This is a genomic window from Micromonospora sp. NPDC000663 (genome assembly GCF_042898105.1).
Classification (GTDB): Bacteria; Actinomycetota; Actinomycetes; order Mycobacteriales; family Micromonosporaceae; genus Micromonospora.
In genome coordinates, this window is the sequence record NZ_JBIAYR010000001.1 from 1,019,073 (window position 1) to 1,245,897 (window position 226,825).

A 226,825-nucleotide genomic window follows, 5' to 3' on the forward strand; every position below is an offset into this window, starting at 1 on the left:
GCTGGACGCCGCCGAGCTGCTGGTCACCGACTCGCCCGCCCAGGCGGCGGACTACCGGCCGCCGATGCTCGCGGCCACACCCCCGTACGCCGGGCGGTTGCGGGATCTGGGCGGCATCCTGGCCGGCGCGGTCCCCGGCCGGACCACCGCGGACCAGATCTCCGTCTTCTGCTCGACAGGCCTGTCCGGCACCGAGGTCTTCCTGCTCGACCGTCTGACGCGGGTGGCCGCCCCGACGCGGTGACCGTCAGCCGGGAGGTGCTGGTACGCGTGCGTGGGTGTCCCAGGCCGGCCCGGTACCCTCGGATGGTGTCTGCCACCTCCCCTGATGCCAACGCCGAGGGCCGTCGTGTCGCCCTGCTGACCCTGGGCTGTGCCCGCAACGAGGTCGACTCGGAGGAGCTGGCCGCCCGGCTGCACGCCGACGGCTGGCAGGTGACCACCGACGGCGAGGGCGCCGACGTGGTGGTCGTCAACACCTGCGGCTTCGTGGAGAAGGCCAAGCAGGACTCCATCCAGACCCTGCTCGCCGCCGCCGGGACCGGCGCCAAGGTGGTCGCCGCGGGCTGCATGGCCGAGCGGTACGGCCGGGAGCTGGCCGACAGCCTGCCCGAGGCACAGGCCGTGCTGAGCTTCGACGACTACCCGGACATCGCCGCCCGCCTGAACGCGGTGGTCGCCGGCGAGCAGGTCACCGCGCACACCCCCCGGGACCGTCGTGAGCTGCTGCCGCTGACCCCGGTGCAGCGGCGGGACACCGCCGTCTCGCTGCCCGGGCACGGCACCGTGACGCGTACCACCGTCGACACCGACGAGCACACCCCTGCGCACCTGCGGCAGGTGCTGCGCCACCGACTGGACACCGGCCCGGTCGCCTCGCTGAAGCTGGCCAGCGGGTGCGACCGCCGCTGCGCGTTCTGCGCGATCCCCGCCTTCCGTGGGGCGTTCGTGTCGCGTACGCCCGACGAGCTGCTCGCCGAGGCGGAGTGGCTGGCCAAGACCGGCGTACGGGAGCTGGTGCTGGTCAGCGAGAACTCCACCTCGTACGGCAAGGACCTGGGTGACCCCCGGGCGTTGGAGAAGCTGCTGCCGCAGCTCGCCGCGGTGTCCGGCATCGTCCGGGTGCGGGTGAGTTACCTCCAGCCGGCCGAGACCCGACCGGGCCTGGTCGCGGCGATCGCCGGTACGCCGGGCGTGGCACCGTACTTCGACCTGTCGTTCCAGCACTCCAGTGAGCCGGTGCTGCGCCGGATGCGCCGTTTCGGCTCCACCGACCGGTTCCTGGAGCTGCTGGCCAGCGCCCGCGAGTTGGCACCGGAGGCGGGCGCGCGGAGCAACTTCATCGTCGGCTTCCCAGGCGAGACCCGTGGCGACGTCGACGAGCTGGTCCGGTTCCTCACCGAGGCCCGGCTCGACGCGATAGGCATGTTCGACTACAGCGACGAGGACGGCACCGAGGCCGCCGGGCTGCCCGGCAAGGTCTCCGCCGCGACGATCAAGCGACGGTACGACAGGCTCAGCGCGCTCGCCGACGAGCTGTGCTCGCAGCGGGCCGAGGACCGTCTCGGTTCGACAGTCGAGGTGCTCGTCGACTCGATCGACGACGGTGTGGTGGAGGGCCGGGCGGCGCACCAGGCGCCGGAGGTGGACGGGTCGACGACCCTTGTCGCCCCGACCGAGGGTGGGGTCGACCTGGCCGCCCTGCGCCCGGGTGACCTGGTCCGCGCGACGGTGACCGGCACCGAAGGGGTGGACCTGCTCGCCGTGCCGGATGAGATGATCTCGGCGGCGCCCGGCGCGGCACGGTGACGGCGGGTCCGAGCGGAGCGGGGGAGCCAGGTGGTGCGGTGCCGGGAACGCCACGGCGGCTCGAGCGGAGTGCGGCGGTGACGGGGGCGACCGGGTCGACGCCGGGCCGGGTGGTGGCAGTGGCGCCCGTCCTCAACGCGGCGAACGCGCTCACCGCCCTGCGGCTGGTCCTGGTTCCGGTCTTCGCCGCCTCGGTGATCGCGTCCGGGATGACCCATTCCGGCTGGCGGATGGCGGCCTGCCTGATCTTCGCGGTGGCCTCGGCGACGGACCTGGTGGACGGCTGGATCGCCCGCCGGTTCGCCCTGGTCACCTCGGTCGGCAAGGTGGCCGACCCGATCGCCGACAAGGCGCTCACCGGCGCGGCCCTGGTGCTGCTCTCCTGGTACGACCGGCTGCCCTGGTGGGTGACGGCGCTGATCCTCGTCCGCGAGCTGGGCATCACCGGGCTGCGGTTCTGGGTGATCAGGCACGGCGTGATCGCCGCCAGCCGCGGCGGCAAGGTCAAGACGGCGCTCCAGATCCTCGCCATCGCCTGGTACCTCTGGCCGATGCCGGCGGCCCTCGCCGTCGTCGGCCCGTGGATCATGGCCGCCGCCGTGCTGGTGACGGTCGTGACGGGCTTCGACTACATCGTCCAGGCCGTCCGCCTGCGCCGTCCCCGCTGACCCGTCCACTGCGGGTCGGCTGCCGGGCTCATGATCGGCGCCGTCGGAGCGGGAGGGTTGGGGGGCGACGAGTGGGGAAGGAGGGTTCGATGCAGAAGGATCAGGGCTCTGAGCCGCGGGTGGGCAGTCCGGCGGCCGGAGCCGTGCACAGCCTCTCGCAGCGGCACGAGACGCTGGCCACCGTCGAGTCGCTCACCGGCGGGCTGCTGGCCGCGTCGATCGTGGAGATCGCCGGGGTCAGCGGGATCTACCGGGGCGGGCTCGTCGTCTACGCCACCGAGCTGAAGGCCACGCTGGCCGGCGTACCGACCGGACTGCTCGACGAGCGCGGGCCGGTGGACCCGGAGGTAGCGGCGGCGCTCGCCGAGGGCGGCCGGCAGCGCTGCGGCGCCGACTGGGGAATCGCCACCACAGGTGTGGCCGGTCCGGAGCCGCAGGACGGCAAGCCCGTCGGCCTGGTCTACGTCGCGGTGGCCGGCCCGAACGGGAGCGAGGTCCGCGAACTCGATCTGGACGGCGGGCGGGACCACATCAGGTCGGCGGCGGTGGCCGAGGCGTTGCGGCTGCTCACCGAACGGATCCACGCCGACGACGCGACCCGTGACTCGGCCGGCGCCGGCCACCGGTGAGCCGTCGCGGGTCATCCGACGGGCGGGGCGGGATGTCGCGCGGGCCCGCAGCGGGTACGGTTGCGGGAAGGCTCCGGCGCTCGGAGCCGGCGCGGTCCGCCGCGGCCGGCTGCCCGACGCCGAGCGAGAAGTATCCCTCAGGGGGAGGTGCGATGGTCCTGCTACGCCGGGTAATCGGTGACGCACTGCGGGCGCGCCGGCAGGGGCAGCACCGCACCCTGCGCGAGGTGTCCACCGCGGCGAACGTCAGCCTCGGCTACCTCTCCGAGATCGAGCGCGGGCACAAGGAGCCGTCCAGCGAGTTGCTGGCCGCGATCTGTGACGCCCTCGGAGCCCGCCTGTCCGAATTGCTGCGCGAGGTGAGCGACACGGTGGCGCTCGCCGAGCAGATGCCCGGGGTGCTCGTCGACATGGCCGACGAGCCGGCCGAGGCCGCGCCCGTCGGCGCGGCGACAGCCGTCCGCAGGAGCACCAACCGCGGCGTGCGCCAGGTCACCTCCGACGGCAAGGTCGCCGTCTCGGTTCGCCACGAGTCGCCGCTCAAGGCGACCCTGCGCAGCACTCGGGTCCGCCCCACCGAGCGCGACCGGGACGTGGTCTGCGCCGCCTGAGCCGTCCTCCCTGTTGACAATGGGCGAGGCGGCCCCAGCCGCGTAGGGTTGCCCACAGGAGCTGCCGGTGCCGTCGACCGCCCGGTACGGATGCCGTACTGGCGTTCGGCTGGGACGATGGAGACCGGCCGGGGTCGTGGTCGGCCCGGCTCGTCCGGTCCGACCGCGGGTGGAGTGACGCGACTGAGGGGATACCGCGGAGATGGCGAACCCGTTCGTCAAGGGTTGGAACTATCTGATGGCGCTCTTCGGTGCCAAGATCGACGAGCACGCCGATCCGAAGGTGCAGATCCAGCAGGCCATCGAGGACGCCCAGCGGCAGCACCAGGCGCTGGTCCAGCAGGCCGCCGCGGTCATCGGCAACCAGCGCCAGCTGGAGATGAAGCTGTCCCGCCAGATGTCCGAGGTCGAGCGGTTGCAGGGCAACGCCCGCCAGGCGCTCGTGCTCGCCGACCAGGCCCGGGCCAAGGGTGACGAGGCCGAGGCCGGGCGGTTCGAGCAGTCCGCGCAGACCCTCGCCACCCAGCTGGTCTCGGCCGAGCAGGCCACCGAGGACCTCAAGACCCTGCACGACCAGGCGTTGGGCGCCGCCGCGCAGGCCCGCCGGGCCGTCGAGAACAACTCCATGATCCTCCAGCAGAAGCTCGCCGAGCGCACCAAGCTGCTCAGCCAGCTGGAGCAGGCCAAGATGCAGGAGACGGTGGCCCGCTCGCTGGAGTCGATGTCGTCGCTCACCGCCCCCGCCAACACCCCGTCGCTGGACGAGGTGCGGGACCGCATCGAACGGCGGTACGCCAACGCGATGGGCCGCGCGGAACTGGCAGGTAACTCGGTCGAGGGCCGCATGCTGGAGATCCAGAAGGCGACCATCGACTCGGCCGGCTCGGCCCGGCTGGAGCAGATCCGCTCCAGCATGGCCGGGGAGCAGCTCGGCGGTGCCGGGCAGCGACAGGCAGTGCCGCAGGCCGAGAAGGCGGCCGACCCCGCCGCCGCTGCCCGGTTGGACGAGCTGCGCGCCAGCATGGCCCGCGAGCGCGGCACCGGTGACCCCACAGCCGCCAGCTGAACGTCTCATCCGAGGAGGTCAGGTGGCAGACGAGCGAATCCGGTACTTCCGCCGGCTGGATCGGCTGCGCCGGTCCGCCCGACGGTGGAGCGTGCTGGCCGGTGGGCTCGGCGGCGCCGCCGCGGTGCTGACCCCGTACGCCGGCCTCGGTCTGCCCGACGCGGCCTGGGCCGGCGCGGCGGGCAGCGCGGTGGCGCTCGCCGCCTGGCGGTGGATCGACCTGCGGGCGCTGGCCGCCCGACCGGCGCCCCCGGCTCTGGACCCGGCCGAGGCCGCGGCCCGGTCCCGGGCCCGGCTGGTGGCGGCCGTCGAGCGGCTGCCGGTCGGCAACGGGGTTCTCGCCGAGGTCCGCCGGGTCCGTTCCCGGGTGGCGTTGCGGGGCACCAGCGCCGGTGCGCCGTGGGCCCGGCTGGATCGGGCGGCCCTCACCCTGGCCGGGATGGCGCCGCGCCTCACCGGGCTCGCCGAGCCGGCGGTGCTGGAGGCCGCCGCCGCCGACAGTTCGCTGCGCGAGCTGGCCGCCCGAGTGGCGAGCGTCGAACGTGCGCTGCGACTGGCCCCGGCCGACGCGCGCCCGCCGCTGGCCGAGGCGCACGGCGCGTTGGCCGCCCAGTTGGAGAGCGGCGTCGCGGCGTACGAACGGCTCGTGGTGGCTGCCGCCGGCTACCTGGCCGAGGACGCCCGGCCGCAGGCCGCCCACCCGGCCGCCGACCGGCTCACCGAGGCCACCGACCTGCTGCACGGCGTCGCCTCGGCGCTCGCCGAGCTGCGCACCGCCGGCACCCCGCTGCGCGCGCCCACCCGCTGACCGCACGGCGGTCACGGTGGCGTCGTGACGGAGACCGGGTCGGTGTACGCCGAACTGCCCACGACATTGAACGACCGGATCCGGTAGTGGTACGTCACGCCCCGGGCCAACCCCGTGTTGGTGAAGCCGCGACCGGTCACCGTGAAGGTCGCGACCTCCCGGTCGAACACCGGGTCCAGTGCCCGTTGCACGATGAACCCGGCCCCTGAGCCGACGCTCGTGTCCGCCGTCCAGCCCAGGACCACAGTCGCCGTGTCCGGTCCCGGCGCGCTGGCGGTGGCGCTGACCCCGCTCGGGGTGCTCGGCGCGGCCGGGGTGCTCACCGCGGCGACAGTCGACCAGGCCGACGCGGCGCCCAGGTAGGTGGTCCGGACCCGGTAGTAGTACGTGGTGTCCGGCGCCACCGCGACGTCCAGGTGGTGGGTGCCGACCCCGATCGCCGTGGTGCCGGGGCCGCTGCTGAACGTCGGGTTGGTGGCGCGTTGCACGTCGATGCCCGTGGCGAAGGACCTGTTCGTCCAGCGCAGGGCCACCCGCAGCGGTGCGGCCGGCAGGATCGTGCCGACGATGCCGACCGGGGCGGGCAGGTGCACCGAGGCGGGCACGCTGTTCGACCAGGACGAGTAGCTGACCGCGTTCTCCGCCCGGATCCGGTAGTGGTACGTCACCCCCGGGGTGACTGTCGCGTCGGTGTAGCGGGTGGCGGTCGCCGCGACGGTGATGGTGGTGACCTCGCCGTCGAACGTCGCGTCGGTCGCCCGTTGCAGGACGTGGCTGGTGGCGGGCGGACGGCCCCCGTTACCGGTCCAGGCGAGCGCGATCGCCGGCAGCGCGGTCGCCGAGCCCGGCACCGGAGTGGCGGTCAGCCCGGTGGGCGCCCTCGGCGCGACCCGCAGCACCAACGGCCGGGTCATCCCCAGGTCGCGGTGGGCGGCGCGCTGACTGTGCCAGCGGTACTCCCAGCCCACGTTCACCAGCTGGTTCACCACCACGGCGGGTCGCCCGTCGGCGGGGCTGACAGGCGTCGAGCCGGTCCGGGTGCCGGCCGGGCGGCCCGGGTCGAGCAGCCGGACGCTGTCGCCCAGCTTGAACGGCAGGGTCGGCGCGACGGGGCGCAGGGCCACCACCACGTCCTCGCGGGGGTTGACCCGCACGATGCCCTTCCAGCCCAGCTCGGCGCCGTGCGGAGCGCGCAGCGTGCCGTCCCAGCCGACCCGGTTGACGACCTGCACGTCACAGCCGCCGAAGCACAGCGGCTCGGTCTGCCTGACGTTGCCGCTGATCCGCCAGATCTGCGTGCCGTCGGTCGGCGCTCCGATCGGCACGGCCGGGTCGGCGGCGAACAGCACCTCGGTGACCGGGTCGGTCGGGCCGAGGGGGAGGGTCGCCGGGGTCAGCGGCCCGGCGTGCGGATGCCCGACACCGAGCCGGCCGGCCAGCCGCCCATTGTCGGGTTCGAAGACCTGCTGAACGGCCTTGACCTCAACCGGCAGGGTCACCGGGCCGGCGCCGCCCGCCGGACTGAAGGTCACCGTGGCGGCGTGCACCGGCACCGTCGTCTCCCGTGCCGTCCGGGTGCCGAACGCCGTGTCGTACGCCGGCTGCGGCACGATCGGCGGGCGCTGGCTGGCCGCGTACGCCAGGGGGAGGCGGTCGCGCAGCCGGGCCAGGTCGTACGGCGGCTCCGCGTCCCCGGTGACCCGGAACTGGAGCAGGGTGCGGGTGTTCGGGCCGTACCCCGGCTCGGTGGGGGGCGGGCCACCCTCGGCGGTCCGGTCGGGGGCGTCGCTGTGCTGGTCGTAGCGCCCGTCGAAGCCGGGCAGCGGTGCGGGCGCGTCGTTGTACAGGATCAGCGTGCTGCCGGGCGGCACGGCGGAGAAGTCGACGAGCACGTCGGCCCGTTCGCCGGGCGCGAGCAGCAGGGTGTGACAGTCGATGTTCAGCACTGTCGGGTCGAGCCTGTCGTAGCGGTAGCCGACCGGCCGGTTCGGCAGCACCACGGGGGCGGGCAGCAGGCCTGCCTCGTTGCCGATCTGGATGAATGCCGGTCCGGCGGCGCGGGGGTCCGGCACCCCGCCGTCCCGTCCGTCGGTCGGCCAGCCCGCCGGCCGGTCCGCCGCCCGCAGGGCGGGCACCATCGGCACCTCGCCCGCCTCGGGGTCGGCCAGGGCGCCGTCCGGGGTCCACATCGGCCCGTCCGAGCAGGCCCGGTAGAGCTGGAGGTTGAGGCTGCGGTCCAGGCATGCGTTGAGGATCCGGAACCGGTACGCGCGGGGCCGCACCTCCAGGTACGGGTAGGCGACGCCGTTGACCAGCGGGGTGTCGCCGTACGCCTCGGGCACCGCGGACGGGTGCGGCACACCGGGGGCGAGGGGTGGCTCGTCAGGCGCTCCCACCGGATCGTGGTGGGGGTTGGGCACCGGTCCGGCCGAGGTCGGCGCGTTCCCGACGCCGCCCGGGGCCGGGTCGCCCGACCAGGGGCCGTAGTCCCACCGCCCGGTCGGGTTGCGCCCGCCGGGCCGGTACGGGTCCTGGCGCGGCTGGTAGACGTGCGGGTGCCAGAGGCTGCCCCGGGCGCCCCACCGTTCCCGGTCCCAGGTCGGGTCCTCGGCGGCGAGCTGGGTGTCGTCCGGCACGAACGTCTTGTCCTCGATGACAAGCGGCAGTTGGTCGGCCGGCAGCACCTGGTCGGCCACCAGCTCGTCCTCGGCCGGGTCGGTGAGCAGGTAGAGCGCGAGCTGCCCACCGTAGACGGTGAGTCGGGCCAGCCCGTGGGTGTTGTCGTGGAACCACATGAGCCGGCCGCTCTGCTCGTTCGGGTAGTAGAGCGTGGTGGCTCCGCCTCCCGGCGGCGGCATGTCCGGCACGTGTGCCAGGCCGGTGCCGGTCGGGTACGGGGTGATCTCCCCGGCCGGGGTGATCCACTGCCCGGGGTTGCCGGCGCTGGTCCAGCCGGTCAGGGCCCCGGCCAGGTGCAGCACCGCCCGGTTCTGCGGGTACGGCGCCGGGCCGTCCAGCGGGCCGAGGCCGGCACCGGCGACCGTGTCGTCGACCGGGAGGAACAACTCGCCGGCCCGGCCGGTGGGGAGCTGGTTGACGAACTTCACCCGGACCGGCCGGCCCCGCCGGGCGAAGATCATCGGGCCGAGGTGCCAGGGCCGCTCCGGGGGCGCCACCGTGTTGTGCCCCGACGCGTCGGTGCCGATGTTGAGCTGCCGGTAGCCGCGCAGCCGGGTGGCCGGCAGGTCCCGGTGCAGGCGTTGCGCGTACTCCTGGAGGCCGATCTCGTAGTAGTCGCAGCCCGGATAGCTGATCGTGTCCGGGACGGCCACCGGCAGGTACGCGCCGAGCCCGTTGCCGCCCACCTGGCCCGGGGCCGGGAGGGCGTCGACGAACTTGCGCAGCCCGGTGCCGGGCACCAGCCGCCCGTCGGCGTCCCGCGCCGGGCGGGGGCTGTACGCGAAGTTCGGCACCGGGCCGAAGCTGCGCGGCGCGACGGCCGGATCCAGGCTGGTGGTCGGAGCGACCTGGTCGGTCGTCCCCGCAACCTGTTCGGCGGTCCGCGCGGCCGGCACCACGGACGCCGTCCGGCCGTTGACGTGGCCGTCGCGGCTGGTGCGCTCGAAGAAGGTGGAGCGGAGTCTGCGGAAGATCGCCATGACTCTCCCCGGGTCGGGGCACGAGGTCCGCCACCCCGGCGTGGCGACCCCGATGCTCTGCTGACGGTCGGTGAGCACTCAACCGCAGCATGCGACGCGATCGGCCAGATAGGAATTACCCAATCGTCCGTATCTGGGCCGGCCTCGATCGACGCGGGGTGGTCAACCGGCCGGTGGGGCGTCCGGCCGCTCCGGCTGGCAGACCGGACACCAGTAGGTGACGCGTTCGCCCAGCTCCTGCTTGCGGATCGCGGTGCCGCAGCGGCGGCAGGGTTGCGCGCGGCGGCCGTACACGTAGCTGGTCTGGCCCCGGTGCAGCGAACCGGTGCTGCTCTGCGTCCACCGACCCCGGTTGGCGGCGAGCAGTCGCTGCGCGAGGGTCACCAGGCCGGTGAGGTCGGACACCGCGCCGACCGGCGTCCACGGGGACACGCCGCGCAGGAACAGCACCTCGCACTTGTAGAGGTTGCCCACGCCGGCCAGCGCGCGCTGGTCGAGCAGGGCCTCGCCGATGGTCCGCTCCGGGTCTGCGCCGAGCCTGCGGACCGCCTCGGCCGCGTCCCAGTCCGGGCCGAGCAGGTCCGGGCCGAGGTGACCCACCAGGCCGTCCTCCTCGGCGGTCGGCACCAGCGCCAGCTCGTGCAGGTGGTAGCCGACCGCCACCGCGCCGGGGCTGCGCAACACCACCCGGATCAGGTGCGCCGGCCGGCCGTTCCACCGTTCCCCAGGCGCGTACGCCCGCCACGCGCCGTCCATCCGCAGGTGCGAGTGCAGGGTCCAGTGCGCCGCGTCCGGGGCGGCGAGCCGCAGCAGCAGGTGCTTGCCCCGGCTCGCCGACTCGCGGACCGTCCAGCCCGTGAGGTCGGTGGTCGCCAGCTGCGGCACCCGGAAGTCGCTGCCGGTGAGCCGTGCGTCGGCAAGCGCGCGGTGCAGCACGCGCGCGGTGTTCCAGACGGTGTCACCTTCGGGCACCCCACCATCCTCCCTCGTTCGAGCAGGATTCGCATGTGTCGCTATTTGTACGCAGCTTCCTCCTGATCTCCGGACATGCGAAGGTCAGGGAGTTCTGAGGAGAATGCCTATGTCAAGGCCTCAATGTCGTATCCGTCCCCTCGCCGTCGTCGCCACCCTCACCCTCGCCCTCACCGGCACCCTCGTACCCACCACCAGCGGAATCCCGCACACCGCCGCCGGTAACCCGCTCACCCTCACCGCCGCCGCACCCGGCGGTGAACTGTGGAACGCCGACCTGTCAGTCGTCGACCGCGACGACGTGAACGTCAGTCGTACCCCCGCCGGCCTGCGGCTGCGCGACACCCGGAACGCCGGACGCAGCCGGCACAGCGCCGTCGCCGAGGGGATGCTGCTCATCGTTCCCCGCACCCTGGCCCGGCCGGCCACCCGGGTCCGCGCCCAGGTCACCGCCGACGTGCCGGCCGGCGCCACCGTCGAGGCCCAGGTCCGGGCATGGCGCGCCAGCGGCTGGACCGAGTGGCGGGCCGCCACCACAGGCGCGGTCTTCGACCGCCCGGTGAGCCGGGTGCAGACCCGTGTGGTGCTGACCGCGCCCGCCGGCGGCGCCACCGCGACGGTACGGGCCGTCCAGCTCACCGCCGACGCGACAGCGGCCGTCTCCGCGGCCACGCCCGGCCTCACCTACCGGGTGTACGCCACACGCATCGGCCTGGTCGGCGAGCTGACCGCCAACGGCCGCACCGTGCAGCCCCGGGACCACTTCGCGGCACTACCGTCGCGGCGCGGCCTGTCCCCCCTGAACACCGGGGACTACACCGTGCGGGTCTGCACCACCACTGGCTCCCGCTGCGAGTACGCCCCCGTCTGGGACGTCGGGCCGTGGAACACCCGCGACGACTACTGGAACCCCTCCGCGGTACGGGAGAACTGGAAGAACCTGCCGCAGGGCCGACCCGAGGCGCAGGCCGCCTACCAGTCGGGCTACAACGGCGGGCGGGACCAGTTCGGGCGTACGGTGCTCAACCCGGCCGGCATCGACCTGGCCGACGGCACCTTCTGGGACGGCCTGAAGCTGACCACCAACGCCTGGGTGGACGTCGCCTACCTGTGGACGGGTGGCGGACCGCGCGGCGTGGTCGGTGACGGGCCACTGAACATCCGCACCGGTGCCAGCACGTCGTACCCGATCCGTGGCCTCGCAGCCCGGCTCGCCAACGTGCCGCTCCAGTGCTACGTCACAGGCCAGTCGGTGGCCGGCCCCTACCGCACCACCACCCGCTGGAACCGGCTCGCCACCGGCCAGTACGTCAGCCACGCGTACATCTCCGGCGTGTACGGCGGCAGCGTGCCGGTCTGCTGACCCGGTCCCTCGCCCCGTCGGGCGCCGTCAGGGGCGCTCGTCGGGGCGGGCCGGGCGCACCATGTCCTGGTAGCGCGGGTGGCTGGCGCCGTAGACGGCGTAGTTGAGCCGGGCGTGCGACAGGCTCAGGTCGCCGTTGGGGCCGCCCCGGACGGCGTCCGCGTCGGCGTCGGTCTGACCGTCGTCGGTCCAGAAGCAGACCGGGCAGGTCCCCCCGCCCGTTCGGGACGCACAGCACGGACAACCCACGGGAACTACGTGTTCACCCACCGGGGCAGCATTCCACAGTCGAATATCAGCGGGAAACCCGTAGGACGTCACCCGGGGACACCCGCAGCAGGTCCACCGCCCGCCCGCCGTTGACGGCCACGGCGACCAGACCTGCCGAGTCGACGTACACCACCAGGCCGCCCGGCGGGGCGTCGCCGAAGGTGCGGCCCCGCACGGCCCGGTGCGCAGGTGCCGGGCCCGGCGGCCCGACCCGCAGTGCCGCGGGCAGCGGGTCGATCAGGTGCGCCGGAGCGGCCAGCTGGACGTTGCCGAAATGGTCCACAGTCGACACCCCGGCGGTGAAGCCGTCGTCGTCCGAGGTCAGCGTCGGCGGGGGTAGCCGGACCAGACCGGCCGGGTCGATGGGCGTGCCCGCCTCCGAGAGCGCCGCGCCGAGCGCCAGCCGGGCCGCCACCGGCGCGAAGACGTCCCGCCCGTGGAACGTCCCGGACACCCGGGTGGCCTGCCAACGTGGTTCGGTCAGCTCCACCGCCGCCGTGATCCCGCCGAGGGCGTCGGCGGCGTCCGGCAGCAGTCCGTTGTCCGGACCCACCAACAGCCCCCCGGAGGTGGCCAGTGCGACGCCCCGCCGGGCGGTGCCCACCCCCGGATCGACCACCGCCACGTGCACGGCCACCGGCAGGTACGCCACGGTCTGCGCCAGCACCGCCGCGCCGCGCCGCACGTCCGCCGGCGGCACCAGGTGGGTCACGTCGATGACCCGGGCTGCCGGCGCGATCCGGGCGATCACCCCGTGGCAGGCGGCCACGAAACCGTCGGAGAGGCCGTAGTCGGTGGTCAGTGAAATCCAGGGCGTGACGGACATGTCCGCAGGCTAACCCTCCGCGCCGGTGAGCAGTTCCAGGACGAGTTCGTCGTGCAGCGGGATGCCGTGCTCACCCACAAGTGGAATCTGCGGGTTGAGCCGGCGGGCGCGGTCCACCGCCCCGCGGTCCACGGCTACCAGCCGCATGCCGCGCCGCTGGTAGAACCGCAGCGCCCGCAGGTTGTGCAGGGGGTCGACAGCCGTCCGCTTGGCGGGTCCCGCCGCCCGCACCTCGACTCCGTCCACGGTCCACCTCCGCCTCGCGTCCCCTCGCAGGCTCCGGAGCGTACCCGCCGGCGGGTGGTCGACGCGGCTGGCGGATATGGGACAGCGCGGTGGCCGATTCGCCCCTCCCGCCGCAGGGCGCGGTTGGGCAGACTTGCGCCTGTGACACTTCGGAGCCTGCCCGCCGTCGGGGTCCTGCTGGTCGCCGTCGCCCTCACCGCCGGCTGCGGCGGTGACGACGCCGACCCGTCGAGCGCCGCGCCAAGCGTCTCGTCCCTCTCGGCCCCGGCGGCCACCGGCCTGCCGGTGGCGCCGACTCCCTCGGCGGTCCCGTCCAGTCCCGCCGGTGTCGCACCCCCGCCGGCCCCACGGTCGGTCGCGCCGTCAGCCGCGCCGCAGGGCCCCGCGCCGCGCCGGCCGGCCAGTCCGCCGCCCGTGGTGCTGCCGCAGCGGCCGGCCGGGGCACCCGGCGCCATGCAGGTGATCACCGCGTTCAGGGCCGCCGGCCTGAAGGTGCCGCACCCGAAGGACCGCTCGGTCGACTGCGGACCGGACGGGCTCGGCCTGGGATGTTCCGAGATCGTCTCCACCGACGCCGTCACGGTGTACGTGTTCCCCGACGAGACGAGCGCCAGCGACATCGCCGCGACGTGGGGCGGCCAGTCGTACCGACGCGGTGCGGTGGTGCTCAACTACCTGGAGGCGAGGACCCCGGCCGCCGACCGGCCCCGCTACGAGAAGGTCCTCAACAACCTCGACTGAGCTCCGGCCGGAGCATGCGTGCTGATGAGCCGTATACCTGTGCGGAATATTTATGACTCTGAGGTATACGAGCGGGTGCGGCCATGCGCGCCGGCGCGGGTCGGAAGCGGTGACCGCGCGGCGGTCATTGGTGGGCGCGGCGCTCGGGAAGCGTGACCGCGCGGCGGTCAGCCCCGCAGGCGCAGGCCGCGCGGGGTGGCCCGGAAGCCGGCGGCGGTGAGCGCGTCACGCAGCGGCGAGGAGTGCACGGCCTCGCCGTCGGCCCGCTCCACCGACATCGCGCCCAACGCCCCCGAGTGCACGGCGTCGGCGAGCGCCTTGCCGGCCGCCGCGAGCGTGTCGGCGTCGTCGGTGAAGGACAGCAGCGTCCGGCCGCCGCGTTCGACGTAGAGGACCAGGTCGCCGACGACCTGCACCACGAGCGCGCCCGCCTTACGGCCGGCCCGGTGCCCGGTCGCCGGCGCGGCACCGTCGCCGGAGTCGACCACCCGCTCCGGCCAGGGCAGCGCCGCGCCGTACGGGTTGGCCGGGTCGGTGGCGGCGAGCACAGTCGCCGGGGCGCCCCGGCCCCGGGCGCCGTCAGCCGGCTCGGCGAGGGCACGCAGCCGGTCCACCGCGCCGGGCACCGCGAACTGCGCCGCCCCGAGCCCTTCGACGAAGTAGCCCCGGCGGGCCGCGCCGCGTTCCTCGAGCGCCGACAGCACCGGGTAGACAGCCGAGAACCCGCCGACCACCTGCTCGGCCATGACCGCCCCGCGGGTGACTACCCCGTGCCGCTCCAGCAGCACGTCGGCGAGGGCGGCGGCGCGGCGGGTCGGATCCAGGTCCCGGTCGGGCAGTCGCGACCAGCGCCCGGCGACAGTCGGCGGGCCGCCCCGGGTGGGCAGCGCCACCCGACCGGGCCGCCGGTAGCGGGTGCGCGGCGCGGACGGCCGCGAGCGGTGCGCACCACCCGCGCCGAGCACCGCACGCAGCGGGGCGAGGGTGTCGTTGGTGAGGTGACCGGCCCAGACCAGGTCCCAGATCACGCCGGTCAGGGCCGCGTCGTCGGTCGAGCCGACCCGGTCGGCCAACGGCCGGAAGAACAGCGCCTGCCCGTCATCGAGCGCGTCGAGCACCGCGTCGTGCAGCGGCGTACGCGTCAGCGCGTCATCGGGTGGCGCAAGAAGCAGCGGCGCCGCGTCCGCGTACGCCAGGGTGACCCAGCCGTCCCCGCCGGAGATCGCGCCCGACCCGGCCCACAACACCTCCCCGCTGGCGCACAGCTCGTCGAGCTGGGCGGGGGAGTAGTCGGCGACCCGACCGGGCAGCACCAGCCGTTCCAGCGCGGACGCCGGCACCGCCGCGCCCTGCAACTGCTCCACGGTGGCGGCCAGCGCCTCCACGCCCCGGGCGGACGAGCCGACCTGCTGCCAGCGGGGCAGGAACGTGGCAAGCGCCCGGGGTGGCACCGGCTCGATCTCCCGCCGCAGTGCGGCGAGCGAGCGGCGACGTAGCATCCGCAGCACCTCGGCGTCACACCACTGGGCGCCGGCGGAATCCGGTGTGAACTCACCGGAGACCACCCGGCCGGTGGCGGCGAGGCGGCGCAGCGCCTGCTCGACGACGAACACGCCGAGCCCGAAGCGTGCCGAGCAGCTCGCCGCGGCGAACGGACCGTGGGTGCGGGCGTAGCGGGCCACCAGGTCGCCCAGCGGGTCGGCCACCGGTGCGAGGTACGCCTCGGCCACCCCGACCGGCAGAGCCACCCCTAGTGCGTCGCGCAGCCGGGCGGCGTCCTCGACGCCCACCCAGCGCTGCTCACCGGCGATCCGGACCCGTAGCACCCGGCGGGTGGCCTCCAACTCGGTCAGCCAGCTCTCGGGCACACCCCGCTCGGTCAGCTCGTCGTCGCTGAGGTCGCCGAGCACCCGCAGCAGCTCGACCACGTCCTCCGCGTCGCGGGGACGGCGCTGCTCGGTCAGCCAGCGCAGCTGCCTGTCGGTCTCGGTGAGCACCGCCGGGTCGAGCAGCTCGCGCAGGTCGACCCGGCCGAGCAGTTCACCCAGGAGCGTGGAGTCCAGGGCGAGCGCGGCGGCCCTGCGCTCGGCGAGCGGGGCGTCGCCCTCGTAGAGGAACGCGCCCACGTAGCCGAAGAGCAGCGATCGCGCGAACGGGGACGGCGCGCTGGTCTCCACCTCGACCAGCCGCACCTTGCGGGTGGCCAGGTCACGCATGAGCCCGGCCAGCGCCGGCTGGTCGAAGACGTCCTGGAGGCACTCACGGGCGGCCTCCAGGGTGACCGGGAAGTCCGCGTACTCCCGGGCCACGTCGAGCAGCTGCGCGGCGCGTTGGCGCTGCTGCCACAGCGGCTGGCGGCGGCGCGGGTCGCGGCGGGGCAGCAGCAGCGACCGGGCGGCGCACTCGCGGAAACGGGCGGCGAAGAGGGCGGAGGTGCCCACCGTCTCCTCCACCAGTTGGGTGATCTCGTCGGGATCGAAGACCACCACGTCCGCGCCGGGCGGCTCGTCCGCGGTGTCCGGCAGGCGCACCACGATGCCGTCGTCGGAGGGCATCACCTGGGCGTCCATGCCGTACCGCTCGGCGAGCCGACGGCCCACCGCGAGAGCCCACGGGCCGTTGACCCGCGCGCCGAGGACGCTGTGCACGGCGAGCCGCCAGTCGCCCAGCTCGTCACGGAACCGCTCGACCACGATCGTCCGGTCGTCGGGCAGCGAACGGGTGGCCTCCCGCTGGTCGCGCAGGTACGCCATGAGGTTGCCGGCGGCCCAGTCGTCCAGCCCGCCGGTGCGCAGCGCGGCAAGCGCCGCCTCGTCGCTCTGCCGCAGCAGGCCGCGCACCCGGGCGCCGATGGCCCGCCCCAGCTCCACCGGGCGGCCCAGCTGGTCGCCCTTCCAGAACGGCATCCGCGCGGCCTGCCCCGGGGCCGGCGAGACCAGCACCCGGTCGGGGGTGATCTCCTCGATGCGCCACGACGACGAGCCGAGCAGGAAGACGTCGCCGACCCGCGATTCGTAGACCATCTCCTCGTCCAGCTCGCCGACCCGGGCGGCCCGTTCGGCGCCGGCGAGGAACACCCCGAACAGGCCCCGGTCGGGGATCGTGCCGCCGCTGGTCACGGCGAGCCGCTGCGCGCCGGGACGGCCGGTGAGCAGGTCGGTGGCCCGGTCCCAGACCAGTCGGGGACGCAGCTCGGCGAACGCGGTCGACGGGTAGCGGCCGGAGAGCATGTCCAGCACGGCGTGCAGCGCCGAGTCGGGCAGCTCGGCGAAGGGCGCGGCCCGGCGGACCAGCACCGCCACGTCGCCGACCCGCCACGGCTCCAACGCCACCATGGCCACGATCTGCTGGGCGAGCACGTCGAGTGGGTTGCGCGGGTAGTGCAGCTCCTCGATCGCGCCGTCGGTCATCCGTTCGGCGACCACCGCGCAGGAGAGCAGGTCGCCGCGGTGCTTGGGGAAGACCACCCCTCGGGAGACCGCGCCCACCTGGTGCCCGGCCCGGCCGACGCGTTGCAGCCCGGCGGCGACGCTCGGCGGCGCCTCGATCTGCACCACCAGGTCGACCGCGCCCATGTCGATGCCCAGCTCCAGGCTGGACGTGGCCACCACCGCCGGAAGCTGGCCGGACTTGAGCGCCTCCTCGATGTGCTTGCGCTCCTCGCGGGACACGCTGCCATGGTGGGCGCGCGCGATCACCGGCGCCGCGCCGGCCGCCGCGCCGGACTGGGCCATCACCTCGGCGGGCGGCCGGTTGCGCAGCGGACCGGCCGGACCGCCCCACTGCCGCGCGCCCCCGGCCGGGCCGTCCGTCGACAACACCCCGTCCGGTACGCCGGCAGCGTCACCTGCCGACGCGGCGGCCACCTCCTCGGCGGCCAGCTCGTTGAGCCGGGCGCAGAGGCGTTCGGCGCTGCGGCGGGAGTTGGTGAAGACGATCGTGGAGCGGTGCTGCCCGATGAGCGTGAAGACCCGCTCCTCCACGGCCGGCCAGATCGAGGCACGGCGTGGCCCCGGGCCGCCGAGGTCGTCCTCCGGTGGCTGCTCCTGCTCGTCGAGGCGGGTCATGTCCTCCACCGGCACCTGCACGCTGACCTCGATGGTCTTCGGTGTGGCCGGCTGGACGACGTCGACCGGGCGGGCGCCGCCGAGGAACCGGGCGCAGGCGTCGATCGGTCGGACGGTGGCGGAGAGCCCGATCCGCTGGGCCGGGGCGGGCAGCAGCTCGTCGAGGCGTTCCAGTGAGAGGGCGAGGTGGGCGCCGCGTTTGCTGCCGGCGACCGCGTGCACCTCGTCGACGATCACGGTCTGGACGCCGCGCAGCGAATCCCTCGCCGCGGAGGTGAGCAGCAGGAACAGCGACTCGGGCGTGGTGATGAGGATGTCGGGTGGGGTGCGGGCGAAGGCCCGCCGCTCGTCGGCCGGGGTGTCGCCGGTACGCATGCCGACGGTGATGTCGGGCGGGGTGACGCCGAGCCGGGTCGCCGCCTGCCGGATGCCGGCCAGGGGGGCGCGCAGGTTGCGTTCCACGTCCACGGCGAGGGCCTTGAGCGGACTGACGTAGAGCACGCGGCAGCGCTGTCGGGCCTCGGCCGGGGCCGGCTCGCGGGCCAGCTTGTCCAGTGACCAGAGGAACGCGGCGAGCGTCTTGCCGGAGCCGGTGGGGGCCACGACGAGGGCGTTGCGGCCGGCGGCGACGGACCGCCACGCGCCGGCCTGGGCGGGGGTGGGAGCGGCGAAGGCGGCGTCGAACCAGGCGCGGGTGGCGGGGCCGAACCCGTCGAGCACCTCGCCCGTATCTCCCTCTGCCCCGGTCACCGGTCCATCGTGCCCCGCCGGTACGACATCCACGAACAGGCCAGGGTGGGATGTGTCCGGCTGCGTGGAATACGCACGAGATGCGTGCTTAATACGTTAAGTCTCACTTAACTGCTTGCTTGTGACGAGCAACATAAAGTAACTTCACTCGCAACGCGAGCAGGTGGGAGGAATCGGATGGCCGGCGAGCAGCGAAATGTCGCACCCGGCACCGATGTGCTGATCCGCAAGGTCGACAGCCACCTCGCCACGCTCCGCGGCGGTCTGCACGGGCCGGAGCTGGAGCTCGCCGAACGCCTCGCCCGCTGCCTGCGGGAGCTGGTCATCGCCACCGCCCAGGCCAGCGCGGCCGACCGGGGGCAGGTCCGTGTCGCCGTCCACTACTTCGTGCTGCGTCGGGAGAGCCGCGGTCGGCTGCTGTCGGTGCGGTCGCTGACCGCCGCCGAGCGGGTGGTCGACAAGGTCCTGCGCCAGCTCGGTCGGCGCGACCTGCTCACCGAGCTGCACCGTGACCGTCCCGTCCTGGACGACGCGCTGCCCGTCGGCGACGCCCTGCTGCGCTGAGCCGGGGCCGGCCACAGGACAGCTCACCCCATAGGCACCTCACGGGGGTCATTGGGCCAATTCCGGCAAAACGCTCCGCCGAGCGTGCAACTGGCGTCTGATCGCTGCTAGGCGCCACCGCTGTACGGGCGCCGGCCACCTCGACCGGGAGCACGGGTGCTGGTACTGCTCATCCTCCACCTCGTGGCGGCCCTCGCGGCGCCGCTGCTCGTCAGGCAGTGGGGTGCCCGCGCGTGCTACCCGTTGGCGCTGGCTCCCGCCGCCGCGTTCTGCTGGGCGGTGGCCCGTACGCCGGCGGTCGACCACGGCGGGGCGGTGGTCGAGACGTACCCGTGGATCGGGCAGTTGGGCTTCGACATCGCACTGCGGCTCACCACGCTGTCCTGGTTGATGACCCTGCTGATCGGCGGCGTCGGCGCGCTGGTGCTGGTCTACAGTGCCCGCTACTTCAAGTCCGGGTCGGCCGGGCTGACGCAGTTCGCCGCCGTCCTGGTCGCGTTCGCCGGTGCCATGCTCCTGCTGGTCCTCGCCGACGACCTGCTGCTGCTCTACGTCGGCTGGGAGCTGACCACGATCTTCTCGTACCTGCTGATCGGGCACAGCACCGAGCGGCGGTCCAGCCGGTGGGCGGCGGCGCAGGCGCTCACCGTCACCACCCTGGGTGGGCTGGCCATGCTTGTCGGGTTCATCCTCCTGGGCGAACACGCAGGCACCTACCGCTGGTCGGAGATCGCCACCCGGCCGCTGCCCGGGGGCGGTTACCTGGTCACGGCGGTACTGCTGATCCTGGCCGGCGCGCTGTCCAAGTCGGCGGTGCTGCCGTTCAACTCCTGGCTGCCGGTGGCGATGGCGGCGCCCACCCCGGTGAGCGCGTACCTGCACGCCGCCGCCATGGTCAAGGCCGGCGTCTACCTGCTCGGGCTGCTCGCGCCGGCGCTCGCCACTGCCGGCCCGTGGCGGCCCGTCGTGCAGGTCGCCGGCCTGGCCACCATGCTGCTCGGCGGCTGGGCGGCGCTGCGGCAGACCGACCTGAAGCTGCTGCTGGCGTACGGCACGGTCAGTCAGCTCGGTCTGCTGGTCGCCGTGACCGGCTCCGGCACCCCGGACGCCGCCCTGGCCGGTGTCGCGATGCTGCTGGCGCACGCGCTGTTCAAGGCGTCCCTGTTCCTGGTCGTCGGGATCATCGACCACGGCGCCGGCACCCGTGACCTGCGCGAGCTGTCCGGGCTGCGGCACTGGTCCCGGCCGCTGTTCGTGGTCGCCGTCCTGGCCGCCGCGTCGATGGCGGGTGTGCCGCCGCTTGTCGGCTTCGTGGCCAAGGAGGCGGTGTTCGCCGCGTTCCTGCACCAGCCACTGCTCCTGGCCGGCTTCGTGGCCGGGACGGTGCTCACCGTGGCGTACAGCGTCCGCTTCCTGTGGGGCGCGTTCAGCGACCGCTCGGGCGTGGAACCGGTCCCGCCGGACCGGAGGATCGCCGGCCCGATGCTGGCCCCGCCGGCAGTTCTGGCCGGCGTCGGGCTGCTCGCCGGCCCGGCCGCCGGCTGGCTCGACGGTCTGCTGCGCCCGTACGCCGACCTGCTCGGCGGGGTCGACGCGCACCTGGCGCTCTGGCCCGGGCTGACCCCGGCGCTCGGCCTGTCCGTGCTGGCCCTTCTCGGCGGCGGTCTGCTCTTCGCGGCGCGCGGGCCGCTCGCCCCGGTGCTGGCCCGGCTCCGCTCGCCGGCGAGCGGCAATCAGGGGTACGAGTGGGTGGTGGGCCGGTTCGACCGGCTGGCCATCGAGGTGACCGGGGCGACGCAACGCGGCTCCCTGCCGCAGTACCTGGGCATCATCCTGGTCACCCTCGTGCTGCTGCCCGGCGGGGCGATGATCGCCGCCAGCCCGTGGCGGGCGCGGATTCCGCTCTGGGACAGTCCGCTGCAACCGGTGGTCGTCGTGGTGATCGCGGTGGCGGCGGTGCTCGCGGTAGGTGCCCGCCGCCGGCTCACCGCGATGCTCCTGGTGGGCATGACCGGCTACGGCACCGCGATGTTGTTCGTCCTGCACGGCGCGCCCGACCTGGCGCTCACCCAGTTCCTGGTGGAGACCGCGACGATCGCCGTCTTCGTGCTCGTGCTGCGCCGCCTGCCGGAGCGGTTCTCGGCCCGGCCGCTGCGCCGTAGCCGGTGGACCCGCCGGGCGATCGGGGTGGCGGCGGGCGTGGTCGCGGCCGGGCTGGCCCTCGTGGCGGGCAGCTCCCGCCGTGCGCCGGACATCTCCGCGGCCTTCCCCGACCTGGCGGTCGCGCACGGGTACGGCCGCAACGTGGTCAACGTGACCCTCGTCGACATCCGGGCCTGGGACACCATGGGCGAGATCGCGGTGCTTGTGGTGGCCGCGACCGGGGTCGCCAGCCTGATCTTCGAGCGCTCCCGCACCGGCCCGCGACCCCGTCGGCCGGAGTCGGACCGGCGGGTCAACAGGCCGGGCCGGCCGGTGTGGCTGCGCGGCGGGCCGACCCTCTACGAGGAACGCCGTTCGATAGTGCTGGAGGTGGTCATCCGGCTGATCTTCCACACCGTGGTGCTGTTCTCGCTGTTCCTGCTCTTCTCCGGCCACAACGCGCCGGGCGGTGGGTTCTCCGGTGGCCTGGTGGCCGGTCTCGCGCTCGTGGTCCGCTACCTCGCCGGCGGCCGGTACGAGCTGACCGAGGCGGCCCCGGTCGGCGCCGGCCTGGTCCTCGGCGCGGGGCTTGCCGTGTCGGTGGGCTCCGGGGTGGTGGCCCTGCTCATCGGCGGGCAGGTGCTGGAGAGCGCCGAGATCAACCAGTCGTTGCCGCTGATCGGCGAGGCGCACCTGGTCACGTCGCTGTTCTTCGACATCGGCGTGTACCTGGTCGTGGTCGGGCTGGTGCTGGACATCCTGCGCAGTCTCGGCGCCGAGGTGGACAGGCACATCGAGGCGACCGGGACCGCCGAGGGCGGGCTGGCCGTCGACAAGGGGGAGCGGGCATGACCGCGGCGCGTGCCGGACCCACGCTGATGCTGGTGCTCGTGGTAGCCGTGCTGGTCGGCTGCGGGGTGATCCTGCTGTTGGAACGCAGCCTGACCCGGATCCTGCTCGGGGTGATCCTGCTCGGTAACGGGGTGAACCTGCTGATCCTGCTGGGTGGACGGGCCGGTGGGGCGCCGATCGTCGGCACCGGCCCGGTGGGCGAGATGAGCGACCCGTTGCCGCAGGCAATGGTGCTGACCGCCATCGTGATCACGTTCGGGTTGACCGCGTTCCTGCTCGCCGTCGCGTACCGGAGCTGGTTTCTCACAGGTGACGACGAGGTGCCCGACGACCTGGAGGATCGGCAGATCATCCGCCGGGCCGAGCGCAACGAGGTGGGCGCCGCCGACCTCGGCGGGGAGGGCCCGGACGACGACCCGGAGCAGGTGGATCCCGAACCCGCCCGCCGCCGGCTGCGACGCGGGGAAGAGGCCTGATGGGCACGCTCCTGCCGCTACCGGTGGTGGTGCCGTTGCTCGGCGCGGCGCTGACCCTGCTGCTGTCCACCCAACCCCGGATCCAGCGCGCGGTCAGCGTGCTCTGCCTGGCCGGCACGTTCGTCGTCGCGGTGGTGCTGCTCGTGCAGGCGTACCGGTACGGGCCGGTGGTGATGGTGATCGGCGGCTGGCCCGCGCCGGTGGGCATCGTGCTGGTCGCCGATCAGCTCGCGGCGTTGATGCTCGTGGTCTCCTCGGCGGTCACCCTCTGCGTGCTGCTGTACTCCGTCGGCCAGGGCCGCAGCGAGACCAGCGAGACCACGCCGGTGGTCATCTTCCACCCGACGTACCTGGTGCTCACCGCCGGCGTCACCACCGCGTTCCTCGCCGGGGACCTGTTCAACCTGTTCGTCGGGTTCGAGATCCTGCTGGTCGCCAGCTTCGTGCTGATCACGCTTGGTGGTACGGAGACGCGGATCCGGACCGGGTCGACGTACGTGGTGGTGAGCATCCTCTCCTCGATGATCTTCCTGACCGCCGTGGGGCTGGTGTACGCGGCCACCGGCACGCTCAACCTGGCGCAGCTCTCCCAACGCCTGGACGCGCTGCCCGATCGCGTGCGGTTGGCCCTGCAACTGATGCTGCTGCTCGGCTTCGCGATCAAGGCGGCGGTCTTCCCGTTGTCGGCCTGGCTGCCGGACAGTTACCCGACCGCGCCGGCCCCGGTCACCGCCGTGTTCGCCGGGCTGCTCACCAAGGTCGGTGTCTACGCGATCATCCGTACCGAGACATTGCTCTTCCCGGACGGGCAGGTCGACGATCTGCTGATGGTCGTCGCCGGGTTGACCATGCTGGTCGGCATCCTCGGCGCGGTGGCCCAGTCGGATCTGAAGCGGCTCTTCTCGTTCACCCTGGTCAGCCACATCGGCTACATGATCTTCGGGGTGGCGTTGAGCACCACCGCCGGGCTCTCCGGCGCGATCTTCTACGTGGTGCACCACATCACCATCCAGACCACGTTGTTCCTGGTCGCCGGGCTGGTCGAGGAACGGGCCGGCAGCACCGACCTGCGCCGCATCGGTGGGCTGGCCCGGGTCGCGCCGCTGCTCGGCGTCCTGTTCTTCGTCCCGGCGATGAACCTCGCGGGAGTGCCCCCGTTCTCCGGTTTCCTCGGCAAGCTCGGGCTGCTCGAGGCCGGGGTGGCGGCCGGCGGGGCGCTGCCCTACGCGCTTGTCGGGGCCGGCACGCTCACCAGCCTGCTCACCCTCTACGTCGCGTCCCGGGTGTGGAACATCGCCTTCTGGCGGGCACCCCGGATCGCCACCGGTGAACCGGTCATCCAGCTGCCCAGGCTGATGATCGGGGCCACCGTCGGCCTTGTCGCGTTCGGTCTGGCGCTGACCGTGCTGGCCGGCCCGCTGTTCGACGTCACCACCGACGCGGCCACCGACCTGCTGTCGCGCACACCGTACGTGCGGGCGGTCCTGCCGGACGGTGCGCCGTGACCGACCCACGCGACAGTGATCCCGAGGCCGCCGGCGAGCAGTCCGCGTCCCGGCGTGGCCGGTTCGGGCGGTGGCGGGACCAGGCGGTGGCGCTGGGCTGGCTGGTGCTGGTCTGGAACCTGCTCTGGGGCCGGATCAGCTGGGCGAACCTGGCGAGCGGCCTGCTGGTGGGCAGCGCCGTGCTGGTGTTCTTCCCGTTGCCGGCGGTCACCTTCGGCGGCCGGCTGCGGCCCCGGGCGCTGCTGGTGTTCGGCGGCCGGTTCGTCGTCGAGCTGGTCAGCGCCAGCCTGCACGTCGCCCGGATCGCCGTGCAGCCCGGCTACCGGCCGCGCGGCGCGATCATCGCCGTCACGTTGCGCGTCGGGACGGACCTGAACCTGGCGCTCACCGCGGAGGCGGTCACGCTGGTTCCCGGCACGCTGATCCTCGAGGTGGACCGCGCTTCCGCGACGCTCTACCTGCACGTGCTGGACACCCACCGGCCGGCGGATCTGGACGCGGCCCGGGAGCGCACGCTCGCCCTGGAGCGGCGGATCGTCCGGGCGGTCGGCTCCGCCGCCGAACTGCGCCGTATCGACAACCCGCCCGTCGAGAAGGGAACCTCCCCGTGATCACAGTCTTGGCCGTCGTCCTCACCGCGCTGCTGTCGGTGACCGCGCTGCTGGCGCTGGCCCGGCTCTACCGGGGCCCGTCGCTGCTGGACCGGGTGATCGCCGCGGACATGCTGCTCGCCACCATGATCGCCGCGGTGGGCGCGGAGGCGGCGGTCAACCGGCACGCCACCACGCTGCCCGTGCTGGTGGTGCTCTCCCTGCTGGGGTTCGTCGGCTCGGTGTCACTGGTCCGCTTCGCCGTACGGGAGCCGGCGTGATCGCGACTGTCGCGGACTGGCTCGGCGGGGCCTGCCTGGTCGCCGGCGCGGTGCTCGGACTGGCCGCCGCGATCGGTGTGCTGCGCTTCCCGGACGCCCTGTCCCGGATGCACGCCGCCACGAAGCCACAGGTGCTCGGCGTGCTCCTGCTGCTGCTCGGCATCGCGCTGCGGCTGCGGTCGATGACGGACCTCGGCATGATCGTGCTGGTGGCCGTCTTCCAGCTGGCCACCGCCCCGGTCGCGGCACAGATGATCGGCCGGGCCGCGTACCGGTCCGGCCGGCTGGACCGGAACCTGCTCGACGCCGACGAACTGGCCGATCGCGGCTCGGGCGGCGGTTCGACGGGGCCGGGCTGACGGCTCGCGCGGCGGGTGAAACGGACGATCGGATGCCTTCGGCACACCCTCAGCGGAGTCCCAGCCAGGGCCGATAAAATGACGGCATGATCGACTCTTCTGCCCAGGAGGGCAGCAGTAGCCAGCCGGGTCGTGCCCGGCATATTCCCGTTCCGACGACCCCGGGAGCCCTGAGCGACCCGTGTTGATCGTCGTCGGTCTCCTTCTGATCATTGTTCTCACGGCCGCCACCGGTTACTTCGTGGCGCAGGAGTTCGGCTACGTCGCCGTCGACCGGGGCAAGCTGCGCCAGCTCGCCGACGACGGTGACCAGGCAGCCGCCCGCGCGCTGACCGTCACCGGCCGGCTCTCCTTCATGCTGTCCGGCGCTCAGCTCGGCATCACCGTCACCGCACTGCTCGTCGGTTACGTCGCCGAGCCGTACCTGGGCGGTGGCCTCGCCGAGGTGCTCGGCGTGGCCGGCGTCAGCGAGGCGGTCAGTTTGCCGCTGTCGGTGGCGCTGGCCCTGGTCATCGCCACCGTCGTGCAGATGGTCCTCGGTGAGCTGGCCCCGAAGAACCTGGCCATCGCGCGGGCCGAGCAACTCGCCCGGGCGTTGAGCCGGTCCACCCTGATCTACCTGGCCGTCGCCGGGCCGCTGATCCGGCTCTTCGACCGGGCGTCGATCCGCCTGCTGCGCCGGATCGGCATCGAGCCGATCGAGGAGCTGCCCAGCGGCGCCACCCCCGCCGACCTGGAGCAGATCATCGCCGAGTCCCGCGAGGAGGGCAGTCTGGACGCCGAGATGTCCACGCTGCTCGACCGGGGTCTGGACTTCCGCGAACTCACCGCCGGTGAGGCAATGGTGCCCCGGGTCGACGTGCACACCGTACGGGGACACGAACCGGTGAGCCGGGTGGTCGAGCTGCTGGACACCGGCCACTCCCGCTTCCCGGTACGCGGGGCGGAGGGCGTCGACGACCTCATCGGCATCGTTGGCATCGCCGACGTGCTCGGCGTACCCCCGGGGGACCGGGCGACCACCCCGGTGAGCGCGGTGGCCGGGCCGCCGTTGCTGGTGCCGGAGACGTTGCCGCTGCCCACGGTGCTGGACCGGCTGCGGTCCGGGCACCGGCAGATGGCGTGCGTGGTCGACGAGTACGGCGGTTTCGCCGGCGTGATCACGCTTGAGGACATCGCCGAGGAGCTGGTCGGCCCGATCCGGGACGAGGACGACCCGCCGGAGCGGGCACCGGCCCGGCAGGACGACGGGTCCTGGGTGGTGCCGGCCCGCTGGCGGATCGACGAGGTCGCCGACAGCACAGGCATCGCCCTGCCCGAGGCCCCCGAGTACGACACGCTCTCCGGGCTGGTGATGCGGGAGCTGGGCCGGGTGCCGGAGGTCGGTGACAAGCTGGAGATCAGCCTGTTGCCCGAGGGCGCCGACGGCGAGGACGGCGAGGCGGAGCCCCGCGCGCTTGTCGAGGTGCTTGCCGTGGACCGGCACGTGGCCGACTCGGTACGTCTTCAGCTGACCACACCGGGGGTGTCCGCGTGAGCCCCGGAATCGCGCTGTTCAGCTCGGTGATCCTGCTGGCGCTGAACGGGTTCTTCGTGGCCGCCGAGTTCGCCCTGGTGGCCAGCAAGCGGTACCGCCTGGAACAGGCGGCGGCCAACGGTGGTCGGGCGGCGCGTGCGGCGCTGGACGGCGTCCGCGAGCTGTCGCTGATGTTGGCCGGCGCGCAACTCGGCATCACCCTGTGCACCCTGGGTCTCGGCGCGCTCGCCGAACCGGCGATCGAGCACCTGCTCAGCCCGCTGCTGCACGCGGTGGGTCTGCCGGACGCGGCAAGCCACCTGATCGCCCTGATCTTCGCCCTCGGCGTGGTGACGTTCCTGCACCTGGTGGTGGGGGAGATGGCACCGAAGTCGTGGGCGATCACCGACGCGGAGCGCTCGGCGACGCTGCTCGCCCTGCCGTTCCGCGCCTTCGCCCGGGTGTCCCGGCCGGTGCTCTCCGCGCTCAACGCCCTGGCCAACGCGATCCTGCGGCTGTTCGGGGTCAACCAGCAGGATCAGCTCGCTCAGGTGCACGGCCCGGACGAGCTGCGGATCCTGCTGGAGCAGTCCCGTGAGCACGGGCTGCTCGGTGCCGAGCAGCACCAGTTGCTGACCAGCATGCTGGAGTTGCAGGGCACGTCCGTGGCCCAGGTGATGGAACCGTTCGCCACCATGGTCACCGTCCGCCGCGACGACCCGGCTCAGCGCATCGAGGAGGTCAGCCGCGACAGCGGCCGGTCCCGCCTGGCGGTGCTGGACGAGGGCGGCGACGTGTGCGGCCTGGTGCACGTGCGGGAGGCGGTACGGGTGGTCACGACCGGTCGCGCCGCCACCGCCGGGGAGTTGATGACGCAGGCGTTCACCCTGCCGGCGACGTCGTCGGTCACTGAGGCGGTGGCCGCCATGCGGGCCCGGCAGTCGCAGCTCGCGTTGGTGCGCAACGGCGGCGGCCCGGCCCGGCCGATCGGGTTCGTCGCGCTGGAGGACCTCCTGGAGGAGGTCATCGGCGAATTCGACGACGAGACCGACACGGTCCCGCGCGGGCGCAGACTGCGCTGACGGCGGCGGCCCGGGCGTGCCGTACGGCACGCCCGGGCCGGTCCGGCTTGAGGTGACCTCCACCGGGTAGGCGCGGCTGGTGCGGGGGCCGCCGGGGCCCCGCCCCGGAGGGAGGCGTGCGGTGCGGCTGACCGGTGTGTCGCGGGAGTCCGGTTGGACCGGGCTGTCCGTGCAGACCACGCTCCCCAACCCGAGCACCCGTCCGGGCCTGCGCCTGCCGGGACGGGTGACGGTGGCCGCCGGCCCCGATGACGTGCTCGTCCGCCACATCCGGCTCGGCCTGGTCACCACCGTCGAACCGGACGATCCGGCGGCGCCGCGGCGGCTGATGCAGTTCCACCAGGTGCCCATCGCCGGCCGGTTCGTCGTACCTGCGGGCCGCCGGCGGGCTGTCGACTTCGCCATGCCGCTGCCGTGGGAGATCCCGGTGACCACGTTCGGCGGGGTGCCGCTGCTGAGCCTGCGGATGGGCCTGCGGACCGAGGTGTCGGTCGACCCGGATCTGGACCAGGGGGCCATGGTGCCGGTCTTCGTGCATCCGGTGCCCACGCAGCAGCACATCCTGGCGGCGTTGGACACGCTGGGCTTCATGATCCGTCAGGCGGGGTTGCAGGAGGGCGGGCTGCCGGGGGTGGAGCACACCCTGCCGCTGCACCAGCGGTGGGGCTACTGGGTGGGGCCGCTCTACGCGGGGCCGATCACCGAACTGGAGCTGATCTTCGTGACGAACTCGGCCGGCCTGGAGGTGATCATCTGGCTGGACCGGCGGTTGGCGCTGGCCGGGATCACCCACCAGAGCATCAGCCGGTTCCGGATCTGGCACGCGGACGCCGGGCAGCGGGACTGGGCCGCCACAGTGGACGGCTGGCTGCGCCAGGCGATCAACAGGCACGCCGCGGCCGCCGCCCACGCCGACTGGTCCGCGCAGATCACCGAGTCCGCGCACGTGAGTCGTCACCCCGACCAGCCGATCAAGCCGGGCTACGGACTGGGCGGCACCGCGGGAGGCGCAGGCGTGGGAGGCGGCGGCTCCGGCGGCGGCGACGGCACCTGAGGGGTCAGCCCGCGCTTGCGGTGGCCAGTTTGAGGCTGAAGGCCAGGAAGAGGGCCGCCACGGCGGTGGTGCCGCTGACCGCCAGGCGGCGGCGTTGGCGGAACTGGGCGGCCAGGAACGTGCCCGCGAAGATCAATGCGGTCAGGTAGATCGCGCTCGTCACCTGCGCGATCAGACCGAGCAGCAGGAACGACAGCGCCGGCCAGGCGTAGCCGGGGTCGACGAACTGGATGAAGAACGAGATGAAGAACAGGATCGCCTTCGGGTTCAGCAGGCTGATCACCAACGCCTTGCGGAACGGGCTGCGCATCTCCGCCGGCTCCGCGGCGTCGATGAGCCGCGGCGCGGTCGGGTCGTTGCGGTCGCGCCAGCGCCGCCAGGCGCCGCGCAGCATCGTCACCCCGACATAACCGAGGTACGCGGCACCGGCGTACTTGATCACCAGGAACACCGGAGGGTACGCCTTGAGCAGCGACGCCACCCCGGCGGCGGAGAGGAACATCAGCACCCAGTCGCCGACGAACACCCCGCCCGCGGCCCGGTAGCCGGCCCCCACACCCCGTTTGGCGGCGGTGGAGAGCACGAAGAGCGAGTTCGGCCCGGGCAGCAGGATGATGGCCACTGTGCCCAGCACGTACGTCCAGATGTCGGTGATCCCCAGCACGCCCGCCATCATCACGCCGCCGGTGCCGTCCGTCGAAGTCTTTCCCGCAGCCTGAGCTGTGCGTTCGGCCACTCGTCGACGGTCATCGCGTACTGCACGGTGTCCCGCCAGGAGCCGTCCGCGCGCTGCCGGTGCATCCGCAGCACGCCTTCCCGGGTCGCGCCGAGCCGTTCGATCGCCGCCTGCGAGCGGTCGTTGCGGATGTCGGTGTGCCAGGCGACCCGTACCGCTCCCAGCTCGTCGAAGGCCCGGCCGAGCAGCAGCAGCTTCGCCTCGGTGTTGATGCCGGTACGCCACCAGGGCCGGCCGAGGAAGGTGTGCCCGATCGCCACCGACCGCCGTTCCGGGTCGATCTCGTAGTAGGACGTGGTGCCGACCACCGCCCCGGTGTTCGCGCAACGCTGCACCCAGGGCACTCGTTCGCCGCGGTGCTGGGCGTCCAGGGCGGCGGCGATCACCTCGGCGGTGCCGGCCGGCGTGGTGGGCCGCCGGACGCCCAGGTGCCGCCACACCTCGTCGTCGGCGGTGGCGGCGTGCAGGTCGTCGGTGTGCGCCAGGTCCAGCGGCTCCAGCAGGACGTGCTCGCCGCGCAGCGGCGCCGGCTCGTGCCACGGTGTGCGGACGGTCCGCAGGTACGCCGGCAGCGGCGCGGTGACCCCGGCGTCCGGCTCCGGCCGCCCGGCGGTCAACCGCAGCGGCAGCACGCCGGCCCAGTGCGGCAGGCGCAGGTCGGCGTCGTCCTCGCGGACACCGCCGGTGCGGGACCTGACGGACACCTCGCGCAGCGGCAACGCGAGCACCGCTGTCTCGGCCAGCTCGCGCCGGCTCGGTGGGCGGGTGTCGGTGCTGCGTCCCGCGCCCACCTTCTCGACGAGCGCGGTGAGCATGGCGCTCTTCTCCCGCTCGTCGGTGACGAGGCGGGCGGTGCCGTGCGCGACGACGGAGCGGTAGTTGGCGCTGTGGTGGAACTGGGAGCGGGCGTAGACCAGCGCGTCGAGCACCGTCACCGCGACGCAGACCGGGAGCCCGTCGTCGCCCCGCGCGGCGAGCAGTGGACGGCTGCCGGTGGAGCCGTGCAGGTAGAGCGTGTCGCCGACGCGGACGTGCAGGGTGGGCAGCACCCGTGGCTGGCCGTCGACGGTGAACCCGAGCGCGCAGTGGTACGCCTCGTCGAGCACGGCGTGCGCCGCTTCGCGGTCGTAGCTCATCCGGTCCCGGGAGCGGTGGGGGATGGTGCGGGCGGTGGGTGGGTACATCGCGCGCCCTTTCGTACTAGTACAATCTGTCATTTGTGTCAGCACGATATCAGTTCACCGGATCCACGGCCGTCGCGATTTCGGCAAGCATCGAGTCGGGCATCCGTACCGACGCCCTGCCGCCCGGCACCACGCTGCCGCCGGTGCGGGCCCTCGCCACCGAGCTGGGCGTCAGCCCCGCCACCGTCGCCCGCGCCTACCAGGAGCTGCGCCAGCGCGGCCTGCTCGCCACCGCCGGCCGGCACGGCACCCGGGTGCGTCCCCGCCCTCCGGTGGCTGCCCGCCGGTCCGCGCTGCGCCCGCCCCCGCTGCCCGGGGCCCGCGACCTGTCTCTGGGTGAACCGGACCCGCGGCTGCTGCCCCCGCTCGGCCCGCACCTGGCGGCACTCGCCGCCGACGCGGGCGCGCCGGTCGGCTACTCCCACGCCGGGGTGCTGCCCGAGCTGGCCGAGGCGGCCCGCGCCCGACTGGCCGCCGACGGCGTACCCACCGGTGAACTGACGGTCACCGGTGGTGCGCTCGACGGCATCGAGCGGCTGCTCGGCGCCCACCTGCGCCCCGGCGACGCGGTAGCGGTGGAGGACCCGGGCTGGGCCAACCTGCTCGACCTGGTGGCCGCGCTGGGGCTGCGCCCGATTGGCGTACCGCTCGACGACGAGGGGCCGCTGGTGGCCGGGGTGGCGTCCGCGCTCGCCGCCGGCGCGCGGGCGCTTGTGGTCACCAGTCGGGCGCAGAACCCGACCGGCGCTACCGTGTCCGCCGCCCGTGCCGAGGAACTGCGGGCACTGCTCGCCGACCGGCCCGACCTGCTGCTGATCGAGGACGACCACGCCGCCGAACTGGCCGGCGTACCGCTGCATCCCCTGGCCGGCGCGACGCGGAGCTGGGCCTTCCTGCGCTCGGTGAGCAAGCCGTACGGTCCGGACCTGCGGCTGGCCGTCCTGGTCGGTGACGAGACCACTGTGGCCCGGGTGGCCGGCCGGACGCGGGTCGGCGCCGGCTGGGTCTCCACCGTGCTGCAACGGCTGGTCCTCGCCCTGTGGCGGGACCCGGCGGTCGCCGACCTGGTGCGACGGGCGGGGGAGAGCTACGACCGGCGGCGTGAGAGGCTGCTGGCGGCGTTGGCGGAGCACGGCCTGACCGCCCACGGCCGCAGTGGCATAAACGTCTGGCTGCCGGTGGCGGACGAGACCAGCGCGGTGACCGCGCTGCGCGACGCCGGCTGGTCGGTGGCCCCCGGCGCGCTCTACCGGATCGCCGCGCCGCCCGCCGTCCGCATCACCATCAGCGCTCTGACCAGCACCGACCTGCCCGTCCTGGCCGCCGCGCTGGCCGACGCGACCCACCCGGCCCCACCACCCGGCTTCGCCGCCTGACCCCCGTCACCGGCGCGATTCGAACCGATCGGGACGGGTATGCCGCCGCCCGGAGGTGTGGGGACATGGCAAATGGTGGGGCTCGTAAGGGGATCTGGATCGCGGTGGCTGCGGTGATCATCATCATCGTCATCGTGGTGATCGCGGTGGCGTCCGGTGGAGACGGAGGCGGCAACGGGTACTGACCCGGATCCGGCAGTGGACCCGAAACGGGTATATAACAGTCGGCATGGCCGAGCAGACCGCCCCGGGCGCCCAACGGTTCATCCCGCCGGACGCGGAGACCATCGACGAGCTGCGCGCCGCGGCCGGTGGCTGTCGGGGGTGTGAGCTGTACCGGGACGCCTCGCAGACGGTCTTCGGCAGGGGTGACGAGAGCGCCCGGGTCGTGCTGGTCGGTGAGCAGCCCGGCGACATGGAGGATCAGAAGGGTCTGCCGTTCGTCGGCCCCGCCGGACGGCTGCTGCGCCGCGCGGTCGACGACGCCAAGCTGGACCCGACGCAGCTCTACCTGACCAACGCCGTGAAGCACTTCCGCTTCGAGCTGCGCGGCAAGCGGCGGATCCACCAGACCCCGGACCAGGTGCACATCACGGCGTGCCGGCCCTGGCTGGTGGCCGAGTTCGCCCGACTGCGCCCGGACGTCGTGGTGGTACTCGGCGCCACCGCCGCCAAGGCGCTGCTCGGCCCGTCCTTCCGGGTCACCCGGCAGCGGGGCGAACTGCTGCCCTGGCCCGAGTCGGCCCAGCATCCCGAGGACTTCCGGCGGGTGCCGGTGGACAACGCCGGCGAGGTGGCCGACGCGCCCCCGACCCGGCTGCTGGCCACCATCCACCCGTCGGCCGTGCTACGCGCCGACGACCAGGACAAGGCGTACGAGGGGCTGGTCGCCGACCTCACCGTCGCCGCCCGCGCGCTCGCCGGGCAGCGGCGGCGTTCGCCGTGAGCCGCTGAACGTCGCCGGGACCTGCTGGTCACGAGGTGCCGCCCACGCACCGACCAGTCGCGCACGCGGGCAGCGGGCGGCGGAACGGGTGCGCGAGGATGGGTCATCCCCCATCCTGAGGAGCGCACGATGGCCACCAACCTGACCGCGCCGCAGATCACCGTCCGGGCCGACGTCGCGCCGATCCAGCGGCGCACCATGCGACTGCTCTTCGGCACCCAGATCATCGGTGGCATCGGCGTCACCATCGGCATCTCTGTCGGCGCGCTGCTCGCCGCCCGGGTCGCCGGCACCGCGATGGCAGGCGTCGCGCAGAGCGCCGGGGTGGTCGGCGCGGCGCTGCTGGCCGTCCCGGTCACCCGGATCATGGCCCGGCACGGCCGCCGGCCCGGCCTGGTGCTGGCGTACGCACTGGGCGCCGTCGGTGGCCTCCTGGTGGTGCTGGCGGCGGCAGGCCGCTCGGTGCCGCTGCTCTTCCTCGGCATGCTGCTCTTCGGCGGGGGCACGGCCGCCAACCTCCAGGCCCGCTACACGGCTGTGGATCTCGCCGAGCCCGCCCGTCGTGGCCGGCAGCTCTCCCTGATCGTCTGGGCCACCACCATCGGCGCGGTGGCCGCGCCGAACTTCGCCGCGCTGGCCGACCGGGCCACCACCGGCTGGGGGCTGCCGCCGCTGGCCGGCCCGTTCGCGTTCAGCGCGGCCGCGTTCGTGCTGGCCGCCGCCGTACTCCTCGGGTTGCTCCGGCCCGACCCGCTGCTCACCGCGCGCCGGCTCGCGGCGGCCGACGCGCCCGTGCCGCCGGCCGCCGCGCATGTCGGCGTGCGCGCGCCGCGCGGCGCCGGGATGCGGCTGGCCTGGTCGGTGGTACGCGGGCGGCCCGCCGCCCGCCTCGGCATCGCCGCGGTGGCGGTGGGGCACCTGGTGATGGTGGCGGTGATGTCGATGACCCCGGTCCGGCTCGGTGAGTCGCACGCCGACGCCGACGTGCTGCGGCTGGTCGGCATCGTGTTGAGTCTGCACATCGCCGGCATGTACGCGTTCTCCCCGGTGGTGGGCTGGCTCACCGACCGGCTCGGCCGGCGGGCGGTGATCCTCGGCGGCGTCGGGACGCTGCTGGCCGCCTGCGCGGTGGCCGGCACCGCCGGGCACCACACGCCCCGGCTCTCGGTCGGCCTGGTCCTGCTCGGGCTGGGCTGGTCGGGGACCATGGTGGCCGGCTCGACGCTGCTCTCCGAGTCGGTGCCGGCCGGTGTGCGGCCGAGCGTGCAGGGTTTCTCGGACCTGGTCATGGGGCTGGCGGGGGCCGGCGCCGCGGTGCTCAGCGGGTTTGTCATGCAGATCGCCGGTTATCCGGTGCTCGCCCTGCTCGCGGCGGTCGCGACAGTGCCCCTGGTGGCGCTAGCGTTGCGCCCGGTGCCGACCGGGGCACCGGACGAGGAGGGCTGATCACGTGCGCTTGACCGACTTCTGGGCGCGGTTGGAGGAGGCGTTCGGGCCGGGGTACGCGGCCAGTATCGCCCGCGACCAGGTCCTGTCCCAGCTCGGTGGGCAGACCGTCGAGCAGGCGCTGGCGTCGGGTGAGCAGACCCACGTGGTCTGGCGGGCGGTGTGCGCCGCGTACCCCGACCGGGTGCCCGCGCGACTACGCTGAGCAGCCTTTTCGTCGCTTCCGCGTGTCGCTTGCCGAGTCGTACACCTGTTCGGCTATTGTCCACAGCTGGGTGCTCGTCCACAGCTCGCGGCCCGTCGGCTGGTTTTCTGTCGGACCCAGCGCCTAGCGTGTCCGCGTGACGCGAAGCTCAGCAAAGACGCCGGCGAAGGCAGGGGTGGCAACCATGGCAGCAGGGCCTGACCGGGAGAAGGCACTCGACCTTGCTCTCGCTCAGATCGACAAGCAATTCGGCAAGGGCTCGGTGATGCGGCTGGGGGAGCGGCCGGTCATCCAGACCGCCGTGATCCCGACCGGCTCCATCGCGCTCGACGTGGCGCTCGGCGTGGGTGGCCTGCCACGGGGCCGGGTGGTCGAGGTCTACGGTCCCGAGTCCAGCGGTAAGACCACTGTGGCTCTGCACGCGGTGGCCAACGCCCAGCGGGCCGGTGGCATCGCGGCCTTCATCGACGCCGAGCACGCGCTCGACCCGGAGTACGCCAAGGCCCTCGGTGTCGACACCGACGCGATGCTGGTCTCCCAGCCGGACACCGGCGAGCAGGCGCTGGAGATCGCGGACATGCTGATCCGCTCCGGCGCCCTGGACATCATCGTGATCGACTCGGTGGCGGCCCTGGTGCCGCGCGCCGAGATCGAGGGTGAGATGGGCGACAGCCACGTGGGTCTCCAGGCCCGGCTGATGAGCCAGGCGCTGCGGAAGATCACCGGTGTGCTCAGCAACACCGGCACCACGGCGATCTTCATCAACCAGCTGCGGGAAAAGATCGGCGTGATGTTCGGCAGCCCGGAGACCACGACCGGTGGTCGGGCTCTGAAGTTCTACGCCTCGGTCCGGCTCGACGTGCGACGCATCGAGAGCCTCAAGGACGGCACCGACGTGGTCGGTAACCGCACCCGGGTCAAGGTCGTGAAGAACAAGGTGGCCGCGCCGTTCAAGCAGGCCGAGTTCGACATCATGTACGGCAAGGGCATCTCGCGTGAGGGCTCGCTGATCGACGTCGGCGTGGAGCAGGCGATCATCCGCAAGTCCGGAGCGTGGTACACGTACGACGGCGACCAGCTGGGCCAGGGCAAGGAGAAGGCCCGGGAGTTCCTGAAGGAAAACCCGGACGTGGCCGCCGAGATCGAGAAGAAGATCCTGGAGAAGCTCGGCGTCGGGGTCGGCGCGAGCGACGCCGCCGGTGGCCCCGAGCTGCCGCCTGTCGACTTCTGACCGGCCGCTCACCGATGGCAGGACGACGTGCCCGTACGGGGCGGGGCTGGGATGCCAGCCCACCCCGTACGGGCGACGCCGCCGATCCGCCGCGCCCCCGCCGGGGTCGCCGTGACCGCTCCGACGAGGGTGAGGCCGCCGCGCCTGCGGCACCGCCGCGCGACGAGTCGGAGGTGGCCCGCGAGATCTGTCTGCGCCAGCTCGCCGTCCGACCACGTACCCGCGCCGAGCTGGCCGGTGCGCTGGCCAAGAAGGGCATCTCCGAGCAGGTCTCGGCCGAGGTGCTCGACAGGTACGACGAGGTCGGCATCATCGACGACGCGGCGTTCGCCCGCGCCTGGGTGTCCAGCCGGCACTCCGGGCGTGGTCTGGCCCGCCGCGCCCTCGCCAACGAGTTGCGCCGCAAGGGCGTCGACGGCGAGGTGGCCACCGAGGCGCTCGGCGAGTTGGACGAGGAGACCGAGGCGGAGACCGCCCGTGCGCTGGTGGACCGCAAGCTGCGTACCGCCCGGGGTGAGCCCGACGCGGTCTTCCGTCGGCTGGTGGGCATGCTGGCCCGCAAGGGTTATCCGCCCGGCGTGGCGATCCGGGCGGTGAAGGACGCGCTGGCGGCGCAGAGCGCCGAGGCGGCCGAGTTCGCCGAGCAGATCGACGCGGACGCGCTCGCCGACGCCGAAGGCGACCTGGACCGCGACAACCGCCCGACCGAGTGAGTGATCCGGGGCGTCCGCCGGAGGTGTGCACCGGATGTTGAAGGCCTGCCTGAACGGCCAGCGCAGCCGAGCTGCCCATCAGGCCGTGCCGGTCACCCCGGCGGAGCTGGCCGCCGACGCCGCCCGGTGCGCGGCGCTCGGCGTCACGGCGGTGCACGTCCATCCCCGCGACGCGTCGGGCGTCGAGTCGCTGCGTCCGGGGGTGATCGCCGACGCGCTCACCGCGATCCGTACCGCCCGGCCGGGCCTGCCGGTCGGGGTGAGCACCGGCGCCTGGATGGAACCGGATGCGGCCGCCCGGGTGGCCGCCGTCCGGGCCTGGTCGGTGCTTCCCGACTTCGCCTCCGTCAACGCGCACGAGCCCGGCGCCGAGGCGGTCGCCGTGGCCCTGCACGACCGCGGCGTGCTCGTCGAGGTGGGGCTCTGGACGCTCGACGCGGTCGAGGCGTACCAGGGCTGGCGGGTCCCGGTCGGTCGGATTCTCGTGGAGTGCATGGCGGAGGAGGTGTCCGTCGCGTTGGCGGACGCGGCGCGGATCCTCGCCGCCCTGCCGCAGGAGGGTCCACCGGTGCTGCTGCACGCCGAAGGTCCGGCCACCTGGGCGGTGCTCGCCGAGGCAGTCGATCGCGGCCTGCACACCCGGATCGGCCTGGAGGACACTCTCCTGCTGCCCGACGGGGCACCGGCTCCGGACAACGCCGCGCTGGTGACCGCTGCGCTGGCGGCCGGGGCCCGCTGACCGCCGGCGTCCCTGACGGCCGCGCTCCAAGATCGGCGACCGGGGTCCGACGAGGAGCCTGGCGCGTGTGAAGGGGTCGTTGGCGTCACACGTCGGCTCCCTGCGAGACTCCACTGCGGCGCTGAACAGGCACGACATCCCTACCGAAGCCGCCGCCTCGCCGTGTTTGTCCCCCCGTGTCCGACCCGGTATCAGCGTGGAGTGACGCCACAACTTCGCTCCGTTCGGGGGGTTTGATCATGAGTCCTTGACCTGAGCACCCCCGGCGACCTAGCCTCGCCATACAGGCTCACATTGCCCGACCAGCGCAGGCTAAGCGCACAACATAGATCGCGTAACAGAACAGCATCACTTTGGCCGACTCCACGGCCTTTGGCGGCAGTCCGGACAGGCCGGTCCGGTACTCCGCGACAACTGCACCCGGTCGCCGACGATGCCCGAGGGCACCGCCGGCGGAGAGAGCTACCCACGGCCAGCCGCTCCGGTCGGGCGTCCACAGCCGCAGGAGTGTGCCCGCCGGGCACGGTCGCTGCGGTCGGCGAACGTTTCAGGGGAGGCGGCCATGGCGGGGCGGCGGCACAGGTTCACCGGTAGACCCCACGGGGTTCCGGCATGAACGCCTTCGACGTCGTGCTCCTCGCGGCAGTCCTCATCCTCGCGGCGGTGGTGATCGGGGCCGTTCTCGTCGGCGTCCGGACGCTGCGCCGGATGGGTTCGGCACCGGCTCCCGAGGATCCGGCGTTCATCGCCGAGAAGGACCGGCAGGAGCAGTCCCTGGCCGCCCTGCGCAACGCGGCCGACCAGGCGAACAGCACCATCGACGTGGCGAAGTCCGCGGCGGCCGCGGCGCGTGCCGAGGCGGCGGCGGCGAAGGCCGAGGCGAAGGCCGCCCGGGCCGAGGCCCGGCGGGTGCTCGACGACGCCCGCGCCGAGGCGGACACGGTGCTGGAACGCGCGCACAAGCAGGCCGAGGCGGACGCCGAGCAGCTCCGCGCCACGGCCCGGCGCAGCGGCGAGCGGGAGGTCGCGGTGCTCGCCGCCACCACCCGGGAGCAGGCGGCCGAGGTGGAGCGGCGTGCCGCCCGGATGGACGAGCGGGAACGGCTGCACACCGAGGAGGTGGAGCGTTTCGCCGAACGGGAGCGGCAGCTCACCGAGGCGCGGGCCGCACTCGCCGCCCGGGAGTCCGCGCTCGCCCAGCGCGAGGCCGAGCTGGCCGAGGTGGAGGAGTTGCGCCGCCGGGAGCTGGAACGGGTCGCCGGCCTCACCGCCGACGCGGCCCGGCTGGAGCTGGTCGAGGCGATCGAGACGCAGGCCAAGCGGGAGGCCGCGCTCCTGGTGCGCGACATCGAGGCCGACGCGCGGGGCACCGCCGAGCAGAGGGCCCGGCACATCGTGGTGGACGCGATCCAGCGGGTCGCCAGCGAGCAGACCGCCGAGAGTGTGGTCAGCGTCCTGCACCTGCCCGGTGACGAGATGAAGGGCCGGATCATCGGCCGGGAGGGGCGCAACATCCGCGCCTTCGAGTCGGTGACCGGGGTCAACCTGATCATCGACGACACCCCCGAGGCGGTGCTGCTCTCCTGCTTCGACCCGGTCCGCCGGGAGGTCGGCCGGCTCACCCTGGAGAAGCTGGTGCTGGACGGGCGGATCCACCCGCACCGCATCGAGGAGGTCTACGACCTGGCCCGCCAGGAGGTCGAGCAGCTCTGCCTGCGCGCCGCCGAGGACGCCCTGGTCGAGGTCGGCATCACCGAGATCCACCCGGAGCTGATCACCCTGCTGGGCCGGCTGCGCTACCGCACGTCGTACGGGCAGAACGTGCTCAAACACCTGGTCGAGACCGCGCACATCGCCGGCATCATGGCCGCCGAGCTGCGGTTGGACGTGCCGATCATCAAGCGGTCGGCGTTCCTGCACGACATCGGCAAGGCACTCACCCACGAGGTGGAGGGCAGCCACGCCATCATCGGCGCCGACCTGGCCCGCAAGTACGGCGAGCACGAGGACGTGGTGCACGCCATCGAGGCGCACCACAACGAGGTGCCGCCGCAGACCATCGAGGCCGTGCTCACCCAGGCGTCCGACGCCTGCTCCGGCGGCCGACCGGGCGCGCGGCGCGAGAGCCTGGAGGCGTACGTCAAGCGGCTGGAGCGGATCGAGGAGATCGCGGCCGGCAAGCTCGGCGTGGACAAGGTCTTCGCCATGCAGGCCGGCCGGGAGATCCGGGTGATGGTCAAGCCCGACGACGTGGACGACATCGGGGCGGCCGTGCTGGCCCGCGACGTGGCCAAGCAGATCGAGGAGGAGCTGACCTACCCGGGTCAGATCCGGGTGACGGTGGTTCGCGAGTCCCGGGTAACCGAGATCGCCCGCTGACCCACGAACAGACGACGGGCGGGTGGCCTGGCCACCCGCCCGTCGCTCATTCCGGTCAGATCATCCGCGCGGCGTCCTCGCCGGCGTCCTGGGCGGGCAGCACCTTCGCGGCGGTGCGCGGGGTGCGCCCCATCCGCTTCTGCAACCACCAGGCCAGCACCGACAGCGCGCCGCAGATGGCGATGTAGATCGCCGCCACGATCAAATACGTCGGCACGTACGGCAGCCCGAACGGCAACCGTCCGCCGATCTGCTTACCCACGAAGAGCAGCTCGGGGTACGTGATGATGAAGCCCAGCGCGGTGTCCTTGAGCAGCACGACGAGCTGGCTGACGATCGCCGGGAGCATCGACCGCACGGCCTGCGGCAGCAGGATCAGCCGCAGCACCTGGTTCTTGCGCATGCCTATCGCGTACGCGCCCTCGGTCTGCCCGTACGGCACCGCGTTGATGCCGGCCCGGAAGATCTCCGCGAGCACCGAGCCGTTGTAGAGCATCAGCCCGATGACAAGCGCCCAGAGCTTGTCGATCGACCAGCCGTACTGCAACGGCACGTAGTAGCCGAAGAAGATCAGGATCAGCAGGGGGATGGCCCGGAACAGCTCGACCACGAATGTCGCAGGGGTCCGCAGGATCCACTTGTCGCTCAGTCGGGCGCTGGCGAACACCGCGCCGAACAGCAGCGCGAGAACCGCGGCGATGCCGGCGGCCTTCAGTGTCGCCCACAGGCCGCCGAGCAGTTCGCGTTGCACCGAGGCGTACTGGAACTGCTCCCACTTGCGGGCCTCGAACTGCCCGGTGTCGGCGAACTTGTAGCCGATGTAGGCGAGCAGGGCGATGATGCCGGCAGTGGAGACGACGCCCAGGATCGCGTTGCGCCGCTTGGCGCGGGGACCGGGCAGGTCGTAGAGGATCGACGCCTGGCTCAACTCAGCCACCCTTCGTTCGCGGCCGTGCGGCTCGCCAGCTCGCTCATCGGGCCACTCTCCACTTGCGCTCCAGGAACCGCTGCAACGCCACCAGCGGCAGGATGAGGATCAGGAAGCCGATGGTGATCCAGAGCAGGACGGCGAACTGCGGCTCGCCCCGCTCTGCCATGTACGCGGGGATCGCGCCGGCCTCCAGCACCGAGAAGCCGGCGGCGATAGTGGTGTTCTTCAGCATCGCGATGAACACACTCATCATCGGCGGGACCATCGCCCGCAGCGCCTGCGGCAGCACGATGAGCGTGAGCACCTGGCCGAAGGTCATGCCCAGCGCGCGGGCCGCCTCCGCCTGCCCGGCGGCGACGGTGTTGACGCCGGAGCGGATCACCTCGCACACGAACGCCGAGGTGTAGACGGTGAGCGCGATGGCGGCGCTGGCGAAGTAGTCGATGTTGACGTCGAGCTTCGGCACCGCGAACACGAGGAACGCGAAGACCAACGTCAGGGGGGTGTTGCGCACCAGGTTGACGTACGTGGCGCCGAACGCCCGCAGCGCCGGCACGGGGGAAACCCGCATCGCGCCGAGCAGCGTGCCGAGGACGAGGCTGCCGACCGCGGCGATCAGGAAAAGTTTGACGGTGTTGGTGAACCCGTCAACGAACAGCTGCCCGTTGTCCGTCAGTACGCGGAAGAACTCGCCCATGCCTCGCTCTCAGTCCTCTGCACGGGCGCCGGACGGGGACGAACCCCGCCCGGCGCCGCAACTCGTGTCGAGCCGGTCGGTCAGTACCGCTCGAGGGTGGGCGGGGTGCCCGCCGAGCCGGACAGGCCGAGCGTGCCGTCGTAGATCTTCTGCCAGGTGCCGTTGGTGAACGACGCCTCGATCTGGTTGTTGACGTAGTCGCGCAGCGCCTTGTCGTCCTTGGGCAGGCCGATGCCGTACTTCTCGGTGCTGAACGGCTGGCCGACCACCTTGAGCTCAGTCGGGCTCTGCGCCGCGTAGCCCTTGAGGATCGCGTCGTCGGTGGTGACGGCGTCGACCTTCTTGTCGAGCAGCTGCGAGACGCACTCCGAGTAGGTCTTGAACTCGACGATGTTGTCCGGCTCGGTCAGGCCCTCGTCGCGGACCTTCTGGATCGGCGTCGAGCCGGTGGCCGAGCACACCTTCTTGCCCTTGAGGGTGTCCTTGCCGGTGATCGACGACTCGTCCTTGCGGACCAGCAGGTCCTGGCCGGCGACGAAGTACGGGCCGGCGAAGGAGATGTCGTTCTTGCGCTTGTCGGTGATCGAGTAGGTGCCGACGTAGTAGTCGACCTCACCACCCTTGATCGCGGTCTCCCGGTTGGCCGACGCGATCTCCTTGTACTCGATCTTCGCCGGGTCGATGCCGAGCGTGCTGGCAACGTACTGGGCGATCTCGATGTCGAAGCCGCACCGCTTGCCCTGGGCGTCCTTGTAGCCGAGGTTCGGCTGGTCGAACTTGACCCCGACGGAGACCTTGCCGGCCGTCTTGATCTTCTCGAAGGTCGGGCTGCCGGCGATGGCCGCGTCCGTCTTCGGGGTGAAGGTCGCGCCGGAGCTCTTGCAGGTGTCGGACTGGGCGGCACCGGAGGCGCTGCCGCCCGCGCTCGGGGTCGGCTCACCCTCCTTGCCACAGGCCGCGGCCGACAGGGCGAGGGACGCCATCATGGCGACCGCCGCCACGCGCTTCATACGCATACTCTTCTCCTTCTTCGACGAGCCCGCCGGTGGTCGGCGCGCTCCACTACGGACGCCTAGTGCGTGAGGATTTTGGAGAGGAAGTCCTTCGCCCGGTCGCTGCGCGGGTTCTCGAAGAACTCCGCCGGGGAGGCGTCCTCGACGAGCTTGCCGTCGGCCATGAAGATGACCCGGTTGGCGGCGTGCCGGGCGAAGCCCATCTCGTGGGTGACCACGACCATCGTCATGCCGTCGCGGGCCAGCGCGGTCATCACGTCCAGCACCTCGCCGACCATCTCCGGGTCCAGGGCGCTCGTGGGCTCGTCGAAGAGCATGGCCTTGGGCTGCATGGCAAGCGCGCGGGCGATGGCCGCCCGCTGCTGCTGGCCGCCGGAGAGCTGGGCGGGGAACTTGTCCGCCTGGTTGGCGATGCCGACCCGGTCGAGCAGGGCCAGGCCGCGCTCGCGGGCGGCGGCCGGCTTCTCCCTGCGGACCTTCACTGGCCCGAGGGTGACGTTCTCCAGGATCGTCTTGTGCGCGAAGAGGTTGAAGGACTGGAACACCATGCCCACCTCGCTGCGCAGCTTCGCGAGCGGCTTGCCCTCGGCCGGCAGTGGCTGCCCGTCGAAGGTGATGGTGCCGGAGTTGATCGGTTCCAGTCGGTTGATGGCGCGGCACAGCGTCGACTTGCCGGAGCCGGACGGGCCGATCACCACGACCACCTCGCCCCGACCCACCGACAGTGAGACGTCGTCCAGCACGTGCAGCGGCCCGAACCACTTGTTGACCGCGTCCAGCACGATGAGCGGTTCGCCCGTCGTCACGTCGTTCACCGTCCCTGTCGTCTCCCGGAGCGGGGTCGGTTGACCCCCGGTGCGGCCACTGTAGGCGGCGTGATGTGGCAGAACGCAACCCAGCGGGTCACGGAGCGGTAACACCGGTCACGATCGTTGTCGGTCGTCCGATTCCGCACACCGTGCGACGCGCAACGGTGGCGGGACGCCACTGTTGCCGAGATCATGGGGGGATGACCGAACCGGTACGGCTGACCGCGTACGCCCGTGGTGGCGGGTGCGCCTGCAAGATCCCACCGGGTGAGTTGGAGATCATGGTGGCGGGTCTCGGCCCGGCGACCGGGACGGCCGAGCTGCTGGTCGGGTTGGATCACGGCGACGACGCGGCGGTGGTGCGCCTGGACGAGCGGACCGGCATCGTCAGCACCGCCGACTTCTTCACCCCGGTGGTCGATGACGCGTACGACTGGGGCCGGATCGCCGCGGCCAACGCGCTCTCCGACGTGTACGCGATGGGCGGTACCCCGCTGGTGGCGCTCAACCTGCTCTGCTGGCCGCGTGACGTCCTGCCGCTGGAGCTGGCCCGCGAGGTGCTGCGCGGCGGTCAGGACGTGGCCCGGGAGGCCGGTTGCCACCTGGCCGGCGGGCACAGCGTGGACGACGAGGGTCCCAAGTACGGGCTGGCGGTGACCGGCACCGTCCGCCCGGAGGAACTGATCACTCTCGACGCCGGCCGGGCCGGGCTGCCGCTGTCGTTGACGAAGCCGCTCGGCGTGGGCGTGCTGAACACCAGGCACAAGAACACCGGGGAGAGCTTCCCGGAGGCGGTCGCCACGATGAGCGCGCTCAACCGGGACGCCGCCCGCGCGGCGGTCGCCGCCGGCATCAGGTGCGGCACCGACGTGACCGGGTTCGGTCTGCTCGGGCACGCGTCGAAGCTGGCCCGGGCCAGCCAGCTCACGGTGGCCATCGACACCGCACGGGTGCCCTATCTGGCGGGCGCGCGGGAGGCGCTGCGCGACGGGTACGTCAGCGGCGGCAGCCGGCGCAACCTGGACTGGGTGACCCCGTGGACCGACTTCGGTGCGGCGGACGAGGCCGAGCGGTTGCTGCTGGCCGACGCCCAGACCTCGGGTGGCCTGCTGGTCGCGGGTGAGGTGCCTGGCGCTCCCGTGGTGGGCGAGCTGCTGCCCCGCGGCGAGCACCTCGTCGTCCTGCGCTGACCCACCGGCGCACGGGCGTCGGACACGCGGTGGCGGTGGTGGGGATCGCACACCGTACCCGATAAACTGTCACCTTCTAGCTACTCCGAGCAATGCGGCTCAGGGAAATTTTGCCCGGAATGGTCACAGACCGGTAACTTGCCCCCGGCTGGGGTCAAATGCCCCCCACCATCGTCAGTAAGGCCCGATCCGGAGGCCGGTGGGACGAACGCAGCGAGGAGGCGGAATGACCGAGCTGTGGAACTGGAGAATCGACCGGGTACGACCCGTTGAGGTCTACCCGGCGCTGGCCGAGGCGCTCGGTCGGGTGGTGATGCCGCTGGCGGCGGCAGATCCGGCCCGGCTGCCGGCGTACGCGGTCGTCTGTGACGTCTGGCAGGCGCCTGGCGAGTTCTCGACGGTGGTGGACTGCTACGGGGTGCCCGAGCGGCTCCCCGAGCACGCCAGCATCGCCGCGCTGGCCCGGCTGCTGGGCCGCAACTGTCTACTGCGCGACGACACGCTGGACGCCACGCGGCACCTGCTCGTCGTCCCGGACGGGACGGTCCGCCCGGTGCACTTCGACGTACGGGACACCGACGACGGCGAGGTGCTCAGCCGGCAACGGCTCTGCACGCTCGGCGACCCCGGCTGTCGGGGCTGGTCGCAGTGTCACCGTTCGCGATGGGCACCGGACACCGTCGCGCCGGCGCTCGCCGCGGCCTGACCCACACCGGTCAGGCCCCGGCCGACGCCTCGCCGACGGTCAGCCGCGGCCCTGGGCGGCGGCCGGCCGGTCCGCGGCGCCTGCCCCGGCACCCCGGACCACGAGTTGGTCGAGCAGGGTGCGGGTGGCCTCCGCCACGGCGGCCACTGCGGCGTCGAAGGCGGCGGCGTTGTGCGCGGCGGGCGCCCGGAAGCCAGAGATCTTCCGGACGTACTGCAACGCCGCCGCCTCGATGTCGGTGTCCGTCACCTGCGGGGTGAACGGCTCACGCAGCGTCTTGATGCTCCGGCACATGGGCGTTTCTCCTCGTCTCGTGCGCTACTTGACCAACGATGACATCGTTGGGGCTGTTGCCTATTCTGGTGGCGCGTCAGGGCCCTCGGGCCGTCCATCACACCTCCCGTGGGGTTCCCACGGGACCCGGAGACTCACTGTGGACCAGAAGCCCGCACCGCCCGCCGGTCGGAGTCCCGACCCGATCGCGTCGATCCTGAGGACTCGGCTCGACCAGGTCGCGACCGAGCACCCCGAGACGGTCGACGTGCTCCTGCGCCGCGTCCTCCCCCCGATCACCGGTCCGGCGGAGACGGTCGTACCCGTCACCGCCTTCAATTCGGCCATCTGACCCTATGACGGCTCGGCGATCCGTGCCGGCCCCGCCGGGCGCCCCGATCAGCCAGTACGTCCTGAAGGTGCACAGCCGTTGCGACCTGAGTTGCGACCACTGCTACGTCTACGAGCACGCCGACCAGACCTGGCGGGGTCGCCCGCGCGAGATGGCGGCGCGGACGCTCGACGCCGCCGCGGCCCGGGTCGCCGAGCACGCAAGCGCACACGACCTGCCTGTCGTGCACGTCGTGTTGCACGGCGGCGAGCCGTTGCTGCTCGGTCCGGCACGGATGCGGCGGATCCTCAGCGGGCTGCGGACGGCGATCGAGCCGACAGCAGTGCTCGACCTGCGGATGCAGACCAACGGGGTCCTGCTCGACCCCACCTTCTGCGACATCTTCGTCGAGTACGACGTCAAGGTGGGGATCTCCCTGGACGGTGACCGTGTCGCCAACGACAGGCACCGCCGCTTCGCCAACGGCGCCAGCAGTCATGATCCGGTCCGGCGGGCGCTGGCCCTGCTCCGGAGCCCCGGGTACCGCGACAGCTACGCCGGGATCCTCTGCACCGTGGACGTGGCAAACGACCCTGATGCGGTCTACGACGCCCTGCTCGCCGAGGAGCCACCCCGGATCGACCTGCTGCTGCCGCACCACACCTGGGATCACCCGCCGGTCCGACCGGGCGGTGCCCCGACCCCGTACGCCGACTGGTTGGGCCGGATCCACAGGCGGTGGGTGGACGACGGACGGCAGGTGTCGATCCGTTTGTTCGACGCGTTGGATCCGCGCGGGACGTCCGCGGGCACGGAGGCCGTCGGCCTCGGGCCGGCGGACCTGGTGGTGGTCGAGACCGACGGCACCTGGGAACAGGCGGACTCGCTGAAGGTGGCGTACGACGGCGCTGCCGGGACCGGCCTGAACGTCTTCGACCACACGGTGGACGAGGCTGCGCGGCATCCCGGTGTGGCGATCCGGCAGAGCGGGCTGGCGGGGCTGTCGGCGATCTGCCGGTCCTGCCCGGTGGTCGCCCGCTGTGGTGGCGGCCTGTACGCGCACCGCTACCGGTCCGGCGCCGGCTTCGACAATCCGTCCGTCTACTGCACCGACCTCCGGGCGCTGATCTCGATCATCGACCGGCACGCCACCGGGACCGCCCCCGTCGCGGTGCCCCGACAGCCGGGGGCTATCCCCGCCGAGCGGCAGCCGATGCCGTCCCATGCTGTCGTCTCGACCGACGCGGAGCGGACGCTTGACGACATCGCGGGCGGTCACGGGTCCCCGGAGTCGATCACGTTCCTGGTGGACTCCCAACTGGCCATCGTCCGCGCGCTGCTGGCAGCCAGCCGGGAGACGGCGGCACCCGACTCCGGATGGGACCTCCTCGTCAACCTGGACGCGACAGTGCCGGACACGGTCCGGGCCGTGCTCCGGCATCCGTTCGTCCGCCCCCGGCTGATCCGGCGGCTCCAGGCGGCCGCCCGAGCGGCGCCGCGTACACCCGAACCGGATCCGGCGGCCGCGCTGGCGGCGGCGGTCGCCGTCCGGGCGGGAGTCGCCGCCGAGCTGCGTGTTCCCGTCGTGGGCGGCCAGGTGTTCCTGCCCACGCTCGGCGTCTTCCAGCTGCCGGTCGCAGGCGTCGACGCCGCTCTGCTCACCGTTCGCCCCGGCGGCTTCCGGCTGGTCGCCGCGGGCGATCCGCACGACGTCAGGCTCGACGAGCCGAGCACCTGGCCGGCGGGCTGGTGGCCCACCCGACCCGGCCCTCTCGCGGACCACGACCTGAGGATCGAGGACCTCGATCCGGCGCGGGACTGCTACGGGGATCGGGTACGGGAACGCCTGGCCGAGGGGCCTGCGGCCGAGCTGGGCCGTACGGTGGCCACGGCCTGGCAGCTCGCCGAGCGGGACGTTCCCCGGCACGCCGAGGCGATGCGCGTGGGCATGCGAGCGGTCGTCCCACTGGACACCCCGCCCACGGGCGCGCTGCGCAGTGCCACCGCCCGCGCCGCGTTCGGCGCCGTGGCGGTGGGGCCGATCGCCGACCCGGAGACCCTCGCCGTGCTGCTCGTGCACGAGTGGCAGCACTCCAAGCTCGGTGCGGCGCTGGACCTGTACGACCTTGTCGAACCGGGGTCGCCGGCCCGGCTGCGGGTGGCCTGGCGTCCCGATCCGCGCCCCCTGGAGGGGGTGCTCCAGGGGGCGTACGCCCACCTGGCGGTTGCCGAGGTCTGGCATGCCCGCGCGGTCGCCGACCGACCTGCCGATCCGCTGGCCGCCACCCACGCCCGCCGCTACCGCACCTGGACGGGCCAGGCGCTCGACGCGCTGGCGGCCAGCGGGTCGTTGACCGGTACCGGGGACCGCTTCGTCGAGGGAATGCGACGCGCGCTGGGGGAGCTGGTGTGACCGATCCGGCGGCGCTCCCGTTCGACGTCGGCACTCTCGCCGCCCACCTGCGGGCCTCGGGCGTCGCCGCCGGGCAGGACGTGCTGGTGCACTCCTCACTACGCCGGGTCGGTCCCCTTGCGAAGGGGGCGGAGACGCTTGTCGAGGCGCTCAGCGCGGTGCTCGGTCCGGACGGCACGGTTGTCGTACCGACGCACAATGCGGGCAACTCGACGACCTCGCGTACCTGGCACGAGGCGACCCGGGGGATGAGCGCCCACGAGCGGCTCCGGTACGAGGCGTGCATGCCGGGCTGGGACCGCGAGCGCACCGCCGCGCAGGGTGTCGGCGCGTTCGCCGAGTACGTACGGCTCCTGCCCGGCGCCGTCCGAAGTGACCATCCGCAGACCTCGTTCGCGGCCGTCGGACGCCGCGCGGCGTTCCTGACCGCCGACCATGCCCTGGACTCCCACCTGGGGCCGCGGTCCCCGATTGGTCGGATGTACGACACCGGCGGGTACGTTCTGCTCCTCGGCGTCGGCTACGACGCGTGCAGTGCCCTGCACCTGGCCGAGTACCACCTGTCGAACGTCCCGGTCCAGGCCTACCGCTGTTACCGTCAGGCCGGCGAGCGGCGGCTCCGCTGCGACTTCGTCGCACCGGAGTTGGATGACGGCGACTTCGGCGCCCTCGGCGCGAGCCTGGACGACGAGCCGTTCGTGCGTCGCGGCGTGGTGGGGCAGGCGGCAACCCGGCTGTTGCCGATACCTCCCACAGTGGACTTCGCCGTAAAGTGGTTCGCGGGCAACCGGATCAGTCCGCGACATTGACGTACGCCTTACGCTGAGATCTCGGTCGCTTTCCGGACGGCGGAGGAACGACGGTGAGCGAAGCGGTAACGATCGCGGATACGCGAACCCCGCTGTTCTTCGTGAGCTATTCGCGGCCGACGGTCCGCCGGGCCGGTAACAATCCCCAGGAGTACGTCTCCCGGTTCTTCGACGACCTCTCCACGCACGTCAGTGAGCTGGTCGGACTGCCGACCGGTGTCGACCCCGGCTTCATGGACAGCACGCTCTCCGGTGGTGAGCGATGGACCCCGGAACTGCTGCACGCCGCCGGCACCTGCCAGGTTTTCATCCCTCTGGTGTCCAGTTCCTTCATCAGCAGCCCGTGGTGCGCGATGGAGTGGCACGCCTTCGCGCGTCGCCGGATCGAACCACGCGGTCCGGGGGCCTCCGTGCACGAGACGGCAATCGTTCCCGTCAACTGGTCGCCGACCGCCGAGGCGTCACTGCCGCCGAGCATCCGTGCCATCCAACGGTTTTCGCCGACCGCGATACCTGACGACAACACCGTCGCGCGCCAGTATGAGCAGGAGGGGGTCTACGGATTGCTGACCATGCAATTGGAGCAGGCGTACCGCGCGGTCGTGTGGCGTCTCGCCCAGCGGGTGGTGGCGATCCATCGGGCCTACCGCGTCCACCCGTTGGTGCCCAAGGGAGTCGACGAGTTGCACACGCTCTTCGGCGAGGAGGCAGCCGTATGATGCCGCGCACCGCCGCCGGGGCGGCGCCGACGCGTGAGACCTACTTCTTCCTGAGCTACGCGCATTCCGCGCCTGTGCAGAGCGCCCGCACCGACACCGACGTCTGGGTCGGACGCTTCTTCGCGGATCTGTCGGGTGAGGTGGCTCGGCTCGCGTCACCACGGCCGGGCGTGGAGATCGGCTTCATCGACCAGTACATTCCGCCCGGCGCCGACATGAAGGCGGCCTTGGCGGGTGCCCTCGGCGCGGCCCAGGTGTTCGTGCCTCTCTACTCGCCCGGCTACTTCAACAGGCCGTGGGCACTCGGCGAACAGGAGTCCTTTCTCGCCCGGCTGGACGCAGCTGCGGACGCCGGGTCGGTGCCAGCCGTCGTGCCGTCGCAACACGTGGTGCCGGTCCTCTGGATCCCGGTCCCCAGTTGGGAGGACCATCCCGAACTGGACGCGGCACTGGACCTGGGACGGGACGTCCCCGCGTACGCCGAGAACGGCATGCGTGCGCTCTGCATGCTCGGGGCATATCGGAGGCAGTACCAGCTCCTGCTCGGGCGGTTGGCGTGGCGGATCGTGGAGCCCACCCGTCGGTTCTGGCTGCGGCCGTCCCGGGCACCCGCCCTGGACGAGGTCTCGTGGCAGGCCTCGGCCGACCCGGCGTTCGTGGTGGCGGTGCTGGCGCCCACCAGGGACCAGCTGCCGGAGGGACGGCAGGCGTCGTCGTACGCCGACCGCAGCCTGCTGTGGCGACCATTCGGGGCACGGCAGGAACTCCCGTTGGCCGAGTACGTGGCGAGCACCGCCGAGCGACTCGGGCTGCCGGTGCGCACCACCGACTTCGCCGACGCCGAGGATCTGCTGGAGATCCGTCCGGGTGTGGTCCTGATCGACCCGTGGATCACCGAGCGGCCCGAGGGCCTGGCGGCCCTGCGGGCGGCGGCACGGGCGCTTCCGCCATGGGCGGTTCCGCTCCTGGTGACCGACGCCGACGATCCGCGCGACGCGCACCGCGGCGCCGACCTGGCACGGCTGGCGCTGGGCGTCCTCCAGGATTCCGGTGCGACCCGGGCCCGGTGGGTCGGCCGGATGGACGAGCTCGCCGGACTGATGCCGACCCTGGTGACCGAGGCCCGACGGCTGTACCTGAAGCACGGCGCGGTGTTCCCGGCATCGGTGCCCAACACCCGGCCACCAAGCCTGCGCACACCGGTCTCGCCACCGATCGAAGCCCCGGAGATGCCCGATGAGCACTGAACGCGACGGTCAGATAGTCACCTTCTACTCGTTCAAGGGCGGAACGGGCCGGACGATGGCGCTGGCCAACGTCGCGTGGATCCTGGCTGCCAACGGCAAGCGGGTGCTGGTCACCGACTGGGACCTGGAGTCGCCCGGCCTGCACCGCTTCTTCCACCCGTTCCTGGATGTGGCGGCGATCGGCGGCACCGGCGGGGTCATCGACCTCATCCACGACTACGAGTCCGAGACGATGCGCGACGCGGAACGGCCGCAGGGCTGGGTCGAGCAGTACGCCCGGGTCAACAGGTACGCGTTCTCGCTGGGGTGGCAGTTCCCGGGCGGCGGCGGGTTGGACTTCCTCTCCGCCGGTCGGCAGAACAGCGACTACGCCGTCTCGGTCAGCGGTCTGGACTGGGACACCTTCTACCACCGCCTGGGCGGCGAACGGTTCCTCGAGGCACTGCGCGCGGACATGAAGCGCGAGTACGACTACACCTTGATCGACAGCCGGACCGGCCTCAGCGACGTCGCCGACATCTGCACCCTGCATCTGCCGGACGTCCTGGTCGACTGTTTCACTCTCAGCGACCAGGGCATCGAGGGTGCCGCGCAGGTCGCCCGAGCCGTCGCCGACCACTATCCGCGCCGCGACATCCGGATCCTGCCGGTCCCGATGCGTGTCGACCAGGCGGAGAAGGAGAAGGCCGACGCCGGACGGGCGCTCGCGATGCGCCGCTTCGCCGGTCTCCCCACAGGCATGACGGAGGTGGACCGTCGGCGCTACTGGGCGGCGGTCGAGGTGCCGTACCGGCCGTTCTACGCGTACGAGGAGACGCTTGCGACCTTCGGCGACGCCCCCGGTTCGCCCACCTCGCTGCTGGCGGCGTTCGAGACCCTGACAGCCGAGCTGACCGAGGGCGCCGTACGCGGGATGCCGCCGATGGACGAGTCGGTGCGCGAGCGGGAGAAGGCGCGCTTCCGGCGCCGCTACGAACTCCCCGACGACGACCTCATGCTCCGCTACGCCCCGGAGGACGCCGTCTGGGCGGAGTGGATCGAGCGGGTGCTCAGCTCCGCAGGTGTGCGGGTGGTCGACGGGACGCAGCCGGTCGAGCCCGGTACGCAACCACCTGCCCGTACGCTGACCATCCTCTCCTCCGCGTACGTGGCGCTGCCTCCCACCGCGCTTCCTCCGCGTGATCCGGCCGCCGGCACCACACCCCTCGCGGTCTACGTGAGCGACCTGCGGCCGCTCGCCGAGTTCGCGGTGGCCTCCTCCACCCACCTGGTCAACGTCAGCGCGGCGACTGCGGCGGAGCGCCTGCTCCGGCTGGTGGATCGCCCGCCCCCGTTGCGCACCGACGGCCCCGGTGACGCCGGTCTGCGCTTCCCGGCCGTCGAGCCGGCCGTGTTCGAAGCCCCGAACCGCAACGCGCGGTTCACCGGCCGGGAAGGTGAGCTGGCCATCCTGCGCCGGCACCTGACCGGCGGCGGGGCCGCCGCCGTGCCTGTCGCTCTCCAGGGCATGGGTGGCGTCGGCAAGACCGAACTCGCCCTGGAGTACGTGCACCGCTTCAAGTCCGCGTACGACGCGGTCTGGTGGATCACCGTCGCGGCGACGGACTCGGCCGACGTCGACGTTCAGAGGTCGCTGGCGGCCTTCGCCACCCGGCTCGGCCTCGGCGGTCACCCGGACCGGGCGGACGACGTGCACGCGGTCCTGGAGGCGCTCGGGCGGGGTGAACCCCGACGGTGGCTGCTGGTGTTCGACAACGCCGAGGAGGTCGACCCGGTCGAACGCTTCCTGCCGCGCGGAGGCGGACACGTCCTGCTCACCTCCCGCAACCCGGCCTGGGGGGACCGGGCCACCCCGATCCAGGTCGACGTCTTCGCCCGGGCGGAGAGCGTCGCCCACCTGCTGCGCCGGGTGCCCTCCCTGACCGACGAGGAGGCCGACCGGATCGCCGACGCCCTCGGGGACCTGGCGGTCGCGGTGGCCGCCGCCGGCGCGTACCTGGCGGACGCCGGCACCTCCGTCGACGCGTACCTGGAGCAGATCGAACGGCACGGCCCCAGCGCCCTGTCCGTGGAGGCCACCTGGGATCTCTCCCTGGCGCGGCTGCGTACCCATTCCCCGGCGGCGTACCGACTGTTGCAGCTCTGCTCCGTGCTGGCCTCGGAGATCGACCTGGATCTGCTGCACAGCGACGAGATGGCGCAGGCGTTGGCGCCGTTCGACCCGTCGGTGTCGGAGCGCCTCGTGCGGGGGGCCCTGGTCCAACGGATCAACAGGTCTGCCCTGCTCACCATGAACATGCCGAAGCGCCGGGTGCTGGTGCACCGGCTGCTCCAGGCGGTGGTCCGGGAGGGGATGACCCCGGACGAGGTCGCCGACACCCGGCACGAGGTGCACCTGGTGCTTGCCGCGTCCCGGCCGCGCGGCGACGCCGACGATCCGCAGACCTGGGACCGGTTCCGGACGCTCTGGCCCCACATCGAGGCGTCCGGGGCAGTGCGCTGCCACGACGAGTCGGCCCGGGAGCTGATGATCGACCGGGTGCGGTATCTCTGGCGCCAGGGTGAACTCGACCTGGCGAACACGTTCGCCGAGGAGGTCGACGCGGTGTGGTCGGCGCGCCTGAACCGCCTCTACGGCACCGACGAGCTGGCCAAGCTGCGCCGGCAGGTGCTGCACCTGCGCTTCAACCGGGCGAACGTGCTGCGGGCGCTCGCCCGCTACGACGACGCCCTCGCCCTGGACGAGCAGGTCCTCGACGAGCAGCGGGCGCTGCTGGGCGACCGGCACCCGCACACCCTGATGACCGCCGGCAGCCTGGGCGCCGACCTGCGAGCTCTCGGCCGGTACGCCAAGGCGATCGAACGGGACCGGGAAACCTACGACGCGTGGCGCGAGGAGTTCAGCGAGGAACATCCGCGCACACTCACCGCGGCCAACAACCTCGCGCACTCCTACCGCCTGGTTGGTGACTTCCGATCGGCCCGGGTGCGGGACGAGGCGGTGCTCCAGCTCCGCCGGGCGGTCCAGGGGGCGGAAAATCCGTACACCCTGCACTCGGCCGCGCAGTTGGCGCGGGACCTGCGTGAGGCCGGCGAGTACGACAAGTCGGTCGTACTGCTGCGCACCGTGCATCACCAGCTGGCCAGCCTCAAGGAGATCGGCAGCGAGGCGGGGGACACCCTGAACGCCCAGGTCAGCCTCGCTGTGTCGCTGCGCAGCGCGGGTCACCCGGCGGAGGCCGCCGGGCTGCTCGACGCGGCGTACCCGGTCCTCGAGGAGAAGTTCGGGCGAGCCAATCCGGAAACCCTGATCTGCCGTGCCGCCCTGGTGGCGAATCTGCTGGCGCTCGGCGAGACCGATCGCGCGGTGACCGAGGCCGAGCAGGTGGCGAGGATCTACGAGCAGTGGCTGGGCGTCCTGCACCCGCACACCGTGGGCGCCCTCAGCAACCTCGCCGCGGCGCAGCGGGCAGTGGGCCGGGTCACCCAGGCCCGCGAGACCGCCGATCGGGCCGCCGCCGCGCTGCGTGAGGTGCTCGGCCCGGACCACCCGCACACCCTCGCCGCGGAGGAGAACCTCGGCATCTGCCTCGCCGAGGAGGGCGACCGGGACGCCGCACTCGAACGCCTCCGCGCGACAGCCGACCGCTGGGTGGCCACCTCCGGTCCGCGCCACCCGGACGCCCTGCGCTGCCTGGCGAACCTGGCGCTCGTCCTGCGCGAGAGCGACGGCGATCGGCCCTCCGCGACAATCACCACGCCGGTGGTGGAGCTGGGCGAGGTGGTCGCGGCAGACCATCCGAGCGTACGGACGCTGCGGGAGGGGAGGTTCGTCGCCCGGATCATCGACCCCCACCCGTTCTGACACCCGGGCCCGCCCGCGCCCTGTCCCGGGTCAATGCCACTCTCCGTGCCCTGTCGGGCGGGCCGCTACCCTGGTAGCCCGAGGGGAAGGGGCGCCAAAAGGGTGGCTAGGACCTACAACGTCGTCACGTACGGCTGCCAGATGAACGTGCACGACTCCGAACGCATCTCCGGCCTGCTGGAGCAGGCGGGGTACGTGCGCGCACCCGCCGGCGACGACACCCCGGACGTGGTCATCTTCAACACCTGCGCCGTGCGGGAGAACGCCGACAACCGGCTCTACGGCAACCTCGGTCGACTGCGCCCGGTGAAGGACAAGCACCGGGACATGCAGATCGCGGTCGGCGGCTGCCTCGCCCAGAAGGACCGTGGCGAGATCGTCCGCAAGGCGCCGTGGGTGGATGTCGTCTTCGGCACGCACAACATCGGTTCGTTGCCGGTGCTGCTGGAGCGGGCCCGGCACAACTCCGCCGCCGAGGTGGAGATCCTCGAGTCGCTTGACGTGTTCCCCTCCACGCTGCCGACCCGCCGCGAGTCGACGTACGCCGGCTGGGTGTCGATCTCGGTGGGCTGCAACAACACCTGCACGTTCTGCATCGTGCCGTCGCTGCGCGGCAAGGAGCGGGACCGCCGCCCTGGCGACATCCTCTCCGAGGTGCGCGCCCTGGTCGACGAGGGTGTGCTGGAGGTGACGCTGCTCGGGCAGAACGTCAACTCGTACGGCGTGGAGTTCGGCGACCGCTACGCGTTCGGCAAGCTGCTGCGCGCCTGCGGCGACATCGACGGCCTGGAGCGGGTCCGGTTCACCAGCCCGCACCCGAAGGACTTCACCGACGACGTGATCGCCGCGATGGCCGAGACGCCCAACGTCTGCCACTCGCTGCACATGCCGTTGCAGTCCGGCTCCGACGACGTGCTGAAGGCGATGCGCCGATCCTACCGCTCGGAGCGGTACCTGGGCATCATCGAGAAGGTCCGCGCGGCCATGCCGGACGCGGCGATCACCACCGACATCATCGTCGGGTTCCCCGGCGAGACGGAGGCGGACTTCCAGCGCACCCTTGACGTGGTGCGCGAGGCACGCTTCTCCTCGGCCTTCACGTTCCAGTATTCGAAGCGCCCCGGCACTCCCGCCGCGACGATGAACGGCCAGCTGCCCAAGCCTGTCGTGCAGGAGCGCTACGAGCGGCTGATCGCCACCGTCGAGGAGATCACCTGGGCGGAGAACAAGCGCCTGGTGGGGGAGACCGTCGAGGTGCTGGTCGCGGTCGGCGAGGGCCGCAAGGACGAGCGGACCGGGCGGATGTCCGGCCGGGCGCGCGACGGTCGGCTTGTGCACTTCGACGCCGGCAGCTTCGCGGGGTCGATCCGGCCCGGTGACATCGTGCACACCGCCATCACGTACGCAGCGCCGCACCACCTCAACGCCGACGGGGCGCCCCTGTCGCACCGCCGCACCCGGGCCGGCGACGCCGCCGAGGCCGGCCGCTCCCCGCGTACCCCTGGGGTGTTGCTCGGCCTGCCGACGATCGGCGCGCCGCCGGTCGCGCCCGCGCCCGCAGCGGGCTGCGCCGCGCACTGACCGGACGGAAGGGCCCCTCGTTGAGGGGCCCTTCCGCGCTCAGACGGTGATCTTGCCGGCGCCCGCGCCCGCCGTCACGATGGACTTGACGTTGCTCGCGGTGTCCAGCTGGTAGGAGTACGGGATGCCTGCCACGCTGCCGCCGGCCTGGCCGGTGGGCGAGTTGACGAAGTGGTTGTTCCGGGCCACCAGGCTGCCCGGCCCGGAGTCGCCCTCGCCGAGGTGGTACGTGTCGGCGACGTTCTCGAAGTAGTTGCCCTCGACGAGGACGCCGGCGTTCTCGGTGGACGCGACGCCGTAGCCGCCGTTGGCCCGGTAGTAGTTGTTGAACACGTGCACCGGATTGCCGAAGCGCACCCGGGGGTTGCGCTGGTTGCTGCCGTCGAACCAGTTGTGGTGGTAGCTCACCCGCAGGTGACCGATGTCCTGGCTGCCGTTGTCGTCGCTGTGGCCGAGCAGCATCGTCTTGTCGTGGTTGAACACCCGGTTCCAGGACACGGTGACGAAGTCCGATCCGCGTTTGATGTCGACGGCGCCGTCGTACCCGTTGCTGAAGCTGTTGTGGTCGATCCAGATGTTGGTGGCCGACTCCTGCACGTTTATCGCGTCGTCGTTCCAGTCCCGGAAGGTCAGGTTCCGGATGATGACGTTGCGGTCACCGCTGATGTTGAGTCCGCAGCCGGCGATTGTCGCGCCGGAGTTGCCGAGGATGGTCTTGTTGGACCGGACCCGCAGCATTCCCGAGCAGGAGATGGTCCCGGACACCCGGATCACCGCGGCGCCTGTGGCGTTCAGCGCGCTGGTCAGCGCCGAGGCGTTGGTGACGGTGGTCGTGGCCGCGGCGCCGCCGCCGGTGGTGCCGCCGTTCTGGGTGGCCCAGCCGACAAGGCCGGTCTGCGGCGGGCTCGTGGGCGGGGGCGTCGTGGGTGGAGGGGTGGTCGGCGGGGGCGTGGTGGGCGGGGGTGTGGTGGGCGGCGGGGTGGTCGGCGTGGTGCCGCCGGTGCAGGCGACGTTGTTGAGGGTGAAGCCGGTCGGAGCCGGGTTGCCTGAGTTGTTCCAGCTCGCGTTGAAGCCGAACGAGGTGCTGCCGTTGGTCGCCAGGTTGGCGTTGTAGTCGACGTTTGTCGCGGAGACCTGGCCGCCGCTCTGCGTGACTGTCGCGCCCCACGCCTGGCTGACCTGCTGGCCGGCCCCGTACGACCAGCGCAGCGTCCACCCGGCGAGGGGGTCCCCGAGGTTGGTGACAGAGACGTTGCCGGTGAATCCGCCAGGCCACTGGCTGGCGACCGAGTACGCGACCTGGCAGCCGGCCGCCGCCTGGGCGGTGACGGCGGTCAGCAGGCTGGCGGTGACGAGGGTGGCGGTGGCTGCGGCGGTGCTGGCGATCAGCGTCATCCGACGCCGTCCTGTGCGCATGCTGCTTCCTTTCGGTGAGACGGTGACCGTCGCGACGCCCATGCCCGTGGGCGGCGAGGTCGACCGGAACCTGTGGTCCCGGGCCCGCCGGTGCAGGTTCGTGAAGGAAAGCGGCTCCCGCGCTGGCGCTGGCCACCCGAGGGCAAGCGCTTTCCCGATGAGAGCATAGAAGCATCTGAATGTAAATGGCCGGGGGCGGCCGGCACCCGTACCTCGGTGCCGGCCGCCCCCGGGTAGCTCAGCAGCCGGTGCCGTTGAGTTTCACAGTCGCCGGGGCACTGGCGGTGCCGTTGGCGGTGAAGCCCACGGTGACCGACCCGCCCGCCGCCAGGGAGGGGGCGTGGCTCGGCGCGGCCGCGGTGACAGTCGTACCGGACTGCGTGACTGTGGCGTTCCAACCACTGCCCAACGTCACCCCGGACGGCCAGCTCCAGGTGACCGACCACGGGTTCACCGCCGCCGAGCCCGTGTTCTTCACTGTCAACTCACCCTGGAAGCCGCCCTGCCAGGCATTGACCTGCCGGTAGGTGGCGGTGCAGGCGCCCGTCGGAGGGTCCGTCGGGCCGCCCGTCGGTCCACCTGTCGGCCCACCCGTTCCGCCGGACGGCGCGATCAGGTACGGCTGGAGGATCGCCTGCTTGGTCGTGTTGATGTTCGTCCAGTCGTCGAGCGCGATGCCGCCGGTGTCACCCGAGTTCGGGTTCCACGACCAGTAGGTGAAGGACATCCCGGTGACCCCGGTGCCGGTGTACGCCATCAGCTTCTCCAGCCACACCCGGTCCTTCGGGTCGGCCAGGGTGCTGCCGAACTCACCCATCATGATCGGCGCGATGTTCTGCTTGTAGAGGTAACCCCAGTACTTGTCCCAGATCGCCGGCATGTTCGCCGGGTAGTCCGGGGCGTCGAACCAGGTCTGCCGGTACACCGACGTCGCGTACTCGTGCGGCGAGTAGACCAGCCGGTCCGCCACGTTCAGCCGTACCGGGAACTGGCCCGCCTTGGACAGGTTGCCACCCCACCAGCCGCAGTCCTCGTCGTTGCTCGGGTCGTTGTCCCACACGTTGGAGAGGCCACCACTCGGGCAGCTCACCCCCTCAACGAAGATCAACCAGTTGGGCTGGACACCGAGGATGGCGTTGCCGGCCCGCTCGGCGGCCAGCCGCCAGTCCCGGGCGGTGTCACCACAACCCCAACACGCGCCGGTGGCCGCCGGGTTGGTGCCCTCGGCGTGCGGCTCGTTGTGCAGGTCCGCGCCGATCACCGTGGGGTTGCCCGCGTACCGCTGCGCGAGCATCTTCCAGTCGTTGATCCAGGTCGCCTCGGAGACCGTCGGCGTGTACCACAGCGGCGACTGCCCGGCCGACGTCGGCCGGTGCCGGTCGAGGATGATCCGCATCCCCTTGCTGCCGGCGTAGTCGATCACCTTGTCCAGGATCTGCAACGGCGACAGTCCGACCAGGTCCGGGTTGACGAAGTCGTTGACCCCACTGGCGGTCGCGCCCGGCTTCAGCGCGTCGTTCGAGTACGGCACCCGCAACGTGTTGTAGCCAAGGCTGGCCATCTTGTCGAGCTGCCCCCGCCACGGGTTGCTCGACCACAACCCGTGAAAGGTCTTGTTGTCGGTCTCCATGCCGAACCAGTTGATACCCGTCAACCTGACCGTGGCGCCGGTGCTGTCCACGATCTGATTGCCGTTGGTGTGCAGGTACCCGGTACCGGTGCCGGCGGCGACGGCCGGGCTGGTGCTGACGGTGGCGGCGATGAACACGCCGGCCGCGACTGTGGCGAGCGCGGTCAACGCGCCGCCGAGAGCGGTGGGACGGAACATTCGAGCTCCACTTCGGAGGTCCGACGCCGTCGATGAACGACGCCGGCGGGCGGCCGTCCGCACGTCACGCCCCCAAGGGGTACGCGGACAGTGCGCGACGGCCCATGTCACGCGGACGTGGACACTCGCGAACGCTCACCGGCGACCCTCCGACGGCGGTGTCCCGCAGTCGTCGCCCTCGTGCCGGTGGCCCTACCTGGCTCCGCCGCTCATTCTGATCAGCACACCTCGATGCGTCAACCAGCCATCTGGCCGTCCCGAACGGCCGCCGCGCCCCGCCCCCCGCCCGCGCCGCGCCCCCGCCCCCCGCAAGATCGCGCTCGATCCTGGAAGTAGTGGCCTTGAAACGCCGGGATACCACTACTTCCAGGATCGAGCGCGATCATGACCCGCGAGGGCGTCCGACGCCCCCGCCTGCCGGCGATCCGCGCCACCGCACCCCTTCAGATCCCCGCAACTTCAGTGAAGTTGCTGCCTCCGGCGCGTCCGAGGCAGCAACTTCCGGGATGTTGTGAGGATCTTGGCGCGGGGCGCGGGGCGCGGGGCGCGGGGCGCGGGGCGCGGGGCGCGGGGCGCGGGGCGCGGGGCGCGGGGCGCGGACGTGCGGGAGCCCCCGGTCCCGTCAGGGGACCCGGGGGCTCCCGGTGACGCGTCGACTCAGCCGGCCTGCTCGGCGAGCTGGAGGAACTGCCGCTTGGCGGCGAGCGCCTGCTCGGCCTCCTTGATCCGGCGGGCGTCGCCGGCGCTCTGCGCCCGGGCCAGCCGGTCCTCGGCCTCCGCCACCTGTGCCCGCATCTGGGCGAGCAGCGGGTTGTCTTCCTTGGTGGTGCGGCGCCACGCGGAGTCCATCACTTCGCGGACCTTGTCGTCGATGACACGCAGTCGGCGCTCCAGCCCGGCGGCGGCCTCGCGGGGCACCCGCCCGGCCTCGTGCCACTGGGCCTGGATCTCCCGCAGCTTGGCCTGGGCGCCCTTCGGGTCGGCGTCGATGTCGAGGGCTTCCGCCTCGGCCAGCAGGGCCTGCTTGCGCTCCAGGTTGCCGCGCTGCTCGTTGTCGCGGGCCGAGAAGACCTCACTGCGCCGGCTGAAGAAGGCGTCCTGCGCGCCGCGGAACCGTTCCCACAGCTTCTGCTCGGCCTCCTTGGAGGCGCGCGGAGCGGCCTTCCACTGCGTCATCAGCTCCTTGAGCTGGTTGGCGGTGGCCGCCCACTCGGTGGAGTCCTTGAGCTTCTCGGCTTCGGCGACCAGCTCCTCCTTGACGGTCTGCGCCTGCTTGCGCTGCGCGTCGAGGGAGGCGAAGTGGGCGCCCCGGCGGCGGGTGAAGCCGTCCCGGGCGGCGGCGAACCGCTTCCACAGCTCACCGTCGGCCTTCTTGTCGACCCCGCGGATGGTCTTCCACTCGTCGAGGATCTCCTTGAGCCGGTCGCCGGCGGTCTTCCAGCCGGTGGATTCAGCGGCGAGCTTCTCGGCCTCCTCGACCAGCGCGGTCTTGCGTGCCAGGGCTTCGACGCGTGCGGCGTCGCGGGCGGCCCGGGCCTCACCGGCCTTCTCCTCGGCGAGGGTGGCCAGCTTGTCCAGTCGCGCGGCCAGCGCGTCGATGTCGCCGACCACGTGCGCCTCGGGGAGCGTGGCGCGGATCCGCCGGATCGTGCTCAGCGAATGCCCGGCGTCCGCCGCACCCGAGTTGAGCCGCGCTTCGGTCAGATCCACCTCGGTCACCAGGTCGGCGAAGCGGCGGGCGAAATGGGCCAACCCCTCCTCCGGTGCTCCCGCCTGCCAGGATCCGACCACCCGCTCGCCCTCGGCGGTCTTGACGTACACGGTGCCGTCCGCGTCCACCCGTCCGAAGGCAGTCCAGTCGCTCATGTGCCCATCCTCGATCTCCCGGCGTCGAAGGAACGAGTCCCCCGTCGCCGCCACGGCGCAGTCAACTTGCTTCCGGCATTGTCACAGGTCCAACCCGGTCCGCGTCGAGCGCCTATCGCCGACCGTGACCATACGGTGTCCTAGTGACCGAATGACCGGATCGGCGCGGAGACGCACCGGGGATTCCCGCTACGGTGGGCGGGTGCCACTGGTCGCCGCCGCTGTCTGCCCGCATCCGCCCCTGCTCGTGCCCGAGGTGGCCGGCACCGCCGCGCCCGAGCTGGACGATCTGCGGGCGGCGTGTGACACCGCCGTCGGTCGGTTGTTGGCCGTCGACCCGGACGCGGTGGTCCTGCTCGGCGCCGGTCCGACGACGGGCCCGATCTTCGCCCCGGCCACCGGTTCGTTGCAGCCCTGGGGCGTGGATCTGGACGTACCCCTGGTGCCCGGCCAGCCCGACCGGGGCGCCGTGCTGCCCCTGAGCCTGACCGTCGGCGCGTGGCTGCTCGCCCGCCAGGACGTGCGCGCGCAGGTGGCGGCCGTGCAGGTGGCGGCCGACGCCGGCGCAGCCGAGGTGGAGGCCCTCGCCGGGTCGATCGCCGGTTCGGCTGTGCGGGTGGCGCTGCTGGTGCTCGGCGACGGGTCGGCGTGCCGGGGGCAGAAGTCCCCGGGGTACGACGATCCGCGCGCCGAGGCGTACGACAGGCGGGTTGCCACGGCCCTGGCCGGGGCGGACCTGGACGTGCTGCTCGACCTCGACCCGGTGGTGTCGGCGGAGTTGAAGGCCGCCGGCCGGGCGTCCTGGCAGGTGCTGGCCGGCGCGGCCCGGTCGAGCGGCGGCGGGTGGCGCGGTGAGCTGCTGCACGACGCGGCGCCCTACGGTGTCGCCTACTTCGTGGCGTCCTGGGAGCGGATGTGAGCGGCACGGTCGTCGCGGTCGTCGGCCCGACGGCGGCGGGCAAGTCGGCGTTGAGTATCGCGTTGGCGCACGCGCTGGACGGTGAGGTGGTCAACGCCGACTCGATGCAGCTCTACCGGGGCCTGGACATCGGCACCGCCAAGCTGACCCCGGCCGAGCGGGACGGGGTGCCGCACCATCTGCTGGACATCTGGGAGGTCAGCGAGCCGGCGAGCGTCGCGGAGTACCAGCGGCTGGCGCGGGCGGCGGTGGACGACATCCTGTCCCGGGGGCGGGTGCCGCTGCTGGTCGGCGGGTCCGGGTTGTACGTGCGGGCGGTGCTTGAGCGTTTCGAGTTCCCCGGCACCGACCCGGCGCTGCGGGAGCGGCTGGAGCGGGAGTTGGCCGAGGTCGGCCCTGCGCCGCTGTACGCGCGGCTGCGCGAGGCCGATCCGGTCGCCGCCCAGGGCATCCTGCCGGGCAATGGTCGGCGGATCGTGCGGGCCCTGGAGGTGATCGAGTTGACCGGCGCGCCGTTCACTGCCTCGCTGCCGCAGCCGACGCCGTACTACCCGTCGGTGCAGCTCGGCGTCGACCTGGACACCGGCCTGCTGGACGAGCGGATCGCGGCGCGGGTGGACCGGATGTGGGCCGACGGCCTGGTGGCCGAGACCCGCGAGCTGCTGGGCCGGGGGCTGGCCGAGGGGCGGACGGCGAGTCGGGCGCTGGGCTACCAGCAGGTGTTGCGGCAGCTCGCGGGTGAGCTGACCGAGGCGCAGGCGCGCGACGAGACGGTCCGGGCGACGCGGCGGTTCGTCCGCAGGCAGCGCTCCTGGTTCCGGCGTGACCCCCGGATCCGCTGGCTGGACTCGGCGGCACCGGACCTGTTCGAGGCCGCCCTGCGTCTGGTGCCCGCCGCTGCGCGATGATGGGCGTGTGGAGTTCACCAAGGGCCACGGCACCGGCAACGATTTCGTCCTCCTTCCCGACCCGGACGGTCAGCTCGACCTGACTCCGGAGCTGGTCGCGGCGCTCTGCGACAGGCGGCGGGGCATCGGCGCGGACGGGGTGCTGCGGGTGGTCCGCGCCGCCAAGCATCCCGACGGCGCCGGGCTGGCCGGTGAGGCCGAGTGGTTCATGGACTACTGGAACGCCGACGGCTCGTTCGCCGAGATGTGTGGCAACGGCGCCCGGGTCTTCGTCCGGTACCTGCTCGACACCGGCCTGGCCACGCCCGCCGGCGCGGCCCTGCCGGTGGCCACCCGGGCCGGCGTCGTGCGCGCGCTCGTCGAGGGCGGCGCGGTCTCCGTCGAGATGCGCCGACCCCGGGTGTACGACAGTTCCGCCGCCACCCTCGGCGGACTGACCCTGGCCGGTACGGCTGTGGACGTGGGCAACCCGCACCTGGTGTGTGTGCTGCCGGCGGGAGTCGAGTTGGCCGCGCTGGATCTGACCCGCGCTCCGGGGTTCGACCCGGAGGTGTTCCCGGCGGGCGTGAACGTGGAGTTCATAGTGGCCGGCGACCCGGTGGACGGCACCGACGGGCACAGCCTCATGCGCGTGTACGAGCGCGGCAGCGCCGAGACCCTGTCCTGCGGCACGGGCGCCTGCGCGGTGGGCGCGGTGGCCCTGCGTGACGCCGGCCGGGACACCGGAGTGGTCGCGGTGGACGTGCCCGGCGGCCGCCTCACGGTGACGGTCACCGAGAACTCCTGCTGGCTCTCCGGCCCGGCCGTCCTGGTGGCCACCGGCGAGATCACTCTTTCGGCGCTTGCGGTCTGAACAGGCAGTCGAGGTGGTAATTCAGGACCGTCAGCGCGCCCGCGCCGTCGCGCTGACCGCCGAGCACCCTGGAGCCCAGCCCGTTGGTCAGCGCCAGTAGGCCCGCGGCAACCACGTCCGCGTCCAGTTCCGGGTCGACGTCGCCGTCCTGCTGCGCCTGCCGGAGCTGCCGGGCGAGCAGCCGTTCGAGCATGCGTCAGATCCAGCGCTGATTCTGACGCAAACCTCTTGATCAACAGAGATGGCGGGGTTGGGGTGGGGGGTTACGGCGTCGCGCTGGCGTTGGCCGCGATCTCCGGAAGGTCGGACGGGCCGGGGTCGGCCGCCGGCAGCGGGCTGGGGTTGTGCGCGGCGGCGCGGACGGCGGCGGCGACCGCCGGGGCGACCCGGGAGTCGAAGACGCTCGGCACGATCACCGTCGGGTTGATCTTGTCCTCGCCGACCACATCGGCGATGGCCCGGGCGGCCGCGATGGCCATCTCCTCGGTGAACTCCTCGGCGTGCGCGTCCAGCATGCCGCGGAACACCCCGGGGAAGGCGAGCACGTTGTTGATCTGGTTCGGCTGGTCGGAGCGGCCGGTGGCGACCACTGCGGCGTGCTTGCGCGCCTCGCGCGGGTCGACCTCCGGGTCGGGGTTGGCCAGCGCGAAGACGATCGAGTCCTTCGCCATCTGGGCGATGTCGTCGCCGGTGAGCAGATTCGGCGCGCTGACCCCGATGAACACGTCCGCGCCCCGGATGGCGCCGGGCAGGTCGCCCGAGTAGTTCTCCTTGTTGGTGTTCTCCGCCAGCCACTGCCAGGCCGGGTTCAGCCCGGTCAAGCCGCGGTGCAGGGCGCCCTCGCGGTCGTACGCGATGATGTCGCCGACGCCCTGACGCAGCAGCAGCTTCATGATCGCGGTCCCGGCCGCGCCGGCTCCGGAGACGACCACCCGGACGTCCGCGAGCTGCTTGCCCACGACGCGCAGCGCGTTGGTGAGCGCGGCCAGCACGCAGATCGCGGTGCCGTGCTGGTCGTCGTGGAAGACCGGGATGTCCAGCGCCTCGCGCAGCCGGGCTTCGATCTCGAAGCAGCGCGGCGCGGCGATGTCCTCCAGGTTGATCCCGCCGTACGCCGGCGCGATCGCCTTGACGATCTGCACGATCTCGTCGGTGTCCTGGGTGTCCAGCACCACCGGCCAGGCGTCCACCCCTCCGAAGCGCTTGAACAGCGCCGCCTTGCCCTCCATCACCGGCAGCGACGCGGCCGGGCCGAGGTTGCCCAGGCCGAGGACCGCCGAACCGTCGCTGACCACGGCGACTGTGTTGCGCTTGATGGTGAGCCGCCGGGCGTCCGCCGGGTTCTCGGCGATGGCCATGCAGACCCGGGCCACCCCCGGGGTGTACGCCCGGGACAGCTCGTCACGGTTGCGCAGCGCAACCTTCGAGGTGACCTCGATCTTGCCGCCGAGGTGCAGCAGGAACGTCCGGTCCGACACCTTGCGCACGTCCACGCCGTCGAGCGCGGTCAACGCGTCGACCACCTGGTCGGCGTGGCCGGCGTCGGCGGTGTCGCAGGTCAGGTCGACGATCACGTGGGTCGGGTCGGAGTCCACCACGTCCAACGCCGTGACGATCGCCCCGGCCTCGCCGACCGAGGTGGTGAGGCGGCCGATCGAGGAGGCGTCAGCGGTCACGGCGATTCGGATGGTGATCGAAAAGCCGGCGCTCGGCAGTCGGGTGATGGCCACGGGATCCCTCCGTCACGGCTGTGCGGCCGGTCGACCGCCGCCCGCATTTCTACCGGGTTGTCGTGGCCGACCAGCATTCGCCCCCACTTTTGGCGGCCTTCAGCATGGGCATATAGCAGGTGCGTTCGGTGTTGTCTCATGTCAGGATTACGTTCTACTTATCAAAACGGACAGGAGAACCGCTTGCGAGACCAGGAGAGCTTTGTCCCCGTCGAGGACGAGCTCGACGACGTCACCACCGGCGAGATGGAGCTGTCGGAGCGACAGTCCCTGCGACGCGTACCAGGCCTGTCGACCGAGCTCACCGACGTCACCGAGGTGGAATACCGCCAGCTGCGGCTGGAGCGGGTCGTCCTGGTGGGCGTCTGGACCGAGGGTTCGGTGACCGACGCGGAGAATTCCCTGACCGAGCTGGCCGCGCTCGCCGAGACCGCCGGTTCGCAGGTGCTCGAAGGGCTCATCCAGCGCCGTACGCGCCCCGACCCGGCCACCTACATCGGCCGTGGCAAGGTCGACGACCTCGGCGCGGTGGTGCTCTCCACGGGCGCCGACACGGTCATCTGCGACGGCGAGTTGTCTCCGTCGCAGCTGCGCAACCTGGAGCAGCGCACCAAGGTCAAGGTTGTCGACCGGACGGCGCTGATCCTCGACATCTTCGCCCAGCACGCCAAGAGCAAGGAAGGTAAGGCGCAGGTCGAGCTGGCCCAACTCGAATACCTGCTGCCCCGGCTCCGCGGTTGGGGTGAGACGCTGTCCCGCCAGACGGGTGGTTCCGGTCGCGGTGGCGGCGCCGGCGGCGGTGTGGGTGTGCGTGGTCCCGGTGAGACCAAGCTGGAGACCGATCGGCGGCGGATCCGCCACCGCATCTCCCGGCTGCGTCGCGAGATCAAGAGCATGCGCACGGTACGCGTCACCAAGCGCGCCCGACGTACGCGCAACTCGGTGCCCGCCGTGGCCATCGCCGGCTACACGAACGCCGGCAAGTCCAGCCTGCTCAACCGGTTGACCGGTGCGGGCGTGCTGGTGGAGAACGCGCTCTTCGCGACATTGGACCCGACCACCCGCAAGGCAACCGCCTCGGACGGGCGGCTCTACACGCTCTCCGACACGGTCGGCTTCGTCCGCCACCTTCCGCACCAGATCGTCGAGGCGTTCCGCTCGACGCTGGAGGAGGTCGCGGAGGCGGATCTGGTGGTGCACGTCGTCGACGGCACCCACCCGGATCCGGAGGAGCAGGTCCGGGCGGTGCACGAGGTGCTCGCCGAGGTGGGCGCGGACCGGCTGCCCGAGCTGCTGGTGGTCAACAAGACCGACGCCACCGACGAGGACACGCTGCTGCGACTCAAGCGGCTCTGGCCGGACGCGATCTTCGTTTCGGCGCACTCCGGCCGAGGCGTGGACGGGCTGCGCGCCGCCATCGAGGACCGGCTGCCGCAGCCGGCCGTCGAGGTCCGGGCGGTCCTGCCGTACGAGCGCGGTGACCTGGTGTCCCGGGTGCACCGCACGGGCGAGGTGCTCAGCACCGCGCATCTGCCCGAGGGCACTCTGCTGCACGTTCGGGTCAGCGCCGAGCTCGCCGCCGAGTTGGCGCAGTTCGACGTGGAACGGCAGGGTCAGGCGGCCGGCAGCCGCGCCTGAGCGGCCACGGCGTCATCCACCGGAAACGCGTGGCATGCGACACTGGCCGAATGCGCCGCGTTGTTTCCTCGGTCACGGTTGCCCTCGGCCTGTTCGGGGCAACCGTGGCGCTCGCCGGAGTCGCCGCGGCGGCTCCCGCACCTGGAGCGTCCGAGCCGCCCGCCGCCAAGCCCGGCAAGAAGCAGTGCACGATCGCCGACGAGCGGTTGCGCGAGCTGTCCGGCCTGGTGGCCACCAAGAGCGGCTTCATCGTGATCAACGACGGCACCGAGAACGAGGCACGCAAGCGTGTCTTCTTCCTCGACACCAAGTGCAAGATCTCGAAGGAGCCGGTCCGGTACTCGGGGCAGGGCCCGTTCGACACCGAGGACCTGGCGCTCTCCCCGAACGGCGCGACGCTCTGGATCGGCGACATCGGGGACAACGTCTCCTCGAAGGAACGCCGCAAGAGGGTCGCGCTCTGGTCGATGCCGGTCAGCGGCGGCAAGCAGCCGGTGCTGCACCGACTCTCGTATCCGGAGGGCAAGCCGCACGACGCCGAGGCGCTGCTCATCGGCAACGACAACAAGCCACTGATCATCACCAAGGTGACAAGCGGCAAGGCGGAGATCTTCACCCCGTCGGCGGCGCTCAAGACCGGTGACACCGAACCGGTGCCGATGCGCAAGGTCGGCGACATCACGCTGCCCAAGACGCAGACGGACAATCCACTCAACACGTTCGGGCGGGTGGCGATCACCGGCGCGGCCCGGTCCCCGGACGGCAACCGGGTGGTCCTGCGCACCTACGCGGACGCCTTCGAGTTCGACGTGACAGGTGGGGACATCGTCACCGCGCTCACCACCAAGAAGCCTCGGGTGACGCCGCTGACGGACCCGTTCGGAGAGGCGATCAGCTACTCACCGGACGGCAAGAGCTTCCTCACCGTCTCCGACGGCGGCCAGTTGGGCCCCGAGGACCCGATCGACATCCTCAGCTACGCCCCGTCCAGCTCGACCTCGGTGCCGCTGGCCGCCGAGGGGGGCACCAAACCGTCCGCCGCCAAGTCGTGGACCTCCGGCCTGAGCTTCGACGACATCACCTACCTGGTCGGCGCGGTAGGTCTGCTCGGTCTGCTGCTGGTCGGTGCCGGCATCATCGGCATCGTCCGGGCGCGCCGCCGGCCGCCGGCCGAGCCGTCCGACCGCTCGGATCCCGACGGCGAGCCCCTCGGTGGCCCGCGTGGTGGGCGTACCGAATCGGGCGGCGACCGCCCGGCAGGCGTCTACGGTGGCGGCAAGGCTGCGGGGGGCGCGGTCTACGGCGCGGGCGGTGGCGCGGGTCGCGGTGGCGCGGGTCGCGGCGGCGCGGGTCGTGGCGGTCCCGCCCCGGCTGGCGGAGCGGTGTACGGCGGTGGCCGTCCTGCGGCCCCCGACGGCGGTTACGGCGGTGCCCGGCCGGGCGGCGCCGGTGGTGGCGTCTACGGCGGCGCGCGTCCCCCGGCGGGCGGCGGTGGCCGTCCCTCAGGTGGTGGCGGCGGTCGACCTGCGGGCGGTGGCGGGGGTCGACCCCCGGCCGGCGGTGGGGGTCGTCCCGGCGGTGGTGTGTACGGCGGTGCTGGTCAGCCCGGCGGGGGCCGGGCTGAGCCGCCCCGGCGTGGTGGGCCGGAGCCCGACTACCGGGGTCAGCGACCCGGCCGGCGACGCGACGAGGATGCGCCCGTCGACCCGTACCGGCAGCAGCCGGGGCGCGGCCCCCGGGGCGACCGTTACTAGCTCAACGGCCAGGCCGGAAGGCGGGCGCGGGTGAGCGCTGGGGGCACCCACCCGTTGCCCGCTCAGATGCGGCGCAGCACCGCCACGACCCGGCCCATGATGGTGGCGTCGTCACCGGGGATCGGGTCGAAGGCCGGGTTCTGTGGCATCAGCCAGACGTGCCCGTCGCGGTGCCGGTAGGTCTTGACTGTCGCCTCGCCGTCGAGCATCGCGGCCACGATCTCGCCGGAGTCGGCGGTCGGCTGCTGGCGGACGACGACCCAGTCGCCGTCGCAGATCGCCGCGTCGAGCATCGAGTCGCCCTTGACCTGGAGCATGAAGACCTCGCCCTCGCCCACCAGCTCGCGGGGCAGCGGGAAGATGTCCTCCACGGCCTGCTCGGCGAGGATCGGCCCACCGGCGGCGATCCGGCCGAGCATCGGCACGTACGCCGGGGTCGGCCGCTGAGCGCGGGTCAGCTCGTCGTCGATGGCCTCGCTGGGGGCGCGGACGTCCACCGCGCGCGGCCGGTTGGGGTCGCGGCGCAGGAAGCCCTTCTTCTCCAGCTCCTTGAGCTGGTAGGCGACGCTGGACGGCGACACCAGGCCGACCGCCTCGCCGATCTCGCGCACGCTCGGCGGGTAGCCGTGCCGCTCCACCCAGGTGCGGATGAACTCCAGGATGCGGCGCTGGCGGGCGGTCAGGTCGACAGTCGCCGGGTCGGGGAAGGCGCTGACCACAGGGGTTACCTGGCGCACGGCGGGCTGGCCCGTCCGGCTGCGGGCGGCGCTGCGGCGTCGGGTGGCCGGGGGGCCCGCCTCGGTGATGTGCTGCGGCGTCTTCGGCCGGCTGGCCCGGTCCTCGGTCACGTCCGTCCTCCCTGGTCGGCGCTGGGTGCCTCGTCGGCTCGTGGTGCGTGCGGTGGTGCCACGTTGTTCCTGACCGTATAGGTGAGATCGGTCATTTTCAAACATCTGTACGACCTCCCACCGGCGTGTCGGCATGAAAAACGACGCCGGTCGTACGGATGTTCTGATAAATGGTACGTCGGCTGGTACACGTGTTCGATCTTCGGGCCGTTTTCCGGGTCGGTTCGGTCCGGTCGGCCGGTAACCCGGGCGGGGTGTCGGCGTTGGGTTTTCGGCGGAGGGAGGGGCTCGATTGCCCGGATGGTCCGTGACGCGCCGGACACGCCGGCCAACTTGACCCGGGTTGCTGAGCGACATACGGTCAACCCCTAGATGTAGTAGTGACACGGGCGTAAGTTGCCTACAGGTTGGGTCCGACTACCGACCGCACTCCCGTAACGTTGATCACGGTGGGGGCCATGAGCGCATGGCACCACCGTTGTGGCTCGTGCCTGGGTGCGTCCGGTACGACGTGGTTGATCATGATTAGGAGGGGCGCGATGCGGTGTCCGTACTGCCGGCACGCTGACTCCCGGGTGGTCGACTCGCGGGAGGCCGACGACGGCCAGCTCATCCGACGGCGACGTTCCTGCCCGGAGTGCGGCAAGCGGTTCACGACCGTCGAGGAGGCGGTCCTCGCCGTGGTCAAGCGCAGCGGCGTGACCGAGCCGTTCAGCCGCACGAAGATCATCGGCGGGGTGCGCAAGGCGTGCCAGGGCCGGCCGGTCGACGACGACTCGCTCGCGCTGCTCGCGCAGCGTGTGGAGGAGAGCGTCCGAGCCAAGGGGGCCGCCGAGATCCCCAGCCACGAGGTGGGCCTGGCGATCCTGGGCCCGTTGCGCGACCTGGACGAGATCGCCTACCTGCGGTTCGCCAGTGTCTACCGCTCCTTCGACTCGCTCGCCGACTTCGAACGCGAGATCGAGACGTTGCGGGCCGCAGCGCGGGCCCGGGAGCAGGGCCGGGCCGACGCGGTCGAGGCCGCCGGCCGTACCAGCTGAATCTTCACTGTTTTTCGAGCGATTGGGACGCGCGGTGGGTGACCGCGCAGACGAGGGGGGCGACGGCGTGACAACTAGCCGTGCACGGAACAAGGCAGGCGCGGGGCTGAAGATCGAGCGGGTGTGGACGACCGAGGGGGTCCACCCGTACGACGAGGTCGCCTGGGAGCGCCGCGACGTCGTGATGACGAACTGGCGGGACGGCTCGATCAACTTCGAGCAGCGGGGGGTCGAGTTCCCGCAGTCGTGGAGCGTCAACGCGGCCAACATCGTCACCACCAAGTACTTCCGGGGTGCGGTGGGGACCCCGGAGCGGGAGTGGTCGCTCAAGCAGTTGATCGACCGGGTGGTCACCACCTACCGCACCGCGGGTGAGGAGTACGGCTACTTCGCCAGCCCGGCGGACGCCGAGATCTTCGACCACGAGCTGACCTGGATGCTGCTGCACCAGGTGTTCAGCTTCAACTCGCCGGTCTGGTTCAACGTCGGCACCCCGTCGCCGCAGCAGGTCAGCGCCTGCTTCATCCTGGCCGTCGACGACTCGATGGACTCCATCCTCGACTGGTACAAGGAGGAGGGGCTGATCTTCAAGGGCGGCTCCGGCTCCGGTGTCAACCTGTCCCGGATCCGTTCGTCGCGTGAGCTGCTCTCCTCCGGCGGCAACGCCTCCGGGCCGGTCAGCTTCATGCGCGGCGCGGACGCCTCGGCCGGCACCATCAAGTCCGGCGGCGCGACCCGTCGGGCGGCCAAGATGGTCATCCTCGACGTGGACCACCCGGACATCCAGGAGTTCGTGGTCACCAAGGCGCGCGAGGAGGACAAGATCCGCGCGCTGCGCGACGCCGGGTTCGACATGGACCTCGGCGGCTCCGACATCGTCAGCGTGCAGTACCAGAACGCCAACAACTCGGTCCGGGTCTCCGACGAGTTCATGTCGGCTGTGGAGAACGGCAAGGGCTTCGACCTGCGCGGCCGGCTGGACGGCTCGGTGATCGAGACCGTCGACGCCAAGAACCTGTTCCGCTCCATCTCGCAGGCCGCCTGGGAGTGCGCCGACCCGGGCCTGCAGTACGACGACACGATCAACGACTGGCACACCTGCCCGGAGACCGGCCGGATCACCGCGTCGAACCCGTGCTCGGAGTACCTGCACCTGGACAACTCCTCGTGCAACCTGGCCTCGCTCAACCTGATGAAGTTCCTCCGCGCCGACGGTGGCTTCGAGGTGGAGAAGTTCGTCAAGTCCGTCGAGTTCGTCATCACCGCGATGGACATCTCGATCTGCTTCGCCGACTTCCCGACCGAGAAGATCGGTGAGACGTCCCGCGCGTACCGGCAGCTGGGCATCGGGTACGCCAACCTGGGTGCCCTGCTGATGGCCACCGGCCAGCCGTACGACTCGGAGCAGGGCCGCTCGGTCGCCGCGGCGATCACCTCGCTGATGACCGGCACCGCGTACCGCCGTTCGGCAGAGCTGGCCGGCGTCGTCGGCCCGTACGACGGCTACGCCCGCAACGCCGAGCCGCACAAGCGGGTCATGCGCAAGCACGCAGCCGCGAACGACGAGATCAAGCCCACCAGCCCGGTGGCCACCGCGATCGTCCGCGAGGCGACGAAGCAGTGGACCCAGGGCAACAAGATCGGTGACCGGAACGGCTGGCGGAACTCGCAGGCCAGCGTCCTCGCGCCGACCGGCACCATCGGCTTCATGATGGACTGCGACACGACGGGCGTGGAGCCGGACCTGGCGCTCGTCAAGTTCAAGAAGCTTGTCGGCGGCGGTTCGATGCAGATCGTCAACCAGACCGTGCCGCGCGCCCTGCGCAGCCTCGGCTACCCCGAGGAGCAGGTCGAGGCGATCGTCGAGCACATCGCCGACCACGGTCACGTGGTGGACGCCCCCGGCCTCAAGCCGGAGCACTACGCGGTCTTCGACTGCGCGATGGGTGAGCGGTCGATCGCCCCGATGGGCCACGTGCGGATGATGGCGGCGATCCAGCCGTTCGTGTCCGGTGCCATCTCCAAGACGGTCAACATGCCGGAGGCGGCCACCGTCGAGGACGTCGAGAAGATCTACTTCGAGGGCTGGAAGCTCGGCCTCAAGGCGCTGGCGATCTACCGGGACAACTGCAAGGTCGGCCAGCCGCTGTCGGTGGCGAAGAACAACAAGGCCACCGCGCCGGCGGCCGTCGAGACCGCCGAGGCCGCGCCGGCCGCGGTGGAGAAGGTCATCGAGTACCGGCCGGTGCGCAAGCGCCTGCCGAAGAAGCGCCCGTCCGAGACGGTCAGCTTCTCCGTCGGTGGCGCCGAGGGTTACCTCACCGCGTCGTCGTACCCGGACGACGGCCTCGGCGAGGTCTTCCTCAAGATGTCCAAGCAGGGCTCGACCCTGGCCGGCGTGATGGACGCCTTCTCGGTGGCCATCAGCATCGGCCTCCAGTACGGCGTGCCGCTGGAGACGTTCGTCAGCAAGTTCACGAACATGCGCTTCGAGCCGGCCGGCATGACCGACGACCCGGACGTGCGCATGGCGGCTTCGGTGATGGACTACATCTTCCGTCGCCTGGCGCTGGACTTCCTGCCCTACGAGCGCCGCGCCGAGCTGGGCATCTTCACCGCCAGCGAGCGGGCCGCCCAGTTGCGGGCCGAGGCCGACGCGGAAGCCGCCGCCGTCACCGGCGCCGAACTGACCGCGATGGCGTCCTCGGCGCCGGTGGAGGCTCCGGCCAAGCCGGGGGCCGTCGCCCAGCCGGCCGAGGAGATGGCCGAGGTGGCCGCCGCCAAGCCGGCCCCGAACGTGGGTTCCAGCACCGAACTGCTGGAGGCCGTGATCGGCAAGGCCGCCGACGCGCCGCTCTGCTTCACCTGCGGTACGAAGATGCGCCCGGCCGGTAGCTGCTACGTCTGCGAGGGCTGCGGCTCCACAAGCGGCTGCAGCTGACGTACGCCTCAGCGCTGCCCCGGCCTCCTGCGAGGTCGGGGCAGCGCTGTTCTGCGGCTCTTTCCGATTCGGGATGTCCGCGAAGTCGAGTGGGTGTCAGCCGAATTCGATCTCCAATAGAGGGCTTCCGGCGATCCAGCTTTCCAAGCTTCCGGCCCAGTCCAAGGTCGGGACGATCTCGCCGAACACGAGTGCCCGCTCGTCCTCGTCGGTTACGGGACGCCCTCGCACCTGGAGATCCAGGCCAGCCACATGCAGCGTGAACTCGGGATGCGCGAGCACGTTGGCGTACCAGTCACGCGAACCAGGGATCCCGGTGAGCAATGCCGTCGAGTCAGCGGTCTTCGGTGCCGTCGGTCGGACGTGGCGGGCGATTGTGTCGCGCCCACTCGTCAACCTCGTCGGCGTCCCAGATCGTCGTCCCGATCAGGCGGGCCACCGGCTCGGGGAAGCCGGGTCGGCGGGTGATCTGTAGGACCCGCTGCCGCGACACGTTGAACAGGGCGGCCAACTCGCCAGGCCCGTACAAGCGCGGTCGCTTCACCGGCTGAAGGTAAGCTCGACTTGTGCTTTACTATCGTCACTTACCAATCGTCAACCCAGTCGTGTGCAGTGTCTCGTAGCGACCACGACCGGCGGCGGACGCCGGGAGGGTCGATGCCGAAGCGGGTGCCGTACGACGACTACCTGGCGGTGGCGCTGACGTTGGCGCGGCGGCATCGGCCGGTCTGGTCGTGGCGGCGGTGGCGGCGGATCTGCCGCTGCGGTGCGGATCTGCCCTGCCGGGCGCGGCACCGCATCCCGATCCGGCGAGGCCACTGGCCAGGGGAGGAGCAGGAGTGACCGAGGATCAGGTCGGACGAATCCTGTCCGTGCACCTGCCCGGCGTCGACGGGCTCTGCGCGGGCTGTCGCTGGTGGTGGGCGCGGCTGTCCCCGTACCCCTGCTATCAGGCGGAATGGGCGGCCCGCTGGCACGCCCGGGTCGCCACCCGGCGTTTCCTGGACGGCCTGCGGTGACCGCGCACGGTCCGGTCCTTCCGGTGTGGACCTGCGGTGGCTGCGGCGCGCCCTGGCCCTGCAGGACCCGGCGCACCGAGTTGCGCGCCGAGTTCGACGGCGCACCCGTGTCGTTGAGCCTCTACATGGGGTCCTACCTGGTCTGGGCTGCCGAGGACCTGACCTGGGTGCCCGCCGGGCTGCTGCACAGGCGCTTTCTGGGCTGGGTCCGGTGAGCCTGATCCGGCGGGGAGACGAGCGGTTCCACTACAGCGACAACTCGCACCGGTGGATCCCGCCCGATCCCGACTACGACCAGGAGGTCTGGGACGAGATGGTGCGTCAACACCAGCGTCAGCACCTGGAGGAGATTGCGAATCGCAGGAAGCCGCGCGAGTAGATCGGCTCAGGGCTGGGCGAACAGTGTGCCCTAGGTGGACCGGAACATCTGCTCGCCGAAGTGCGCTGCCCCGGCCTCCTGCTCGGAGCCGGGGCAGCGTCGTTCTAGCTACTCCCCGACTCGCGGAGAGTGTGCAGGCCGGCTCCGCCTAGGGCGTACGTTCCAGCACGACGACGGGGATCTGCCGGGTGGTCTTGCGCTCGTACTCGGCGAAGCCCGGGTACGCGGCCTTCTGCGCGCCCCAGATCCGTTCCCGCTCGTCCCCGGTGGCAACCCGGGCTACCAGGTCGACCTTGTCCGTACCGATCTCCGCCTGAGCATGCGGATTGGCGAGCAGGTTGTGGTACCAGTCGGGATTGGTGGGCGCACCGGCCTTGGAGGCGAACACGGCGTAGCCGCCGTCCACCTCCTGGTACATCATCGGGTTCACCCGAGGCTGGCCGCTCTTGGCGCCGACCGTGTGCAACAGCAGCAGTGGCGCGCCGGCGAACTGGCCGCCCACCTGCCCACCGTTGGCGCGAAACTCAGCGATGATCTTCTCGTTCCAGTCGCTCATGACGTCCTTTCGCTTGCACCCGCCGATTTACTGATCACGATTCTGGCAGTCCGGCCGGTACCCGGCACTGTGACGTTGCATCAGCGGGCCGGCGGCGACAACGGGCGCCGTTCAGGCTCGCGGTACCTGAGGAAGGGCAGCATCCGGTTCGCTTCGTCGTCGACGGCTTGCTGTTCGGCCTTGGCAAGAGGCCGGAACGGGGCCAGTCGAATGTCGTCCCCGGTGAAGGTCCAGGTGCCACGGACGAAACCGTCGACGAGGATTGTGCTGTGTACCAGGGCCCTGCCGGGCATCACCTGCTTGCGGTCCTCGTCGCTGATGATGCGGGTGCGGTCGGCGTGGCCCAGCAGGGCGTTGTCGTACGCGGGCAGTAGTCGTACGGGCGCCGGGCTGTGCGGGTCGGGGAGGTGCGCGTCGGCAGGTCGAGCAGCGTCCGGCCGTCGGGTCCGGGATAGCGGCGTAGTCCGGTGCCCATGTCCGCGACGACGTCGTTCAGTCGGGTCAGTCCACTCCACGCCTGGACGTCGGCCACTGTGGCCGGTCCGAAGGCGGCGAGGTAGCGGCGGATCAGGTCCTGGATCGCCACGGGTTCGACAGCGTCGGCCGGCAGGGCGGTGACGATGATGGACGATCGGTTGCCCCAGGTTCCCTAGGACGCGGTGGCGGGATCGTGGATGAGCGGGGTGCGGAGTTCGAACTCGCCGGCGAGGATCCGGCCGTCGCGGCCCGGATGGCGGGCGGCGAGGCGGTGGGCGAGTTCCTTACGGGCGAGCGGCCCGGCGTCCAGCAGCGCGTGTCCGTCGGCCATGAGCGCCCTGGTGGGCAGCCGTTCGCCGTTGCGCCGGAAGTACGGCGAGTTCGCGGTGCGGTCGAGGACGGGTTGCAGCAGCGGCCGCAGCCGACGGAAGTCGTCGGCCGTGGCGAGGTGCTGGGTGCTGCGCAGGAGGCCGGAGCGCACGACCTGCCCATCGGCCAGCAGGGTGGTCAGGTCGGCGTGCGAGAACCCGCGGATCCGGCTCCACAGCCCGAGGTAGGGCCAGTTCGGTTCCTGTGCCTGCATGGCGACCAGACGCCGGATCACGTCAAGCGGCGACTGGTCGGTGCGTTCCAGGAGGAACTGACGGTGCAGCAGTGCCCGGTTGAGGGCGCGACGCGACAGCAGTGTCATGCCAGCCGCACCGAGACGTTGCCACGGTAGGCGCCTCCCAACAGAGACAGGAAGGCATCGGGCACAGCGTCGATGCCGGCCTCGACGACCGTCTGCGGGAAGACGAACCTGTCCTGGTCGAGCCAGGCCCGGAAGTGGGCGTGCCATGTGGCGATCTGCTCGGGGGTGTGGTGGCAGGAGAAGGGCAGCAGTTGGATCCCCTTGGCTGCGGCGGCGGCCCGGTCGGGCTCGGGGAATCGCTGGGGCGCCGCGCCCAGTTGGGTGGACAGCGATCCGCACAACGCGAACCGCGCACCGGGCGCGGCCACCTCGATCGCGGCCTCGTACAGCGTGCCTCCGACGGTGTCGAAGAAGACGGTGATTCCCTCGGGTGCTAGTTCCTTCAGGGCTGCGACGGGATCCTGGTGGTAGTCGAACGCGGCGTCGATACCGAGGTCGCGGACGAGGTAGCCCGCCTTGGCCTGGCTGCCCGCACTGCCGATGACCAGCGAGGCGCCCAGGTTGCGGGCGATCTGGGCCGCCAGGGAGCCGACGCCGCCGGCCGCGCCGGAGACGAACACGACATCGCCAGCGCCGACCTTGGCCACGCCCGCCGTGCCGTGGTAGGCGGTCGGTCCCTGTGCGAGGTGGTAGCTCGGATCCGGGTACGCGTCGCGGTCCAGCCTGACGTACGAGGCGGCCGGCCCGGCGGAGTGCGTACTCCAGCCGCTCATCGACTGGACCAGGTCGCCCTCTCGTAGGTCCGGGCTGTTCGAGCGCAGCACCGTGCCGATGGCCATGACGCCGATGCGCTGGCCCGGCTGCCACGCCGGGATCGGCAGCTGGCAGTCGGTCCGCATCAGCTCGAGGTAGGTGGCAGCCAGCCCCAGGTGCTCGGTGCGGACGACGACCTCGCCGTCGATCTCGGTGTCGACGACTGTGAAGTGCTCCAGACCGGGTACGCCGGCGATCTGAGTGGTCAGCTGAATCTCGCGAGTGATCATGAGACGACGCTATGCCTCCTTCCGGTCACTTCCTGGCCGGAAGTGCTGCGAAGATCGCGCCATGGCCAACACCAGTTCCCGAACACTGCGGCTGCTGGCGTTGCTGCAGACCCACCGCCACTGGTCCGGCACCGATCTGGCCGACCGCCTGGGAATCTCGGAACGCACCCTGCGCCGCGACGTCGACAGGCTGCGGGAACTCGGCTACCCGGTGTCCGCCTCCCGAGGCACCGACGGCGGATACCAGTTGGCACCCGGTGCGGTCCTGCCTCCGCTGCTGCTCGATGACGAGGAAGGCGTCGCGCTGGCGGTCGGCATGGGTGACGCCGCGCAGAGCGGCATCGCCGGGATCGAGGACGCGGCGGTGCGCGCGTTGACCAAAGTGGTGCAGGTCCTCCCGCCGCGTCTGCGTGCCCGGGTGAACGCGTTACGTGCGATGACCGTTTCTCCCACGGCCGCGGGACCGGTCGTGCCGGCCGACGTGCTCACGGTGATCGCCCAGGCCTGCCGGGACGAGGAACGGCTGCGATTCCGTTACACAGCGCGCGGCGGCGCCGACACCGAACGAGACGTCGAACCACACCGCCTTGTCGCACTCGGCGGCCGCTGGTACCTGGCAGCGTACGACCTGAGCCGACACGACTGGCGCAGCTTCCGCCTCGACCGGCTGACCGACCCGCGCAGCCTCGGAGCGAGGTTCCGTCCACGCCCCCTCCCCGCCGGGGACGCCGCCCAGTTCGTGCGCGCCTCCACAGGCGTCCCCCCTGCGTACACCGTGCGGACCCTGGTGCACGCACCCGCCGAACACGTCCGCCGGATCGTCGGGCAGTGGGGCACTATCGAAGCCGTCGACGGCCGGCGCTGCCGTCTCACAATGGTGTCCACAAGCCTGGACTGGCCGACCCAGGCACTGGGCAACATCGGCGCTGACTTCGAGGTGCTCAGCCCTCGGGAGTTCACCGACCATCTCCGGGACTGGGGGAGCCGATTCCTCCATGCCGCACAAGGATCAGCCGTCGTGGACCAACCTCCGACCGACAGCGCGGCCGGCACGGTGCGCAATGTCGCGCCCTGAACCGGCGGGAAGGGGGCCCTGTCGTCGGGGCAGGGCTGCGACGATCAGGGCATGACGACGGCTGAGGCGTACGACAGATTCGCCAACCGCGAGGTGCGCGGGATCTCGCCCCTGTACGAGCGGCTGTCCCGTGCGGTGTCCCGCGACGACGACCTGCTCGCCCTGCTGGACGGGCTCCCGCCGGCCAAGCGGCAGCCGAACCTGCTCTTCGGTGTCGTCCGGTGGCTCGGTGGCCCGGTCGAGGATCCAGGCGCGTTCCACGACTTCACTGTGGAGAACTGGCAGGCCATCGAGGCGGAGATCCGGACCCGAGCCACCCAGACGAACGAGGCGGGCCGGTGCGCGGTCCTGCTGCCCGTGCTCGCCGCGCTGCCGCAGCCCCTCGCGCTGCTGGAGGTGGGCGCGTCCGCGGGGCTCTGCCTCTACCCCGACCGGTACTCCTACCGGTACGGCGAGCACCGGGTGGGCTCCGGAGAGCCGGTGCTGGACTGCGCGGCCGACGGGTTCGCGCCGCCCGAGCGCGTACCCGAGGTGGTGTGGCGGGCCGGCCTCGACCTCAACCCGCTCGACGTGACCGACCCCGACGATGTGTCCTGGTTGGACGCCCTGATCTGGCCGGAGCACGCGCACCGGCGGGCCCGGCTGCGCGGGGCGGCGGCGGTCGCCGCGGCCGACCCGCCGCTGCTGGTCCGCGGTGACCTGGTGGACGATCTGCCGGCGCTTGCCGCGCGGGCGCCGGCCGACGCGACGCTCGTGGTGTTCCACACCTCCGTGCTGTACCAGGTGCCGGCCGCGCGCCGGGAGGCGTTCGTCCGGCTGGTCCGTGGCCTGCCCGGGCACTGGGTCGCCATCGAGGCCCCGGAGGTGCTGCCCCACGACGGGTTGCCCGACCCGCCGGGGGAAGGGCTGTTCAACGTCGTCGCGCGGGACGGCACACCACTGGCGTGGGCGCGCGGGCACGGCCAGGCGATGACCTGGTTCGGCTGACGCCGCCCGTCCGTGCCGATCCGATCTCAGCGGGCCGGCGCGGGCATCCGGGCGCGCAGCGCACGACTGAACCAGTCCACGGCCGGTGCGACACCGCCGCCTGTCGACCAGCCGTTGATCACTGACAGCAGGTCGAGGTACCTGTCCCGGCGGCTGTCGTTCGCGGCGTCCAGCCGAGCCAGCAGCCGCTGGCGCAGGTCGGCGTCGTCGGGGCGTCCGGTGAGGTGCGCGTACCGGCCGGTGACGTCCGCCACCACCGGATCGGCTTCGGGTCGGGTCGGATCGAGGCCGGCTGCCAGGGCGGAGGCCACACCGTCGCGGACCACCGCGACGGCGTCCGGGCGGGGTGGCCCCGGAACGTCGTGATCGGCGGCGTACCCGCGCACCAGACGCCGCATGCTGGCCCGGAAGTCCGGGTCCTGGGCCAGCTCGGCCAGCTCAATCCAGGCCCGCACCTGCTCGGTGTCGGGCTCGTCGGGCAGCTCAGGGGTCAGCGACCGCATGACCCCCGGGTACGCGGGTGTGGCGACCAGGCCGTCGAAGACGGCGTCGAGGAAGTCCGCGACCAGACGGCGGCGTTCCTGGCCGGAGAGCCGGGCCAGCCGATGCAGCAGGTCCAGCTCCTCCGGCCTAGCGCCGCGCCGGCTGGCCGTGGCGAGCACCGCCTGGCGCTGCCGGAGCACCCGGATCTGCACCGCCAGCGCCTCGGCGTGCGCGGCGGCCACCTCGTGCAGCGGCACCTCGCGGTCCACCACCCGCCGGATACTGGCGAGGTCCACCCCCAGGTCGCGCAACGTCCGGACCAACTCCAGCCGGGCGACAGCGTCCGGGCCGAAGCGGCGGTAACCGGCCGGGCTCCGGTCGGTCGGCGGCACGATGCCCTGATCGGCGTAGTAGCGGAGGGTCTTGACGCTCAGGCCGGTACGCCGGGCCAGCTCGCCGATCGTGTAACGCTCCTCGCCGCTCATGCCCCCACCCTGCTGTCTCCCCCCGCTGGAGACTCAACACCGGATGCCGGTGGTCAGCTCAGAAACGCCGCAAGCGTCTCGGTGAACTGTTCGGCGTCGTCGAGCCACGGGTAGTGGCCCGCGCCGGGCTGGACCACAAGTTCGGCCTCGGGCATCAGCTGGCCGAGCTGGGCCACCAGGCCCGGTGGGGCGCCAAGGTCGACCTCGCCGGCGAGCAGCAGCACCGGGCCGCGATGGGTGGCGAGTGCGGCGCGGACGGCCGCCGGATCGAAGGCGCCGTCGGCACCGAAGACCCGGGCCGCCTCCTGGTTGCGCTGGCCAGGCTCGGCCGCCTGGTGTGCCTGGGCAGCCGCATCCCACCGGCCGTAGAAGAAGGGCGCGATCGCCTGCCAGGCGTCTCCGGGCGCCCCACCGGCCACCATCGAGTCCAGCGCCTCCATCGCCGCCGGGAACCACCCCTCACCCGCCCGGACCCGCGTGACCTCCGCCCGCAGCGGGGCGGTCGCCGCGAGCCCCACCGCTCGGGTGCTCGGGGTCACCAGCGCGAGCCGACCAACCTGCTCGGGGTGGCGGGTGACGTACTGCAGCGCGACGTTGGCACCGGCTGAGTGCCCGAGCAGGTCCAGGCGGTCGAGGTCCAGGTGTCGGCGCAGCGCCTCCACATCATCGACCAGCCGGTCGCAGCGGTAGCTGGAGACGTCAGCAGGCACGGCCGAGCGGCCGGTGCCCCGATTGTCGAGGACGACCAACGTCCGGTACGCGCCCAGGCCGCCGAGGTCACCGAGGTACGCCGAGTCGCGCATCGGGCCGCCGGGCAGGCAGACCAGCGGGGTGCCACCGCCGACGACCCGGTAGGCCAGGGTGGTGCCGTCCGGTGCGGTGAAGGTGGGCATGGGCACAGCATCGCAGGGTCGGTGGGCTCGCGGGAACCGCCCGGCGAGGTGGCGGCCGTGCTGGCAGGGCACCGATGAGCGTCCGTCCCTAGACTGCTGCGGTGACCGGAGAGCGCAAACCGCTGGCCGACCGGCCGCTCACCGAGCCGCACCCGTCGCGGCTGCCACCGGCGCACCCCGATCGGGAACGGATCCTCGCCGCGCACACCGCCGCACTCGCTGCCGGTGAGGCCGGCTACCTCGACCCGGCGAGCGGGCTGTTCGTGCTCAGCGCCGGCTTCCTGGCCCGACGCGGCACCTGCTGCGGACGCGGCTGCCGACACTGCCCGTACGTGGACGATCCACAGTCGGAATAGGCGTCAGCGGGGGCTTTCGCCCGACCCGGACACCCCGTACGGTGTCCGACGGAGATGCGGCGGACACCCCTGTGCCCGTCGGTCGGCGAGAGGGTGGGGCGTGCGCGGGCGGATCGTGGTCGCGGGGCTGGCCGGGCTGCTGGTGAGCGGCTGCGCCGCCGAGGCCGAGCCGGTGGCGGTGCCGCCACCCGTGCCGAGCACGGTGGACGTGGCGGCGGCCTCCTCGGGCGGTGCCTGCCGGCTGCTCGACTTCACGCTGATCGAGCAGGCGGTGAATGTGCGCTTCGACGTGGCGGCGGCCAGCGAACGCGACGACACCCACACCTGCGTGGTGCGCTCCGAGGCGGCGACGTTGCCCGAGCTGACGCTGAGCGTGACCGAGACCAGTATCGACAGGACCACCTTCGGCGCAGACGTGGTGCCGGACAGGGCGGCGAAGGTCACCGGGCTGGGTCAGCAGGCGTACCGGCGGACCACCGCCGCGACGGGCGGGCACGGGCCGGTGGCCGAGGTGGGCTGGCTGGCCAGCGACGGACGGTTGGCTTCGCTGAGCTGGACCGGCACGCGGGACAGCGAGCGGGCGGCTGCCGAGAAGCTGACAGGTGGTCTGGTCACGCTGGCCAAGAAGGTCGACACCCGGGCGTTGTGACGCCCGCTCGGTCAGTTGGCGGCGACGAAGACCCGGGAGGCGACCTCGCGGGGCAGCCGGACCCGGTCGCCGGAGCGGTCGATCGACACCCCGTCGCGTTCCTGCGCCACGGTCACCGTGGCACCCGGGTCGACACCGGCGGCGTGCAACTGGCGCAGCACGTCGGCGTCGGTCTGCACGCTCTCGCAGATCCGGCGGACGACGACCGGCCCGGACAGGCCGGGGAACGCCAGGTTGCGCTCACCGTCGCCGGCCTCGGTGGGCTCCGCCTCGGGGGAGCCCAGCTCCTCCAGCCCCGGGATGGGGTTGCCGTACGGGGAGCGGGTCGGCCGGTTGAGCAGGTCGTACACCCGCTTCTCCACGGCGTCGCTCATCACGTGCTCCCAGCGGCAGGCCTCCTCGTGGGCCTCCTCGTAGGGCATGCCGATGACGTTCACCAGGAGCAACTCGGCGAGGCGGTGCTTGCGCATCACCGACACGGCGCTGCCGCGACCCAGCGCGGTGAGCGTGAGATGGCGGTCACCTTCGACGGTGAGCAGGCCGTCGCGTTCCATCCGGGCGACCGTCTGGCTCACGGTGGGGCCGCTCTGCCGCAGGCGCTCGGCGATGCGGGCACGTAGCGGCGGCACCCCCTCCTCTTCCAACTCGAGGATGGTGCGCAGGTACATCTCGGTCGTGTCGACCAGGTCGTGAGACTTCATAAGGTCAGCGGCCCTCCGGTGCAGAATGCTACCTCGGCTCGTGGGCGACGACCGCCGCCGAGCCGTGTGCCGTTGACGCGAATGGTGTTGGATGGTCGCCATGTCCGGTACCCAGGAGCCGCTGGTCGAGGTCGATCGGCTCGCCGACGAGCTCGACCGCGACGATCCGCCCACCCTGCTCGACGTCCGCTGGCGGCTCACCGGGCCGCCCGGCCGCGACGACTACCTCGCCGGTCACCTGCCCGGCGCGGTCTTCGTCGACCTGGACACCGCGCTGTGCGGCCCACCCGGGGCCGGCGGCCGGCACCCGCTGCCCGACCCGGCCGCGTTGCAGGCCGCGCTGCGGGCCGCCGGGGTCCGCGCCGGTCACCCCGTCGTCGTGTACGACGGCGGCGACGGCCTGGCCGCCGCGCGGGCCTGGTGGACGCTGCGCTGGGCGGGACACCGTCCGGTCCGCCTGCTGCACGGCGGCTACCCGGCCTGGGTGGCCGCCGACCGGCCCGTCTCGACCACGGCGCCCGATCCGGCCCCCGGTGACGTCGAGGTGCGCCCCGGTGACCTGCCGGTGCTCGACGCGGCGCAGGCCGCGAGGCTGGCCGCCGCGGACGACGCCGTTCTGCTCGACGTGCGGGCCGCGCCCCGCTACGCCGGTGAGACCGAGCCGATCGACCCGGTCGCCGGTCACGTGCCGGGGGCGGCGAACCTGCCCGCCGGGGAGTACGTGGGCCCGGACGGGCGCTTCGCGGCGGCCGACGTGCTGCGGGAGCGGTTCGCCGCGGCGGGCGTCACCGAGGGCCGGTCCGTCGGGGCGTACTGCGGCTCCGGGGTGACCGCCGCGCAGGCGGTGCTGGCACTGCACCTGGCGGGCCGACCGGACGCGGCGCTCTACGTCGGATCGTGGAGCAACTGGGTGGCAGACCCGGCCCGGCCGGTCGCCACCGGTCCGACACCCGGTCACTGACCTGCGTGTGCGGACGGTCCTCGTGCGACGATGGGCTCATGTCCGACGACACGGTGGTGGTGTGGGACGAGTCGCTGCTCGCCTACGACATGGGTGACCATCCGCTCGACCCGGTCCGGGTGGAGTTGACCGTCGCGCTCGCCCGGGAGCTCGGCATCCTCGAACGACAGGGGGTGCGCATGGTCAAGCCGGAGCCCGCTGACGACGCCCTGCTCACCCGCGTGCACCACCCGGCCTACCTGGCCGCGGTGCGCGCGGCCCCCCGCGACCCGCTCTTCGCCGGCTACGGGCTGGGCACCTCCGACAACCCGGTCTTCGAGGGCATGCACGAGTCCAGCGCGCTGATCGCCGGCGCGACGGTGGCCGCCGCCGAGGCGGTCTGGCGTGGCGAGGCCCGCCGGGCGGTGAACGTGGCCGGCGGCCTGCACCACGCGATGCCCGACCGGGCATCCGGCTTCTGCGTCTACAACGACCCGGCCGTGGCCATCGCCCGACTGCTCGACCTGGGCGCGGAGCGCATCGCGTACGTGGACGTCGACGTGCACCACGGCGACGGGGTGCAGCAGATCTTCTGGGACGACCCCCGGGTGCTCACGGTGAGCCTGCACGAGACCCCGCTGGCGCTGTTCCCGGGCACCGGCTTCCCCGACGAGACCGGCGGGCCCGGCGCACAGGGCACCTCAGTGAACATGCCGTTGCCGCCGGGTGTCGACGACACCGGCTGGCAGCGGGCGTTCCACGCGATCGTGCCGTCGGTGCTGCGCGCGTTCCGGCCGCAGGTGCTTGTCACCCAGTGCGGCGCTGACGGGCACCGACTGGATCCGCTCGCCGACCTCAACCTCACCGTGGACGGTCAGCGGGCCACCTACCTGGCGTTGCGGGCGCTCGCCGACGAACTGTGCGACGGCCGCTGGGTCGCCACCGGCGGCGGCGGGTACGCGCTTGTCGAGGTGGTGCCCCGGGCCTGGAGCCACCTGCTGGCCGTGGCCACCGGCGACCCGGTCGACCCGGCGACGCTCACCCCGCCCGCCTGGCGGGAGTTGGCCGCCGCCCGTCGTCCGGGCCGGGAGATTCCGCTGCGGATGACCGACGACGCCGACCCGTCGTACGCGCCGTGGCAGCCGACCGGCGAGCCGAACGCCGTGGACCGGGCCATCGCGGCCACCCGCAAGACGGTCTTCCCGCTGCTCGGGCTCGACCCGCACGACCCGCGGGACTGAGCCGGGCCGGGGGAGGACCACGCCGGTGACGACGGTGGACCAGCCGGTGGACGTGCTGCTCAGGGACGGCAGCACCGTCCAGTTGCGACAGATCAGCCCGGCCGACGCGCCGGGCATCGTGGCGATGCACAGCAGGTTCTCCGAGCGCACCCGCTACCTGCGCTACTTCTCGCCGTATCCGCGCATCCCGGAACGGGACCTGATCCGGTTCGTCACTGTCGACCACCGCGACCGGGAGGCGTTCGTCGTGCTGGCCGGCGACCAGATCGTCGCGGTCGGCCGGTACGAGCGGCTCGGCCCGCAGGCCCCGGAGGCGGAGGTGGCCTTCGTGGTGGAGGACGCCCACCAGGGCCGGGGCATCGGCTCGGTGCTGATGGAGCACCTGGCCGACGCGGCCCGACGCAACGGCATCATGAGTTTCGTGGCCGAGGTGCTGCCGACCAACGGGACGATGCTGCGGGTCTTCGCCGACTTCGGCTACCAGGTCCAGCGCGAGTACGCCGACGGCGTGGTGCACCTGAGCTTCCCGATCGCGCCCACCGAGGCGACGCTTGAGGTGCAGCGGGGCCGGGAGCACCGCACCGAGGCAAGGTCGATCGCCAGGCTGCTCGCCCCGCGGGGCATCGCCGTCTACGGCGCCAGCGCCACCGGTCAGGGCGTCGGAGCGGCGGTGCTCGGGCATCTGCGCGACGGCGGTTTCACAGGCGCGGTGGTGCCGGTGCACCCGAGCGCATCGACAGTGGCGGGTCTGCCCGCGTACCCGTCGGCGGTCGACGCCGGTGTCCCGGTGGATCTGGCGGTGGTGGCGGTTCCGCCGGAGGCGGCGACCACCGTGGTAGCCGACGCGGCAGCCGCGGGGGTGCACGGCCTGGTGGTCATCTCGGCCGGCTTCGCCGAGGCCGGCGCGGAGGGCGCGGCCAGGCAGCGGGCGCTGGTCCGCGCGGCGCACGCCGCGGGCATGCGGGTGATCGGCCCGAACTGTCTGGGCGTGGCAAACACCGACCCGACGGTACGCCTCAACGCCACCCTCTCTCCGGCACTACCGCCGGCCGGTCGGGTGGGCATCTTCAGCCAGTCCGGCGCGTTCGGGGTGGCGTTGCTCGCCGAGGCGGACAGGCGTGGCCTCGGGCTGTCCAGCTTCGTGTCGGCAGGTAACCGGGCCGACGTCTCCGGCAACGACCTGCTCCAGTACTGGCAGGACGACCCCGGCACCGACGTGATCATGCTGTATCTGGAGACCTTCGGTAACCCCCGCAAGTTCGCCCGGCTGGCCCGGCGGATCGGTCGGGCGAAACCGGTGGTGGCGCTCGCCTCGCCTGCCCGCCCGGCCGGGGTGGGTGACACCGACGGCCCGGACGAGGTCGCGGTGGCGGCGCTGTTCGCCCAGTCCGGGGTGATCCGGGTGGACACCGTGGCGGAACTGCTCGACGTGGGGGTGCTGCTGGCCAACCAGCCGCTGCCGGCCGGCGGTCGGGTCGGCGTGGTCGGCAACTCCTCGGCGTTGACCGGGCTGGCCGCCACGGCCTGCGCCGGGCAGGGCCTCACCGTCGCGGACGGCTATCCCCGCGACGTGGGGCCGAGCGCCGGGGCCGCCGAGTTCGCCACCGCCCTCGCCGAGACGGCCGCCGACGAGGGGGTGGACGCCCTGGTGGTGGTGTTCGCGCCCCCGCTGCCCGGCCAGCTCACCAATGTGGACGCCGACGTCACCGCTGCGCTGCCGGCCGCGCTGGCGTTGGGCAAGCCGACGGTGGCGACGTTCCTGGTCGGCCGGCTGCCCGCCGGGGTGCCGGCGTACGGCGGTGTCGAGGAGGCGGTGCGTGCTCTCGCCCGCGTGCACAGGTACGCCGAGTGGCTGCGCCGGCCGCCCGGCGTGACACCCGAGCTGCCCCGGGTGGACGCGAACGCGGCGCAGGCCGCCCTGCACGCCGACACCATCGACCCGGGTGCGCTGCTGGCCGCGTACGGCATCGAGACGGTGGCGTCGCTCTCCGCCGACTCGGCCGACGCGGTGGTGGAGGCCGCGTCGCGGCTGGGTTTCCCGGTGGCCCTCAAGGCGGCCGCGCCGGGGCTGCGGCACCGGCTCGATCTCGGCGCCGTCCGGCTCGGCCTGCCCGACGAACCGGCACTGCGCCGGGCGTACGCCGAGGTGGCTGCGCTGTTCGGCGCGGACGTCCTGGTCCAGCCGATGGTCCCGCCCGGCGTGGCCTGTGTCGTGGAACTGGTGGAGGATCCGGCGTTCGGGCCGGTGGTCGGTTTCGGTCTCGGCGGGGTCGCCACCGAGTTGCTCGGCGACCGGGCGTGGCGGGCGGTGCCGCTGACCGACACCGACGCCGCCGAACTGGTCGACGAGCCCCGGGCGGCACCGCTGCTGCGCGGGCACCGGGGCGCGGCGCCTGTCGACCGGGCGGCGCTGGCCGACCTGCTAGTGCGGGTGGGTCAGCTCGCCGACGAGCAGCCCCGGGTACGCTCGCTGACCCTCAACCCGGTGCTCGCCCGCCCGGACGGCATCTCCGTCCTGCACGCCGAGGTACGCGTCGGCGGGGTGACCGCCCGCCCCGACACCGGCCCCCGCCGGCTCTGAACGCGCGACAGGCCCCGGCGAACCGCCAGGGCCTGTCGCGGAGCGACACGTGTCAGCAGGCGTACGCCTCCAGACGCTGGGCCCGCTCCGGCGCGCGCAGCTTGAGCAGCGTCACCTTCTCGATCTGCCGGATCCGCTCCCGGGACAGGCCGAACTCCCGGCCCACCTCGTCCAGGGTGCGCTGCCGGCCGTCGTCGAGACCGAACCGGAGCCGGATGACCGCCTGCTCCCGCTGGGACAGGGTGGCCAGCACGATGCTCACCTCGTTGCGCAGTTCGCCCTGCGCGGCCGCGTCGCCCGGCTCGGTACGCGGGTCCACCGCGGCCACGAAGTCACCGAGCGCGCTCTCGCCGTCGTCACCGACGGCCTGGTCCAGGCTGACCGGCTCCCGGTCGTAGGAGATCAGCTCGATGACCTGGATCTCGGGGATCTCCAGCGCCCGGGCGACCTCGGCGACAGTGGGTTCGCGGCCCAGCGTCACCGCAAGCTCGCGGCGGGCCCGCACCATCCGGTTGACCTGCTCGACCATGTGCACCGGGATGCGGATGGTGCGGGCCTGGTCGGCCATGGCGCGGGTGATCGCCTGCCGGATCCACCAGGTGGCGTACGTGGAGAACTTGTAGCCCTTGGCGTAGTCGAACTTCTCCACCGCCCGGATCAGGCCCAGGTTGCCCTCCTGGATGAGGTCGAGGAAGGCCATGCCGCGACCCGTGTAGCGCTTGGCGATGCTGACCACCAGCCGCAGGTTCGCCTCCAGCAGGTGGTCCTTGGCCGCGCGGCCCTCCGCGACGATCAGCTCCAGATCGGCCCGCAACTCCTCGGAGACCGGGGTGCAGGTGGCCAGCTTCTCGTCGGCGAACAGGCCGGCTTCGACGCGGCGGGCCAGGTCGACCTCCTGCGCGGCGGTCAGCAGCTTCGTCCGACCGATCCCGTTGAGGTACGCCCGAACCAGGTCGGTGGAGATGCCACGCTCGTCGGTGGCGTCCAGGTCGGCGAGAGCCTCGACGGGCCCGTCGGTGTCGGTGCTGGTGCTCGGGCGGGTCCGGTGTTCCGTCATCTGCAGGGCCATCTCTGTCTCTCCCCGTATCCACGTCTGTGCCGTGTCTTCCGGCCCAGTGGTGCCGGTGTGACACACAGCTTGGCGGGCGGGACGTGAAACGGGAGTGAGGCGATCGGGCACCCGACAGGAACCGGTCGGATCGCCGGTGCGGTGTGTCGTCAGGCTGTGTTCCGCCGGTCAGAGGTCCAGGACGAGCGTCTGGGGGCCGACGTTGACGCTCTCGACGAGCATGTGGGTGCGGAAGCGACCGGTCTCGACAGTGGCGCCGCGCTGGCGTAGCGCGTCGACGACCGCCGTCACCAGCGGCTCGGCCACCTCGGCGGGGGCGGCGGCGAGCCAGCTCGGCCGGCGGCCCTTGCGGGCGTCGCCGTAGAGGGTGAACTGGCTGACCACCAGGATCGGCGCGCCGATGTCGGCGGCGGACACCTCGTCGTCAAGGATGCGCAGCTCGTGCACCTTCCGGGCCATCGTCTCGGCGGTCTGCCCGGTGTCGGTGTGGGTCACCCCGAGCAGCACCAGCAGGCCGTTCTCGATCGCGCCGACCACCTCGCCGTCCACAGTCACGCTGGCCCGCCCGACGGTCTGCACCACCGCCCGCATCAGGCGATCACCGGCTCGATGAAGCCCCGCTCCACCAGGTGCGCCACGATCGGGCCGGCGGCCTCGGCCATCTCGTCCGGCTCGACGTCGTGTGCCGCCGCGAGCAGGGCGAGCTGGTCACGCAGCGGCAGCCGGCCGTCGGCCCCGCCGACGAGCGCCAGCACCAGCGGGTCGATCTCCTCGGTCCAGCGCAGGCCGTGCGGCATCGCGAGGACCTGCCGGTCCACCGCCCAGCCCTCGTCGCCCATGGTGGCCTCCTGCCGCAGTTGGAGGCCGTCGGCGGCCCGGTAGCGCTCGGCGAGCAACGCCTCGGTGCCGCGTACTCGCAGGAAGTCCTGTCGGTCGAACCAGGCGGCGATCTGGTCGCCCAGCGGCGGCTGCACCCGCTGGCGCAGGTCCTCGACCCGGACCACCGGGTCGGCGTGCCCACCGCGGCGCAGCGACACGATGCCGAAGCCGATCCCCTCCACCTTGTGCGCGTCGAACCAGTCCAGCCAGGCGGCCATCCGCTGCGGGTCGGCGGTCTCGCCGACGTCGGTGAGCCACAGGTCGACGTACGCCATCGGGTCGGCCACCTCGCGCTGGATCACCCAGGCGTCCAGCCCGGTCCCGGTGAACCAGCCGGCCACCCGCTCGTCCCACTCCTCGCCGGCGACGTGCACCCAGTTCGCCAGGTACTGCATGGTGCCGCCCTCGGTGAGCAGGCCGGGAGCGGCGGCGGCCAGCTCGGCGCCGATCGCGTCGCCGACCCGGCCGGAGTCGCGGTAGACGTGCGTGGTGGTGCCCGGACCGACCACGAACGGTGGGTTGCTCACCACCAGGTCGAAGCGTCGGCCGGCCACCGGTGCGACCAGGTCGCCACGCAGCAGTTCCCAGTCCTGACCGTTGAGGGCGGCGGTGGTCGCCGCGAAGCGCAGGGCCCGCTCCGACAGGTCGGTGGCGGTCACCGAGTTGGCGTGGGTGGCCAGGTGCAGAGCCTGTACGCCGGAGCCGGTGCCCAGGTCCAGTGCGGTGTCGACCGGGCGGCGCATCGTCGCGCCGATCAGGGTCTGGGTGGCCCCGCCGATGCCGAGCACGTGCTCGGCGTGCAACGGCTGGCCCGGTCGGGCGCTGGCCGGCACGTCGGCGAGCACCCACCAGTCGTCGCCGTACGGCTCGAGGTCGACGCCGGCGCGCAGACCGTCGCCGTACCGCTGGACAAGCCCGCCGGTGAGCGCCTCCTCGAGGCTCAACGGCGCCAGCGCGGCGGCCACCGCCGCCTCCGACTCGGTCTGGTCGCAGATGAACACCCGGATCAGGGTGGCCAGCGGATCGAGGTCCTCGGTGGCGCGCAGCGCGGCCCGGTAGTCGTTGCGGGCCACCGACGCGGTGGCCTGCGGGCCGAGGCGCGCGGCGATGCCCGCGCTGGTGAATTCGGCCTCGGTCAGCGCGGTGCGCAGCGCGTCGACACCGGCGGGGGAGAGCAGCATGTCGTGTTCGTCCACGCCGCCATCCTGCCCCTCCGGGCGGAACGCGCGGTCACCACCCACGGGATTCGACGTCGGCGTCGGGCAGGTGCGCGGTCGTCCCGGGTGCCGCCGTGATGTCCCCGGGCACCAGCGGTCCTGGCGTGGAAGGCACGACAGTCGCCAGGTGTCGGCGCGCCGCCAGCCGATCGGCGATAAGGGCGAACAGCGAGATGGCCAGCACGTCGACGATCACCAGTTGCCAGGGCGCGTCGGCCACCGTCTCGTCCGCGGTGAGCCCGCCGAACGCGGCCGCCAGGGAGAAGGCGATCAGGTTGTTCGCCACGTGCAGCCCGATCGCCGCTTCGAGCCCGCCGGTCCGGATCGTCAGCCAGCCGCACAGCGCGCCCATCACGACCAGGTCCAGGACGCCCCAGCCCGTGCCGAACCCGTGCGCCCCGGCGAACAGCAGCGCCTGGAGGCCGATCGCCGGCCAGGGCGAGCGCAGGTACGAGCCGACGGCCTGCACCAGCCAGCCCCGGAAGACGTACTCCTCGGCCGCGGCCTGGAAGGGCACCAGCAGCAGGACGATCAGCAGGCCGGCGGCAAACTCCGGCGCACCCACCCACGCGTCGGCCGGGCCCAGCAACGAATCCTCGTCGGTGGTCAGGCCGAGCAGCAGGTCCGCGCCGAGCACCATGCCGATGATCAGTGGTGCGGCGATCAGCAGGCAGCGGCCCAGCCAGCCCCACCGCAGTCGACCCGTCACCGAGGAGACCGTGCCGGCGGGACGCCGTTCCACGAGTCGGGCGGTGGCGAGTACCAGGGGGAGCAGGAGCGCCAGAGCGGCGATCAGGATCGCCGCGTCCGGGACCGGGCCGAAGACGGGCAGCCCGTCGGCGTCGCTCGGCCGGTCCGTGAGTTCGGCCACGACGGTGACGACACCGAAGAGCAGGCACATCCCCACCACCGCCGCCCCGGCCAGGGCGACGGTGCCGGCGATTGGGCGCCACCAGCGGTACCGGGTGGTGCGGCCGAGCCGGTGGTACGGGGAACCGGGCGGGGCGCTCTGCGACATGTCTTCGATCATGGCAGCCGGGCCGTCCGGCTCGTCAATCGCACCGGCGGCGTTCCCGCACGGAGCGCGGGCGGCGCCGTACGGAGCGTCGGTCTCCGCCCGAGCCGGTACGCCAGGCAGGATGTCCCCATGACGCTCGTACTGCCCATCGACCCGGAGGCCAACCGGCTGCTGGAGCGCAGCCCGCTGGCCCTGCTCCTCGGCATGGTCCTCGACCAGCAGGTACCGATGGAGAAGGCGTTCTCCTCGCCGTACGTGCTCGCCCAGCGGCTCGGCCACGAGTTGGACGCGGCGGAGCTGGCCGGGTACGACCCGGAGGCGCTTGTCGCACTCTTCGCCACCCCTCCCGCGCTGCACCGGTTCCCGAAGGCGATGGCCGCCCGGGTGCAGGAGGTGTGCCAGGTCCTCGTGGACCGGTACGACGGGGACGCGTCCCTGCTCTGGTCCGACGTCACCGAGGGTCCGGAGCTGCTGCGCCGGGTGTCCGAGCTGCCCGGCTTCGGCAAGCAGAAGGCACAGATCTTCGTGGCGCTGCTCGGCAAGCGGTTCGGGGTGACGCCGCAGGACTGGCGGGAGGCGGCCGGCGGGTACGGCGACCCGGGCGCGTACCGGTCGGTGGCCGACGTCACCGACGCCGACTCGCTGCGCCGGGTGCGGGAGTACAAGCAGCAGATGAAGGCGGCGGCCAGGGCGAAGACCGCCGGCGACTGACCCGGTGGCTCAGGCGGCGGTGGGGTGCGCCAGTGACGCCAGCGCGCGCCGGACGTCGGCAAGCGAGACGGTGGCGGAGTCGTCCAGATCGGCCAGGCCCGCCTCGATCCACTGCCGCATAAGCGTGGTGACGCCGATGCCGCGGGCGTCGGCGGCGGCGCGTACCCGCTCGTAGGTGTCCAGCGGGAGCCGGACCGACCGGCTGACCATCGGCACGTCGGTGTCGGGAGTGGGCAGGTCCACCGCCGGGCTCTCGTCGATCAGATCGGCGATCCGGTCGTCGCCGCTGTGGAACTGCTTGGTCGCGTCGTTACGGTGCATCGTCACGGCCCCCCTCATCGGCGATCTCTCCGTACGGCTTCGTCGTAGCGCTTGGACTCGACGTCGCTCAGCTCGCGGGCGGAGAGGATGTCCCAGTCGTTGTCGGTGCCATCGGCTTCGGCGAGCAGCACGGCCAGTCGGCGGCCCCGGCGGGCGGCGGCGTAGACCACCATCACGTCGTCGCCCAGGTGGCGGATCACCCGTCGGGCGCTGTGCAGCGCCTCCCAGACTTCCCCGGGTGTGACGTCGTAGACCCTCAGGTTGGCCAACGCCTCGTCGGTGAAGCTGAACCTGCTGCCCACTGCGGGAGCGTACCACGGGCGTAACACGCACCGGATCACTCGAAGTTCGCTGATCACGGTCCCGCGGTGACAGGATGAGGCGTAACCCCCTCGAGGAGGTCCATGGTGAAGCGGCAGGCGTACCAGCCGATTCTGATCACCGACGCCTCGCGCAGCCAGAACGATCAGCTCACCAGCCGTCAGCGCCGCTACGTCCTGATGATGGGCATCCGGGTGGCCTGCATCGTCGCCGGCGCGATCCTGGTCGGCGCGAACGCTCCACTGCTGTGGCTCTGGCTGCCCCTGTGCGCCCTCGGCATGGTGCTCATCCCGTGGCTTGCCGTGCTGCTGGCCAACGACCGGCCGCCCAAGGAGCAGCACCGGCTGGCCAACCGGTTCCACCGGCGGCAGGTGGACGACACCCCGCCGATGAGCCTCACCGCCGAGGAACGCCCCCACAAGGTCATCGACGCCGAACCCTGACCCGTCCCCGGGCCAGGGTCCGACAGGTCACGGCCGTGGCCGCGCGCCGACGACCAGGGCAGCGCGCCGAACGCTAGGGCTGCGGTCGTGCGCCCACGGTGGAGACGGCCAGCGCGCCCAGGTCGGTGGCGCGGCCCATGGCGGCCGCCGGTGTGGCGCCGCCGAGCCAGGCGGTGAGCAGGCCGGCCGCGAAGGCGTCGCCCGCGCCCGTCACGTCCACCACCGCGACCCGCCGCGCCGGGGCCACGCTGACCACCGAACCCCGGTCCACCCAGACCGCGCCCGCCGCGCCGCGCTTGACCACGACCCGCCGGGCCGTCGCCGACAACGCCCGGCCCTGCGCCGCCGGGTCTAGCCCGCCCGCCAGCACCGTCGCCTCGTCCGCGTTCACCAGCAGCAGGTCGACATCGCGTACCCAGGCCAGGAACGCCGCGGCGCCGACCCGCCGCAGCGGCGCCGCGGACGCCGCGTCGACGCTTGTGGTCAGCCCGCGCTCGCGGGCCGCGGCCAACGCCCGCAGTCCCGCGCCGCGCGACCCGGCGTCCAGCAGGGTGTACGCGGACAGGTGCAGATGCCCGGCGTCGGGCAGCGCCGCGAGGGCCCGCTCGACGTGCCCGTCGCTCAGCCGCAGGTTCGCGCCCCGCTGGGTGACCATCGTGCGTTCGTCGTCACCGGCCAGCACGATCACCGTGCCGGTCGGCACGTCGGCGACCCGCTGCACGGCGCAGTCGACGCCGGCCCGGTCGAGTTCGGCAACCCGGTCCCGTCCCGCCTCGTCGTCGCCCACCGCGCCGACGAGCGTGACGGGCACCCCCTGCGCGGCGACCCAGGCGGCGGTGTTGGCCGCCTGCCCACCACCGCCGAGGCTGATCTCGGCTGTGGTGTCCGAACCGGCCGCGAGCGGCCCCGCCAGTACCGCGACGACATCGGTGAGCACGTCCCCGACGACGACCACCCGGGCCGCTTGGGTCATGCCGCGACGGCGGTGTTGCGGGCTGCCGAGGCGACCGCGATCCGCGCGGCCAGGTCGGCGTTGCGCAGGATGATCCGGACGTTCACCGCCAGGCTCGCGCCCTCGGTGGCCGAGTGGAAGTGCGCCAGCAGGTACGGCGTGACGGCCTTGCCGGTGATCCCGTCGCGCTCCAGCCGGGCCAGACCGTCGGTCAGGGTCCGGTCGTGCAGCTCCGGGTCGAGCTGCTCGTCCACCGGCAGCGGGTTGGCGATGATCAGGCCGCCGGTGTGCACCGCCAGTCCGTCGCGGGCGGCGAGCACGTCCGCGACCTGCTCCGGCGACTCCAGCGACCAGTCCAGGTCGAATCCGCCGTCGGTCAGGTAGAAGCCGGGGAAGCGGTGGGTGCGGTAACCGACCACCGCGACCCCGAGCGTCTCCAGCCGCTCCAGCGTCGCGCCCACGTCGAGGATCGACTTGACCCCCGCGCAGACCACAGCGATCGGCGTCCGGGCCAGGGTGATCAGGTCCGCCGACTCGTCGAAGGTGTGCGCCGCCTCCCGGTGCACCCCGCCGAGACCGCCTGTGGCGAACACCCCGATCCCGGCCGCGGCGGCCACGGCGCTGGTCGCGGCCACGGTGGTGGCGCCGTCCGCCCCGGTCGCCGCGGCCACCGCCAGGTCGCGTACGGAGAGCTTGCTCACGCCGTCGACGGTGGCCAGCCGGGTCAGCTGCGCGTCGTCCAGGCCGACCACCAACTCGCCGCCGACCATGCCGATGGTCGCCGGGACGGCCCCGGCGTCCCGGACCGTCTGCTCGATCTCCCGGGCGACCCGCAGGTTCTGCGGCCGGGGGAGGCCGTGCGAGACGATGGTGCTCTCCAGGGCGACGACGGGCCGGCCGTCGCGCAGGGCGTGGGCGACGTCGGTGCCGTAGCTGATGCGAAATTCAGTCACGTTGAGCACGGTACGGGGTCGGGGTCCCGCCGGCCTCAAGTGGACCCGGCCGTGATGACCTGCCAAACTTGACGGTTGGAGGTGCAGACGTGAGCACAGAGGTTCTCGAACGTCCGGAGCTGAAGGACGCCGACACCGGTCCCGAGATGTTCCACTACGTCCGCAAGGAGAAGATCGCCGAGAGTGCCGTCATGGGCACCTTCGTCGTCGCGCTCTGCGGGGAGACCTTCCCGGTCACCAAGGCCGCCAAGCCCGGTTCGCCGGTCTGCCCCAAGTGCAAGGAGATCTACGACTCGTACCGCGAGTGAAGCCCGGCCGGCCATCCGGCCGGCGACGTAGCCTGCGGCGGTGACCACCTCCACCGCCCTGCTCCTCGCCGACCTGACCGGGGTCGCGGTGTTCGCCGCCTCGGGCGCCTCGGCCGCGGTGGCCAAGCGACTGGACCTGTTCGGCGTCGCGTTCGTCGGCTTCGTGGCCGCGCTCGGCGGCGGGATCCTCCGCGACCTGGTCATCGACGAGGTGCCGCCGCTGGCCTTCGCCGACTGGCGGTACGCGGCCACCGCCGCGATCACCGCGCTCGCCGTGTTCTGGCTGCATCCGCAGCTCGCCCGACTGCGCACCACGGTGCTGGTGCTCGACGCGGCGGGCCTCGCGCTGTTCACCGTGACCAGCACGCTCAAGGCCCTCGACGCCGGGGTGCCCGCCGTCGGCGCCTGCCTGATCGGCATGCTCACCGCGATCGGCGGCGGGCTCGCCCGGGATCTGCTCACCGCCGAGATCCCGGTGGTGCTGCGCCGGGAGATCTACGCCCTGGCCGCGCTGGCCGGCTCGGTCCTCGTGGTCCTGCTGTACGCCACCGGACAGACCGGCCCGGTGCCCCTCACCGCCGCTGCCGTGCTGGTCTTCGGGCTGCGCCTGATCGCGCTGCGTCGGCGCTGGTCCGCCCCCGTGGCGACGCTGCGACCGCCGCGCACCGGCGGCCCGGAGTGGTGAGGCGCCGTTCCGCTGGGGTGGCAGATGTGACCAGCGTGGCGTCGCCTGGGCTGTGCGGCCCGCTCTGGTTATGCTGAGTCGGCCTTCGCGGCAGCTACTGCGCGGAGGCGTTTTCATGGGCGGCGGTTCTCGTGGCCCTCGCCCCGGGTCCGCCGTCGTGCGGTCGGAGAGGAGCTTCGCGTGGCAGCCCGGACGCCGGTGCTCGAGACGTTCCCGGCACTACGTGCCTGGCAGCGCAAGGCCCTGGTGGAGTACCTGCGCCGGCGCACCGAGGACTTCACAGCGGTCGCCACACCCGGCGCCGGCAAGACCACCTTCGCCCTGCGGATCGCAGCGGAACTGCTCGCCGACGGCACCGTCGAGGCGGTCACCGTGGTCGCCCCCACCGAGCACCTGAAGAGCCAGTGGGCGGAGGCCGCCGCCCGGGTGGGCATCCAGCTCGACGCCGCGTTCCGCAACGCCGACGTGCACTCGGCTGCCGACTTCCACGGCGCGGTCATCACCTACGCCCAGGTCGGAATGGCCCCACAGGTGCACAGGCGGCGCACCATGACCCGGCGCACCCTGGTCATCCTCGACGAGATCCACCACGCCGGCGACTCCCGCACCTGGGGCGACGGGGTGAAGGCCGCCTTCGAGCCGGCCGTACGACGGCTGATGCTCACCGGGACACCGTTCCGCTCCGACGACAACCCCATCCCGTTCGTCAGCTACGAGCGGGGCGGGGACGGGCTGCTGCGCTCCCGCGCCGACTCGGTGTACGGCTACTCCGACGCCCTGCGCGACGGCGTCGTGCGGCCGGTGCTCTTCCTGGCGTACTCCGGGGAGACCCGGTGGCGCACCAACGCCGGGGATGAGCTGGCGGCCCGGCTCGGCGAGCCGATGACCCAGGACCTGGTGGCTCAGGCGTGGCGTACCGCCCTGGACCCGGCCGGGGACTGGATGCCCCAGGTGCTGCGGGCCGCCGACGCCCGACTCACCGTGCTGCGCAACGCCGGAATGCCCGACGCCGGCGGCCTGATCATCGCCACCGACCAGCAGACCGCCCGCTCGTACGCCAAGCTGATCGAGCAGGTGACCGGCGAGAAGGCCGCCGTGGTGCTCTCCGACGACCAGGGCGCGTCCGCGCGGATCGCGACGTTCGCGGCGTCCGACCAGCGGTGGCTGGTCGCGGTGCGGATGGTGTCCGAAGGGGTCGACATCCCCCGCCTCGCGGTCGGGGTCTACGCCACAAGCGCCAGCACCCCGCTCTACTTCGCGCAGGCGATCGGCCGGTTCGTGCGGGCCCGACGCCCCGGGGAGACCGCGTCGGTCTTCCTGCCCAGCGTGCCGCACCTGCTCGGCCTGGCCAGCGAGATGGAGACCGAGCGGGACCACGTGCTCGGCAAACCCAAGGATTCCGACGGCCTCGACGACGACCTGCTGGAACGGGCACAGCGCGACGACCAGGCCAGCGGGGAGTTGGAGAAGCGTTTCGCCGCTCTCTCGGCGACCGCCGAGCTGGACCAGGTGATCTTCGACGGCGCGTCGTTCGGCACCGCCGCCCAGGCCGGCACCCCCGAGGAGGAGGAGTACCTCGGCCTGCCCGGCCTGCTCACCGCCGACCAGGTGTCCCTGCTGCTGGCCAAGCGGCAGGCCGCCCAACTCGCCGCCCAACGCCGCCGGACCGCCGATGGGGCCGCTCAGCCGGCCGCTGCGCCCGCCGCAGCGCCTCCGGCAATGAGTGCCGCCCAGCGTCGTGTGGCGCTCCGGCGCCAACTGAACGCCCTCGTGGCCGCCCGCCACCACCGCACGGGCCAGCCCCACGGCAAGATCCACGCCGAGTTGCGCCGGCTCTGCGGCGGGCCGCCCAGCGCCCAGGCCACCATCGAGCAACTCGAAGAACGCATCGCCACCGTACAAACCCTCTGACCTCACCACCCACCGGCACCGGCGGTTGTAGTGGTGTCCACGTGTCGCTGAGGCCACTACTTCCGCGGTTCGAGCGCGAGGCGCGGCGATCCACACAGTTTCAGGGATGTTGCTGCCTCCCCGGCGTCTGAGGCAGCAACATCCCTGAAGTTGTGCAGATCTTGGCGAACCTCAGGCGGTGCGGCGTGCGGCCTGACCAGAGGTGCGGCGTGCGGGACGATCGGGGCGCGAGACAGCGAAAAAGCCGGCCGGAGGCACCCTCGGGGTACCTCCGGCCGGCTATGTCGGTTTGCGGATCTAGTTCGCCATCAACTCGGCGCCACGCCAGCTGAAATCGGGCTCCGTTGCGAACCGCTCGGTGATCTTCACGAGATCCTCCGCGTACTTGTTCGCGTGGTGCCCACAGAACACCAGCTCGCTCCCACCCGCCAGAGTGATCCGGAGCTTCCCGGCAGCATTGCAGCGGTCGCACCGTTCATCGGCGGCTGGGGGCGCCACCGTCTCGGGCGGCGGCGTGAGGGTCGGGGTCATCGCCTTCCTCCTCTGGTCGTCACCGATGAACAATCTCTTCGGTCGTTGCTCACCTATCGTGCAACACCCTTGACGGGCCTTGCCTTCCCTGTGTGCCCGCGGGGGACCGAGGTCACACATGGCAGGGACAGTGTGCCGTGCACCCAGGGTGCCACGTCAACGATCACATTCGTGCATCCGGACGATCACCATCTGGTGTTGCACACCAGGTGGTCAAAACGACACGTTCGGTTGACGAAACCCGGTCAGTCCAGGTAATCCCGCAGGACCTGCGAACGCGACGGGTGCCGCAGCTTGGACATCGTCTTGGACTCGATCTGCCGGATCCGCTCCCGGGTCACCCCGTAGACCTGGCCGATCTCGTCGAGCGTCCGCGGCTGGCCGTCGGTCAGGCCGAACCGCAGGCGTACGACACCCGCCTCACGCTCGGAGAGCGTCTGCAGGACCTGCTGGAGCTGGTCCTGCAGGAGCGAGAAGGAGACGGCGTCGACCGCGACCACTGCCTCGGAGTCCTCGATGAAGTCACCGAGCTGGCTGTCGCCCTCGTCGCCGATGGTCTGGTCCAGTGAGATGGGCTCCCGGGCGTACTGCTGGATCTCCAGCACCTTCTCCGGTGTGATGTCCATCTCCTTGGCCAGCTCCTCCGGCGTGGGCTCGCGGCCCAGGTCCTGGAGCAGCTCGCGCTGTATGCGGCCCAGCTTGTTGATGACCTCGACCATGTGCACCGGGATGCGGATGGTGCGGGCCTGGTCGGCCATGGCGCGGGTGATCGCCTGCCGGATCCACCAGGTGGCGTACGTGGAGAACTTGTAGCCCTTGGTGTAGTCGAACTTCTCCACGGCCCGGATCAGGCCGAGGTTTCCCTCCTGGATGAGGTCGAGGAAGGCCATGCCGCGACCCGTGTACCGCTTCGCGAGGGAGACGACGAGGCGGAGGTTGGCCTCCAGCAGGTGGTTCTTGGCGCGTTCGCCGTCGCGGGAGATCCAGCCGAGGTCGCGGACCATCTCACGGGTGAGCTTCTCCTCGCCCTCGTCGGCCGCGCGCAGCCGCTCCGCGGCGTAGAGCCCGGCCTCGATGCGCTTGGCCAGCTCCACCTCCTGCTCGGCGTTGAGCAGGGGGACCTTGCCGATCTGCTTCAGGTACGCGCGGACCGAGTCGGCGGAGGCGGTCAGCTCGGCGTCGCGCCGGGCCTGCTTGAGCGCCTCGGACTCCTCGTCGTCCCACTCGAAGTCGTTGTCGGTGGCGGAGGCGGCGGCGTCGGTCTCGGCGGCCTGGGCCAGCTCGGCCGGCTCCTCGACGACGACGTCCTCGATCGTGGCGGCGAGCTCCTCGGGGTCGATTTCGCCGTCGGCGCCCTCGCCCTTGGTCTTGCCGGCGGCCTTGGCCGGCTTGGCGCCGGCTGCCGCGGCGACCGTCGCCTTGGTGGCCCTGGTCGACTTGGTTGCCTTCGCCGGCGCGGCGGCGGCAGCCACGTCGGCGGTGCTGCCGGCGGCCTTGCGGGGGGCGACCTTGCGCGGGGCGGGCGTCGCCGGCGCCTCGTCGGAGGCGGGCGCCTGCTTCGGGGCGGGGGCGGCGGCCTTCTTGGTGGTCTTGGCGGTGGTGGCCCGGGACGCCGGCGTCGTGGACCGGGCCGCGGCGACCCGGCGGCGGGTGCTCGCCGAGCCGTCCACCACCACGGTCACTCCCGCCTCGGAGAGCGCCCGCAGGATCTTCTTGGCCTGGGCCGGAGTCACCTCGGCGGACTCGACGGTGCGCGCGAGCTGGGCCGACGTGAGCTGACCACCGGCGCTCTGCGCGTGGGCGATCAGGGTGTCGGTGAGCGAGCGAACGTCGGCGCCGGTCTGGCGGGGTTCTGTCACGAATGACCTTCCGGAGGCGAAGAGCGGGCACGGCCGGGTCGTCCGGCACAGCATGGGTCAACCAGGCCGGGCGATGTGGTTGAGGGGCCCCCGTGTCCCGGGCCGGCCGGTGGTCGGCGGTCCGTGGCGCGTGGGCAGGGGTGAATTGTAACGCCGACTGCGGGGATCATCCTGCGCCGCACTGCGTAACGGCGGTGAGACCGCCGATTCGGCGCTGATGTGGACTTTGTAAGGATGATACTCGCGTACGGGCTGAGGGCTCGACCGTCGTCGCCGGCTGACGGTTGACCAGCGATGGTTGCCGTGGGCGGGCCGGGGAGCTGGGCACTTAGCGCACATTACCAATACAAAGCGGACATGCCGGTCAGACCCGACACTGGCCGGCGTCGTTTCGTCGCCGCGACGATGGATCATGGTGGGGCCGCAGGGCGCCGCGTGTGGAAAGGGACGAACCATGACCGGCTCGACGCCGACGCCGCAGGAGCTGCTCACGATCGCGATGGACGTGGCCCGGGAGGCGGCGGACACCGCGTACCGGATGCGGGCCGCGGGGGTCGAGGTCGCCGCGACCAAGTCCACGATCACCGACGTGGTCACCGCCGCCGACCGGGCCGTCGAGCGGCAGGTCCTGGACGCCCTGGCCACGATCCGCCCCAACGACTCGGTGCTCGGCGAGGAGTACGGCGAGGAGCCCGGCGCCGGTGCCCCCGGCGCGACGGGCAGCGGGGTGCGGTGGATCGTCGACCCGATCGACGGCACGGTCAACTACCTGTACGGGCTGGCGCACAGCGCCGTCTCGCTGGCCGCCGAGGTCGACGGGGTGGTCGTCGCCGGGGTGGTCCGCAACGTGTTCACCGGCGAGGAGTGGACGGCCACCCTCGGCGGCGGCGCCTGGCGGGCAGGGCAGCGGTTGCGGTGCTCGACGGAGACCGACCTCGGGCAGGCGCTCGTCGCCACCGGCTTCGGCTACGACGCCGCGCGCCGCTCGCACCAGGCCCGGGTGGTCGCCGGACTGATCGCGCACGTGCGGGACATCAGGCGCCTCGGCGCCGCCGCCCTGGACCTCTGCCTGGCCGCCGAGGGGCGGGTGGACGCGTACTTCGAGAAGGGTCTGGCGGCCTGGGACCAGGCCGCCGGCGGGTTGGTGGCGAGCGAGGCGGGGCTGCGGGTGGCCGGCCTGCGCGGGCTGCCGGCCGGCCCGGACCTGGTCATCGCGGCGCCGGAGGCCCTCTTCGCGCCGCTGCACGACCGCCTGGACGACCTGGACGCCGCCGGCGGCCCCTGAGACGCCGCGGGCCGCCCGACTACTTCTTGACCGGCATCGGGCAGGTGCCCTTGGGCGCCTCCGGCGCCCCGGAATCGCCGAGCGACTGGTTGACCTCGGTGGTGGTGGCCAACTGCTGGAAGCCGTTGCCGAGTACGACGTCCACCGTGTCGTCGGTGCGCTTCTCGTCGTAGCCCGGGTCGGCGTTGTTGAGGAAGTACGCCTGCAGCAGGTGCGCCGAGCCGACGCCCTTCGGGCCGTACCGCAGCACCGCGATGCCGTCGACCTGCTTCTTCTCGTTCGCGGTCTTCTTGACCTGGAACTGCCGGTTGCTGAACTCGTCGGCGACCGTGCGGGCCAGGCCGGGCTGGTTCGTGGCGTTGTAGACGTTGATCTTCACGTCCTTGCGCTCGCGCAGGGTCAGGTCGGCCAGGGGCCAGCCCTCGGGGCAGCCCGCGGCGGTGCCCGCCTTGCCCTGGCTGTCGCGGACCACGGCCATGACGACGAAGACCAGGGCGATGACCGCCAGCAGACCGACGACGACGAGTGCTCGAACTCGCGCGAAACTCATCAGGGCACTCCCCGGGACGTCAGGTGGGTGGCAACGATCTCTGACCGCCGGCCGTCGAATACGCCGCTGAGGTTAACGGTTGTCCGGCCGTCGCGTGGAAACAGTCCGACATGCCGGCGCGGCGACCGCGAACCGGGTACTACTACCCCTATCTTCGTGTCGCCTGAGTCACATTGGGAACAACTTCGCGTGCTGGGGCGTACATCTCAGCCGCAAGGGCGGTATACATGCCTCGCCCAAGGGGGGGTAAGGTTCCGCGCTCGCAGGGGAGTCGCCCCAGCGTTCCCCACCCGTTCGGTCCCCGGGTCGGGTGCCCGACACAAGTGGTGGCCGGCCAGCGGAACCGAAACAGCGTCGTCCGGCGTTACAACCGGGAAGCGACAACATCGATATGGGAGAGTGAAACCGATGGCCACCGACTACGACGCCCCGCGTCGCGACGAGGTCGACCTCGGCGAGGACAGCCTGGAAGAGCTCAAGGCACGGCGGGTCGACTCACAGTCGGGCGCGGTGGACGTTGACGAGGCCGAGGTGGCCGAGAGCTTCGAGCTGCCCGGCGCCGACCTGGCCGACGAGGAGCTCACGGTCAAGGTGCTACCGATGCAGCAGGACGAGTTCCGGTGCGCCCGCTGCTTCCTGGTACATCACCGCAGCCAGCTGGCTGTCGAGCGCAACGGCGAGCTGATCTGCCGCGAGTGCGTCTGACACGCATGACACCAGCGGCGGCCTCCTGATCGGGGCCGCCGCTCCCGGTGTAGCAGTGCGTCTCCGGTGGGTACCTGCTTGACTCGTAACGGGTAGCCCACAGCACCGGGAGGTCCGACCCATGAGCGATCGAGGCGAGACCACCGACGGTGGTGCCGACGACCTCGGCGCCACCGTTGCCGCGTTGACCGCGGACGACATCGAGCCGGCCCGACGCCGTCAACTGCTGACACGCATGGTCGGGCAGGCCCGCGCCCGGGGGATCTCCGACCTGTTCAAGCCGCGCTCCGCCGTACGGTGGATGGTCGACACCGTCGCCGAGATCGCCCCGCACGTGCCGGTACGGGATCTGGCCACGCTGCGCGCGCACTTTCCGGGGCTGGACGACACCGCCCTGGCCGAGCGCCTGATCCGTAACGCGTCGCGGACCACCGCGGCGATCGGCGCGGCCGGTGGGGGAGTCGCCGCCGTCGAGTGGACGGTGGCACCGACTTTGCTCTCCGCACCGGTGCTGCTCGCCGCCGAGACCGTCGCCGTGGTGGCGGTGGAGCTGAAGCTGGTAGGCGAGCTGCACGAGATCCACGGCGTGGAGCTGCCGAGCACCGGCAGCCAACGGGCGGTCACCCTTGTGCACTCGTGGGCCACCCAGCGCGGCGTCAACCCGATGGTGCCCGGTGTCGGGGTGGGCGCGGTGCTCGGCACCGCCGCCCGCAAGGAGCTGCGGGACATGCTGCTGCGGCGCTTCGGCCGGAACCTCACCACGCTCGGGCCGTTCCTCACCGGCGCGGCGGTGGCCAGCTTCCTGAACCGTCGGGCCACCCAGCAGATGGCCGAGCAGCTTCAGGTGGACCTGCGCCGCCGTGGCATCGCCCGACCGGCGCCACCGCCGGAGCTGCCCGGGCCGCCCACCGGCACCTGAGCGGGTCGTCGACGTCGGATCAGCTCGGCTCGCCGGCCGACCGGTCGGCGAGCCGCAGCGCGTCACGGGCGGCCAGCACCGCCTCGGCCAGCTCGACCGGGCGCCTGGTGCTCACCACCCAGAAGGGCGTCGGGTCGGCCGGATCGTCGAGCACCACCTGCACGGCGCCGCCGATCCACGGCCGCTGCACCACGAAGGCGAGCGGATCCGCGCCCACCCCCAGCACCTCACGGCGGCCGGCGGCGTCCAACGGGACGACGTCGGCCACGAACCGTACCGGCAGTCGGGCGTCGTCCACCCGCAGTTCGGCGTCCACGACCGCGACCCGGATCCGACCCAGCCACCACAGCCCGGCGGCAGTCGCCGGCAGCAGCACCGCGAACGGCAGCCAGGCGCGGACGCCGGAGGCGCCCATCCAGATCTCGACGGCCAGCAGCGCGGCGGCCACCAGCCCCGCCAGCCACAGCCACCAGGGCAGGTCCAGCCGTTCGGCGTACGCCGGGCGGGCCGTCGCGGGCGACTGACCGGCGGACGGGGAGGGCGACATGCTCACTCCTGCGAGGGTACGGCGCACGACGGGCCGGCCAACCGGCAGGATGGCAGGGTCACCCCGTGAACCGGACAGAAGAGGGGACCCGTGACCGACGTCGTACCCGTGCCCGTGCGGCAGCTCGACGGTGAGCTGCCGCTGCCCACGTACGCCCATCCCGGCGACGCCGGCGCCGACCTGGTGGCGGCCACGGACGTGGAGTTGCCGCCCGGCGGCCGCGCCCTGGTGCCCACCGGCGTCGCCATCGCGTTGCCGGAGGGGTACGTGGGTCTGGTCCACCCCCGCTCCGGCCTGGCGGCGAGGCTCGGCGTGACCGTGCTCAACGCGCCCGGTACGGTCGACGCCGGCTACCGGGGTGAGATCCTGGTCAACCTGATCAACCATGATCGGGACACACCGGCGAAGATCTCCCGCGGCGACCGGATCGCCCAGCTCGTGGTGCAGCGGGTCGCGCGGGCCCGGTTCGAGCCGGTGGCCGAGCTGCCCGGGTCCCGACGGGGAACCGGTGGGCACGGCTCCACCGGCGGACACGCCGGGCTGGTGCCGACGCCGGCGGGTCAGGGTCGGGTCGAGCAGCGGCCGGACGAGCCGGGACGCGGGCGGACGGAAGAGGTGGCAGGGTGAGTGTGAACAGCGGAGGGTGGGCGCAGTGATCTTCTCCCGAAAGCGGGCAGGTGCCGAGCGGCGCACCCGCGACGAGCGGACCACCGAGGTCCTCGACCAGGGTGCCGAGGCGTCGGCGCTGGTGCGCGGCCCGTACGACATCTCCGAGGTCGACGACGACGTGCAGCGGCTCGACCTGGGCAGCCTGCACATCCCGGCGATCGCCGAGGTGGAGGTGCGGGTGCAGGCCGACCCGCAGGGCGTGGTCCAGCAGGTGGTGCTCGTGCACGGGGACAACGCGTTGCAGCTCGGCGTCTTCGCCGCCCCCCGGTCCGAGGGGATCTGGGACGAGGTGCGCGAGGAGATCCGCCAGTCGTTGCTGCGCGACGGTGCCGCCGCGCAGGAAGTCGAGGGCGAGTACGGCCCCGAACTGCACGCCCAGGTACGGACCCCGGACGGTCCGACGAACCTGCGGTTCGTCGGTGTCGACGGGCCGCGCTGGATGGTCCGCGGTGTCTTCCAGGGTCCGGTCGCGACCGACCCGGCCGCCGCCGGTCCGCTGGCCGAGTGCCTGGAGGGCCTGGTGGTCGACCGGGGCCAGGAGGCGAAGCCGGTCCGCGAGCCGCTGCCGCTGCGGCTGCCCCGGGAGATCGCCGACCAGGCCGGCGCCGAGAGCGGCTCCGCCGTCGCCGAGCCGCGCCAGGTCTGACCGACGCGCACGGCCCGCCGGAACCCGCCCCGTCGGCGTACGCTGGCGGCACGGTTCCGGCGCCGCCGGGGCCGGTCGAGACCGGTGAGCGTGGAGAGGGTGACGCGGAGGTCATGATGACCGACGAGGGCAGGGTGTCGCTGCGGCGGCTCCTGCAGCGGTTCACCGCCAGCGAGGCCGAGATCGACGCGCAGGAGCTGCGTCGGGAGAGCGCCGAGTGCGGCGGCATCCCGGCCCAGATGTGCTCCCGGGGTCAGGTGGTGTCGGTCGCCGGTCGGCTGCGCACCGTGGTCTACACCCCGCGGACCAACCTGCCGACGCTCGAGGCCGACCTGTACGACGGCAGTGATGTCGTCACCCTGGTCTGGCTGGGCCGACGGCACATCGCCGGGATCGAGCCGGGGCGGCACCTGACCGCCCGCGGCCGGGTGGCGGTGCGCGACGACCGCAAGGTCATCTACAACCCGTACTACGAGCTGGACGCGCCCAAGTGACGGCACTGCGGACGGAAGGCCGGCGATGACCACGGGACAGGACCGGGCGGCGCAGCCGGACACCGGCTCCGAGGACGACGAGCGCCTGCCGACGATCGCCGAGCAGATGGCCGACCAGCTCGGCGGGTGGCGGGGGCTGGTGGAGTCCAGCATCCCGGTGGTGGTCTTCGTCCTGGCCAACATCATCGGCGAGCTGCGGCCCGCCGTGATCGCCTCGGTGACGGTGGCGGTGCTGATCGCCGGGCTGCGGCTGGCGCAGCGTCGGCCGATCCGGCACGCGATCAACGGGCTCTTCGGCGTCGGTGTCGGCGCGGCCATCGCCTGGCGTACGGGCGACGAACGGGACTTCTACCTGCCGGGCATCCTCTACGGCATCGGCTACGGCGTGGCGCTGCTGATCTCGGCGGCCATCCGGCAGCCGCTTGTCGGCTGGATCTGGTCGGTGCTGGTCGCCAAGGGCCGCTCGGAGTGGCGGGCCGACCCGAAGCTGGTGCGCACCTTCACCCAGCTGACGGTGCTCTGGGGCGTGGTCTGGCTGGCCAAGGTCGGCGTGCAGGCCGGCCTCTACCTGGCCCACCAGGACACCGCGCTGGGCGTGGCCCGGTTGGCCCTGGGCTACCCGCCGTACGCGCTGCTGCTGCTGATCACCGTCTGGACGGTGCGCCGGGTCACCCGGGAGCCGCAGCCCACCCCGCTGCCCGGCGCCTGAGCGTTCCAGGCGACCCTCAGCGGCGCGGTCAGCGCGAGCCGCGGGTCCGTTCCACGCTGTCCGGGCCGAGGATCACCGCGCGGACGTCGTCCTCCACCTCGGCGGTGCAGACGAAGATCAGCTCGTCGCCGGCCTCGATCGGGTCGTCCGGGCTGGGCACCAGGACCCGCTTGCCGCGCAGGATCGCCACCAGCGCGGAGTCGCGGGGCAACGGGACGGCGTGGATGGGCTGGCCGACGTAGGGCGCGGTCGGCGGCAGGGTGATCTCGACCAGGTTGGCCTCGCCCTGCCGGAAGGTCATGAGCCGGACCAGGTCGCCGACGGTGACCGCCTCCTCGACCAGCGCGGCCATCACGCGCGGCTTGCTCACCGCGACGTCCACGCCCCACTGCTCGGTGAAGAGCCACTCGTTCTCGGCCCGGTTGACCCGGGCCACCACGCGCGGCACCGCGAACTCGGTCTTGGCCAACAGCGACAGCACCAGGTTGGTCTTGTCGTCGCCGGTGGCCGCGACCACCACGTCACACCCGGCGACGTTTGCCTCCTCCAGGCTGGCCACCTCGCACGCGTCGGCGAGCACCCACTCGGCGGCCGGCACCCGCTCGGGGCGCAGCATCTTCGGCTGGCGCTCGATGAGCATCACCTGGTGGCCGTTGTCGATCAGCTCCTGGGCGATGGAGCGGCCCACGTTGCCCGCGCCCGCGATGGCGACCCGCATGGCTCAGTGCCCCCCTTCCGGCGGCGTCGCCGCCACCGACGTGACAGTCGCCACGATGTCGTCACTGACCAGCATGAACACCTGGTCGCCCTCCTGCACGACGGTGGAGGCGGTGGGGAGCGTGCCGATGCCGAAGCGGATCAGGTAGGCCACGCGCGCCCCGGACGCCTCCTCCAGCGCGCGCACCGACCGGCCGATCCAGTCCTTGTGCACGGGGACCTCGACGATCGACACGGTGCTCGTGGGGTCGCGGAAGATCTCCACGTTGCCCTCCGGCACCAGGTGCCGCAGCATCCGGTCGGCGGTCCACCGCACGGTCGCCACGGTGGGGATGCCGAGGCGCTCGTACACCTGGGCCCGGCGCTGGTCGTAGATCCGGGCGGCCACCCGGGACACGCCGAACGTCTCGCGGGCCAGCCGCGCCGAGATGATGTTGGAGTTGTCGCCGCTGGAGACGGCCGCGAAGGCGTCCGCCCGCTCGATGCCGGCCTGCCGCAGCACCTCGCCGTCGAAGCCCGCCCCGGTCACCGTGATCCCGGCGAAGTCGGGGCCGAGCCGGCGGAAGGCGTCGGCGTCCTGGTCGATCACCGCCACCGAGTGCCCCCGGGACTCCAGGCTGTGGGCGAGGGTCGACCCGACCCGGCCACAACCCATGATCACGACGTGCACGCTGTCCCTCCCAAAGGTGCGTACCGCTCCCGCTGCCGGTGGCCTCTCGATGCAGCCTGCCACGTCCCACTGCGCGGCGGGGACCGACCGTACCCCGTGGCGCCCGGCGGTCACGATCGCCCACCCCCGCGCTCTGGCCGTGGTGGTCGTACCCTTGGCGTTCGTGGCCAGTCCCACCTCGCTGCTGAAGCGGCTGCTCCTCGGTCGACCGTTCCGGTCCGACCGTCTGCAGCACACCCTCCTGCCTAAGCGCATCGCGCTGCCCGTGTTCGCCTCCGACGCGCTGTCCAGCGTCGCGTACGCGCCCGACGAGATCCTCCTGACCCTCTCCATCGCCGGCGCCTCCGCGTACGTGTTCTCGCCGTGGATCGCCCTCGCGGTGGTCGTGGTGATGCTGACGGTGGTGGCCAGCTACCGGCAGAACGTGTACGCCTACCCCTCCGGTGGGGGTGACTACGAGGTGGCCACCGTCAACCTGGGGCCGAAGTTCGGGGTGGGCGTGGCCAGCGCCCTGCTCGTCGACTACGTGCTCACGGTGGCGGTGTCGGTCTCCTCCGGGGTCGCCAACCTGGGCTCCGTGGTGCCGTTCGTGGCCACCCACAAGGTCCTCATCGCGGTGATCGCTGTGGTCCTGCTGACCGCCGTCAACCTGCGGGGGCTCCGCGAGTCGGGCACCGCGTTCGCGATCCCCACCTACGGCTTCGTTATCGTCATGGGCGGGATGCTGCTCACCGGGCTGTTCCGGGTGTTCGTGCTCGGTGACGACCTTCGCGCGCCGAGTGCCGACCTGGTGATCCAGGCCGAGCACAGCGTCACCGGCTTCGCGTTGATCTTCCTGCTGCTGCGGACGTTCAGCTCGGGCGCCGCCGCGCTCACCGGCGTCGAGGCGATCTCCAACGGGGTGCCGGCGTTCAAGGCGCCGAAGAGCCGCAACGCCGCCACCACGCTGCTGCTCCTGGGCGCGATCGCGGTGAGCCTGCTGGTCGGGATCATCTGGCTGGCCCGGCTGACCCACCTGCAGTTCGTCGAGGACCCGGCCCTGCAGATCGTCTCCGGCCCCGACGGGTACGTGCAGAAGACGGTCACCACCCAGCTCGGCGAGACGGTCTTCGGCTCCGGCTCGATCCTGCTCTACGTGGTGGCCGGGATGACCGCGTTGATCCTCTTCCTGGCCGCGAACACCGCGTTCAACGGCTTCCCGGTGCTCGGCTCGATCCTGGCCCAGGACCGTTATCTCCCCCGCCAGTTCCACACCCGTGGCGACCGGCTGGCCTTCTCCAACGGCATCACCTTCCTCGCCCTTTTCGCGATCGTGCTGATCGTCGGCTTCCAGGCCGAGGTGACCCGACTCATCCAGCTCTACATCGTCGGGGTCTTCGTCTCGTTCACCGTCTCCCAGGCCGGCATGATCCGGCACTGGAACCGGCGGCTGCGTACCGAGCGGGACCCCGAGGCACGGCAGCGGATGCACCGCTCCCGGGCCATCAACACCTTCGGCATGGGCCTTACCGGAACGGTGCTGGTGATCGTCCTGGTCACCAAGTTCCTGCTCGGTGCCTGGATCGCGATCGCCGCGATGGCGGTGATCTACCTGTTGATGCTCGCCATCCGCAGGCACTACGACCGGATCGCCGTCGAGCTGACCCCACCGGACGAGGGCCGGGCCGTGCTGCCCGCCCGCAACCACGCGATCGTGCTGGTCAGCAAGCTGCACCAGCCGACCCTGCGGGCCATCGCGTACGCCCGGGCCACCCGGCCGGACACGCTCACCGCAGTGACCGTCAACGTGGACGAGGAGGACACCCGGGCGCTGCAGGCCGAGTGGGAGCGCCGGGAGATGGCCATCCCGCTCACCGTGATCGACTCGCCGTACCGGGAGATCACCCGGCCGATCCTGGACTTCGTCGCCTCCACCCGCCGCAAGTCGCCCCGGGACGTGGTGACGGTCTTCATCCCGGAGTACGTGGTCGGCCGCTGGTGGGAGAACCTGCTGCACAACCAGAGCGCGCTGCGCCTCAAGGGTCGCCTGCTCTTCGAACCGGGGGTGATGGTGGTAAGCGTGCCGTGGCAGCTCGCCTCGACGGCGAGCAAGAACCTGGACCGGTTGGACGCCACGCTGTCAAACACCCCGGCGCGGGGCCCCCGGATGGGCCTGCGGGCCACGGATGCGCCGCCGGTGGTCTCCGCGCCGCCCGGTGAGGGTGTCTCCGGCGCCGTCGGTCCGGTCGACCGGGGCGGGGCCGGCCGTGACTGAGCCGGAGCTGGGCGACGCCGTGACACCCGTGGCGCCGGAGCGCGGGCTGGCCGAGGCGGAACGCGTCGAACTGACGGTGGACGCCGTCGCGCCCGGCGGGCACTGCGTGGCCCGGGTGGAGGGGCAGGTGGTCTTCGTCCGGCACGCGCTGCCCGGGGAGCGGGTGATCGCCGAGGTCACCGAGGTGCACAAGGGGTTCGTCCGGGCCGACGCGGTGACCGTGCTGGACGCGTCGCCGGACCGGGTGGAGCCGCCCTGCCCGTACGCGAAGCCGGGCGCCTGCGGCGGCTGCGACCTGCAACACGTCGCCCCGGACGCCCAGCTGGCGTGGAAGGCCGCGGTGGTGCGCGAGCAGTTGACCCGCCTCGGCGGGTTGGGCGACGACGAGCTGGACGGGCTCGGCGTCCGGGTCGAGGCGCTACCCGGCGGGCTGCTGGGCTGGCGCTCGCGGGTCCGCTACGCGGTGGACGCCGCCGACCGGGCCGGCCTGCTCAAGCACCGCTCGCACGAGGTGGTGCCGATCGACCGCTGCCGGATCGCCCACCCGGCCATCCAGCAGCTCCCGGTGCTCACGCCGACCGGGGCGAGCTGGCCGGCCGCCGACGCGGTGGAGACCGTCGCCAGCACCGGCGGGGACGTCAGCGTCGCCGAGGTCCACGACGGGGTGTCCACCCCGGTACGCGGGCCGGCCGAGGTGCGCGAGGTGGCCGCCGGACGGGACTGGACGCTGCAGGCGTCCGCGTTCTGGCAGGTGCACCCGGCGGCGGCCGACACGCTGTCCACGGCCGTGCTGGAGCTACTGGACCCGCGACCGGGCGAGCGCGCCTGGGACCTGTACGGCGGGGCCGGGCTGTTCGCCGCCGGGCTGGCCACCCGGGTCGGGGCGAGCGGCCGGGTGACAGTGGTGGAGGCCGCGCCGCAGGGCGTCGCCGCCGCCCGGCGGAACCTGGCCGACCTGCCCCACGTCGAGGTGGTGTCCGCCCGGGTGGAGACCGCGCTGGCCCGCCGACGGATCACCGGCCCGGTCGACGTGGTGGTGCTCGACCCACCCCGCTCCGGCGCCGGCGCCCCGGTCGTGCGCGCGCTCGCCGCCGCCGGCCCGCGGGCGGTCGCGTACGTGGCCTGCGACCCGGCCGCCTTCGCCCGGGACGTGCGCACGTTCGCCGGCCTGGGCTGGCGACTGGCCGCGCTGCGCGGGTTCGACATGTTCCCGATGACGCAGCACGTCGAGTGCGTCGGGCTGCTGCTCCCGACAAACGGGCGCTGATGCGCGTCGTCGGCCTGATGTCGGGCACGTCGTACGACGGGGTGGACGTCGTCGCCGCGGAGTTCGCCGTCGAGGGGGACACCCTGTGGCTGCGGCCACTGGGGCACCGCGGCCTGGACTACGACGAGGAGCTGCGCGCCGAGATCGCCGCGCTGCTGCCGCCGGCGACAACCACCATCGAGGCCGTCTGCCGGCTCGACAACCGCCTCGGCGAGGTCTTCGCCGACGCGGCGGCCATCGGCCTGGAACTGGCCGGTGGGCCTGTCGACGCGGTGGTCTCGCCCGGCCAGACGGTCTTCCACTGGGTCGACGACGGCACGGTTCGGGGCACCCTGCAACTGGGCGCGGTGGCGCGGGTGGCCGCCCGGGTCGGCGTACCGGTGCTCAGTGACCTGCGCTCGGCGGACATCGCTGCCGGTGGGCAGGGCGCGCCGCTGGTGCCGGCCTTCGACGCGCTGCTGCTCGACGCCGCCGCCGGGCCGCGCGCGGCGCTGAACCTCGGCGGCATCGCGAACCTCACGGTGGTCGCGCCGGGGGCGCCGGTGCTCGGGTACGACGTGGGCCCGGCGAACGCCCTGCTGGACGCGGCGGCCCGCCGCTTCCTCGACCAGCCGTGTGACCTCGACGGCGCGCGGGCGGCGGCCGGTCGGGTGCACCCGGGGCTGCTCGCCGCGCTGCTGGCCGAGCCGTACTACGCGGCGGCCCCACCCAAGTCCACCGGCAAGGAGCTGTTCCACGCCGGCTACCTGGACCGGCACCTCGCCGCGCTCGGCGAGCCGGTGCCGGTGGACGACCTGCTGGCCACCCTCACCGAGCTGACCGCGCGGGTCGTCGCCGCCGAGTGCGACAGGCATGGTGTGGTGGAGGTCATCGCTGCCGGCGGCGGTGTGCGCAATCCCACCCTGCTGGGGCGGCTCGCCGCGCTGGGCGCCGACAGGTGGCGCCTGCGCGGCACCGACGAGCTGGGGGTGCCCGCGCAGGCCAAGGAGGCGTACGCGTTCGCGCTGCTGGGCTGGCTGTCCTGGCACGGCCTGCCCGGCTCGATCCCGTCGGTGACCGGCGCCGCCCGCGCGGCGGTGCTCGGCTCGTGGACGCCGGCCGGTCCGGCGTACTCCGGCACCCCGGCCGGCCCGCCGCGCCGGCTGCGGATCCGTCCCTGAGCAGGCGCTCAGCCGTCGGACGTGGCCCGGGCGGCTCGGGTCGGGCTGCGGAGTACCGGACGGCCGATAGACTCTCCGGTCATGAGCGTTGAAGAGGACACGGCCAACCACGGCCGGCTGCTGGGGACGGTCCGCGGTCCGCAGGACGTCAAGCGGATGTCGGGCGAGGAGTTGGACGTTCTCGCCGCGGAGATCCGGGACTTCCTGATCGCGAAGGTCTCCCGCACCGGCGGGCACGTCGGGCCCAACCTCGGTGTGGTCGAGCTGACGCTCGCCATGCACCGCGTCTTCGACTCCCCCCGGGACCGGCTCCTGTTCGACACCGGCCACCAGGCGTACGTGCACAAGATCCTCACCGGGCGTCAGGCCGGCTTCGACAAGCTCCGCCAGCGCGGTGGCCTCTCCGGCTACCCCAGCCAGGCCGAGAGCGAGCACGACCTGATCGAGAATTCGCACGCCTCCACGGCGCTCTCCTACGCCGACGGCCTGGCCAAGGCGTACGCCCTGCGGGGCGAGGCGCGCAGCGTCGTGGCGGTGGTAGGCGACGGCGCGCTCACCGGTGGCATGTGCTGGGAGGCGCTCAACAACATCGCCACCGCCGGCAACTCGCTCGTCATCGTGGTCAACGACAACGGCCGGTCGTACTCGCCGACCATCGGCGGTCTGGCCGACCACCTCTCCTCGCTGCGCCTCAACCCGGGCTACGAGAAGGTCCTCGACACGGTCAAGGACGCCCTCGGCTCCACCCCGCTGGTCGGCAAGCCCATGTACGAGGTGCTGCACGCCGTCAAGAAGGGCATCAAGGACGCGGTCGCCCCGCAGGCCATGTTCGAGGACCTCGGCATCAAGTACGTCGGCCCGGTCGACGGGCACGACGTGGCAGCCGTCGAGGCGGCCCTGCGCGCGGCGAAGAACTTCGGCGGCCCGGTGATCGTGCACGCGGTCACCCGCAAGGGCTACGGCTACCGCCCGGCCGAGGAGGACGAGGCGGACTGCCTGCACGGCCCCGGCGGCGCCTTCGACGTGGAGACCGGCGCGTTGCTGGCCGCTCCTGCGGTGAAGTGGACGCACGTCTTCGCCGACGAGCTGCTGGCCGTCGCCGACGAGCGGCCGGACGTGGTCGGGATCACCGCCGCCATGGCCGAGCCGACAGGCATCGCGAAGCTGGCCCGCAAGTACCCCGAGCGGGTGTACGACGTGGGCATCGCCGAGCAGCACGCCGCCACCTCGGCGGCCGGGTTGGCGCTGGGCGGCCTGCACCCGGTGGTAGCCGTCTACGCCACCTTCCTCAACCGCGCCTTCGACCAGGTCCTGCTGGACGTGGCGATGCACAAGCTGCCGGTGACCTTCGTGCTCGACCGGGCGGGTATCACCGGCCCGGACGGGCCGAGCCACTACGGCATCTGGGACATGTCGGTCTTCGGTGTGGTGCCCGGTCTGCGGATCGCCGCGCCCCGGGACGCCGCCACGCTGCGCGAGGAGCTGCGCGAGGCGTTGGCCGTCGACGACGGCCCGACAGTGGTGCGCTTCCCGACCGGGACCGTCGCCGCTGACCTGCCGGCCCTGCGCCGGGTCGGTCCGGTCGACGTGCTGGCCGAGTCGGCGCGTACCGACGTGCTGCTGGTCGCCGTCGGCTCCTTCGGCCAACTGGGCATGGAGGTGGCCGCCCGGGTCGCCGAGCAGGGCTACGGCGTCACGGTCGTCGACCCGCGCTGGGTGCGTCCGGTCCCGGCGGAACTGGTCGACCTGGCCGCCCGTCACCGGCTCGTGGTCAGCGTCGAGGACGGCGTCCGCGTCGGCGGGGTGGGCGACGCGCTCGCCCAGGCGATGCGGGACGCCGACGTCCGGGTGCCGCTCAAGGACCTGGGCGTACCGGCCGACTGGCACCCGCACGGCACCCGCGCGCAGATCCTCGCCGACCTGGGCCTGACGGCGCAGGACGTGGCCCGCGACGTCACCGGCTGGATCTCCGGCCTGGACGCCACCCCGGACCGCCTCACCCCCAGCGACGCGGCCGCGCAGAACTAGCAGACGCACAGACGGCGGGTACCCCTTGCGGGGGTGCCCGCCGTCCCGGCGTGCCCCGCACGCCCCTCGTCCCGACGCCCCTCGTCGCGCCGATCTTGCACTTTGTGTCGCCGATGCGCGACTTCTGCCCCGCTCCGTCCCAGCAGAAAGTGCAAGATCGACGCGGGCGTGGGGTGGGTGGGTGGGTGGGTGGGTGGGTGGGTTAGCGGGGGCTTACCGAGCGGTAGTGGGTCTTGTCGGTGTTGGCGAGGCTGTACGTCTGCGAGCGGGTGGGCTCGGGGACGACCACCAGGCCGGGACGTTCGACGAGCAGCGGCGTTCCGGGAGGCACGGAGAGCGAGCTGTCCCGGGTGGCCCGCCAGCTGAGCACCACCAGGGGCTGCCCCGGCACCGGCAGCTGGTACGTCTGCAACGGGGTGGCCCGGTCGGCCGGCGAGACCACGGGCGCGCTCCCGTCCGCCGGCCGGTAGATCACGGCGGTCATCGTGCCGGCGTCGGTGTCCCAGCTCAGCTGCTGCAACTCGGCGGCCTCGCCGCCGCCGAGGGCGACCTCGCCGAGCGAGCGGACGGTCAGCTTCGCCATCGGCCAGGACGTCGGCACCGAGCGTGGCGCGTCCCGGTCGCCGACGCGGCGGGGGATGCTGCCGAACGGGCCACGGTCACCGGCCAGCACGCAGGTGTCCAGGCCGGTGAGCGCACGCCGGCCGGCACCTGACTCGTCGCGGACCAGCGGATAGCGCGGGTCGACGGTGCCGGTGCCCAGGTCGAGCAGCCGGTCGGCGGCCCGTCCCCGGGGCAGCGACTCGGTGGCCCGCAGGGTCGCGGTCACCGGTACCGCCGCGCAGGCCGGCACGTCGACCGGCGCGCTGAGCCCGTCGGCCACGGTCAGCGCCCGGCCCTGTGGCCCGAGCAGTGTCTGCACCCGGGCAGACACCAGGTAGCGCCGGCCGCCGGCGGTCTGCACCGGCAGCACGTCGGAGTAGACCAGGTAGCCGGGATCGGTGTACTCGGAGGCGCGGGTGACGGCGTACCGGTCGCCGTCGCCTGTGAGTTGCAGCAGCCAGGAGGCGCTTTCGCCGGGTACGTCGGCGGCCACCAGGGCCACCGGGGCGCCGTCGACCCGGCCGGAGAAGAGGATGCCGGACGAGGGCAGGTGCGCCCTGTCGTCGGCAGGTGAGCGCCAGTCCCGCACCGCGTCGGTGACCGCCGCCGTCACCCCCGTGTCGCCGGCCAGGTCGCCACGGGGCGGCCACACCGCCAGCGAGCCGTCCAGGCTGTCGTACCCGACCCGCAGGTCCTTCGGTTGACGGTCGGCGACCGGACCGCACGCCGTCGCGGCCAGCACTGCGCCCAGCAGGACGGTGAGGGCCCTGCCGTGCCGACGGCCTGGAGTCACCTGGTCCGCCCCCGATCGCCTCGCCGTCGCTGTCGGAAAGCGCCATAGTACGAGATGTCCGGCGCGGGGCCTCAGGTGGTGGCCGCCGCATCCACCACAGTGGACACCGCAGGCGTTTTCGTGCTGTTTCGTCGCTCCGGTAGACTCCGCCGACTGTGACGCCTGCCGAGTCCCGCGCCCTGTCCGCGCCGCACCCGGAGGCGGCCGCCGGCCTCGACGACCTCGACGAGACGGTGAGCTACCGCACTCCGGCCACCAGAACGGCAGGCCGCGTCGCCACGTCCGCCGCACCGGCCGAAGCCTCGGTCGGCGTCGTCGACTCCCCTGCCGCACCGACGACGACGCCCGTCGACACCCCACCGGAGGCCGTACCCGACCTGCCGGCCGACGCCGAGGTGCCGGGCGGCGGCAGGTGGCGCGGGTGGACGCGGCGACGGCAGCACCTCGCCGTGGGTGGCCTGTTCCTGCTCGCCGCGCTCTGGGTGACCAGCCGGATCTGGCTGGACCCGGCCGGCCGGGTGGCCTCGCTCTACACCGGTGACCCGGCCCAGGTGCAGTTCTTCCTGGCCCACTCGGTCCGTGTGGTGCTGCACGGCGAGTACCCGTTCTACACCGAACAGTTCAACTACCCCGACGGCGTCAACCTGATGGCCAACACGGCGGTGCTGGCGCTGGGCATCCCGATGGTACCTGTGACGCTGCTCTTCGGGCCGGCGGTGTCGTTCGTGGTGCTGGTGACGCTCGGTCTGGCCGGCACCGCCCTGGCGTGGTACCTCGTGCTCTCCCGCCACCTGGTCCGCAACCCGCTCGCGGCGGCGGTCGGCGGCTGGTTCTGCGGGTTCTCCCCGGCGATGCTGTCGCACGCCAGTTGGCACCCGAACATCATCAGCCAGTTCCTGCTGCCGTTCATCGTCTGGCGGGTGCTGGTGCTGACCCGGTCGACCCGGCCGGTACGCGACGGCGCGCTGCTCGCCCTGCTGGTCACCGCCCAGGCGTTCATCAACGAGGAGATCCTGCTCTTCACGGCCCTGGCCTGCGGCGTGTTCCTGATCGCCGTGCTCGTCCAGGAACCGGCCCGCTGGTCGGCGGCGTGGCGGCCGTTGGGCGCCGGGTTGGCCGTGTGCGCGCTGCTGGCCGGGGCGCTGCTGGCGTACCCGCTGTACGTGCAGTTCGCCGGACCGATGGCGTACCACGGGCTCAGCGACGCCGTGCAGGACTACGGCAACGACATCGCCGCCTTCTTCGCGCCCGGTTCGCCCACCCTCGGTGGCAACCAGCGGGCCAACATCAACCTGGCGCCGAACTACTCGGAGGAGAACGCCTTCTTCGGCTGGAGCCTGTCGCTGCTCGCCATCGGCATCGTGGTGTGGCTGCGCCGGGACCTGGTCGTCCGGGCGCTCGCGGCCACCGGCGTGTTCTTCGCCGTGCTCTCCCTCGGCGAGCGGATCTCCTGGTGGGACCGGGAGCTGATCACCGGCCCGTGGCAGTTGCTGGTCCACCTGCCGCTGCTGGACGCTGTCGTACCGACCCGGTTCGGTCTGATCACCAGCGTGGTGATCGGCCTGCTGCTCGCGCTCGCCGTCGAGCGGGCGTGGGAGCTGCGCCCGGCCGACCGACGCACCCTACGGACGCTCACCGCCGCCGGCCTGGCGTTCGCGCTGCTGCCGGTCGCGCCGATGCCGCTGCGGATGGTGTCCCGACCGCCGGTGCCCGACTTCATCACCGCCGACAGGTGGCGGGAGTACGTGGGGCCGGACCAGACGCTGGTGCCCATTCCGGTGCCGAGCATGGGCAACACGCACGGCATGCGCTGGGCGGCGGCCACCAACCTCGACTTCAAGATCCCGGGCGGCTACTTCCTCGCACCGCGCAACGGCAACACGGGCGACCCGGGGCGGTTCGGCGGCCGACCCAGCGGCGTGGGCCAACTGCTGGAGGAGGTCGCCACCACCGGCCGTACCCCGAAGCTCGACGACCGGCAGCGCCGCCGCTTCACCGACGAGCTGCGCCACTGGCGGGCCGCCATCCTGGTGCTGCCGGTCCGCCAGCAGAACGCCGAGCCGCTGCGACGTGCCGTCGAGGACCTGGTCGGCCCCGGCCGCCAGGAGCTGGACGTCTGGGTGTGGGACGTCCGGACGCTCACCGACCGCTCGGTCTGATGGTCACCGGGACGGCGTCCCCCGCGACGGTTGCCCCGGCGTCGGCGCGGTGGTCCCGGCCGAGCTGGCTCCCGGACGCGGTGGTGGTGACCGGCTATCTGTGCCTGGCCGTCCTGCTGACCAGCGGGCAGTGGGGGCATCCGTGGCGGCTGTTCCACCAGGCCGGCGACCAGGTCCTCTTCGAGTGGATGCTGGCCCACGCGGCGCACGCCGTCGTCGAGGGGGAGAACCCGCTCTACAGCACGGCGTTGAACGCGCCGGACGGCGTCAACCTGATGGCGAACACGTCGGTGCTCGGCCTGGGTGTGCCGCTGACCCCTGTCACGCTGCTGTTCGGGTCGCAGGTGTCGTTCTGCGTGGCGGTCGTCTGCTGCCTCGCCGCCACCGCGACGGCCTGGTACGCGCTGCTGCGCCGGCGGCTGGTCAGCGCCAGGTCGGCGGCGGCGGTCGGTGGGCTGATCTGTGGGTTCGCCCCCGGCATGATCGCCCAGGCGGGCGCGCACCTGCACATCGCCGCGCAGTTCCTGGTGCCCCCGATCCTCGCCCTGGTGTTCCGGTCCGCGAACGGGCCCGTGTGGCGGTCCGGCGTCGGCCTCGGACTGCTTGTCGTCTGGCAGGCCTTCATCGGCGAGGAGGTGCTGGTCTTCCTGGCGCTCGCCGCCGGGGTGCTCGCGCTGGGCTGGGCGCTCGCCGACCGCCCGGCCGCCCGCCGGCACGCGCCGGCCCTGATCGGGCGGCTCGCGGTGGCGGCCGTGGTGGCGACGGCGCTGCTGGCGTACCCGCTGTGGTTCCAGTTCCGCGGCCCGCAGCACTACGCGGGGATGGCCTTCGCCGCCCACGCCTTCCAACTGGACGCTGCCTCGTTCACCGCGTCGGCCCGGCAGACCGTGCTCGGGGACGACTGGCTGCCCGGCCTGCTCTCGCCGAACCCGACCGAGGAGAACTCGTTCTTCGGCCCGGGTCTGCTCGTGCTCGCCGTGGTGATCGTGATCTGGTTGTGGCGCCGGCCGCTGGTCCGCGCGCTGGCCGTCTGCGGCCTGGTGTTCGCCCTGCTGTCGCTCGGCACCGAGCTGCGGGTGGACGGCGCCGCCACCGGGATCGCCGGGCCGTACCGGCTGGTGGCCGGCCTGCCGTTGCTCGACCTCGCGGTGCCGGCCCGGTTCGCGCTGGTCTGCGTACCGGTGCTGGGGGTGCTGGTGGCACTCTCGGTGGACCGGGTCCGGGCGGCACGCCGGCTGTCGGCCGCGCCGGGACTGCCGGTGCGGCTGCTCTGGGCCGGGGCGGTGGCCGCCGCGCTGCTGCCCCTGGCTCCGACACCGATCCGGGTGGTGCCGGTCCCGCCGGTGCCGGGGTTCGTCGCCGACGGCGCGTGGCGTCCGCTGGTGCCGCCCGGCCGGACGGTGGTCGCCGTACCTCCGGTCACCGGCGCGGCGCGGAGCCCGGTGATGCTCTGGTCCGCCCGCACCGGGCTCGCCTTCGCGGCGCCGGGCGGCTACTTCATCGGGCCGGCCGGCCCCGACGACCCGACGGCCCGCTGGGGCGCGCCCGACCGGCCCACGTCGGTGCTGCTGCGCGCGGTGGCCGAGACCGGAGTGGTGCCGGTGCTCACCGACGCCGACCGCCGGCGGGCCGTGGAGGACCTTCGGCACTGGAGGGCCGCGCTCGTGGTGCTCGGCCCGTCGACCCACGGCGACCCGCTGCGCCGCACCGTCGACGACCTGCTCGGCCCGGGCCGCCCGGTCGACGGCGGATGGGTGTGGGACGTGCGGGGCAGCGTCTAACCCACAAGCGGGCGGACGTCCCAGACCCAGACGTCGTCGACCCGCTGCGGCGGCCCGATCAGCGCGGTGACCAGCTCACGCAGCACCGCCTCGCGCGGGTGCGCACCGAGCACCACCACCGACGCCCGCCAGAAGCGCAGGTCCTCCACGGCCTGGCGACGGTTCTCGTCGGTGAGCGCCGGGACCCTGTCCGTGTCCATGGTGGAGTAGATGAGGCTGCTGGTCGGCCGGTTCGGCGCCCCGAAGACGCCCTCGCCCAGCTCGTTGGGGCCGATGAAGTAGCCACCCGGGACGGGGAACTCCTGCCCGGTCAGGGCGCTCCAGCGCAGCGTGGGCAGGCCGTGGACGTTGCTCGGGATCGGCACCGGCACCAGGGTCCGGCCCGCCGGCACGTACGGCCGCCAGCCGCCCGCGGTGATGAAGTGCGGCGGCGGCTCCACCTGCTGGGCGGGCAGCGGCCGGGGGAGGAGCGGCAGCACGGCGAGCGCGACAGCCGCGTACCCCACGGGGCGCAGCCACCGCCGACGCGCCGCGACAGCCGGTTCGCCCGTGCGCTGGGCCGGCACCCGCGGTGCCTCGGCCGGACGTCCCTGCCGGGACGCGGCGTCCCAGGTCAGCGCGAGCAGTACGCCCACCGCGGCGGCGACGACCAACGTCAACCGGGTAGGCATCATCATCTCGACCAGCGGCAGGTCGTCAGGCACGTACGACCACGGGCCGCGCACATCGGTCTCGACGCCGTTGAAGCGCACCACCGGCCCGATCGCGGCCACCGTGAAGACCACGATCAGCACCGCGACGATCCGGGCGGCCAGCGACCGGCGCACGAGCAGAACCAGGGCCACCACCGAGAGCAGCACCAGCGGCCAACCGAACCAGGTGTTCTGCTCGGTCATCCCGATCGTCTTCTCCACGGCCGGTTCGCCGGCCCAGGTGTCCCGGGCGAAGGTGACGAACGCGACCAGGTCCTCGCCCCAGTTGTGGAAGACGCCGCCCTGCAGGCCCCGGTAGGACTGTGGGCCGTTGAACTGGAACCAGATCGGGTACGCGGCGAGCAGCAGCGCCAGCCCGCCGGCCACACCCAGCCCGGCCACGAACGTGCCGGCGACGGCCCGCGTGGCCGCCGGCCGCTGCACGGCGTACGCCAGCACGACGACCAGGCAGGCCAGCGCCGTGAGCAGCAGCATCTCCTCGTTGATGAAGATCTGGTACGTGACGAGCGCCCCGAGCACCAACCCGTTGCGCCGCCACCGGCCCGGCTCGCCGAGACGCAGCACCCGCACCACGATCAGGGGCAGCAGGAAGTTGGACACGAAGTTGGGCTGGCCGTTGGCGTGGTGGATGATGCCCGGCGCGAAGCCGAGGAACGCGCCGCCGACGAACGCCGCCGCCCGGGAGCGCACCAGGTGGCGGGAGAGCATCCAGTACGCGGTGCCGGCGGTGGCGGCGAGGGCCGCGCCCAGGTAGAGCGCGTACATCACCTGGGGGCCGAGCAGCATGGTCAGCGGCGCCAGCGGCAGGGTCACCCCGAGCAGCGAGGTGTTGGCCATCATGTTCACCCCGTCCGGGGCGTTCTGCCGGGCCGTGAACAGCGGGTTCTCGAGGTGCCGCACGGAGTACGCGCCGTGCGCGAACAGCCACTCGAACCAGCTGTGGTCGGTGGGCAGGTGCGAGGACACCCGACCGGTCACGTCACCCCAGTAGTTGAGGCAGACGAACACACCCAGCACCACATAGGCTCCGAGGGCCACGAGATCGGCGCGGGCGGGTCGGCGTCGAGGCCGCCGTGTCGCCTCGGCCTCGGCCGGGTCGGCGTCGGTTACGGGATTCAGCGAGGGGTCTACCACCGGCACAGCCACGACGCGCCATCGTACAGGCGAGGACGCGTCGGATTGCCGGGCCGGTGTGCCCACGGTCGGGTTTGCCGGGAAGCGCCACCGGCCAGCCACGACGGGTGACGGAGGGACGGTCGGTGTCGATCATCGAACTGGGCGAGGTCCGGGACGAGGACGTCCCGCCGCGGCCGGTCCGCCGACCACGCGCGGCAGGTCGTCCGCTGCGCTGTGCCGCGGTGCTGCTGCTGGCACTTGTCGTGCTGGCCTCAGCGGCACCGGCGCCCGAGCGGACGGTGAGCCCGGTGCCGGGCGCGCGGGCCGCGGCGGCGTACCTCGCCGCGGACGGCGTCTTCGTCGTCGACCCGCCGACGCCCACCGGGGACCGGTACCTGACCGCGTACGCCCCGCCGACACCGGGTGGCGGCGTGCCGCGGCGGTGGCGGGCGCCCCTTCCCCGCGCCGGCGACTACCTCGGTGTGCGGGTCGAGCAGGGGCTGGTGCTGGCCGTGGGGGCCAGCGCCCAGAACGGTGTGTTCGAGACCACCGCCTTCGACCCGGAGACGGGGTCGCAGCGCTGGCGACTCGCCGGGATTCCCCAGGCGACTGCCGACGGCGGTCTGCTGCTGGTGGTCGACGACATGACCGACGAGCCGGGCGCGATGAGACGTGTCGACCCGGACAGCGGCCGGCTGCTCTGGTCGGTGCCCATCCCGCCACCCGGCAACCCCGGTTACCAGGTACGCGACGGCCGGGTCGACAGGTTCGTGCTCGTGCAGCCGGCAGGCGAGGTGCAGGTGTACGACGCCGGCACCGCTGACCTGCTGCGCAGCGTCGACACACTGACCGGTGACCGGTCGGCGTACCAGCGGGTGCAGGTCGTCGACGATCTGCTGCTGCTCGTCCCGCCCGGCGCGACCAGGCTGGTCGGCCACCGTCTGCCCGGGCTCGATCCGCTGTGGACGGCCGAGGTGCCGCTGGTGTCGTACGTGGTCGGTTGCGCGGGCCTGCTCTGCGCGTTGCAGCAGACCGGCGGCCTCCAGGTCATCGATCCGACCACCGGTGCGGTCCGCTGGTCGGACCCGGGACGCGACACCCTGGCCGACGTCCGGGACGGCCGGCTGCTGGTGGCGGGGCCGGGCCAGCGGTACGCGGCACGCGACGCGGCTACCGGAGGAGGGCGGGCCGAGCTGGGCCGGTGGAACCTGGTGCCGTCGCTGGGCCGCGACGACCCGTTGCTGGGGGTGCGTCCGCTGGACGACGGGCGTCTGGTCGTCGCCGAACTGGACCTGGCGGCCGGCCGGTCCCGGATCGTCGACGTGCTCCCGGACGTCGTCGGCAACTGCCAGGCGTCCCTGCCGACCCTGCTGTGCCAGCGCCTCGACGGCTCGACCGCGCTGTGGCGGTTGCGGTCGTGACCGGCCCGCTCATCGACCTCGGCGAGCTGCGGCACAGCTCGGAACCCGGCCCGCTGCCCCGCCCACCCCGGGCCGTCGGCCGGCCGCTGCGGTGCGTACTGGTGCTGCTGCTCCTGCTGGCCACCCTCGCCTCCGCAGGGGTTCCGCCCCGGCGGGACGTGGTGAACATCCCGGCGGGGCTGGCGGCCGAGACGTTGCTCGCCGGCGACCTGTTCGTGGTCCTCGACCCGAGCCCCGCGCAGCCCACCCAGCGGACGCTGCGCGTGTTCCGGCTGCCCGACGGCGAGTTGCTGTGGCAGACCCGGGTACCGGTGCAGGGGCGGGCCTGGGGGGTCTCGTCGGTGGGCGGGGTGCTGCTGGCCACCGTCCACGAGAGCAACATGCCGGGGCAGGGCACCCTGTCCGTGGCGTTCGACAGGGACACCGGCGCGTACCGCTGGCAGCAGCCGGGCAGCCCGGTCGAGCTGGCCGACGGCACCGTGCTGATGCAGGACGGCGGCGGGGACGAGCCGTTCGGTCTGCGGGCGCTCGATCCCTGCTGCGGCACCGTGCGCTGGCAGATGACCACGGACGCGCAGGTCAGCTTCCGGTACGGCGGGCGCGGGGTGGACCGGGTGGTGCTCAAGCAGGCGGACGGCCCGGTCGAGGTCCGAGACGCAGGCACCGGCGCGGTGCTGGCCCGCGCCGACGTCCGGCCACCCGGCAGCGGCTGGCCGGGGGTCACGCAGGTGGTGGACGACCTGCTGGTGACCATCTCGGGGACTCCGGCCACCATCACCGCGTACGGACTCGACCGGCTGGACCGGCGGTGGAGCATCCCGGCCGACCGGGCGGAGTTCGCCCTGGGCTGCGGCCCGGTCCTGTGCCTGCACGTCGGTGGCGTGGGGCTGCGGGCGGTCGACGCCGCCACCGGCCAACCGCGGTGGAACAGCGACCGCTGGACGTGGGTCTTCCCGTACGACGGCCGGTTGATGGCCAGCACGGCGAACAGCTCCGGCACCCGACTGGAGCAGCTCGTCGTGCTCGACCCGACGACCGGCCGGGAGGTGGCCGGGCTGGGCCGGTGGGAGCTAGCCCAGTCCGGCTTCGGCGACCCACTGATCGGCGTGCGGCGGCATCCCGCCGGTGGGCTCTACGTCACGCGGTTGGATGCCCGCGCCGGCGAGGCCCGACCGCTGGACGTGCTGCCAGAGGCCGCCGGCAACTGCCAGGCGAGCGTCAGTTGGCTGCTCTGCCAGCGGGTGAACGGCTCCTACCAGCTGTTCCGGTGGTCCGACTGATCACCAGTTGGCCTGGGCGGGTGGCGGGGGCAGCGGCACCGACGCGGGCCGCAGCACGTACGCCACACCGCCGCTGCCACGCTGCCAGACCGCCTCGAACGCCTGCCGGTGCACCGTCCGGCGCACCTCGTCGTCGTCGGGCGCGTACGGGTCGTTGAGCACCGGGTCGCCGTCGGCGGTGAAGCCGACAAGCACCATCAGGTGTCCCTTGGTGTCGTAGGCCAGCCCCGGCACCTCGTCGGCCCGGAAGGCCGCGGAGACGATCAGGGGGATGCCTGCGGCGACGAACGCCTCCGCCTCGGCCAGCGACCGCAGCCGGGTGACGAACGCGTCCACCCCGTGCAGGCCGGCGTACGCCGTGTTGAACGGCCAGTTGCCAGCGCCGGCGTACGCGTGGTCGTAGCAGTGTCGGGCGGCGTGCACCACCACCGGCCGTGGGCCGGGCGGCCGCACCCAGGAGCAGTGCTCCGCCGTCGGCCCGAGACCCCAGTAGGCGAGCACCATCGAGGTGCAGGTGGGGCTGCACCAGGAGTCGCCGCCCCCACCCCACTGCGGGTACTGGCCGGCGTGCAGCCGCTGCGAGTAGCGGGGCACATCCAGCACCCGTCCACGGGCAGCGGACGAGGTGGGCTCCGGTGCGCCGGGCGGGCCGGGGAGCGCGGGGCCGGTGGCGACCGCGCCGATGCTGCGCAGCACCGGGCCGGTCGGGCTGCCGGCCGGTCGGCACAGGGTCACCCGCGCCTGCCAGCCGGTGACCATCGCACCGGTCACGACCAGTGTGTCGGTGTCGACAGCGGCGTCGCCGTCGCGCTGCCCGGGAATCGAGGTGCGTCGTACCGTCAGGTCGTCGGCCGCCCAGCGGGCCAGCAGGTACCACTCGGTGGCGGGCGCGTCGCCGTGCCAGCCGCGCAGCTCGACCTCGATCCAGCAGCCGTCCGGGGTGTCGGCGGTCCACGACGGCACCACCTCGGCGACGGCGAAGCCGACAGGCACCGGCGGGGACGTCCACCTGCCCCGCTCGTCCACGACGCCGGTCGCGGAGTCCGCCGGGAGGTGGAAGCCCCGGTAGGCGATGTCCCGCCGGGTGGGTGGTGCCGTGCTGCTCATGCCGCGTCCGTCCCGTCGTTCGGTTTCGGCAGCATCGCGTACGCCGCGCTTGTCCGCAACGCCGGCCGGCGCGGACGGCGAGAGACGATTGTTGCCGGCCGGCACTAGGTTGTCGGTGGTCAGCAGCGAGGAGGCCGGGGATGCGGGTACTGGTGGTGGAGGACGAGCGCAACCTCGCCGACGCGATCGCGCGTGGGTTGCGCAAGCGGGGGATGGCAGTCGACGTGGCGTACGACGGCGACGCCGGCCACGAGGCGGCGTTCGTCACCAGGTACGACGTGGTGGTGCTGGACCGCGACCTGCCGGGCGTGCACGGTGACCAGATCTGCGCCGACCTGGCCGCCTCCGGCGCGCTGACCCGGGTGCTGATGCTCACCGCGAGCGGCACCGTCGCCGACCGGGTGGAGGGGTTGCAGCTCGGGGCCGACGACTACCTGCCCAAGCCGTTCGCGTTCGACGAGCTGGTCGCCCGGGTCCAGGCGCTGGGCCGACGGGCCACCCCGGCGGCACCGCCGGTGCTCGAACTGGCCGACCTGGTGCTCGACCCGGCCCGCCGGGTGGCGACCCGCGCCGGTGTGCCGGTCGACCTCACCAACAAGGAGTTCGGGGTGCTCAGCGAACTGCTCAAGGCGCGCGGGGCGGTGGTCTCCAGCGAGGAACTGCTGGAACGCGTGTGGGACGCCAACACGGATCCGTTCACCACAATCGTCCGGGTCACCGTGATGACACTGCGCAAGAAGCTCGGCGATCCGCCGCTGATCGAGACGGTGGTCGGCGCGGGCTACCGCACGGCCGAGGTGAACGCGTGAGCCGCCGCCCCCTGCGGCCCACCCTGCGGCTGCGGCTGACCCTGCTCAACGGGGTCCTGCTGATCGGTGCGGGGGCGATCCTCGTGCTGCTGGCCTGGCTGCTGGTCCGCGACGCGCTGCGACCCACCGACGAGCTGCTGCCCGGCACGACAGTGGTGCTCTCCGACGGCAGGTCGCTGGACGCGGCCCAGTGGCAGCGGCAACTGGTCGACTCCGCCTCCGGGGAGCTGCTGGCCAAGGGCCTCGTCGCGCTCCTGGCGATCAGCGTGGTCGGGGTGGCCGGGGCGTACGCGGTGGCCGGTCGGGCGCTGCGCCCGCTGCACCAGGTCACCGCCACCGCGCAACGGCTCGGCGAGGCGACGCTGGACCAGCGGATCGGCTACTCGGGCGCCGACGACGAGGTGGCCGAGCTGGCCAAGACGTTCGACGCCATGCTGGACCGGATCGCGTCGGCGTTCGAGGCGCAGAAACGGTTCGTGGCGAACGCCTCGCACGAGCTGCGGACCCCGCTCGCCGTGATGCGGACCGAAATCGACGTGACGCTCAGCGACGACGACGCGGACGCCGCCGAGTACCGCCGGATGGCCACAGTGGTCCGCGACGCGTCCGAGCGGGCCAACGGCCTGGTGGACGCCTTGCTGGTGCTGGCGCGCAGCGAGGCGCAGGCCGGGCGGCAGTTGGGCAGGCGTACCGAGTGCGACCTGGCCGCCGGCACCGCCAACGCGTTGTCGGCGATGCGCCGCGAGGTGGAGCGGATCGGCCTGCGGGTGCAGACGTCGCTGGAGTCCGCGCCCGTGGTCGGCGACCCGGGGCTGCTCGACCGGCTGGCCGGCAACCTCATCGAGAACGCGGTCCGCTACAACCACCTGCACGGCCGGCTCTGGGTGCGTACCGGAACCGACGGCGAGCGCTCCTGGCTGGTGGTCGGCAACACGGGCTTCGAGGTGGACCAGGCCGACGTGCCGGGGCTGTTCGAGCCGTTCCGGCGCGGCGGCCGGGAACGCACCGGCGCCCGCGGCTCCGGCCTGGGGCTCTCCATCGTCCGGGCGGTCTGCACGGCGCACGGCGGCACGGTACGGGTGATCGCGCAGCAGGGAGGGGGACTGGAGGTGACGGTCACCCTGCCGTCGGCGGACGCCCCGGTGGTGACCGCCGCCGGCTGAACGGTACGGGTCGGGCGGTGCTCGCCGACCCGGAGGGCAACGAGTTCTGCGTCGTACGCAGCGCCGGGGAGCGTGTCGACACCACCACTGTGGAGGACCATCTGTGAGTTCGACGATCCACAACATCAGCATCGACTGTTCCGACACGTACGCACTGGCCGGTTTCTGGGCGCAGGTCTTCGACTGCCCCCGGCAGCCCGACGACTTTCCCGGTGACCCGGAGGCGATGCTCCTGCCGCCGGGGGGCCCGGAGGTGCTGTTCATCGCCGTACCCGAGGGCAAGACGGTGAAGAACCGGCTGCACCTGGACCTGCAACCCGCCGACCGCACCCGGGCCGAGGAGGTCGAGCGCCTGCTCGGCATCGGCGCGACGATCGTCGACGACCAGACCCAGCCGGACGGCACCGGCTGGGTGGTGCTCGCCGACCCGGAGGGCAACGAGTTCTGCGTGCTGCGCAGCGCGGCCGAGCGGGCGGCGACGACTGACGCCTAGCCTCCGCCACCCCGTCGTTCTCATGATCGACGGGGTGGCGGGACGCGCGCCAGGTGCTGTTAGATGAGCGGCCACAACAGGCTGAAGGGTGTGTGGCAGATGGACACGACGGCGACGGAGCCGGTGCAGGCGTATCTCACCGCGACCGGGGAGCGGCTGCGGGCCGACGGCTGCGAGGTCCGGATCGAGGACTGGGGTGGCACGCCGGTGCTGATCGGCTACCGGGGCGACTTCAAGATGCGCTGGATGGCCACCAAGCTGCACCTGTTCACCATCGCCGCGCCGGCTACGCGGGTCACGGCCGCCTCCCTGGAAACGTTCAGCACCTCGGCCATGGACTACGTGCTGGCCCGCAAGGGGCAGCTGCGCGGCTTCCAGAACGGGGTGGCGGTGTTCCCCGCCCTGGTGGGCACCGAGATCGAGCCGGCCGCCGCGGCATGGGCGCAGGAGAAGCAGCGGTTGCGGTTCGCGGCGCTGTCCCGGCCGGTGACGGTGGACGCCCGCACCGGCGCGGCCGCCGCCTTCCGGGGCAACCCGGGCCTGGGCTTCATCTACGCGGCCCACCTGCGCAAGAAGCTGAACGCGTACTTCCCGGTGGCCTGACGGTCGCCGTACGGCACGGGGCCCCAGCCACCCGAGGGTGGACGGGGCCCCGGTCGTCACCGGTCAGGAGCGCTGTTCGATCTGGCCCCGGATCGTGGTGAACTCGGCCTTCACCTGCGCGGCGGTCTTGAAGTACACGACCACCAGGCCGACGCTGCCCCGGTCGGCCCAGACGCAGACGCCCAGCGGCACGCCCTCGGCCTTGCCGTCGCCGCAGCGCGCTTCACCACCGAGCGGGCCCGGCTCGACCGGCGCCATGTTTGTCACGGCCAGCTCGCTGGAGAGCCCGGTCACCGCCTCGTCCAGTTCCTTCTTCGGGTCGGCCATCACGCCGGACACCGCGGTGATCATGATGAGGTCCTGCTTGGCCGGGTCGCCGTAGAACGCGCCGACGGTGCTCGTCTCGTTCTGCACCTCGGACTTCATGTCGGTGACCATCTGGTCGGCGACAGCCTGCAGCTGCGGGTCGGTGTTCTTCGCCCGGCCGGCGAGGGTGGCCGGCGCGACGACCCGGGTCTTGGTGGCGTCGACGACGTCGCCGACCTCGTCCTTGACCGCGAACCAGGTGATGGCGGCGCCGCCGAGGCAGAGCACCAGCACCACGGCCAGCACGATCAGGATGATCTTGCCGACCTTCGACTTCTTCGCCGGCGGCGGGCCGACGGGGGCGCTCGGGTCGCCGTACGGCTGCCCCGGCTGGGGAGCCGGGAGGCTCTGCTGCTGCGGCACCCCCGGCTGGGAGGAGGAGTAAGGGGAATCGTTCGGCGGGCCGTAGGGGGTGGCCGGCGGCTGGGACATTCGGTCAGCTCCAGGTTCGGGTGGCAAAGCGGGTGATCTTAACCCGACCACGACCTCGCGCGTTGTCCCCGACGAGAGCCGAAAAGGGTCGCGGTGGCCGGCCGTCCACGAGGGACGGTCCGACCACCGCGACGGTGGAGCTACGAACGGTCAGGCGGGCAGGCTCGCCGCCCCGCGCGGCAGGAACCGCTTACCGGTGACCCGCTCGGACGTGCCGGTCCGGTCAAGGTACGGCGTGACGCCGCCCAGGTGGAACGGCCAACCCGCGCCGAGGATCATGCACAGGTCGATGTCCTGCGCCTCGGCGACCACGCCCTCGTCCAGCATCAGCCGGATCTCCTGCGCGAGCGCGTCGAGCGCGTTCTGGCGGACCTGCTCCTCGGTGAGCGGCTGGTCGCCGACCACGAGCAGCTTCGCGACCTCGTCGTTGACCTGGTCGTCGACAACGATCGGCTGGCCCGAGTCGGCGATCCGCTTGAGGTTCTCGCTGACGCCGAACCGGTCCGGGAACGCCGCGTGCAGGGTGCCGCCCACGTGGTACGCCACGGCCGGTCCGACCAGCTGGAGCAGGGCGAGCGGGCGCATCGGCAGGCCCAGCGGGTCCAGTGCGCTGTTCGCCACGTCCAGCGGGGTGCCCGCGTCGACAGCGGCGAAGACGGTCCCGAGGAAGCGGGTGAGCAGCCGGTTCACCACGAACGCCGGGGCGTCCTTGACCAGCACGCTCGACTTCTTCAGCTGCTTGCCCACGGCGAACGCGGTGGCCAGGGTGGCGTCGTCGGTCCGCTCGCCCCGGACGATCTCCAGCAGCGGCAGCACCGCCACCGGGTTGAAGAAGTGGAAGCCGACCACCCGCTCCGGGTGCTCCAGCTCCGCGGCCATCTCCGTGATGGAGAGCGAGCTGGTGTTGGTGGCGAGCACGGCCTCCGGGGAGACGATCTTCTCCAGCTCGGCCCAGACCTGCTTCTTGACGCCCAGGTCCTCGAAGACCGCCTCGATGACGAAGTCGGCGTCCGCGAAGGCGCTCTTGTCGACAGTGCCGCTGACCAGGCCGTACAGCTTGGCGGCGGTGTTCTTGTCCATCCGGCCCTTGGTGACGGCCTTCTCGATCTGGGTGTGCACGTAGCCGACGCCCTTGTCCACGCGGGACTGGTCGAGGTCGGTCATCACCACCGGCACCTGGAGGCGACGGGCGAACAGCAACGCCAGCTGGCTGGCCATCAGGCCGGCGCCGACGATGCCGACCTTGGTGATCGTGCGGGCCAGGCCCTTGTCCGGTGCGCCGGCCGGCCGCTTGGCCCGCCGCTGCACCAGGTCGAAGGCGTACAGGCCGCTGCGCAGCTCCTCGGAGAAGACCAGGTCCGCGAGGGCCTCGTCCTCGGCGGCGGTGCCGGCGGCGAAGTCGCCGTCCTTCGCCGTCTCCAGCAGGTCCAGCGCCCGGTACGCGGCCGGAACCGCGCCGTGCAGCCGCTGGTTCAGCGTCTCCCGGGCGAAGTAGAGCACGCCCGCCCACATGTCCCTGTCGACCTCGGGCCGGGTCACGGTGACCTGGCCGCGCACCACACCCGCGGCCCACTCCAGCGACCGCTCCAGGAAGTCGGCCGGCTCCAGCAGCACGTCCGCGATGCCCAGCTCGGCGGCCTGCTTCGGCTTGAGCATCTTGTTCTGCATCAGCGGGTTCTGGATGATCACCTGGGTGGCGGCGGGGATGCCGATCAGGTTCGGCAGCAGCTGGGTGCCGCCCCAGCCGGGCACCAGACCGAGGGAGACCTCGGGCAGGGCCAGAGCCGCCGCGCCGCCGGAGAGCGTCCGGTAGTGGCAGTGCAGCGCCAGCTCCAGGCCGCCGCCCATCGCCGCGCCGTTGACGAACGCGAACGTGGGCACGGTGCTGTCCTTGAGCCGGGCGAACACCCGGTGACCGAGCCGGCCGATCTCCAGTGCCTGCTCGCGGTCGGCGAGCTGCGGCAGCCCGACGATGTCCGCGCCCACGCAGAAGATGTACGGCTTGCCGGTGACCGCGATGAACGCCGGGTCGGCGGCGAGCGCGGCGGTGATCGCCTCGTCCAGGCTGGTCAGCCCGGCCGGGCCGAAGGTGTTCGGCTTGGTGTGGTCGAAGCCGTTGTCCAGGGTGATCAGGGCGGCGGGTCGGTCCAGCCCCGGCACGTTCACCTGGCGCAGCAGCGCCCTGGTGACCACCTCGTTCGGTGCGGCGAGTGCGCTCACTTGTTGCCACCCTCCCAGTGCGGGTTCTCCCAGATCACGGTGCCGCCCATGCCGATGCCGATGCACATGGCGGTCACGCCGTAGCGGACCTCGGGGTGCTCGGCGAACTGGCGGGCCAGCTGGGTCATCAGCCGCACGCCCGACGAGGCGAGGGGGTGCCCGATGGCGATGGCGCCGCCCCAGGGGTTGACCCGCGGGTCGTCGTCGGCGATGCCGAAGTGGTCGAGGAAGGCGAGCACCTGCACGGCGAATGCCTCGTTCAGCTCGAACAGGCCAATGTCGTCGATGCTGAGCCCGGCGAGGCGCAGTGCCTTCTCCGTCGACGGGATCGGCCCGACGCCCATCACCTCGGGCTCCACGCCGACGAAACCGAACGACACCAGCCGCATGGCGATCGGCAGGCCCAGCTCGCGGGCGGTGGCCTCGTCGGCGAGCAGGCTCGCCGTCGCGCCGTCGTTCAGGCCGGCCGCGTTGCCCGCGGTGACCTTGCCGTGCGGGCGGAACGGGGTCTTGAGGGTGGCGAGCTTCTCCATCGAGGTGTCCCGGGGAGCCTCGTCCACAGTGGCCAGACCCCAGCCGCCCTCGGCGTCGCGGATCGACATCGGGACCAGGTCGTCCTGGAGCTTGCCGTTGGCGTACGCCTTCGCGGTCTTCTGCTGCGAGGCGAGCGCGAACGCGTCGGTGCGCTCCTTGGTGATGTGCGGGACCAGGTCGTGCAGGTTCTCCGCGGTGGCGCCCATGACCAGCGCGGACGGGTCGACCAGCTTCTCCGCGACGATGCGCGGGTTGGGGTCGACGCCCTCACCCATCGGGTGACGGCCCATGTGCTCGACACCGCCGGCGATGGCGACGTCGTACGCGCCCATGGCGATGCCGCTGGCAACCGTGGTCACGGCGGTCATCGCGCCGGCGCACATCCGGTCGATGGCGAAGCCGGGAACGGTCTTGGGCAGCCCGGAGAGCAGCGCCGCGGTGCGGCCGATGGTGAGGCCCTGGTCGCCGATCTGGGTGGTGGCCGCGACGGCGACCTCCTCGACCCGCTCCGGCGGCAGCTGCGGGTTGCGACGCAACAGCTCACGGATACAGCGGATCACCAGGTCGTCGGCGCGGGTGTTGGCGTACATGCCACCCGCCTTGCCGAACGGGGTACGGACGCCGTCGACGAAGACGACATCCCGAACTTCACGGGGCACTAGAGCCTCCTAATCGACCACGGCAGGTTCCCCCCGAATGCTACTCGCCAGTAACCAACCCCGTCCCGACCCCCCGCTGTGGCCCACCCCACAGTGGCGTCAGGGGACGGTAGGCGGCTGAGTGGGGGAGAGGGCCTCGGTCAGGTCGGTGACGAGCAGATCGATCTGCCACTCGCGGGCGTTGAAACCGCGCAGGGTCTCCGCCACCGTTTCCTCGGTGAGCTCCTCCGGCGGCGTCCACGCCAGCCGCCGGACCGAGTCCGGGGTGATCAGGTTTTCCGGAGGCAGGTTGTGCTGCGTGGCGATGCGGACCACCACCTCGCGGCAGCGGGCGAGCCGACCGGCCGCCACCGGATCCCGCTCGGCCCACCGGTGCGGCGGAGGTGGACCCTCGACCGCCGGGGTGACCGGCAGCGCGTCGTCCGGCAGCTGCCGCGCGTCGTCGAGGGCGGCCAACCAGGTACGGGCCAGCCGACGCACCGACCGCCCGCCGAAACCGGGAAGCGTCAGCAGCGTCTTCTCGTCCTTCGGGTCCAACTCGGCGGCGGCGATGATCGCCGAGTCGGGCAGCACCCGACCGGGCGCCGAGTCCCGTCGGGCCGCGATCTGGTCCCGGGCGTACCACATCGAGCGCACCCGGGCCTGCGCCCGCGCCCCGCGTACGCGGTGGATGCCCGAGGTACGCCGCCACGGCTCCGCCCGGACCCGGGGCGGACGCGCGCCGGTGCGCACCAGCGCCGCGAACTCCTCGGCGGCCCACGCCGACTTGCCCTGCCTGGCCAACTCGGCGGCCAGCGCGTCACGCAGGTCGGTGAGCAGCTCCACGTCGAGCGCCGCGTACGTCAACCACGACTCCGGCAGCGGCCGGCTCGACCAGTCGGCCGCCGAATGGTGCTTCTCCAGGGTGAAACCGAGCAGCTGCTCGGTCAGCGCGGCCAGGCCGACCCGCTCGAATCCAGCCAGCCGAGCGGCCAGTTCCGTGTCGAACAGACGGCGCGGGCGCAACCCCACCTCGGCGAGGCAGGGCAGATCCTGGCTCGCCGCGTGCAGCACCCACTCGGCGTCGCCGATCGCCGCGTCCAGCGTGCTGAGGTCGGGCAGCGGCAGCGGGTCGATCAGCGCCGTGCCGGAGCCGGCCCGGCGGAGCTGGACCAGGTACGCGCGCTGGCTGTAGCGATACCCCGATGCCCGTTCGGCGTCCAGGGCGACCGGGCCGGTGCCGGCCGCGAAACGGGCCACGACCTCGGCAAGCTCGGCCGGCGCGGCCACCGGATCGGGGGTGCCGTCACGCGGGGCGATCAGCGGAACGGGCCCACCGTTGGTCGGGTCGGTTCCCTCGCCCGCCGGCTGCGGCTGGGCCGACGGCGGGTCCTGGGGGACGTTTCCCGGAAGGTCTTCGGCGGGCCGACGGCGCAGGGGTGGTTCGTCGGTCACCTGTCAACCCTAGTGCGCGCGATGATCCGGCGGGTGCAGCCGGTCCGGCGTGTGTCGGTCAGGTGTCCACAAGGTGTCCTTCTCCGATGCCGGACATCGGGGGAGACAAAGCCCGTTCGCGCAGGTACGTTCCATCGGGCCGCTGAGCCGTGGAACGCGTGACACGCGGGTCGATGGCGGCACGGGGAGACCACGGAAGGGCAAGACGATCATGACGGCTGGCTTCGGTTCGGCTGACGGACGACCGGCGGGTGCCGACCCGGACGGCGTGAGCGTGCCGACCCCCCGTACCGGCTGGGCCGCCCCACCCGCCGCCGGCCAGTGGGGCAACCCGCCGGCGCCGCCGAGTGGTGGTGCGTACCCGCAGCCCAGCGCCCCACCGTTCGCCACCCCGAGCTACCCCGCGCAGCCCGGCCACCCCGCGCAGCCCGGTTACCCGGCGCAGCCCGGTTACCCGGCGCAGCCCGGTTACCCGGCGCAGCCCGGTTGGCCGGCTGCCGCGCCGCCGCCGGCTCCGGGGAGGAAGCGTCGCCGCTGGCCGGCCGTGCTCGCCACGCTGCTCGTCGTCGCGCTGGCGGCGGTGGCCGGGGTGCAGGCGTACCAGCTCGACCGCCTCGGCGACCGGCTCGCCGACACCGACCGACGGTTGGCCCAGGCCCAGGACGGCGACGGCACCCGCCTCGACGGCCTGGAGAAGCGCGCCGAGGCGCTGGAGAAGCAGGCAGGCGCCGCGTTCAACCCGGAGGCGGTGGCCAGTGCCGTGCTGCCCAGCGTGTTCCGGGTCCGGGCCGGCCAGTTCACCGGCACCGCGTTCGCGGTCGGCAAGCCGGCCGCCGGGGGCGGGACGAACCTGTTCACCAACTTCCACGTGGTCGAGGCAATCTGGAACGGCGGCGGCCGCCAGGTCTTCCTGGAACGCACCGACCAGCGTTTCCCGGCGACCATCGTCAAGGTCGACAAGACCAACGACGTGGCCCACCTGCGCACCACAGGCAAGTTCACGGGCCTCGTCACGGCCCCCGCCGCCGTGAAGTCCGGCCAGCAGATCGTCGTCGTCGGCGCTCCGCTCGGCCTGGAGGACAGCGTCACCACAGGCGTGGTGAGCGCCCTGCGCTCCGCGTCGGGAAGCTCCGGGCCGGCCATCCAGTTCGACGCCCCGATCAACCCGGGCAACTCCGGCGGGCCGGTGATCAACGGCAGCAAGCAGGTGGTCGGCATCGCCACCGCCAAGGCCCGCGACGCCGAGGGCATCGGGCTCGCCGTACCCATCAAGGTCGCCTGCGACGGCTTCAAGATCTGCTGATCCACGGCCCGGCCTCGTCGCCGGCCCCGCTGCACCGCCCACGGCCGCACCTGCCGCTCTCGATCCCGGCCGGGTCCCCGGACCCGGGCGCTCCCGCCGCTGTACCCGGTCCGCCGCGCCCACCGCGTGCGGCCCGCTCACCTGGAGGAACAGACATGTCCCAGCCACCGACCGGGCCGGACGGGCTTTCGCCGGCCACCCCGACGCCGCCCAGCGGCGACCCTACCGTCCAGTACCGGGCCGGCGGTGAGCCGACGGTCCGCTACCCGGCCGGCCAGCCGGTGCCCCAGCAGTACACGCCGGGCCAGCCCGCGCCGCAGTACCCGACGCCGCAGTACGGCGCCCCGCAGGCCGCGCCGGGACAGCACAGCGCCCCGCCCGCGCAGTACGGCGCCCCGCCGGCGCAGCACAGCGCTCCGCCGGCCCCGTCCGGCTACCCGGCCAGCGCCCCGCCGTACGCCGGGCAGGTCTCCGGACCGCCGGTCTCCGGGCCGGCGTACGGGCAGCCGATGTCGGCCCCGCCCGCGATGCCGCCGTACGGCCCGCCGAAGGCCGGTCGGAGCCGCACGGTGCTGGTGCTGGCCGTGGTGGCCGCCCTGCTCTTCGTCGTCAGCGGGGTGATGACCGGGCTGTTCGTGACCAAGAACAGCGAGCTGAACCGGACCGAGAAGCGCCTCACCGGTCAGGTCAGTCAGCGTGACGGCACCATCGCGGCCAACACCACCGAGATCAGCAAGCTGAAGACCGACCTCCAGACGATGCAGGACAAGCTCGACAACACCGAGCAGGACCTGACCGGCACCCGTAACGACCGTGACGAGCAGGCCCGGCAGAAGAAGGTCATCGCGAGCTGCCTGGACAAGCTGACCACCGCGCTCGGCGCGGCGGCGGCCGGTAACAAGGGCGCGTACGACGCCGCCATGAAGGGCCTCGACAAGGTCTGCGACGAGGCCGAGAACTACCTCTGACTGTCGCGCCGCCCGCCGCCGCCGGTGTTCAGGCGGTGGCGGCGGGGCGGCGGTCGGACAGGGCGGTCACCCCGGGTGGGGGCAGGCCGGCCGTCGAGGCCAGCAGCGCGCACCAGCCGAGCAGGTGAGGGGCCAAATCGTCGTCGAGAGGCGTCCACGACGCGCGGATCTCGATGTCACCCGCGGTCGGCGGGCCGGCCAGGTCACCGAACCGGGTCGACATGGTCTGGGTGACGGTCCCGCCGATCGCCCGGTGGGCGGCGTCGTGCGCGTCCAGCGCGTCGGTGAGCCACGTCCAGCCGACCCCGGGCAGCAGCGGGTCGGCGGCCAGGTCGACCTCCAGCTCGGCGGTCACATAGGTGACCAGCCGCAGGGTGCCCTGCCACGCCTCGTGCCCGACCGGGTCGTGCAGCAGGATCAGCCGCCCGGTGGCCACCTCGTCGCCGTCGCGCAGCACTGCCGCGGCGAGCGCGAACGTGTACGGGGCGAGGCGCTGGGGCGCTCCGACCTCCTCGAGGGTGATCTCCGGCCGGGGCGCCGCGGACCGCAGCCCGGCGACCGCGCGGGCGAAGGTCTCCGGGAGCGCGAGCGGGGGGGCCATGTCGGCAGCCTATGCCGCCGCCGGTCACCCGCTTCGACGGCGCGCCGACGCCCGGAGCCGTTGGGAAGGTGTCTTTCCTTTCACCCCCGGCGGGCTGGGGGTGGGGGGCGTGGCACGATTGCGGCGATGACCACGCAAGCCACGGGCACTGCCGCCCGAGACGGAGACCCACGCCCCGGCGGACCAGCCGACTCGCCCTTCATCCGGGCCTGTCGTCGCCGCCCCGGCCCGCACACGCCCGTCTGGTTCATGCGCCAGGCCGGCCGCTCCCTGCCGGAGTACCGGGAGATCCGGGCGAGCGTGCCGATGCTGGAGTCCTGCCGTCGTCCGGAGCTGGTCACCGAGATCACCCTCCAGCCGGTACGCCGCCACGGCGTGGACGCGGCAATCCTGTTCAGCGACATCGTGGTGCCTGTCGCCGCGGCCGGCATCGACCTGGACATCGTGCCGGGCACCGGCCCCGTCGTCGCCGAGCCGATCCGTACCGCCGCCGACGTCGAGCGGATCCGCCCGATCACCCGCGACGACGTCCCGTACGTCGACGAGGCCGTCCGGCAGTTGGTGGTCGAGCTGGGCGACACCCCGCTCATCGGGTTCGCGGGCGCGCCGTTCACCCTGGCCAGCTACCTGGTCGAGGGCGGGCCGTCGCGGACCCACGCCAAGACCAAGGCCCTGATGTACGGCGATCCGGAGCTGTGGCACGCGCTCTGCGGCCGGCTGGCCGAGGTGACGCTTGCGTTCCTGCGGGTGCAGATCGAGGCCGGGGTCTCCGCCGTGCAGCTGTTCGACTCGTGGGCCGGCGCGCTCTCCGAGGCGGACTACCGCCGCTACGTGCTGCCGCACTCGGCCGCCGTGCTGAGCGGGCTGGCCCATGCGGGGGTGCCGCGGATCCACTTCGGGGTGGGCACCGCCGAGCTGCTCGGCGCGATGGGTGAGGCCGGCGCGGACGTGGTGGGCGTCGACTGGCGTACCCCGCTGGACGTGGCCACCGGCCGGATCGGCCCGGACAAGGCGGTTCAGGGCAACCTGGACCCGGCCGTGCTGCTCGCGCCGTGGCCTGTGGTGGAGGCCGAGGTGCGCCGGATCCTGGAGCAGGGCCGCGCCGCGCCCGGGCACGTGTTCAACCTCGGTCACGGCGTGCTGCCGGAGACCGACCCGGACGTGTTGACCCGGGTGGTCGCGCTTGTGCACGAGCTCTCCAGCCGCCGGGCCGACCGGGGCTGAGCAGCGATGCGGCAGCCCTGGCGGGTGGCGGTGGTCGGTGGCGGGATCGCCGGGTTGGCCGCCGCGGTCCGGTTGCGTGACCGCGCCCCCGAGGGCACCGAGATCACCGTGTACGAGCAGTCCGGCGCGCTGGGCGGCAAGCTGCGCACCGGCGCGTTGGCCGGTGCGCCTGTCGAGTTCGGCGCCGAGTCGTTCCTGATGCGGGATCCCACAGGCGCCGAGAGCGCGGCGGTGACGCTGGCCCGCCGGCTGGGGCTGGCCGAGAAGATCGTGCACCCCACCGTCGGGCAGGCCGCGCTCGTCGTCGACGGAGGGCTGCGCCCCGTCCCGGGCGGCACCCTGGTGGGCGTACCCGGTGATCTGGACCGGGTGGCCACTGTCGCCCGGCCGGCCGCGGACGCCGACACCGACGACGGCCGGCCGCTCGTCGGGCCCGACGCGGACGTCTCGGTGGGCGCTCTGGTCCGGTCCCGCTTCGGCGACGAGGTCGTCGACCGGCTTGTCGACCCGATGCTCGGCGGCGTGTACGCGGGCCGCGCCGACGATCTGTCCCTGGTCACGACGATGCCGGCGCTGGCACGTGCCGCGCGGGTGGAGCACACCCTCGTCGGCGCGGTCCGGGCCGCGCAGGCCGCCGCGCCGCGCGCGCCCGGCGCCCCGGTCTTCGGCACCCTGGCCGGCGGGCTGAGCACCCTCGTCGAGGCGGCGGTGACGGCGAGCGGCGCGACGGTACGGCGCGACGCCGCCGTGCGCGAGGTGACAGCGACCGCCACTGGCTGGCGTCTCACGGTCGGCCCGACCCGTGACCCTGAGCTGGTGGACGTGGACGCCGTGGTGCTGGCGGTGCCGGCGCGACCGGCGGCACGGCTGCTGGCCGGTCCGGCGCCGGAGGTGGCGGCGGGCGTCGGTGAGCTGGACTACGCGAGCGTCGCGTTGGTCACCCTGGCGTTGCCGCAGCCGCGACTGCCCGAGCTGTCCGGCTTCCTGGTGCCCAGCACCGAGGGTCTGCTGATCAAGGCGGCGACGTTCTTCACCACCAAGTGGGGGCACCTGCGCCGGCCGGACGGGCTGGCGATGGTGCGCGCCTCGGTGGGCCGCTACGGCGAGGAGGCGCAGCTCCAGCGCCCGGACGCGGACTTGGCGGCCACCGTGCACCGGGAGTTGTCGGCGGTGCTGGGCACCCCGCTGCCCGCCCCGGTCGACGGGCACGTGCAGCGGTGGGGCGGCGCACTGCCGCAGTACACCCCGGGGCACGCCGACCGGGTCACGGCGGCGCGGACGGCGCTGCGGGCCACGCACCCCACAGTGGTCCTCGCCGGCGCCGGCTACGACGGCGTCGGCATCCCGGTCTGCGTCCGCTCCGGCGAGACGGCGGCCGACGAGATCATCACAGCACTGGGAGGATCGGCGAGATGACCGAGCAGACCAACGCGGCCCGGTTGCGGGAGCTGAACGACAGCATCCGCTACACGATGTGGTCGGTGTTCCGGGCCAGCGGCCCGCTGCCGTCGCTGCGGGACAACGTCACAGGCGAGGTCGAGTCCCTCTTCGAGGAGCTGGCCGGCAAGGACGTGGTGGTCCGGGGCGTGTACGACGTCGCCGGCCTGCGCGCCGACGCGGACGTGATGATCTGGTGGCACTCCGCGTCCAGCGACGCTCTCCAGGACGCGTACCTGCGGTTCCGCCGCACCACCCTCGGTCGGGCGCTGACCCCCGTGTGGTCGCAGATGGCGCTGCACCGGCCGGCGGAGTTCAACAAGAGCCACATCCCGGCGTTCCTGGCCGGCGAGGAGGCCCGCCCCTACATCTGCGTGTACCCGTTCGTCCGCTCCTACGAGTGGTACCTGCTGCCCGACGCCGAGCGGCGGGAGATGCTCGCCGAGCACGGGAAAATGGCCCGCGGCTACCCGGACGTACGGGCCAACACAGTCGCCTCGTTCGCGCTGGGCGACTACGAGTGGATGCTCGCCTTCGAGGCCGACGAGCTGCACCGGATCGTGGGCCTGATGCGGGACCTGCGCGCGTCCGGCGCCCGCCGGCACGTCCGCGAGGAGGTCCCGTTCTACACGGGACGCCGCCGCTCGGTCGCCGAGATCGTCAACTGCCTGGTCTGATCCCCGCCGTCCGGCGCCGCACCCCCGCCCGGGTGCGGCGCCGGACGGGGATCAACTGGTCGTCGTGCAGGAGACCAGCGGAACCGGGTTGCTGCCGTTCCACGAGCCGAGGAAACCGAATGTGGTGCTCGCTCCGGCGGCAAGTGTGCCGTTGTGGCTGGCGTTGCGGGCGGTGACCTGCGTGCCGTTGGTGCTGATCGTGGCGTTCCACGACGAGGCGATCTGCTGGCCGTCGTTGTAGTTCCAGCTCACCGACCAGCCGCGGGCGGATGAACCGCCGGCGGTGACCTTCACGTCCGCCTGGAAGCCACCGGCCCACTGGCCGGTGATCTGGTACGTCGCCGTGCACGCGCCGGCCGGCGGCGGCGTGGTGGGCGGAGGAGTGGTGGGCGGCGGCGTGGTGGGCGGCGGGGTCGTCGGCGGCGGCGTGGTGGGCGGCGGGGTGGTCGAGCCTCCACCGAAGTCCACGTCACTGCACAGGTAGTACGACTGGTCCAGGTGGCTGGCCTGCCAGACGGTGTAGACGATGTGCCGTCCGGTGCGTCCCGGTGCGCTCACCGGGATCTGGATGGAGACACCACCGGTGTCCGGGTTCCACTGCGAGGCGGGTGTGTTGCCGATCTGGCCCGCCAACTCCAGGTTGCCCCAGCCCAGCGGTTGGGTGGCCGAGTTGAAGCCCTGCTTGGTCACGTACACCCGGATGTAGTCCGCGCCATGACTGGCCTGGTCGAAGAAGCGCAGCCGGAAGTTGTTCGACACCGACGTGGTCTTCCAGGCGCCGACGGTGTCCAGCGCGTTGTAGCGGGGGCTCTGGGTGCGTCCGCCGCTGCACAGCTGGCCGTCGGGGACGGCGGCCTGGTGGTTGCCCGCGACGCCCTCCCGGAACAGGCCGTTCCAGTTCCACATGGCGGCCGGGTCGGCCTGCCAGGCCTGCCAGCACATCGGGTCCTCGGTGGCCATCCGCGGATTCTGGAAGTCGCCGCCCCAGCGTTGCCAGCAGCTGTAGTTGCGCGAGGGCGGGTCGACGACCGAGCCGTGCGCCGAGGCGGACTGGCCGAGCACGACGGTGATCGCGGTGGTCAGCAGAAGCGTGGCGGCCGCCGCGACGGCGAGCGGCCGGAACACGCGTGGTGATCGGGCGAGAGTGGACATGGAGCCCCCGGGGGGATGAGGTACGGACGACGATGCCCGAACTGCCGGGAGATGCCCGCTCCCGTGCCTACTCGCTGGCTCCCGCGATGGCGCTACCCGGCACCATGCCAGGCTGATCGTCAGACGTCAATGGCTTCTCGCCGCATCGGGGTGTGCGGGATGCCGTCCTCGACGTACTCCGGGCCGCTGACCGCGAAGCCGTGCCTGGCGTAGAACGCGACCAGGTGCGACTGCGCCTCCAGCACGCACGGTCGGTTGCCCACCACCTCCAGCGCCGCCGTCATCAGCCGGCCGGCGTGCCCGCCGCCACGGGTCGCCGGGGCCACCACCACGCGGCCGATCCGGGCGGTGCCGGCCGGGTCGGCGAGGATCCGCAGGTACGCCAGCGGCGCGTCGCCGTCGGTCAGCCAGAGGTGCCGGGTGCCCGGCTCCACGTCCCGCCCGTCGAGTTCCGGGTACGGGCAGTTCTGCTCCACCACGAACACGTCGATGCGCAGTTTGAGCAGGTCGTGGAAGGTACGGGCGTTCAGGTCGGCGAAGGAGGCCGTGTGGATCTCGGTGGTCTGCTGGGGCACCCACCGATGGTAGGCCGGACCCGTTCACCGGGAGCCCGCCCGGGTCGGTGCCAGGTAGGTGGCGGCCACGGCGGTGAGCAGCAGGACGCCGCCGACGATGACCGGCAGCGGGAGCGGCTCGCGCAGCAGCGCCACCGCCAGCGCCGCCGCGGTGAGCGGTTCGAGCAGGGTCAGCACAGCGGCGACGCTGCCCGGCGTGGTGCGCAGGCCCGCGTAGAACAGCGCGTACGCCACGGCGGTGGTGACCACGCCGAGGTGCAGCAGCAGCGCCAGGGTGTCGGGGCGGACCGGGACGGCGACGCCGGCGACCAGGGCCAGCGGCAGCAGGGTCAGCGCGCCGACCACCGTGGAGATGGTGGTGAGCGCCATCGGAGCGGCGCGCTGCGACACGTGCCCGCTGATCAGGGTCGTGACCGCGTACCCGAGACCGGACCCGGCGGCCGCGAGCAGGCCGAGCAGCGGCGCGGGCGCCGCGGCGGTGGGGTCCGCTGTCGCCCCGGTGATCAGGGCGAGGCCGGCCACCGCGGTGACGAGCGTCGCGAGGCGCAGCGGGTCGGGGATCCGGCGGGTCCGCAGCGACTCCCAGGTGGCGGCGAGCACCGGTGCCAGGCCCAGGCTGACAACTGTTGCCACGCTGACCCCGGCGAGCGCCACGGCCGCGAAGTAGAGCGCCTGGTAGAGGCCGAGGCCGGCACCGGTGAGCAGCAGCGGTACGGGTGCCGCGCGCAGGGCGGCCACGATGGCGCCGAGTCGACCCGCGGTGCACGCCAGCAGGACGAGCGCGGCGATGGCGAGGCGGTGGAAGCCGATGCTCACCGGGCTGAGCCCGGTGCCCTCGCGCAGGAGTTGCACAGCCACGCCTGTGGTGCCCCACAGCACTCCGGTGACGGTGATCTGGATGAGGCCCGTGCGGGCGTGGCGGGTGGCCGGCGCCGCTGTGACCGGGCGCGCGGTACGGGAGGTGGACACGGATGCGCTCCGAAGGGTGAGCCGTTGACGGGGACGACGTCGACGGAGCGCGTACGGCATGGCGGCCGGGCGGGTCAGTCACCCGCTCGGCTGAGGCGCCGCGCTCCGTTCAGGAGCGCGGCGGGGGCAGGACGCCCGTGAATGGCCGCATCGGACGACCGTACCGCAGGGGTGTCGCTCAGGCGGGGCGCGCGCCCACGGCGTCGCGGATCTCGGCGCCCTCGGCCCCCTCGACGGTGCGGGCGCAGTGCCCGCAGCAGAAGAAGCGGCCGTTGACCTCGACGCCGTGCCCGACGATCTTGATCTGGCAGTGCTCGCAGATGGGTGCCATCCGGTGGATCGCACACTCGAAGGAGTCGAAGACGTGCACGTCGCCGCTGACGGTGCGCACCTCGAACGCCATCCAGTAGTCGTTGCCGCAGACCTCGCACGTTGCCATCGGAACCCCCCGTATCAGGACATGTCTCTCCAGATTTCCTCAGGGTGGTGCCCGGGTGGGGCGAAATGTCGGTGTCCGGGCCGGCCGGCGGCGTGTCGGTGCCGGCGTGTCGTCCGTTGTGCCCGGTGAACCGCCGCAACTCCCGGAGGATCACAGTGATCAAGCGCAACAGGCTCTTCGGCAACCAGACCCGGGTCACCTTCTGCCTGCCCCGGGACACCCCGCCCGGCCCGGTGAGCGTGGTGGGTTGCTTCAACGAGTGGGAGCCCGGCCGGCACGAGCTGGTGGCACGCCGTGACGGCACCCGGACGGTGACGGTGAAGCTCCCGCCGGGGGAGTACCGCTTCCGCTATCTCGCCGAGGGCGGCGTCTGGCTGGACGACGAGTCGGCCGACGAGGTCGACGACCGGGGCGGCCTGCTCCGACTCTGACGGGAAAACTCGTCACCATCGATGTATTTATCGATCGGGCTCTTTACTGTTAACAAAGTTTAAATTACGTTGAGGGCACCTCACCACCACCTGGAGAAGGAGCTGCCCGATGCGTCGAAGAATCACCGTCCCGCTGGTGGCGGCGGGTGCCGTCGCCGCCACTCTCACCGTCGCCGCCCCCGCACAGGCACACGGCTACGTCTCCGCCCCACCGAGCCGGCAGGCGCTCTGCGCGCAGGGCCGGGTGCCCGACTGCGGGCAGATCAAGTACGAGCCGCAGAGCGTCGAGGGCCCCAAGGGCCTCAAGAGCTGCAACGCCGGCATCGCCCAGTTCGCCGTCCTCAACGACGACAACCGCGGCTGGCCGGCCACCTCCGTCGGCTCCTCGCTGACCTTCACCTGGGTCAACACCGCCCGGCACGCCACCAGCAACTGGGAGTACTGGATCGGCAACACCCGCGTCGGCGTGGTCAACGGCAACGGGCAGCAGCCGGGCGCGACCGTCTCGCACGCGGTCAACCTGGGCGGCTTCTCCGGCCGGCAGAAGATCCTCGCGGTGTGGAACATCTCCGACACCGCGAACGCCTTCTACTCCTGCATCGACGTCCAGATCGGCGGCGGCGGGTCGAACCCGACCCCCACCCCGACGCCGACGGCCTCACCCACCCCGCGACCCACGCCGACCACCACGCCGACGAGCCCGCCCGCGCCGGGTGGCAGTTGGACGACCGGCCGGGCGTACCAGGTCGGCGACCAGGTCACCTACGGCGGGCTCACGTACCGCTGCCGGCAGGCGCACACCGCCATCCCCGGCTGGGAGCCGCCGAACGTCCCGGCGCTCTGGCTTCAGGTCTGACCGCACGGGTGCGGCCCGACGGTCGCACCCGTGCCGCCACCTCCCGCGTGATCGGAGCACCGGCATGCCGCGTACCCCACTCGTGTCGCTGCTCGCGGCGGTGCTGCTCACCGGCGGCTGCGCCGGGCCACCGACGCCGCTCGGGCCACCCGCGTCCCCGACCGCGTCGGCGGCGGCCGGGGACGCGGCCGCCGCCGACGAGATGAGCGGGATGGACGTGGTGTTCCTCGGCACGATGGTCGGCCACAGCGAACGCACCCTGCAGATCGTCCGGGCGGCCCGCGACCGGGTGCGCGACGACACCCTGCGGACCCTCGCCGCCGCCATCGAGGCCACCGAGGGCGACGAGTTGGCCGACATGCGCGGGTGGCTGCCCACCGACGGGCCGGGCGCCAGCGCCGCCGCGCACCACCACGAGGGGCACGGCGACGACGCCGCGCTGGAGCGGCTGCGGGCCGCGCCGGACGCCGACGTCGACCGGGTGCTGCGCGACGTGCTCGCCGACCACCAGCGGGCCGCGGCCGACCTGGCCCGCGCCCAGGTCGGCGTCGGCCGCAGCGAACGAGTCCGCGACCTGGCGCGGCGGATCGAGCAGTCCCGGACCGCGGAGGTCGAGCTGCTCAGGGGGTACGGCGCTCAGGTCAGCGAGGCTCCAGGCGGACCGAGATCGAGTTGACGCAGTGCCGGGTGTCCTTCGGGGTGAAGCCCTCGCCGTGGAACACGTGCCCGAGGTGGCTGTCGCAGCGGGCGCAGCGGATCTCCGTACGCGCCATGCCGAGGCTGCGGTCCTCGATCTCCTTCACCCGGCCGGGGATGGCGTCGTCGAAGCTCGGCCACCCGCAGTGCGAGTCGAACTTCGTGTCGCTGGAGAAGAGTTCCAGACCGCAGGCACGGCAGTGGTAGACGCCCTGGGTCTTGGTGTCCACGTACTCGCCGGTCCACGGGCGTTCGGTGCCGGCCTCCCGCAGGACGTGGAACTCCTCGGGGGTCAACCGGACCCGCCACTCGTCCTCGGTGCGGGGCAGCTCGTTGTCGTCAAGACTCACCCGTCCACGGTACGTCGAACGTCGGGGGCGTGGCATATGGTCGCGAGATGGCGGGCACCAAGGCGACGGTCACCGAGATCGAGGTGGCCGGGCACAGCGTACGGCTGACCAGTCCGGACCGGGTGATCTTCCCCCAGCGGGGGTTCACCAAGGCGGACGTCTTCCACTACTACCTCGCGGTCGGCGACGGGATCATGCGCGCCCTGCGGGACCGGCCCACCACGCTGCAACGGTTCCCCGAGGGCGTCGAGGGTGAGGCGTTCTTCCAGAAGCGGGTGCCCACCCGGGGCGTTCCGCCGTGGGTGACGACCGCCCAGATCACCTTCCCGAGCGGCCGCACCGCCGCGGAACTCTGCCCGGCCGACCTGGCGCACGTCGCGTGGGCCGCGCAGATGGGCACCATCGTGTTCCACCCCTGGCCGGTACGCGCCGCCGACCCCGACCGCCCCGACGAGCTGCGCATCGACCTCGACCCGCAGCCCGGCACCGACTTCGCCGACGCGGCCCGGGCCGCCGGTGAAGTCCGCGCCGTCCTCGACGAGCTGGGCGCGACCGGCTGGCCGAAGACCTCCGGTGGCCGGGGCGTGCACGTCTACCTGCGCATCCAGCCCCGCTGGACGTTCACCGAGGTGCGCCGCGCCACCATCGCGCTGGCCCGGGAGGTGGAACGCCGCACCCCCGACCTGGTCACCACCGCCTGGTGGAAGGAGGAGCGCGGCACCCGCGTCTTCGTGGACTTCAACCAGATGGCCCGGGACCGGACGATCGCCTGCGCGTACTCGCTGCGGGCCAACAGCCGGGCCACCGTCTCCACCCCGGTCACCTGGGACGAGCTGCCCGACGTCGACCCGGACGACTTCGACCTGCGTACCGTCCCGGCCCGGCTCGCCGAGCGCGGCGACCCGCACGCCGGCATCGACGACGCCCCGTGGGACATCACGCCCCTGCTGGAGTGGGCCGACCGCGACGCCGCCGCCGGCCAGGGCGACCTGCCGTACCCGCCCGACCACCCGAAGATGCCCGGCGAGCCCAAGCGCGTGCAGCCCAGCCGCGCCAAGCGCACCGACGACTGACCGTTTCGGCTCAGGCACCTGGCCGGGCGGTCCACGCCAGGAACCTGGCGAACAGCTCCTGCGGGTCCGGCGTCGGGCTCGGGTGGAGTCGGCACAGGTCTGCGGTGGCGTCGAACAGCTGGCTGGCCATGTAGACCGACAGCGCCACCCGGTCCGCCCGGTACTCGATGCGCAGCAACATGCGCGCCGGCGGACACGGCCAGGCGGCCGCACACACCTTGCACAGCCACAGCGGGCGCATCGGAAGGTGCGGGAGGACAGCCCTGCGCTGCCGGAGATGGGCCGGCTGCTCGTTCGACGGCATTCCCCGATAGTGCGCTTTACACTGTTGTCTCTGTCAACGACCTCCGTAGTTGTCGCAGTGAGCGGACAGCGCCGCTGTCATCGTCAATGCGTGGACCTGGTTGGCGTAGCGGAGATCCGGGTGATGCTCGGGAACGTGTCGCGGCAACGCGCCTCGGTGATCGCCAATCAACGGAACTTCCCGGAGCCGGTCGCCGTCCTGGCGATGGGGAAGGTCTGGCGGAAGTCGGACGTCGAGGCCTGGATCAAGAAGCACCGACCGGAGTCGGCGAGCGGTTGATCTGACGCGCCTCGCGCGGCCGAAGATTGTCGTACACACGTTCTAAAGTGTGGGCGTGATCGATGAGTTGGCGCGGGCCGAGAGCGCGGTGGCGAGCTGCACCGACGCCGCCGTGTGGGCGCTCTCCGAGCACGATCTGATCGCGGTGCTCGACGCCACGCACCGGCTCCAGCAGCGGCTGGCGGCGGTGCGGTTGGCGGTCGTCCGGGAGGTGGACGGTCGGGGCGTCGCGGTCACGCAGGGTGCCTCGTCGACGGTCGTGTGGCTGCGCGACCGCCTGCGGCTCGACATGCCCGCCGCCCGTCGGCTGGTCAATCTCGCCGCCTCGCTCGACGCCGCCCCGACCGCCGTCCGTCACGCCCTGGCCGCTGGCGCGGTGAGCGTGGAGCAGGCAGGGGTCATCGCCGACACGGCCGCCACGGTCTCGGCGTCCGCCGGTGCCGAGGTCGCCGACAAGGCGGTCGGCGTGCTGGTCGGGTGGGCCGGGCAGTTCGAGCCGACCCTGCTGCGCCGGATGGGCACCCGGATCCTCGACCACGTCGCACCCGACCTCGCCGACGCCGTCGCGGCGGCGGCCCTGGCCGCCGAGGCTGGCCGGGCCACCCGTGACCGGCACGTCACGATCTCCGAGCAGACCGACGGGCGGCTCCGGCTCAGCGGCACGCTCGACGCGGAGGCCGCCGCGCTGCTGCGCGCCGTCATCGACCCGCTCAGCGCGCCCGCCGGTCCCGACGACACCCGCTTCGCCGGGCAGCGCCGCCACGACGCTCTCGCCGACGTGTGCCGGCTCGCCCTGCGCACCGGCGAGCTCCCCGAGAACGGCGGCGATCCCGCCCAGCTCGTCATCACCGCCGGCTACGACGGGCTGACCCGACAGCTCGGTGCCGGCGCCCTCGACACCGGTCTGCGGCTCACCCCCGACACGGTGCGCCAGCTCGCCTGCGACGCCGCCATCCTGCCCGCCGTGCTCGGCGGCGCCGGCCTACCACTCGACGTCGGCAGGCAGCGCCGCCTCGTCACCGGCCCGCTGCGCCGTGCCCTGGTGTTACGCGACGGCGGTTGCGCGTTTCCCGGGTGCGACCGCCCGCCGCGCTGGTGCGCCGCCCACCACATCCGGCACTGGGCCGACGGCGGCCCGACAAGCCTCGACAATGCCGTGCTGCTCTGCGGTCACCACCACCGCCACATCCACCAGAGCGACTGGGCCGTCCGGCTCGGTGGCGACGGGCACCCGGAGTTCGTACCGCCGGTCTGGCTCGACCCGGCGCGGGTCCCGCGCCGCAACCACTACCACAGTCGAACGTAGGCCTACGGCGGCCGTCACCACCGCTCGGTGAGGTGTTCGCGGCCCGGCGGCGGGTCGTAGGGCGCGGGCCAGTAGTCGACGATCCGGCTGATCAGTCCACTGTGGGACACCTCGATCCAGACGCACGCGTCCAGCTGCTCGGCGCCGACCCGGACGTCGAGCCACAGGGCGGCCATCCGGTCGTCCGCAACCAGCCGCCGCACCCGCAGATGCCAGTCGCCGGGATAGTCGATGGTGAACCGCAGGAACGCGTCCCGGCCACGGATGCGCTCCCGGGTCTGCGGCATCTCGTAGACGACGTCGTCGGTGAGCAGGCCGGCCAACCCGGGCCAGTCCCGGCCCTCCAGGCGATCGACGTACTCGTGCGCGGTCTGCCGGGTCGCGGCGGTGTTGTCCACGGCGACGGACGCTACCGCCGGGCACCGACAGTCGATGTCGGACGCGGATCCGAGGCCGAGGGCCGGAAAGCCGGGGTGGGGGGGGAGTCGGGGCCGGGGTGCGGGGCCGGCGGCCGGGGGCGGGGCGGAGGCCGGGGCCACGGTGGCCCGGTCGGGGCGTTCTGTCGGGGTGCGCGGTTAACCTGCCGGGCATGGGCAGCGCGGAGCTGGAAGAGCTGATTGTCGCGGACGCCACCGCGTTGCGCGAGTGGTTGTCGACTCACCACGGCACGTCGCCCGGGGTCTGGCTCGCACTGACCCGCAAGGGCGGCACGGTCACGACGTTGACCTGGCAGCAGGCGGTCGACGAGGGCCTGTGCTTCGGCTGGATCGACGGGCAGGCCCGCAAACGCGATCTGGAGAGTTCCTGGATCCGGTTCACCCCTCGCCGGTCCCGTAGTTCCTGGTCCCGGCGCAACGTCGAGCACGTGGCCCGGCTGGAGGCGCAGGGGCTGATGCAGCCCTCCGGCCGCGCCGCAGTGGAAGCCGCGAAGGCGGACGGACGCTGGGCGGCGGCGTACGCTCCGCCGTCCGAGGCCGAGGTGCCTGACGACCTGCTCGCCGCCATCGCCGCCGAACCGGCCGCCCAGGCCATGTTCGACGTGCTCACCAGAACCAACCGGTTCGCCCTCATCCACCGCCTCAACGCTGTGAAGCGGGCGCAGACCCGCGAGCGGAAGATCGTCGAGTTCGTCGCCATGCTGGCCCGCCACGAGACGATCTACCCGCAGAAGACCAGACCGACAACCGAGGCAACCGATTGACTTTCGATAACTAACGAGCGAAACTCGATGCATGGTTACAGAGCATCGAGCGGTAGCCGCTCTCCGAGTTTTCCTCCTGGTGCTGTTCGGGGTCCTGGTCATGTTCCAGGTCTTCTCGCTGCCCGGGCAGTTCGCGCACATGGCCCGGGAGTCGCCGGAGGACGCCTACCTCCGCTGGCCGGCCACCATCGTGACGGTGTTCTGGGTGTTGTGCGTCCAGGTGGTGATCGTGGCGACCTGGCAGCTGCTCAACCTCGTCAAGAACGACCGCATCTTCACGGAGGCGTCCCTGAAGTGGGTGGACGCGATCGTGTGGGCAATCGCCGCCGCGTGGGCGGTCCTCGTGGGTGTCTTCCTCTACGTCGGGTTCAACGCGAGTGACCCAGGGCTGCCGCTCCTGCTGTTCCTGCTCACCGTGGGTGTCACCGTGCTGGGGCTCCTCATGGTGGTGATGCGCGCGCTGCTGCGGCAGGCCACCACGCTGCGCACCGACATGGAAGCGGTGATCTGATGCCCATCGTCGTCCGCATCGATGTCGAACTGGCCAAGCGCAAGATGAGCGTCGGCGAGTTCGCCGAGCGGGTCGGGCTCACCCCGGCCAACGTCGCGGTACTGAAGAACGGCCGCGCCAAGGCGGTGCGCTTCAGCACCCTGGAAGCCATGTGCCGGGTGCTCGACTGCCAGCCCGGAGACCTGCTCGAGTGGGTCGAGGAGGAAACCCCATGAGGTACGTCATCGCCATCCTCGCCGTCGCCCTCGGTGTCGCCGCCGTCGTGCTCGGGGGAGCCGACGACTCGCCGGGCCTCCAGCTCATCGGCGCGGTGCTCGTCGTGGGCGCGGTGGCGTTCGCCGTACGGGCGGCGCGCCGCGGGAGCTGACGACGCTCGGCGCACCCGGAATAACGATCATGTAACGGGCGCGAACCTTTCCCCGTAGATGGCCTGTCTTGAAGGTCGTCGGCCCGCCAGGGCCAGGGGAGGCGTCGGATGAAGCTGGTGTGGAGGCGGGCCCGTGAGGCGCGGGGGCTGCTGGTTGCCGCAGTGATCGCCGCGCTGGTCGCCGTCGCGTTGGTCACCGGGCTGTCCGACTACAACCGCCGGGCGGTGGACGCCGGGCAGCGGGCGCTGGTCACCGCCGCCCCGGCCGAGGAACGTGGTCTGCTGGTCAGCGGGTCCGCCGGACGTGACGCCGCCGAGTTCGCCACCCGGGACAGGGCGGTCCGTGACCAGTTCACCGACGGCCTCGCCGGGGTGCCGGTCGCCGTGGCCGTCGCCCGGTACGGCACCGGTCGGGAGCTGACCGGTGACCTCGGCCCGGCCCTCCGACCGGACGACGAGCCGATCTTCGCGAACCTGACCACCCTCGACGACCTGGTCGGGCACGCCGAGCTGACCGCCGGAGCGTGGCCCCGCCCCGGCGCCGACCCGGTCCAGGTGAGCCTGCCGGAGCGGGTCGCCGGCGCGCTGGGCCTGAGCGTGGGCGAACGGATCCCGCTGCGCGACCGTGCCACCGAGCGGGCCAGCCAACTGGTGCTGGCCGGCACCTGGCGGCCCCGCGACCCGAACGACGCGTACTGGCTGCTCGCGCCCGGGGTGGGCGCGGGCAGCGTCGGCTCCGGCACGTCGTACGGGCCGTTCACGCTCGACCCGGCAGACTTCGAGGCCACCTTCCCGGGCTCGGTGTCGGCGTCCTGGCTGGCCGAACCGACTCTCGGCGACGTCGACACCGCTGACCTGCCAGCCGTTCGCAAGGCACTCGCCGCAGCCGGCGCAGCCGTGCCGGAGGCCGCCCAACTGGGTTCCTCCGCGCAGACGGCGACCAAGATGGAAGGGTTGCTGGACCGCATCGCCCGAGCCGACCTGGTGGGCCGCTCCTCGCTGGCCACCCCGCTGCTGCTCATCCTGGTGCTCGGCGGGTACGCGCTGGTGCTGGTCGCCGCGCTGCTGCACGAGGACCGCCGCCCGCAGACCGCGCTGCTGCGCGCCCGGGGCGCCGCCCGCCGGCAGTTGGCAGGTCTCGCCGCCCGCGAGGCCACCCTCGTGGTCGCCCCGGCCGCCCTGCTCGGGCCGCTGATCGCCGTGGAGGCGCTGCGGTTCGTCCGGCCCGGCGGGTCGGCGGAACTTTCCACCGCGGGCGGAAACACCGCACTGGTCTGGGCCGCTGCCGTGGCGACCGCGGTGGGCTGCCTGGTGGCCATGGTCGCGCCGACGCTGCGCGGGGCCGGCACGTACGTGGCGGACATGGCCGCCCGGTCACGCCCGAACCGATCGGTGAGCGTCCAGCGGGCCAGCATCGACCTGATGCTGGTGGCGCTCGCCGTGCTCGCCTGGGTGCAGCTGCGCCGGTACGCCTCACCGCTTGCCGGCTCGAACGGCCGGCTCGGGCTCGACCCGCTGCTGGTCGCCGCCCCGACGCTCGGTGTGCTGGCCGGCGCGGTGCTGGCACTGCGGGTGCTCCCGCCGCTCACCCGGTTCGCCGAACGGTTCGTCGACCGACGTCCCTGGACGGCCACCATGTTCGGCATGTGGCAGGCGGGTCGGCGTCCGCACGCCGGGCCGGTGCTGCTGCTCGCCCTCGCCGTCGGCGGCAGCACCCTGGCCTGGTCACTGATCAGCACCGGCGAGCGGTCCCAGGTCGAGCAGGCCGGCCACACCGTCGGCGCCGACCTGCGGGTGACCGAGCGGGCCGGCGCCGCCCCGCTGACCCGGGCCAGTGACCTCGCCGCGCTGCCGGGCGTACGCCGGGCGCTGCCCGCATGGCGCGACGAGATCCGGGTCGGTCGGGAGAGCCTGCCGGTGACAGTGGTAGCTGTCGACCCGGCCAGCGCCCCAGGTGTCGTCCGCCTTGCCGACCGGCTCGGCGACGGATCCGCGTCGGAGCAGTACCAACGGATGATCGGCGCGCGAGGGGCACTTACCGGCGTCGAGTTGCCCGCCGACGCACAGACGATCACCGGCACGGTCCGTACCCCTGTGGCGTCGGCCAGCCGTTCGGTGCGGGTCGCGGTGACGCTGCTGGTCACCAGCTCCAACGGGCTCGCCCTGCGGTTGCCGGCGGTCGACGCCGACGGCGACGGCCGGGTCACCCCGTTCAGCGTGCGACTGCCCGACCTGGGCGGGCGGCTGCGCCTGGCCGGGTTCGAGGCCGACGGCGGGCTGGCCGCCGGCAACGCCTACCGACTCCAGGTGGACGGGCTGACGGTGGTCAAGGCCGACGGCACGACCCAGCCGGCAGGGCTGAGCGGCGGCTGGGTGATGACCGCCCCCGGTGCGGTGCCCACACCGGTGCGGACCACGGACACCGGGTTCGCCGCGGTCCGCCCGGTCGAGGTGATCCCCGGCGGGCAGTTCGCCTACCAGCCGCCCACCCGGTTCGCCATCGTGCCGGGCGGGGCGAGCGAGCCCGCACCGGTGCTGATGACCCCGCAGGTCCGCGAGGCGCTGAGCCTGCGCGTCGGCGACGTCGTCGATCTGCCGCTCAACGGGGCGACGGTGAAGGTACGCCTGGTCGGCGAGCTGAGCGCCGTGCCGACCACCACCGGCCCCGGAGTGCTGATGGACCTGCCTACGGCGGCGGAAGCGCTGATCAGGAACAGCGGCGCGGTGCGACCCGTGACGGAGTGGTGGGTCGGTGCCGACGACGCGTCGGCAGCCGCCCGGGCCGCCGCCGAACTGTCAGGCGTGACAGTTCTCGACCGGCAGAAGACGATCGAGGCGGCCGCCGACGATCCGTACTGGCGTGGCTCGCGTACCGGAATGCTCGCCGCCGCCCTCGGCGCGGTGCTGCTCGCCCTCGTCGGCCTCATGGTGGACGTGTGGGCCACGGCCCGGCACCGGCTCGGCGAGTTCGCGGTGCTGCACACCCTCGGCGCCACGCCCCGGCTGCTGGCCCGGGCGCTGCTGGCCGAACAGACGTTCCTCGCCGGTATCGGCGTGGGAGTCGGACTGCTGCTCGGCGCCGCGGTCGGGGCCACCATGGCCCCGCTTGTCATCCTCACCCCGGCCGCCGGCCGGCCGATCCCCGCGGCGACGTTCGCGTTGCCGTGGCTACCGATCGGCCTGACCGCGGCCGGTCTGCTGCTGGCGGCGCTCGCCTTCAGCGCGTTCATCGCCACCGGCATCCGACAGCGGGTGGCGGCGGTGCAGCTGCGAATCGGGGGAGAACGATGAGCGTCGGCGCTGCCGTCCGGCGGGTCCGGGCGTACGGCGGGCAGTTCCTGCTCCTGGCGGTGCTGACCCTGGTGGTCACGCTGCTCATCAGCGGGGTGCCCCGGCTGGTCAACCGGCTCGCCGAGCAGGGGCTGCGCACGCAGCTCACCAGTGAACCGGCTGCCCGCCGGGACCTCTCGTACACCACCAGCCTGGGGCCGGGGGCGGGGATGAGCGTCGCCGCCGAACGGTTCGACGCCCTGGCCGCGGAGATGCCGCCGCAGGTGCGCTCGGCCGTGACCGAGCGGTGGTACAGCGTCGATACGGCGGCGGCCCGCGTGGTCGGACCGGACCTGGCGGCCCGTAACCTGCTGGTCGACCTGGGCCTGCGGGCCATGCCCGACATCCAGGGCGCGAGCACCCTCGTCGAGGGGACGTGGCCGAGCGAGACGTACGTGCCCGACCGGCCGATCGAGGTGGCGCTCGACGTCGACGTGGCCCGCAAGCTCAACCTGCGTGCCGGCAGCGAACTGCGCATCGGCAACACCGACGACAAGGGAAGACTCGTCGACAGCACTCCGCTTGTGGTGATCGGGCTGTTCCGCCCCGTCGACCGCGCCAACGGCATCTGGGACGGGCTGCCACAGCTGCTGCAGATCATCGCACCGGAGGGCGATGGCATGCCGTTCGTCATGGTCGGCGTGGTCGCGCAGTCGGCCTTCAACAAGCGGGCCGCGGCGGGCTGGCCGATCCAGTCCAACTGGCGGTACCGGCTGGGTGTTGACCGAATCGACGCACAGAAGCTTGACGAGCTGATTGACGGCCTGCAGGCGATGCAGCGCGACCAGCCGGCGGGGCTCACGCTGACCCAGGGCGTCGACGTCCCGTTGCGCGCGTTCGCCGCCCAGGTGAACGCCGCCCGAACCCTGCTCGCGGTGATCGGGGCGGGTGTCCTGGCGACCCTCGCCGGGCTGATCGTGCTCGCGGCCATCCTCGCCATCCGACGGCGCCGCTCGGAGTTCGCGTTGCTGCGCGCACGCGGTGGCGCGGCCACCGCCGGAGCCCGGCGCAGCCTCGCGGAATCGCTGCTGGTGGTGCCTGTCGCGGCGGTGTGCGGCTGGTTGCTCGGCACCCTCTTCCCCGGCGCCCCCGACCCGACCGCCCCGTACGCCGCGGCGGTGACAGTGCTCGTCACCCTGGCGCTGCCCCTGGCGACGCTTGCCGTACCGGCGGGCGGGGCGCAGCGCAGCGACCTGGTACGGGTGCGCCCGTCGGCGCGGCGCATCACCGTCGAGGTCTCCCTGCTGGTGCTCGCCGTTCTCGCGGCGGTGCTGCTGCGCCGGCGCGGCCTCACCCTCGGCGAGGTGGACCCGCTGCTGGTGTCGGTGCCGGTGCTGCTCGCGGTCGCCGCGGCGGTGCTCGCGCTGCGCGCGTACCCCTGGCCGTTGCTACTGGTCAGCCGGCTGGCGGCGCGGACGCGGGGCAGCGTCGCCTTCCTCGGCACGGCGCGGGCCGGCCGGTCGACTGTCGCCGCGCCGCTGGTCGTGGTGGTGCTGGCGATCGGCACCGCCGCGTTCTGCGGGGTCGTCGCCGCCGGCGTCGACGCGAGTCGGGACCAGGCCGCCGAGCGGCTCGTTCCCGCCGACGCGGTGATCCGTGGCGAACGGCTCGCCCCGGACACCCTCGATGCGCTGGGTGGTGTGCCGGGAGTCCGTGCCGTCACGCGGGTGCTCAACGAGCCGGATCAGCGGCTGGCGGCCGACGACCTCGGCACCGACGCGCGGATCGGGCAGACGAACGTGCTGCTGATCGACGGTCCCGCTCTGGGCATGGTGAGTCGGGAGTCCGGTGTGGACCTGCCCGTGCCGGCCGCCTTGGGCTCCGCCCAGCCGACGTCGGGGCCGCTGCCGGCCATCGTCTCCCCGGCGGTCGCCGCCGACCTCGCCAAGGCCGGGCTGGACCGCTCGGCCTTCGTCTCCGTGCAGGGCGAGCGGTACGAGTTCCGGGTGGCCGGCACACAGGAGGCCTTCCCGCTGTTGCCCGAGAACACCGCCCGGTTCGTGATCCTGCCCTGGCAGGCGCTGCCGACGCGGGTCACCACGCCCGTGCCGACCAGCCTCCTGGTCGCCGGGGACACGTTCGACGCCGAGGCGCTGCGCCGGGCCGGCGACGAGGGGCAGAAGCGGTACCAGACCGTCGGGGCGGTGACCGGTAAGGAGCGCCCCATCGGTGTCACAGTCGACACCCGGGAGCAGGTACGACGGGACCTCGGCAACGGTGGCGCGAACGGTGTGCTGGTCTTCGGCTTCGTGGCCGGCGCCACCGGCGGCACCGTGCTCGGGTTGCTGGCCATCGCGTTCACCGTCCTGGCCGGCGCGCGAGCCCGGGGTCAGGTGCTGTCCCGGCTGCGCACCCTCGGGCTGTCCCGCAGGCAGTGGCGCGGGCTGCTACTTGTCGAGTTGGCCCCGCTGGTCGGGGTGTCGGTGCTCACCGGCGCGCTTGTCGGTGCGGTGCTTCCGTTGCTGCTCAACCCGGTGCTCGGCCTGTCCGCGTTCACCAGTGGCACACCGGTCCGGGTGGCTTTCGAGCCCGGTCTGGTCGCCGCGGTGTTCGCGCTCGGGGCGGTCGCCCTCGGCTTCGCGGTCGCCGTCGAGGCCCTGAACAACCGCCGGCTGCGCCTCGGTGAGGTGCTCCGGCTCGGAGAGGAGAGCTGAGATGACCGCTACCGCCCAGAGTGCACTGGTGCCTGATCTGGCCGCCCTGCAGAAGCGTGCCGCGCAACGCGCCGCCGAGCGGGCCGGCGGGCAGGACCGGCTGCGCGGACACATCGTCTGCGACGGCCTGGTGCGCATCTTCAAGACCGAGGGGGTGGAGGTGGTCGCCCTGCAGGGGCTCGACCTGGTCATCGACCGGGGGGAGCTGCTGGCGATCGTCGGCGCCTCCGGCTCGGGCAAGTCGACACTGCTCAACATCCTGTCCGGCCTGGACACGCCGACCGCCGGCATCGCCCGGGTGGCCGACTACGACCTGCTCTCGCTGTCGGCCAAGCGGCGGCTGAGCTACCGGCGGGAGCTGGTCGGGTTCGTCTGGCAGCAGACCGGCCGCAACCTGCTGCCGTACCTCAGCGCCCTGGAGAACGTCGAGCTGCCGATGCAGCTCGCCGGCAAGCGCGGCGGTCGGTCCCGCCGGCAGCGGGCCCGCGAACTGCTCGACCTGGTCGGCGTCGGCTACTGCGCGGACCGGCGGCCCGGGCAGCTCAGCGGCGGTGAGCAGCAGCGGGTCGCGGTGGCCGTGGCGGTGGCGAACGACCCGGAGGTGCTCTTCGCCGACGAGCCGACAGGCGAACTGGACGAGGCGACCGGCGCGGAAGTCTTCGCGGCGCTGCGCACCATCAACGCCGAGCTGGGCGTGACGATCGTCGTCGTCACGCACGACCACGCCGTGGCCACGCAGGTCCGCCGGACCGTCGCGATCCGCGACGGCCGGACCGCCTCCGAGGTACGCCGGACCGCCCGGATCGGCGCGGACGGCGCCACCGAACTGGTCAGCGAGGAGTACGCGGTGCTCGACCGCAACGGGCGGATGCAGCTGCCCGCCGCGTTCGTCGACGCGCTGTCGCTCAAGGAGCGGGTCCGGCTCGATCTGGAGCCCGACCATGTGCAGGTACGGCCCGGCGACCGGGCTTCGGAGGAACAGGAGGCACGGGCGTGAGCAGCCGGGACATGGTGGTGACCGGAGCGACCGGGTACGGGGATGGATCGACGACGTCCCCCGTCGAGGTGGTGCGGGCCAGCGGCGTCAGCCGGAGCTTCGGGCGGGGCGAGCACGCGGTGCACGCGGTACGGGACGTCTCGTTCAGCGCCGAGCGGGGTGAACTCGTCGCCATCCGGGGCCGCTCCGGTGCGGGCAAGACCACACTGCTGAACATGATCGGCGGGCTCGACCGGCCGGACAGCGGTCAGGTGGTGGTGGCCGGGCACGACGTGACCTCGGCGGGGGAGGCGGAGTTGCTGCGGCTGCGCCGGGGCACCGTCGGGTTCGTGTTCCAGACCTTCGGGCTGGTGCCGATCCTGTCCGCCGCCGAGAACGTGGGTGTGCCGTTGCGGCTGGCGCAGGTGCCGGCCGCCGAGCGGGAGCAGCGGGTGGCAGTGCTGCTGGAGCTGGTCGGCCTGGGCGGGCACGCGGCGCAGCGACCGTACGAGTTGTCCGGCGGTCAGCAGCAACGCGTCGCGGTCGCCCGAGCGCTCGCCAACGAACCGGACCTGCTCATCGCCGACGAACCCACCGGCCAGCTCGACTCGGAGACCGGACGGTCCATCATGGACCTGCTGCGCGCGGTGGTGCACACCCGTGGCATGACGGCCCTGGTGGCGACACACGACCCGGCCCTGATCGACCTCGCCGACCGGGTGCTCGTCCTGCGCGACGGCCGCCTGGTCGACGGCTGACCGCAGCAGCAGCCTGGCTCGTTGGCTCGTTGGCTCGTTGGGTCGCTGGCGGGTCGGCGGCTGGCGGGTCGCTGGCTGGCTGACGGTGGCGGTGATGGTGGTCCGCGTCTGTGCGACGGCAGGACGAAAGCGTCCTCCTACTCCGCCTGGTCGTGCCGGTCGTGGTTGGGCCGGTCGGCGTCCTTGCGGCCGTCGGGCAGGGCACCGGCGAGCGGGATAAGCAGGTAGCCCATGAGGGCCAGAACGAGACCGACACCCGGCCCGGTCGACAACAGTTCCTGGTCGACGTAGGGGTCCGAACACGGCAGCGAGGAGGCCACCTGTCAGAAACCCAGCCCGCCCGTCGCCCCGACGGGTGCGGCTGCGAGCCAGCGGGGACCGTCTCCTCGTACACGCCAGCGACCGTAACCCGGCCGGCTCGACTTCCGCTGGACAGCCGGGTGGGCCTGACGACGGTTCAGAGCGCCAACTTCATGCCCTCGTGGCTGGCCACGAAGCCGAGGCTCAGATAGAAGCGGTGCGCGTCCTCGCGGGTCTTGTCGGTGGTGAGCTGCACGAGCGCGCAGCCCCGCTGGCGGGCCTGGTCGACCGCCCAGGTCATCAGCTCCCGGCCCAACCCCTGGCCGCGCCGGTCGGAGCGGACGCGGACCGACTCGATGAGCGACCGTTCGGCGCCGTGCCGGCCCAGCCCCGGGATGTAGGTGATCTGGAGGCAGCCCACAAGCTCGCCGCCCTGCTCGGCCACGATCAGGTGGTTGCGCGGGTCCGCGCTGATGTCCGCGAACGCCCTCTCGTAGGCCTCGTCGACAACTGTGAAGTCGCGGGCCTTGCCCAGCACGTCATCGGCGAGCAGGGCGATGACGGCGGGCAGGTCGACCCGGGCCGCCTCCCGGAAGATCACGTCGGTCATGCCGATGAGCCTGACACAGCGACGTCGAGTGGGTCGGTGGCGGTTGCCAGTAGGGAGCAGCATGAGCGGCATGGAAGTCTTGCTGCTGCCGTTCCGGTGGATCTACCGGGCGCTGGTGTGGTTCGCGAACTCACCCCGCACGCTGATCACCTCGTACCTGCTGATGATCGTCGTGGCCGGGGTCATCTACGGGGAGGTCGAGCAGCGTAGCCCGGCGGACGCCGTCTGGTGGGCTGTGGTCACCGCCTCGACCGTCGGGTACGGCGACATCTCGCCGACGACCTGGGCGGGTCGTACGCTCGCCGCGCTGCTCATCTCGACCATGGTGCTGCTGGTCATCCCGCTGATCACCGCGCACTTCGCGAGCCGGCTCATCGTCGACGACGACGCGTTCGAGCACGAGGAGCAGGAGCAGCTCAAGGCCGACGTGCGCCGGATGCGGGCGCTGGTGGAGGAGTTGGCCGCCCGGCAGGGGATCGAGGTGCCGCCCCTGCCGCCGGTCCAGCCGGTCAGCGGGCCGGGCAGCGCAGGCCCTCGCGTGGCACGGTCAGGTCGATCAGGTAGGCGTCGACCGCGTCGGTGATGCAGGACGTCTGCGGGTACGCGGTGTGCCCCTCACCCTCCCAGGTGAGCACCCGACCGACGCCCAGCATGGAGGCGAGCCGAGGAGTCTGCTCGTACGGCGTCGCCGGGTCGCCGGTGGTACCGACCACCACGATCGGCGGTGCGCCGTTCGCCTTCCCGGTCGGGTAGGGGTCACGCCCGCCCGGCCACTCGACGCAACTCACCATGCCCACCGCGAGCGCCGGCCCGAACAGCGGATACTTCGTGCGCCACTGGGACTGCAACTGGCGGATCTGCTCCCGGCTCGGCTTCTCGGTCTCGTCGGCGCAGTTGATGGCCAGGTTGGCGTCGAACAGGTTCGAATAGTGCCCGTCGCTCTCCCGGCCCGCGTACGAGTCGGCGAGTCGGAACACGTCCTTCGGATCACCCTCGGCCAGCCGGTCGATCGCCCGGGCCAACTCCTGCCAGCCGGACTCCGTGTACAGCGAGGAGATGACCGCGTAGAACACCCATCCGGCGGTGGCCTCCCGGCCGTCGGGGCCGCGTACCGGTGAGACCTTGGCCTTGTCGATGGCCGAGGTGACCGCGGCGCGCGCGTCCGGGGCGATCGGGCAGCGGTCGGCGTTCGCCGCGCACCAGCGGGCGAAGTTGTCGAAGGCCCGCTCGAAGCCGCGGGCCTGACTCTCCGACCCGGCCACCAGCCGCTGCTGCGGGTCGACCGCGCCGTCGAGCACCAGCGCCCGCACCCGCTGCGGGTAGAGCTGCGCGTAGATGGCGCCGAGCAAAGTGCCGTACGAGTAGCCCAGGTAGGTCAGCTTGTCGTCGCCGACGGCGGCGCGCACCGCGTCCATGTCGCGGGCCGCCTGCTCGCTGCCGTACAGCGGCAACTGATCGCCGTACCTGTCGCCGCAGCCACGCCCGATCCGCTGGCTCAGCTCGACGAAACCGTCGAACGCCGACTGGCTTGCCGGATCCGGGTCGTAGCCGAAGCTGGCGTCCAGATCGGCGTCGGAGATGCACTTCACCGGGCTGGACCGGGACACCCCGCGCGGGTCGAAGCCGACGATGTCGAAGCGTTCGGTGACCGAGGGCGGCAGCCCGCCGAATTGCGTGCCGAAGGAGAGGTAGACGGCTGTGTCGACGCCGGACCCGCCGGGGCCGCCCGGGTTCACCACCAGCGAGCCGATCCGGTCGCGCTGCTTGGTGGAGCGGGCGCGCAGCAGGGCGATCTCGAACGTCTCACCGGCGCCCGGACCGGCGGTCGCCCCGCCACCGGTGCCCCAGTCACGGGGAACCGCGATCCGGGTGCACTCGTACCGCATGTCCGGTGCGCCGCGCCCGACCAGCTCGTCGGCGACCTCCGGGCAGGCCCGCCAGGTCGGCGTGCTGCCCGTCGGCGCCGCCGCGCCCTCCACCTCGGTGCGCGGCGCGAACGCCGGCAGGGTGCAGCCGGCGGTGAGCAGAGCCGCGACGCCGAAGGCCACGAGAGTACGCCGCACACGGTGTGCCAGCTCAACGGTGCGGGTCACGTGGCTGCCCGGTCCACGGTGGCCGCCGGATCGCCGCGCAGCACCTGGTCGACGTCGAAGCGGATCGGACGGTCGAGCTGGTCGTAACGGCAGGAGCGGGGATCGCGATCCGGTCGCCACCTGACGAACCGCGCGGTGTGCCGGAACCGCTCACCCTCCATCGCGTCGTAACCCACCTCGACCACCAGCTCGGGGCGCAGCGGCTCCCACTCCAGGTTCTTCGTGCCGGTCCACCGGCTCACCCCGCCCGGGATGCGCTGGCCGCGCTCGTGATCACCGTGCACCCACGGGTGCTCACCGCCGGTGTCCCGGTAGGGGGCCAACTCGTCGAGCAGCTCGGCCCGGCGCGCCATGGTGAACGACGCGCTCACCCCCACATGGTGCAGGACCCCCGCGTCGTCGTACAGGCCGAGCAGGAGCGAGCCGACCACCGGACCGGACTTGTGCCAGCGGAAACCCGCCACCACCACGTCGGCGGTACGGGTGTGCTTGACCTTGAACATCAGCCGCTTGCCCGGCTCGTACGGCAGGTCGGCCGGCTTGACGATCAGCCCGTCCAGCCCGGCGCCCTCGAAGACGTCGAACCAGCGGCGGGCCGTCTCGGCATCGGTGGTGACCTGGGTGACGTGCACCGGCGGCCGCACCCCTGCCAGCGCCTCGACCAGCCGTTCCCGGCGACGGGGATAGGGCTCGTCGAGCAACGACTCGTCACCGATGGCCAGCAGGTCGAACGCGACGAAATCCGCCGGGGTGGTCTCGGCCAGCAGCTTCACCCGGGACGCGGCCGGATGGATGCGCTGACCCAGCAGCTCGAAGTCCAGCCGCGGCTGGCCACCCGGGCCGTCCCGCCGGATCACGATCAGCTCACCGTCGACAGCGCACCGCTCGGGCAACTGTTGGCGGGCCTGCTCGACGACCTCGGGGAAGTAGCGGGTCATCGACTTGCCGCCCCGACTGGCCAGCTCGACCTCGTCGCCGTCGCGGAACACGATGCACCGGAACCCGTCCCACTTGGGCTCGTAGGTCACCCCGGGGGTGGTGGGTAGCTTGGCGACGCTCTTGGCCAACATCGGCTCGACCGGAGGGTTGATCGGCAGGTCCACGGCGACCAGTCAATCAGACGGCACCGACAGCCGTGAGGCAGATCACCGGGGGTACGCGGGCGAGGTGTCCTGCGCCGCGCCGCTCGTCCCCACCGGGCGAATCAGATAACCGCAGGTCAGAGCTACTTTCGCGGGGTGTCCGAGTGGGTCTGTGACTGCTGCGGGCGGTGGCGGGTCAGCGTCGAGTTGATCCGGGGCCGCTACCGGTACCGGCTGACCCGCCGCTACCCGGAGCGGTTCGGCGGGGGCCGGAACGTGCTCGGCGAGGTCGGTTCGGTGCCCGAGCTCGAGGAACTGCTGCGCCGTCGTACCCCGCTGAGCCTCGCCGACCTGCGCGAAGCCGCCTGACACCGACCGCCCGGCACCCGGTCGTCACGATTCTTCGGGTTGTCTCGCCGGGCCGGTCAGCGCCGCCACGACCTCGTCCAGGGTCTCGGTCAACGGCGGGAGGAACGGGTCGCGGTAGTGCTGCGCCTCGGTCAGGTAGGCGGCGCGTTGCACGGTGAGGATCTCGCCGGCGTCCGCGACGCCGGCCGGGACGATGCTCGCCTCGACGCTCATCCGGGCAGCACACCACAGCCGTCCACCTCGTCGATGGGCGGCTCGCCCGCACGGGCCGTACCCTTGCGGGGTCCGACGACGGCGAGGGGGAGCGGTGGCCGAGCTGACCTACCCGGAGGTGGGGGAGACCCGGCACGGCCCGCTGCCTGGCGGATACCACCACCTGCGCCACAGGTCCCCGCTGCCGGCCGGCTCCTTCGGGACCGCTGCCGAGGCGGTGCTGAGCTGGCGGCTGCACCGCGCCGCCGGGGTCCGGATGCGTACCGACTCCCCGCGCGCCACCGCCGGGGCACTGGTGACGGCCGGGCTCGGTGTCGGCCCGGCCCGCGTCTGGGGACCCTGCCGGGTGGTCTGGAGCGAGGATTCGCCCACGCTCGCCGGCTTCGGCTACGGCACCCTGCCCGGGCATCCGGAGCGGGGCGAGGAGGCGTTCGTGGTCGGCCGGGACGACACCGGCGCGGTCTGGTTCGAGGTACGCGCGTTCAGCCTCGCCGACCGGTGGTTCACCCGCGCCGCCGGCCCGGCCGTCGGGGCGGTGCAGCACGCGTACGCCTGGTGGCTCGGTCGCACCCTGCGCCGGCTCTGCGCCGAGCGCTGACCGCCGCGGCGCTCAGTACCTGGCGAAGGAACGGATCGGGGCGCGCGGCCCGTACTTCGGCGCCTGGATGCCGGCGGCCTCCAACAGCAGGCACACCCGGCCCCGGTGACCCCGGAACGGCTCCAGCAGGGCCAGCATCCGGGCGTCGTCGCCCCGGGGTTCGCCGGCCAGCGCCCAGGCCACCGTGTTCGGGATGTGGAAGTCGCCGACGCTCACCGCGTCCGGGTCGCCGTACGCGATCCGGACCACCTCGGCGGCCGTCCACGGCCCGATGCCGGCGATGGCTGTCAACCGGCGGGTCGCCTCGGTGGCGTCGGCGCAGCGCTCCAACCGGTCGGCGAGCGCGGCGGCGCGGCGCAACGTGTCCGCACGCCGCTGCTCCACCCCGAACGGGTGGAACACCCAGTACGGGGTCGCCGCCACCGCCGCCGGCTCGGGCGGCAGCAGCAGCGGTTGCAGGGGGCCCGGCGCCGGTTCCCGGAAGTGCCGCACGGTCGCCGCGTATGCCCGGTACGCCTCCTTGCCGGTGACCTTCTGCTCGAAGACCGCGCGCAGCAGCCGGGGGAAGACCTGCCCGGTCGCCGGCATCCGCAACCCCCGGTGCTCCCGGGCCAGCCGGGCGACCAGCGGATGTGCCGCCGCCAGCTCGGCGAAGCCGCTCTGGTCGTCGCGGAGCCCGGCGATCGCGTCGGCGCGGGCCAGGACGTGCTCGGCGCCCGGCCCGTAGCCCTCGGCCAGCAGGGTGCCGCCACCGGGCCGTAGGGCCAGGGTGGCCGGCCCGTCCGGGGTGCGGGTGGCCCACCAGAAGGTGCCGGCGGCGACGCGCGCGCACGGGTCGTACGGGCTGAAGGTGAGCCCGCGGACCGACGCCGCCAGCCGGTAGCCGGCCGGCGGGTGCAGCACCCGCGTCGCGGCGGGCCCGGTTCCGGTCACCCCGCCACTGTGCCAGGTGCCAGACGGAACGCCGGCACCGCCGTGGCGTCGACATCCCGGGTACGACGATGGCCGGCCGCGCCCTCCCCGGCTGCGACCGACCACCGTGTCCCGCTGGCTCAGTACGAGTAGCCCGAGCCTCCGGCGTCGTTCGACCCGCTGTCCGCCGGCGGGGCGACCGCCTTCGGGGTGCCCTTGGGCAGGCAGCTCAGGTTCTTCTTGCCGTCCGGCTGCACCACGAACCAGGTGCCGCCGACGGCCTGGCCCTTCCACTGACCGGGCTTCTTGTCACCGATGTAGCGGTACACCGGCCAGCCGCCGACGGTGAGCTGGCGGGTGCCGTCCTGCCGGGTCACGCTGCCGACCTTGTCCTCCGAGACGCCGGTGAGCTGCGGGTTGCCGTCGGTAAGCGCGGGGGGCCACACCTCGGCGCACTTGTCGACGCAGTTCGACGCCGGCGGGTCGGCGGTGTCCTTGTCGAAGCGGTACAGGATCCAACCGTCCTGGTCGGTGACGACCTTGCCCATCCGGGCGACGCTCTTGCCGATCAACTGCTCGGTCAGGTCGACGTTCGCGGGCGGCGCGTCGGCGACCGGCGCCTCCGGCGCCGCCGACGCCTCGGGTTCCGCCGATGCGGTGGGCTCGGCCGCGGCGACGGCGACCGGCTCGGCCGCGCCCGGGTTCGCCCCGTCGTAACCCGCGGGAGCGCAGGCCGTTAGTGCGACCATCGCGCTCGCGACGATGACGGTCCGCTTCATCTGTGCCACGTGCCCTCCTCATTCTTGGCAGTTCACCCATAGGTACGGCGGGAGGGCTGTCAAGGTTGAAACAGCAACAGTGGTCAATTTCACTTCGATTGATTGAACCGATCGGGGCTGCCGCTCGTACGCCCCGGTACGGGACCTTTGCGGTGCCACGACAGATCGGCGCCGGCCATTGTGACAATGACCGGCGCCGACGTGTCGAAGCGACCTACATGGGCACCGTGACCAGCGGACTCGCCACCCCGTTGGCGTCCACCGACTGCACCTGGATCTGCTTGATGTCCTTCGTCGGTGCCGCCGTGGAGGCACTCAACTCGAGACCCTGCGGCCTCGTGTTCGTGCCGTAGCCACCCTCCGGCACCGACCACGTGGAAATCACCTCGGTGTCGGCGTTCTTGCGTACCACCACCAGCCGGCAGGTACGCGGGCCGGGCAACTTGCGGAGGCTGAAATTGATCCGGGTGCCGTAGTCCCGCTTCACCAGGAACATGGTCGTCTGCACACCTGTGGTCGGGTCGGTCGCGTCGACCTGGTCACCCTCCTCCTCGGTGCCGCCCACACCTGGGCCGCTCGGCGGCGCCGTCGGCACGCTCGTCGGCGGGTCGTTCACCGCCGCCGTCGCCGTCGGGTCGGCGAGCACCCCCGGCGCCTCGTCGCCTGCCACGCTGACGAACCCGTACCCGGTCAACCCGCCGAACACCACCACCGCCGCGGCGGTCGCGAGGAGCTGACGAAACCGGGTACGCCGACGGTCGGCGCGAACAGCGCCCAACGTCCGGTCCAGCAGCGCCGGATCCGTCGCGGTCTGCTCCAACGCCATCATCGTTTCGCCGTCGATGTCGGAGAGCAGCCCGACCACCGGCACCATGGTCTCCAACTCGGCCGCACACGCCCAGCAGGCGGCGAGATGCTCCTCGAACCGCTCGGTGTCCTGCTCGTCGAGCACGCCGAGCGCGTACGCGGCGACGTCCATGTGGTCTGGCCGGCTCATTCTGTCACCCCCCGCTCCTGCAGAGCCGTGCGCAGCGCGCGCAGCGCGTAGTAGACCCGCGACTTCGCGGTGCCGAGAGGAAGCCCCAACTCCTCGGCGGCCTCGGGGACCGTCCGTCCCCGGAAGTACGTCGCCACCAGGATCTCCCGGTGTGACTGACTCAGCGTACGCAGCGCGTCCGCCACAGTCATGGTGCGCAGCACCCGGTCCGTGCTGTCCGCCTCGGCGAACGCCGTCAGGTCCCGGTCGTACGTCTCCGGTGGGCGGGCCTCCTGGCTGCGGTGCTCGTCGATGGCGATCCGACGGGCCACCGTGACCAGCCACGGTCGCAACGAACCCTGCCCCTGCGCGCCGAGGCGGTGCGCGTTGCGCCAGGCCCGCAGCAGCGTCTCCTGCACGATGTCCTCCGCGCGCTGCCGGTCCCCCCCGGTGAGCCGCATGACGAACATCAGCAACGGACCGGCGTGCTCCGCATAGAGCAGCCGGATCAACTGGTCGGAGTGGCTCGCCTCGGTTGACGTCGCCTGATGGCGCCCGGGCGCCGGTCGCGGCGTCACCGGACCATTCTGGCGAGCCGTCGCGCGGGCGTCGACCCCACGGGCAGACGAGGTCGGCCGTGACGAGGACCGCGCGGACATCCAGTCCGCACGTACCGCGTCGCCATGCCAACCGGCCGCCACCGCATGCATGCAGACCTCCGGGATGTCCGTGACCAACGCCGGCCCACGAGGTGGGCCGCCCGGTGGTACGCAGCACCGCCGCGAGCGGATCAACGAAGCGCGGAAAAACTTCTACGCGACGGTCAGCGGCGTACGGAGAACAGGCCCGGCGGCGGGGGATCGGAGCCGGTGGCGTCCGCGTCCCGCACCACCGCCGCGCCACCGACGAAACGGTCCAGCTCGTCACCGGCAACCACCCGCCCGGGGAACCAGTCGCCTGCCGCCCGCCGGGTCAACTCCGGCACCGGAGGCGTCGTACGCCCGGCCACCAGCACCAGGTTGCCGTACCGGCGGCCCCGCAGCACCGCCGCGTCCCCGATCAGGCAGGCCCGCGGCAGCACCGAACGGACAGTGGCGACCTGCCCCCGAGCGTGCCGCAGTGGTGGACCGTCGGCCAGGTTCGCCAGGTACCAGCCCGCCGGGCGCAGCACCCGGGCCACCTCCGTCGCGTACTCCACAGAGGTGAGGTGCGCCGGGGTGCGGGCACCGGCGAAGACGTCCGCGACCACCACGTCGTAACTGGCGTCCCGGGTCGCGGTCAGCACGGCACGGGCGTCCTCGACCCGCACGCGCAGCCGCGTGTCCGTCGGCCAGGGCAACACCCGCCGGACCAGCTCCACCAGCGCGCCGTCCACCTCGGACACCCGCTGGGTGGAGCCGGGCCGGGTCGCCGAGACGTACCTGGGCAGGGTCAACGCGCCACCGCCGAGATGCAGCACCCGCAACGGCTCACCCGGCGGCGCGAGCAGATCCACCGCGGCGGCCAGCCGCCTGACGTACTCGAACTCCAGGTGGGTGGGATCGGTCAGGTCGACGTGCGACTGCGGCGCGCCGTCCAACAGCAACGTCCACGAGCCGGCCCGGTCCGGTGACGGCACCAACTCGGCCAGCCCGGTGTCCACCTGCTCGACCACCCGGTCACCAGCCCGCTTACGGCCCACGACGACAGGCGTCCCTGCTCAACGGGCCGCGGCGCGCGACGCGGTGGTCAACGCGCGGTGCAGCAGCCGGGAGTCACCGAGCAGGGCGCGGAGCCGGCGCTCCAGCCCGGCGATCGGAATCAGGTTCTGCGGAGCCCGGGGATCCTTGTACGGCGTCGAGGCGAACCGGGGCAGTGTGACGAGCGACAGGTCGGCAAGCTCGATCGCCGCCTCGACCGGCAGGTCGGCCGAACACTCCACCCGCACGATGCCCGCCCACGGCGCTCCCACGGCCACCGGCAGCCGCACATACCACGACCAGCCGCCCCAGGCGGTGCCCAGCCGGAACACAGGCGACCGCTCACCCGACGCCAGCGCGGTCACCACTGCCGTCAACCGGGCATCAAGGTACTGGCTGTGCTGGGTCTTGATGTAGCCGAGTGTGCGCGGCAACTGCCGCCGACTGCGCAACGGGCCGTCCACCACCAGCAGGTCACCGTCGACGCGGGCCGCGTCCGACACCGCCACCTCCAGCGCGGTCAGCGGGCCCTGCACGGCGGCCGGCAACTTCGCCAGCTCACCGGTGCCGCCCACCCGGTGCACCGGATAACGGATCGCGCCCGCCACCACGTCCTGCGCCGACGGGCTCGCCGTGAACAACCCCCGACCGACCCGGGTACCCGCCAACTGGGCCGCACCCGCCCCCAGGTCGCAGCGGACCACGCCCGCCGCGTACGAGGCGGCCAACCCGGGGAACGACCCGCCGTCGTCCTCGGCCGTCCAGATGCTCGCGTCGATCCGGCGGACCCCGTCGACCATCAGCACCACGTCGGGCGCCCGTACTCCGGGGCGTACCCCGATCGCCCGCCACTCCGCGGCGGGCAGCTCCACGTCCGCGTCGACCTGCGCGCTGCTCGGCGCGGCCGGCCCGGCGGCGGACGCCTCGAACGACGCCCCGTACGCCGGATCCCAGGAGTCGACGAAGAACGCCGCGTCGCTCACCGGCCCGTCCGCTCGACCCGCGCGGACCGGGCATCCTTGCGCACCTCGAAGCGCACCGGGATCCGTTCGGCCAGCGCCGACACGTGGGTGACCACGCCGACCATCCGGTCACCCCGGGCAGCCAGGTTCTCCAGGGTGGCCGCCACCGTGTCCAGTGTGGCGGCGTCCAGGGTGCCGAAACCCTCGTCCAGGACGATCGACTCCAGGCTCGCCGCGGTCGTCGACATGCCTGCCAGCTGCTCGGAGAGCGCCAACGCCAACGCCAGCGACGCCTGGAACGTCTCACCACCGGAGAGGGTGCGCACGCCCCGCCGCAGCCCCGCGTCGTGGTGGTCGACCACGAAGAACTCGCCCTTGTCGTGCACCAGCTCGTACTGCCCGGCGGACAGCTCCCGCAGGATCCCCGACGCGCCGTCGACAAGCAGGTCCAACGCCTCGGCCAGCAGCCACCGTTCGAAGTTGTTGGCGCGCAGGTGCCCGGCGAGGGCGCGGGCGACCTGCGCCTCCCGCTCGTGGCCGAGGCGCTGCTCGCGCAGGGTCCCGGCCTGCTCGCGGCGCTCCCGCAGCCGGCGGCGGTCCGCCTCGGCCCGCTCCACCGCCACCGTCGCGGCGTGCACCGGGTCATCGCCGACCGGCACGTCGGCAACGGTGAAGCGGTAGGCGATCTGCCGCTGCACCGCGTCGGCCGCCGCCTCGGCCTCGGCGACAGCAGTAGTCCGGCCCGCCCGGTCGGCGCGGCGCCGGTCCGCCTCAGACGCCGCCCAACCGGTCAACGCCGCCCACGCGGTGGCCACGTCGCCCCGGTCCGTCGCGGGTGGACCGAACCGGGCCAACCCGTCCCGCGTGGTGTCGAAGCCCCGCCACGCCGCCCGCAGCCGCTCCTCGGCGGCGTCCACCCCGGCCCGGGCCCGACGGGCGGTGTCCCGACCGGCGCGTACCGCGGCTGCCGCCTCCTCCAATGCGCGCCGCAGCCGGGCGTGCTCGGCCAACTCCCGGCGCAGCACCGCCGGCTCGGCCGCGCCGGCGAGCTGCCCGGCCAACTCGGCCAGCCGGGCGTCCACCTGCTCCTGCCGGGCGCGGGCCTGCACCAGCAGCCGCTCCAGGTCCCGTGCCGCCGCGTCGCGCTGCTGCACCGCCGCCTGCGCTGCCTTCGTGGCGGCCCGCGCCGCCTTGCCGGCCGCCGTCGCCGCGGCCACCGCCGAATCAGCGGGCACCGCCGGCACCCGCGCCACCGGCTGCTCGCACACCGGGCAGGGTGCACCCTGGTGCAGGTGCACCCGCAGGCTCACCGCCAGGTCGGTGGCTTTCGCCTCCTCGTGCGCCCGGAAGGCCGCCTCCAACTCGGCGTCGGCCCGCTCGGCGTCCGCGCGGGCAGCCGCCAGCGCGGCCACCGCCTCGGCGTGCTCCTCGTCCGCCGCGCGCACCGCCGCGCGGACCGTCTCGGCCTCGCCGGTCAGCCGGTCCCGATCGTCGTACGCCCGCAGCAGCAGTCGCAGCGCGCTCTCGTCCCCGGCGCTCGCCAGCTCGCCGCGCAGCTTCTCCTCGCGCTCCTCGGCCAGGGACACGGCGGTGGCCGCCGCCTCGGCCTCGGTCCGTGCCGTCGTCACCGCGAGCGCCACCTCGGCCACGCCGCCCGGCGCGAACACGTCGGAGAGCACCGCCAGCTCGTCGTCGAGTGCGGTGAGCGCCGCCGCGGCCTCCCGTGCGGCGGACCGGGCCGCCGCCAGGAGCGGCACCGCCTCGGTCACCGCGGCGGACAACTCGACCATCCGGTCGACCCGGGCGTCCGCCTCGACCAGCGCCTCGTCGTCCACATCGGACAGCCCGGCGAGCACCTGGTCGACCGCCTCGAGGCGGGCCTCCGCCTGCGCCGCGCGCGCCGTCGCCCGCTTCTGCACGTCCTCGTAGACGCCCAAGCCGAGCAGGTTGACCAGGATCTGCTGCCGGGTCGCCGGCTTGGCGTGCAGGAAATCGGCGAACTGCCCCTGCGGCAGCACCACACAGCTGGTGAACTGCTCGTACGGGAGCCCCACCGCCTCCAGCACCGCCTGCTCCATCTCGGCGGGGGTGCCGGCCACCACCTCACCGAGATCGTCCGGGCTCAACCCGGTGTCCAGTTTGGTCACGTCGAAACCGGCAGGCATCAGCTGCAACCCGGCGTTCGCCGTCTTCACGTTGCCCCGGCCGTCCCGGCGGACCACCCGGGTCGCCACGTACCGGGCGCCGCCGGACTCGAAGACGAGCCGCACCCGGGCCTCGGCCGCCGACGGCGCGAGCGCGTTCGCCAACCCCCTGGCGCCACCCCAGCGGGGCACCGTGCCGTAGAGGGCGAAACAGATGGCGTCCAACACCGTGGACTTGCCCGAACCCGTCGGGCCGATCAGGGCGAAGAAGTCGGCGTCGGTGAAGTCGACAGTGGTCTCGTCCCGGAAGACCGTGAACCCGGCCATGTCCAGCCGCATCGGACGCATCAGTGATCGACCTCCTCGAAGAGCTCGTCGAAGAGTTCCCGGACACCCTCGTCGGCGTGGCCCCGGCTGTCCAGGTAGTCGGCGAACAGCTCCCGCGGCGACCGCCCCGACCGCTGCGCGATGCGCGTGCCACTGCCCGACGCGGCCACCAGTTCCGGGTCGATCCGGATCTCCAGCGCCCGGGGCAGCAGCTCCTGGACCTCCTCGCGCAGACCGGCGCGCGGCTGTTCCCGCACGAACACCCGCAACCAGGCGTCCGGGGCCTCGATCTCGGCGAGCTGGGCCAGGGTGCCCCGCACCGTACGCAGCGCACTCGCCGCGGTCACCGGCACCTCCCGCACCCGCGCGGCGGTGCTGGCCGTCACCTCGACGATCGTCACCGACGGGACGTTCTCCTGCTCGCCGAAGTCGACAGCGAGAGGGCTGCCGCTGTAGCGCACCGGGCACGGGCCCTCGACGCGCTGCGCCCGGTGCAGGTGACCCAGCGCCACGTAGTGCGCGGTCGCCGGGAAGACCGTGGCCGGCACGGCGTAACCGAGCACCGTGTGCGCGTCGCGCTCACCGCCGCCGGTGGCCGCACCGGTCACCGTCAGGTGCGCGGTGACCAGGTGCACCCGGTCCGGTTCGGTGAAACCCTCGGTGAGTCGCCCCAGCACCCGACCCAGGTGGTCGGCGTACGTCTGGTTGGTCTCGGCGGCGGTCAGCTCGTACATCTCCAGCGCGCGGACCGCGTACCGCTGGGACAGGAACGGCAGCGCGGCCAGCCGCCACCGCTCGCCGCCGGCCGTGGTGCCGTCGATGACGTGCTCGTCGGGATTTTCCCGCACCCCGCCGCGCAGGGTGATGCCCGCGGCGTCGGCCCACGGCCGCAGCGCGTCGAGCGCCGGACCGTTGTCGTGGTTGCCGCCGATCGCCACCACGTCCGCGCCGGTACGCCGCAACGCCGTCAACGCCCGGGTGACCAGACGTGTCGCCTCCGAGGTGGGTGCGGCGGTGTCGTAGAGGTCACCGGCGACGATCACCAGATCCGGCTGCTCGGCGCGGGCGATGTCGATCACCCCGGCCAGTACGGCCTTGTGCTCCTCGGCCCGGGACTGCCCCTTGAGCACCTTTCCCACGTGCCAGTCGGAGGTGTGCAGGATCTTCATGGCTGTTCCGGTGCCTCTGCCTAGAACGGGATGTCGTCGTCGGTGCCGCCGCCGGAGCCCACCACGGCGAACGGGTCGGCGGACTGGGTGATCGAACGCAGCGTCTCCGATGGTGCCCGGCCCGCCTCGGAAACCCGGGTCGCCCACGCCGGGAACGGGAACTCCAGGCAGAGCGGCACCGGGATGTCCGGCTGGTTGACGAACATGGTGCCCGGTTTGGCCAGCAGCGCCCGCTGCCGCTGCGCGGGCGGCAGGAAACCGTACTCCGGTCGGGACGCCTCGGCCGGGTCGAGCCGGCCGACCACCCGGATCGCCGAGTTGGTGACGATGCGGCGTTCCACCTCGCTCGCCGTCTGCTGCGCTCCGATCAGGATCACGCCCAGCGAGCGGCCCCGCTCGGCGATGTCGAGCAGGACCTCCTTGATGGGGGAGGAGCCCTCCCGGGGGGCGTACTTGTTGAGCTCGTCGAGGACGACGAAGAGCAGCGGCTTGGCGGTGCCGGACTTCTCCTTGCGCTCGAACTCGCTCTTGAGCGTCACACCGACCACGAACCGCTGCGCGCGGTCCGGCAGGTTGTGCAGGTCGACGACTGTCACCTGCGCCGACTCGCTGGTGTTGATCGAGTGCGGGCGGCGGGTGGCCAGGTCGCCACGGATCAGCCGGGCCAGGTCCTTCTTACTGCCGATCAACCGCCTGGCGAACGCGTTGACGGTGCCCAGACCCACCGCGCTGCCCGCCCAGTCCGAGCGGGTCTCGTCGTCGTTGAGCTGATCGACGATGTGGTCCACCAGGTCGCCGTACGAGCCGAGCCGCACCCCGTCGATGCTCACCCCGCCGTCGGCCGGCTGGGCGTACCGGGCCAGGTGGGCGGTGACCGAGTGGACCACCATCGTGTACTGCTGGCGTTCGTCGTCGGCGTCGGCGAACACGTACGGCAGCAGGCGGTCGGCGCAGAACTCGGCGAGCGTCCAGTAGAAGCTGTCGACCCCGGTGAGCCGGCTGCTCACGTCGGGAGTGCCCGACGAGTCGCCGGGGCGCGGCGGGGCGTACACCCGCACGTCGGGAAACGCGCCGGCGCTCAACCCGAGCTTCGCGTACGCCGCGCGGGTGGGCTCGTCCAGGCGGGTGTTGGGGTGGTCGAGGAACAGCAGGTCCTCACCCTTGACGTTGAAGATCAGCGCCTTGGCGTTCACCGCGTCGCCGCCCAGCACCCCGGAGCGGAACACGGAGTAGAGCAGGAAAGTGGCGAAGCTCGTCTTGGTGGCCACCCCGGAGATGCCGGAGATCGAGACGTGCGCGCCCCGGCTGCCGTCGAGGAAGTCGGCGTTGAGGTAGACAGGCACCCCGTCGCGGCCCATCCCCATCGGGATGCGCCGCTCCATCCGGTCGAAGTGCAGCGCGCGTGCGCGGGCGTCGCCCTCGGCCCGGTGCACCACCGCGCCAGGGGTCGGCGGCACGTACAGCTCCGGGTCGACACGCGTGGTGGTGATCTCGGCCGCCTCCTGCACCTGCGCGGGCAGCGTGCCGTCGGCGATGGCGAACACGTCCGAGTCGAACTGCGCGCCCTCGTGGCGGGCGCGGACCTGGGTGACCACCCCGGCGATCGTCACCGGCTCCCGCTCGGGCAGCTCCCGTCGGGTGACCACCACGTCGTCGAGCTGGAGGTAGCTGCCGGGCGCCACGGCCGTCCAGAACTGCAACGGGGTCGCGTCGGCGGTGCCCAGCACCCGCCCGACCGCCTCGCCAGGGCTGTCGAGGTCGGGGTCGGTCATCGGGCGACCCGGGTCGCTCGGGCATCACTGTCGGCGCGCATGACGTGCATCCTGCCCGAGGAGTACGACAGGTCGCCACGCGACGCGGCGGACGACACCAGGCGGCGTCACACTCACGACGCTCGGTGTCTGGACGGGTGACGGGGTGTCACGGGCGGGCGTGGCGGAGCAGGAGGACACCGTCGTCGGCGGCGAGCACGTGCCGCAGCGGCAGGTGCCGGGGCGGTGCCGCGTCGCCGGCGGTGATCCGGCCCGGGCCGGGGCCGGCGAGCAGCGGCGAGACGGTCAGGCACAGCTCGTCGACCAGGTCGGCGGCGGTGAGCGCGCCGAGCAGGTGCGGGCCGCCCTCGCAGAGCAGTTGGGTCAGCCCGCGACCGTGCAGCTCGGTGAGGCCTGCGGCCAGGTCGACCCGCCCGGTGCCGCAGCGCAGCAGGTCGGCGACGTCGGTCAGCCCGGGCGGCGGGTCGGCGTCGGCGCGGGTGAGCACGATCGGGCGGACCGGCGCGTCGGCGAAGGCCGCCTGCGCCGGTTCCAGGTCGAGCGAGCCGGAGACGACCACGAGCGTCGGGTACGCGGCGAGCCCGTGTTCGCGGCGCCAGGCGCGACGACGCTCGTCGAGCCGGACCGCGCGGTACCCCTCGTGGCGCAGCGTCCCGGCGGCCACGACGAGGGCGTCGCAGACCATCCGCAGCAGCCCGAACACCCGCTTGTCCGGCTCGCCGGAGAGCCCGGCGGAGTAGCCGTCGACGGTGACCGCGCCGTCCAGGCTGGAGACGAAGTTGACACGCAGCCGGGGGTGGTCCGCGCGGGCGTACAGGCTGGTCAGCGTGGCGTCGTCGAGCGGCTCGGTCGACGGCTCGGGCCAGAGCCGTCGAATCGGGATTCCGACCGTCATTCGCCGGCCGGACCGGTGACGGGAGGGGTCGGTTGGGCGGTACGGTGCTGGCAGTCGCACCAGTTCCGACCCGGGCAGTCGTCGTGTCGCCGGGCCCGGCACGCTCGGCAGATCATGCTCGCAGCCTAAGCCGCGGGAGGACAGGACAGCATGCCGCGTCAGATCTTCCAGCTGAAGATGTCCCTCGCCGGTGTCCGTCCGCCGGTGTGGCGGCGGGTGCTCGTGCCGGCCGGTTACACGCTGGACCGGCTGCACCGGGTGGTGCAGCACGCCATGGGCTGGCAGGACTGTCACCTGCACTCGTTCGAGATCGGCGCCGTGCAGTACGGCGAACCCGATCCGGACGGCGAGTTGGCGCTCGACGACGAGCTGGACGTCCGGCTGGACGCGGTGCTCGGCAAGGGCAGCCGCTTCTCCTACACGTACGACTTCGGTGACTGGTGGGAGCACGACCTGGTCGTCGAGGACGCGCTGACCGCGGACCCGGACGAGCGGTACCCGGTCTGCCTGGACGGCGAGCGGGCCTGCCCGCCGGAGGGGATCGGCGGGCCGGCGGGCCACCAGGCGCTGCTTGTCGCGCTCGACGATCCCGATGTCCTGGCCGATCCGCGGTACGCCCTGCTGCGTGACTGGGCGGGTGCCGGCTACGACCCGTCCCGCTTCGACCCCGGCCGTATGACCACGTTGCTGCGCCGCTTCTGCTGAGCCGGCTCCGCCAGTTCCACCAGGCAACGCTCGCCCCGGGCATCCGGCCGAAACAGGGCGGTAACGATCTGGGAACGCTCCCATTCGTCTATTGACACCCCGGGGGCACCCCGGCAATCTCATGGGAGCGCTCCCGGGGGAGTGGCGGACATCTCCTTCACGGCTCCCCCCAGACGCCCCGGCCACCGGCAGGGCGACAGCAGGGGCGTTGCAGCATCCCCCGCCACACACGACACCAAGCCTCACCACTTGAGAGGGGTCAGGATGAGCGTCACCTCACGTCGCCGCTTTGCGGCGATCGCGCTCGCGTCCGTCGCCGTGCTCGCCGCGGCGACCGCCTGCGGCGACAGCGACTCGTCGTCCGGATCGGACGGCGGCAAGGTCACTCTGGTCGTCGACGTCTTCGGCGACCAGGGCTTCGGGTACGAGGAGCTCTACAAGCAGTACCAGTCGGAGCACCCGAACGTCACCATCCAGGAGCGCGGCAAGGGCCTGGGCCTGGGCGACTACAACACCCGCCTGACGCAGCAGATCACCGCCGGCGCGGGCGCTGGCGACGTCGTAGCGCTCGAAGAGGGCACGATCGTGCAGTTCTTCGCGCAGGCCGACAAGTTCGTGAACCTGGCCGACCACGGCGCCAACGACCTCAAGGGCAACTTCCTGCCCTGGAAGTGGGAGGGTGGCCTCACCCCCGACGGCAAGGTCCTCGGTCTCGGCACCGACGTCGGCGGCATGGCCGTCTGCTACCGCAGCGACCTCTTCAAGGCCGCCGGCCTGCCGACCGACCGCGAGCAGGTCGGGGCCCTCTGGCCGACCTGGGAGGAGTTCATCGCCCAGGGCCAGAAGTTCGTCGCCGCCGACAAGAAGCACAAGTTCGTCGACTCGGCCACGAACTTCTACAACATCGTGCTGATGCAGAAGGCCGGCGCGGGCACCGGTTACACCTACTTCGATAAGAGCAACAAGCTCACCATCGGGGAGAACCCGGACGTGCGGGCCGCGTTCGAGCTGACCACCAAGATGACCGCCGCCGGTCTGTCGAACAACCTCAAGAGCTTCTCCAACGAGTGGAACGCCGGCTTCAAGAACGGCAGCTTCGCCACCATCGGCTGCCCGGCGTGGATGACCGGTGTCATCAAGGGGCAGGCCGGTGACGCGGCCGCCGGCAAGTGGGACGTGGCCAAGGCGCCCGGCAACGGTGGCAACTGGGGCGGCTCCTGGCTGGCCGTGCCGAAGTCCAGCAAGCACCAGAAGGAGGCCGCCGAGCTGGCCAAGTTCCTGACCACCGCCAAGAGCCAGACCGAGGCGTTCAAGAAGGTCGGGAACCTGCCCTCGTCGCCGCAGGCCCTCGAGGACCCGGCCGTGCTCGCCGCGACCAACGAGTACTTCAACGGGGCGCCGATCGGCAAGATCTTCGCTGCCGGCGCGAAGGAGCTGAAGCCCGTCTACCTCGGCCCGAAGAACCAGGCGGTCCGGGACGCGGTGGAGAACGCGCTGCGCAGCGTCGAGCAGGGCAAGGCCGCCGACGCGGCCTGGCAGGACGCGGTGAAGAACGGCGGGGCAGCAGGCAAGTAACCGGCTGTCGACGCGCTCACGGGTGGTGCCGGACTCCGGCACCACCCGTGAACCCGCGTCGGAACGCCCTGCCGCGGCGCCCGCGACGGTGCCGCCAAGTGTGAAGGACCGTTCATGAGCTCTCTCAAGACCACCGCGCCGCCGGCCGCACCGCCCCGCGGGCCGCGGCCCGCCCCGCGGCACTCCTCGCAGCGTGGCCGGCTACTGAACCGGCTGGACCTGCGCCTGACCCCGTACGCCTTCGTGCTGCCGTTCTTCGTGCTCTTCGCGATCTTCGGCGTCTACCCGATCATCTACACGTTCTGGATCGCGATGACCGACAGGTCACCGCTGAACGCCACGATCAGCTTCGTCGGCGTGGACAACTTCGTCGAGCTGTTCACGAACGATCCGCAGTTCTGGAACGCCGTGGTGAACACCTTCGGGATGTTCCTCATGTCCACGATTCCGCAGCTGCTCATCGCCCTGCTGCTGGCCAACGCCCTGAACCGGCGTATCCGGGGGCAGATGTTCTTCCGGCTGGCCATCGCCATGCCGATCATCACCTCGACCGCCGTGGTGGCGCTCATCTTCTCGATGATCTACGCCCGCGAGTTCGGCCTGGTGAACTGGCTGCTCGACCTCGTCGGCGTCGGCCCCATCGACTGGCGGGCCAACCGGTTCGCGTCCTGGTTCGCCATCTCCACGATGGTCGACTGGCGGTGGGTGGGTTACAACGCCCTGATCTACCTCGCGGCGATGCAGTCGATCAGCAAGGACATGTACGAGGCCGCGGCCCTCGACGGCGCCTCCCGGCGCCGGCAGTTCTGGTCGATCACGATTCCCCAGCTGCGCCCCACCATCATCTTCACGCTGATCATCTCGACGATCGGCGGTCTGCAGCTCTTCACCGAGCCGCTCATGTTCACAAGTGGCTCGGGCGCACTCTCCGGTGGCTCGGAGGGGCAGTTCCAGACGATCACGATGTACCTGCTGGACGTGATGAACCAGCGGTTCCGCTGGGGGTACGCGGGCGCCGTCGCCCTGGTGCTCTTCGTGCTGATCGCATCCGTCTCACTGCTCAACTACCTGCTGGCCCGCCGAATCAGCTCCGACAAGTGAGGGTGGCGCACCCATGACCATGACCACTCTGCGACCACCGGCGGCGCTGCCGCCGACCGGGCGTACCGGCATCCGCCACCGGGCGGAGAAGCTCTGGACGGCCAGCCCCCTGACCTGGGTCGGGCTCGTCCTCGGCGTGATCCTGTCGCTGTTCCCGTTCTACTGGATGATCGTCATCGCCTCGCGGACCAGCGACGCGGCCAACTCCTGGCCGCCGCCGTTCCTGCCCGGCGGCAAGCTTGGCGAGAACATCCAGCGGGTGCTCGACAACGGCGACGCGAACATCGTCAAGGGCCTGATGAACTCGTTCCTCGTGTCCGGCACGATCACCGTGGCGACAGTCTTCTTCGGCTCGCTCGCCGGGTTCGCGTTCGCGAAACTGAAGTTCCGGGGCAAGAACGCGCTGCTGCTCATCATCCTCGCCTCGATGATGATCCCCATCCAGCTCGGCGTGCTGCCGTTGTACATCCTGATGGCCAAGCTGGAATGGCTGAACACCATGCCGTCGGTGACGGTGCCGTTCCTGATCGGCGGTTTCGGCATCTTCATGATGCGCCAGTACGCCGAACAGGCCGTGCCCAACGAACTGATCGAGGCGGCCCGGGTCGACGGCTGCTCCACCTGGCGCGTCTACTGGCACGTGGTGGTGCCGGCGCTGCGACCCGCCGCGGCGGTGCTCGGCCTGCTCACCTTCATGGAGCAGTGGAACCAGTTCTTCTGGCCGTTCGTGGTGCTGGCCGACCCGGCCAACCCGACAGTGCAGATCTCGCTGCGCAGTCTGAACACCGCGTACTTCGCGGACAACTCCCAGATCTTCGCGGGTACGTTGATCGCCACCCTTCCGCTGTTCATCGTGTTCGTCCTGTTCGGCCGCCAGATCATCGGCGGGATCATGGAAGGTGCCGTCAAGTCGTGAGCAACCCCGCCAGCCCGCCCGCCGTCGGTGTCCTCGACGACCGGCCCGGGTTGACCTTTCCACCCGGCTTCCTGTGGGGGGCCGCGACCGCCGCGTACCAGATCGAGGGGGCGGCGGCCGAGGACGGCCGTACCCCGTCGATCTGGGACACGTTCAGCCACACCGACGGCCGGGTCCTCGCCGGGCACACCGGCGACGTGGCCTGCGACCACTACCACCGGGTCGGTGACGACGTCGCGCTGATGGCCGAGCTGGGCCTGAAGTCGTACCGTTTCTCGGTCTCCTGGCCGCGGGTGCAGCCCGGCGGCACCGGCGCGGCCAACCAGCGCGGCCTGGACTTCTACCGGCGGTTGGTCGACGAGCTGCTGGCCAAGGGCATCGAGCCGTGGCTGACCCTCTACCACTGGGACCTGCCGCAGCCGCTTGAGGACGCCGGTGGCTGGCCGGCCCGGGACACCGCGGCGCGGTTCGCCGACTACACGACGCTCGTCGCCGACGCGCTCGGCGACCGGGTGCGCTACTGGACCACGCTCAACGAGCCGTGGTGCTCGGCGTTCCTCGGCTACGGCTCGGGCGTGCACGCGCCGGGCCGTAACGACGGCGCGGACGCGGTCCGGGCCGGGCACCACCTGATGCTCGGCCACGGCCTGGCCGTGCAGGCGTTGCGGGCCACCCGGCCGGACGCCGAGGTGGGTGTGACTGTCAACCTCTACCCGGTCGACCCGGCCAGTGACGCGCCGGCGGACGTGGACGCGGCCCGGCGCATCGACGGGTTGGCCAACCGCTTCTTCCTCGACCCGCTGCTGCGTGGGTCGTACCCCCGGGATCTGGTGGCCGACCTGCGCACGGTGACCGACTTCGACCACGTGCGCGACGGTGACCTGGCGACCATCGCCACGCCGCTGGACATGGTCGGCGTCAACTACTACAGCAGGCACGTGGTCGCCGCGGCGGTCGACGGTGTCGAGGCCGACCCGGCCCCGTCGTGCTGGCCGGGCAGCGAGGACGTCCGCTTCGTCACCAGGGGCGTCCCGGTCACCGACATGGGCTGGGAGATCGACGCCCCCGGCCTGACCGAGACGCTGCGCCGGGTGCACGACGACTACACGGACCTGCCGCTGTACGTCACCGAGAACGGCTCCGCCTTCGTGGACGAGGTCGTCGACGGGCAGGTCGACGACGTCGACCGGCTCGCCTACTTCGACGCCCACCTGCGGGCCGCGCACGAGGCGATCAACGCGGGGGTGCCCCTGCGGGGATACTTCGCCTGGTCGTTGATGGATAATTTCGAGTGGGCCTGGGGTTACACCAAGCGATTCGGCATGATCCATGTCGATTACGACAGTCAGGTCCGCATTCCCAAGTCCAGCGCCAGGTGGTACGCCTCGGTGATCCGACGCAACGGTCTGGCCGCACAATAGGCTCGGGCCAGCCATCAGGGCGGTCCTGGTGTCCACCTTCCGCTGGTGGCACCGGGCCCGCCCGCCGTCGGAGGAGCAGACGATGACAACGCAGCGCACCCGGTCGCTCGGGCGCCCGACCCTCGACGCGGTCGCGGCGCGCGCCGGCGTCGGCCGGGGCACGGTCTCCCGCGTCGTCAACGGCTCGCCCCAGGTCAGCCCGGAGGCCCGGGCCGCGGTCCAACAGGCCATCGCCGAGCTGGGGTACGTGCCGAACCGGGCCGCCCGAGCGCTCGTCACCCAGCGGACCGACTCCGTCGCCCTTGTGGTGTCCGAATCCGGCGAGCGGGTCTTCACCGAGCCGTTCTTCGCCTCGATCGTGCGAGGGATCAGCTCCGCGCTGCTCGAGACACCCCTGCAGCTCTGGCTGGCCATGGCCCAGTCGCCCGTGGAGCGGGAGCGGGTCGAGCACCACCTGACCAACCAGCACGTCGACGGCGTCCTGCTGCTGTCGCTGCACGACTCCGACCCGCTGCCGACGCTGCTGGAGGAGCGCGGCCTGCCCGCCGTGCTCGGCGGTCGGCCCGCCCGAATGCTGCAACCCGGCGCTCAGCCGGCCTGGTTCGTCGACGTGGACAACGTTGGCGGCGCCCGGCAGGCAGTGGAGTACCTGACGGGGCAGGGGCGGCGCCGCATCGCCACCATCGCCGGGCCGCAGGACATGGGCGCCGGCCTGGCCCGGTTGGCCGGCTACACCGAGGCCGTCAAGGCAACCGGGGGCGGCGTCAACCCCGACCTGATCGCGTACGGCGACTTCAGCGAGGGCAGCGGCGCGAGCGCCATGCGCCGGCTCCTGGACGCCTGCCCCGACCTGGACGCGGTATTCGTCGCGTCCGACCTGATGGCGTTCGGCGCGCTGCGTACCCTGCGCGAGGCCGGCCGGAGGGTGCCCGAGGACGTGGCGGTGATCGGCTTCGACGACGCGACGATCGCCCGGCAGGCGGAACCGCCGCTGACCACTGTCTTCCAGCCGGTGGAGGAGATGGGCCGGCAGATGGCCCGTCTGCTGGTGGCCCGCATCCGCGGCGAGGACCTGCCCGCCCCGCACATCCTCCTGGACACCCAACTGGTCCACCGAGCCTCCGCCTGACCCTCGTCCGGGGGAGGGCGGAGACTCCGGGACGGGCGTTACGAGGTCCAGCGGCGGAGTTCGCGCTTGGCGAGGGAGTTGCGGTGGACCTCGTCGGGGCCGTCGGCGAGGCGCAGGGTGCGGGTCTGTGCCCACAGGGCGGCCAGCGGGGTGTCCTGGCTGACGCCGGCGCCGCCGTACCCCTGGATGGCCTTGTCGATCACCCACTCCGCCATGGCCGGCGTGCCGATCTTGATGGCCTGGATCTCGGTGTGTGCGCCCTTGTTGCCGACGGTGTCCATCAGCCAGGCCGTCTTGAGCACCAGCAGCCGGGCCTGCTCGATGCGCACCCGGGACTCGGCGATCCACTCGCGGACCACGCCCTGCTCGGCGAGGGGCCTGCCGAACGCGACACGCTCGTTGGCCCGCTTGCAGAGCAGCTCCAATGCCCGCTCGGCCATCCCGATCAGCCGCATGCAGTGGTGGATCCGGCCCGGACCGAGCCGGGCCTGGGCGATGGCGAAACCGGTGCCCTCGGCGCCGATCAGGTTCTCCGCAGGCACCCGGACGTCGATGAAGTCGATCTCGGCGTGCCCGCCGTGCGACCCGTCGGTGTAGCCGAACACCGTCATGCCCCGACGGACGTGCACCCCGGGGGTGTCCCGGGGCACCAGCACCATGCTCTGCTGGCGGTGCCGGTCGGCGTCCGGGTCGGTCTTGCCCATCACGATGAAGATCTCGCAGCGCGGGTCCATCGCCCCGGACGACCACCATTTGCGGCCGTTGATGACGTACTCGTCACCGTCGCGGGTGATCCGGGTGGCGATGTTCGTGGCGTCGGACGAGGCGACGTCCGGCTCGGTCATGCAGAACGCGGAGCGGATCTCCCCCTCCAGCAGCGGCATGAGCCAGCGCTCCCGCTGCGCGTCCGAGCCGAACTCGGCAAGCAGCTCCATGTTGCCGGTGTCCGGTGCCGCGCAGTTGACCGCCTCCGGCGCCAGGTGCGGGCTGCGCCCGGTCAGCTCGGCCAGGGGCGCGTACTGGAGGTTGGTCAGGCCGGCGCCGTAGCGCGGATCGGGCAGGAAGAGGTTCCACAGGCCGCGCTTGCGGGCCTCGGCCTTCAGCTCGGCCAGCACCGGCGTACGCGACCACGGGTCGCCGGCGGCCACCTGCTCGGCGTGCACCGCCTCGGCCGGGTAGACGTGCTCGGTCAGGAACCGGGTCAGCTCGTCGCGCAGCTCCTCGGTCCGGCTGTCGTATGCGAAGTCCATCACCGCTCCCTGGCGGCGGTCAGCCCGTACGCGACCAGCGGTGCCACCATGTCGCCGATCCGGTCGAAGCCCTCGCCGAGCGTCTGCCCGAGCGTGTGGCGGTAGTGGATGCCCTCGCAGATGACCGCGAGCTTGAAGCAACCGAGTGCCACGTGCCAGTGCAGCGGCCCGACGTCGACGTCGCTGCGCCCGGCGTACCTGTCGATGAGGTCGGCGCCGGTGGGGAAGCCGGCGCGCGGGCCGAGGCCGTCGGCGACCGGGTTGCCGGCTGCCGTCTCGCTGCCGCCGAGCACGTCCCAGTACGTCAGGAGCAACCCCAGGTCGGCGAGGGGGTCGCCGAGGGTGGCCATTTCCCAGTCGAGCACCGCGTGCACGGCCACCGGATCGGCGGAGGCGAGGAGGTTGTCGAGGCGGTAGTCGCCATGCACGATCCGGCCGGCGTTCGCGCCCTCCGGGGCGGTCGCGGCGAGCCTGTCGCGCAGCTCGTCGATGCCGGGCAGATCGCGGCTGCGGGAGCGGTCGAGCTGCCCGGCCCAGCGGCGTACCTGCCGGGCCAGGTAGCCCTCGGGGCGGCCGAAGTCGCTCAGCCCGACCTCCGCCGGGTCGACCGTGTGCAGCGCGGCGAGGGTGTCCATCATTGCCATGGCGAGGGCGTGTCGGCGTTCGTCGCCCAGCGGGTCGGTCTGCGCGCGGGTGCGGAACACCTCCCCGGAGACGCGTTCCATCAGGTAGAACGGGGCGCCGATGACGTCCGGATCGGTGCAGAGCAGCAGCGCGCCGGGCACCGGCACCTCGGTCGGGGCCAGCGCCGAGATGACCCGGAACTCGCGGCCCATGTCGTGGGCGGTCGCCAGCACGTGCCCGAGCGGCGGGCGGCGGAGCACGACCTCCCGGTCGCCGGCGCGCAGCAGGTAGGTGAGGTTGGACTTGCCGCCGGCGATCAACTCGGCCCGCAGCGGCCCGGCGGCCAGCTCCGGCCGGTGTGTCGCGAGGTGGTCGGCGAGCCGGGCCAGGTCCAGGCCGGCCGGGACTGCTCCGGGCCGGAGTGCGTCGACGGCCGGATCAGTCATCCGACTAGTTGATGGCAGCCCGCTCACGTTGTCAAGGTCAGATTTTCCGCTCGGGACATGCCCCTGCAACAGGGACGAAATGGTCAACGACCAGGCTGTGACCAGCCTGCCGGCCGCCGCCGGCCCGCCGAGCGGAGGGACAGACATGTTGCTGCGAGTTCGGGTCACCCTGCCGGACCGTCCGGGCACCCTCGGCCAGGTTGCCCGCACGCTCGGCGTGTCCGGCGCGGACATCGTCCAGGTGGTGGTCCTGGAGCGGCTCGGTGGGCGTGCGGTGGACGACTTCACAGTCGTCTGGCCGGGGGCCGCCCGGGTCGAGCGGCTGCTGGCCGGTCTCGCGGCGATCCCGGGCGTGCGGGTGGACGGTGTGTGGCGGGCGATCGGCGCGCCCACCACCACTGGTCAGGACGCGGAGTTGCTGGCCCAGGTCGCGGCCAACCCGGCCGACGGGCTGGCCACCCTCGTCGACGCGGTGCCCGGGCTACTGGCGGCCGACTGGGCGGTGGCCGCCGTGGTCCCGGTGGACTGGGCCTCGCGCAGCGGGAGCGGTGGAGCCACAGTCGGGCACGCGAGCTGGCGCGCTCCCGTACCCCTGCGGTTGCCGGAGGTGACCCCGCTGCGCGGCCGGTCGATGACCACCCCCGACGGCACCCACCACGCGATAGCGCCGTTCGGCCGGGCCGGCCTGGTGCTCGTGGTGGCCCGCGAGCACAGCGACACGCTCTACGCCGCCGGGTTCCACAGCACCGAGGTCGACCGGCTCAGCCAGCTCGTCCGGGCCTGCGCGGTGATCCTCGGGGACCGGCTGGACCTGGTGGGCGCGCCCCCGGTCAGTGCCAACCCCTGAGCCGCCACCCGCCGGGGTCGGCGGTTCGCGAGGCCGGAGCCTGTTGATCTAGTCTCTCCGGAATGGACTCTGCTCTCGATGGATATCGCTGGGAGGCGGCCCGCGGTGGCTTGATCCCGGCCGGCGCGGTACCGCACGGGTACGAGGAGGACCAGCCCTTGTGGGCGTGCCGCGTCCGGATGCACGGCGGCGTGCACCCGGCCCAGGTCCGTCCGGCCTTGGGCGCCGCCCGGACCACCTGGGCCGGCGAGGTGGTCCGCGTCGACGAGTACGAGGTGCTGATGGACCGTGGCGTCTGGGGCATCGCGTCCGGTGGCTCGGTGCCCGCGGACGCGTTGCCGGCGGGCCGCGAGAGTGACGGCGAACCGCTCTACGTCGCCCGCGCGGCGGTCGGACCGGGCGCCCTGCGCATCGGCAAGGTGCGGCGGGCCTTTCGCGCCGCCAACATCGGTTACGACGACGCCGAGCGCACCGCCCGGTCCTACGAGGTGCTGCTGCGGCCGCCGGCTGCGGCGCAGGCGAGCGGGCAGAGGGCCGGGATCCAGATGGACCCCACCTACGCCGACTTCGGCACCGAGCCGCCCCGCGTCGGGAACGTCACGATCACCGGCGTCGACCGTTCCTCGGCCGCCGGCGACCACCTGGCCATCGACGCCGGCGGGTCGGTCGAGCTGGAGTTCGACGTGCCCGACCCGGCCGTCGTCGGCGAGGCCTGCGTCGCCATCCGGGCGCTCGCGTCGATGCTCTCCCGGGCGCCCGGGTACGCCCCGCTCACCGTTCGCCTCAACGGCAGGCCACTGGCCAACCGGCTGCGCATCCCCAACGGTGGTGGGCTCCCGCAACGGCTGGTCTTCGCGGTGCCGGCCGAGGAGTTGACGGCCGGCCGGAACACGCTGCGCATCGAGAGCGGTGTCGACGCCCGGAGCATGCTGTGGCTGTACCGGGTGACGATCGACCCGATGCACGCACACGACCAGGCGGGACTGGCCCTCGACCGGCAGGCGATCGCCGAGCCGGTGCTGCGGTACGCCAGCCCCGCCGGCGACATCACCATCTTCATCGACCGCGGCGAGCAGGCCGCCCTCGAGCAGGTGGCCTGGGCCGACGAGTCCGGCGCCGAGTACGCGATCACGTTCGAGAAGCAGCAGGCCGCCTTCTACGGCTGGCGGCGGCAGCCGGGTGGACAGCCGACGGAGTTCCGCGGCCGGCTGACCGAACGCGGCACCGTCGCCAAGGAGGCGTGGCGCTTCTCCACCCAGGAGGGCTGGGCCGGTGGGTGGCACCGCTCGGGTGACCTGCTCGTCTCGGTGACCGTGGCCGGCCGCCCGGTCACGAGGCTGGCCTGGCGGCACCTGCGCGGCAACAACGGCACTGTCGCCTTCAGCGACCGTGGCTTCCTGGGTACCTACCAGCGGGTCGGGGAGGGTCCCATCGGCTACCGCGGCCGCCCCGCGTAGCGGCCGACCCGGGCGGGGACACCGGCCCGAGCGCAACCCGTCACCGCCGGGCAATCGGGCGGCAACAGCGGGGGGTCAGGGTGGTACCCGGGGAAGGGAGCCAACCATGACGCTGTGGCGGATCCGAGCGACTGTGGACGACCGTCCGGGCTACCTGTCGGTGCTCACCGCGAGCCTCGCGCTGCGCGGGGTCAACATCCTCACCGTGCAGGTGCAGCCGACCGAGCAGGGCGCGGTGGACGACTTCCTGGTCGACGCGCCTGACACGCTCGCCGAGGCCGAACTGGTCGCGGCCGTCGAGCGTGGTCGTGGGCGGGACTGCTGGGTGGCGCGCAGCGAGGCGCGCGGCCTCGTCGACCAGCCCACCCGGGTGCTCGGTCTGGCGAACCGGCTGGTGCGTGACCCGGACTCGACGGGCGAGGCGCTGCGGACGCTGCTCGGTGCCGACTCGGTGAGCTGGCGACCGACGTCGACAGGGGCCGAGAGGGGCGTCACCGGTACCAGCATGCTGCTGGCCGACCCGGCGGGTGGCTCGTTCGCGCTGCGCCGGGCGGCGCCCGCGTTCACCCCGGCGGAGTACGCCCGGGCGCAGGCCCTTGTCGAACTGGCCGCCACCGTGGCGCGGCGGGCCGCCGAGCAGGTCACGCTGGTGCTGCCCGACGGCGCCGAGGTGGCCGTCCGGCCCGCCTGCGCGGACGACCTGTCGGGCGTTCTGGAGTTGCACGACGGCTGTTCCCCGCGGAGCCGGCAGCGGCGTTACCTGGGCGGAGCGTCGCTGCCCCAGCCCGCCCGGCTGCGCCGTCTGCTGGAGCCGGCCCGGGGGTTGACCCTGCTGGCCACGACGGCTGCCGCCGACGGTGCGCCGGAGTCCGTGGTCGCCATGGCGAACCTGCTCGGCGAGGGCGACGAGGCCGAGGTGGCGCTGCTGGTGCGCGACGACTGGCAGCGGCGGGGGCTCGGTTCGGCGTTGCTGCGCCGGCTGGCCCGGCACGCCGACGCGGCCGGCTACGCGGCACTCGTGCTGCACGTGCAGGCCGAGAACACCCCGATGCTGCGTGCCCTGCGTCGGCTGGATCGGGCCACCGTCACCGAACGCGACGGCACGCTGCTCAGCCTCACCGTGCCGCTCGCCGCTCCGGCCACCGTGGCGGTGCCGGGGGTCTAGCGAGGGCCCTCGGCTGGTTTGCGACGGCCCGACACGCAGAACCGGTTGCCCTCCGGGTCGGCGAGCACCACGTACGGCGGCTCGGTCGGGAGTGGATCGGTCGGGTAGTGCCGCCAGTCGACGGGCTGGGCGCCGAGGGCCAGGAGCCTGTCGACCTCCTCGTCGAGGGTGTTCTCACCGGCGTCCAGGTCGAGGTGGACGCGGGGGAACTCCTCGACCGGGCTCTCGCTGAGGTCCATCGCGATGGCCGCGCCGGGCATCCCGGGCGGCGGCTCCAGCACGATCCACTCGTCGCCGGGGTGGCGGGGCGGGCGTCGGCGATAGCCGAGGGCGGCGGCCCAGAACGCTCCGGCTCGTTCAGCGTCGGACACGCCCAGGGAAAGCTGCGCGATCATCGCCATCGGTCGACCGTACGCGGTCCCGGTCCCCGCCACCGCGGGGACCGGGGTGTCGGTCAGGTGGCGGGGTAGCTGCTGTAGTCGGGGAAGTTGCCGTACAGCCGGCCCTGGCCGCCGACGGTGACGGCGTGCACCAGCAGGTCACCGCCGACGAACGCGCCCTTCCACGAGGCGCCCCGGCCGCCGAACGCCTCGTCGCGGTCACCCCGCGAGCGCGGCTTGTTGATGCCCACCTTGAACGCCTGAAGGTCCACCGCGAGCTTGCCGGCCAGCTCCTCGTCGTCGCAGGCCAGGGACGCGACAAGCGCGCCGTTTGAGGCGTTCATCGCGGCCAGCAGTTCGTCGGTGGTGTCCACCACGACGATCGTGTCGACGGGGCCGAACGGTTCGGCGTGCATGAGGCGGGACCGGCCGGGCGGGGCGAGCAGCACCGATGGCGCCACGTACGCAGAGGTGTCCTGCCCGGGCAGGAACGGCGCGCCGGTCAGCTTGCCCCGGTGCAGGGGCACCGCGCCGCCGCGGACCGCCTCGTCGACCTTGCGGTGCAGCTCGTCGGCCTTGGCGGCACTGATCAGCGGCCCGAAGTCCAGCTCGGGCAGCGGGTCACCGGCCGTCCAGGTCTCGTCGACGGCGAGTGGGTGGCCGAAGCGGACCGAGCGCACCACCGGCAGGTACATGTCGAGGAACTCGTCGACCAGGTCGCGCTGCACCACGAACCGGGGGTACGCGGTGCAGCGCTGCTTGCCGTACTCGAAGCCCTTCTTCAGGTGCGCGGCGAGCAGGTCCCACTGGGAGAAGTTCCAGATGCCCCAGGCGTTGAGGCCCTCCTGCTCGATGAAGTGCCGCTTGTCGCTGTCGAGCAGCGCGGCGGCCACCTTGCCGCCGTTGGAGCGGCCTCCGACGAACGCCACCGCGCCGATCTCGGGTGCGCGGACCAGCACCTCGGACAGTTCCTCACCGCCGCCGGAGACGAGGGTGGCGGGCAGTCCGGCGCGGCGCATCAGGGCGTGCGCGACGGTCAGGCAGACCGCGCCGCCCTGCGACGGCGTCTTGGCGATGACCGCGTTGCCGGCCAGCAGTTGGACCAGTTCGGCGTGCACGAGGACGCTCATCGGGTAGTTCCACGAGGCGATGTTGCTGACGGGGCCGGGCAGGGGCTCGCGGCCGTCGGCGAGCATCCGGTCGATCTCGTCGGCGTACCAGCGGACGCCGTCGAGCGCGCGGTCCACGTCGGCGCAGGCGAGCCGCCACGGCTTGCCGATCTCCCACACCAGCAGCAGCGCGAGCAGGTCGCGGTGGGCGGTGAGGGCGTCCAGCGCGTCGGAGACCCGGGCCTTGCGCTCGGCCAGCGGGGTACGGGCCCAGGCGTGGTGAGCGGCAGTGGCGTGCGTGACGGCGGCGCGGGCAGTGTCGGCGTCGAGCCGGGGCAGGTTGATGATGACCGTGTTGTCCACCGGGGTGCGGACCGGGGCGGGGCGGCCCACGGCCCGCCACTCGCCCTCGACGAGGTTGTGCAGTGTGGTGACGCCGTCCACGTCGGCGCCGAACGCCTCCGGCGCGGCAGCCACCGCGCGGGCGAGGACCTCGGACCAGGCGGTGCCCTCGGCGAGTCGTAGTGCCATCGCGTCCTCCTCTGGGTCGACCGGGGAGCGGCGGCGTCGATGGCACCGCTGATGGTCGGTACTGTCTCGCGGGCAGTAGCGGGTCAGCAACAGTACGTTTGTCTGGCTGGACGTCGTTGCACCGTCATGCCCGACGGTCTGCTCGGGTGCCGAGCGGCTGAGCTGCGGACACGATCGTCATGTAATCGACAAGCATCGATGATGTGATGTCGTCCACGGGGGTTACCCGCGAGTACGCCGGCCGCGAGATGGCGTCGGCGGTTGCGGGCTTCCCAAGCGACGTCACGGCCGATACATTGTCGACTATCCATGGGAGCGCTTCCACGGCCACCCCTGGTAACACCGCCACCCCACCGTCGCCGGTGGCCACGCCGCCCCCACGCCGTCCCGCGTCGGTGCGACCACCGGCGGCGCCTCCGACAGGAGCCCGCCATGCGCCATCTGACCCGGCCGGTTCCCGGCCGACCCGGCCGGTCGCCGGTCGCCGACCAGCCCTGGCCCAGGCGAATGCTGGCCGCCGGCATCGCCCTGCTCACCGGCCTGTCCCTCGCCGTCACCGCACCGCCGTCCGGTCCGGCGTCCGCGGCGGCGTCCTTCAACTACGCCGAGGCGTTGCAGAAGTCGCTGCTCTTCTACGAGGCCCAGCAGTCCGGCGAACTGCCCGACTGGAACCGGGTCTCCTGGCGCGGCGACAGTGCCCTCACGGACGGCCGGGACGCCGGGCTGGACCTCACCGGCGGCTGGTACGACGCCGGTGACCACGTGAAGTTCGGCTTCCCGATGGCGTTCAGCGCCACGATGCTCGCCTGGGGGGCGGTGGAGTACCGCAGCGGCTACACCTCCTCCGGCCAACTGCCGCACCTGCTCAACAACCTGCGCTTCGTCAACGACTACTTCATCAAGGCGCACCCGTCGGCCAACGTCCTCTACGGACAGGTCGGCAAGGGCGACGACGACCACAAGTGGTGGGGCCCGGCCGAGGTGATGCCGATGGCGCGGCCCGCGTACAAGATCGATGCGAGCTGCGGCGGCGCGGACCTGGCGGGGGAGACGGCGGCCGCGATGGCCGCGTCCTCGATGGTGTTCCGGCCCACCGATGCGGCCTACGCGGACAAGCTGCTCGGCCACGCCCGGCAGCTCTACACGTTCGCCGACACCGTGCGGAAGGCGTACAGCGAGTGCATCACCGACGCGGCGTCGTTCTACAAGTCGTGGAGCGGCTGGCAGGACGAGCTGGTGTGGGCCGCGATCTGGCTCTACCGGGCCACCGGCGACGCCAGCTATCTGGCCAAGGCCGAGAGTGAGTACGACAAGCTCGGCACCGAGAACCAGAGCACCACCCGCTCCTACAAGTGGACGATCGCCTGGGACAACAAGCAGTTCGGCGCGTACGTGCTGCTGGCCAACCTGACCGGCAAGCAGAAGTACGTCGACGACGCCAACCGCTGGCTGGACTACTGGACCGTCGGGGTGGACGGGCAGCGGGTGCCGTATTCACCCGGCGGGATGGCGGTGCTCGACTCGTGGGGTGCGCTGCGCTACGCGGCCAACACGTCCTTCGCGGCGCTCGTCTACAGCGACAAGACCACCGACACCACACGCAAGGCGCGCTACCACGACTTCGCGGTCCGGCAGATCAACTACGCGCTGGGCGACAACCCGCGCAACTCCAGCTACGTCATCGGGTTCGGCGCCAACTCGCCGAAGAACCCGCACCACCGCACCGCGCACGGCTCCTGGTGGGACAGCCAGACCGTGCCCGTCGAGACCAGGCACACCCTCTACGGCGCGCTCGTCGGCGGCCCGTCCTCGGCAAACGACGCGTACAGCGACAGCCGGTCTGACTACGTGATGAACGAGGTGGCCACCGACTACAACGCCGGCTTCACGTCCGCGCTGGTCCGGCTGACCTCCGAGTACGGCGGCACGCCGCTTGCGAACTTCCCGGTCGCCGAGACGCCGGACATGGACGAGCTGACAGTGGAGACCACTGTGACCCAGGCCGAGCCGCGGGCCACCGGTCTCAAGGTGATGGTCTACAACAAGTCGGCGTTCCCGGCCCGCGCCCTGACGGACGGGAAATTCCGGTACTACTTCCGGCCCGACGGCACCGGCCCGGTCCAGGTCACCGCCGGCTACACGCAGGGCTGCCCGTCCCCGACCACCGCCAAGCAGTACAGCGGTGACATCTGGTACGTCGAGGTGGACTGCACCGGCTACACCATCGCCCCGGCCGGTCAGTCGCAGCACCGGATGGAGGTCCAGTTCAAGATCGGTGTGCCGGAGGGCGGCACCTGGGACCCGACAAACGACCCGTCGTACCAGGCAACCGCCGGGCCCAACCGCAAGGTTCCGCTCTACGCCGGCAGCACCCGGATCTGGGGCGAGGAGCCCGGCCCGGTGGTTCCGGACACCACGGCGCCCACCGTCCCGGGCACCCCGGTGGCGTCGAACCTCGGCCCCCGCACGGTCACCCTGACCTGGACGCCGTCGACCGACAGCGGCGGCAGCGGCCTGGCCGGGTACGACGTCAACGAGTTCATGGTCGGCAACGACGTGGTGGCGACCCGACGCGTCACCGGGAACTCGGTCACCATCTCGACGCTGCTACCCGAGCGGACGTACGAGTACACGATCGTCGCGCGCGACGGCGCGGGCAACACGTCGGCCGCGTCGCCGAAGCTCAGCGTGACCACGCCACCGGCCGGCACCGCCGACACCACAGCGCCGAGCACGCCCGGCACCCCTGTCGCCTCGGCCGTCACCGCCACCGGGCTCACCCTGGCCTGGACCCCGTCCACCGACAACGTGGGTGTCACCGGGTACCGGGTCTACCGCGAGGCGGGCACGACCGACGCGCTCGTCGGCTCACCGACCGGCACCACAGTTGCCGTGACCGGTCTGACGGCCTCCACGGCGTACCAGTTCTACGTGGTGGCCGTCGACGCCGCCGGCAACACCTCCGCGGCGTCCGCGCCGGTCGCGGTGACCACCGCGGCACCGCCGGTCGGCGGCACCTGCTCGGTGGGGTACGCCACCACCGACTGGAGCGCCGGCTTCACCGCCAGCGTCACGATAACCAACACCGGCACCACCGCGATCAACGGCTGGACGCTGCGGTTCAGCTTCGCCGCCGGGCAGACCGTCAGCCAGGGCTGGTCGGCGACGGTCAGCCAGAGTGGCGCGGCGGTCACGGCCACCAACCTGTCCTACAACGGCACCATCGCGCCGGGCGCGTCGGTGAGCTTCGGCTTCAACGGCAACCACACCGGCGGTAACCCGAAGCCGACGGCCTTCACCGTCAACAACACCACCTGCGCGGTCACCTGACTCAACGACGGGGCGTGGCGTGGCCGGTGTGGCGACCGGTCAGGCCACGCCGCGTAGCGCCTAAACATTTCCGAAACTTTTCCGAAACCTCCGCCACCGGGACCGGTCGCGTGATATGAACATTGACTAAGATAAATATCTGACTCAGACGTCCGGTCGTCCCGCCTCGGCGTTCCGGGTGTTGGCCAAGTAAGGAGGCCAAAATGGAAACAAGCCCATCCGTTCATTCCGGCAGAACTCGGCGGCGGCGATCGAACGTCGTCCGAGCGCTGCTCGCCGGCACGTTCAGCGTCGTGACCGTGGCCGCCGTCGCGGTGATGATGCCCTCGGCGAACGCCGCCGCGACCACGCTCGGCGCGGCCGCCGCGCAGTCCGGCCGATACTTCGGCACCGCCATCGCGGCGGGCCGGCTGAGCAATTCCACGTACAGCACGATCGCGGCGCGTGAGTTCAACATGATCACGGCCGAGAACGAGATGAAGCCGGAGGCGACGCAGCCCCAGCGAGGCCAGTTCAACTTCAGCTCCGGTGACCAGATCTACAACTGGGCGACCCAGCGTGGCCTGAAGGTCCGTGGGCACACCCTGGCCTGGCACGCGCAACAGCCGGGGTGGATGCAGAGCCTGAGTGGCAGCAACCTGCGTCAGGCGATGATCGACCACATCAACGGCGTGATGGGCCACTACCGGGGCAAGCTCGCCGCCTGGGACGTGGTCAACGAGGCGTTCAACGAGGACGGCAGCCGCCGCAGCTCCAACCTCCAGGGCACCGGCAACGACTGGATCGAGGTGGCGTTCCGCACCGCGCGGGCGGCCGACCCGTCGGTGAAGCTCTGCTACAACGACTACAACATCGAGAACTGGTCGTACGGCAAGACGCAGGGCGTCTACCGCATGATCCAGGACTTCAAGTCCCGGGGCGTGCCGATCGACTGCGTCGGGTTGCAGACCCACTTCACCGGTGGCAGCTCGCTCCCGAGCAACTTCCAGACCACGCTGGCCAGCTTCGCCGCGCTCGGCGTGGACGTGGCGCTGACTGAGGTCGACGTCACCAACTCCTCCACCACCCAGTACGCCGGGCTGACCCAGGCGTGCCTGAACGTGCCGCGCTGCATCGGCATCACCGTCTGGGGCGTACGTGACAGCGACTCCTGGCGCTCGAACGAGAGCCCGCTGCTCTTCGACGGAAACGGCAACAAGAAGGCCGCCTACAACTCCGTCCTCAACGCCCTCAACGCGGCCCCGCCGACCTCCAGCCCGACGGTGAGCCCGACCACGACCCCGCCACCGAGTGGTGGCGCCGGCCGGATCGTCGGGGTGCAGTCGGGCCGGTGCATCGACGTGCCCAACGCCACGCAGACCAACGGCACCCGGGTCCAGCTCTACGACTGCAACGGCCAGTCGAATCAGCAGTGGACGTACACCAGCGACAAGCAGCTGCGGGTCTACGGCAGCAAGTGCCTGGACGCGAACGGCGCGGCCACCGCCAACGGCACCGGAATCATCATCTGGGACTGCAACAGCGGGGCGAACCAGCAGTGGAACATCAACTCCAACGGCACCATCAGCGGCGTGCAGTCCGGCCGGTGCCTGGACGTCTGGGGCACCGGCAACGGCCAGCAGGTCCAGCTGTACGACTGCCACGGGCAGACCAACCAGCAGTGGCGGACCGACTTCGGCGGCGGCACCACGCCGACCACGCCGCCGCCGACCACCACGCCGCCGCCGACGGGTGGCTGCGCACTCCCGTCGACCTACCGGTGGTCGTCGACCGGCGCGTTGGCCAACCCGCAGAACGGCTGGGTCTCGCTCAAGGACTTCACAAATGTGGTCTACAACGGCAAACACCTGGTCTACGGGTCGTACGTCAACAGCAGCGGCCAGTACAGCTCGATGAACTTCAGCCCCTTCACGAACTGGTCCGACATGGCGTCGGCCGGCCAGACCGGAATGAGTCAGGGCACGGTGGCGCCCACGCTGCTGTACTTCGCCCCGAAGAACATCTGGGTGCTGGCGTACCAGTGGGGACCGACCTCGTTCAGCTACAAGACGTCGAGCGACCCGACGAACGCCAACGGCTGGTCCTCGGCGCAGACGCTGTCCACCGCCACCCTCTCGGACGCTCCGTACGGCGTGATCGACCAGACCCTCATCGGCGACGACCAGAACATGTACCTGTTCTTCGCCGGGGACAACGGCAAGATCTACCGGTCGAGCATGCCGCTGGGGAACTTCCCGGGCAGCTTCGGCTCGACCTACACGACGGTCATGTCGGACTCGACGAACAACCTGTTCGAGGGCGTCGAGGTCTACAAGGTGGCGGGCCAGAACCAGTACCTGATGATCGTCGAGGCGATCGGGAGCCAGGGGCAACGCTACTTCCGGTCGTTCACGTCCACCAGCCTGAGCGGCTCGTGGACCCCGCAGGCCGCCACCGAGAGCAACCCGTTCGCCGGCAAGGCCAACAGTGGCGCGACGTGGACAAACGACATCAGCCACGGTGACCTGGTCCGCACCAACCCCGACCAGACCAAGACCGTCGACGCCTGCAACCTGCAGTTGCTGTACCAGGGCAAGAACCCCAGTGCGGGGGGCGACTACAACCTGCTGCCGTGGCGGCCGGGTGTGTTGACCCTCCAACGCTAGGCGTCACAGGATTCGGAGAACAGGGGCGTGGGCCGCCCCCCCCCGGGGCGGGGCCCCCCCCCCCCGGGGGGGGGGGGGGGGCCCCCCCCGCGGGGCCCGGGGGGGAACCCCCGGGTGGGGGGGGGGGCCCCGGGGGGGGGGGGGGGGGTGGGGGGGGGGGGGGGGGGGGGGGGGGGGGGGGGGGGCGGGGGCGCCGGGGGGGGGGGGGGGGGGGGGGGGGGGGGGGGGGGGGGGGGGGGCGGGCGGGCGGCCCCCCCCCCCCCCCCCCGCCCGGGATCTGCGTCGGGTACCCACTCCGGCGTACCCGGGATAAGCACGCGGGATTCGGGGCAAGGCAGCAGTGTGGTGGAGCTGCTGACCGTAGGGCACGGTACGGCCGACCGGGTGCGGCTGGGGGACCTGCTGACCGGGGCCGGGGTGGCCCTGGTCGTGGACGTGCGCAGGTACCCGGCCAGCCGCACCAACCCGGACGTCCGCCGCGAGGAGCTGGAGCGGTGGCTCCCCGAGTTCGGGATCGACTACCGCTGGGAGCCACGCCTGGGCGGGCGGCGGCACATCCCCTCCGGCGAGCCGGAGCCGGACACCTGGTGGAACGTCGCGGCGTTCCGGGCATACGCCGCCTACACGCGCACGCCGGACTTCGACGCGGCGCTCACCGAGGTGCTGGCCGACGCGACCCGGCGGACCACCGCAGTGATGTGCAGCGAGAGCCTCTGGTGGCGCTGCCACCGTCGACTCATCGCGGACGTCACAGCCCTCGGCCGGGGAATGCCTGTCGCGCACCTCATGCCGGAGGGCCGGACCAGCTCCCACCAGCCCGCCGAGGGTGCCCGTCGGCTCCCCGACGGGCACCTGTGCTGGGACGGCTGACGCGCCCGCTCACTCCACGAGATCGTCGGCGAGCAGGTCCATCAGCAGGCCGTCGTGCCAGCGGCCGTCCTCGCCGCGCTCGTAACGCCGCAGCACACCTACCGGGCGGAAACCCGCCTTGGCGTACGCGCGAATGGCGGCGCTGTTCGCCGCCGCCGGGTCGACCGTGAACCGGTGGTGGCCGTACTCGTCGACGAGGTGCCGGGCCAGGGTGCGGATGGCGTCCCCACCGAGGCCCTCGCCGCGGACCGCCGGGTCGAGGAAGATGTCCAGGCTGGCGTGGCGGTAGTCCGGGTCGGATTCGGCGTACCACTGGATCGCGCCGACCACCCGGCCGTCGTGCTCGATGGCGTACAGGGCCAGGTCGTCGTCGTCGAGGTCGGCGCGGACCGAGTCGGCCAGGTCGTCGCCGCCGCGCCACCACCGGCGTACCTCCGGGGCCGCCCGGATCGCCGCGAGGGCCGGCACGTCCTCGACCGTCGCCGGTCGCAGGGTCACCGCCCGCCCTCGCAGCATCGGCTCAGCCCCGGATCTCGCCGTGCTCGACGCAGATCGCCGACCAGCCGACCGGCAGCACCTGCACCTTCATCCGACGGCGACACGAATGGCAGTAGCGGGGCGGCTCCAACCGGCGGGCCGACGCGCAGCCCGGATGGGCGCCGTCGGTCGCCGGCTCACCGCACCTGTCGCACCACACCTCGGTCGTCGTCATGATCGTCACAGCGTGGCGGAGAGGGCCTTGACAGGCATCTTCAGCTCGTCGAGCAGGTCCAGGTCGGCTGTCGCCGGCCGACCCAGCGTGGTGAGGTAGTTACCGACGATCACCGCGTTGATGCCGCCGAGCAGACCGTCGCGGGTGCCCAGGTCACCGAGGGTGATCTCCCGGCCGCCCGCGTACCGCAGGATGGTGCGCGGCATGGCCAGCCGGAACGCGGCGATGGCCCGCAGCGCGTCCTTGCCCTCCACCACCGGACGGTCGCCCAGCGGCGTCCCGGGGCGGGGGTTCAGGAAGTTGAGCGGCACCTCGTGCGGGTTCAACTCGGCGAGCTGCGCGGCGAACTCCGCCCGCTGCTCGACGGTCTCGCCGAGGCCGAGGATGCCCCCGCAGCACACCTCCATGCCGGAGTCGCGGACCATCCGCAACGTCTCCCAGCGCTCCTCCCAGGAGTGCGTGGTGACCACGTTGGGGAAGTACGACCGGCAGGTCTCCAGGTTGTGGTTGTAGCGGTGCACGCCCATGTCCACAAGGTCGTCGACCTGCTCCTGGGAGAGCATGCCCAGCGACGCGGCGACCTGGATGTCCACCTCGGCCTTGATGGCGGCCACACCCTCGCGCATCTGCTTCATCAGCCGCGCGTCCGGGCCGCGTACCGCCGCGACGATGCAGAACTCGGTCGCCCCGGTCTTCGCGGTCTGCTTCGCCGCCTCGACAAGCGACGGGATGTCCAGCCAGACCGACCGCACCGGAGAGGTGAACAGCCCGGACTGGGAGCAGAAGTGGCAGTCCTCCGGGCAGCCGCCGGTCTTCAGCGAGACGATCCCCTCGACCTCGACCTCCGGGCCGCACCAGCGCATCCGCACGTCGTGGGCGAGTTGGAGGGCTGCGGGCAGGTGCTCGTCGGGCAGACTGAGCACGGCGAGAATGGCGGCCTGGTCGAGGCCGACACCGTCACCCAGGACCTGGGTCCGGGCCTGGTCGAGGATCTCTGGCATGGCTCGTACCCTACAAGGCCTCCCGATCAGCCGGAATGACCCGCCGTCCCCGGGCCCTCGCACCGAGTGGATCCGTCGGGCCGCTGGCGGCGGGTGGTAATTTCGCCCGGCGGGTGTCGGCGTGACCGGCGCGGACAGCGGCGAAGGGGTGACGGTGGCGGACTGGCTGGCGGCGCTCGACCGCCGCGCGGACCTGCGGGCGAAGGCCGGGCTGACCCGGCGGCTGCACCCGCGTCCCGCCGACGACGGCATGACCGACCTGGCCGGCAACGACTACCTCGGCCTGGCCACCCACCCGGAGGTCGCCGGCGCCGCCGCGGCGGCCCTGTCGGCATACGGGCTGGGGGCCACCGGGTCTCGGCTGGTACGCGGCTCGACCGACGCGCACCACGCGCTGGAGGCCGAGCTGGCGGGATGGCTGGGCACCGACGGCGCTCTCGTCTTCTCCTCCGGCTACCTGGCCAACCTCGGCGCGCTGCGGGCCCTCGTGCAACCCCGGACGCTGCTCGTCTCCGACGCGCACAACCACGCGTCGCTCATCGACGGGTGTCGCATCTCGGGCGCGGAGACGGTGGTCACCGCGCACGCCGACGTGGCCGCGGTCGCCGCGGCGCTCGCGGCGGCCCCGGGCCGTCCGGCGGTGGTGGTGACCGAGTCGGTCTTCTCGGTCGACGGTGACCTCGCCCCGGTGACCCGACTGCACGCGGTGGCCCGCCGCCACGGCGCGCTGCTGCTCGTCGACGACGCGCACGCGCTCGGCGTGACAGGTCCGTCAGGCGCCGGTGCGGTCGCCGCCGCCGGGCTGGCCGGCGAACCGGACGTGGTGGTCACCGCCACCCTGTCCAAGGCGCTGGGCGGTGCGGGGGGAGTGGTCGCCGGTCCGGCCGAGTTCGTCAGGCACCTGGTCGAGACCGGGCGTACGTTCATCTTCGACACGGCGCTTCCGCCGGCGGTCGCCGCCGGGGTGCACGCCGCGCTGCGGCTGGCCCGGACCGGGGACGACAGGCGCGCCGAGCTGGCCGATCGGGTGGCGCTGGCGGTCGGTCGGCTGCGCGCCGCCGGGTTGACCGTGTCCGCTCCGGACGCGGCGGTGATCTCGGTGACCGCCCCCGGTCCGGACGCGGCGACCGCGTGGGCCGCCGCCTGCCGGGACCGGGGCGTCGCGGTGGGTTGCTTCCGGCCGCCGTCCACCCCGGACAGCCGGTCCCGCCTGCGGCTCACGGTCAGCGCCGGGGTGCCCCGGGCGGCCTTCGAGCGGGCCCTGGACGTCGTCGTGGAGTGTGCGCCAGTGCCGGCGAGGGATACCGAGGTGGTCGCGTGAGTGCCTGGCAGGGAGTGGTGCTGGTCACCGGCACCGACACCGAGGTCGGCAAGACCGTGGTGACCGCGGCGATCACGGCAGCCGCGCAGGCCGCCGGACTGCGGGTGGCAGTGGTCAAACCGGGCCAGACGGGTACGGCCAGCGGCGAACCGGGTGACGTGGACGCGGTGAACCGGCTCGCCGCGCCGCTGACCGGCCGTACGCTGGCCAGCTACCCGGATCCGCTGGCGCCGCTGGCCGCCGCCCGGGTGGCCGACCTGCCGCCGTTGGAGCTGTACACGGCGGTGGACGCCGTACGCGACGAGACCGACAAGCACGACCTGGTGCTTGTGGAGGGCGCCGGTGGGCTGCTGGTGCCGATGGGCCTGCGCCCGTCGGGCGAGCCGTGGACGATGGCCGACCTGGCGGTGTCGCTCGGCGCGCCAGCGGTGGTGGTCGCCCGCGCCGGCCTGGGCACGCTCAACCACACCGCGCTGACCCTGGAGGCGCTGGACCGGCGGGCGGTGCCGGCGGGCGTGGTGATCGGCGCCTGGCCGGCCACGCCGGAGCTGGTGCACTGGACGAACCTCACCGACCTGGTGCCGAACCTGCTCGGCGCGGTGCCCGACGGCGCCGGCGCGATGGACCCGGGCGTGTTCCGGCGTTCGGCGCCGGGCTGGCTCACCCCGGCCCTGCACGGGGTGCTCGACGACTGGCGGACCTGGGCCGAGGAGAGCAGCTGAACACCCGACTTTCGTCGGTGTCCGGGCAGGTCGGGCGTGGGTAGCCTGACCGCCGTGAGGATTCTGGACCGCCTGGCGGTCGGTGCGCCGCGGCGGGTGTCGCGGTGGCGGCGCCCACTGCTGGACGTGTTGCTCTGGGCGGTGCTCGCCGCCCCGATAGCCGGCGCCAGGTTGAGCCCGCCGTCCCCGCCGTGGGACGTCGCGATGCTTGTCGGTTCGCTGGCGGTGCTGGCGGTGGCTGTGGTGTCGGCGCGGCGCCTGCCGCTTGTCGGACTGCTGCTGGCGGTGCTCGGCTCGTTGGTGGACGGCAACTTCGTCTTCGCGATACCGGTGTTCAGCTATCTGACCGGTCGCCGCAGCGCTGGCGCGACGCCGGCCGCGGTGGTCTTCGGTGTGATCGCGGTCGGCGGCACGGTGCTGAACCTGGGGCTGCTCGGCACCGGCGCGGCCACCTGGTTCCTGCTGGCCTCGGTGCTGCTGTTCGCAGGCGTGTTCCCCTGGCTGGTGGGCCGGTACCGCCGCCAGCAGCGGGAGCTGACCGACGCCGCCCGCCGCCACGTCGAGGCGTCGACCCGCGAGCGGCGGGGCGCCGCCGAGCGGATCCGGTTGCGGGAGCGGGCCCGCATCGCCGAGGAGATGCACGACTCGCTGGGCCACGGCCTCAGCCTGATCGCGTTGCGGGCCGCCGCCCTGGAGCTGGCCGACGACCTGCCGCCGGCGCACCGGGCGGCGGTGGGTGAGCTGCGGGCCAGTGTGGCGGCGGCGACCGAGCGGCTGCACGACATCATCGGGGTGCTGCGCGAGGAGGGCCGCCCGGCCGGCGTCGCGCCGGTGGGGGAGACAGTCGTCGACCTGGTCAACGGGGCGCGGGAGGCCGGGATGGCGGTCCGGTTGGACGTCGAGGCCGGCGCCGCCGAGGCGCCCGGGATGACCGGGGCCGCCGCGCACCGGGTGGTCCGGGAGGCGCTCACCAACGCGGCCCGGTACGCCCCGGGCGCACCGGTCACCGTCACGCTCGCCCCCGAAGGGGACGGGATCGAGGTGCGGGTACGCAACGGGCCGTCGCCCGCCGACCGGCCGCCCGTACCGGCGTCCTCGGGCAGCGGGCTGCTCGCCCTCGCCGAGCGGGTACGGCTGGCCGGCGGCGTGCTGGACACCGGCCCGTGCCCCGACGGTGGTTTCCGGGTGCGGGCCCGGCTGCCCCTGCCCGCCGACCCGTCCACAAACGTGCCGGCCGGAGGGTGGTCCGCGGCTCCCCTCGACCCGGACGCGGGTGACGACGACTGTGGGATCGAGCGGCGGCTCGGTGAGGCCCGCCGCCGGGTCCGGCGCAGCCTGGTGACCGCGCTCGCCGCCCCGGCCGGTCTGGCGCTGGTGCTGTCGCTCGTCTACTACCCGTTCGCCACGGCCGGCACGGTGCTGAGCGAGTCGGTGTACGACCGGATGCGGCCCGGCACCCCACGCGCCGACCTGCCCGGGTTGCCCCGCCGACAGCTCACCGGGCCGCTCGGGACGTCGGAGCCGGGCTGCGAGTACTACACCGACGGCAATTTCCCGCTCGCCGCGCCGACGTGGCGGCTCTGCTTCACCGACGGCCGGCTGGCCAGCAAGGAGCGGATCACGCAGTGATCACCGAAACGACCGGACCCGTGCGGGTGGTCCTCGCCGACGACGAGGCGATGATCCGGGTGGGTGTCCGGGCCATCCTCGCCACCGATCCCGGCATCGAGGTGGTCGCCGAGGCCGGCGACGGGCACAGGGCGGTGGAGCTGGTCCGTGCGCACCGGCCCCGGGTGGCGTTGCTGGACATCCGGATGCCGAGGCTGGACGGGCTGTCCGCCGCCGCCGAGATCCGCCGGGTCGTGCCGGAGACCGCGACGATCCTGCTGACCACGTTCGGCGAGGACGACCACGTGGCCCGGGCGCTCGGGCACGGCGCCAACGGGTTCCTGCTCAAGGCCGGCGACCCGCGTGAGCTGATCGCCGGCGTGCACGCGGTCGCCGACGGCGGGGCGTACCTGTCGCCGCGGGTGGCCCGGCGGGTGATCGAGCTGGGCGCGGGGCGGTTGGCCCGTCGACCGGCCGCGCGGGACCGGACCGCCGGGTTGACCGAGCGGGAACGGGAGGTGCTGGCGCTGGTCGGGGCGGGGCTGTCCAACGCGGAGATCGCCCGCCGGCTGCACCTGGTGGAGGGCACTGTGAAGAGCTACCTGACAAGCATCTTCACCCGGCTGGGCGTGCGGAACCGGGTGCAGGCGGCGATCCTCGCGTACGAGGCGGGGCTGGTCGACGGCTGAGCGGGGGCCGGTCCGGCCCCCGCTCAGCGACTCAGGCGTCGCGCCGGCGCAGCGCGGCACGGCCCAGCAGCAGCGCCGCTGCGGCCCATCCGGCGAGCAGGAGCAGCCCGACCGCTGCGGGGTACGGGTCGGTGTCGCCGGCCAGGAAGTGCCCGCCGGCCACCCCGGGGAACACGTCGGCGATCCGGTTGAGCACGGCGATGTCCGGCTCCTGCAGGGACAGCGGCACGATCATCAGGGTGGCGAGGAGCACGATGATCGTGAGCACCGCGCTGCGCAGCGCCGCACCGAGACCCAACGCGAGGACGCCGACAAGCGCCAGGTAGGTGGCCACCGCCACGACGTCGCCGATCGTGTCGGCTGCCGGCGCGGTGCCCCACTCGCCGAGGACGGGCCGGGCGACCACTGTGCCGACACCGCCCAGCAGCAGCCCGAGCACGAATGTCACCGCGCCGGCGACCACGGCCTTGGCCAGCAGTACGCGACCGCGCGACGGGGTGCACTGCAGGGTGGTCCGGATGGTGCCGCTTGTGAACTCGGCGGTGACCGCCAGCAGGCCCAGCGCCAGCACCGCGTACTGGGTCAGCTCGACCGCGTCGATCACCACACTGCCGACGGTGACGACACCCGCGTTGTCGGTGAGGTCGTCGTTGGTGTTGCCGTTGGCGACGTAGATGGCCAGCTGCCCGGCGCTCGCCGCCATCAGCAGCAGTCCGGCCAGGACGGTCCACCAGGTGCTCCGGACCGAGGAGAGCTTGGTCCACTCGGCGGCCACCGCGCCGCGCAGAGAGCCGTTCATCGGGCGCCACCTCCGGTCGGGCCGCCCGCGTACTCGACGCTGTCGGCGGTCAGCTCCATGAACGCCTGCTCCAGCGAGGCGCCGTGCGCGCTCAGCTCGTGCAGTCGTACCCCCAGCTCGTGTGCCAGGTCGCCGACGCGGTCGGCGGTGGTGCCGGTGACGGTCAGCTCGTCCGGGCCGGCCGGCTCGACGGTGGCCCCGGCGGCGGTGAGGTGCGCGGCCAGGGTGGCCAGGGCGTCCGGGTGCGGACTGCGGACGCGGACCGCCACCCCGCTGCCGGCGATCACCTCGGCGACGGGGGCGTCGGCGAGCAGCCGGCCCCGGCCGATCACCACGAGCTGGTCGGCGCTGAGCTGCATCTCGCTCATCAGATGGCTGGAGACGAAGACGGTACGTCCCTCGTCGGCCAGGGTCCGGGTGAGCTGGCGCACCCAGCGCACCCCGTCCGGGTCGAGGCCGTTGACCGGCTCGTCGAACATCAGCACCGGCGGGTCGCCGAGCAGCGCGCCGGCGATGCCGAGCCGTTGGCCCATGCCGAGCGACAGGGTCCGGCCGGGTTTCCCGGCGGCCGGTCCGTCCAGCCCGACGATGTCCAGCACCTCGTCGACCCGTCCGGCCGGGATCCCGTTGCTGCGGGCCATGGCCAGGAGGTGCGCCCGTCCGGACCGGGCCGGGTGGATGGCGCGGGCGTCGAGAAGCGCGCCCACCTCGCGCAGCGGCTGGCGCATCTCCAGGTACGGCCGTCCGCCGACGAGGGCCTGCCCGGCGGTGGGCCGGTCCAGCCCGAGGATCATCCGCATGGTGGTGGACTTGCCGGCGCCGTTGGGGCCGAGGAACCCGGTGACCCGGCCGGGTGCGACGTCGACGGTCAGGGCGTCGACAGCGACCGTCGCACCGAACCGTTTCGTCAACCCACGTAATGTGATCATGCGGTGACGGTAGGCGTGGGGGAGGTCGTCCCACCGCGCCCGAACGGCACCAGCCGACCCTGACTTTGGTCAGGTCAGCGGCAGGTAGTCCTCCAGCAGCGCCGGCGTGAGCCCGGCCCGGTGGATCGCCTTCAACGCTCCCAGCAGGTCGTCCATGAGTGCCGGTCGGAAGTGCATGAGCAGCACGTCGCCGGGGCGTACGACCTTCTCCGGGGTCTGGTAGCGCACCTTCCCCTCGTGGACGGTCTCGGACCAGTGGAAGACGGCCCTCATGCCGCAGTCGTGCGCCGCCCGCAGGGTGCTGGCGTCGCGGTTGCCGAACGGCGGGCGGAACAGGGTGGGTCGCCTGCCGAACAGGGTCTCCAACCGGTCCGCCGCCCCGCAGATCTCCTGCCTCTGGAAGGCGTACGACCGGCCGGCCAGCGAGGTGTGCGTGATCGTGTGGTTCTCGACGACCCCACCGGCCGCCTCGATCTGCCGGAAGTAGTCGGTGTGCTCCTGCGCCGCCGGCGAGTTGAGGAACATCGTGACCGGGATGCGCGCCTCCCGGATGAAGTCGATCACGGCGGGTGGCCGGGCCAGCCCGCCGTCGTCGATGGTGATGAAGGCGACAGGCTGCTCGGTCGGCAGCCGGTGCCAGAACGGGGCAGAACCGGTCGCCGGCAGCGGCACCGGCTGCGGTGGCGGCGCGGGCGGGAACGTCGGCACCTGGGACACGTACCAGGCCAGGCTCCCCGGTGTGGGCTTTGCCGTGGGCGACGGCGAGGCCGACGGCGTCGGGGCGGACGGGGTCGGCAGCGGGGTCGTGGCGATCCGGCGCGCGTGGAACGTCGGCCCGACTGTGCAGGCACTCAGCGCCAGCAGAGCCAGAAGCGTTGTGACGACACGGATCCGACGGGATGGGGTGGCGGACACGCCCGGAAACATACCGAGTGGAGATCAGCCCGGGGGTCGCCGCACCACGAAGGCGTCAGGCATCCGGAAGGTGAGATTGTCCGGACACCAGGGCGGGCGGACGACCCGGATCCCGTCCAACAGCGGCGCGGCCTCGGCCACCACGACTGCCGCCTCCATCCGGGCCAGGACGTCACCGACGCAGCGGTGCGCGCCCGCCCCGAACGCCAGGTGCCGGCGCGATCCGCGCTGGCCGGGGCGGAACTCGTCGGGCGACTCGACGACCGCCGGATCGCGGCCGGCGCGGCCCAGCCACAGCACGAGGCTGGTGCCCGCCGGCACGTCAGTCCCGCCGACCGTGCCGTCCACCGCCGCCACCCGCCGCCACGTGACGATCGGCGGTTCCAGCCGCAGGCCCTCCTCCACCACGTCGGCGACCGCGACGTCGCCGGTCCGCAGCCCGTCCCGTACCGCCGGTTCGCCGGCGAGCCGGTGCAGCAGCAGGGTGAGGAACTGCGAGGTCGTCTCCTGCCCGGCGACCAGCAGGAAGAAGAGCGCACCTACCACCACGTCCGGCGGATGCCCGGCGGCGCGCAGGTCGCCGGCAAGCCCACCGCCGGTGGCCGCGAAGTCGCGCAGGACGCCGTGGAACCTGCCCACCTCGTCGGCGAGCGCCACCTGCCGGTCGGCGTCCAGCGGCGCCCAGAACAACTCCAGCGCGGCCCGGACGAACTCCTTGACCGCACCGACCGGCGCGTCCGGCAACTCCACCAGCCGGGCCAGCGCCAGCAGCGGCAGGTCGGCGGCGAGATCGGCGTACAGGTCGACGGGCCGGCCGGCGTCGAGCGTGGCGCCGAGCCGGGCGACCCGGCCCCGCACCAGCGCGGTGAGCCACTGCCGCTGCGCGGCGACCCGCGCGGGATGCAGCGCGTCCGCCACGATCGCCCGGATCGCCGGATGACTGGCGCCCGAGTTGTTCGCGAGGGTCGGCGGCAGCCGGAACCGGTGCCCGGCGAGCACCCGCAGCGCCGTCACAGGCATCGGCGTCACCGCGTCCAGCGCGTTGTCCGGCCGGTAGCTGACCGGGTCCGCGAGGACCTGCCGGACCAGCGCGTGCCTGGTGACGACCAGATGGCGTACGCCGACGTGGTCGGTCACCTCGACGACGTCCGGCCCGGGTGCCTCGACCGCGGACTCCCAGCTCCGGAACAGCACGCCGACACGCTAGCGGGCGGCTCCCGGCAGCCCGGGGCGCAACTGCCAGACGGTGGTGCGCTTCACCCGCACGCTCTCCAGCGCCTCCGGCACCGGCACGTCGTAGTGGGCCAACTCGTCGAAGCGGTCCCGGGGCAGGAACGCCCGACCGGGGTCACCGACAAGCGCCGGCGCGCCGGCCCGGGCGGCGCGCAGCAGGAACCGCAGCACCCGACGGGCCATCGCGTCGCTGTAGAAGACGTCACCGGCAAGCACCACCTCGGCGTCCCCGGCGTCGCCGTCGAGGATGTCGCCGAACTCGGCGTCGACGCGTACCCCGTTGGCCTCGGCGTTGAGCGCGACGGCCGCGACGGCCAGCTCGTCTACCTCGACGGCCCGCACGGACGCCGCGCCGGCCCGGGCGGCGGCGATGGCCACCAGTCCGGAGCCGGAGGCCAGGTCGAGCACCCGGCGGCCGGCGACCACCTGCGGGTGGTCGGTCACGTAGCGGGCGAGGGCCTGCCCGCCGGCCCAGGCGAACGCCCAGAACGGTGGCGGACGGTCGGTGCTGAACTCTCCCTCGGTCAGCTCCCAGAGCCCGATCGGTTCGTCCGCCTGGTGCAGCCGCACCTCGGGAACGAACGGGACCGGGGCCAGCCGCGCGTGCAGCCGGACGAAGGTGCTGGAGAGCTCGGACACCTGCCCGATTGTTCCAGCGACCAGTCGCCCGGCGTGTCGCGGGGGAGTGGTGACCGGTTCACCACCGTCGGTGAAAACCCACCCCGTGCTTGCCGCCCGGTGCGAACACACCCGTCTGGTCGGGGCACCGGCCCGCTCCTAGCGTTGCCAGGTGGAGACGACCGAACGGAGGCGGCGGTGGTGACGGTGTGGCGGAACGCGCTGAGGGCCGGGGTGGTGCTGGCCGGCCTGACCGGGGCGTTGCTGACCCTGGCCGCACCGGCACAGGCGGCCTTCGCGACCGAGATGAGTGGCCTGCCGGCCCGGTTCACGGCCGGCGACCAGGTACGCACGATCTCCGCCGTGGTCTCGCAGACGGACCGGCGCGCCGGCTGCGCGAAGGTGCGCTGGTCGATGGTGCTCACCGTGCGGGGCATCCGACTCGACCAGGTGAAGATGGACCGGGTGGAGGAGAACGGCGACTTCCCGCTGGAGATCCGGACCGAGGGAGACGTGGCCCGGCTGACCGACCGGCAGCTCGACCCGGGCACCCTCTGCCCAGGCCGCACGGTCACGGCCCGCTACCGGGTGGCCTTCGACGAGGACGTCACCCAGGGGCGGATCACCCTCGCCGCCGAGGCGTACGACGCGAACCTGCGGCTGCTGGCCCGGCAGACCGCCACCCGTTCGGTGGTGGGGGTGGGCGCCACAGCCACCGCTTCGCCAAAGCCGAGCGCGACGCCGACGTCGAGCGAGCCGACGGGCGAGCCGGAGGAGGCGGCGAGCACGCCTGCCGACGAGCCCGTCGCGGACCAGCCGGTCGATGCCGCACCGCCCGCTGCCGGCCGTCCGGTCTCGCAGGCCGGCGGGTTCGGCCTGGTGCACGCCGCGTTCCTGCTCGGCGGCCTGCTGCTCTCGCTCGGGGTGGGGCTGCTGCTGCGACTGCGCCACCTGACCCGGGCCGCGGCCACCGAGGCCGAGGAGCCGCCTGTGGACCGGCTCTGGGAACGGCCGGCACCCGCCGGCCGCTGGTGACCGCCCGCCGCCGACGATCGGGTACGCCGACGGCGGGCCGCCAGCCGTGGGGGCCGGCGGATCGCCGCCGGCCCCCACGGTGTCACCTGGTGAACGCCTGGAACTCGGCGATCCGGACCTGGTTGCGCGCCGGGCTGGCGGTCGCGCAGTCGGTCGTCGTGGCCGGGTCGTCGTCCTGCTCACCCGCGTAGTTCGGGCCGCCTGTGCACTGGCTGGCCAGCACCTCCAGCCGCAGGTGGGTGGCGACGGTGCTGGGCACCGTGAACGTCCGCAGGTTGATGTCCCGGCTGTACGCCCGGTACGCCCCGCCGGGGAACGCGTCGGCAGCACTCGTGTAGATCCGCTGCCAGCGCGACGGGTCCGCGCAGTCGGTGGTCCGGGCGTTGCACGCGGACACCGCGAACGAGCGCAGCGCGGTCAGCGCGTTCTGACTGCCGGTGTCGACGTCCCCGGCCACCGCGGGACGCAGCATCGCGCTGACGTTCACCCGCTTGACGGTCTGCGGCACGCCGCCCGGCAGCGCCACGGTGACCTGCCGCCCGGCCACCCCGTCCACCGAGGCCCAGTTCGTGGCCTCGGTGTCGTCGGCGATCCGGTCCAGGTTGACCCCGTCGCCGCTGATCGTGGCCCCGGACGTGGTGGACGCGAGGTTGCGGCTCAGCGACAGGTCGACAATTCCGCTCCGGCCGGCGTCGGCGACCACGCTGAGTCGCTGGTGCCCGAAGCCGGGCGCCACCGCCAGCAGGTCGTACGTGCCGGCCACCATCTCCACCGTGTCCGGGATCGGGGTCGCCGGGTCGGTGTCCGCGATCGGCGTCGCCCGGGCCTCGTACGCCCCGACGTACACCCGGATCGGCGCCTCGGCGCTCTCGCCGCGCGGGCGCAGGGTGAGCGTCGCGTTGCCGCCGCGCGGTGACGCGAAGCTCGGCGTCGGGTCGGTGTCGGCGGCGCCGTTGGTGACGGCGTCGCGGCCCATCCCGGAGCGGGCGAACTCCGCCCAGATCAGGTCCTGGTTCGCCCCGCCGAAGCGCAGCAGGTCGGCGGTGAGCATGTTGTCCCGCATGTCGAGCATGCTGACCTGGCTGGCCGCCTGGAGCAGGAACGAGTCGAAGACCAGCTGCGACCAGCGCCGGTTGCCGGGGCATTTGTCGGCGGCGACCTTGCCCTGCGCGCACTCCGCCTGCCGCTGGGGCGTGCCGAGGCCGTACCGCTTGACGAGTGCGGAGCGGACCCGGAAGTTGGTGGCGCCCCAGATCTCCCCGTCGGCGTGCACCGCCGGGCCTCCGGTGTTGTAGCCGATGTCCGAGTAGTTGAGCGGACTGCGGCTCAGGTCGTAGTTGCGGATGCCGCTGACCAGGTTGCCTGTCACGTAGCCGCCGGTGACGAAGGGCGTCTCGCCGGGCGCGCGCAGGCCGTTCTGGTAGAGGTACTCGGCGGCGAGCAGATCGCCCCACGACTCGCCCATCGCCCCGCCCTGGTGGCCGCCGATCCCGCTGTCCGGGCCGGCGATCATCCGGTTGGTGATCGCGTGCGTGTACTCGTGGCCGATCACCGTCATGTCGTAGTCGCCGTCGACGCACGGCGGGTACGGTCCGCCCGCCTGCGGCTGCCACAGGTACATGTTGGTGGTCGGCGGCAGCCCGTCGCGCGGCGTGCCCTGGTTGGCGTTGTTCCGGTTGCCGGTCAACGCGCCCTGCTGGGCGCGGCCCTGCTCGGCGTCACCGCCCAGACCGGCCGCTGTGAGGTTGACCGCCTGGAGGTTCCACGCCGACTCGGTGAAGCCGAGCTGGTACGCCCAGTCGTGCATCCGGTTGTGCATGGCGAAGAGGTTGGCGATCGACGCGTCCGCGTCGTTGCGCTGGGCGGAGGTGAACACCTCCGGGTTGCACTTCGCCTGGTGCCACTGGTCGGTGAACGGGTACTCGTAGCGGCGCTCCGGGCTGGTGGGCGCCGGGACGACAGGGGTGTTGTTGCCCCAGGACAGCACCGTGTTGGCCGAGTTGCCGCGCGAGGTGAAGGTGGGCTTGCCGGTGGCCGCGTCGACGTCCCACGGCTGGCCGGTGGCCGGGTCACGGAAGGCGGCCTGGCAACCGGGTGCCGGGTCGCCGCACCAGCGCACCCGTGGGTCCTGCCCGGGGCCGAGGTCGCGGGGCGGGGTCGCCGGGAAGACCGCCCAGCTCGGGTTGTCGGAGTCGAAGTCGACGAGGTCCTCCCGGACGAGCACCTTCCCGGTGATGCCGTCCACGTAGGTGGTGAACGCGGCCGGGTGGTCGCTGTCGGCGCCGATGAGTGTCACCTCGTACGCGGATCGGGGGCCGTCCACCGGGGTGGGTACCGCAACGGCGCGCACGGTGTGGCTGGCGACCGCTCCGGCGTCGAGCCCCGCGTCGGCGAGCGCGGCGGCGTACGCCTGCTCGGCGGTGCGGGTGGCCGGTGCCGGCGTGCCGGTGTCGCGCGCCAGCGAGGAGCTGACCGAGAGCACCGACCCGCCGGCGACGGCGACTGTGACGAGCCCGTCCGGTCCGGCCGGCAGGTCGCCGAAGCGTTGCCGGAGGGTGACCACGGCGCCGCTGCCGATGGGGCGTACCAGCACCCGTTCCATGGCGGCGACGGTGGGGGCGTCCATGCCGTACAGGTCGCGGTTGGCGGTCAGGTAGGCGCGGGCGGCGGCCTCGGGGTCGGTGGGCAGCCCGGTGGCGAGGGGGGTGCGGCCGGGGCCGAGCGCCTGCGGGGTGCCGAGGCGGTTCCACCGCACGTCGGGGTCCGCGGCGCGGGCCAGGCCGCGCTGGCGGGCGTCGGGTGCCGCCGTACCGGTGCGGTTGTCGACGTCGGCGGGTTGGTGGCCCTCGGCGAACGGGCCGGACCTGCGCTCGGCGGACGGTGGGTTCGCGCTGGGGGCCGCCGTGCTCACGCCGGTGGGGAGCAACGCGGCGGCCGTGGCCGTCGTCGCCAGGATGGCGATGAGCCGGCGTCGACGCCGGCTCATCGGGGGTGACCACTCCGGTTGTGGCACAGGACCTCCTCGTGGGAGCGGGATGGCCGGCGGTTGCCGACCGACGCTGCGCGGTGACGCATGCGCATCTGTGGATATCAGTCGGCCGGGGGCAGGGCAAGGTCCGGAGCCTGTGCAATGTCGTCGGCCCGCCATTCGGCGCGCGGCCGGTCGCCGGAGCGGGTCAGTCCAGCTCGGTCGGGTCGAGGCCCAGTTCCCGGGCGGTGACCAGCCGGACCCACTCGCCGAACTGTCGGCGGGAGATCACCCGGTCGTGCACGGCGAGCTGCACGGCCAGGCCGTCCATCACCGCGCTGATCCGCCAGGCCGCCCCGTCCGGGTCGGCGCACTGGAAGGTGCCGTCGGCCACGCCGGCGGCGATGACCGCTGCCAGGTCCTGCCGCCAGCGCAGGTCGAGCCGGCGGGAGACCTTCTCCAGCTCGGGGGTGCGCAGCGACTCGGACCAGCCGTCGATCCACATCGACCAGGAGGTGGCCCGCCCGGCCGGTGTGTAGAGCTTGAGGATCCGGCGGAGCTTGGTCAGTGGCGGGGCCGTGGACCGGATCACCGCGTCCAGTCGGGCCAGATCCTGCTCGACCGCGTACGCGAACGCCTGCGCGAGCAGCCGCTCCTTGGTGGCGAAGTGGTAGAAGACAAGCGCCTGGCTCACACCGGCGGCCTGCGCCACGTCCGCCGTCCGGGTGTTGGCCAGACCGCGCTCCACGATCACGTCACAGGCGGTGCGCAGCAGGGCATCCAGGCGGATCTCGGCCGCACGTCTCGTCACGACCGTTACCGTAACCCATCCGACCGAACACGAACAGTTACCGCCACTGTCCGATTCGCGCTGCGGCAGTCGGAAGCCGGACACTTCCAGGAGGTGCCCTCGGTCGTTCTTCTGAGGGTGTTCGTCGAGGTCCGTCACGCGTCGAACGGGTGCGGGGAGGCTGGTGGGCGGGGGTTGGGCCGCCGGTGCGCGGATGTGCCAATGATGCCGGAGTGTGACGGCACAACGTCAATTGAGACACCAGGCCAGCCCCCTAGGAAGCCCGGCCGGCGGTGGTCGTGATCTCGTCCGGCGCGACCGCCCGAGTCACCGGAACGGGACGGGACGCGCCGAGACGCCCCCCGAGTTGGCAGTCGTTCCCGGGCTCGGCTAAAGTTCTCATCCGTCACCCGGGAACGCCGGGGGCGTGCGGACGTAGCGCAGCTGGTAGCGCATCACCTTGCCAAGGTGAGGGTCGCGGGTTCGAATCCCGTCGTCCGCTCGGAGCTGCCGCCACGCATGACGGGGGCAACCTCGGTGGGGTGGCCGAGAGGCGAGGCAACGGCCTGCAAAGCCGTGTACGCGGGTTCAAATCCCGTCCCCACCTCGGCATTTATGCACGGGCGATTGGCGCAGTGGGAGCGCGCTTCCTTGACACGGAAGAGGTCACTGGTTCAAACCCAGTATCGCCCACCAGATGGACAGGTGATTCGTCGAGACCCGGTACCGGGTCTCGACGATTTCCGTTTCCGGAGTGATCAGCCGGGCCCGATCGGCCTCCCGTCACCCGCCGGCGCGGAGGACCTCGCTCAGCCGGTCGCGTCGCCGCAGCGCCGACTCGACAGGTACGACGGTGACGGCCGCCGCCAGCAGCGCCACGCTCACCAGGCCGAGCAGCCACCAAGGCAGGACCGCCCCCGGGTCGGCGGCCTGGCCGGTGAGCAGACGCAGGTCGAGCGGGCCGAGCGTCAGGCGCGCCAGGAGGGCCCCGAGTAGCGGGCCGCACACGGCGGCGACCACGACCGGCGGCAGCAGTTCTCCGGCGGCGACCCAGCGGGCGTCGCGTGGCCGCAGACCGAGGGTCCGTAGCCGGGTCAGGGTCTGCCACCGCTCCGACGCACCCGCGGCGGCCCCGAGCGCGAGGCCGAGCAACCCCAACGCCAGCAGCACCGCGGCGGCCGTCCACGCCAGCCGGAGCAGCCCTGCGGTCAACGGAGCCACCCGCTGCGCCCGCAGGACGTCCGGGCGTAGGACGACGTCGGCGGCGACGCCGCCGTTCGACACGGCCCGCGCCGCGCCGGGACCGGTCACCCAGACGGTGTTCGGAACGGCGGGCAGCCCGGCGTCGGCGAGGGCCGCGGCGTCCACGATGACGACGTCATCGGCGCCCCCGACGGAGGGCGCGGCACCGACCGCGACGAGGTGGATCGCCGGACCGCCGTCGCGGGGAAGCTGCAACCGCGTGCCGGGCCGCACATCGCCGTCGCTCGACCGGACCAGCGCCGGGACGTCCCCGGGGCCGGGTGCCGTGAGCCGGGCCAGCGCCGGCGCGTCGGGCAGCGGGGTGGTGGCCAGCAGGCGTCCGAACGCGGCGGCGTCCACGATGACCAGGCGTGGGGTGGACAGTGTCGAATCGGTGAAGACGCGCGCCGAGTCCGTCACCTGCGCGACGACGACCTGCTCCACCCCGGGTGCGGCGGCGATGCGCTCGACGAGTGCGGGCGTGGCGGCCTCGGCGTCGGCGCCCACGTCGAGGCGGGCGTCGGCGCCGACGGCGCTCCACGCGCCGTCGGCCAGGCCCCGGGTGACCGTGGCGCCGAGGATGAGCGCGAACGACGCGAGCGCCGTGGTGCTCACCAGAACCAGCAGCGGCAGCGCCCGCCCGGCCGTGGTCGCCGCCCGAGCGGCACCGAACACGGCAAGCGGGCGGCGCGAGCGCAGAGCCTGCCGGAGCGCGAACCGCGCCCCGAAGGGCAGCAGCCGGAGCAGGACGAGCGCGCCGACGAGCACGCCCAGAGCGGGTGCGCTGATCGGCAGGATCTGTTCGCTGGTCAGCTCACCGGTGTCGCCGCCGGAGGCGGCGGGCAGGAGCCCGCGCTGGCGCAGTGTGACGAGGGCGGCGACCGCGGCGACGAGGACCGCGGCCTCCACGGCGGCGCGGCGCAGTTGGCCGGTCGCCCGGATCCAGCGTCGGGCGGCCGGGTTGGCGGGTTGCCGCCGGTCGCGGCTGGCGCGGGCGGCGGCGAGGGTGCCGAACGCCGGCCCGGCGACGACACCGGCCAGGATCACCGGAACGACCCAGGACCAGGAGACGCCCGGAGCCACCGTGCGGGCGAGCGCGAGCCCGACGGCGGCGGCCGACAGGCACACCACTGTGGACTCGGCTATCAGTTCGGCGCCGAGGTCAGGTAGCGCCGCCCCACGCTGCCGGGCGGCGCCCAGCGCCGGGGTACGGCGGCGCACCAGCAGGTCGGCGGCGAGCAGCAGGACCAGCACCGTGGCGGTGAGGACCCCGGTGAGTAGGACGGCGGCCTGTGCGGACACGGCGCTGATCCGCGTACGGGCGGCGCGCAGGGTGGTGTCGAGCTGCGACTCCCACTTCAGGGACTCGTCGCGGGCGCCTGACGAGCCGGAGGCCGCCTTGAGTTTGACCACCTGGCTGGCGAGCGTCGCGCTGGTGTCCCAGCTGAGCGCGTCGGCTTCGGGGGCGAAGTGGACCGTGCGTCGCAGTTGGTTCTGGTCCACGGCGAGCCGGGCGTCCGGTAACGACTCGCGCGACAGCAGGCCGGCGAACCGGGTGACGCCCACGCCGTCGGCGCCGGGCACGGGGCGCAGGAGCGCCGGAGCCAGGAGCCAGGCAGGATCGCCGCTGTCCGCGGGTCGGTAGATCCCGCTGATCCGGACGTCCCTGTCGCGACCCCGGCCGTCCCTGACCGGGATCCGATCGCCGGGGCCGAGGTGGAGCGCGGCGGCATCCGCCTCGCAGAGGCCCACCTGCACCGGCCAGGGCGGTCCGTCGTAGGGGGTCTCCAGGTACTCGTCGGGGACGGCGGAGCCGGGCGCGCTGCCGGCCACCCAGGTCACGTCCGGGCCGCCGGCGTCACCGGCCAGATAGGTGAACTGGAAGGTACGCGGCATGTCGCCGTCGGTGATGCTCAGGATCGGGCCGTTGACGACGGCGATGGGCGGAAGCAGTGCGGCGTCCAGGTCGGGCCCGAGCGCGTCCGTCGCCCGGGCGCGGAAGTCGTCGACGTCGTCGGCGAGGCTGGCTGTCCGTACCCGCCCGCCGGTCGGGCCGTCGTCCCGTTCCCAGTCGGCGTGTGCGAGGACGTTCGAGTCGTGGCCGGAGCGGCGGGCCATGTCCTGGACGGCGTCGTCGGCGGCGGCGCGCAGCAGCGCCGGCACGGCACCGGCGAGCAGCGCGACGGCCGCGATGACGGCGGCGGTGAGCAGCAGCGGTCCGGCGTCGGTCCGGCCCCGGCCGCGGATGCTGGGCCAATGCGGCGTCGGCCACCGGCGGGCCAGCCACCGCTTCACGGCGCCACCCGCAGGTGCGCGGCGTCGGCCCGGCGGACCTGGACGGTGACCACGACGACGACCGCCAGCAGGCATCCGGCCAGCAGGATGGCGAGTAGTGCGGCCTCGGCCGGCCACGGCCACTGTGGCTGGGCGGCCGGGACGGGCGCGGTTCCGGTGTCGGAGCGTACGAGCAGGGGAGCGACGACGTGGGTGGCGAGCGCACCGACGGCCGCGCCCGCCGCGAGCAGGGGCAGCAGGACGCCGGCGTGCTGGCCGAGCAGCACGGCCCGGATGTCGCGTCGGGACATTCCCAGGCCGCGCAGCCGCGCCACCTCGACGGCGCGGACCTGGAGATCGCAGGTGACGTGCAGGACGACGCCGGCGAGCAGGAGCAGGGCCGCGGCCGGGACGATGAGCCGGAGCGCGCCCGGCAGCCCGGCGCGCAGCGGGCCGCCGGTGAGGCGGGCGGTCTCCGCCTCGCGGGTCGTGACGGTGCCCAGGTGCAGGGCGGTGGCCCGTTCGGCGGCGCCGGGACCGGCGGGGTGGCCGACCCACCAGGCGTCGACCGGGAACGTCAGATCGCCTGTGACGACGCGTGCGCGGGACAGCGTGTCCAGGTCGGCCAGGATGGCGACGGCGCCGGGGGCGGACGGTACGGTCGGCACGACCTGGGTGACGACGATCGGGACGGGCGTGATGCCGATCGTGACACTGAGCTTGCTGCCGCTGTCGGCGCCGACCTCGTCGGCGAAGCGGGCGGAGACGGCGACGGGCACCGGTCCGGGGTCCGGGAAGGCGCTGGCGACGAGGGTCCGGGCGGCATCGTCGGCGCCGCCGAGCTCGACGGTCGCGGCCATCCGCAGCGCGGTTCCCGTCGGCGTGGTGGACACCGTGACGGCCGGACCGCTCACCCTGCTCGGGACCGGTGGCGCGGACGTGGCGGTCCAGTCCGATCCGTCAGTTGCCCTCTCCGCCGACCCGGCGGGCGGCACGGTGAGCGTGACGGCTACGGCCACCGGGCCGCCGACCGCGTCGGTGGTGACCGGCAGAGCGACGGCGACGAGGCGCAGCCCGTCGGCCGTCGCGCAGGCGGGCAGCCGCACCTCCCGGCCGTCGAGCGGTACGGGGGGACCGGTGCAGGACGTGCGGAGGCCGGCGGCGTCCTGCAACAGCAGCCGGGGCGTCACGGTCAGCGGGGTGTCGCCGGCCGCGGTTCCGCTCAGGACCAGTGGGGCGCCGGCCGGAACGGCGAGGCCGGTGACCCGGGTGCGTGGCGCCAGCGTGGCGGCGACGTCGGCCCATCCTCGGTCGCTGTCCACCCGCCCGCGCAGCAGCGCGTCGGCGCGGATGGTGTCGACGGCGACCAGGCGGGGCGCGTCGCCTGCCGTGCCGAGCCACTGACCGACTGTGGTACCACGGTCGAGGGCCGGGCTCACCGCCCCCGCGGTGGCCGCGCCGACGAGCGCGCCGTCTCCGGCCACCGGGGCCGTGCCGAGGGTGAGTGCGAGGTCGGTGCCGACGGCGAGCGCGGCCTGGTCCCGCTGCGACTGGTGCCACGTGCTGTCGAAGGCGAGGCCGAAGGTCGCGGACGCGCAGGCCAGCCCGACCAGCAGCCCGGCGGCGACCGCCTGGGGCCGGCGGGCGGCCTCGGCGACCGCCAGCGGGAGCGCCAGCCCGCGGGCGCGGTACGCCAGCCGGTCGACGCCGCGCAGGGCGGGCAGTACCACCCGGAGCGCCAGGGCGGCACCTGCGGTGAGCAGCAGCGCCGGCGCGAGCACCCGGACCGCGTCGGCGCGAGGGCTGGCGGCGGTGGGCTGCGCGTACAGCTGCCACCACCCGGCGGCGGCGAACACCGCGAGCAGCAGGTCGGCGCCGGAGCGGGCCAGCAGTTCACGGCGGGTGCCCCGGTCGCCGGCTGCCGGGACGGGCCGGATCGCCAGGACGGTGAGGACGGCGGCGAGCACCAGCGCGCCACCGGCGACCGCGAGGACCTGGGCACCGACGATGGCAGGCCGTACGGTCAGGCCGGCGTCGTCAAGTGGTGGCAGACGGGTCAGGCCGGCGTGCACTGCCGACGAGGCGGGTGTCGCGAGCGCGGCGGCCACGGCGGCGACGATTCCGGCCTCGAGTGTCGCGGTGGCGGCGAGTTGGCGACGGCTGGTGCCCACGGCGGACCGCAGGGCGGTCTCGTCGGCGCGTATGCCCGCGGTCAGCCGGCCGGCGAGGACGAGTGCCGTCGCGGTCAGGACACCGCCGAGGACGGCGATGGCGAGCACGACGGCGGCGGTGACGTGTCGCTGGTCGTCGGCGGCCCGCAGGGTCAGCGGCAGGTCGGAGGCGACACGGGCGAGCGTGACACGGTCGCCGAGGGTGCCGGCCAGCCGGCGGTCGGCGTCGCGGACGCCTCCGGCCATGGATTCCAGGTCACTGCGGTTGGCGTGGGACAGGTCCGGATGGGCGGCGATCTCCATCCGGTCGACTGTGGCTCCGGTGGTGACCAGGTCGGCGAGGTCCACGAGGAACGGGCCGTAGGCGTTCACCGGCTGCAGGAAGCGGCCGTCCCGGTAGCCGGTGGCGGAGCCGGCCGCGGCGAGCGGGTCGCGCTCCCAGCCGCGTCCCGGCAGCGGGCGTACGACACCGACGACTGTCACGTCGATGGCCGGGACGGGCGGGTGGGCCAACTCGGTGCCGAGGCGTACCCGCTGGCCGGGGGTGAGGCCGAGCAGGTGGGCGGTGGACTCCAGCAGCACCGCGTCGCCGGGGTGCTGCGGCCAGCGCCCGGTGACCAGTTCGGCGCGGGTCGGCAGGTCGTCCATCCCGGACAGGTACGCCTGGGCCCCGACCGTGGTGCCCGGGGCGAGGGCGGGCGGCAGCGCTCGCAACACCGTCGAGGCCCGCGCGGTCGTCGTCACCGGGAACGGTGCGAACGCGGAGGCCACGACGGAACGGGTGTCGGCGGCGACGGACGGGACGTCCGGGCCCTCGACGGTTCCGGTGTAGACGGTCGCGTCGACGGCGGCGGGAGCGGCGCGGGCCATGGCGACCTCCAGTGCCCGCTCGGCCGTGCGGGTGACCAGCAGGGTGCAGGTCCCGAGCAGTGTCGCGCCTATCGTGACGACACCGAGGAGGGCTGCCAGCAACGGCCACTGCGCGCGGGCACGCCGGCTGACCAGCCTCAGCATCGTCGGGTCACCTGGCATCCGATGAGGGCTCGGACGGGTGCCCGGCCGCCTGGTCGTCGAGGCGCCCGTCGTGCAGGCGGATCACCCGGTCGGCCAGGGCCATCATCACCGCGTCGTGCGTCGACACCAGCACGGTGACGCCTTCGGACTCCGCTATCCCGCGCAGCAGGGCCATCACCGACAGGCCTGTCTCGGCGTCCAGTTGCCCGGTGGGTTCGTCGGCGAGCAGGAGCCGGGGCGAGGCGGCCAGCGCGCGGGCGATCGCCACCCGCTGCTGCTGGCCGCCGGACAGCTCGGCCGGCCGCTGCTGGGCGTGGTCGGCCAGGCCGACCAGGTCCAGTAGCAGCTCGACCCGCCGTTCGCGCTCGGCCGGGGCGACGCGGGCCAGCCGCAGCGGCGCGGCGACGTTCTCCGTTGCCGACAGCACCGGGATCAACCCGAAGCTCTGAAAGACGTACGACACCTTCTCGCGCCGCAGCCGGGACAGGCCGTCCTCGTCGAGCGCCGTGACGTCGGTGCCGTCGACGTGCACGGTGCCGGCGTCCGGGAGGTCCAGGCCGCCGATGACGTTGAGCAGGGTGGTCTTGCCCGAACCGGACCTGCCGACGAGCGCCACCATGGAACCGGCGGCCACGTCGAACGACACGCCGCGCAGGGCGTGGACGACTGTCGGCCCGGTGCGGAAGCGCCTGTGTACGCCGCGCACGCGCAGCAGGGGCTCGCCGCTCATTCGCCGCCTCGAGAGTCGGAGCGGATCGTGATGTGGTCGGATTCCAGGGCCAGCCGGACCCGTCGGGTCAGTGACAGCGCCTCGCGGAACTCGCGGGGCACCTGGACCCGCCCGGCCCGGTCCATCACGGCGTACTCCTCGGCTGTCATGTGCGTGTCGCCCTCCGCGTCGGTCGTGGCGCGGCGCAGCACCTCGCTGCTGGTGCGACCATCCCGGATCGCGACGGTCCGTTCGACCTGGCCGCTGACCTCCGGGTCGTGGGTCACCACGACAACTGTGACGCCGTACCGCCTGTTGACGTCCCGCAGCACACCGAAGACCTCCGCGGACGTGGCGGCGTCCAGCTCACCCGTCGGCTCGTCGGCGAGCAGGACCTGCGGCTGGTTGGCCAGTGCCACGGCGATCGCGACCCGCATCTGCTGCCCGCCGGAGAGTTGCCCGGGGCGGCGGTCGGCGCAGTCGGCGACGCCGAGGCTGTCCAGCAGCTCGGCCGCGCGCTCCCGGCGTTCCTTCTTCGCGGTACGGGCCGCCGTCATCGGCAGGTCCACCATCTCCCGCGCGGTCAGGTAGGGGATCAGGTTGCTCGCCGTCTGCTGCCGTACGAACCCGACGGTGTGCCGCCGGTAGTCCACCCGGTCCGCGCGGGACATCGCCAGCAGGTTCCACCTGTCGACCCGGACCCGCCCGGCGGTGGGGGCGTCGATGCCGGCCAGGATGGCGAGCAGCGTCGACTTGCCCGACCCGGAGGCGCCGACGACGGCGACCATCTCACCGCTCTGCACGGCCAGGTCCAGCCCCTGCAGTGCCTGCACCTCGACCGACCCGGTCTGGTAGATCCGCACCAGGTTCTCGCAGACGATGAGCGAGTCCCGGCCGAACTCGGGTGCCCGCGCGGACGGCTGCGGCAGGGACAGCGGGTTGCTGGACATTCCCAGCAGTTTCGCAATCGGCGGCTTCGTTGACCATGCCCCCGGGCGGCTTTTCTGGGTAACGCGCGCTGCCGGTACGCCTCACCAGCGCGGACGGCATCGGGCCACCCACCCGGACGTCGCCTACGCGGTGGCGGACAGCAGTGCCTCCGCGAGGTCGGTGCGGGCGCTGAGCAGGGTCCGGCCCCGGCGGTGGGTCACCACCAGGCCTGCCGCGCGCAGCGCCGTGAGGTGCTGGGAGACCCCGGCGGGTGACATCCCGCTGCGCCGGGCCAGCTCGGTGTTGCTGACCGGCCCGGTCAGCTCGGTGAGCAGCCGGGCCCGTCCGCGACCGAGCACGACGGCCAGCGCGTCCGGGACGCCGTTCGAGGGCTCCCACAGGGTGCCGAGGCCGCGGGCGGGGTAGGCGAGCTGGGGCGCGTCGCCGGCGGACACGCTCGCCACCGACGGCCAGACGAAGACCGACGGGACCAGCACCAGGCCGGGGCCGTCCGCGACGTCCGGGGCCAGGCAGTGCCGCTGCGCGACGACAAGCGTGTCGTCCTCCCACCGGACCTGCCGGTGCAGGTCGTTCAGGAGCACCGCCGCGCCGTCCTCGGCGAGCAGGCGGGCGCGGGCGGTGACGTCGGCGTCGAGCAGCAGCCGCAGCCGTGGCCAGTGCGGTGCCAGGGCGATCCGCCAGTACGCCTCGATCTCCTCGCACAGGTGGCGCAGCCCGGCCGGCGGATCGGCGTACAGGGTTGCGAGCGCCGGCGGCCGGTCGCCCGGATACAGGTCCAGGTGGGCGCGGACGGTGTCGGCCGGGGTGGCGCGCAGGGCTGCCAGTTCGGCGACCAGGTCGGGATTGAGACCGGCGGGAGGCGGGGTGAGGAAGTCCGCCAGGTAGCCGGGCGGGGCCGGTACGAGCTGCCAGAGCAGCGCGCCGTCCGCCTCGATCAGACCCGCCTCGATCAGGGGTCGACGCACCCGCCGTACCCAGGGCAGGTGGACCGCGTGGTCCCCGGGGTCGCGCAGCACCCGGACGCTCGCGACGATCTCCCAGAGGCAGGAGACGGCGAACCGGATGCGGGCGACGGCGCCCGCCGACATGCTGATGGCGACCACGGCACCCCCGGTGGATTCAGCTGGGACTGAAACATTACCGGCGGCGTCGGCGCCGCCCCAGACTTGCCGGGTGAGCGAACACCACACCCGAGCTGCCCTGTTCCGATCCCTGCACATCCCCGGGACGCCACTGGTCCTGGTCAACGCCTGGGACGCCGCGAGCGCCCGCATCGTGGCGGCGGCCGGCGTCCGCGCGGTGGCCACCACCAGCGCCGGCGTCGCCTGGAGCCTCGGCGCGGCCGACGGTGACGTCCTCGGCCGCGACGCGGCCGTCGACCTGATCGGCCGGATCACCGCCTCCGTGTCAGTGCCGGTCACCGCGGACATCGAGTCCGGGTACGGTGCGACACCGGTGGAGGTGGGCGTGACCACCCGCGCCGTGCTCGACGCCGGTGCCGTAGGCGTGAACATCGAGGACTCCCACCGCGCGGCCGGCCCGCCGTTGCGCGACGTACCCGACCAGTGCGCGCGGATCGCGGCGGTGCGGGGCGCTGCCGACGCGGCGGGACTGCCGCTCTTCGTCAACGCCCGGATCGACACGTTCCTCACCGGTGCCGGGGACGTCGACGAGACGGTGGCGCGGGCTACCGCCTACCTCGCCGCCGGCGCGGACGGCATCTTCGTGCCCGGGGTGGTCGCCCCGGAGACCATCAGCGCGCTGGTGGAGGCGGTGCCGGCACCGCTGAACGTGCTCGCCGGTCCCGGTGCGCCCACGGTGGGGGAACTGGCTCGGCTGGGCGTGGCGCGGGTGAGCCTCGGCTCGTCGGTGGCGGAGGCCGCGTACGCGGTGGCCCGCCGGGCGGCCAACGAGGCCCTCGGCGCGGGCACGTACGGCGCGCTGGCGGACGCCCTCGACTACGGCACGCTCAACTCGCTGATGGGATGAGCGGCGTCGTCACACGGCGTGGAACGGGGTGCGACGAGCCGGCCGCCTCGGGGGGAGGTGGCCGGCTCGGTAGGCGGAAGCCTCACAGCGGCGGGGCGATGTCCCGCCGCTCCTCGACCCGGCGGTACTCGACCGGCTGCTCGGTGCTGGTGACCACCGCGTTGCGGCGACGACCCCAGATCAGCGTGGTCATGATCAGGCCGAGCACACCGGCCCCCATCAGGATCCAGCCGACCACGTCGAGGTTGATGCCGCCGACGCTGGCGTCGAGCGCGAAGGTGAGGATCGCGCCGAGGGCGATCAGAAAGATGCTGGTGCCGATACCCACGACAGCCTCCTTAGGGGATGTGGTGTGCTGTCGAGGTCCTTCAGTACCCCGTCGTCAGGCAGCGCAACCGCCACCGCCGCAGGGTGCCGCGCCCGCCGATCTTGGCATCGGGTAGAGTCTCACCCGTCGCCGGCGCTCGCCGGGGGCGTGCGGACGTAGCGCAGCTGGTAGCGCATCACCTTGCCAAGGTGAGGGTCGCGGGTTCGAATCCCGTCGTCCGCTCTCGATCCGCCAGCTGGTTCCGGCGGAGACCACGGGCGATTGGCGCAGTGGGAGCGCGCTTCCTTGACACGGAAGAGGTCACTGGTTCAAACCCAGTATCGCCCACCATCCCTGAACGACCCGGTGGCCGTTCCGGCCGCCCGTTGCGGCACCCTGACCGCGCGCATCCAAGGCATCCCCCGTCGACAGCCGGTCGTTGGCTTCTGCCCAGGGCAGATCCGCTGCTGGTGAACGCGGGTGCCGCCGGCCATGGCTGGCGGGCAGGGTGGACGCATGCGACTGCTGATGTTGGGTGGGACGGGTTTCGTGGGCGGCGCGACGGTCGCCGAGGCGGTCCGCCGGGGCTGGTCGGTGACCGTGTTCAACCGTGGTCTGCACGGTGCGGTGCCGGCCGGCGTTCACCGGTTGCGGGGTGACCGGACCGCGCCGGACGGCCTCGCGGCGCTGGCGGGCGGCGAATGGGATCTGGTGGTCGACACCTGGGACGGCGCCCCGCGGGCGGTGCGGGACGCGGCCCGCGCGCTGGCTGGGAGGGTCGGGCACTACACCTACGTCTCCAGCGGCTCGGTCTACGCGCCACCCGTGCCGGCGCACGTCGGCGAAGAGGCGCCCACTGTGGACGGCTCCGCCGACGCCGTCGACGGGGACTACGCGCAGTGCAAGGCGGGCGGTGAGCTGGCCGCGACGGAGGTCCACGGCGAGCGCGCGTTGCTGGTGCGCGCCGGGCTGATCCTCGGCCCCGGGGAGGACATCGGCCGCCTGCCCTGGTGGCTGCAGCGGGTCGCGCGCGGCGGCGACGTGCTCGCACCCGGCCCGGCGGACCTGCCGGTGCAGTACATCGACGTGCGGGACCTCGCCGGGTGGACGCTCGACCGGGCCGCCGAGGGCGTCGGCGGCGCGTTCAACGTCGTCAGCCGCTCCGGGCACAGCACGATGGGGGAGCTGCTGGCGTCGGCCGTCGCGGTGACCGGCTCTGACGCCCGGCTGCGGTGGACCGACCCGGAGCCGATCCTGGCCGCCGGCGTCGTGCCGTGGAACGACCTGCCGATCTGGGTTCCACCAGGTCACGAGTTCCGGTGGTTGCAGGAGCGCGGCGTGGAGAAGGCGTACGCGGCGGGGCTGACCTGCCGCCCGGTGGCCGACACGGTCGCCGACACCTGGCGGTGGCTGCGGTCGGTCGGGTCGGTGCCGCCGCGCGCCGGACGTCCGGCGCGGGTGGCGGTGGGCCTGGACGCGCAGCGGGAGGCGGCGCTGCTCGCCTGAGCGTTGTCACTGCCGGTGGTGCCGGGGTCAGGCCGGCACCACCGGCAGCTCCAACACCTCGTCGACCGAGCGGCGTGGGGTGGGCCGGCCCGGCTGGCCGTACCCGATCCGCAGCACCATCTGCGGGGTGCCGAACCGGCCCAGCGCCAGCCGCAACTGGTCCCGGGCGGTGGGCACCTCGATCGGTTGGGAGAGCATCGACACGCTGAGCCCGGCGTCGGTGGCGGTGAGCAGCAGCCGTTGCAGCGCCTGCCCGGCGACGACCTGGTCCACGGCGGTGTTGCCCATCGACCCGAGCACGCCCACCAGCGGCTCCGGTTCGAAGTCCCGCCCCGGCG

At 72.8% G+C, this 226,825-nt stretch carries 210 protein-coding genes, 5 tRNA genes and 2 pseudogenes (2 of these 217 only partly in view); 124 read left to right on the forward strand and 93 right to left on the reverse strand.

All coding sequences use genetic code 11. From position 1 onward, the window contains the following. The 7 genes from ACFY1S_RS04890 to ACFY1S_RS04920 all read left to right on the forward strand — a co-directional run. Positions 1-244, forward strand: the final stretch of a protein-coding gene (locus tag ACFY1S_RS04890; protein ID WP_387114300.1) for an ornithine cyclodeaminase family protein. Its footprint begins 680 nt before the window's first position; the window shows 244 of its 924 coding nt (coding positions 681-924); its start codon lies off the left edge, out of view; it ends in the stop codon at positions 242-244. A gap of 62 nt (positions 245-306) precedes the next feature. Further along, positions 307-1,809 (forward strand): 30S ribosomal protein S12 methylthiotransferase RimO, encoded by a 1,503-nt coding sequence (gene rimO, locus ACFY1S_RS04895; protein ID WP_387112925.1) that lies wholly within the window; start codon positions 307-309, stop codon positions 1,807-1,809. A 77-nt stretch (positions 1,810-1,886) separates the two neighbouring features. Further along, entirely contained in the window at positions 1,887-2,477 is a 591-nt protein-coding gene (gene pgsA, locus ACFY1S_RS04900) for a CDP-diacylglycerol--glycerol-3-phosphate 3-phosphatidyltransferase (RefSeq protein ID WP_387112927.1), read from the forward strand. Between the two features lie 89 nt (positions 2,478-2,566). Continuing rightward, positions 2,567-3,106, forward strand: a complete 540-nt coding sequence (locus ACFY1S_RS04905; protein WP_387112929.1) for a CinA family protein — start codon at positions 2,567-2,569, stop codon at positions 3,104-3,106. A gap of 152 nt (positions 3,107-3,258) precedes the next feature. Continuing rightward, positions 3,259-3,717: a helix-turn-helix domain-containing protein gene (locus ACFY1S_RS04910; RefSeq protein WP_387112931.1), complete on the forward strand. Its 459-nt coding sequence runs from the start codon at positions 3,259-3,261 to the stop codon at positions 3,715-3,717. Positions 3,718-3,919: 202 nt separating this feature from the next. Further along, on the forward strand, positions 3,920-4,783 hold the full coding sequence (locus ACFY1S_RS04915) for a PspA/IM30 family protein (RefSeq protein WP_387112933.1): 864 nt from the start codon (positions 3,920-3,922) through the stop codon (positions 4,781-4,783). A gap of 22 nt (positions 4,784-4,805) precedes the next feature. After that, positions 4,806-5,591 (forward strand): hypothetical protein, encoded by a 786-nt coding sequence (locus tag ACFY1S_RS04920; RefSeq protein WP_387112935.1) that lies wholly within the window; start codon positions 4,806-4,808, stop codon positions 5,589-5,591. Positions 5,592-5,602: 11 nt separating this feature from the next. Here ACFY1S_RS04920 and ACFY1S_RS04925 read toward each other — a convergent pair whose 3' ends face one another. Together ACFY1S_RS04925 and ACFY1S_RS04930 are read right to left on the reverse strand one after the other, a co-directional pair. Continuing rightward, positions 5,603-9,250 carry a hypothetical protein gene (locus tag ACFY1S_RS04925; protein ID WP_387112937.1) on the reverse strand — a complete coding sequence of 1,216 codons (3,648 nt, stop codon included), beginning with the start codon at positions 9,248-9,250 and terminating at the stop codon, positions 5,603-5,605. 162 nt (positions 9,251-9,412) lie between these two features. Next, the gene (locus ACFY1S_RS04930) at positions 9,413-10,222 is read right to left on the reverse strand and encodes a DNA-formamidopyrimidine glycosylase family protein (RefSeq protein WP_387112939.1); all 810 of its coding nucleotides are present in this window, start codon (positions 10,220-10,222) and stop codon (positions 9,413-9,415) included. Between the two features lie 109 nt (positions 10,223-10,331). On the opposite strand from ACFY1S_RS04930, the gene ACFY1S_RS04935 reads away from it, so the two are divergent. Continuing rightward, a complete protein-coding gene (locus tag ACFY1S_RS04935; RefSeq protein WP_387112941.1) occupies positions 10,332-11,585 on the forward strand; it encodes a hypothetical protein in 1,254 nt (417 codons plus the stop codon). Positions 11,586-11,612: 27 nt separating this feature from the next. Here the strand turns inward: ACFY1S_RS04935 and ACFY1S_RS04940 are convergent, their stop codons facing one another. From ACFY1S_RS04940 to ACFY1S_RS04950, 3 genes are read right to left on the reverse strand one after another with little or no spacing between them, the layout of a single operon-like run. Next, positions 11,613-11,855 carry a CPCC family cysteine-rich protein gene (locus ACFY1S_RS04940; protein WP_225854764.1) on the reverse strand — a complete coding sequence of 81 codons (243 nt, stop codon included), beginning with the start codon at positions 11,853-11,855 and terminating at the stop codon, positions 11,613-11,615. Positions 11,856-11,880: 25 nt separating this feature from the next. Next, positions 11,881-12,681 (reverse strand): S-adenosyl-l-methionine hydroxide adenosyltransferase family protein, encoded by an 801-nt coding sequence (locus ACFY1S_RS04945; RefSeq protein ID WP_387112944.1) that lies wholly within the window; start codon positions 12,679-12,681, stop codon positions 11,881-11,883. Positions 12,682-12,690: 9 nt separating this feature from the next. After that, positions 12,691-12,927, reverse strand: a complete 237-nt coding sequence (locus tag ACFY1S_RS04950; RefSeq protein WP_387112946.1) for a hypothetical protein — start codon at positions 12,925-12,927, stop codon at positions 12,691-12,693. Positions 12,928-13,068: 141 nt separating this feature from the next. Here ACFY1S_RS04950 and ACFY1S_RS04955 point away from each other — a divergent pair, with 141 nt between their 5' ends. Next, positions 13,069-13,668, forward strand: a complete 600-nt coding sequence (locus ACFY1S_RS04955) for a hypothetical protein (RefSeq protein ID WP_387112948.1) — start codon at positions 13,069-13,071, stop codon at positions 13,666-13,668. 167 nt (positions 13,669-13,835) lie between these two features. Here the strand turns inward: ACFY1S_RS04955 and ACFY1S_RS04960 are convergent, their stop codons facing one another. After that, entirely contained in the window at positions 13,836-18,485 is a 4,650-nt protein-coding gene (locus ACFY1S_RS04960; RefSeq protein WP_387112950.1) for an ATP-dependent helicase, read from the reverse strand. A gap of 177 nt (positions 18,486-18,662) precedes the next feature. Between ACFY1S_RS04960 and ACFY1S_RS04965 the strand changes: the two genes are divergently transcribed. From ACFY1S_RS04965 to ACFY1S_RS05010, 10 genes are all read left to right on the forward strand, one after another. Then, positions 18,663-19,049 (forward strand): hypothetical protein, encoded by a 387-nt coding sequence (locus tag ACFY1S_RS04965; RefSeq protein WP_387112952.1) that lies wholly within the window; start codon positions 18,663-18,665, stop codon positions 19,047-19,049. Between the two features lie 156 nt (positions 19,050-19,205). After that, a complete protein-coding gene (locus ACFY1S_RS04970) occupies positions 19,206-22,043 on the forward strand; it encodes a Na+/H+ antiporter subunit A (protein WP_387112954.1) in 2,838 nt (945 codons plus the stop codon). Continuing rightward, complete coding sequence (locus ACFY1S_RS04975; protein ID WP_387112956.1) at positions 22,040-22,519, forward strand: Na(+)/H(+) antiporter subunit C; 480 nt, start codon at positions 22,040-22,042, stop codon at positions 22,517-22,519. The genes ACFY1S_RS04970 and ACFY1S_RS04975 overlap by 4 nt, the downstream gene beginning before the upstream one ends. Further along, positions 22,519-24,024: a Na+/H+ antiporter subunit D gene (locus ACFY1S_RS04980; protein ID WP_387112958.1), complete on the forward strand. Its 1,506-nt coding sequence runs from the start codon at positions 22,519-22,521 to the stop codon at positions 24,022-24,024. Before ACFY1S_RS04975 ends, ACFY1S_RS04980 begins: the two co-directional genes overlap by 1 nt. Continuing rightward, positions 24,021-24,635, forward strand: coding sequence for a Na+/H+ antiporter subunit E (locus ACFY1S_RS04985; RefSeq protein WP_387112960.1), 615 nt, complete (start codon positions 24,021-24,023; stop codon positions 24,633-24,635). Before ACFY1S_RS04980 ends, ACFY1S_RS04985 begins: the two co-directional genes overlap by 4 nt. Continuing rightward, on the forward strand, positions 24,632-24,895 hold the full coding sequence (locus ACFY1S_RS04990; RefSeq protein WP_364366547.1) for a monovalent cation/H+ antiporter complex subunit F: 264 nt from the start codon (positions 24,632-24,634) through the stop codon (positions 24,893-24,895). The genes ACFY1S_RS04985 and ACFY1S_RS04990 overlap by 4 nt, the downstream gene beginning before the upstream one ends. After that, positions 24,895-25,254 carry a monovalent cation/H(+) antiporter subunit G gene (mnhG, locus tag ACFY1S_RS04995; protein ID WP_387114303.1) on the forward strand — a complete coding sequence of 120 codons (360 nt, stop codon included), beginning with the start codon at positions 24,895-24,897 and terminating at the stop codon, positions 25,252-25,254. The genes ACFY1S_RS04990 and mnhG overlap by 1 nt, the downstream gene beginning before the upstream one ends. 181 nt (positions 25,255-25,435) lie before the next feature. Continuing rightward, positions 25,436-26,791 (forward strand): hemolysin family protein, encoded by a 1,356-nt coding sequence (locus tag ACFY1S_RS05000; RefSeq protein WP_387112962.1) that lies wholly within the window; start codon positions 25,436-25,438, stop codon positions 26,789-26,791. Continuing rightward, entirely contained in the window at positions 26,788-27,852 is a 1,065-nt protein-coding gene (locus tag ACFY1S_RS05005) for a hemolysin family protein (RefSeq protein ID WP_387112964.1), read from the forward strand. The genes ACFY1S_RS05000 and ACFY1S_RS05005 overlap by 4 nt, the downstream gene beginning before the upstream one ends. Before the next feature lie 121 nt (positions 27,853-27,973). Beyond that, positions 27,974-28,906, forward strand: coding sequence for a sporulation protein (locus ACFY1S_RS05010; RefSeq protein ID WP_387112966.1), 933 nt, complete (start codon positions 27,974-27,976; stop codon positions 28,904-28,906). Positions 28,907-28,910: 4 nt separating this feature from the next. Here ACFY1S_RS05010 and leuE read toward each other — a convergent pair whose 3' ends face one another. Further along, complete coding sequence (gene leuE, locus ACFY1S_RS05015; protein ID WP_364370605.1) at positions 28,911-29,582, reverse strand: leucine efflux protein LeuE; 672 nt, start codon at positions 29,580-29,582, stop codon at positions 28,911-28,913. Next, complete coding sequence (locus tag ACFY1S_RS05020) at positions 29,582-30,826, reverse strand: bifunctional pyridoxamine 5'-phosphate oxidase family protein/GNAT family N-acetyltransferase (protein ID WP_387112968.1); 1,245 nt, start codon at positions 30,824-30,826, stop codon at positions 29,582-29,584. The genes leuE and ACFY1S_RS05020 overlap by 1 nt, the downstream gene beginning before the upstream one ends. Before the next feature lie 35 nt (positions 30,827-30,861). Between ACFY1S_RS05020 and ACFY1S_RS05025 the strand changes: the two genes are divergently transcribed. The 8 genes from ACFY1S_RS05025 to rny all read left to right on the forward strand — a co-directional run bounded on the left by ACFY1S_RS05025 (position 30,862) and on the right by rny (position 39,861). After that, positions 30,862-32,202: an aminotransferase class I/II-fold pyridoxal phosphate-dependent enzyme gene (locus tag ACFY1S_RS05025; protein WP_387112970.1), complete on the forward strand. Its 1,341-nt coding sequence runs from the start codon at positions 30,862-30,864 to the stop codon at positions 32,200-32,202. Between the two features lie 229 nt (positions 32,203-32,431). After that, a complete protein-coding gene (locus ACFY1S_RS05030) occupies positions 32,432-33,148 on the forward strand; it encodes a UdgX family uracil-DNA binding protein (protein WP_387112972.1) in 717 nt (238 codons plus the stop codon). A 129-nt stretch (positions 33,149-33,277) separates the two neighbouring features. Continuing rightward, positions 33,278-34,594, forward strand: coding sequence for an MFS transporter (locus ACFY1S_RS05035; RefSeq protein WP_387112974.1), 1,317 nt, complete (start codon positions 33,278-33,280; stop codon positions 34,592-34,594). A gap of 4 nt (positions 34,595-34,598) precedes the next feature. Continuing rightward, entirely contained in the window at positions 34,599-34,799 is a 201-nt protein-coding gene (locus ACFY1S_RS05040) for a DUF3046 domain-containing protein (protein ID WP_387112976.1), read from the forward strand. Positions 34,800-34,983: 184 nt separating this feature from the next. Continuing rightward, a complete protein-coding gene (recA, locus tag ACFY1S_RS05045) occupies positions 34,984-36,030 on the forward strand; it encodes a recombinase RecA (RefSeq protein WP_139583061.1) in 1,047 nt (348 codons plus the stop codon). A gap of 14 nt (positions 36,031-36,044) precedes the next feature. Beyond that, positions 36,045-36,743, forward strand: a complete 699-nt coding sequence (locus ACFY1S_RS05050; protein ID WP_387112979.1) for a regulatory protein RecX — start codon at positions 36,045-36,047, stop codon at positions 36,741-36,743. Between the two features lie 34 nt (positions 36,744-36,777). Continuing rightward, positions 36,778-37,482, forward strand: a complete 705-nt coding sequence (locus ACFY1S_RS05055) for a 3-keto-5-aminohexanoate cleavage protein (RefSeq protein WP_387112981.1) — start codon at positions 36,778-36,780, stop codon at positions 37,480-37,482. 612 nt (positions 37,483-38,094) lie between these two features. Continuing rightward, positions 38,095-39,861, forward strand: a complete 1,767-nt coding sequence (rny, locus tag ACFY1S_RS05060) for a ribonuclease Y (RefSeq protein ID WP_387112983.1) — start codon at positions 38,095-38,097, stop codon at positions 39,859-39,861. Positions 39,862-39,916: 55 nt separating this feature from the next. Here rny and ACFY1S_RS05065 read toward each other — a convergent pair whose 3' ends face one another. The 4 genes from ACFY1S_RS05065 to ACFY1S_RS05080 all read right to left on the reverse strand — a co-directional run bounded on the left by ACFY1S_RS05065 (position 39,917) and on the right by ACFY1S_RS05080 (position 43,317). Continuing rightward, a complete protein-coding gene (locus ACFY1S_RS05065; protein ID WP_387112985.1) occupies positions 39,917-40,789 on the reverse strand; it encodes an amino acid ABC transporter permease in 873 nt (290 codons plus the stop codon). 43 nt (positions 40,790-40,832) lie between these two features. Continuing rightward, complete coding sequence (locus tag ACFY1S_RS05070; protein WP_354823526.1) at positions 40,833-41,489, reverse strand: amino acid ABC transporter permease; 657 nt, start codon at positions 41,487-41,489, stop codon at positions 40,833-40,835. 80 nt (positions 41,490-41,569) lie between these two features. Next, complete coding sequence (locus ACFY1S_RS05075; RefSeq protein ID WP_387112987.1) at positions 41,570-42,505, reverse strand: glutamate ABC transporter substrate-binding protein; 936 nt, start codon at positions 42,503-42,505, stop codon at positions 41,570-41,572. A gap of 56 nt (positions 42,506-42,561) precedes the next feature. Further along, positions 42,562-43,317 carry an amino acid ABC transporter ATP-binding protein gene (locus tag ACFY1S_RS05080; protein WP_364366493.1) on the reverse strand — a complete coding sequence of 252 codons (756 nt, stop codon included), beginning with the start codon at positions 43,315-43,317 and terminating at the stop codon, positions 42,562-42,564. A gap of 194 nt (positions 43,318-43,511) precedes the next feature. Between ACFY1S_RS05080 and selD the strand changes: the two genes are divergently transcribed. Continuing rightward, on the forward strand, positions 43,512-44,501 hold the full coding sequence (gene selD, locus ACFY1S_RS05085; RefSeq protein ID WP_387112989.1) for a selenide, water dikinase SelD: 990 nt from the start codon (positions 43,512-43,514) through the stop codon (positions 44,499-44,501). 226 nt (positions 44,502-44,727) lie between these two features. Then, complete coding sequence (locus tag ACFY1S_RS05090; protein WP_139583071.1) at positions 44,728-45,207, forward strand: hypothetical protein; 480 nt, start codon at positions 44,728-44,730, stop codon at positions 45,205-45,207. A 39-nt stretch (positions 45,208-45,246) separates the two neighbouring features. On the opposite strand, the gene ACFY1S_RS05095 is transcribed toward ACFY1S_RS05090, so the two are convergent. After that, a complete protein-coding gene (locus ACFY1S_RS05095; protein ID WP_364366486.1) occupies positions 45,247-45,501 on the reverse strand; it encodes a DUF2277 family protein in 255 nt (84 codons plus the stop codon). A gap of 139 nt (positions 45,502-45,640) precedes the next feature. Between ACFY1S_RS05095 and ACFY1S_RS05100 the strand changes: the two genes are divergently transcribed. From ACFY1S_RS05100 to miaB, 7 genes are all read left to right on the forward strand, one after another. Continuing rightward, positions 45,641-45,832, forward strand: coding sequence for a hypothetical protein (locus tag ACFY1S_RS05100; protein ID WP_139583073.1), 192 nt, complete (start codon positions 45,641-45,643; stop codon positions 45,830-45,832). A 4-nt stretch (positions 45,833-45,836) separates the two neighbouring features. After that, positions 45,837-48,224 carry an FxsB family cyclophane-forming radical SAM/SPASM peptide maturase gene (locus ACFY1S_RS05105; protein ID WP_387112992.1) on the forward strand — a complete coding sequence of 796 codons (2,388 nt, stop codon included), beginning with the start codon at positions 45,837-45,839 and terminating at the stop codon, positions 48,222-48,224. Next, entirely contained in the window at positions 48,221-49,033 is an 813-nt protein-coding gene (locus tag ACFY1S_RS05110) for an aminoglycoside N(3)-acetyltransferase (RefSeq protein WP_387112994.1), read from the forward strand. Before ACFY1S_RS05105 ends, ACFY1S_RS05110 begins: the two co-directional genes overlap by 4 nt. 53 nt (positions 49,034-49,086) lie before the next feature. Further along, on the forward strand, positions 49,087-49,752 hold the full coding sequence (locus ACFY1S_RS05115; protein ID WP_387112996.1) for a TIR-like protein FxsC: 666 nt from the start codon (positions 49,087-49,089) through the stop codon (positions 49,750-49,752). Next, positions 49,749-50,999: a TIR-like protein FxsC gene (locus tag ACFY1S_RS05120; RefSeq protein WP_387112998.1), complete on the forward strand. Its 1,251-nt coding sequence runs from the start codon at positions 49,749-49,751 to the stop codon at positions 50,997-50,999. The genes ACFY1S_RS05115 and ACFY1S_RS05120 overlap by 4 nt, the downstream gene beginning before the upstream one ends. Continuing rightward, a complete protein-coding gene (fxsT, locus tag ACFY1S_RS05125; protein WP_387113000.1) occupies positions 50,989-54,864 on the forward strand; it encodes an FxSxx-COOH system tetratricopeptide repeat protein in 3,876 nt (1,291 codons plus the stop codon). The genes ACFY1S_RS05120 and fxsT overlap by 11 nt, the downstream gene beginning before the upstream one ends. A gap of 102 nt (positions 54,865-54,966) precedes the next feature. Beyond that, positions 54,967-56,445: a tRNA (N6-isopentenyl adenosine(37)-C2)-methylthiotransferase MiaB gene (miaB, locus tag ACFY1S_RS05130; RefSeq protein ID WP_387113002.1), complete on the forward strand. Its 1,479-nt coding sequence runs from the start codon at positions 54,967-54,969 to the stop codon at positions 56,443-56,445. Between the two features lie 39 nt (positions 56,446-56,484). Here miaB and ACFY1S_RS05135 read toward each other — a convergent pair whose 3' ends face one another. From ACFY1S_RS05135 to ACFY1S_RS05145, 3 genes are all read right to left on the reverse strand, one after another. Continuing rightward, a complete protein-coding gene (locus ACFY1S_RS05135; protein WP_387113004.1) occupies positions 56,485-57,861 on the reverse strand; it encodes a cellulose binding domain-containing protein in 1,377 nt (458 codons plus the stop codon). 238 nt (positions 57,862-58,099) lie between these two features. Continuing rightward, positions 58,100-59,689 (reverse strand): cellulase family glycosylhydrolase, encoded by a 1,590-nt coding sequence (locus ACFY1S_RS05140; protein ID WP_387113006.1) that lies wholly within the window; start codon positions 59,687-59,689, stop codon positions 58,100-58,102. Positions 59,690-60,346: 657 nt separating this feature from the next. Next, the gene (locus tag ACFY1S_RS05145) at positions 60,347-61,555 is read right to left on the reverse strand and encodes a DUF349 domain-containing protein (RefSeq protein ID WP_357987293.1); all 1,209 of its coding nucleotides are present in this window, start codon (positions 61,553-61,555) and stop codon (positions 60,347-60,349) included. Between the two features lie 151 nt (positions 61,556-61,706). Between ACFY1S_RS05145 and ACFY1S_RS05150 the strand changes: the two genes are divergently transcribed. From ACFY1S_RS05150 to dapF, 3 genes are read left to right on the forward strand one after another with little or no spacing between them, the layout of a single operon-like run. Further along, positions 61,707-62,474, forward strand: coding sequence for a class III extradiol dioxygenase subunit B-like domain-containing protein (locus ACFY1S_RS05150; protein WP_387113008.1), 768 nt, complete (start codon positions 61,707-61,709; stop codon positions 62,472-62,474). Beyond that, positions 62,459-63,382, forward strand: coding sequence for a tRNA (adenosine(37)-N6)-dimethylallyltransferase MiaA (gene miaA / locus ACFY1S_RS05155; RefSeq protein ID WP_387114306.1), 924 nt, complete (start codon positions 62,459-62,461; stop codon positions 63,380-63,382). The genes ACFY1S_RS05150 and miaA overlap by 16 nt, the downstream gene beginning before the upstream one ends. A gap of 7 nt (positions 63,383-63,389) precedes the next feature. Next, on the forward strand, positions 63,390-64,235 hold the full coding sequence (gene dapF, locus ACFY1S_RS05160) for a diaminopimelate epimerase (RefSeq protein ID WP_387113010.1): 846 nt from the start codon (positions 63,390-63,392) through the stop codon (positions 64,233-64,235). On the opposite strand, the gene ACFY1S_RS05165 is transcribed toward dapF, so the two are convergent. Together ACFY1S_RS05165 and ACFY1S_RS05170 are read right to left on the reverse strand one after the other, a co-directional pair. Beyond that, a complete protein-coding gene (locus ACFY1S_RS05165) occupies positions 64,210-64,428 on the reverse strand; it encodes a TetR family transcriptional regulator C-terminal domain-containing protein (protein WP_387113012.1) in 219 nt (72 codons plus the stop codon). The two genes, dapF and ACFY1S_RS05165, sit on opposite strands and share 26 nt — an antisense overlap. A gap of 70 nt (positions 64,429-64,498) precedes the next feature. Then, on the reverse strand, positions 64,499-65,965 hold the full coding sequence (locus ACFY1S_RS05170) for an NAD-dependent malic enzyme (protein ID WP_357987281.1): 1,467 nt from the start codon (positions 65,963-65,965) through the stop codon (positions 64,499-64,501). Positions 65,966-66,148: 183 nt separating this feature from the next. On the opposite strand from ACFY1S_RS05170, the gene hflX reads away from it, so the two are divergent. Both hflX and ACFY1S_RS05180 read left to right on the forward strand, forming a co-directional pair. Next, the gene (hflX, locus tag ACFY1S_RS05175) at positions 66,149-67,603 is read left to right on the forward strand and encodes a GTPase HflX (RefSeq protein ID WP_364366459.1); all 1,455 of its coding nucleotides are present in this window, start codon (positions 66,149-66,151) and stop codon (positions 67,601-67,603) included. A 50-nt stretch (positions 67,604-67,653) separates the two neighbouring features. Then, positions 67,654-69,357 carry a hypothetical protein gene (locus ACFY1S_RS05180; RefSeq protein ID WP_387113015.1) on the forward strand — a complete coding sequence of 568 codons (1,704 nt, stop codon included), beginning with the start codon at positions 67,654-67,656 and terminating at the stop codon, positions 69,355-69,357. Between the two features lie 62 nt (positions 69,358-69,419). Here the strand turns inward: ACFY1S_RS05180 and lexA are convergent, their stop codons facing one another. Beyond that, complete coding sequence (lexA, locus tag ACFY1S_RS05185) at positions 69,420-70,205, reverse strand: transcriptional repressor LexA (RefSeq protein WP_357987272.1); 786 nt, start codon at positions 70,203-70,205, stop codon at positions 69,420-69,422. 539 nt (positions 70,206-70,744) lie between these two features. Here lexA and nrdR point away from each other — a divergent pair. Continuing rightward, positions 70,745-71,245 carry a transcriptional regulator NrdR gene (gene nrdR / locus ACFY1S_RS05190; RefSeq protein ID WP_145784926.1) on the forward strand — a complete coding sequence of 167 codons (501 nt, stop codon included), beginning with the start codon at positions 70,745-70,747 and terminating at the stop codon, positions 71,243-71,245. Between the two features lie 34 nt (positions 71,246-71,279). Then, positions 71,280-74,186, forward strand: a complete 2,907-nt coding sequence (locus tag ACFY1S_RS05195) for a vitamin B12-dependent ribonucleotide reductase (protein WP_387113018.1) — start codon at positions 71,280-71,282, stop codon at positions 74,184-74,186. Between the two features lie 96 nt (positions 74,187-74,282). On the opposite strand, the gene ACFY1S_RS05200 is transcribed toward ACFY1S_RS05195, so the two are convergent. Beyond that, a complete protein-coding gene (locus ACFY1S_RS05200) occupies positions 74,283-74,468 on the reverse strand; it encodes a hypothetical protein (RefSeq protein WP_387113020.1) in 186 nt (61 codons plus the stop codon). A gap of 52 nt (positions 74,469-74,520) precedes the next feature. Continuing rightward, positions 74,521-74,730, reverse strand: a complete 210-nt coding sequence (locus tag ACFY1S_RS05205; RefSeq protein ID WP_357987253.1) for a DNA-binding protein — start codon at positions 74,728-74,730, stop codon at positions 74,521-74,523. Positions 74,731-74,843: 113 nt separating this feature from the next. Here ACFY1S_RS05205 and ACFY1S_RS05210 point away from each other — a divergent pair, with 113 nt between their 5' ends. Genes ACFY1S_RS05210 through ACFY1S_RS05225 form a run of 4 tightly spaced genes read left to right on the forward strand, consistent with a single transcriptional unit; the run spans position 74,844 to position 75,584 of the window. After that, entirely contained in the window at positions 74,844-75,029 is a 186-nt protein-coding gene (locus tag ACFY1S_RS05210) for a hypothetical protein (RefSeq protein ID WP_387113022.1), read from the forward strand. Next, on the forward strand, positions 75,026-75,205 hold the full coding sequence (locus tag ACFY1S_RS05215) for a hypothetical protein (protein WP_387113024.1): 180 nt from the start codon (positions 75,026-75,028) through the stop codon (positions 75,203-75,205). The genes ACFY1S_RS05210 and ACFY1S_RS05215 overlap by 4 nt, the downstream gene beginning before the upstream one ends. Then, entirely contained in the window at positions 75,202-75,420 is a 219-nt protein-coding gene (locus tag ACFY1S_RS05220) for a hypothetical protein (protein ID WP_377598727.1), read from the forward strand. Before ACFY1S_RS05215 ends, ACFY1S_RS05220 begins: the two co-directional genes overlap by 4 nt. Continuing rightward, positions 75,417-75,584, forward strand: a complete 168-nt coding sequence (locus ACFY1S_RS05225) for a hypothetical protein (protein WP_387113026.1) — start codon at positions 75,417-75,419, stop codon at positions 75,582-75,584. The genes ACFY1S_RS05220 and ACFY1S_RS05225 overlap by 4 nt, the downstream gene beginning before the upstream one ends. A 148-nt stretch (positions 75,585-75,732) precedes the next feature. On the opposite strand, the gene ACFY1S_RS05230 is transcribed toward ACFY1S_RS05225, so the two are convergent. The 4 genes and pseudogenes from ACFY1S_RS05230 to ACFY1S_RS05245 form a co-directional block, all read right to left on the reverse strand. Next, positions 75,733-76,140 carry a nitroreductase family deazaflavin-dependent oxidoreductase gene (locus tag ACFY1S_RS05230; RefSeq protein WP_387113028.1) on the reverse strand — a complete coding sequence of 136 codons (408 nt, stop codon included), beginning with the start codon at positions 76,138-76,140 and terminating at the stop codon, positions 75,733-75,735. An 80-nt stretch (positions 76,141-76,220) separates the two neighbouring features. After that, a complete protein-coding gene (locus ACFY1S_RS05235) occupies positions 76,221-76,511 on the reverse strand; it encodes a DNA glycosylase AlkZ-like family protein (protein ID WP_387114309.1) in 291 nt (96 codons plus the stop codon). Continuing rightward, a pseudogene (locus ACFY1S_RS05240) lies at positions 76,433-77,308 on the reverse strand (winged helix DNA-binding domain-containing protein). The gene ACFY1S_RS05235 and the pseudogene ACFY1S_RS05240 overlap by 79 nt, the downstream one beginning before the upstream one ends. Then, on the reverse strand, positions 77,305-78,291 hold the full coding sequence (locus ACFY1S_RS05245; protein WP_387113030.1) for a zinc-binding dehydrogenase: 987 nt from the start codon (positions 78,289-78,291) through the stop codon (positions 77,305-77,307). Before ACFY1S_RS05245 ends, ACFY1S_RS05240 begins: the two are co-directional and overlap by 4 nt. Positions 78,292-78,352: 61 nt before the next feature. Between ACFY1S_RS05245 and ACFY1S_RS05250 the strand changes: the two genes are divergently transcribed. Together ACFY1S_RS05250 and ACFY1S_RS05255 are read left to right on the forward strand one after the other, a co-directional pair. Continuing rightward, complete coding sequence (locus ACFY1S_RS05250) at positions 78,353-79,366, forward strand: helix-turn-helix transcriptional regulator (protein ID WP_387113032.1); 1,014 nt, start codon at positions 78,353-78,355, stop codon at positions 79,364-79,366. A 51-nt stretch (positions 79,367-79,417) separates the two neighbouring features. Then, the gene (locus tag ACFY1S_RS05255) at positions 79,418-80,353 is read left to right on the forward strand and encodes a DUF2332 domain-containing protein (RefSeq protein WP_387113034.1); all 936 of its coding nucleotides are present in this window, start codon (positions 79,418-79,420) and stop codon (positions 80,351-80,353) included. A gap of 26 nt (positions 80,354-80,379) precedes the next feature. On the opposite strand, the gene ACFY1S_RS05260 is transcribed toward ACFY1S_RS05255, so the two are convergent. Both ACFY1S_RS05260 and ACFY1S_RS05265 read right to left on the reverse strand, forming a co-directional pair. Further along, the gene (locus ACFY1S_RS05260) at positions 80,380-81,321 is read right to left on the reverse strand and encodes a MerR family transcriptional regulator (protein WP_387113036.1); all 942 of its coding nucleotides are present in this window, start codon (positions 81,319-81,321) and stop codon (positions 80,380-80,382) included. A gap of 53 nt (positions 81,322-81,374) precedes the next feature. Continuing rightward, positions 81,375-82,214 carry an alpha/beta fold hydrolase gene (locus ACFY1S_RS05265; protein ID WP_387113038.1) on the reverse strand — a complete coding sequence of 280 codons (840 nt, stop codon included), beginning with the start codon at positions 82,212-82,214 and terminating at the stop codon, positions 81,375-81,377. 101 nt (positions 82,215-82,315) lie between these two features. On the opposite strand from ACFY1S_RS05265, the gene ACFY1S_RS05270 reads away from it, so the two are divergent. Together ACFY1S_RS05270 and ACFY1S_RS05275 are read left to right on the forward strand one after the other, a co-directional pair. Beyond that, positions 82,316-82,570 (forward strand): DUF5522 domain-containing protein, encoded by a 255-nt coding sequence (locus ACFY1S_RS05270; protein ID WP_387113040.1) that lies wholly within the window; start codon positions 82,316-82,318, stop codon positions 82,568-82,570. 100 nt (positions 82,571-82,670) lie between these two features. Beyond that, on the forward strand, positions 82,671-83,219 hold the full coding sequence (locus ACFY1S_RS05275) for a hypothetical protein (RefSeq protein WP_387113042.1): 549 nt from the start codon (positions 82,671-82,673) through the stop codon (positions 83,217-83,219). 11 nt (positions 83,220-83,230) lie between these two features. Here ACFY1S_RS05275 and ACFY1S_RS05280 read toward each other — a convergent pair whose 3' ends face one another. Then, a complete protein-coding gene (locus ACFY1S_RS05280; protein ID WP_357987220.1) occupies positions 83,231-83,920 on the reverse strand; it encodes a metal-dependent transcriptional regulator in 690 nt (229 codons plus the stop codon). A 100-nt stretch (positions 83,921-84,020) separates the two neighbouring features. Between ACFY1S_RS05280 and ACFY1S_RS05285 the strand changes: the two genes are divergently transcribed. The 3 genes from ACFY1S_RS05285 to ACFY1S_RS05295 are packed head-to-tail and all read left to right on the forward strand — an operon-like array spanning position 84,021 to position 88,682. Continuing rightward, a complete protein-coding gene (locus ACFY1S_RS05285; RefSeq protein ID WP_387113044.1) occupies positions 84,021-84,881 on the forward strand; it encodes a sulfurtransferase in 861 nt (286 codons plus the stop codon). Between the two features lie 38 nt (positions 84,882-84,919). Further along, entirely contained in the window at positions 84,920-86,101 is a 1,182-nt protein-coding gene (locus ACFY1S_RS05290; protein ID WP_387113046.1) for an acetoin utilization protein AcuC, read from the forward strand. A gap of 25 nt (positions 86,102-86,126) precedes the next feature. After that, positions 86,127-88,682: a GNAT family N-acetyltransferase gene (locus ACFY1S_RS05295; RefSeq protein WP_387113048.1), complete on the forward strand. Its 2,556-nt coding sequence runs from the start codon at positions 86,127-86,129 to the stop codon at positions 88,680-88,682. A 52-nt stretch (positions 88,683-88,734) separates the two neighbouring features. Here the strand turns inward: ACFY1S_RS05295 and sigB are convergent, their stop codons facing one another. The 4 genes from sigB to ACFY1S_RS05315 form a co-directional block, all read right to left on the reverse strand. Then, positions 88,735-89,751, reverse strand: coding sequence for an RNA polymerase sigma factor SigB (gene sigB, locus ACFY1S_RS05300; RefSeq protein ID WP_387113050.1), 1,017 nt, complete (start codon positions 89,749-89,751; stop codon positions 88,735-88,737). Positions 89,752-89,919: 168 nt separating this feature from the next. Continuing rightward, entirely contained in the window at positions 89,920-90,342 is a 423-nt protein-coding gene (dtd, locus tag ACFY1S_RS05305) for a D-aminoacyl-tRNA deacylase (protein WP_387113052.1), read from the reverse strand. Next, the gene (locus ACFY1S_RS05310; protein WP_387113054.1) at positions 90,342-91,826 is read right to left on the reverse strand and encodes a methyltransferase; all 1,485 of its coding nucleotides are present in this window, start codon (positions 91,824-91,826) and stop codon (positions 90,342-90,344) included. The genes dtd and ACFY1S_RS05310 overlap by 1 nt, the downstream gene beginning before the upstream one ends. Positions 91,827-91,860: 34 nt before the next feature. Further along, a complete protein-coding gene (locus ACFY1S_RS05315; protein WP_387113056.1) occupies positions 91,861-92,865 on the reverse strand; it encodes a CPBP family intramembrane glutamic endopeptidase in 1,005 nt (334 codons plus the stop codon). Between the two features lie 129 nt (positions 92,866-92,994). Here ACFY1S_RS05315 and ACFY1S_RS05320 point away from each other — a divergent pair, with 129 nt between their 5' ends. Then, a complete protein-coding gene (locus ACFY1S_RS05320; RefSeq protein WP_387113058.1) occupies positions 92,995-93,576 on the forward strand; it encodes an HhH-GPD-type base excision DNA repair protein in 582 nt (193 codons plus the stop codon). Between the two features lie 9 nt (positions 93,577-93,585). Here the strand turns inward: ACFY1S_RS05320 and ACFY1S_RS05325 are convergent, their stop codons facing one another. After that, positions 93,586-93,897: a hypothetical protein gene (locus tag ACFY1S_RS05325; RefSeq protein ID WP_124771984.1), complete on the reverse strand. Its 312-nt coding sequence runs from the start codon at positions 93,895-93,897 to the stop codon at positions 93,586-93,588. 14 nt (positions 93,898-93,911) lie between these two features. After that, positions 93,912-94,199 carry a hypothetical protein gene (locus tag ACFY1S_RS05330; RefSeq protein WP_124771959.1) on the reverse strand — a complete coding sequence of 96 codons (288 nt, stop codon included), beginning with the start codon at positions 94,197-94,199 and terminating at the stop codon, positions 93,912-93,914. A 102-nt stretch (positions 94,200-94,301) separates the two neighbouring features. On the opposite strand from ACFY1S_RS05330, the gene ACFY1S_RS05335 reads away from it, so the two are divergent. Continuing rightward, on the forward strand, positions 94,302-94,661 hold the full coding sequence (locus ACFY1S_RS05335) for a DUF3099 domain-containing protein (protein ID WP_357987199.1): 360 nt from the start codon (positions 94,302-94,304) through the stop codon (positions 94,659-94,661). A 73-nt stretch (positions 94,662-94,734) separates the two neighbouring features. Here ACFY1S_RS05335 and ACFY1S_RS05340 read toward each other — a convergent pair whose 3' ends face one another. Continuing rightward, positions 94,735-95,634, reverse strand: a complete 900-nt coding sequence (locus tag ACFY1S_RS05340) for a carbohydrate kinase family protein (RefSeq protein ID WP_387113061.1) — start codon at positions 95,632-95,634, stop codon at positions 94,735-94,737. Beyond that, a complete protein-coding gene (locus tag ACFY1S_RS05345) occupies positions 95,631-96,566 on the reverse strand; it encodes a pseudouridine-5'-phosphate glycosidase (RefSeq protein ID WP_387113063.1) in 936 nt (311 codons plus the stop codon). Before ACFY1S_RS05345 ends, ACFY1S_RS05340 begins: the two co-directional genes overlap by 4 nt. An 89-nt stretch (positions 96,567-96,655) precedes the next feature. On the opposite strand from ACFY1S_RS05345, the gene ACFY1S_RS05350 reads away from it, so the two are divergent. From ACFY1S_RS05350 to ACFY1S_RS05360, 3 genes are all read left to right on the forward strand, one after another. Further along, positions 96,656-96,874: a DUF3039 domain-containing protein gene (locus ACFY1S_RS05350; RefSeq protein WP_007456912.1), complete on the forward strand. Its 219-nt coding sequence runs from the start codon at positions 96,656-96,658 to the stop codon at positions 96,872-96,874. Positions 96,875-96,914: 40 nt separating this feature from the next. Next, positions 96,915-97,559 (forward strand): trimeric intracellular cation channel family protein, encoded by a 645-nt coding sequence (locus ACFY1S_RS05355; RefSeq protein WP_387113065.1) that lies wholly within the window; start codon positions 96,915-96,917, stop codon positions 97,557-97,559. 180 nt (positions 97,560-97,739) lie between these two features. After that, positions 97,740-99,470 carry a DEAD/DEAH box helicase gene (locus ACFY1S_RS05360; protein ID WP_387113067.1) on the forward strand — a complete coding sequence of 577 codons (1,731 nt, stop codon included), beginning with the start codon at positions 97,740-97,742 and terminating at the stop codon, positions 99,468-99,470. A gap of 297 nt (positions 99,471-99,767) precedes the next feature. Here ACFY1S_RS05360 and ACFY1S_RS05365 read toward each other — a convergent pair whose 3' ends face one another. Continuing rightward, positions 99,768-100,001 carry a hypothetical protein gene (locus tag ACFY1S_RS05365; RefSeq protein WP_139586187.1) on the reverse strand — a complete coding sequence of 78 codons (234 nt, stop codon included), beginning with the start codon at positions 99,999-100,001 and terminating at the stop codon, positions 99,768-99,770. Positions 100,002-100,246: 245 nt separating this feature from the next. Beyond that, a complete protein-coding gene (locus ACFY1S_RS05370) occupies positions 100,247-101,860 on the reverse strand; it encodes an RNA polymerase sigma factor (RefSeq protein ID WP_387113069.1) in 1,614 nt (537 codons plus the stop codon). Between the two features lie 454 nt (positions 101,861-102,314). On the opposite strand from ACFY1S_RS05370, the gene ACFY1S_RS05375 reads away from it, so the two are divergent. Then, positions 102,315-103,145 (forward strand): inositol monophosphatase family protein, encoded by an 831-nt coding sequence (locus ACFY1S_RS05375; RefSeq protein ID WP_387113071.1) that lies wholly within the window; start codon positions 102,315-102,317, stop codon positions 103,143-103,145. A gap of 19 nt (positions 103,146-103,164) precedes the next feature. Here ACFY1S_RS05375 and ACFY1S_RS05380 read toward each other — a convergent pair whose 3' ends face one another. Further along, on the reverse strand, positions 103,165-103,695 hold the full coding sequence (locus ACFY1S_RS05380) for a LytR C-terminal domain-containing protein (protein WP_387113073.1): 531 nt from the start codon (positions 103,693-103,695) through the stop codon (positions 103,165-103,167). A 408-nt stretch (positions 103,696-104,103) separates the two neighbouring features. Between ACFY1S_RS05380 and ACFY1S_RS05385 the strand changes: the two genes are divergently transcribed. Together ACFY1S_RS05385 and ACFY1S_RS05390 are read left to right on the forward strand one after the other, a co-directional pair. Next, the gene (locus tag ACFY1S_RS05385; RefSeq protein ID WP_007075406.1) at positions 104,104-104,400 is read left to right on the forward strand and encodes a DUF4193 domain-containing protein; all 297 of its coding nucleotides are present in this window, start codon (positions 104,104-104,106) and stop codon (positions 104,398-104,400) included. A 121-nt stretch (positions 104,401-104,521) separates the two neighbouring features. Then, positions 104,522-105,319, forward strand: coding sequence for a hypothetical protein (locus ACFY1S_RS05390; protein WP_364366360.1), 798 nt, complete (start codon positions 104,522-104,524; stop codon positions 105,317-105,319). Between the two features lie 19 nt (positions 105,320-105,338). Here the strand turns inward: ACFY1S_RS05390 and ACFY1S_RS05395 are convergent, their stop codons facing one another. After that, on the reverse strand, positions 105,339-105,866 hold the full coding sequence (locus ACFY1S_RS05395; protein WP_387113076.1) for a DUF3093 domain-containing protein: 528 nt from the start codon (positions 105,864-105,866) through the stop codon (positions 105,339-105,341). Positions 105,867-105,956: 90 nt separating this feature from the next. Between ACFY1S_RS05395 and dut the strand changes: the two genes are divergently transcribed. The 4 genes from dut (at position 105,957) to ACFY1S_RS05415 (ending at position 108,384) form a co-directional block, all read left to right on the forward strand. Continuing rightward, complete coding sequence (gene dut / locus ACFY1S_RS05400; RefSeq protein ID WP_364366357.1) at positions 105,957-106,493, forward strand: dUTP diphosphatase; 537 nt, start codon at positions 105,957-105,959, stop codon at positions 106,491-106,493. A 25-nt stretch (positions 106,494-106,518) separates the two neighbouring features. Then, positions 106,519-107,181, forward strand: a complete 663-nt coding sequence (locus ACFY1S_RS05405) for a DUF3710 domain-containing protein (protein WP_387113078.1) — start codon at positions 106,519-106,521, stop codon at positions 107,179-107,181. Positions 107,182-107,294: 113 nt separating this feature from the next. Then, positions 107,295-107,675, forward strand: coding sequence for an OB-fold nucleic acid binding domain-containing protein (locus ACFY1S_RS05410; protein ID WP_364366351.1), 381 nt, complete (start codon positions 107,295-107,297; stop codon positions 107,673-107,675). A 25-nt stretch (positions 107,676-107,700) separates the two neighbouring features. Continuing rightward, positions 107,701-108,384: a DUF3159 domain-containing protein gene (locus tag ACFY1S_RS05415; RefSeq protein WP_364366348.1), complete on the forward strand. Its 684-nt coding sequence runs from the start codon at positions 107,701-107,703 to the stop codon at positions 108,382-108,384. Positions 108,385-108,412: 28 nt separating this feature from the next. On the opposite strand, the gene ACFY1S_RS05420 is transcribed toward ACFY1S_RS05415, so the two are convergent. Together ACFY1S_RS05420 and ACFY1S_RS05425 are read right to left on the reverse strand one after the other, a co-directional pair. Continuing rightward, complete coding sequence (locus ACFY1S_RS05420; RefSeq protein WP_387113081.1) at positions 108,413-109,102, reverse strand: potassium channel family protein; 690 nt, start codon at positions 109,100-109,102, stop codon at positions 108,413-108,415. Between the two features lie 3 nt (positions 109,103-109,105). After that, positions 109,106-109,771 carry a TrkA family potassium uptake protein gene (locus ACFY1S_RS05425; RefSeq protein ID WP_364366345.1) on the reverse strand — a complete coding sequence of 222 codons (666 nt, stop codon included), beginning with the start codon at positions 109,769-109,771 and terminating at the stop codon, positions 109,106-109,108. A 163-nt stretch (positions 109,772-109,934) separates the two neighbouring features. Between ACFY1S_RS05425 and ACFY1S_RS05430 the strand changes: the two genes are divergently transcribed. From ACFY1S_RS05430 to dxs, 4 genes are all read left to right on the forward strand, one after another. Beyond that, positions 109,935-112,025 (forward strand): APC family permease, encoded by a 2,091-nt coding sequence (locus ACFY1S_RS05430; RefSeq protein WP_387113084.1) that lies wholly within the window; start codon positions 109,935-109,937, stop codon positions 112,023-112,025. Beyond that, positions 112,018-113,292 carry a class I SAM-dependent RNA methyltransferase gene (locus ACFY1S_RS05435; protein WP_387113086.1) on the forward strand — a complete coding sequence of 425 codons (1,275 nt, stop codon included), beginning with the start codon at positions 112,018-112,020 and terminating at the stop codon, positions 113,290-113,292. Before ACFY1S_RS05430 ends, ACFY1S_RS05435 begins: the two co-directional genes overlap by 8 nt. Beyond that, entirely contained in the window at positions 113,292-114,452 is a 1,161-nt protein-coding gene (locus ACFY1S_RS05440) for an anhydro-N-acetylmuramic acid kinase (protein ID WP_387113088.1), read from the forward strand. The genes ACFY1S_RS05435 and ACFY1S_RS05440 overlap by 1 nt, the downstream gene beginning before the upstream one ends. 81 nt (positions 114,453-114,533) lie before the next feature. After that, positions 114,534-116,480: a 1-deoxy-D-xylulose-5-phosphate synthase gene (gene dxs, locus ACFY1S_RS05445; RefSeq protein ID WP_387113090.1), complete on the forward strand. Its 1,947-nt coding sequence runs from the start codon at positions 114,534-114,536 to the stop codon at positions 116,478-116,480. A gap of 202 nt (positions 116,481-116,682) precedes the next feature. On the opposite strand, the gene ACFY1S_RS05450 is transcribed toward dxs, so the two are convergent. Beyond that, complete coding sequence (locus tag ACFY1S_RS05450; protein ID WP_387113092.1) at positions 116,683-117,876, reverse strand: hypothetical protein; 1,194 nt, start codon at positions 117,874-117,876, stop codon at positions 116,683-116,685. Positions 117,877-118,109: 233 nt separating this feature from the next. Here ACFY1S_RS05450 and ACFY1S_RS05455 point away from each other — a divergent pair, with 233 nt between their 5' ends. Next, positions 118,110-120,035: a hypothetical protein gene (locus ACFY1S_RS05455; RefSeq protein ID WP_387114313.1), complete on the forward strand. Its 1,926-nt coding sequence runs from the start codon at positions 118,110-118,112 to the stop codon at positions 120,033-120,035. Beyond that, positions 120,035-121,816 carry a hypothetical protein gene (locus ACFY1S_RS05460; protein WP_387113094.1) on the forward strand — a complete coding sequence of 594 codons (1,782 nt, stop codon included), beginning with the start codon at positions 120,035-120,037 and terminating at the stop codon, positions 121,814-121,816. The genes ACFY1S_RS05455 and ACFY1S_RS05460 overlap by 1 nt, the downstream gene beginning before the upstream one ends. Here the strand turns inward: ACFY1S_RS05460 and ACFY1S_RS05465 are convergent. Then, complete coding sequence (locus ACFY1S_RS05465; RefSeq protein WP_387114316.1) at positions 121,813-123,663, reverse strand: hypothetical protein; 1,851 nt, start codon at positions 123,661-123,663, stop codon at positions 121,813-121,815. The genes ACFY1S_RS05460 and ACFY1S_RS05465 overlap by 4 nt on opposite strands. 125 nt (positions 123,664-123,788) lie before the next feature. Between ACFY1S_RS05465 and ACFY1S_RS05470 the strand changes: the two genes are divergently transcribed. Together ACFY1S_RS05470 and ACFY1S_RS05475 are read left to right on the forward strand one after the other, a co-directional pair. After that, the gene (locus ACFY1S_RS05470) at positions 123,789-125,066 is read left to right on the forward strand and encodes a PQQ-binding-like beta-propeller repeat protein (protein ID WP_387113096.1); all 1,278 of its coding nucleotides are present in this window, start codon (positions 123,789-123,791) and stop codon (positions 125,064-125,066) included. Then, positions 125,063-126,346, forward strand: a complete 1,284-nt coding sequence (locus tag ACFY1S_RS05475; protein WP_387113098.1) for a PQQ-binding-like beta-propeller repeat protein — start codon at positions 125,063-125,065, stop codon at positions 126,344-126,346. Before ACFY1S_RS05470 ends, ACFY1S_RS05475 begins: the two co-directional genes overlap by 4 nt. Here the strand turns inward: ACFY1S_RS05475 and ACFY1S_RS05480 are convergent, their stop codons facing one another. Further along, the gene (locus ACFY1S_RS05480) at positions 126,347-127,453 is read right to left on the reverse strand and encodes a peptidase C39 family protein (RefSeq protein ID WP_387113100.1); all 1,107 of its coding nucleotides are present in this window, start codon (positions 127,451-127,453) and stop codon (positions 126,347-126,349) included. 140 nt (positions 127,454-127,593) lie between these two features. On the opposite strand from ACFY1S_RS05480, the gene ACFY1S_RS05485 reads away from it, so the two are divergent. From ACFY1S_RS05485 to ACFY1S_RS05500, 4 genes are all read left to right on the forward strand, one after another. Next, a complete protein-coding gene (locus ACFY1S_RS05485; RefSeq protein WP_238648938.1) occupies positions 127,594-128,262 on the forward strand; it encodes a response regulator transcription factor in 669 nt (222 codons plus the stop codon). Beyond that, entirely contained in the window at positions 128,259-129,425 is a 1,167-nt protein-coding gene (locus ACFY1S_RS05490) for a sensor histidine kinase (protein WP_387113102.1), read from the forward strand. Before ACFY1S_RS05485 ends, ACFY1S_RS05490 begins: the two co-directional genes overlap by 4 nt. 103 nt (positions 129,426-129,528) lie before the next feature. After that, the gene (locus tag ACFY1S_RS05495; protein WP_387113104.1) at positions 129,529-129,918 is read left to right on the forward strand and encodes a VOC family protein; all 390 of its coding nucleotides are present in this window, start codon (positions 129,529-129,531) and stop codon (positions 129,916-129,918) included. Between the two features lie 63 nt (positions 129,919-129,981). Next, positions 129,982-130,521, forward strand: coding sequence for a levansucrase (locus ACFY1S_RS05500; RefSeq protein WP_387113106.1), 540 nt, complete (start codon positions 129,982-129,984; stop codon positions 130,519-130,521). 63 nt (positions 130,522-130,584) lie between these two features. On the opposite strand, the gene ACFY1S_RS05505 is transcribed toward ACFY1S_RS05500, so the two are convergent. The 4 genes from ACFY1S_RS05505 to ACFY1S_RS05520 all read right to left on the reverse strand — a co-directional run bounded on the left by ACFY1S_RS05505 (position 130,585) and on the right by ACFY1S_RS05520 (position 136,166). Beyond that, positions 130,585-131,319 carry a hypothetical protein gene (locus tag ACFY1S_RS05505; RefSeq protein WP_387113108.1) on the reverse strand — a complete coding sequence of 245 codons (735 nt, stop codon included), beginning with the start codon at positions 131,317-131,319 and terminating at the stop codon, positions 130,585-130,587. 150 nt (positions 131,320-131,469) lie between these two features. Then, the gene (locus ACFY1S_RS05510; protein WP_387113110.1) at positions 131,470-133,539 is read right to left on the reverse strand and encodes a 3-hydroxyacyl-CoA dehydrogenase NAD-binding domain-containing protein; all 2,070 of its coding nucleotides are present in this window, start codon (positions 133,537-133,539) and stop codon (positions 131,470-131,472) included. Beyond that, a complete protein-coding gene (locus ACFY1S_RS05515; RefSeq protein ID WP_364366307.1) occupies positions 133,536-134,732 on the reverse strand; it encodes a thiolase family protein in 1,197 nt (398 codons plus the stop codon). The genes ACFY1S_RS05510 and ACFY1S_RS05515 overlap by 4 nt, the downstream gene beginning before the upstream one ends. A gap of 99 nt (positions 134,733-134,831) precedes the next feature. Continuing rightward, positions 134,832-136,166 (reverse strand): ribonuclease D, encoded by a 1,335-nt coding sequence (locus tag ACFY1S_RS05520; RefSeq protein ID WP_387113112.1) that lies wholly within the window; start codon positions 136,164-136,166, stop codon positions 134,832-134,834. A 211-nt stretch (positions 136,167-136,377) separates the two neighbouring features. On the opposite strand from ACFY1S_RS05520, the gene ACFY1S_RS05525 reads away from it, so the two are divergent. Together ACFY1S_RS05525 and ACFY1S_RS05530 are read left to right on the forward strand one after the other, a co-directional pair. Continuing rightward, positions 136,378-137,469, forward strand: coding sequence for a trypsin-like peptidase domain-containing protein (locus tag ACFY1S_RS05525; protein ID WP_387113114.1), 1,092 nt, complete (start codon positions 136,378-136,380; stop codon positions 137,467-137,469). 155 nt (positions 137,470-137,624) lie between these two features. Further along, positions 137,625-138,437 (forward strand): hypothetical protein, encoded by an 813-nt coding sequence (locus ACFY1S_RS05530; RefSeq protein WP_387113116.1) that lies wholly within the window; start codon positions 137,625-137,627, stop codon positions 138,435-138,437. A gap of 28 nt (positions 138,438-138,465) precedes the next feature. On the opposite strand, the gene ACFY1S_RS05535 is transcribed toward ACFY1S_RS05530, so the two are convergent. Beyond that, positions 138,466-139,038 carry a DUF3000 domain-containing protein gene (locus ACFY1S_RS05535; protein WP_387113118.1) on the reverse strand — a complete coding sequence of 191 codons (573 nt, stop codon included), beginning with the start codon at positions 139,036-139,038 and terminating at the stop codon, positions 138,466-138,468. A 126-nt stretch (positions 139,039-139,164) separates the two neighbouring features. Here ACFY1S_RS05535 and hemE point away from each other — a divergent pair, with 126 nt between their 5' ends. Genes hemE through hemQ form a run of 3 tightly spaced genes read left to right on the forward strand, consistent with a single transcriptional unit; the run spans position 139,165 to position 142,376 of the window. Continuing rightward, a complete protein-coding gene (gene hemE / locus ACFY1S_RS05540; RefSeq protein WP_387113120.1) occupies positions 139,165-140,262 on the forward strand; it encodes a uroporphyrinogen decarboxylase in 1,098 nt (365 codons plus the stop codon). 6 nt (positions 140,263-140,268) lie between these two features. Further along, positions 140,269-141,678 carry a protoporphyrinogen oxidase gene (gene hemG / locus ACFY1S_RS05545; protein ID WP_387113122.1) on the forward strand — a complete coding sequence of 470 codons (1,410 nt, stop codon included), beginning with the start codon at positions 140,269-140,271 and terminating at the stop codon, positions 141,676-141,678. After that, positions 141,675-142,376: a hydrogen peroxide-dependent heme synthase gene (gene hemQ, locus ACFY1S_RS05550; RefSeq protein ID WP_387113124.1), complete on the forward strand. Its 702-nt coding sequence runs from the start codon at positions 141,675-141,677 to the stop codon at positions 142,374-142,376. The genes hemG and hemQ overlap by 4 nt, the downstream gene beginning before the upstream one ends. 51 nt (positions 142,377-142,427) lie before the next feature. Here the strand turns inward: hemQ and ACFY1S_RS05555 are convergent, their stop codons facing one another. The 4 genes from ACFY1S_RS05555 to ACFY1S_RS05570 form a co-directional block, all read right to left on the reverse strand. Next, positions 142,428-143,528: a lytic polysaccharide monooxygenase gene (locus ACFY1S_RS05555; RefSeq protein ID WP_387113126.1), complete on the reverse strand. Its 1,101-nt coding sequence runs from the start codon at positions 143,526-143,528 to the stop codon at positions 142,428-142,430. Positions 143,529-143,647: 119 nt separating this feature from the next. Next, complete coding sequence (locus tag ACFY1S_RS05560) at positions 143,648-144,103, reverse strand: GNAT family N-acetyltransferase (protein ID WP_387113128.1); 456 nt, start codon at positions 144,101-144,103, stop codon at positions 143,648-143,650. A gap of 24 nt (positions 144,104-144,127) precedes the next feature. Next, positions 144,128-145,072, reverse strand: a complete 945-nt coding sequence (locus ACFY1S_RS05565) for a DMT family transporter (RefSeq protein WP_387113130.1) — start codon at positions 145,070-145,072, stop codon at positions 144,128-144,130. Between the two features lie 178 nt (positions 145,073-145,250). Then, a complete protein-coding gene (locus ACFY1S_RS05570) occupies positions 145,251-145,511 on the reverse strand; it encodes a Prokaryotic metallothionein (RefSeq protein WP_357987085.1) in 261 nt (86 codons plus the stop codon). 155 nt (positions 145,512-145,666) lie between these two features. On the opposite strand from ACFY1S_RS05570, the gene ACFY1S_RS05575 reads away from it, so the two are divergent. The 3 genes from ACFY1S_RS05575 (at position 145,667) to ACFY1S_RS05585 (ending at position 147,474) form a co-directional block, all read left to right on the forward strand. After that, entirely contained in the window at positions 145,667-145,942 is a 276-nt protein-coding gene (locus ACFY1S_RS05575) for an isoamylase early set domain-containing protein (RefSeq protein ID WP_387113133.1), read from the forward strand. Positions 145,943-146,051: 109 nt separating this feature from the next. Then, positions 146,052-146,798, forward strand: coding sequence for a lytic polysaccharide monooxygenase (locus ACFY1S_RS05580; RefSeq protein ID WP_387113135.1), 747 nt, complete (start codon positions 146,052-146,054; stop codon positions 146,796-146,798). A gap of 64 nt (positions 146,799-146,862) precedes the next feature. After that, positions 146,863-147,474, forward strand: a complete 612-nt coding sequence (locus ACFY1S_RS05585; RefSeq protein ID WP_387113137.1) for a DUF305 domain-containing protein — start codon at positions 146,863-146,865, stop codon at positions 147,472-147,474. Here the strand turns inward: ACFY1S_RS05585 and msrB are convergent. Then, the gene (gene msrB, locus ACFY1S_RS05590; protein ID WP_088990835.1) at positions 147,440-147,844 is read right to left on the reverse strand and encodes a peptide-methionine (R)-S-oxide reductase MsrB; all 405 of its coding nucleotides are present in this window, start codon (positions 147,842-147,844) and stop codon (positions 147,440-147,442) included. The two genes, ACFY1S_RS05585 and msrB, sit on opposite strands and share 35 nt — an antisense overlap. A gap of 47 nt (positions 147,845-147,891) precedes the next feature. Between msrB and ligD the strand changes: the two genes are divergently transcribed. After that, positions 147,892-148,917: a non-homologous end-joining DNA ligase gene (ligD, locus tag ACFY1S_RS05595; RefSeq protein WP_387113140.1), complete on the forward strand. Its 1,026-nt coding sequence runs from the start codon at positions 147,892-147,894 to the stop codon at positions 148,915-148,917. A 10-nt stretch (positions 148,918-148,927) separates the two neighbouring features. On the opposite strand, the gene ACFY1S_RS05600 is transcribed toward ligD, so the two are convergent. Next, positions 148,928-149,221 (reverse strand): hypothetical protein, encoded by a 294-nt coding sequence (locus tag ACFY1S_RS05600; RefSeq protein ID WP_387113142.1) that lies wholly within the window; start codon positions 149,219-149,221, stop codon positions 148,928-148,930. Between the two features lie 90 nt (positions 149,222-149,311). Here ACFY1S_RS05600 and ACFY1S_RS05605 point away from each other — a divergent pair, with 90 nt between their 5' ends. After that, complete coding sequence (locus ACFY1S_RS05605; RefSeq protein WP_364374987.1) at positions 149,312-149,500, forward strand: hypothetical protein; 189 nt, start codon at positions 149,312-149,314, stop codon at positions 149,498-149,500. A 55-nt stretch (positions 149,501-149,555) separates the two neighbouring features. Next, positions 149,556-150,806: a DUF222 domain-containing protein gene (locus tag ACFY1S_RS05610; protein ID WP_387113145.1), complete on the forward strand. Its 1,251-nt coding sequence runs from the start codon at positions 149,556-149,558 to the stop codon at positions 150,804-150,806. Between the two features lie 14 nt (positions 150,807-150,820). Here ACFY1S_RS05610 and ACFY1S_RS05615 read toward each other — a convergent pair whose 3' ends face one another. After that, positions 150,821-151,204 carry a nuclear transport factor 2 family protein gene (locus ACFY1S_RS05615; protein WP_387113147.1) on the reverse strand — a complete coding sequence of 128 codons (384 nt, stop codon included), beginning with the start codon at positions 151,202-151,204 and terminating at the stop codon, positions 150,821-150,823. Between the two features lie 191 nt (positions 151,205-151,395). On the opposite strand from ACFY1S_RS05615, the gene ACFY1S_RS05620 reads away from it, so the two are divergent. From ACFY1S_RS05620 to ACFY1S_RS05655, 8 genes are all read left to right on the forward strand, one after another. After that, positions 151,396-152,007, forward strand: coding sequence for a YdeI family protein (locus ACFY1S_RS05620; RefSeq protein ID WP_387113149.1), 612 nt, complete (start codon positions 151,396-151,398; stop codon positions 152,005-152,007). Positions 152,008-152,038: 31 nt separating this feature from the next. Then, positions 152,039-152,518 carry a DUF2975 domain-containing protein gene (locus ACFY1S_RS05625; protein ID WP_387113151.1) on the forward strand — a complete coding sequence of 160 codons (480 nt, stop codon included), beginning with the start codon at positions 152,039-152,041 and terminating at the stop codon, positions 152,516-152,518. Then, positions 152,518-152,733: a helix-turn-helix transcriptional regulator gene (locus ACFY1S_RS05630; RefSeq protein ID WP_030336216.1), complete on the forward strand. Its 216-nt coding sequence runs from the start codon at positions 152,518-152,520 to the stop codon at positions 152,731-152,733. The genes ACFY1S_RS05625 and ACFY1S_RS05630 overlap by 1 nt, the downstream gene beginning before the upstream one ends. Next, entirely contained in the window at positions 152,730-152,885 is a 156-nt protein-coding gene (locus ACFY1S_RS05635) for a hypothetical protein (protein WP_387113153.1), read from the forward strand. Before ACFY1S_RS05630 ends, ACFY1S_RS05635 begins: the two co-directional genes overlap by 4 nt. A gap of 108 nt (positions 152,886-152,993) precedes the next feature. Next, positions 152,994-156,176, forward strand: a complete 3,183-nt coding sequence (locus tag ACFY1S_RS05640; RefSeq protein WP_387113155.1) for an FtsX-like permease family protein — start codon at positions 152,994-152,996, stop codon at positions 156,174-156,176. Continuing rightward, positions 156,173-158,869 (forward strand): FtsX-like permease family protein, encoded by a 2,697-nt coding sequence (locus ACFY1S_RS05645; protein WP_387113157.1) that lies wholly within the window; start codon positions 156,173-156,175, stop codon positions 158,867-158,869. Before ACFY1S_RS05640 ends, ACFY1S_RS05645 begins: the two co-directional genes overlap by 4 nt. Position 158,870: 1 nt before the next feature. After that, entirely contained in the window at positions 158,871-159,866 is a 996-nt protein-coding gene (locus ACFY1S_RS05650; RefSeq protein ID WP_387113160.1) for an ABC transporter ATP-binding protein, read from the forward strand. 11 nt (positions 159,867-159,877) lie between these two features. Beyond that, on the forward strand, positions 159,878-160,603 hold the full coding sequence (locus ACFY1S_RS05655; protein ID WP_387114319.1) for an ABC transporter ATP-binding protein: 726 nt from the start codon (positions 159,878-159,880) through the stop codon (positions 160,601-160,603). A gap of 137 nt (positions 160,604-160,740) precedes the next feature. On the opposite strand, the gene ACFY1S_RS05660 is transcribed toward ACFY1S_RS05655, so the two are convergent. Both ACFY1S_RS05660 and ACFY1S_RS05665 read right to left on the reverse strand, forming a co-directional pair. Next, positions 160,741-160,923, reverse strand: coding sequence for a hypothetical protein (locus ACFY1S_RS05660; protein ID WP_387113162.1), 183 nt, complete (start codon positions 160,921-160,923; stop codon positions 160,741-160,743). 137 nt (positions 160,924-161,060) lie between these two features. Next, positions 161,061-161,513 carry a GNAT family N-acetyltransferase gene (locus ACFY1S_RS05665; RefSeq protein WP_387113164.1) on the reverse strand — a complete coding sequence of 151 codons (453 nt, stop codon included), beginning with the start codon at positions 161,511-161,513 and terminating at the stop codon, positions 161,061-161,063. 70 nt (positions 161,514-161,583) lie between these two features. On the opposite strand from ACFY1S_RS05665, the gene ACFY1S_RS05670 reads away from it, so the two are divergent. After that, positions 161,584-162,096: a potassium channel family protein gene (locus tag ACFY1S_RS05670; RefSeq protein WP_387113166.1), complete on the forward strand. Its 513-nt coding sequence runs from the start codon at positions 161,584-161,586 to the stop codon at positions 162,094-162,096. On the opposite strand, the gene ACFY1S_RS05675 is transcribed toward ACFY1S_RS05670, so the two are convergent. Continuing rightward, positions 162,023-163,588, reverse strand: a complete 1,566-nt coding sequence (locus ACFY1S_RS05675) for an alpha/beta hydrolase (RefSeq protein ID WP_387114322.1) — start codon at positions 163,586-163,588, stop codon at positions 162,023-162,025. The genes ACFY1S_RS05670 and ACFY1S_RS05675 overlap by 74 nt on opposite strands. Positions 163,589-163,602: 14 nt before the next feature. After that, complete coding sequence (locus tag ACFY1S_RS05680; RefSeq protein ID WP_387113168.1) at positions 163,603-164,709, reverse strand: ATP-dependent DNA ligase; 1,107 nt, start codon at positions 164,707-164,709, stop codon at positions 163,603-163,605. Positions 164,710-164,844: 135 nt separating this feature from the next. On the opposite strand from ACFY1S_RS05680, the gene ACFY1S_RS05685 reads away from it, so the two are divergent. Beyond that, positions 164,845-165,057: a hypothetical protein gene (locus ACFY1S_RS05685; RefSeq protein ID WP_099851492.1), complete on the forward strand. Its 213-nt coding sequence runs from the start codon at positions 164,845-164,847 to the stop codon at positions 165,055-165,057. A gap of 48 nt (positions 165,058-165,105) precedes the next feature. Here the strand turns inward: ACFY1S_RS05685 and ACFY1S_RS05690 are convergent. Beyond that, positions 165,106-165,270 (reverse strand): annotated as a pseudogene (locus ACFY1S_RS05690) (GNAT family N-acetyltransferase); the annotation flags it as partial. A gap of 94 nt (positions 165,271-165,364) precedes the next feature. Between ACFY1S_RS05690 and ACFY1S_RS05695 the strand changes: the two are divergent. Continuing rightward, on the forward strand, positions 165,365-165,868 hold the full coding sequence (locus tag ACFY1S_RS05695; RefSeq protein WP_387113170.1) for a DUF1990 family protein: 504 nt from the start codon (positions 165,365-165,367) through the stop codon (positions 165,866-165,868). Between the two features lie 12 nt (positions 165,869-165,880). On the opposite strand, the gene ACFY1S_RS05700 is transcribed toward ACFY1S_RS05695, so the two are convergent. The 10 genes from ACFY1S_RS05700 to ACFY1S_RS05745 all read right to left on the reverse strand — a co-directional run bounded on the left by ACFY1S_RS05700 (position 165,881) and on the right by ACFY1S_RS05745 (position 177,483). Then, on the reverse strand, positions 165,881-166,801 hold the full coding sequence (locus ACFY1S_RS05700; RefSeq protein ID WP_387113172.1) for a DNA-3-methyladenine glycosylase family protein: 921 nt from the start codon (positions 166,799-166,801) through the stop codon (positions 165,881-165,883). A 119-nt stretch (positions 166,802-166,920) separates the two neighbouring features. Then, complete coding sequence (locus tag ACFY1S_RS05705) at positions 166,921-167,568, reverse strand: hypothetical protein (RefSeq protein ID WP_387113174.1); 648 nt, start codon at positions 167,566-167,568, stop codon at positions 166,921-166,923. Positions 167,569-167,773: 205 nt separating this feature from the next. Beyond that, positions 167,774-168,556 (reverse strand): anti-sigma factor family protein, encoded by a 783-nt coding sequence (locus ACFY1S_RS05710; RefSeq protein ID WP_387113176.1) that lies wholly within the window; start codon positions 168,554-168,556, stop codon positions 167,774-167,776. Next, a complete protein-coding gene (locus ACFY1S_RS05715) occupies positions 168,553-169,245 on the reverse strand; it encodes a sigma-70 family RNA polymerase sigma factor (protein ID WP_139582135.1) in 693 nt (230 codons plus the stop codon). The genes ACFY1S_RS05710 and ACFY1S_RS05715 overlap by 4 nt, the downstream gene beginning before the upstream one ends. Before the next feature lie 113 nt (positions 169,246-169,358). Then, positions 169,359-170,216: a spermidine synthase gene (locus tag ACFY1S_RS05720; protein WP_387113178.1), complete on the reverse strand. Its 858-nt coding sequence runs from the start codon at positions 170,214-170,216 to the stop codon at positions 169,359-169,361. Between the two features lie 18 nt (positions 170,217-170,234). After that, positions 170,235-171,197 carry a hypothetical protein gene (locus tag ACFY1S_RS05725; protein ID WP_387113180.1) on the reverse strand — a complete coding sequence of 321 codons (963 nt, stop codon included), beginning with the start codon at positions 171,195-171,197 and terminating at the stop codon, positions 170,235-170,237. Then, positions 171,194-173,668 carry an AAA family ATPase gene (locus ACFY1S_RS05730; RefSeq protein WP_387113182.1) on the reverse strand — a complete coding sequence of 825 codons (2,475 nt, stop codon included), beginning with the start codon at positions 173,666-173,668 and terminating at the stop codon, positions 171,194-171,196. Before ACFY1S_RS05730 ends, ACFY1S_RS05725 begins: the two co-directional genes overlap by 4 nt. Beyond that, entirely contained in the window at positions 173,668-174,816 is a 1,149-nt protein-coding gene (locus ACFY1S_RS05735) for an exonuclease SbcCD subunit D (protein ID WP_387113184.1), read from the reverse strand. The genes ACFY1S_RS05730 and ACFY1S_RS05735 overlap by 1 nt, the downstream gene beginning before the upstream one ends. Positions 174,817-174,836: 20 nt before the next feature. Then, positions 174,837-176,588, reverse strand: a complete 1,752-nt coding sequence (locus ACFY1S_RS05740) for an ATP-binding protein (RefSeq protein ID WP_364374911.1) — start codon at positions 176,586-176,588, stop codon at positions 174,837-174,839. A 148-nt stretch (positions 176,589-176,736) separates the two neighbouring features. Next, positions 176,737-177,483 (reverse strand): pyrimidine reductase family protein, encoded by a 747-nt coding sequence (locus ACFY1S_RS05745; protein WP_387113186.1) that lies wholly within the window; start codon positions 177,481-177,483, stop codon positions 176,737-176,739. A 150-nt stretch (positions 177,484-177,633) separates the two neighbouring features. Here ACFY1S_RS05745 and ACFY1S_RS05750 point away from each other — a divergent pair, with 150 nt between their 5' ends. From ACFY1S_RS05750 to ACFY1S_RS05775, 6 genes are all read left to right on the forward strand, one after another. Then, positions 177,634-178,188 (forward strand): plasmid pRiA4b ORF-3 family protein, encoded by a 555-nt coding sequence (locus ACFY1S_RS05750; protein WP_387113188.1) that lies wholly within the window; start codon positions 177,634-177,636, stop codon positions 178,186-178,188. A gap of 264 nt (positions 178,189-178,452) precedes the next feature. Then, positions 178,453-179,763: an ABC transporter substrate-binding protein gene (locus ACFY1S_RS05755; protein WP_387113190.1), complete on the forward strand. Its 1,311-nt coding sequence runs from the start codon at positions 178,453-178,455 to the stop codon at positions 179,761-179,763. 114 nt (positions 179,764-179,877) lie between these two features. Continuing rightward, a complete protein-coding gene (locus ACFY1S_RS05760; RefSeq protein ID WP_387113192.1) occupies positions 179,878-180,864 on the forward strand; it encodes a carbohydrate ABC transporter permease in 987 nt (328 codons plus the stop codon). A gap of 13 nt (positions 180,865-180,877) precedes the next feature. After that, the gene (locus ACFY1S_RS05765; protein WP_387113194.1) at positions 180,878-181,780 is read left to right on the forward strand and encodes a carbohydrate ABC transporter permease; all 903 of its coding nucleotides are present in this window, start codon (positions 180,878-180,880) and stop codon (positions 181,778-181,780) included. Further along, complete coding sequence (locus tag ACFY1S_RS05770; protein ID WP_387113196.1) at positions 181,777-183,201, forward strand: GH1 family beta-glucosidase; 1,425 nt, start codon at positions 181,777-181,779, stop codon at positions 183,199-183,201. The genes ACFY1S_RS05765 and ACFY1S_RS05770 overlap by 4 nt, the downstream gene beginning before the upstream one ends. Before the next feature lie 82 nt (positions 183,202-183,283). Beyond that, positions 183,284-184,330, forward strand: coding sequence for a LacI family DNA-binding transcriptional regulator (locus ACFY1S_RS05775; RefSeq protein WP_387113198.1), 1,047 nt, complete (start codon positions 183,284-183,286; stop codon positions 184,328-184,330). A gap of 38 nt (positions 184,331-184,368) precedes the next feature. Here the strand turns inward: ACFY1S_RS05775 and ACFY1S_RS05780 are convergent, their stop codons facing one another. Together ACFY1S_RS05780 and ACFY1S_RS05785 are read right to left on the reverse strand one after the other, a co-directional pair. Then, positions 184,369-185,580, reverse strand: a complete 1,212-nt coding sequence (locus tag ACFY1S_RS05780) for an acyl-CoA dehydrogenase family protein (RefSeq protein ID WP_387113200.1) — start codon at positions 185,578-185,580, stop codon at positions 184,369-184,371. Then, a complete protein-coding gene (locus tag ACFY1S_RS05785) occupies positions 185,580-186,650 on the reverse strand; it encodes a phosphotransferase family protein (RefSeq protein WP_387113202.1) in 1,071 nt (356 codons plus the stop codon). The genes ACFY1S_RS05780 and ACFY1S_RS05785 overlap by 1 nt, the downstream gene beginning before the upstream one ends. Positions 186,651-186,795: 145 nt before the next feature. On the opposite strand from ACFY1S_RS05785, the gene ACFY1S_RS05790 reads away from it, so the two are divergent. The 3 genes from ACFY1S_RS05790 to ACFY1S_RS05800 all read left to right on the forward strand — a co-directional run bounded on the left by ACFY1S_RS05790 (position 186,796) and on the right by ACFY1S_RS05800 (position 190,119). Then, the gene (locus tag ACFY1S_RS05790) at positions 186,796-187,497 is read left to right on the forward strand and encodes an amino acid-binding protein (RefSeq protein ID WP_387113204.1); all 702 of its coding nucleotides are present in this window, start codon (positions 186,796-186,798) and stop codon (positions 187,495-187,497) included. A 62-nt stretch (positions 187,498-187,559) separates the two neighbouring features. Then, on the forward strand, positions 187,560-188,954 hold the full coding sequence (locus ACFY1S_RS05795; RefSeq protein ID WP_387113206.1) for a DM9 repeat-containing protein: 1,395 nt from the start codon (positions 187,560-187,562) through the stop codon (positions 188,952-188,954). A gap of 106 nt (positions 188,955-189,060) precedes the next feature. After that, complete coding sequence (locus ACFY1S_RS05800) at positions 189,061-190,119, forward strand: GNAT family N-acetyltransferase (protein ID WP_387113208.1); 1,059 nt, start codon at positions 189,061-189,063, stop codon at positions 190,117-190,119. Here ACFY1S_RS05800 and ACFY1S_RS05805 read toward each other — a convergent pair. Continuing rightward, positions 190,116-190,520 (reverse strand): VOC family protein, encoded by a 405-nt coding sequence (locus tag ACFY1S_RS05805; protein WP_387113210.1) that lies wholly within the window; start codon positions 190,518-190,520, stop codon positions 190,116-190,118. The genes ACFY1S_RS05800 and ACFY1S_RS05805 overlap by 4 nt on opposite strands. Positions 190,521-190,573: 53 nt before the next feature. Then, positions 190,574-192,139, reverse strand: coding sequence for an aldehyde dehydrogenase family protein (locus tag ACFY1S_RS05810; protein WP_387113212.1), 1,566 nt, complete (start codon positions 192,137-192,139; stop codon positions 190,574-190,576). 432 nt (positions 192,140-192,571) lie between these two features. Between ACFY1S_RS05810 and ACFY1S_RS05815 the strand changes: the two genes are divergently transcribed. The 3 genes from ACFY1S_RS05815 (at position 192,572) to ACFY1S_RS05825 (ending at position 198,984) form a co-directional block, all read left to right on the forward strand. Then, positions 192,572-195,469, forward strand: a complete 2,898-nt coding sequence (locus tag ACFY1S_RS05815; protein ID WP_387113214.1) for a glycoside hydrolase family 9 protein — start codon at positions 192,572-192,574, stop codon at positions 195,467-195,469. A gap of 203 nt (positions 195,470-195,672) precedes the next feature. Beyond that, positions 195,673-198,114 (forward strand): non-reducing end alpha-L-arabinofuranosidase family hydrolase, encoded by a 2,442-nt coding sequence (locus ACFY1S_RS05820; RefSeq protein ID WP_387113216.1) that lies wholly within the window; start codon positions 195,673-195,675, stop codon positions 198,112-198,114. Between the two features lie 345 nt (positions 198,115-198,459). Continuing rightward, positions 198,460-198,984, forward strand: coding sequence for a DUF488 family protein (locus ACFY1S_RS05825; RefSeq protein ID WP_387113218.1), 525 nt, complete (start codon positions 198,460-198,462; stop codon positions 198,982-198,984). Positions 198,985-198,993: 9 nt separating this feature from the next. Here the strand turns inward: ACFY1S_RS05825 and ACFY1S_RS05830 are convergent, their stop codons facing one another. From ACFY1S_RS05830 to bioB, 3 genes are read right to left on the reverse strand one after another with little or no spacing between them, the layout of a single operon-like run. After that, the gene (locus tag ACFY1S_RS05830) at positions 198,994-199,500 is read right to left on the reverse strand and encodes a GNAT family N-acetyltransferase (RefSeq protein WP_387113220.1); all 507 of its coding nucleotides are present in this window, start codon (positions 199,498-199,500) and stop codon (positions 198,994-198,996) included. 4 nt (positions 199,501-199,504) lie between these two features. Next, positions 199,505-199,696, reverse strand: a complete 192-nt coding sequence (locus tag ACFY1S_RS05835) for a hypothetical protein (RefSeq protein WP_387113222.1) — start codon at positions 199,694-199,696, stop codon at positions 199,505-199,507. 5 nt (positions 199,697-199,701) lie between these two features. Continuing rightward, positions 199,702-200,697, reverse strand: coding sequence for a biotin synthase BioB (bioB, locus tag ACFY1S_RS05840; RefSeq protein ID WP_387113224.1), 996 nt, complete (start codon positions 200,695-200,697; stop codon positions 199,702-199,704). Between the two features lie 154 nt (positions 200,698-200,851). Here bioB and ACFY1S_RS05845 point away from each other — a divergent pair, with 154 nt between their 5' ends. Genes ACFY1S_RS05845 through ACFY1S_RS05860 form a run of 4 tightly spaced genes read left to right on the forward strand, consistent with a single transcriptional unit; the run spans position 200,852 to position 205,037 of the window. Further along, positions 200,852-202,018, forward strand: coding sequence for an 8-amino-7-oxononanoate synthase (locus tag ACFY1S_RS05845; protein ID WP_387114325.1), 1,167 nt, complete (start codon positions 200,852-200,854; stop codon positions 202,016-202,018). Positions 202,019-202,035: 17 nt separating this feature from the next. Further along, positions 202,036-202,740, forward strand: a complete 705-nt coding sequence (gene bioD / locus ACFY1S_RS05850; RefSeq protein WP_364375032.1) for a dethiobiotin synthase — start codon at positions 202,036-202,038, stop codon at positions 202,738-202,740. Positions 202,741-202,794: 54 nt separating this feature from the next. Then, entirely contained in the window at positions 202,795-204,369 is a 1,575-nt protein-coding gene (locus ACFY1S_RS05855) for a sensor histidine kinase (RefSeq protein ID WP_387113226.1), read from the forward strand. Next, entirely contained in the window at positions 204,366-205,037 is a 672-nt protein-coding gene (locus tag ACFY1S_RS05860) for a response regulator (protein WP_387113228.1), read from the forward strand. The genes ACFY1S_RS05855 and ACFY1S_RS05860 overlap by 4 nt, the downstream gene beginning before the upstream one ends. A 31-nt stretch (positions 205,038-205,068) precedes the next feature. On the opposite strand, the gene ACFY1S_RS05865 is transcribed toward ACFY1S_RS05860, so the two are convergent. The 5 genes from ACFY1S_RS05865 to ACFY1S_RS05885 all read right to left on the reverse strand — a co-directional run bounded on the left by ACFY1S_RS05865 (position 205,069) and on the right by ACFY1S_RS05885 (position 209,552). After that, positions 205,069-205,836, reverse strand: coding sequence for an ABC transporter permease subunit (locus ACFY1S_RS05865; protein WP_387113230.1), 768 nt, complete (start codon positions 205,834-205,836; stop codon positions 205,069-205,071). Further along, positions 205,833-206,765 (reverse strand): ABC transporter ATP-binding protein, encoded by a 933-nt coding sequence (locus ACFY1S_RS05870; protein WP_387113232.1) that lies wholly within the window; start codon positions 206,763-206,765, stop codon positions 205,833-205,835. The genes ACFY1S_RS05865 and ACFY1S_RS05870 overlap by 4 nt, the downstream gene beginning before the upstream one ends. 69 nt (positions 206,766-206,834) lie before the next feature. Further along, positions 206,835-207,680 carry a polysaccharide deacetylase family protein gene (locus ACFY1S_RS05875; RefSeq protein WP_387113234.1) on the reverse strand — a complete coding sequence of 282 codons (846 nt, stop codon included), beginning with the start codon at positions 207,678-207,680 and terminating at the stop codon, positions 206,835-206,837. A 24-nt stretch (positions 207,681-207,704) separates the two neighbouring features. Further along, positions 207,705-208,874 (reverse strand): cytochrome P450, encoded by a 1,170-nt coding sequence (locus ACFY1S_RS05880; protein WP_387113236.1) that lies wholly within the window; start codon positions 208,872-208,874, stop codon positions 207,705-207,707. A gap of 9 nt (positions 208,875-208,883) precedes the next feature. Beyond that, positions 208,884-209,552, reverse strand: coding sequence for a class I SAM-dependent methyltransferase (locus ACFY1S_RS05885; RefSeq protein ID WP_387113238.1), 669 nt, complete (start codon positions 209,550-209,552; stop codon positions 208,884-208,886). A 177-nt stretch (positions 209,553-209,729) separates the two neighbouring features. Between ACFY1S_RS05885 and ACFY1S_RS05890 the strand changes: the two genes are divergently transcribed. After that, positions 209,730-210,566, forward strand: a complete 837-nt coding sequence (locus ACFY1S_RS05890; protein WP_387113240.1) for a hypothetical protein — start codon at positions 209,730-209,732, stop codon at positions 210,564-210,566. Between the two features lie 82 nt (positions 210,567-210,648). On the opposite strand, the gene ACFY1S_RS05895 is transcribed toward ACFY1S_RS05890, so the two are convergent. Together ACFY1S_RS05895 and ACFY1S_RS05900 are read right to left on the reverse strand one after the other, a co-directional pair. Then, complete coding sequence (locus ACFY1S_RS05895) at positions 210,649-213,579, reverse strand: M36 family metallopeptidase (RefSeq protein WP_387113242.1); 2,931 nt, start codon at positions 213,577-213,579, stop codon at positions 210,649-210,651. 163 nt (positions 213,580-213,742) lie between these two features. Beyond that, positions 213,743-214,345 (reverse strand): TetR/AcrR family transcriptional regulator, encoded by a 603-nt coding sequence (locus ACFY1S_RS05900; RefSeq protein WP_364374827.1) that lies wholly within the window; start codon positions 214,343-214,345, stop codon positions 213,743-213,745. 408 nt (positions 214,346-214,753) lie between these two features. Here ACFY1S_RS05900 and ACFY1S_RS05905 point away from each other — a divergent pair. From ACFY1S_RS05905 to ACFY1S_RS05915, 3 genes are all read left to right on the forward strand, one after another. Beyond that, positions 214,754-214,826 (forward strand) — tRNA-Gly (locus ACFY1S_RS05905). A 34-nt stretch (positions 214,827-214,860) separates the two neighbouring features. Beyond that, positions 214,861-214,931 (forward strand) — tRNA-Cys (locus ACFY1S_RS05910). A gap of 14 nt (positions 214,932-214,945) precedes the next feature. Beyond that, a tRNA-Val gene (locus ACFY1S_RS05915) sits at positions 214,946-215,020 on the forward strand. A gap of 87 nt (positions 215,021-215,107) precedes the next feature. Here ACFY1S_RS05915 and ACFY1S_RS05920 read toward each other — a convergent pair. From ACFY1S_RS05920 to ACFY1S_RS05940, 5 genes are all read right to left on the reverse strand, one after another. After that, positions 215,108-217,861 (reverse strand): ABC transporter permease, encoded by a 2,754-nt coding sequence (locus ACFY1S_RS05920; RefSeq protein ID WP_387113244.1) that lies wholly within the window; start codon positions 217,859-217,861, stop codon positions 215,108-215,110. Next, entirely contained in the window at positions 217,858-221,025 is a 3,168-nt protein-coding gene (locus ACFY1S_RS05925) for an FtsX-like permease family protein (protein ID WP_387113246.1), read from the reverse strand. The genes ACFY1S_RS05920 and ACFY1S_RS05925 overlap by 4 nt, the downstream gene beginning before the upstream one ends. Positions 221,026-221,032: 7 nt before the next feature. Continuing rightward, complete coding sequence (locus ACFY1S_RS05930) at positions 221,033-221,755, reverse strand: ABC transporter ATP-binding protein (protein ID WP_387113248.1); 723 nt, start codon at positions 221,753-221,755, stop codon at positions 221,033-221,035. Further along, positions 221,752-222,684: an ABC transporter ATP-binding protein gene (locus ACFY1S_RS05935; RefSeq protein WP_387113250.1), complete on the reverse strand. Its 933-nt coding sequence runs from the start codon at positions 222,682-222,684 to the stop codon at positions 221,752-221,754. The genes ACFY1S_RS05930 and ACFY1S_RS05935 overlap by 4 nt, the downstream gene beginning before the upstream one ends. 123 nt (positions 222,685-222,807) lie before the next feature. Continuing rightward, on the reverse strand, positions 222,808-223,788 hold the full coding sequence (locus tag ACFY1S_RS05940) for a DUF5937 family protein (protein WP_387113252.1): 981 nt from the start codon (positions 223,786-223,788) through the stop codon (positions 222,808-222,810). A 70-nt stretch (positions 223,789-223,858) separates the two neighbouring features. Here ACFY1S_RS05940 and ACFY1S_RS05945 point away from each other — a divergent pair, with 70 nt between their 5' ends. Beyond that, positions 223,859-224,674, forward strand: coding sequence for an isocitrate lyase/phosphoenolpyruvate mutase family protein (locus ACFY1S_RS05945; protein ID WP_387113254.1), 816 nt, complete (start codon positions 223,859-223,861; stop codon positions 224,672-224,674). A gap of 82 nt (positions 224,675-224,756) precedes the next feature. Here ACFY1S_RS05945 and ACFY1S_RS05950 read toward each other — a convergent pair whose 3' ends face one another. Then, positions 224,757-225,002, reverse strand: coding sequence for a DUF6458 family protein (locus ACFY1S_RS05950; RefSeq protein WP_387113256.1), 246 nt, complete (start codon positions 225,000-225,002; stop codon positions 224,757-224,759). 149 nt (positions 225,003-225,151) lie between these two features. Between ACFY1S_RS05950 and ACFY1S_RS05955 the strand changes: the two genes are divergently transcribed. From ACFY1S_RS05955 to ACFY1S_RS05965, 3 genes are all read left to right on the forward strand, one after another. Further along, positions 225,152-225,224: transfer RNA gene (locus tag ACFY1S_RS05955), tRNA-Gly, on the forward strand. A 33-nt stretch (positions 225,225-225,257) separates the two neighbouring features. Further along, positions 225,258-225,332, forward strand: a tRNA-Val gene (locus ACFY1S_RS05960). A gap of 165 nt (positions 225,333-225,497) precedes the next feature. Next, on the forward strand, positions 225,498-226,487 hold the full coding sequence (locus ACFY1S_RS05965; RefSeq protein ID WP_387113258.1) for an NAD-dependent epimerase/dehydratase family protein: 990 nt from the start codon (positions 225,498-225,500) through the stop codon (positions 226,485-226,487). Positions 226,488-226,514: 27 nt separating this feature from the next. Here ACFY1S_RS05965 and ACFY1S_RS05970 read toward each other — a convergent pair whose 3' ends face one another. Beyond that, positions 226,515-226,825: the final stretch of an Acg family FMN-binding oxidoreductase gene (locus ACFY1S_RS05970; RefSeq protein ID WP_387113260.1), read on the reverse strand. The gene runs 664 nt beyond the window's last position; only the last 311 of its 975 coding nucleotides appear in the window; its start codon lies off the right edge, out of view; the stop codon is at positions 226,515-226,517.

Bases quoted from the DNA above. Each gene is read 5' to 3' on its own strand.
- rimO (WP_387112925.1), top strand. From the start codon at position 307: ATGGTGTCTGCCACCTCCCCTGATGCCAACGCCGAGGGCCGTCGTGTC.
- ACFY1S_RS04905 (WP_387112929.1), top strand. From the start codon at position 2,567: ATGCAGAAGGATCAGGGCTCTGAGCCGCGGGTGGGCAGTCCGGCGGCC.
- ACFY1S_RS04910 (WP_387112931.1), top strand. From the start codon at position 3,259: ATGGTCCTGCTACGCCGGGTAATCGGTGACGCACTGCGGGCGCGCCGG.
- ACFY1S_RS04915 (WP_387112933.1), top strand. From the start codon at position 3,920: ATGGCGAACCCGTTCGTCAAGGGTTGGAACTATCTGATGGCGCTCTTC.
- ACFY1S_RS04925 (WP_387112937.1), bottom strand. From the start codon at position 9,250: ATGGCGATCTTCCGCAGACTCCGCTCCACCTTCTTCGAGCGCACCAGC.
- ACFY1S_RS04935 (WP_387112941.1), top strand. From the start codon at position 10,332: ATGTCAAGGCCTCAATGTCGTATCCGTCCCCTCGCCGTCGTCGCCACC.
- ACFY1S_RS04945 (WP_387112944.1), bottom strand. From the start codon at position 12,681: ATGTCCGTCACGCCCTGGATTTCACTGACCACCGACTACGGCCTCTCC.
- ACFY1S_RS04965 (WP_387112952.1), top strand. From the start codon at position 18,663: ATGGCCGGCGAGCAGCGAAATGTCGCACCCGGCACCGATGTGCTGATC.
- ACFY1S_RS04975 (WP_387112956.1), top strand. From the start codon at position 22,040: ATGACCGCGGCGCGTGCCGGACCCACGCTGATGCTGGTGCTCGTGGTA.
- ACFY1S_RS04980 (WP_387112958.1), top strand. From the start codon at position 22,519: ATGGGCACGCTCCTGCCGCTACCGGTGGTGGTGCCGTTGCTCGGCGCG.
- leuE (WP_364370605.1), bottom strand. From the start codon at position 29,582: ATGATGGCGGGCGTGCTGGGGATCACCGACATCTGGACGTACGTGCTG.
- ACFY1S_RS05020 (WP_387112968.1), bottom strand. From the start codon at position 30,826: ATGTACCCACCCACCGCCCGCACCATCCCCCACCGCTCCCGGGACCGG.
- ACFY1S_RS05030 (WP_387112972.1), top strand. From the start codon at position 32,432: ATGGCCGAGCAGACCGCCCCGGGCGCCCAACGGTTCATCCCGCCGGAC.
- ACFY1S_RS05035 (WP_387112974.1), top strand. From the start codon at position 33,278: ATGGCCACCAACCTGACCGCGCCGCAGATCACCGTCCGGGCCGACGTC.
- recA (WP_139583061.1), top strand. From the start codon at position 34,984: ATGGCAGCAGGGCCTGACCGGGAGAAGGCACTCGACCTTGCTCTCGCT.
- ACFY1S_RS05050 (WP_387112979.1), top strand. From the start codon at position 36,045: ATGGCAGGACGACGTGCCCGTACGGGGCGGGGCTGGGATGCCAGCCCA.
- ACFY1S_RS05055 (WP_387112981.1), top strand. From the start codon at position 36,778: ATGTTGAAGGCCTGCCTGAACGGCCAGCGCAGCCGAGCTGCCCATCAG.
- rny (WP_387112983.1), top strand. From the start codon at position 38,095: ATGAACGCCTTCGACGTCGTGCTCCTCGCGGCAGTCCTCATCCTCGCG.
- ACFY1S_RS05070 (WP_354823526.1), bottom strand. From the start codon at position 41,489: ATGGGCGAGTTCTTCCGCGTACTGACGGACAACGGGCAGCTGTTCGTT.
- ACFY1S_RS05075 (WP_387112987.1), bottom strand. From the start codon at position 42,505: ATGCGTATGAAGCGCGTGGCGGCGGTCGCCATGATGGCGTCCCTCGCC.
- selD (WP_387112989.1), top strand. From the start codon at position 43,512: ATGACCGAACCGGTACGGCTGACCGCGTACGCCCGTGGTGGCGGGTGC.
- ACFY1S_RS05090 (WP_139583071.1), top strand. From the start codon at position 44,728: ATGACCGAGCTGTGGAACTGGAGAATCGACCGGGTACGACCCGTTGAG.
- ACFY1S_RS05095 (WP_364366486.1), bottom strand. From the start codon at position 45,501: ATGTGCCGGAGCATCAAGACGCTGCGTGAGCCGTTCACCCCGCAGGTG.
- ACFY1S_RS05105 (WP_387112992.1), top strand. From the start codon at position 45,837: ATGACGGCTCGGCGATCCGTGCCGGCCCCGCCGGGCGCCCCGATCAGC.
- ACFY1S_RS05120 (WP_387112998.1), top strand. From the start codon at position 49,749: ATGATGCCGCGCACCGCCGCCGGGGCGGCGCCGACGCGTGAGACCTAC.
- fxsT (WP_387113000.1), top strand. From the start codon at position 50,989: ATGAGCACTGAACGCGACGGTCAGATAGTCACCTTCTACTCGTTCAAG.
- ACFY1S_RS05135 (WP_387113004.1), bottom strand. From the start codon at position 57,861: ATGCGCACAGGACGGCGTCGGATGACGCTGATCGCCAGCACCGCCGCA.
- ACFY1S_RS05140 (WP_387113006.1), bottom strand. From the start codon at position 59,689: ATGTTCCGTCCCACCGCTCTCGGCGGCGCGTTGACCGCGCTCGCCACA.
- ACFY1S_RS05145 (WP_357987293.1), bottom strand. From the start codon at position 61,555: ATGAGCGACTGGACTGCCTTCGGACGGGTGGACGCGGACGGCACCGTG.
- ACFY1S_RS05150 (WP_387113008.1), top strand. From the start codon at position 61,707: ATGACCGGATCGGCGCGGAGACGCACCGGGGATTCCCGCTACGGTGGG.
- ACFY1S_RS05165 (WP_387113012.1), bottom strand. From the start codon at position 64,428: ATGCTCGAACGGCTGCTCGCCCGGCAGCTCCGGCAGGCGCAGCAGGAC.
- ACFY1S_RS05180 (WP_387113015.1), top strand. From the start codon at position 67,654: ATGCGCCGCGTTGTTTCCTCGGTCACGGTTGCCCTCGGCCTGTTCGGG.
- nrdR (WP_145784926.1), top strand. From the start codon at position 70,745: ATGCGGTGTCCGTACTGCCGGCACGCTGACTCCCGGGTGGTCGACTCG.
- ACFY1S_RS05210 (WP_387113022.1), top strand. From the start codon at position 74,844: ATGCCGAAGCGGGTGCCGTACGACGACTACCTGGCGGTGGCGCTGACG.
- ACFY1S_RS05230 (WP_387113028.1), bottom strand. From the start codon at position 76,140: ATGAGCGACTGGAACGAGAAGATCATCGCTGAGTTTCGCGCCAACGGT.
- ACFY1S_RS05245 (WP_387113030.1), bottom strand. From the start codon at position 78,291: ATGATCACTCGCGAGATTCAGCTGACCACTCAGATCGCCGGCGTACCC.
- ACFY1S_RS05250 (WP_387113032.1), top strand. From the start codon at position 78,353: ATGGCCAACACCAGTTCCCGAACACTGCGGCTGCTGGCGTTGCTGCAG.
- ACFY1S_RS05255 (WP_387113034.1), top strand. From the start codon at position 79,418: ATGACGACGGCTGAGGCGTACGACAGATTCGCCAACCGCGAGGTGCGC.
- ACFY1S_RS05260 (WP_387113036.1), bottom strand. From the start codon at position 81,321: ATGAGCGGCGAGGAGCGTTACACGATCGGCGAGCTGGCCCGGCGTACC.
- ACFY1S_RS05265 (WP_387113038.1), bottom strand. From the start codon at position 82,214: ATGCCCACCTTCACCGCACCGGACGGCACCACCCTGGCCTACCGGGTC.
- ACFY1S_RS05280 (WP_357987220.1), bottom strand. From the start codon at position 83,920: ATGAAGTCTCACGACCTGGTCGACACGACCGAGATGTACCTGCGCACC.
- ACFY1S_RS05285 (WP_387113044.1), top strand. From the start codon at position 84,021: ATGTCCGGTACCCAGGAGCCGCTGGTCGAGGTCGATCGGCTCGCCGAC.
- ACFY1S_RS05290 (WP_387113046.1), top strand. From the start codon at position 84,920: ATGTCCGACGACACGGTGGTGGTGTGGGACGAGTCGCTGCTCGCCTAC.
- sigB (WP_387113050.1), bottom strand. From the start codon at position 89,751: ATGGCCCTGCAGATGACGGAACACCGGACCCGCCCGAGCACCAGCACC.
- dtd (WP_387113052.1), bottom strand. From the start codon at position 90,342: ATGCGGGCGGTGGTGCAGACCGTCGGGCGGGCCAGCGTGACTGTGGAC.
- ACFY1S_RS05315 (WP_387113056.1), bottom strand. From the start codon at position 92,865: ATGTCGCAGAGCGCCCCGCCCGGTTCCCCGTACCACCGGCTCGGCCGC.
- ACFY1S_RS05320 (WP_387113058.1), top strand. From the start codon at position 92,995: ATGACGCTCGTACTGCCCATCGACCCGGAGGCCAACCGGCTGCTGGAG.
- ACFY1S_RS05325 (WP_124771984.1), bottom strand. From the start codon at position 93,897: ATGCACCGTAACGACGCGACCAAGCAGTTCCACAGCGGCGACGACCGG.
- ACFY1S_RS05335 (WP_357987199.1), top strand. From the start codon at position 94,302: ATGGTGAAGCGGCAGGCGTACCAGCCGATTCTGATCACCGACGCCTCG.
- ACFY1S_RS05340 (WP_387113061.1), bottom strand. From the start codon at position 95,634: ATGACCCAAGCGGCCCGGGTGGTCGTCGTCGGGGACGTGCTCACCGAT.
- ACFY1S_RS05365 (WP_139586187.1), bottom strand. From the start codon at position 100,001: ATGACCCCGACCCTCACGCCGCCGCCCGAGACGGTGGCGCCCCCAGCC.
- ACFY1S_RS05375 (WP_387113071.1), top strand. From the start codon at position 102,315: ATGACCGGCTCGACGCCGACGCCGCAGGAGCTGCTCACGATCGCGATG.
- ACFY1S_RS05380 (WP_387113073.1), bottom strand. From the start codon at position 103,695: ATGAGTTTCGCGCGAGTTCGAGCACTCGTCGTCGTCGGTCTGCTGGCG.
- ACFY1S_RS05385 (WP_007075406.1), top strand. From the start codon at position 104,104: ATGGCCACCGACTACGACGCCCCGCGTCGCGACGAGGTCGACCTCGGC.
- ACFY1S_RS05390 (WP_364366360.1), top strand. From the start codon at position 104,522: ATGAGCGATCGAGGCGAGACCACCGACGGTGGTGCCGACGACCTCGGC.
- ACFY1S_RS05395 (WP_387113076.1), bottom strand. From the start codon at position 105,866: ATGTCGCCCTCCCCGTCCGCCGGTCAGTCGCCCGCGACGGCCCGCCCG.
- ACFY1S_RS05410 (WP_364366351.1), top strand. From the start codon at position 107,295: ATGATGACCGACGAGGGCAGGGTGTCGCTGCGGCGGCTCCTGCAGCGG.
- ACFY1S_RS05415 (WP_364366348.1), top strand. From the start codon at position 107,701: ATGACCACGGGACAGGACCGGGCGGCGCAGCCGGACACCGGCTCCGAG.
- ACFY1S_RS05420 (WP_387113081.1), bottom strand. From the start codon at position 109,102: ATGCGGGTCGCCATCGCGGGCGCGGGCAACGTGGGCCGCTCCATCGCC.
- ACFY1S_RS05440 (WP_387113088.1), top strand. From the start codon at position 113,292: ATGCGCGTCGTCGGCCTGATGTCGGGCACGTCGTACGACGGGGTGGAC.
- dxs (WP_387113090.1), top strand. From the start codon at position 114,534: ATGAGCGTTGAAGAGGACACGGCCAACCACGGCCGGCTGCTGGGGACG.
- ACFY1S_RS05460 (WP_387113094.1), top strand. From the start codon at position 120,035: ATGGTCACCGGGACGGCGTCCCCCGCGACGGTTGCCCCGGCGTCGGCG.
- ACFY1S_RS05480 (WP_387113100.1), bottom strand. From the start codon at position 127,453: ATGAGCAGCACGGCACCACCCACCCGGCGGGACATCGCCTACCGGGGC.
- ACFY1S_RS05485 (WP_238648938.1), top strand. From the start codon at position 127,594: ATGCGGGTACTGGTGGTGGAGGACGAGCGCAACCTCGCCGACGCGATC.
- ACFY1S_RS05500 (WP_387113106.1), top strand. From the start codon at position 129,982: ATGAGCGGCCACAACAGGCTGAAGGGTGTGTGGCAGATGGACACGACG.
- ACFY1S_RS05505 (WP_387113108.1), bottom strand. From the start codon at position 131,319: ATGTCCCAGCCGCCGGCCACCCCCTACGGCCCGCCGAACGATTCCCCT.
- ACFY1S_RS05525 (WP_387113114.1), top strand. From the start codon at position 136,378: ATGACGGCTGGCTTCGGTTCGGCTGACGGACGACCGGCGGGTGCCGAC.
- ACFY1S_RS05530 (WP_387113116.1), top strand. From the start codon at position 137,625: ATGTCCCAGCCACCGACCGGGCCGGACGGGCTTTCGCCGGCCACCCCG.
- ACFY1S_RS05535 (WP_387113118.1), bottom strand. From the start codon at position 139,038: ATGGCCCCCCCGCTCGCGCTCCCGGAGACCTTCGCCCGCGCGGTCGCC.
- hemE (WP_387113120.1), top strand. From the start codon at position 139,165: ATGACCACGCAAGCCACGGGCACTGCCGCCCGAGACGGAGACCCACGC.
- hemG (WP_387113122.1), top strand. From the start codon at position 140,269: ATGCGGCAGCCCTGGCGGGTGGCGGTGGTCGGTGGCGGGATCGCCGGG.
- hemQ (WP_387113124.1), top strand. From the start codon at position 141,675: ATGACCGAGCAGACCAACGCGGCCCGGTTGCGGGAGCTGAACGACAGC.
- ACFY1S_RS05555 (WP_387113126.1), bottom strand. From the start codon at position 143,528: ATGTCCACTCTCGCCCGATCACCACGCGTGTTCCGGCCGCTCGCCGTC.
- ACFY1S_RS05570 (WP_357987085.1), bottom strand. From the start codon at position 145,511: ATGGCAACGTGCGAGGTCTGCGGCAACGACTACTGGATGGCGTTCGAG.
- ACFY1S_RS05580 (WP_387113135.1), top strand. From the start codon at position 146,052: ATGCGTCGAAGAATCACCGTCCCGCTGGTGGCGGCGGGTGCCGTCGCC.
- ACFY1S_RS05585 (WP_387113137.1), top strand. From the start codon at position 146,863: ATGCCGCGTACCCCACTCGTGTCGCTGCTCGCGGCGGTGCTGCTCACC.
- ligD (WP_387113140.1), top strand. From the start codon at position 147,892: ATGGCGGGCACCAAGGCGACGGTCACCGAGATCGAGGTGGCCGGGCAC.
- ACFY1S_RS05600 (WP_387113142.1), bottom strand. From the start codon at position 149,221: ATGCCGTCGAACGAGCAGCCGGCCCATCTCCGGCAGCGCAGGGCTGTC.
- ACFY1S_RS05620 (WP_387113149.1), top strand. From the start codon at position 151,396: ATGGGCAGCGCGGAGCTGGAAGAGCTGATTGTCGCGGACGCCACCGCG.
- ACFY1S_RS05625 (WP_387113151.1), top strand. From the start codon at position 152,039: ATGGTTACAGAGCATCGAGCGGTAGCCGCTCTCCGAGTTTTCCTCCTG.
- ACFY1S_RS05630 (WP_030336216.1), top strand. From the start codon at position 152,518: ATGCCCATCGTCGTCCGCATCGATGTCGAACTGGCCAAGCGCAAGATG.
- ACFY1S_RS05635 (WP_387113153.1), top strand. From the start codon at position 152,730: ATGAGGTACGTCATCGCCATCCTCGCCGTCGCCCTCGGTGTCGCCGCC.
- ACFY1S_RS05640 (WP_387113155.1), top strand. From the start codon at position 152,994: ATGAAGCTGGTGTGGAGGCGGGCCCGTGAGGCGCGGGGGCTGCTGGTT.
- ACFY1S_RS05645 (WP_387113157.1), top strand. From the start codon at position 156,173: ATGAGCGTCGGCGCTGCCGTCCGGCGGGTCCGGGCGTACGGCGGGCAG.
- ACFY1S_RS05650 (WP_387113160.1), top strand. From the start codon at position 158,871: ATGACCGCTACCGCCCAGAGTGCACTGGTGCCTGATCTGGCCGCCCTG.
- ACFY1S_RS05655 (WP_387114319.1), top strand. From the start codon at position 159,878: ATGGTGGTGACCGGAGCGACCGGGTACGGGGATGGATCGACGACGTCC.
- ACFY1S_RS05665 (WP_387113164.1), bottom strand. From the start codon at position 161,513: ATGACCGACGTGATCTTCCGGGAGGCGGCCCGGGTCGACCTGCCCGCC.
- ACFY1S_RS05670 (WP_387113166.1), top strand. From the start codon at position 161,584: ATGGAAGTCTTGCTGCTGCCGTTCCGGTGGATCTACCGGGCGCTGGTG.
- ACFY1S_RS05710 (WP_387113176.1), bottom strand. From the start codon at position 168,556: ATGAGCCGGCCAGACCACATGGACGTCGCCGCGTACGCGCTCGGCGTG.
- ACFY1S_RS05715 (WP_139582135.1), bottom strand. From the start codon at position 169,245: ATGCATGCGGTGGCGGCCGGTTGGCATGGCGACGCGGTACGTGCGGAC.
- ACFY1S_RS05730 (WP_387113182.1), bottom strand. From the start codon at position 173,668: ATGCGTCCGATGCGGCTGGACATGGCCGGGTTCACGGTCTTCCGGGAC.
- ACFY1S_RS05735 (WP_387113184.1), bottom strand. From the start codon at position 174,816: ATGAAGATCCTGCACACCTCCGACTGGCACGTGGGAAAGGTGCTCAAG.
- ACFY1S_RS05740 (WP_364374911.1), bottom strand. From the start codon at position 176,588: ATGACCGACCCCGACCTCGACAGCCCTGGCGAGGCGGTCGGGCGGGTG.
- ACFY1S_RS05745 (WP_387113186.1), bottom strand. From the start codon at position 177,483: ATGACGGTCGGAATCCCGATTCGACGGCTCTGGCCCGAGCCGTCGACC.
- ACFY1S_RS05750 (WP_387113188.1), top strand. From the start codon at position 177,634: ATGCCGCGTCAGATCTTCCAGCTGAAGATGTCCCTCGCCGGTGTCCGT.
- ACFY1S_RS05755 (WP_387113190.1), top strand. From the start codon at position 178,453: ATGAGCGTCACCTCACGTCGCCGCTTTGCGGCGATCGCGCTCGCGTCC.
- ACFY1S_RS05760 (WP_387113192.1), top strand. From the start codon at position 179,878: ATGAGCTCTCTCAAGACCACCGCGCCGCCGGCCGCACCGCCCCGCGGG.
- ACFY1S_RS05765 (WP_387113194.1), top strand. From the start codon at position 180,878: ATGACCATGACCACTCTGCGACCACCGGCGGCGCTGCCGCCGACCGGG.
- ACFY1S_RS05775 (WP_387113198.1), top strand. From the start codon at position 183,284: ATGACAACGCAGCGCACCCGGTCGCTCGGGCGCCCGACCCTCGACGCG.
- ACFY1S_RS05780 (WP_387113200.1), bottom strand. From the start codon at position 185,580: ATGGACTTCGCATACGACAGCCGGACCGAGGAGCTGCGCGACGAGCTG.
- ACFY1S_RS05785 (WP_387113202.1), bottom strand. From the start codon at position 186,650: ATGACTGATCCGGCCGTCGACGCACTCCGGCCCGGAGCAGTCCCGGCC.
- ACFY1S_RS05790 (WP_387113204.1), top strand. From the start codon at position 186,796: ATGTTGCTGCGAGTTCGGGTCACCCTGCCGGACCGTCCGGGCACCCTC.
- ACFY1S_RS05795 (WP_387113206.1), top strand. From the start codon at position 187,560: ATGGACTCTGCTCTCGATGGATATCGCTGGGAGGCGGCCCGCGGTGGC.
- ACFY1S_RS05800 (WP_387113208.1), top strand. From the start codon at position 189,061: ATGACGCTGTGGCGGATCCGAGCGACTGTGGACGACCGTCCGGGCTAC.
- ACFY1S_RS05805 (WP_387113210.1), bottom strand. From the start codon at position 190,520: ATGGCGATGATCGCGCAGCTTTCCCTGGGCGTGTCCGACGCTGAACGA.
- ACFY1S_RS05810 (WP_387113212.1), bottom strand. From the start codon at position 192,139: ATGGCACTACGACTCGCCGAGGGCACCGCCTGGTCCGAGGTCCTCGCC.
- ACFY1S_RS05815 (WP_387113214.1), top strand. From the start codon at position 192,572: ATGCGCCATCTGACCCGGCCGGTTCCCGGCCGACCCGGCCGGTCGCCG.
- ACFY1S_RS05820 (WP_387113216.1), top strand. From the start codon at position 195,673: ATGGAAACAAGCCCATCCGTTCATTCCGGCAGAACTCGGCGGCGGCGA.
- ACFY1S_RS05830 (WP_387113220.1), bottom strand. From the start codon at position 199,500: ATGCTGCGAGGGCGGGCGGTGACCCTGCGACCGGCGACGGTCGAGGAC.
- ACFY1S_RS05835 (WP_387113222.1), bottom strand. From the start codon at position 199,696: ATGACGACGACCGAGGTGTGGTGCGACAGGTGCGGTGAGCCGGCGACC.
- bioB (WP_387113224.1), bottom strand. From the start codon at position 200,697: ATGCCAGAGATCCTCGACCAGGCCCGGACCCAGGTCCTGGGTGACGGT.
- ACFY1S_RS05865 (WP_387113230.1), bottom strand. From the start codon at position 205,836: ATGAACGGCTCTCTGCGCGGCGCGGTGGCCGCCGAGTGGACCAAGCTC.
- ACFY1S_RS05870 (WP_387113232.1), bottom strand. From the start codon at position 206,765: ATGATCACATTACGTGGGTTGACGAAACGGTTCGGTGCGACGGTCGCT.
- ACFY1S_RS05925 (WP_387113246.1), bottom strand. From the start codon at position 221,025: ATGCTGAGGCTGGTCAGCCGGCGTGCCCGCGCGCAGTGGCCGTTGCTG.
- ACFY1S_RS05930 (WP_387113248.1), bottom strand. From the start codon at position 221,755: ATGAGCGGCGAGCCCCTGCTGCGCGTGCGCGGCGTACACAGGCGCTTC.
- ACFY1S_RS05935 (WP_387113250.1), bottom strand. From the start codon at position 222,684: ATGTCCAGCAACCCGCTGTCCCTGCCGCAGCCGTCCGCGCGGGCACCC.
- ACFY1S_RS05965 (WP_387113258.1), top strand. From the start codon at position 225,498: ATGCGACTGCTGATGTTGGGTGGGACGGGTTTCGTGGGCGGCGCGACG.